This is a genomic window from Pseudorhodobacter sp. (genome assembly GCF_034675685.1).
Classification (GTDB): domain Bacteria; phylum Pseudomonadota; class Alphaproteobacteria; order Rhodobacterales; family Rhodobacteraceae; genus Pseudorhodobacter.
On record NZ_JAUCDA010000017.1, the window covers coordinates 1 to 227,460 of the forward strand.

210 protein-coding genes, 4 tRNA genes and 10 pseudogenes (1 of these 224 only partly in view) are annotated in these 227,460 nt (G+C 59.0%); 134 read left to right on the top strand and 90 right to left on the bottom strand.

Annotation, left to right across the window (positions count from 1 at the left end; all coding sequences use genetic code 11):
• Window positions 1–868 (bottom strand): annotated as a pseudogene (locus VDP61_RS14315) (MFS transporter); the annotation flags it as partial.
• Window positions 869–998: 130 nt separating this feature from the next.
• Here VDP61_RS14315 and VDP61_RS14320 point away from each other — a divergent pair.
• Window positions 999–1,627 (top strand): annotated as a pseudogene (locus VDP61_RS14320) (DNA-3-methyladenine glycosylase family protein).
• A complete protein-coding gene (locus VDP61_RS14325) occupies window positions 1,624–2,283 on the top strand; it encodes an alpha/beta hydrolase (protein WP_323007025.1) in 660 nt (219 codons plus the stop codon). Before VDP61_RS14320 ends, VDP61_RS14325 begins: the two are co-directional and overlap by 4 nt.
• A gap of 518 nt (window positions 2,284–2,801) precedes the next feature.
• Here VDP61_RS14325 and VDP61_RS14330 read toward each other — a convergent pair.
• Entirely contained in the window at window positions 2,802–3,224 is a 423-nt protein-coding gene (locus VDP61_RS14330) for a helix-turn-helix transcriptional regulator (RefSeq protein ID WP_323007026.1), read from the bottom strand.
• Between the two features lie 846 nt (window positions 3,225–4,070).
• On the opposite strand from VDP61_RS14330, the gene VDP61_RS14335 reads away from it, so the two are divergent.
• The 4 genes and pseudogenes from VDP61_RS14335 to tnpC form a co-directional block, all read left to right on the top strand.
• The gene (locus tag VDP61_RS14335) at window positions 4,071–4,580 is read left to right on the top strand and encodes an HNH endonuclease (RefSeq protein ID WP_323007561.1); all 510 of its coding nucleotides are present in this window, start codon (window positions 4,071–4,073) and stop codon (window positions 4,578–4,580) included.
• A 118-nt stretch (window positions 4,581–4,698) separates the two neighbouring features.
• Window positions 4,699–5,127, top strand: coding sequence for an IS66-like element accessory protein TnpA (gene tnpA, locus VDP61_RS14340; RefSeq protein ID WP_323006985.1), 429 nt, complete (start codon window positions 4,699–4,701; stop codon window positions 5,125–5,127).
• Complete coding sequence (gene tnpB, locus VDP61_RS14345; protein ID WP_323006560.1) at window positions 5,124–5,477, top strand: IS66 family insertion sequence element accessory protein TnpB; 354 nt, start codon at window positions 5,124–5,126, stop codon at window positions 5,475–5,477. The genes tnpA and tnpB overlap by 4 nt, the downstream gene beginning before the upstream one ends.
• Window positions 5,478–5,643: 166 nt before the next feature.
• A pseudogene (gene tnpC / locus VDP61_RS14350) lies at window positions 5,644–7,132 on the top strand (IS66 family transposase); the annotation flags it as partial.
• A gap of 578 nt (window positions 7,133–7,710) precedes the next feature.
• Here tnpC and VDP61_RS14355 read toward each other — a convergent pair.
• Together VDP61_RS14355 and VDP61_RS14360 are read right to left on the bottom strand one after the other, a co-directional pair.
• Window positions 7,711–9,221 (bottom strand): IS3 family transposase gene (locus VDP61_RS14355; RefSeq protein ID WP_323006662.1). Its coding sequence is split into 2 segments (ribosomal slippage): window positions 7,711–8,795 and window positions 8,795–9,221, totalling 1,512 coding nucleotides; the frame shifts between segments, so codons are not numbered across the junction.
• A 131-nt stretch (window positions 9,222–9,352) separates the two neighbouring features.
• Entirely contained in the window at window positions 9,353–9,622 is a 270-nt protein-coding gene (locus VDP61_RS14360) for a hypothetical protein (protein WP_323007562.1), read from the bottom strand.
• Window positions 9,623–10,339: 717 nt separating this feature from the next.
• Here VDP61_RS14360 and VDP61_RS14365 point away from each other — a divergent pair.
• From VDP61_RS14365 to VDP61_RS14395, 7 genes are all read left to right on the top strand, one after another.
• The gene (locus tag VDP61_RS14365) at window positions 10,340–10,732 is read left to right on the top strand and encodes a type II toxin-antitoxin system RelE/ParE family toxin (protein ID WP_323007563.1); all 393 of its coding nucleotides are present in this window, start codon (window positions 10,340–10,342) and stop codon (window positions 10,730–10,732) included.
• Window positions 10,716–10,865, top strand: coding sequence for a hypothetical protein (locus VDP61_RS14370; RefSeq protein WP_323007564.1), 150 nt, complete (start codon window positions 10,716–10,718; stop codon window positions 10,863–10,865). The genes VDP61_RS14365 and VDP61_RS14370 overlap by 17 nt, the downstream gene beginning before the upstream one ends.
• 332 nt (window positions 10,866–11,197) lie before the next feature.
• Window positions 11,198–12,103: a hypothetical protein gene (locus VDP61_RS14375; RefSeq protein WP_323007565.1), complete on the top strand. Its 906-nt coding sequence runs from the start codon at window positions 11,198–11,200 to the stop codon at window positions 12,101–12,103.
• A gap of 573 nt (window positions 12,104–12,676) precedes the next feature.
• Window positions 12,677–14,230, top strand: a complete 1,554-nt coding sequence (locus VDP61_RS14380; protein ID WP_323007566.1) for a type I restriction-modification system subunit M — start codon at window positions 12,677–12,679, stop codon at window positions 14,228–14,230.
• Window positions 14,227–15,378, top strand: a complete 1,152-nt coding sequence (locus VDP61_RS14385; RefSeq protein ID WP_323007567.1) for a restriction endonuclease subunit S — start codon at window positions 14,227–14,229, stop codon at window positions 15,376–15,378. Before VDP61_RS14380 ends, VDP61_RS14385 begins: the two co-directional genes overlap by 4 nt.
• Window positions 15,379–15,387: 9 nt before the next feature.
• Window positions 15,388–16,395 carry a virulence RhuM family protein gene (locus VDP61_RS14390; protein ID WP_323007568.1) on the top strand — a complete coding sequence of 336 codons (1,008 nt, stop codon included), beginning with the start codon at window positions 15,388–15,390 and terminating at the stop codon, window positions 16,393–16,395.
• A gap of 1 nt (window position 16,396) precedes the next feature.
• Complete coding sequence (locus VDP61_RS14395; protein WP_323007569.1) at window positions 16,397–19,288, top strand: type I restriction endonuclease subunit R; 2,892 nt, start codon at window positions 16,397–16,399, stop codon at window positions 19,286–19,288.
• Window positions 19,289–19,376: 88 nt separating this feature from the next.
• Here VDP61_RS14395 and VDP61_RS14400 read toward each other — a convergent pair whose 3' ends face one another.
• The 3 genes from VDP61_RS14400 to VDP61_RS14410 form a co-directional block, all read right to left on the bottom strand.
• On the bottom strand, window positions 19,377–20,495 hold the full coding sequence (locus VDP61_RS14400; protein WP_323007570.1) for an integrase: 1,119 nt from the start codon (window positions 20,493–20,495) through the stop codon (window positions 19,377–19,379).
• Window positions 20,404–21,090 (bottom strand): DUF6538 domain-containing protein, encoded by a 687-nt coding sequence (locus tag VDP61_RS14405; RefSeq protein WP_323007571.1) that lies wholly within the window; start codon window positions 21,088–21,090, stop codon window positions 20,404–20,406. The genes VDP61_RS14400 and VDP61_RS14405 overlap by 92 nt, the downstream gene beginning before the upstream one ends.
• Window positions 21,091–21,168: 78 nt before the next feature.
• Window positions 21,169–21,243, bottom strand: a tRNA-Thr gene (locus tag VDP61_RS14410).
• 244 nt (window positions 21,244–21,487) lie between these two features.
• Here VDP61_RS14410 and VDP61_RS14415 point away from each other — a divergent pair.
• From VDP61_RS14415 to VDP61_RS14465, 11 genes and pseudogenes are all read left to right on the top strand, one after another.
• Entirely contained in the window at window positions 21,488–21,667 is a 180-nt protein-coding gene (locus VDP61_RS14415) for a hypothetical protein (RefSeq protein ID WP_323007572.1), read from the top strand.
• Window positions 21,668–22,937, top strand: a pseudogene (murA, locus tag VDP61_RS14420) (UDP-N-acetylglucosamine 1-carboxyvinyltransferase).
• Window positions 22,934–23,410, top strand: coding sequence for a DUF2948 family protein (locus VDP61_RS14425; RefSeq protein ID WP_323007573.1), 477 nt, complete (start codon window positions 22,934–22,936; stop codon window positions 23,408–23,410). Before murA ends, VDP61_RS14425 begins: the two are co-directional and overlap by 4 nt.
• A gap of 137 nt (window positions 23,411–23,547) precedes the next feature.
• A complete protein-coding gene (hisD, locus tag VDP61_RS14430; RefSeq protein ID WP_323007574.1) occupies window positions 23,548–24,864 on the top strand; it encodes a histidinol dehydrogenase in 1,317 nt (438 codons plus the stop codon).
• 174 nt (window positions 24,865–25,038) lie between these two features.
• Window positions 25,039–25,515 (top strand): UPF0262 family protein, encoded by a 477-nt coding sequence (locus VDP61_RS14435; RefSeq protein ID WP_323007575.1) that lies wholly within the window; start codon window positions 25,039–25,041, stop codon window positions 25,513–25,515.
• A 2-nt stretch (window positions 25,516–25,517) separates the two neighbouring features.
• A complete protein-coding gene (locus tag VDP61_RS14440; RefSeq protein WP_323007576.1) occupies window positions 25,518–25,991 on the top strand; it encodes a low molecular weight phosphatase family protein in 474 nt (157 codons plus the stop codon).
• Entirely contained in the window at window positions 25,988–26,383 is a 396-nt protein-coding gene (locus VDP61_RS14445; protein WP_323007577.1) for a ketosteroid isomerase-related protein, read from the top strand. Before VDP61_RS14440 ends, VDP61_RS14445 begins: the two co-directional genes overlap by 4 nt.
• Window positions 26,380–26,964: a GNAT family N-acetyltransferase gene (locus VDP61_RS14450; protein WP_323007578.1), complete on the top strand. Its 585-nt coding sequence runs from the start codon at window positions 26,380–26,382 to the stop codon at window positions 26,962–26,964. Before VDP61_RS14445 ends, VDP61_RS14450 begins: the two co-directional genes overlap by 4 nt.
• Window positions 26,965–26,978: 14 nt before the next feature.
• Window positions 26,979–27,845: a carbon-nitrogen hydrolase family protein gene (locus VDP61_RS14455; protein WP_323007579.1), complete on the top strand. Its 867-nt coding sequence runs from the start codon at window positions 26,979–26,981 to the stop codon at window positions 27,843–27,845.
• Window positions 27,846–27,924: 79 nt separating this feature from the next.
• Window positions 27,925–28,503: a nitroreductase family protein gene (locus VDP61_RS14460; protein WP_323007580.1), complete on the top strand. Its 579-nt coding sequence runs from the start codon at window positions 27,925–27,927 to the stop codon at window positions 28,501–28,503.
• Window positions 28,500–29,207 carry an EI24 domain-containing protein gene (locus tag VDP61_RS14465; RefSeq protein ID WP_323007581.1) on the top strand — a complete coding sequence of 236 codons (708 nt, stop codon included), beginning with the start codon at window positions 28,500–28,502 and terminating at the stop codon, window positions 29,205–29,207. The genes VDP61_RS14460 and VDP61_RS14465 overlap by 4 nt, the downstream gene beginning before the upstream one ends.
• Here the strand turns inward: VDP61_RS14465 and VDP61_RS14470 are convergent.
• Together VDP61_RS14470 and mce are read right to left on the bottom strand one after the other, a co-directional pair.
• The gene (locus tag VDP61_RS14470) at window positions 29,204–29,488 is read right to left on the bottom strand and encodes a DUF1467 family protein (RefSeq protein WP_323007582.1); all 285 of its coding nucleotides are present in this window, start codon (window positions 29,486–29,488) and stop codon (window positions 29,204–29,206) included. The two genes, VDP61_RS14465 and VDP61_RS14470, sit on opposite strands and share 4 nt — an antisense overlap.
• A complete protein-coding gene (mce, locus tag VDP61_RS14475) occupies window positions 29,485–29,889 on the bottom strand; it encodes a methylmalonyl-CoA epimerase (protein WP_323007583.1) in 405 nt (134 codons plus the stop codon). Before mce ends, VDP61_RS14470 begins: the two co-directional genes overlap by 4 nt.
• A 194-nt stretch (window positions 29,890–30,083) precedes the next feature.
• Between mce and VDP61_RS14480 the strand changes: the two genes are divergently transcribed.
• Window positions 30,084–30,818: a response regulator gene (locus tag VDP61_RS14480; protein ID WP_323007584.1), complete on the top strand. Its 735-nt coding sequence runs from the start codon at window positions 30,084–30,086 to the stop codon at window positions 30,816–30,818.
• 18 nt (window positions 30,819–30,836) lie between these two features.
• Here VDP61_RS14480 and VDP61_RS14485 read toward each other — a convergent pair whose 3' ends face one another.
• The 4 genes from VDP61_RS14485 to kdsA form a co-directional block, all read right to left on the bottom strand.
• Complete coding sequence (locus tag VDP61_RS14485) at window positions 30,837–31,538, bottom strand: GNAT family protein (RefSeq protein WP_323007585.1); 702 nt, start codon at window positions 31,536–31,538, stop codon at window positions 30,837–30,839.
• 371 nt (window positions 31,539–31,909) lie between these two features.
• Complete coding sequence (locus VDP61_RS14490) at window positions 31,910–32,245, bottom strand: TraR/DksA family transcriptional regulator (protein WP_323007586.1); 336 nt, start codon at window positions 32,243–32,245, stop codon at window positions 31,910–31,912.
• 83 nt (window positions 32,246–32,328) lie between these two features.
• Window positions 32,329–33,327, bottom strand: a complete 999-nt coding sequence (locus tag VDP61_RS14495; protein ID WP_323007587.1) for an LLM class flavin-dependent oxidoreductase — start codon at window positions 33,325–33,327, stop codon at window positions 32,329–32,331.
• 69 nt (window positions 33,328–33,396) lie between these two features.
• A complete protein-coding gene (kdsA, locus tag VDP61_RS14500; protein WP_323007588.1) occupies window positions 33,397–34,227 on the bottom strand; it encodes a 3-deoxy-8-phosphooctulonate synthase in 831 nt (276 codons plus the stop codon).
• A 181-nt stretch (window positions 34,228–34,408) separates the two neighbouring features.
• Here kdsA and VDP61_RS14505 point away from each other — a divergent pair, with 181 nt between their 5' ends.
• From VDP61_RS14505 to VDP61_RS14645, 29 genes and pseudogenes are all read left to right on the top strand, one after another.
• A complete protein-coding gene (locus tag VDP61_RS14505) occupies window positions 34,409–35,566 on the top strand; it encodes an acyl-CoA dehydrogenase family protein (RefSeq protein ID WP_323007589.1) in 1,158 nt (385 codons plus the stop codon).
• Entirely contained in the window at window positions 35,563–36,018 is a 456-nt protein-coding gene (locus tag VDP61_RS14510) for a lysozyme inhibitor LprI family protein (protein WP_323007590.1), read from the top strand. Before VDP61_RS14505 ends, VDP61_RS14510 begins: the two co-directional genes overlap by 4 nt.
• Window positions 36,018–37,622, top strand: coding sequence for a carboxyl transferase domain-containing protein (locus VDP61_RS14515; protein WP_323007591.1), 1,605 nt, complete (start codon window positions 36,018–36,020; stop codon window positions 37,620–37,622). The genes VDP61_RS14510 and VDP61_RS14515 overlap by 1 nt, the downstream gene beginning before the upstream one ends.
• A 110-nt stretch (window positions 37,623–37,732) precedes the next feature.
• Entirely contained in the window at window positions 37,733–39,673 is a 1,941-nt protein-coding gene (locus VDP61_RS14520; RefSeq protein ID WP_323007592.1) for an acetyl/propionyl/methylcrotonyl-CoA carboxylase subunit alpha, read from the top strand.
• Between the two features lie 3 nt (window positions 39,674–39,676).
• Window positions 39,677–40,573: a hydroxymethylglutaryl-CoA lyase gene (locus tag VDP61_RS14525; protein ID WP_323007593.1), complete on the top strand. Its 897-nt coding sequence runs from the start codon at window positions 39,677–39,679 to the stop codon at window positions 40,571–40,573.
• A gap of 4 nt (window positions 40,574–40,577) precedes the next feature.
• Window positions 40,578–41,363 carry a crotonase/enoyl-CoA hydratase family protein gene (locus tag VDP61_RS14530; protein WP_323007594.1) on the top strand — a complete coding sequence of 262 codons (786 nt, stop codon included), beginning with the start codon at window positions 40,578–40,580 and terminating at the stop codon, window positions 41,361–41,363.
• Between the two features lie 177 nt (window positions 41,364–41,540).
• Window positions 41,541–41,906: an NADH-quinone oxidoreductase subunit A gene (locus VDP61_RS14535; protein WP_323007595.1), complete on the top strand. Its 366-nt coding sequence runs from the start codon at window positions 41,541–41,543 to the stop codon at window positions 41,904–41,906.
• The gene (locus VDP61_RS14540; protein WP_082223943.1) at window positions 41,897–42,430 is read left to right on the top strand and encodes a NuoB/complex I 20 kDa subunit family protein; all 534 of its coding nucleotides are present in this window, start codon (window positions 41,897–41,899) and stop codon (window positions 42,428–42,430) included. The genes VDP61_RS14535 and VDP61_RS14540 overlap by 10 nt, the downstream gene beginning before the upstream one ends.
• A gap of 12 nt (window positions 42,431–42,442) precedes the next feature.
• Window positions 42,443–43,048, top strand: a complete 606-nt coding sequence (locus VDP61_RS14545; RefSeq protein ID WP_323007596.1) for an NADH-quinone oxidoreductase subunit C — start codon at window positions 42,443–42,445, stop codon at window positions 43,046–43,048.
• Window positions 43,049–43,053: 5 nt separating this feature from the next.
• Window positions 43,054–43,938 carry a sulfotransferase gene (locus tag VDP61_RS14550; RefSeq protein WP_323007597.1) on the top strand — a complete coding sequence of 295 codons (885 nt, stop codon included), beginning with the start codon at window positions 43,054–43,056 and terminating at the stop codon, window positions 43,936–43,938.
• A pseudogene (locus VDP61_RS14555) lies at window positions 43,938–45,143 on the top strand (NADH-quinone oxidoreductase subunit D); the annotation flags it as partial. The gene VDP61_RS14550 and the pseudogene VDP61_RS14555, both read left to right, overlap by 1 nt.
• Before the next feature lie 377 nt (window positions 45,144–45,520).
• A complete protein-coding gene (locus VDP61_RS14560) occupies window positions 45,521–46,753 on the top strand; it encodes an NADH-quinone oxidoreductase subunit E (protein WP_323007598.1) in 1,233 nt (410 codons plus the stop codon).
• 2 nt (window positions 46,754–46,755) lie between these two features.
• Window positions 46,756–46,995 carry a DUF5337 domain-containing protein gene (locus tag VDP61_RS14565; RefSeq protein WP_323007599.1) on the top strand — a complete coding sequence of 80 codons (240 nt, stop codon included), beginning with the start codon at window positions 46,756–46,758 and terminating at the stop codon, window positions 46,993–46,995.
• 9 nt (window positions 46,996–47,004) lie between these two features.
• On the top strand, window positions 47,005–48,300 hold the full coding sequence (gene nuoF / locus VDP61_RS14570; RefSeq protein WP_323007600.1) for an NADH-quinone oxidoreductase subunit NuoF: 1,296 nt from the start codon (window positions 47,005–47,007) through the stop codon (window positions 48,298–48,300).
• Window positions 48,297–48,587 (top strand): hypothetical protein, encoded by a 291-nt coding sequence (locus VDP61_RS14575; protein ID WP_323007601.1) that lies wholly within the window; start codon window positions 48,297–48,299, stop codon window positions 48,585–48,587. Before nuoF ends, VDP61_RS14575 begins: the two co-directional genes overlap by 4 nt.
• A 96-nt stretch (window positions 48,588–48,683) precedes the next feature.
• Window positions 48,684–50,705, top strand: a complete 2,022-nt coding sequence (nuoG, locus tag VDP61_RS14580) for an NADH-quinone oxidoreductase subunit NuoG (protein WP_323007602.1) — start codon at window positions 48,684–48,686, stop codon at window positions 50,703–50,705.
• 3 nt (window positions 50,706–50,708) lie between these two features.
• Window positions 50,709–51,116, top strand: a complete 408-nt coding sequence (locus VDP61_RS14585; protein WP_323007603.1) for a hypothetical protein — start codon at window positions 50,709–50,711, stop codon at window positions 51,114–51,116.
• A 57-nt stretch (window positions 51,117–51,173) separates the two neighbouring features.
• Window positions 51,174–52,211 carry an NADH-quinone oxidoreductase subunit NuoH gene (nuoH, locus tag VDP61_RS14590; RefSeq protein ID WP_323007604.1) on the top strand — a complete coding sequence of 346 codons (1,038 nt, stop codon included), beginning with the start codon at window positions 51,174–51,176 and terminating at the stop codon, window positions 52,209–52,211.
• A gap of 2 nt (window positions 52,212–52,213) precedes the next feature.
• Complete coding sequence (locus VDP61_RS14595) at window positions 52,214–52,543, top strand: TM2 domain-containing protein (protein ID WP_323007605.1); 330 nt, start codon at window positions 52,214–52,216, stop codon at window positions 52,541–52,543.
• Window positions 52,544–52,545: 2 nt separating this feature from the next.
• Complete coding sequence (gene nuoI / locus VDP61_RS14600; RefSeq protein WP_323007606.1) at window positions 52,546–53,049, top strand: NADH-quinone oxidoreductase subunit NuoI; 504 nt, start codon at window positions 52,546–52,548, stop codon at window positions 53,047–53,049.
• Entirely contained in the window at window positions 53,046–53,456 is a 411-nt protein-coding gene (locus tag VDP61_RS14605; protein WP_323007607.1) for a carboxymuconolactone decarboxylase family protein, read from the top strand. The genes nuoI and VDP61_RS14605 overlap by 4 nt, the downstream gene beginning before the upstream one ends.
• A complete protein-coding gene (locus VDP61_RS14610; protein ID WP_323007608.1) occupies window positions 53,453–54,067 on the top strand; it encodes an NADH-quinone oxidoreductase subunit J in 615 nt (204 codons plus the stop codon). The genes VDP61_RS14605 and VDP61_RS14610 overlap by 4 nt, the downstream gene beginning before the upstream one ends.
• An 81-nt stretch (window positions 54,068–54,148) precedes the next feature.
• Window positions 54,149–54,454 carry an NADH-quinone oxidoreductase subunit NuoK gene (gene nuoK, locus VDP61_RS14615; RefSeq protein ID WP_323007609.1) on the top strand — a complete coding sequence of 102 codons (306 nt, stop codon included), beginning with the start codon at window positions 54,149–54,151 and terminating at the stop codon, window positions 54,452–54,454.
• Between the two features lie 4 nt (window positions 54,455–54,458).
• Window positions 54,459–56,546 carry an NADH-quinone oxidoreductase subunit L gene (nuoL, locus tag VDP61_RS14620; protein ID WP_323007610.1) on the top strand — a complete coding sequence of 696 codons (2,088 nt, stop codon included), beginning with the start codon at window positions 54,459–54,461 and terminating at the stop codon, window positions 56,544–56,546.
• Window positions 56,546–58,084, top strand: coding sequence for an NADH-quinone oxidoreductase subunit M (locus VDP61_RS14625; RefSeq protein WP_323007611.1), 1,539 nt, complete (start codon window positions 56,546–56,548; stop codon window positions 58,082–58,084). Before nuoL ends, VDP61_RS14625 begins: the two co-directional genes overlap by 1 nt.
• A gap of 10 nt (window positions 58,085–58,094) precedes the next feature.
• Complete coding sequence (gene nuoN, locus VDP61_RS14630; protein ID WP_323007612.1) at window positions 58,095–59,534, top strand: NADH-quinone oxidoreductase subunit NuoN; 1,440 nt, start codon at window positions 58,095–58,097, stop codon at window positions 59,532–59,534.
• A complete protein-coding gene (locus VDP61_RS14635; protein WP_323007613.1) occupies window positions 59,524–60,285 on the top strand; it encodes a biotin--[acetyl-CoA-carboxylase] ligase in 762 nt (253 codons plus the stop codon). Before nuoN ends, VDP61_RS14635 begins: the two co-directional genes overlap by 11 nt.
• 18 nt (window positions 60,286–60,303) lie before the next feature.
• Window positions 60,304–61,083 carry a type III pantothenate kinase gene (locus VDP61_RS14640; protein WP_323007614.1) on the top strand — a complete coding sequence of 260 codons (780 nt, stop codon included), beginning with the start codon at window positions 60,304–60,306 and terminating at the stop codon, window positions 61,081–61,083.
• Window positions 61,080–62,757 (top strand): annotated as a pseudogene (locus tag VDP61_RS14645) (ribonuclease J). The gene VDP61_RS14640 and the pseudogene VDP61_RS14645 overlap by 4 nt, the downstream one beginning before the upstream one ends.
• Window positions 62,758–63,081: 324 nt before the next feature.
• On the opposite strand, the gene VDP61_RS14650 reads toward VDP61_RS14645, so the two are convergent.
• The 6 genes from VDP61_RS14650 to VDP61_RS14675 all read right to left on the bottom strand — a co-directional run bounded on the left by VDP61_RS14650 (window position 63,082) and on the right by VDP61_RS14675 (window position 71,043).
• Complete coding sequence (locus VDP61_RS14650) at window positions 63,082–64,707, bottom strand: DEAD/DEAH box helicase (protein ID WP_323007615.1); 1,626 nt, start codon at window positions 64,705–64,707, stop codon at window positions 63,082–63,084.
• A gap of 117 nt (window positions 64,708–64,824) precedes the next feature.
• Window positions 64,825–65,898 carry a glycosyltransferase family 2 protein gene (locus VDP61_RS14655; protein ID WP_323007616.1) on the bottom strand — a complete coding sequence of 358 codons (1,074 nt, stop codon included), beginning with the start codon at window positions 65,896–65,898 and terminating at the stop codon, window positions 64,825–64,827.
• 27 nt (window positions 65,899–65,925) lie between these two features.
• Entirely contained in the window at window positions 65,926–66,681 is a 756-nt protein-coding gene (locus tag VDP61_RS14660; protein ID WP_323007617.1) for a hypothetical protein, read from the bottom strand.
• Window positions 66,678–68,285: a hypothetical protein gene (locus tag VDP61_RS14665; RefSeq protein ID WP_323007618.1), complete on the bottom strand. Its 1,608-nt coding sequence runs from the start codon at window positions 68,283–68,285 to the stop codon at window positions 66,678–66,680. The genes VDP61_RS14660 and VDP61_RS14665 overlap by 4 nt, the downstream gene beginning before the upstream one ends.
• A gap of 94 nt (window positions 68,286–68,379) precedes the next feature.
• Window positions 68,380–69,978: a peptide chain release factor 3 gene (locus VDP61_RS14670; protein WP_323007619.1), complete on the bottom strand. Its 1,599-nt coding sequence runs from the start codon at window positions 69,976–69,978 to the stop codon at window positions 68,380–68,382.
• A gap of 57 nt (window positions 69,979–70,035) precedes the next feature.
• Entirely contained in the window at window positions 70,036–71,043 is a 1,008-nt protein-coding gene (locus tag VDP61_RS14675) for a Hint domain-containing protein (protein ID WP_323007620.1), read from the bottom strand.
• Between the two features lie 255 nt (window positions 71,044–71,298).
• Between VDP61_RS14675 and VDP61_RS14680 the strand changes: the two genes are divergently transcribed.
• The 4 genes from VDP61_RS14680 to VDP61_RS14695 all read left to right on the top strand — a co-directional run bounded on the left by VDP61_RS14680 (window position 71,299) and on the right by VDP61_RS14695 (window position 74,730).
• Complete coding sequence (locus VDP61_RS14680) at window positions 71,299–72,078, top strand: SDR family oxidoreductase (RefSeq protein WP_323007621.1); 780 nt, start codon at window positions 71,299–71,301, stop codon at window positions 72,076–72,078.
• Window positions 72,065–72,943 carry a hypothetical protein gene (locus tag VDP61_RS14685; protein ID WP_323007622.1) on the top strand — a complete coding sequence of 293 codons (879 nt, stop codon included), beginning with the start codon at window positions 72,065–72,067 and terminating at the stop codon, window positions 72,941–72,943. The genes VDP61_RS14680 and VDP61_RS14685 overlap by 14 nt, the downstream gene beginning before the upstream one ends.
• On the top strand, window positions 72,940–73,527 hold the full coding sequence (locus VDP61_RS14690; protein WP_323007623.1) for a histidine phosphatase family protein: 588 nt from the start codon (window positions 72,940–72,942) through the stop codon (window positions 73,525–73,527). The genes VDP61_RS14685 and VDP61_RS14690 overlap by 4 nt, the downstream gene beginning before the upstream one ends.
• A 120-nt stretch (window positions 73,528–73,647) precedes the next feature.
• The gene (locus VDP61_RS14695; RefSeq protein WP_323007624.1) at window positions 73,648–74,730 is read left to right on the top strand and encodes an ABC transporter ATP-binding protein; all 1,083 of its coding nucleotides are present in this window, start codon (window positions 73,648–73,650) and stop codon (window positions 74,728–74,730) included.
• Here VDP61_RS14695 and VDP61_RS14700 read toward each other — a convergent pair whose 3' ends face one another.
• Window positions 74,731–75,096: a helix-turn-helix transcriptional regulator gene (locus tag VDP61_RS14700; protein ID WP_323007625.1), complete on the bottom strand. Its 366-nt coding sequence runs from the start codon at window positions 75,094–75,096 to the stop codon at window positions 74,731–74,733.
• A 164-nt stretch (window positions 75,097–75,260) separates the two neighbouring features.
• Between VDP61_RS14700 and tatA the strand changes: the two genes are divergently transcribed.
• Genes tatA through VDP61_RS14720 form a run of 4 tightly spaced genes read left to right on the top strand, consistent with a single transcriptional unit; the run spans window position 75,261 to window position 77,790 of the window.
• The gene (tatA, locus tag VDP61_RS14705) at window positions 75,261–75,473 is read left to right on the top strand and encodes a twin-arginine translocase TatA/TatE family subunit (RefSeq protein ID WP_323007626.1); all 213 of its coding nucleotides are present in this window, start codon (window positions 75,261–75,263) and stop codon (window positions 75,471–75,473) included.
• 24 nt (window positions 75,474–75,497) lie between these two features.
• Window positions 75,498–76,094 carry a Sec-independent protein translocase protein TatB gene (tatB, locus tag VDP61_RS14710; protein ID WP_323007627.1) on the top strand — a complete coding sequence of 199 codons (597 nt, stop codon included), beginning with the start codon at window positions 75,498–75,500 and terminating at the stop codon, window positions 76,092–76,094.
• The gene (tatC, locus tag VDP61_RS14715; protein WP_323007628.1) at window positions 76,091–76,948 is read left to right on the top strand and encodes a twin-arginine translocase subunit TatC; all 858 of its coding nucleotides are present in this window, start codon (window positions 76,091–76,093) and stop codon (window positions 76,946–76,948) included. Before tatB ends, tatC begins: the two co-directional genes overlap by 4 nt.
• The gene (locus VDP61_RS14720) at window positions 76,948–77,790 is read left to right on the top strand and encodes an ATP-binding protein (protein WP_323007629.1); all 843 of its coding nucleotides are present in this window, start codon (window positions 76,948–76,950) and stop codon (window positions 77,788–77,790) included. The genes tatC and VDP61_RS14720 overlap by 1 nt, the downstream gene beginning before the upstream one ends.
• Before the next feature lie 49 nt (window positions 77,791–77,839).
• On the opposite strand, the gene VDP61_RS14725 is transcribed toward VDP61_RS14720, so the two are convergent.
• The 3 genes from VDP61_RS14725 to surE are packed head-to-tail and all read right to left on the bottom strand — an operon-like array spanning window position 77,840 to window position 80,572.
• Window positions 77,840–79,063: a peptidoglycan DD-metalloendopeptidase family protein gene (locus VDP61_RS14725; protein ID WP_323007630.1), complete on the bottom strand. Its 1,224-nt coding sequence runs from the start codon at window positions 79,061–79,063 to the stop codon at window positions 77,840–77,842.
• A gap of 58 nt (window positions 79,064–79,121) precedes the next feature.
• Complete coding sequence (locus VDP61_RS14730; protein ID WP_323007631.1) at window positions 79,122–79,787, bottom strand: protein-L-isoaspartate(D-aspartate) O-methyltransferase; 666 nt, start codon at window positions 79,785–79,787, stop codon at window positions 79,122–79,124.
• Window positions 79,784–80,572, bottom strand: a complete 789-nt coding sequence (gene surE, locus VDP61_RS14735) for a 5'/3'-nucleotidase SurE (RefSeq protein ID WP_323007632.1) — start codon at window positions 80,570–80,572, stop codon at window positions 79,784–79,786. Before surE ends, VDP61_RS14730 begins: the two co-directional genes overlap by 4 nt.
• 243 nt (window positions 80,573–80,815) lie before the next feature.
• On the opposite strand from surE, the gene VDP61_RS14740 reads away from it, so the two are divergent.
• The 8 genes from VDP61_RS14740 to VDP61_RS14775 all read left to right on the top strand — a co-directional run bounded on the left by VDP61_RS14740 (window position 80,816) and on the right by VDP61_RS14775 (window position 90,504).
• Window positions 80,816–82,189, top strand: coding sequence for a phosphomannomutase (locus VDP61_RS14740; protein ID WP_323007633.1), 1,374 nt, complete (start codon window positions 80,816–80,818; stop codon window positions 82,187–82,189).
• A gap of 134 nt (window positions 82,190–82,323) precedes the next feature.
• A complete protein-coding gene (locus VDP61_RS14745) occupies window positions 82,324–84,375 on the top strand; it encodes an NADH:flavin oxidoreductase (protein ID WP_323007634.1) in 2,052 nt (683 codons plus the stop codon).
• Between the two features lie 66 nt (window positions 84,376–84,441).
• Window positions 84,442–85,332, top strand: coding sequence for an oxygen-dependent coproporphyrinogen oxidase (gene hemF, locus VDP61_RS14750; RefSeq protein ID WP_415233540.1), 891 nt, complete (start codon window positions 84,442–84,444; stop codon window positions 85,330–85,332).
• The gene (idi, locus tag VDP61_RS14755; protein ID WP_323007635.1) at window positions 85,323–85,847 is read left to right on the top strand and encodes an isopentenyl-diphosphate Delta-isomerase; all 525 of its coding nucleotides are present in this window, start codon (window positions 85,323–85,325) and stop codon (window positions 85,845–85,847) included. Before hemF ends, idi begins: the two co-directional genes overlap by 10 nt.
• Window positions 85,848–86,151: 304 nt before the next feature.
• Window positions 86,152–87,129: a hypothetical protein gene (locus tag VDP61_RS14760; RefSeq protein ID WP_323007636.1), complete on the top strand. Its 978-nt coding sequence runs from the start codon at window positions 86,152–86,154 to the stop codon at window positions 87,127–87,129.
• A 109-nt stretch (window positions 87,130–87,238) separates the two neighbouring features.
• Window positions 87,239–87,892 carry a protein-L-isoaspartate O-methyltransferase gene (locus tag VDP61_RS14765; protein ID WP_323007637.1) on the top strand — a complete coding sequence of 218 codons (654 nt, stop codon included), beginning with the start codon at window positions 87,239–87,241 and terminating at the stop codon, window positions 87,890–87,892.
• A 40-nt stretch (window positions 87,893–87,932) separates the two neighbouring features.
• Window positions 87,933–89,288, top strand: a complete 1,356-nt coding sequence (locus VDP61_RS14770; RefSeq protein ID WP_323007638.1) for a TolC family outer membrane protein — start codon at window positions 87,933–87,935, stop codon at window positions 89,286–89,288.
• Window positions 89,289–89,559: 271 nt separating this feature from the next.
• Window positions 89,560–90,504: a hypothetical protein gene (locus tag VDP61_RS14775; RefSeq protein WP_323007639.1), complete on the top strand. Its 945-nt coding sequence runs from the start codon at window positions 89,560–89,562 to the stop codon at window positions 90,502–90,504.
• A 158-nt stretch (window positions 90,505–90,662) separates the two neighbouring features.
• On the opposite strand, the gene VDP61_RS14780 is transcribed toward VDP61_RS14775, so the two are convergent.
• On the bottom strand, window positions 90,663–90,983 hold the full coding sequence (locus VDP61_RS14780; RefSeq protein ID WP_323007640.1) for a DUF6280 family protein: 321 nt from the start codon (window positions 90,981–90,983) through the stop codon (window positions 90,663–90,665).
• Window positions 90,984–91,196: 213 nt separating this feature from the next.
• On the opposite strand from VDP61_RS14780, the pseudogene efp reads away from it, so the two are divergent.
• Window positions 91,197–91,762, top strand: a pseudogene (gene efp / locus VDP61_RS14785) (elongation factor P).
• A 75-nt stretch (window positions 91,763–91,837) separates the two neighbouring features.
• Here efp and VDP61_RS14790 read toward each other — a convergent pair.
• Window positions 91,838–92,614, bottom strand: a complete 777-nt coding sequence (locus VDP61_RS14790; protein WP_323007641.1) for a folate-binding protein — start codon at window positions 92,612–92,614, stop codon at window positions 91,838–91,840.
• A gap of 51 nt (window positions 92,615–92,665) precedes the next feature.
• Window positions 92,666–94,333: an ABC transporter ATP-binding protein gene (locus VDP61_RS14795; RefSeq protein ID WP_323007768.1), complete on the bottom strand. Its 1,668-nt coding sequence runs from the start codon at window positions 94,331–94,333 to the stop codon at window positions 92,666–92,668.
• Window positions 94,334–94,582: 249 nt separating this feature from the next.
• Between VDP61_RS14795 and VDP61_RS14800 the strand changes: the two genes are divergently transcribed.
• The gene (locus VDP61_RS14800) at window positions 94,583–95,824 is read left to right on the top strand and encodes a pyridoxal-phosphate-dependent aminotransferase family protein (protein ID WP_323007642.1); all 1,242 of its coding nucleotides are present in this window, start codon (window positions 94,583–94,585) and stop codon (window positions 95,822–95,824) included.
• A 20-nt stretch (window positions 95,825–95,844) separates the two neighbouring features.
• Here the strand turns inward: VDP61_RS14800 and VDP61_RS14805 are convergent, their stop codons facing one another.
• The gene (locus VDP61_RS14805) at window positions 95,845–96,801 is read right to left on the bottom strand and encodes a magnesium transporter CorA family protein (RefSeq protein ID WP_323007643.1); all 957 of its coding nucleotides are present in this window, start codon (window positions 96,799–96,801) and stop codon (window positions 95,845–95,847) included.
• 90 nt (window positions 96,802–96,891) lie between these two features.
• Complete coding sequence (locus VDP61_RS14810) at window positions 96,892–97,239, bottom strand: DUF305 domain-containing protein (protein WP_323007644.1); 348 nt, start codon at window positions 97,237–97,239, stop codon at window positions 96,892–96,894.
• A 155-nt stretch (window positions 97,240–97,394) separates the two neighbouring features.
• Here VDP61_RS14810 and VDP61_RS14815 point away from each other — a divergent pair, with 155 nt between their 5' ends.
• Window positions 97,395–98,192 (top strand): gamma-glutamyl-gamma-aminobutyrate hydrolase family protein, encoded by a 798-nt coding sequence (locus VDP61_RS14815; RefSeq protein WP_323007645.1) that lies wholly within the window; start codon window positions 97,395–97,397, stop codon window positions 98,190–98,192.
• Window positions 98,193–98,277: 85 nt separating this feature from the next.
• Here the strand turns inward: VDP61_RS14815 and VDP61_RS14820 are convergent, their stop codons facing one another.
• Complete coding sequence (locus tag VDP61_RS14820) at window positions 98,278–99,219, bottom strand: L,D-transpeptidase (RefSeq protein WP_323007646.1); 942 nt, start codon at window positions 99,217–99,219, stop codon at window positions 98,278–98,280.
• 188 nt (window positions 99,220–99,407) lie between these two features.
• The gene (gene kynU, locus VDP61_RS14825) at window positions 99,408–100,604 is read right to left on the bottom strand and encodes a kynureninase (protein ID WP_323007647.1); all 1,197 of its coding nucleotides are present in this window, start codon (window positions 100,602–100,604) and stop codon (window positions 99,408–99,410) included.
• A gap of 75 nt (window positions 100,605–100,679) precedes the next feature.
• Between kynU and VDP61_RS14830 the strand changes: the two genes are divergently transcribed.
• The 4 genes from VDP61_RS14830 (at window position 100,680) to VDP61_RS14845 (ending at window position 105,751) form a co-directional block, all read left to right on the top strand.
• Entirely contained in the window at window positions 100,680–101,123 is a 444-nt protein-coding gene (locus VDP61_RS14830) for an isoprenylcysteine carboxylmethyltransferase family protein (RefSeq protein WP_323007648.1), read from the top strand.
• 144 nt (window positions 101,124–101,267) lie between these two features.
• Window positions 101,268–102,845 (top strand): Re/Si-specific NAD(P)(+) transhydrogenase subunit alpha, encoded by a 1,578-nt coding sequence (locus VDP61_RS14835; protein WP_323007649.1) that lies wholly within the window; start codon window positions 101,268–101,270, stop codon window positions 102,843–102,845.
• Window positions 102,846–102,860: 15 nt separating this feature from the next.
• Window positions 102,861–104,294, top strand: a complete 1,434-nt coding sequence (locus tag VDP61_RS14840; RefSeq protein ID WP_323007650.1) for an NAD(P)(+) transhydrogenase (Re/Si-specific) subunit beta — start codon at window positions 102,861–102,863, stop codon at window positions 104,292–104,294.
• Window positions 104,295–104,467: 173 nt separating this feature from the next.
• Window positions 104,468–105,751, top strand: a complete 1,284-nt coding sequence (locus VDP61_RS14845; RefSeq protein ID WP_323007651.1) for a DUF3422 domain-containing protein — start codon at window positions 104,468–104,470, stop codon at window positions 105,749–105,751.
• A gap of 142 nt (window positions 105,752–105,893) precedes the next feature.
• On the opposite strand, the gene VDP61_RS14850 is transcribed toward VDP61_RS14845, so the two are convergent.
• The 5 genes from VDP61_RS14850 to VDP61_RS14870 all read right to left on the bottom strand — a co-directional run bounded on the left by VDP61_RS14850 (window position 105,894) and on the right by VDP61_RS14870 (window position 111,691).
• Window positions 105,894–106,826, bottom strand: coding sequence for an ABC transporter permease (locus VDP61_RS14850; protein WP_323007652.1), 933 nt, complete (start codon window positions 106,824–106,826; stop codon window positions 105,894–105,896).
• Window positions 106,819–107,826, bottom strand: a complete 1,008-nt coding sequence (locus tag VDP61_RS14855) for an ABC transporter permease (RefSeq protein ID WP_323007653.1) — start codon at window positions 107,824–107,826, stop codon at window positions 106,819–106,821. Before VDP61_RS14855 ends, VDP61_RS14850 begins: the two co-directional genes overlap by 8 nt.
• A gap of 76 nt (window positions 107,827–107,902) precedes the next feature.
• On the bottom strand, window positions 107,903–109,603 hold the full coding sequence (locus tag VDP61_RS14860) for a peptide ABC transporter substrate-binding protein (RefSeq protein ID WP_323007654.1): 1,701 nt from the start codon (window positions 109,601–109,603) through the stop codon (window positions 107,903–107,905).
• Window positions 109,600–110,679, bottom strand: coding sequence for a dipeptide ABC transporter ATP-binding protein (locus VDP61_RS14865; RefSeq protein ID WP_323007655.1), 1,080 nt, complete (start codon window positions 110,677–110,679; stop codon window positions 109,600–109,602). Before VDP61_RS14865 ends, VDP61_RS14860 begins: the two co-directional genes overlap by 4 nt.
• Window positions 110,672–111,691 (bottom strand): ABC transporter ATP-binding protein, encoded by a 1,020-nt coding sequence (locus VDP61_RS14870; RefSeq protein WP_323007656.1) that lies wholly within the window; start codon window positions 111,689–111,691, stop codon window positions 110,672–110,674. Before VDP61_RS14870 ends, VDP61_RS14865 begins: the two co-directional genes overlap by 8 nt.
• Before the next feature lie 235 nt (window positions 111,692–111,926).
• Here VDP61_RS14870 and argE point away from each other — a divergent pair, with 235 nt between their 5' ends.
• From argE to VDP61_RS14885, 3 genes and pseudogenes are all read left to right on the top strand, one after another.
• Window positions 111,927–113,093, top strand: a complete 1,167-nt coding sequence (gene argE / locus VDP61_RS14875; RefSeq protein ID WP_415234571.1) for an acetylornithine deacetylase — start codon at window positions 111,927–111,929, stop codon at window positions 113,091–113,093.
• A 3-nt stretch (window positions 113,094–113,096) separates the two neighbouring features.
• Window positions 113,097–114,435: pseudogene (locus VDP61_RS14880) on the top strand (NAD(P)/FAD-dependent oxidoreductase).
• Between the two features lie 60 nt (window positions 114,436–114,495).
• Window positions 114,496–115,662, top strand: a complete 1,167-nt coding sequence (locus VDP61_RS14885) for a M20 aminoacylase family protein (protein ID WP_323007657.1) — start codon at window positions 114,496–114,498, stop codon at window positions 115,660–115,662.
• A 60-nt stretch (window positions 115,663–115,722) separates the two neighbouring features.
• Here the strand turns inward: VDP61_RS14885 and VDP61_RS14890 are convergent, their stop codons facing one another.
• Both VDP61_RS14890 and VDP61_RS14895 read right to left on the bottom strand, forming a co-directional pair.
• On the bottom strand, window positions 115,723–117,213 hold the full coding sequence (locus tag VDP61_RS14890; RefSeq protein ID WP_416236547.1) for an AMP-binding protein: 1,491 nt from the start codon (window positions 117,211–117,213) through the stop codon (window positions 115,723–115,725).
• Window positions 117,214–117,334: 121 nt separating this feature from the next.
• The gene (locus VDP61_RS14895) at window positions 117,335–117,808 is read right to left on the bottom strand and encodes a hypothetical protein (RefSeq protein ID WP_323007659.1); all 474 of its coding nucleotides are present in this window, start codon (window positions 117,806–117,808) and stop codon (window positions 117,335–117,337) included.
• A gap of 76 nt (window positions 117,809–117,884) precedes the next feature.
• Here VDP61_RS14895 and moaA point away from each other — a divergent pair, with 76 nt between their 5' ends.
• The gene (moaA, locus tag VDP61_RS14900; RefSeq protein ID WP_323007660.1) at window positions 117,885–118,889 is read left to right on the top strand and encodes a GTP 3',8-cyclase MoaA; all 1,005 of its coding nucleotides are present in this window, start codon (window positions 117,885–117,887) and stop codon (window positions 118,887–118,889) included.
• Window positions 118,890–118,992: 103 nt separating this feature from the next.
• Here the strand turns inward: moaA and VDP61_RS14905 are convergent, their stop codons facing one another.
• From VDP61_RS14905 to glmU, 3 genes are read right to left on the bottom strand one after another with little or no spacing between them, the layout of a single operon-like run.
• Window positions 118,993–119,670, bottom strand: a complete 678-nt coding sequence (locus tag VDP61_RS14905) for a DNA alkylation repair protein (RefSeq protein ID WP_323007661.1) — start codon at window positions 119,668–119,670, stop codon at window positions 118,993–118,995.
• On the bottom strand, window positions 119,667–121,481 hold the full coding sequence (gene glmS, locus VDP61_RS14910; protein WP_323007662.1) for a glutamine--fructose-6-phosphate transaminase (isomerizing): 1,815 nt from the start codon (window positions 121,479–121,481) through the stop codon (window positions 119,667–119,669). Before glmS ends, VDP61_RS14905 begins: the two co-directional genes overlap by 4 nt.
• Window positions 121,482–122,837 carry a bifunctional UDP-N-acetylglucosamine diphosphorylase/glucosamine-1-phosphate N-acetyltransferase GlmU gene (gene glmU / locus VDP61_RS14915; protein ID WP_323007663.1) on the bottom strand — a complete coding sequence of 452 codons (1,356 nt, stop codon included), beginning with the start codon at window positions 122,835–122,837 and terminating at the stop codon, window positions 121,482–121,484.
• 101 nt (window positions 122,838–122,938) lie between these two features.
• Between glmU and VDP61_RS14920 the strand changes: the two genes are divergently transcribed.
• Window positions 122,939–123,607 (top strand): HAD family hydrolase, encoded by a 669-nt coding sequence (locus VDP61_RS14920; protein WP_323007664.1) that lies wholly within the window; start codon window positions 122,939–122,941, stop codon window positions 123,605–123,607.
• A 137-nt stretch (window positions 123,608–123,744) separates the two neighbouring features.
• On the opposite strand, the gene VDP61_RS14925 is transcribed toward VDP61_RS14920, so the two are convergent.
• The 4 genes from VDP61_RS14925 to VDP61_RS14940 form a co-directional block, all read right to left on the bottom strand.
• Window positions 123,745–124,779 (bottom strand): TRAP transporter substrate-binding protein, encoded by a 1,035-nt coding sequence (locus tag VDP61_RS14925; protein ID WP_323007665.1) that lies wholly within the window; start codon window positions 124,777–124,779, stop codon window positions 123,745–123,747.
• Between the two features lie 43 nt (window positions 124,780–124,822).
• Window positions 124,823–126,148 (bottom strand): TRAP transporter large permease, encoded by a 1,326-nt coding sequence (locus VDP61_RS14930; RefSeq protein WP_323007666.1) that lies wholly within the window; start codon window positions 126,146–126,148, stop codon window positions 124,823–124,825.
• The gene (locus VDP61_RS14935; protein WP_323007667.1) at window positions 126,148–126,654 is read right to left on the bottom strand and encodes a TRAP transporter small permease subunit; all 507 of its coding nucleotides are present in this window, start codon (window positions 126,652–126,654) and stop codon (window positions 126,148–126,150) included. Before VDP61_RS14935 ends, VDP61_RS14930 begins: the two co-directional genes overlap by 1 nt.
• 276 nt (window positions 126,655–126,930) lie before the next feature.
• The gene (locus tag VDP61_RS14940; protein ID WP_323007668.1) at window positions 126,931–127,290 is read right to left on the bottom strand and encodes a metalloregulator ArsR/SmtB family transcription factor; all 360 of its coding nucleotides are present in this window, start codon (window positions 127,288–127,290) and stop codon (window positions 126,931–126,933) included.
• On the opposite strand from VDP61_RS14940, the gene VDP61_RS14945 reads away from it, so the two are divergent.
• From VDP61_RS14945 to VDP61_RS14960, 4 genes are all read left to right on the top strand, one after another.
• A complete protein-coding gene (locus VDP61_RS14945; RefSeq protein ID WP_323007780.1) occupies window positions 127,198–127,542 on the top strand; it encodes a hypothetical protein in 345 nt (114 codons plus the stop codon). The genes VDP61_RS14940 and VDP61_RS14945 overlap by 93 nt on opposite strands.
• A gap of 194 nt (window positions 127,543–127,736) precedes the next feature.
• Window positions 127,737–128,405, top strand: coding sequence for a phosphoribosylformylglycinamidine synthase subunit PurQ (gene purQ / locus VDP61_RS14950; RefSeq protein WP_323007669.1), 669 nt, complete (start codon window positions 127,737–127,739; stop codon window positions 128,403–128,405).
• Between the two features lie 130 nt (window positions 128,406–128,535).
• Window positions 128,536–130,239, top strand: a complete 1,704-nt coding sequence (locus tag VDP61_RS14955) for an ATP-binding protein (protein WP_323007770.1) — start codon at window positions 128,536–128,538, stop codon at window positions 130,237–130,239.
• A gap of 3 nt (window positions 130,240–130,242) precedes the next feature.
• Window positions 130,243–131,571, top strand: coding sequence for a sigma-54 dependent transcriptional regulator (locus tag VDP61_RS14960; protein WP_323007670.1), 1,329 nt, complete (start codon window positions 130,243–130,245; stop codon window positions 131,569–131,571).
• A 194-nt stretch (window positions 131,572–131,765) separates the two neighbouring features.
• Here the strand turns inward: VDP61_RS14960 and VDP61_RS14965 are convergent, their stop codons facing one another.
• The 8 genes from VDP61_RS14965 to VDP61_RS15000 all read right to left on the bottom strand — a co-directional run bounded on the left by VDP61_RS14965 (window position 131,766) and on the right by VDP61_RS15000 (window position 141,380).
• Window positions 131,766–134,189, bottom strand: coding sequence for an FAD-dependent oxidoreductase (locus VDP61_RS14965; protein WP_323007671.1), 2,424 nt, complete (start codon window positions 134,187–134,189; stop codon window positions 131,766–131,768).
• A gap of 183 nt (window positions 134,190–134,372) precedes the next feature.
• Window positions 134,373–135,674 (bottom strand): branched-chain amino acid ABC transporter permease, encoded by a 1,302-nt coding sequence (locus VDP61_RS14970; RefSeq protein ID WP_323007672.1) that lies wholly within the window; start codon window positions 135,672–135,674, stop codon window positions 134,373–134,375.
• Window positions 135,671–136,681: a branched-chain amino acid ABC transporter permease gene (locus VDP61_RS14975; protein WP_323007673.1), complete on the bottom strand. Its 1,011-nt coding sequence runs from the start codon at window positions 136,679–136,681 to the stop codon at window positions 135,671–135,673. The genes VDP61_RS14970 and VDP61_RS14975 overlap by 4 nt, the downstream gene beginning before the upstream one ends.
• Window positions 136,681–137,127: a hypothetical protein gene (locus VDP61_RS14980; RefSeq protein WP_323007674.1), complete on the bottom strand. Its 447-nt coding sequence runs from the start codon at window positions 137,125–137,127 to the stop codon at window positions 136,681–136,683. Before VDP61_RS14980 ends, VDP61_RS14975 begins: the two co-directional genes overlap by 1 nt.
• Window positions 137,127–137,837, bottom strand: a complete 711-nt coding sequence (locus VDP61_RS14985) for an ABC transporter ATP-binding protein (protein WP_323007675.1) — start codon at window positions 137,835–137,837, stop codon at window positions 137,127–137,129. Before VDP61_RS14985 ends, VDP61_RS14980 begins: the two co-directional genes overlap by 1 nt.
• 57 nt (window positions 137,838–137,894) lie before the next feature.
• Window positions 137,895–138,677, bottom strand: a complete 783-nt coding sequence (locus VDP61_RS14990; RefSeq protein WP_323007676.1) for an ABC transporter ATP-binding protein — start codon at window positions 138,675–138,677, stop codon at window positions 137,895–137,897.
• 126 nt (window positions 138,678–138,803) lie between these two features.
• On the bottom strand, window positions 138,804–139,988 hold the full coding sequence (locus tag VDP61_RS14995; RefSeq protein WP_323007677.1) for an ABC transporter substrate-binding protein: 1,185 nt from the start codon (window positions 139,986–139,988) through the stop codon (window positions 138,804–138,806).
• A 378-nt stretch (window positions 139,989–140,366) separates the two neighbouring features.
• A complete protein-coding gene (locus VDP61_RS15000; RefSeq protein ID WP_323007678.1) occupies window positions 140,367–141,380 on the bottom strand; it encodes a GlxA family transcriptional regulator in 1,014 nt (337 codons plus the stop codon).
• A 162-nt stretch (window positions 141,381–141,542) separates the two neighbouring features.
• On the opposite strand from VDP61_RS15000, the gene VDP61_RS15005 reads away from it, so the two are divergent.
• Window positions 141,543–142,913, top strand: a complete 1,371-nt coding sequence (locus VDP61_RS15005) for a class II 3-deoxy-7-phosphoheptulonate synthase (RefSeq protein WP_323007679.1) — start codon at window positions 141,543–141,545, stop codon at window positions 142,911–142,913.
• Between the two features lie 143 nt (window positions 142,914–143,056).
• On the opposite strand, the gene VDP61_RS15010 is transcribed toward VDP61_RS15005, so the two are convergent.
• Window positions 143,057–143,737, bottom strand: coding sequence for a PAS domain-containing protein (locus VDP61_RS15010; protein WP_323007680.1), 681 nt, complete (start codon window positions 143,735–143,737; stop codon window positions 143,057–143,059).
• Between the two features lie 270 nt (window positions 143,738–144,007).
• Between VDP61_RS15010 and VDP61_RS15015 the strand changes: the two genes are divergently transcribed.
• From VDP61_RS15015 to VDP61_RS15050, 8 genes are read left to right on the top strand one after another with little or no spacing between them, the layout of a single operon-like run.
• The gene (locus tag VDP61_RS15015; protein ID WP_323007681.1) at window positions 144,008–144,901 is read left to right on the top strand and encodes a YicC/YloC family endoribonuclease; all 894 of its coding nucleotides are present in this window, start codon (window positions 144,008–144,010) and stop codon (window positions 144,899–144,901) included.
• Window positions 144,902–144,903: 2 nt separating this feature from the next.
• Window positions 144,904–145,551, top strand: coding sequence for a guanylate kinase (gene gmk / locus VDP61_RS15020; RefSeq protein WP_323007682.1), 648 nt, complete (start codon window positions 144,904–144,906; stop codon window positions 145,549–145,551).
• Window positions 145,548–146,066: a gamma carbonic anhydrase family protein gene (locus VDP61_RS15025; protein WP_323007683.1), complete on the top strand. Its 519-nt coding sequence runs from the start codon at window positions 145,548–145,550 to the stop codon at window positions 146,064–146,066. The genes gmk and VDP61_RS15025 overlap by 4 nt, the downstream gene beginning before the upstream one ends.
• A gap of 45 nt (window positions 146,067–146,111) precedes the next feature.
• Window positions 146,112–147,140 carry an N-acetylneuraminate synthase family protein gene (locus VDP61_RS15030; RefSeq protein WP_323007684.1) on the top strand — a complete coding sequence of 343 codons (1,029 nt, stop codon included), beginning with the start codon at window positions 146,112–146,114 and terminating at the stop codon, window positions 147,138–147,140.
• A complete protein-coding gene (locus VDP61_RS15035; protein WP_323007685.1) occupies window positions 147,137–148,222 on the top strand; it encodes a rhamnan synthesis F family protein in 1,086 nt (361 codons plus the stop codon). Before VDP61_RS15030 ends, VDP61_RS15035 begins: the two co-directional genes overlap by 4 nt.
• On the top strand, window positions 148,219–149,340 hold the full coding sequence (gene neuC / locus VDP61_RS15040; RefSeq protein ID WP_323007686.1) for a UDP-N-acetylglucosamine 2-epimerase: 1,122 nt from the start codon (window positions 148,219–148,221) through the stop codon (window positions 149,338–149,340). Before VDP61_RS15035 ends, neuC begins: the two co-directional genes overlap by 4 nt.
• Window positions 149,333–150,583, top strand: coding sequence for a 3-deoxy-D-manno-octulosonic acid transferase (locus tag VDP61_RS15045; RefSeq protein ID WP_323007687.1), 1,251 nt, complete (start codon window positions 149,333–149,335; stop codon window positions 150,581–150,583). The genes neuC and VDP61_RS15045 overlap by 8 nt, the downstream gene beginning before the upstream one ends.
• Window positions 150,576–151,853 (top strand): 3-deoxy-D-manno-octulosonic acid transferase, encoded by a 1,278-nt coding sequence (locus VDP61_RS15050; protein ID WP_323007688.1) that lies wholly within the window; start codon window positions 150,576–150,578, stop codon window positions 151,851–151,853. The genes VDP61_RS15045 and VDP61_RS15050 overlap by 8 nt, the downstream gene beginning before the upstream one ends.
• Here VDP61_RS15050 and VDP61_RS15055 read toward each other — a convergent pair.
• Window positions 151,837–152,550, bottom strand: a complete 714-nt coding sequence (locus VDP61_RS15055; RefSeq protein ID WP_323007689.1) for an acylneuraminate cytidylyltransferase family protein — start codon at window positions 152,548–152,550, stop codon at window positions 151,837–151,839. The two genes, VDP61_RS15050 and VDP61_RS15055, sit on opposite strands and share 17 nt — an antisense overlap.
• 155 nt (window positions 152,551–152,705) lie before the next feature.
• Here VDP61_RS15055 and VDP61_RS15060 point away from each other — a divergent pair.
• From VDP61_RS15060 to VDP61_RS15075, 4 genes are all read left to right on the top strand, one after another.
• Window positions 152,706–152,781: transfer RNA gene (locus tag VDP61_RS15060), tRNA-Val, on the top strand.
• Between the two features lie 441 nt (window positions 152,782–153,222).
• Window positions 153,223–153,299: transfer RNA gene (locus VDP61_RS15065), tRNA-Asp, on the top strand.
• A gap of 26 nt (window positions 153,300–153,325) precedes the next feature.
• A tRNA-Asp gene (locus VDP61_RS15070) sits at window positions 153,326–153,402 on the top strand.
• Between the two features lie 59 nt (window positions 153,403–153,461).
• Window positions 153,462–153,680: an RND transporter gene (locus VDP61_RS15075; protein ID WP_323007690.1), complete on the top strand. Its 219-nt coding sequence runs from the start codon at window positions 153,462–153,464 to the stop codon at window positions 153,678–153,680.
• Window positions 153,681–153,865: 185 nt separating this feature from the next.
• Here the strand turns inward: VDP61_RS15075 and VDP61_RS15080 are convergent, their stop codons facing one another.
• Window positions 153,866–155,260: a M20/M25/M40 family metallo-hydrolase gene (locus VDP61_RS15080; RefSeq protein WP_323007691.1), complete on the bottom strand. Its 1,395-nt coding sequence runs from the start codon at window positions 155,258–155,260 to the stop codon at window positions 153,866–153,868.
• Between the two features lie 124 nt (window positions 155,261–155,384).
• On the opposite strand from VDP61_RS15080, the gene VDP61_RS15085 reads away from it, so the two are divergent.
• The 4 genes from VDP61_RS15085 to ispG all read left to right on the top strand — a co-directional run bounded on the left by VDP61_RS15085 (window position 155,385) and on the right by ispG (window position 159,935).
• Complete coding sequence (locus VDP61_RS15085; RefSeq protein WP_323007692.1) at window positions 155,385–155,978, top strand: 5-aminolevulic acid synthase; 594 nt, start codon at window positions 155,385–155,387, stop codon at window positions 155,976–155,978.
• Between the two features lie 150 nt (window positions 155,979–156,128).
• Window positions 156,129–157,352 (top strand): 5-aminolevulinate synthase, encoded by a 1,224-nt coding sequence (hemA, locus tag VDP61_RS15090; protein WP_323007693.1) that lies wholly within the window; start codon window positions 156,129–156,131, stop codon window positions 157,350–157,352.
• A 117-nt stretch (window positions 157,353–157,469) separates the two neighbouring features.
• Window positions 157,470–158,693 (top strand): helix-turn-helix domain-containing protein, encoded by a 1,224-nt coding sequence (locus VDP61_RS15095; protein WP_323007694.1) that lies wholly within the window; start codon window positions 157,470–157,472, stop codon window positions 158,691–158,693.
• A 96-nt stretch (window positions 158,694–158,789) separates the two neighbouring features.
• On the top strand, window positions 158,790–159,935 hold the full coding sequence (ispG, locus tag VDP61_RS15100; protein WP_323007695.1) for a flavodoxin-dependent (E)-4-hydroxy-3-methylbut-2-enyl-diphosphate synthase: 1,146 nt from the start codon (window positions 158,790–158,792) through the stop codon (window positions 159,933–159,935).
• Window positions 159,936–160,090: 155 nt separating this feature from the next.
• On the opposite strand, the gene VDP61_RS15105 is transcribed toward ispG, so the two are convergent.
• Window positions 160,091–160,306 carry a DUF1127 domain-containing protein gene (locus VDP61_RS15105; RefSeq protein WP_323007696.1) on the bottom strand — a complete coding sequence of 72 codons (216 nt, stop codon included), beginning with the start codon at window positions 160,304–160,306 and terminating at the stop codon, window positions 160,091–160,093.
• Between the two features lie 90 nt (window positions 160,307–160,396).
• Here VDP61_RS15105 and VDP61_RS15110 point away from each other — a divergent pair, with 90 nt between their 5' ends.
• The 5 genes from VDP61_RS15110 to VDP61_RS15130 all read left to right on the top strand — a co-directional run bounded on the left by VDP61_RS15110 (window position 160,397) and on the right by VDP61_RS15130 (window position 165,057).
• On the top strand, window positions 160,397–161,800 hold the full coding sequence (locus VDP61_RS15110; RefSeq protein ID WP_323007697.1) for a PLP-dependent aminotransferase family protein: 1,404 nt from the start codon (window positions 160,397–160,399) through the stop codon (window positions 161,798–161,800).
• A gap of 111 nt (window positions 161,801–161,911) precedes the next feature.
• Window positions 161,912–162,172 (top strand): hypothetical protein, encoded by a 261-nt coding sequence (locus VDP61_RS15115; protein ID WP_323007698.1) that lies wholly within the window; start codon window positions 161,912–161,914, stop codon window positions 162,170–162,172.
• Between the two features lie 100 nt (window positions 162,173–162,272).
• Entirely contained in the window at window positions 162,273–163,163 is an 891-nt protein-coding gene (locus tag VDP61_RS15120; RefSeq protein WP_323007699.1) for an ABC transporter permease, read from the top strand.
• Complete coding sequence (locus VDP61_RS15125; RefSeq protein WP_323007700.1) at window positions 163,160–163,966, top strand: ABC transporter permease; 807 nt, start codon at window positions 163,160–163,162, stop codon at window positions 163,964–163,966. Before VDP61_RS15120 ends, VDP61_RS15125 begins: the two co-directional genes overlap by 4 nt.
• Window positions 163,967–163,980: 14 nt before the next feature.
• Window positions 163,981–165,057 (top strand): ABC transporter ATP-binding protein, encoded by a 1,077-nt coding sequence (locus VDP61_RS15130; protein WP_323007771.1) that lies wholly within the window; start codon window positions 163,981–163,983, stop codon window positions 165,055–165,057.
• Window positions 165,058–165,099: 42 nt separating this feature from the next.
• Here the strand turns inward: VDP61_RS15130 and VDP61_RS15135 are convergent, their stop codons facing one another.
• The 11 genes from VDP61_RS15135 to VDP61_RS15185 all read right to left on the bottom strand — a co-directional run bounded on the left by VDP61_RS15135 (window position 165,100) and on the right by VDP61_RS15185 (window position 174,371).
• On the bottom strand, window positions 165,100–165,717 hold the full coding sequence (locus VDP61_RS15135; protein WP_323007701.1) for a TetR/AcrR family transcriptional regulator: 618 nt from the start codon (window positions 165,715–165,717) through the stop codon (window positions 165,100–165,102).
• On the bottom strand, window positions 165,710–166,579 hold the full coding sequence (gene ppk2, locus VDP61_RS15140; protein ID WP_323007702.1) for a polyphosphate kinase 2: 870 nt from the start codon (window positions 166,577–166,579) through the stop codon (window positions 165,710–165,712). The genes VDP61_RS15135 and ppk2 overlap by 8 nt, the downstream gene beginning before the upstream one ends.
• A 56-nt stretch (window positions 166,580–166,635) precedes the next feature.
• Window positions 166,636–167,595 carry an alpha/beta fold hydrolase gene (locus VDP61_RS15145; protein WP_416236544.1) on the bottom strand — a complete coding sequence of 320 codons (960 nt, stop codon included), beginning with the start codon at window positions 167,593–167,595 and terminating at the stop codon, window positions 166,636–166,638.
• Entirely contained in the window at window positions 167,570–168,487 is a 918-nt protein-coding gene (metA, locus tag VDP61_RS15150) for a homoserine O-acetyltransferase MetA (RefSeq protein ID WP_323007704.1), read from the bottom strand. Before metA ends, VDP61_RS15145 begins: the two co-directional genes overlap by 26 nt.
• Before the next feature lie 106 nt (window positions 168,488–168,593).
• Window positions 168,594–169,478 carry an ATPase gene (locus VDP61_RS15155; RefSeq protein ID WP_323007705.1) on the bottom strand — a complete coding sequence of 295 codons (885 nt, stop codon included), beginning with the start codon at window positions 169,476–169,478 and terminating at the stop codon, window positions 168,594–168,596.
• A gap of 127 nt (window positions 169,479–169,605) precedes the next feature.
• On the bottom strand, window positions 169,606–170,727 hold the full coding sequence (locus VDP61_RS15160) for an OmpP1/FadL family transporter (RefSeq protein ID WP_323007706.1): 1,122 nt from the start codon (window positions 170,725–170,727) through the stop codon (window positions 169,606–169,608).
• Window positions 170,728–170,813: 86 nt separating this feature from the next.
• Window positions 170,814–171,737 (bottom strand): DMT family transporter, encoded by a 924-nt coding sequence (locus VDP61_RS15165; RefSeq protein ID WP_323007707.1) that lies wholly within the window; start codon window positions 171,735–171,737, stop codon window positions 170,814–170,816.
• 90 nt (window positions 171,738–171,827) lie between these two features.
• The gene (locus VDP61_RS15170; protein ID WP_416236545.1) at window positions 171,828–172,049 is read right to left on the bottom strand and encodes an N-(5'-phosphoribosyl)anthranilate isomerase; all 222 of its coding nucleotides are present in this window, start codon (window positions 172,047–172,049) and stop codon (window positions 171,828–171,830) included.
• A 49-nt stretch (window positions 172,050–172,098) separates the two neighbouring features.
• The gene (locus VDP61_RS15175; RefSeq protein WP_323007709.1) at window positions 172,099–173,079 is read right to left on the bottom strand and encodes a methyltetrahydrofolate cobalamin methyltransferase; all 981 of its coding nucleotides are present in this window, start codon (window positions 173,077–173,079) and stop codon (window positions 172,099–172,101) included.
• Between the two features lie 15 nt (window positions 173,080–173,094).
• Entirely contained in the window at window positions 173,095–174,027 is a 933-nt protein-coding gene (locus tag VDP61_RS15180) for a methylenetetrahydrofolate reductase (protein ID WP_323007772.1), read from the bottom strand.
• A 47-nt stretch (window positions 174,028–174,074) separates the two neighbouring features.
• Window positions 174,075–174,371 carry a virulence factor gene (locus VDP61_RS15185; protein ID WP_323007710.1) on the bottom strand — a complete coding sequence of 99 codons (297 nt, stop codon included), beginning with the start codon at window positions 174,369–174,371 and terminating at the stop codon, window positions 174,075–174,077.
• Window positions 174,372–174,618: 247 nt separating this feature from the next.
• Here VDP61_RS15185 and VDP61_RS15190 point away from each other — a divergent pair, with 247 nt between their 5' ends.
• Window positions 174,619–175,758 (top strand): Ppx/GppA phosphatase family protein, encoded by a 1,140-nt coding sequence (locus VDP61_RS15190; protein ID WP_323007711.1) that lies wholly within the window; start codon window positions 174,619–174,621, stop codon window positions 175,756–175,758.
• Window positions 175,759–175,770: 12 nt separating this feature from the next.
• Window positions 175,771–176,520, top strand: coding sequence for an RlmE family RNA methyltransferase (locus tag VDP61_RS15195; protein ID WP_323007712.1), 750 nt, complete (start codon window positions 175,771–175,773; stop codon window positions 176,518–176,520).
• A 189-nt stretch (window positions 176,521–176,709) separates the two neighbouring features.
• On the opposite strand, the gene VDP61_RS15200 is transcribed toward VDP61_RS15195, so the two are convergent.
• Window positions 176,710–177,276 carry a YcbK family protein gene (locus VDP61_RS15200; protein WP_323007713.1) on the bottom strand — a complete coding sequence of 189 codons (567 nt, stop codon included), beginning with the start codon at window positions 177,274–177,276 and terminating at the stop codon, window positions 176,710–176,712.
• A gap of 304 nt (window positions 177,277–177,580) precedes the next feature.
• Between VDP61_RS15200 and VDP61_RS15205 the strand changes: the two genes are divergently transcribed.
• The 4 genes and pseudogenes from VDP61_RS15205 (at window position 177,581) to VDP61_RS15220 (ending at window position 181,840) form a co-directional block, all read left to right on the top strand.
• Complete coding sequence (locus VDP61_RS15205) at window positions 177,581–179,224, top strand: L,D-transpeptidase family protein (protein WP_415233417.1); 1,644 nt, start codon at window positions 177,581–177,583, stop codon at window positions 179,222–179,224.
• Between the two features lie 48 nt (window positions 179,225–179,272).
• Window positions 179,273–180,347, top strand: a pseudogene (locus tag VDP61_RS15210) (UDP-3-O-(3-hydroxymyristoyl)glucosamine N-acyltransferase).
• A gap of 24 nt (window positions 180,348–180,371) precedes the next feature.
• On the top strand, window positions 180,372–180,635 hold the full coding sequence (locus VDP61_RS15215; RefSeq protein ID WP_323007715.1) for an acyl carrier protein: 264 nt from the start codon (window positions 180,372–180,374) through the stop codon (window positions 180,633–180,635).
• Window positions 180,632–181,840, top strand: coding sequence for a beta-ketoacyl-[acyl-carrier-protein] synthase family protein (locus tag VDP61_RS15220; protein WP_323007716.1), 1,209 nt, complete (start codon window positions 180,632–180,634; stop codon window positions 181,838–181,840). Before VDP61_RS15215 ends, VDP61_RS15220 begins: the two co-directional genes overlap by 4 nt.
• A gap of 146 nt (window positions 181,841–181,986) precedes the next feature.
• Here the strand turns inward: VDP61_RS15220 and VDP61_RS15225 are convergent, their stop codons facing one another.
• Window positions 181,987–182,670: an invasion associated locus B family protein gene (locus VDP61_RS15225; protein WP_323007717.1), complete on the bottom strand. Its 684-nt coding sequence runs from the start codon at window positions 182,668–182,670 to the stop codon at window positions 181,987–181,989.
• Between the two features lie 215 nt (window positions 182,671–182,885).
• On the bottom strand, window positions 182,886–183,113 hold the full coding sequence (locus tag VDP61_RS15230; RefSeq protein ID WP_323007718.1) for a hypothetical protein: 228 nt from the start codon (window positions 183,111–183,113) through the stop codon (window positions 182,886–182,888).
• A 97-nt stretch (window positions 183,114–183,210) separates the two neighbouring features.
• Here VDP61_RS15230 and VDP61_RS15235 point away from each other — a divergent pair, with 97 nt between their 5' ends.
• Complete coding sequence (locus VDP61_RS15235; RefSeq protein ID WP_323007719.1) at window positions 183,211–184,767, top strand: helicase HerA-like domain-containing protein; 1,557 nt, start codon at window positions 183,211–183,213, stop codon at window positions 184,765–184,767.
• A gap of 114 nt (window positions 184,768–184,881) precedes the next feature.
• Here VDP61_RS15235 and guaA read toward each other — a convergent pair whose 3' ends face one another.
• Window positions 184,882–186,438: a glutamine-hydrolyzing GMP synthase gene (gene guaA, locus VDP61_RS15240; protein WP_323007720.1), complete on the bottom strand. Its 1,557-nt coding sequence runs from the start codon at window positions 186,436–186,438 to the stop codon at window positions 184,882–184,884.
• A 252-nt stretch (window positions 186,439–186,690) separates the two neighbouring features.
• Here guaA and VDP61_RS15245 point away from each other — a divergent pair, with 252 nt between their 5' ends.
• Complete coding sequence (locus VDP61_RS15245; protein WP_323007721.1) at window positions 186,691–188,232, top strand: trimethylamine methyltransferase family protein; 1,542 nt, start codon at window positions 186,691–186,693, stop codon at window positions 188,230–188,232.
• Window positions 188,233–188,289: 57 nt separating this feature from the next.
• Here the strand turns inward: VDP61_RS15245 and VDP61_RS15250 are convergent, their stop codons facing one another.
• A complete protein-coding gene (locus VDP61_RS15250; protein WP_323007722.1) occupies window positions 188,290–188,580 on the bottom strand; it encodes a DUF6477 family protein in 291 nt (96 codons plus the stop codon).
• Between the two features lie 218 nt (window positions 188,581–188,798).
• Between VDP61_RS15250 and VDP61_RS15255 the strand changes: the two are divergent.
• Both VDP61_RS15255 and lipA read left to right on the top strand, forming a co-directional pair.
• A pseudogene (locus VDP61_RS15255) lies at window positions 188,799–189,941 on the top strand (DUF6456 domain-containing protein).
• Window positions 189,942–190,171: 230 nt separating this feature from the next.
• Window positions 190,172–191,119 (top strand): lipoyl synthase, encoded by a 948-nt coding sequence (gene lipA, locus VDP61_RS15260; RefSeq protein WP_323007723.1) that lies wholly within the window; start codon window positions 190,172–190,174, stop codon window positions 191,117–191,119.
• A 94-nt stretch (window positions 191,120–191,213) separates the two neighbouring features.
• Here lipA and VDP61_RS15265 read toward each other — a convergent pair whose 3' ends face one another.
• From VDP61_RS15265 to hpt, 4 genes are all read right to left on the bottom strand, one after another.
• Window positions 191,214–192,107 (bottom strand): cytochrome c, encoded by an 894-nt coding sequence (locus VDP61_RS15265; RefSeq protein ID WP_323007724.1) that lies wholly within the window; start codon window positions 192,105–192,107, stop codon window positions 191,214–191,216.
• Between the two features lie 83 nt (window positions 192,108–192,190).
• Window positions 192,191–192,379, bottom strand: a complete 189-nt coding sequence (locus VDP61_RS15270) for a hypothetical protein (protein WP_323007725.1) — start codon at window positions 192,377–192,379, stop codon at window positions 192,191–192,193.
• Window positions 192,376–192,840 carry a mismatch-specific DNA-glycosylase gene (locus VDP61_RS15275; protein WP_323007726.1) on the bottom strand — a complete coding sequence of 155 codons (465 nt, stop codon included), beginning with the start codon at window positions 192,838–192,840 and terminating at the stop codon, window positions 192,376–192,378. The genes VDP61_RS15270 and VDP61_RS15275 overlap by 4 nt, the downstream gene beginning before the upstream one ends.
• A gap of 27 nt (window positions 192,841–192,867) precedes the next feature.
• Entirely contained in the window at window positions 192,868–193,413 is a 546-nt protein-coding gene (hpt, locus tag VDP61_RS15280; RefSeq protein ID WP_323007727.1) for a hypoxanthine phosphoribosyltransferase, read from the bottom strand.
• A gap of 78 nt (window positions 193,414–193,491) precedes the next feature.
• Here hpt and VDP61_RS15285 point away from each other — a divergent pair, with 78 nt between their 5' ends.
• Window positions 193,492–193,944, top strand: coding sequence for a type II toxin-antitoxin system RatA family toxin (locus VDP61_RS15285; RefSeq protein WP_323007728.1), 453 nt, complete (start codon window positions 193,492–193,494; stop codon window positions 193,942–193,944).
• Here VDP61_RS15285 and VDP61_RS15290 read toward each other — a convergent pair.
• Genes VDP61_RS15290 through ispD form a run of 4 tightly spaced genes read right to left on the bottom strand, consistent with a single transcriptional unit; the run spans window position 193,936 to window position 196,069 of the window.
• Window positions 193,936–194,415, bottom strand: coding sequence for a nicotinamide-nucleotide amidohydrolase family protein (locus VDP61_RS15290; protein WP_323007729.1), 480 nt, complete (start codon window positions 194,413–194,415; stop codon window positions 193,936–193,938). The two genes, VDP61_RS15285 and VDP61_RS15290, sit on opposite strands and share 9 nt — an antisense overlap.
• Window positions 194,412–194,909: a phosphatidylglycerophosphatase A gene (locus VDP61_RS15295; protein ID WP_323007730.1), complete on the bottom strand. Its 498-nt coding sequence runs from the start codon at window positions 194,907–194,909 to the stop codon at window positions 194,412–194,414. Before VDP61_RS15295 ends, VDP61_RS15290 begins: the two co-directional genes overlap by 4 nt.
• The gene (gene ispF / locus VDP61_RS15300) at window positions 194,906–195,385 is read right to left on the bottom strand and encodes a 2-C-methyl-D-erythritol 2,4-cyclodiphosphate synthase (RefSeq protein ID WP_323007731.1); all 480 of its coding nucleotides are present in this window, start codon (window positions 195,383–195,385) and stop codon (window positions 194,906–194,908) included. The genes VDP61_RS15295 and ispF overlap by 4 nt, the downstream gene beginning before the upstream one ends.
• A complete protein-coding gene (gene ispD / locus VDP61_RS15305) occupies window positions 195,386–196,069 on the bottom strand; it encodes a 2-C-methyl-D-erythritol 4-phosphate cytidylyltransferase (protein WP_323007732.1) in 684 nt (227 codons plus the stop codon).
• Between the two features lie 195 nt (window positions 196,070–196,264).
• Here ispD and dusB point away from each other — a divergent pair, with 195 nt between their 5' ends.
• The 9 genes from dusB to hflX all read left to right on the top strand — a co-directional run bounded on the left by dusB (window position 196,265) and on the right by hflX (window position 208,124).
• Window positions 196,265–197,239, top strand: a complete 975-nt coding sequence (dusB, locus tag VDP61_RS15310) for a tRNA dihydrouridine synthase DusB (RefSeq protein ID WP_416236546.1) — start codon at window positions 196,265–196,267, stop codon at window positions 197,237–197,239.
• On the top strand, window positions 197,236–198,327 hold the full coding sequence (locus VDP61_RS15315) for a two-component system sensor histidine kinase NtrB (RefSeq protein ID WP_323007733.1): 1,092 nt from the start codon (window positions 197,236–197,238) through the stop codon (window positions 198,325–198,327). Before dusB ends, VDP61_RS15315 begins: the two co-directional genes overlap by 4 nt.
• A 3-nt stretch (window positions 198,328–198,330) precedes the next feature.
• Window positions 198,331–199,695, top strand: coding sequence for a response regulator (locus VDP61_RS15320; protein ID WP_323007734.1), 1,365 nt, complete (start codon window positions 198,331–198,333; stop codon window positions 199,693–199,695).
• 84 nt (window positions 199,696–199,779) lie between these two features.
• Window positions 199,780–202,023, top strand: a complete 2,244-nt coding sequence (locus tag VDP61_RS15325; RefSeq protein WP_323007735.1) for a PAS domain-containing sensor histidine kinase — start codon at window positions 199,780–199,782, stop codon at window positions 202,021–202,023.
• Entirely contained in the window at window positions 202,020–203,435 is a 1,416-nt protein-coding gene (locus VDP61_RS15330) for a sigma-54 dependent transcriptional regulator (protein ID WP_323007736.1), read from the top strand. The genes VDP61_RS15325 and VDP61_RS15330 overlap by 4 nt, the downstream gene beginning before the upstream one ends.
• A gap of 75 nt (window positions 203,436–203,510) precedes the next feature.
• Complete coding sequence (trkA, locus tag VDP61_RS15335; RefSeq protein WP_323007737.1) at window positions 203,511–204,887, top strand: Trk system potassium transporter TrkA; 1,377 nt, start codon at window positions 203,511–203,513, stop codon at window positions 204,885–204,887.
• A gap of 9 nt (window positions 204,888–204,896) precedes the next feature.
• Entirely contained in the window at window positions 204,897–206,414 is a 1,518-nt protein-coding gene (locus VDP61_RS15340; RefSeq protein WP_323007774.1) for a TrkH family potassium uptake protein, read from the top strand.
• Window positions 206,415–206,556: 142 nt separating this feature from the next.
• Window positions 206,557–206,790, top strand: a complete 234-nt coding sequence (gene hfq, locus VDP61_RS15345) for an RNA chaperone Hfq (RefSeq protein WP_022704857.1) — start codon at window positions 206,557–206,559, stop codon at window positions 206,788–206,790.
• 47 nt (window positions 206,791–206,837) lie between these two features.
• Entirely contained in the window at window positions 206,838–208,124 is a 1,287-nt protein-coding gene (gene hflX / locus VDP61_RS15350; RefSeq protein ID WP_323007775.1) for a GTPase HflX, read from the top strand.
• Window positions 208,125–208,275: 151 nt separating this feature from the next.
• On the opposite strand, the gene VDP61_RS15355 is transcribed toward hflX, so the two are convergent.
• The gene (locus tag VDP61_RS15355; protein WP_323007738.1) at window positions 208,276–210,735 is read right to left on the bottom strand and encodes a penicillin acylase family protein; all 2,460 of its coding nucleotides are present in this window, start codon (window positions 210,733–210,735) and stop codon (window positions 208,276–208,278) included.
• 81 nt (window positions 210,736–210,816) lie between these two features.
• Between VDP61_RS15355 and VDP61_RS15360 the strand changes: the two genes are divergently transcribed.
• The gene (locus VDP61_RS15360; protein ID WP_323007739.1) at window positions 210,817–211,680 is read left to right on the top strand and encodes an NAD(P)-dependent oxidoreductase; all 864 of its coding nucleotides are present in this window, start codon (window positions 210,817–210,819) and stop codon (window positions 211,678–211,680) included.
• 127 nt (window positions 211,681–211,807) lie between these two features.
• On the opposite strand, the gene VDP61_RS15365 is transcribed toward VDP61_RS15360, so the two are convergent.
• Together VDP61_RS15365 and hemB are read right to left on the bottom strand one after the other, a co-directional pair.
• Entirely contained in the window at window positions 211,808–212,368 is a 561-nt protein-coding gene (locus VDP61_RS15365) for a YSC84-related protein (RefSeq protein ID WP_323007740.1), read from the bottom strand.
• 217 nt (window positions 212,369–212,585) lie between these two features.
• On the bottom strand, window positions 212,586–213,590 hold the full coding sequence (gene hemB, locus VDP61_RS15370) for a porphobilinogen synthase (protein ID WP_323007741.1): 1,005 nt from the start codon (window positions 213,588–213,590) through the stop codon (window positions 212,586–212,588).
• 151 nt (window positions 213,591–213,741) lie between these two features.
• Between hemB and VDP61_RS15375 the strand changes: the two genes are divergently transcribed.
• Window positions 213,742–214,272 carry a component of SufBCD complex gene (locus VDP61_RS15375; protein WP_323007776.1) on the top strand — a complete coding sequence of 177 codons (531 nt, stop codon included), beginning with the start codon at window positions 213,742–213,744 and terminating at the stop codon, window positions 214,270–214,272.
• A gap of 4 nt (window positions 214,273–214,276) precedes the next feature.
• Window positions 214,277–217,720: a transcription-repair coupling factor gene (mfd, locus tag VDP61_RS15380; protein ID WP_323007742.1), complete on the top strand. Its 3,444-nt coding sequence runs from the start codon at window positions 214,277–214,279 to the stop codon at window positions 217,718–217,720.
• 26 nt (window positions 217,721–217,746) lie between these two features.
• On the opposite strand, the gene VDP61_RS15385 is transcribed toward mfd, so the two are convergent.
• From VDP61_RS15385 to VDP61_RS15415, 7 genes are all read right to left on the bottom strand, one after another.
• Window positions 217,747–218,934 carry a multidrug effflux MFS transporter gene (locus tag VDP61_RS15385; protein ID WP_323007777.1) on the bottom strand — a complete coding sequence of 396 codons (1,188 nt, stop codon included), beginning with the start codon at window positions 218,932–218,934 and terminating at the stop codon, window positions 217,747–217,749.
• Window positions 218,935–219,186: 252 nt separating this feature from the next.
• Entirely contained in the window at window positions 219,187–219,852 is a 666-nt protein-coding gene (locus VDP61_RS15390) for a DsbA family oxidoreductase (RefSeq protein WP_323007743.1), read from the bottom strand.
• On the bottom strand, window positions 219,839–221,401 hold the full coding sequence (locus VDP61_RS15395) for a class I adenylate-forming enzyme family protein (protein ID WP_323007778.1): 1,563 nt from the start codon (window positions 221,399–221,401) through the stop codon (window positions 219,839–219,841). Before VDP61_RS15395 ends, VDP61_RS15390 begins: the two co-directional genes overlap by 14 nt.
• 170 nt (window positions 221,402–221,571) lie before the next feature.
• Entirely contained in the window at window positions 221,572–221,961 is a 390-nt protein-coding gene (locus VDP61_RS15400; protein WP_323007744.1) for a diacylglycerol kinase, read from the bottom strand.
• The gene (locus VDP61_RS15405; protein ID WP_323007745.1) at window positions 221,951–223,585 is read right to left on the bottom strand and encodes a phosphoethanolamine--lipid A transferase; all 1,635 of its coding nucleotides are present in this window, start codon (window positions 223,583–223,585) and stop codon (window positions 221,951–221,953) included. Before VDP61_RS15405 ends, VDP61_RS15400 begins: the two co-directional genes overlap by 11 nt.
• Before the next feature lie 132 nt (window positions 223,586–223,717).
• Window positions 223,718–223,849, bottom strand: a complete 132-nt coding sequence (locus tag VDP61_RS15410; protein ID WP_323007746.1) for an entericidin EcnA/B family protein — start codon at window positions 223,847–223,849, stop codon at window positions 223,718–223,720.
• Between the two features lie 48 nt (window positions 223,850–223,897).
• Window positions 223,898–225,712 (bottom strand): extracellular solute-binding protein, encoded by a 1,815-nt coding sequence (locus VDP61_RS15415; protein ID WP_323007747.1) that lies wholly within the window; start codon window positions 225,710–225,712, stop codon window positions 223,898–223,900.
• Window positions 225,713–225,994: 282 nt separating this feature from the next.
• Here VDP61_RS15415 and VDP61_RS15420 point away from each other — a divergent pair, with 282 nt between their 5' ends.
• The 3 genes in view from VDP61_RS15420 to VDP61_RS15430 are tightly spaced (each overlapping or abutting the next) and all read left to right on the top strand, a layout consistent with a single transcriptional unit that may run on beyond the window.
• Entirely contained in the window at window positions 225,995–226,813 is an 819-nt protein-coding gene (locus tag VDP61_RS15420; RefSeq protein WP_323007779.1) for a 3-hydroxybutyrate dehydrogenase, read from the top strand.
• Window positions 226,810–227,136: a pentapeptide repeat-containing protein gene (locus VDP61_RS15425; RefSeq protein ID WP_323007748.1), complete on the top strand. Its 327-nt coding sequence runs from the start codon at window positions 226,810–226,812 to the stop codon at window positions 227,134–227,136. The genes VDP61_RS15420 and VDP61_RS15425 overlap by 4 nt, the downstream gene beginning before the upstream one ends.
• On the top strand, window positions 227,133–227,460 hold the beginning of the coding sequence (locus tag VDP61_RS15430) for a patatin-like phospholipase family protein (protein ID WP_323007749.1). The gene runs 710 nt beyond the window's last position; the window shows 328 of its 1,038 coding nt (coding positions 1–328); the start codon lies at window positions 227,133–227,135; the stop codon falls past the right edge of the window. Before VDP61_RS15425 ends, VDP61_RS15430 begins: the two co-directional genes overlap by 4 nt.

The following is a 227,460-nucleotide window of genomic DNA, read 5'->3' on the forward strand; positions in this document are numbered from 1 at the left end:
CAGCCCCAGCCCGATGATCCGTTCCACACCAAAGCGCGCAATCAGATGGCCGGTAAAGAAGATAGTCATCATCGCCAGCACATGCGCCGTCACCACATCTGCCGCGTTCGAGGTTTCAAACCCGCAGCCCACCACCGCCAGCGGCGAAGAGGTCATCACCAGGTTCATCAAGGCATAGGAAACCGTGGCACAAATCACCGCAACAGCGATACGCGGCGTGCGGATGATTTTCATCCGGGGTGCGCCCAGCGCGTCACCGATTTTGGCTTGGCGGGCTGGGGATGTTAGGGCCCAAAAACAGAAAGGAACCGACGATGTTCAGCACGATCACCGCCAGATAGGTGCCCATGAACGGCACCACAAAGGCCTGTGCCGTCACTTTGACCAGCTGCGGCCCGATGATGGCCGACAAAAGCCCGCCCGCCATTACCCATGAAATCGCCTTGGGGCGAAAGTTCTTCAGAGGCGGTATCGGCGGCGGCAAAGCGGTAAAACCCCTGGGCCGACATATAGGTGCCCGAAAACAGCGCGCCCCCAGCAGGAAAATCGGGAAGGACGCGGAATAGAGCCGCATGCCCCGATCGCCGCCCCGATAGCGCCCGCTGCCGTGCCGATCAAGAACCCGGCGCGCCGCCCGGATGTTTGGATCACCGACGATAGCGGCGTGGCCGAAAGCATGGAGCCCACGACCATGATCGAGATCGACAGCGTGGCCCAACAGGCGTTTGAGGCCAGGGTTTGCCCGGCAAGCCCCCGCAATCGTAAAGATCATCGGCATCTGCGCGCCCAAAAACGCTTGGGCGGCAACCAAAACCCACACATTGCGGCGGGATTGGGCGGGGGCGGGGAGGGTGCTGGTTTGGCTCATGCCGTTGGCATATTCGCGCAGACCCCTTGCGGGCAAGAGACAAATTGTCATGGCTACAATGCCCGCTGGGCATTTTGGGGTTTCGCTGCCATTCCAGCCCCGCTAGCCTGCCTGAAAAGATGGGGGCGGGATGATCGGACGAGTTATCAAAGAGGATGCCTGCGTAGCCGAAGGGGCGGCTTGGCTTGCAGCCCATGATCCGCGTTTCGCGGCGGCTCTGGACCAGGTTGGGGATTTGCCGTTGCGTTTGCGACCGGGCGGATTTTCGGCGCTGTTTGATGCGATCATCGGTCAACAGGTCAGCACCCAATCGGCCCAGGCGATCTGGACGCGGCTGCAGGCTTCCGGGCTGATCGAAAATCCGCTGTGCGCAACGCCAGCGAAGTGGAATTGCGGGCCTGCGGCCTGTCACGGCAAAAGATCCGCTATGCCCACGCGCTTGCGGCGGCCCGCATCGACTACGCGGCCTTGCCGCAGATGCCGGATGAAGCGGTGATTGCCACCTTGACCGAAGTGCCGGGCATTGGCACCTGGACGGCCGAGATTTACGCCATGTTCAGCCTTGGCCGTGCCGATGTGTTCGCGCATGGCGACCTTGCCCTGCAAGAGGCGGCAAGGCGCTTGTTCGGGTTGGATGAGCGGCCCAAGGAAAAGCAAATGCGCCAGATGGCTGCGGGTTGGGTGCCCTGGCGATCGGTTGCAGCAAGATTGTTATGGGCCTATTACAGGGTTTCGACCGCGAAAGAAGGGATCAGATGACACGTAAACTTACCTCCGCCCGCAGGGGTGCCCCGCTGGGCCAGGCCCGTAGCATGGTTGTCTTTGTGCATGGCTACGGCGCGGATGGCGCGGATTTGCTGGGGCTTGCCGACCCGCTGGCCCCCCATTTGCCCCATACGGTTTTCTTCTCGCCCGATGCGCCAGAGCCGTGCAACGGTGCGCCGATGGGGCGGCAGTGGTTTCCGATCCCCTGGCTTGACGGCTCTTCCGAAGAGGCTGCGCGGCAGGGGTTGCTGGCGGCGGCGGATGACCTGAACGGTTTTCTGACTGAAAAACTGGCCGAGGAAGGGCTGAAGCCCGATGCGCTGGTGCTGGTCGGCTTTTCGCAAGGCGCAATGATGAGCCTGCACATCGCCCCGCGCCGAAGCCCGGTGATTGCCGGGGTGGTGGCAATTTCCGGCCGGCTTTTGTCGCCTGATCTGCTGCATGAGGCCGTGACCAAACCACCGATTCTGCTGATCCATGGCGATCAGGACCCGGTGGTTCCGTTCGAGGATATGGGCCTGGCGGGCAACGCCCTGCTTGCGGCCGGGTTTGAAACCTATGGTCATGTCATGAAAGGTACAGGCCACGGCATTGCCCCTGATGGGCTGTCGGTGACCCTCAGCTTTCTGGTCGAGCGGTTGGTGAAATAAACGGCCACCCTCGCCGCCCCCTGCGCGCTTCACTTGTTTGGCATAACCCGAGCAGTGCAGATCAGGGGGCGCCAAGGTGGCGCTTGGCACCCTGCAGAGCCGGCCAAGGATCATTTTCTAAGAATTTATGGTGCTGTGAGAGAGGATTGAACTCTCGACCACTTTATATATATCAATGGGTTACGTGGAGTTCTGGCACCATGTAAGGCAACTATTCTGGCACCGCTTTTCTTGTGAAATTAATTTCGTTCATTGTTATTGTAGTGGAAAAATCAGTGCAAGCAGTTGGGGTGTTTTTCAACAAGAACGGCGTGCCGCCGGGGAACGGCTGACCTCTTCACGCCGGACCCCTCACCCAGTATCTAACAGCTCTTCCAGCATCTGGACGCGCACCAATGTAAGCTTCGGGTCACGACCGCCACTGATGACCCTGATGAACTCAATCCAAGCCCTCTCATTCGTGGTGAGTTGGTCCCACAGTCCCGCTGGACCCTTGGGTGATGTGAACAAGGGTTCATTCATTTTCCAAAAATCCCCCTCAGTGCAGAGCGCGAACGGGCTGTCATCCGCGGATCGCTGTTATCTGATACGTCACGCAGCTCCGCCAACCAGCCACGTTCGTTCTCGCTTGCGGGCGTGCCGAAGATTTCAATAATAGCTTTTGCCGCAGTCGCGCCTACCGCCTGATCAAGCGCAAGGCGCATCAAGTATGCCGGGTCCACCTCGAGCGCCTTTGCCAATGATGGCATACGATCCAATGGCACTTTGTTTTTGCCGTTCTTGAGGTAGGTTACCATGTTGGCATTTGCAAAGCCTGCCTCGGCGGCGATGTCTGCCTGGGTCTTACGATGCGCAAGGTCGCGGATACGTTCCGCGATCAGCTTTGCGGTTGCAGAGTTTTGGTATGGGTTTGTCATATCTTCTCTCATAAGGTTGATCACATGACTTACTTACAGCGTCGCGAACGCACGGTCGGGTGGGACTATTGACGTTTGTTCAAGAAATGCGAAGTCTTAGAAAAACGACGCGTTCTTCATGGGGATGCAGCCAGTATCGGCAGGTCGGGGGCGAACGAAACCTCCACCTTCAGCATCGCAACCACCGGATCGGTGATGAAACCGCTTGGTTGGTGTGACAGAGACGCTCAGCGCGCCCCCCCACAGGGCCGTCTGGCTTACTTTGCGCAGAGCGATAGAGTCCGAGGAGTGGTTACGCTGGCAGCGCTCCTGAGCGGTGGTGCGCGATGGCGTATAACACGCGTTGAGGGAGATTGATGTCGGCGAGGGTCCGAACAGGTCGACCCCTCAGATATGGACAGTCTGAAATTCTAGGCGCCGAGGTGGTTTGAAATGTGGCGGACCTCCTTTAGCAAGCTTCGTGATCGGAATGACGTCCGCCTTCCCGGTCCGACCCATGGTGTGCATTGCAGCGGTTCGCTCAATGGACCGCTTATATCCGATTGGTTGTCGGACGCTGTCACAACGATCATATCAATGCCGCAGCCGCAGCCGCAGCCGCAGCCGCAGCCGCAGATAGCGAAGCCAGTAGCCTCCGATTCTCAGAGGTACTAGATGTCTCAGCGACGGCTTGTCTGCCCTCCACTAATGGGGAGGCGTCGTGTGTTCTTAATGATCGTGTTCCTCCATCGTCAGCCAAACCAACACGAGGCTCTATAATCTTTGATCACCCTCCCTGAGCTCTGAGATCAGATGTTCAAATCAATCAAAATATGTTATACTATAACATATCCTCCTTGTGGAAGCTCTTCCGCCACCGCAAGCTGGATCATGTATAATCGCTGGAGCGAACAAATGTTGACACAAACGCGACTACGCCAAGTTTTGACTTACAAACCCGAGGCAGGCTGCTTCACATGGGTGAGGGGTGCCAAGGCCGGCAAGGTCGCAGGCACCCTTCACGATGCGCGTGGCTTCTTGAAAGTCAGCATCGACGGTGAACGCCATCTGTTGCACCGCTTGGCGTGGCTTTGGATGACTGGCGCTATGCCAAGATCGAATATCGCACACATAGATCAAGATCGCAGCAACAACCGCTGGACCAATCTACGCGAAGGCGAACGCATGCAGGTGCTGGCGCATCGTGCGCCATGGCGTGGTCCGACTGGGATGGCCGGCGTATGGAGCGTTGAAGACCGATTTGAGGCAATGATCGACATAGACGGCGTTCTTATAAATCTTGGTCACTACACAACGGCAACGGAAGCCCAAGAGGCGATTGCGATGATTCAGCGCCGTGCACGTGAGCGGCAGCGCCAGAAACTTCAAATGGCAGCCTAAGGTTTACAACAGCGCCGACTGTGTAAGCTTTTCGTAAGCGTTTCCTAGGCGGCACCTTCCCAGTTTTTGCCTGACCTGCGACTCCACGGCTGATGGAGATCGGGGCAGGAGTTTCGCGATGGCGACTACGGTGGAGTTTCTCAGGGACTACGGTGTGGAGATACGGGCCAATGGTCAGAAGCGGTGGCCAGACGAGGTCAAGGCGCAGATCGTTGCAGAAAGCCTGATGCCTGGTGTGACGGTGAACGCGGTTGCGGCGCGGTATGGGCTTCGGGCGAACCACTTGTCGGAATGGCGTGGTCGGGCGCGCGACGGGAAGTTGGTTTTGCCTGCGCTGGCGGACAGCGGCTTTTGTTTTGCGCCTCTTGTGCTGTTGGATGAGAATACTGGTGCTGTGCCAACGCGTCCTGAGCGGCCGGGCCAGTCTGAAGCGCAGCCCTTGGGATTTATCGAGATCGCCGTGGGCCAGGTGACAATCCGGTTGGACGGTGCAACGACAGCCACGCGGATTGCCGAGATTGTGCGGGCGATCGGGCCGTCGTCATGATGCTCCCCTCGAACCGAGTGCGGTTTCTGGTCTCGACGCAGCCTGTCGACTTCAGGAAAGGCCATGATGGCCTGGCAGCAATTGTGTCGTCTGTGCTACGCAAGGATCCGTTCACCGGCACGGTCTTTGTGTTCCGCTCGCGTAAGGCGGACAGGTTGAAGCTGCTCTTCTGGGATGGCACTGGCTTGGTGATGGCCTACAAGCGGCTGGAGGATGCGACATTCACTTGGCCCGCGATCAAGGATGGGGTGATGGCGCTGAACCACGCCCAGTTCGAGGCGCTGTTTGCGGGTCTCGACTGGCGCAAAGTAAAGGCATTGGAGGCACGCCCGCCAGCTGCGGCAGAGTGAATCAACCGCTTGGTTTGGCGTGTTTTTGCGGGGGTTTTTATGGTAGCTTCAGCCCATGCAAACCGCACCCGTCATCGACCTTTCCGCCATCCCGGCCGCGCAACGCGCGGCGGTGCTGGCGTTGATGGAAACGGTGGCGACACTGACAGAAATCACCCGTCGGTAAGAGCATCTCATCGCCGAGCTGAACCACGCCCTGCATGGCAAGCGGTCAGAAAAGCTGTCTGAAGATGAACGCCAGCTGGCGTTCGAAGACCTGTCCATCGCCTTGGCCGAGGTTGAGACAGAAAAGAAAACGCGGGCCGCCAAGGCGGACAACGGGACGACCAAGCCTACGCCCAAGCGCACCATCGGCAACCTGCCAGCCGCGCTGCCGCGGATCGAAGAGATCGTTGAGCCCGCCAGCCTGATCTGCCCCTGTGGCTGCGGTGTCATGCACAAGATCGGCGAAGACCGCAGCGAGCGGCTGGACATCGTGCCGGCGCAGTTGCGCGTCATCGTGACCGTGCGGCCGAAGTATGCCTGCCGGACCTGCACCGACGGGGTGACCCAAGCCCCAGCACCCAGCCATCTGATCATGGGCGGCCTGCCGACCGAGGCCACCATCGCCCATGTGCTGGTCAGCAAATATGCGGACCATCTTCCCTTGTATCGCCAGAGCCAGATCATGGCACGGGCGGGCCTCGATCTGCACCGCGCCGTGCTGGCCGACTGGGTCGGCAAGGCTGCGTTCCACCTGAAACCCATCGTTGACCGGCTGGCCGACCACCTGAAGCGGTCATCCAAACTGTTCATGGACGAGACAACAGCCCCGGTGCTGGACCCGGGGCGCGGTGTGACAAAGACCGGATATCTCTGGGCGCTCGCCCGTGATGACAGGCCGTGGGGCGGCGAGGACCCGCCCGGCGTCGTCTACTTCTATGCCCCCGGCCGCGCGGGCGAGAATGCCGAAACCTTCCTCACCGGCTTCGATGGCATCCTGCAGATCGATGGTTACACCGGCTACAACCGCCTGACCAAACCCGCGCGCAAGGGAGGTGCGCCCATTCGGGTGGCGCACTGCTGGGCGCATGCCCGACGCAAACTCAAGGAGGTCTTCGATCGCGACGGATCGGAGATCGCCGCCGAGGGTCTGCGCCGCATCGCTGAGTTCTATGCCGTCGAGGCCGACATCCGCGGCGTCTCGCAAGGCCAGCGCCTATCTGCCCGCCAAGCCCGCACCGCGCCGTTGGTGGCCGCATTCGGTGACTGGCTGCAGACCCATCGCCGCAAGATCTCCGCAAAATCCCGCCTGGGCGAAAAGCTGACCTACATCCATAACCACTGGGACGGGCTGCAAACCTTCCTGCAGGACGGCAGCGTGGAGATTGACTCCAACAGGGTTGAAAACCTGATCCGCCCGATAGCCCTTAATCGCAAAAACGCGCTCTTCGCCCCCTCTCGGGATTTTGGCCTTGCCAAAACCCTGCCGGGCAACGGGGCATGACGAAGGCGGCATCGCCTGGGGCCGCATCGCCTCGCTCATCGAGACCTGCAAGATTAACGGCATCGAGCCCTTTGCCTATCTCAAGGCAACCCTGACCGCGATTGCCAACGGCCACCCACAAAGCCGCCTAGACGACCTGCTGCCGTGGAACTTCACGCCGCCAAGATAAGGTGACAGTGCTACCCAGCGACCGCTTACAGCTTTTCTGTCCACAACGTCGGCTATGCTGTCCACAACGGTAAATCGCGCCATGCTATTGCGCACTGCCGTCACCTTCACAACGGTTGATGTTAGCTGTTCTGTCCACAAGGCAAAAATTTAAACATTTGAAAACCTATATTTCATTGGGATTTACGAGGCAGAGATGTCCTCGAGATTAACATTTTCAAGCTGAAGCAGCTTTTTGACGGTAAGACAAACTGCCAGCGACTTGGCTGACAGACGAAATTTCATTATGCCAATCGAAATGGTCCGGTATCATGAGGTCGGCAGGTAAGCGTAGGACGATTCAAAAGCACCGCCTTCAAGCGCTTTGCCTCGCCGTGGTCTGTCTAAGCTGAAGAGCTATGGTCCATATTTTTGTTAAAGGCGCCAATAGAGCAAGGGCCAAGAAGCACTGACAACACATTTTGAATTCGCACGCTCAGAGGTGACCAGGGAGTCGTCCGTGCGCTGCCTGCACCTCGTGCACATCTGCTGGTGAGGATGTGCCTCAGCGGTGTTTGTCAAACAAGTTGTCCGCCGATTTCAAGCGGCGTCTCTGATTTCGGAGGCGCTGGTATCGCGTTCCGGGTTCAGCCAGACGGGTCCGGCGGGTTGCCAGTTGCGGGTTTTTCCTGACCACCGTTCCGGCTTTTGTGCGCGGGCATTTGCATAGAGCAAGGCCCGGTTTGCGAGGGCATCGCGGTCTTGTCCTGCGTGGCGCATGCTGGGTGTGACGAAGCGGATGGCGCTGTGAAGGTGCTCCCCGTTATACCAGCTGGTGAAGGATTTCACCCAAGCCTGCGCCTCGGCTTTTGTCGCGAAGCCCTTGGTTGGCCAGTCCGGGCGATACTTGCAGGTGCGGAACAGCGCCTCGGAGAAGGGGTTGTCGTTGCTGACGCGCGGGCGACTGTAGGACGCCATGATGCCCAGCTTTTCCAGCGTCACCTTCATCGTAGCGCCTTTCATTGGGCTCCCATTGTCGGCGTGCAGCACCAAGGGCCGCGCGATGCGGGCCTCCGACCAGACCGCCTTTTGCACCAACATCGCCGCAAGATCCGCACCCTCGCGCTCATGGACTTCCCAGCCCACGATCTTGCGGCTGAAGATATCCACGATCAGATAAAGGTAGAAGAACATGCCCGCGACCGGCCCCGGCATCCAAGTGATATCCCAGGTCCAGACCTGACAGGGTGCGCTGGCTTTGTAACTAGTTGGAGGCTTGCGCCGGACGGGCGACTTGGACCGACTACGATGATGCTGTTGCCCATCTGCGCGCAGGATACGGTAGAAGCTGGATTCTGAGGCCAGATAGTGCCCCTGATCGGCTAGTTTCGGCACGATCTGGCTGGGTGGAAGGCTGGAAAATTCCGCAGAATTACAGATGCTTAGAACAGCGGCGCGTTCCTCGTCGCTGAGCTTGTTAGGAGGCTCCGGCCGTTGGACCAAGGGACGTTGATCAGCGTGAACCTGACCGCCTTTGGTCCAGCGGCGCAAGGTCCGTTCGCTGATTTCCACCTCAGCGCAGGCTTTGGCGCGGCGGGCGCCAGCGGTGACGGCCCCTTCGATCAGCAGCGTGGCGGTTTGGCGATGTGGGGTGCTGATCATGCGTCCTCGTCGCCCCCCCAGATCGCCGCCAGCTTTTTTCTGAGCACCAGAAGCGCCGCAGTTTCGGCCAGGGCGCGGTCCTTGCGGGCCAGCTCGCGCTCCAACTCCTTGATCCGCTTCTTCTCTTCCTTCGTCGCCTGGCTCACCTTGGCCGTGCTGGTACGGTCCCAGTCATTCGCCTGCTCGCACGCCCCGCGCCATACCTTGATTTGCTCGGGAAACAGCCCGCGCTTGCGGCAATACTCCGCCAGATCGGCCTCATTCAGCGCCGCCGTCTCCAGCACCGCCGCAAACTTGTCGCGCGATGCCCAACCGGAAGGGCCGGCATCGGCATCGGGCAAAAGCTGGCCCTTGCCACGCGCCTCAGCACGCCACTTGTGCAGCGTCGCCTCCGAAATCCCCTCCTCCTGCGACAAGCGCCGAATGGCCATGTTGTTCGGAGGCAGCATCCGCTTCAGCACCGCAGTCTTGCGTTCCTGTGAATATCCCACGTCATCGTCCTATCCCGCCCACCTGAAAAATAGAGAAAAGTAGAGCAGCGGACAACTAGCCTGACACAGGGGGGCTATCAGCAATGATATTAGAGCTTTGCTTTTGCAGCTGATAGGTTTGCAGTCAATTGTTCGAGCGACAATGTCAATTCTCTAACGACAACTTCGACCTCCTCCAGCCCCTTCTCGGGACCTTTGGCTACGGGGTTTTCGTTCAGTAAGAATGTGAACAATACCCCAAGAGGTCCAAACATAAACCCAAGCAGAGTGGCAAGTCCTGCCTTTGAAGGCACCCTATCTCTTGCCACAAAATAAGACATGCCTGCACAGAGGACCCATACAATCACTAATACTTCCATAACTTCTCCCAAAGGCGTTTCTTACTTCTCTTAACTTGACGTGGGCTCGCTGTCTCAAACAAATTAGTCTTGGGCGCGGAGCATATTGCGCATCCTGTAGCAAACCTTGGAGAACGGCTGTGAACTGGGGTCGGCCGGCGGTGAAGCATTCGCACGATTTCGGGTTGAGTTCGCACTTGGTCAGCAGCCAGCCCGTGACTCTGCAGTCAAGCATGCCACAGGCGCGCTCAGCGAACTCACTGTGGCGCTGCAGCGCTATTTCGTCGACCTGATGCAGCCCTCGCGCCGAAGCGACTCCCTACGGGTCTTTGCGGCGCTGTGAGCCGGTCTGCCAGGTGGTTGAGCGGGGCGTGGAACGGCAGCAAAGCGGGGTCGATGGACGGCTAGACAAGGCGAAGGTCGTTTGAAAGCCGTGCAGTTCCAAACGCATCGAGCTACGGGGTTCTACCATCTTCCGATGTCGCGGCACATCGCAAGCATCGCGGTGACGGACCACAGCAACGAAACATTCAGCAATGCTCATCGTTATTCAAAGCTTGGCATCGGTGACGTAGCGCAGAGCGCGTGAAGCCGTCATAGCGCCCCCAGCAGGCTAGTCGCGCTTGCGGTAACGATGTCAGTTAGGCAGGGTCTGTTGTGCTGGAGCTAAGGGATAGTCAGCGTGTAGGCGCCAGCAATTGAAACTTGAAAAGTATAGCACTAAGTGATAGGAGTGATGTGCGAGTATTTTTGACAAAGCAGTTCTCAAGGTGGGCCGCTGACGAAAGGGTTGACGACGCAACGCTCACGGAAACGGCTGAAGAAGCCTTCGGTGGCGAAGTCGATGCTGACCTTGGTGGATACCTGTTCAAGAAGCGGGTTGCGCGTGAAGATGGCGGAAAGTCAGGCGGGTATCGGACGATACTTTGCTTTCGGAAGTCCAACGACAGCAGGATCTTTTTTCTGCACGGTTTTCCGAAGAGCAACAAAGGCAACATCACCTCGAAAGAGGAGAAGGCGTTAAAGAAGATCGCAAAGTCCCTAGTTGATCTGTCGAATGAGCAGGTTGAGGGGCTGAAAGCAAAAAAGGCTATCCGTGAGCTAGGGGAAGAAAATGAAAACCAGAAGTGACATCCTCGATATGGCGCTCGACTTTGCGGTTGACCTTCACGAAGTTGGTGCGATGGATAAAGCCACCCTTCGTGACATCGAGGAACTCGCGATCCCAAAAGTCCCTGACTATAGCGCCAAGCAATTCGCTTGATCCGAGAGCGGAACCACGTGAGCCAGCCGATCTTCGCGCACTATATGAACGTTGGTCGGACTACAGTTGCTCAGTGGGAGCAAGGCAAGAAGAAGCCGGGTGGGTCAGCCGCTCGGTTGCTCGATCTTATCGCGCGCAAGGGCATACAAGCTATCGTTTAACAGCAGGCGCTATTTCGATCCGTTGGCACTTCTGGTGATGTGACCTTTTTCGCATGATGGAGGTTAGGAACGGCATAACATAGGGCTCCACAGAGTGACCCAAGCAAGCCAATTCTGTTTGCTGATACAGTATCATGCTCCCCTTTCGTCAAGCTTTGAGGCAATCGCGTCATGAAAATCCCCGACGACATCTTCCCCATCCTGCGCGAGATCGATCAGTCGCTCAAGGATAAGGCCATTCCGCCCAGCTCTCGCCCCATTATGGCGGTGATCGAGTTCGGCAAACGATTCCATATTAACCTTCCACTGGCGAAGCTCCCGCCGGGGGCTCCCGCAGAATTGGTCGCTACTGGCGCCTATACAAACAGTATCCATAGCTGGTATGAAGAGGTCTACGGCGATCTGATTAAGATCGATTTCTCAGAGAAAGCCAAGTTAGCTGTCCTTGCCGATAGTGACATTTGGGAAATGCGTCTTCCGCTGATTTATGGGACGCCATTGATTGAGGTTAAGCGCGAGCTGCCCAAACACCCTGGAAACAGGGTCGGGACACAGGTGCTCGACATCAATGCCTGCGCATCGCTGACCGGTATCACCGAGGCCCGCCTTCAGCACTTCTCTGACAACGACTTAAACGAGGTCTATGGGTTGTTCGTTGTCGGGCTTGACGTGAGAGGTGCTTTCAATCGTTTCCGCAAGTCCGACCCAATGTTCGCCGCTGCTGAAGAGGACTGGTTCGCTGCCGTCGGACACATGACGAACCAGTCCCCAAACTGGGGACAGGCAAGATGGTCTTCACTTCAGATGACCGAGAAATTTATGAAAGGCATGATCGCGATCATTGGAGACCATGCAGTTCCATGGGGTCACAAGTTGAGGGAGCCACATGACGTCCTTTCACGCTCAATCCGGGGCCTCAATGTTCAGCACCTCATTGCTGACATCCAGTGCGACGCATCCGTCCGCTACAATGACCCGAAAACGCCATCGACGCGGCAGCAGGCCTGCGCAGCCCACAAAGCCAGCTTGCTCATCATTCGTGTATTAGGTGACGTGCAATACAGCCAAAACCGATGAGCTCCAGGTTCTTCAAGACACTCTGAGTGCGAGTCGCTCATGCCGTACCGGTTAGTGGCTTTTGCGCGTATGCGGCGAATGGCAGCTAAGTCCGCAGACTTGACCTTCGAGCTGACCGCAGCGAAAGACCAGCTTACGCTTCGAAGTCACCAGAATGGGTTTTTGCAAATGCGCCAAGCACCGCCCGACATGCTTTGTTGTTTGTGGTGAGGTGGCGGTTCATAGGCCAAGAAAGTTAGGAACGGCATAACATAGGGGGCCACCGAGTGGCGCAAGCAGGTTGCTGTCAGCGCCTGCGTCCAGCGCCCCATCCATAGCCTCTCAGACTCACGCAGAGTCGCCTTGAAGGGGTTGCTTATGCTCTCGGCTAGGTGGGGCAAGGTCCAGCGCCGACGACTCTCAGTGACTCGCTCCCGCGCCGTTTGAGATGAAGGGCCGCAGAAACTATCGACCTCCTATGCCGCCGTCACCAGCAACCACTTGCGATATGAGTAGAAAACGCCGACAAACCAGCTACGATCCGGGGCGCAAGCCGTTGTCCGGCAATATCAACATTTGCGCGGAGACGCTGGCATGACCGATGAGCAGAAGAAGAAGCTTGAGCAAAAGCTGTGGGACATCGCCAACACGCTGCGTGGCAAGATGGGTGCGGATGAGTTTCGCGATTACATCCTCGGCTTCATTTTCTACAAATACCTGTCCGAACGCATGCACAGCTATGCCACCGACATTCTGCGCGCCGAAAACCTGAAATTCACTGCCGTCGATGAAACGTCCAGCGAAGGTCGCGCGATCCTTGATGCGGTCAAAGACGCGTCCGTTGAAGCCTTGGGTTACTTCTTGAACCCGTCCGAGCTGTTCAGCGCCGTTGCCAAGCGAGGTGAGGACGGCGCCTTCATTCTTGGTGATCTGGCGACCATCCTGTCGAATATCGAACGCTCCACCATGGGCACGGAGTCTGAGGACGATTTCGATCACCTGTTCGAAGACCTCGACCTGACTTCGACCAAGCTCGGTCGGTCCGAGGACGCCAAGAACGCGCTGATTGCGAAGGTGCTGACGCATCTGGATGCCATCGACTTCCGGCTGGATGATGCTGACGCGGACGTGCTGGGTGATGCCTATGAATACCTGATCGGTCAGTTTGCCAGTGGCGCTGGCAAGAAGGCGGGGGAGTTTTATACGCCGCAACAGGTGTCCACCATCCTTGCGCGCATTGTCACCACCGGCAAGACACGGCTGAAATCGGTCTATGATCCAACCTGCGGGTCGGGATCGCTGCTATTGCGGGTTGCGCGCGAAGTCAGCGATGTGTCCGACTTCTTCGGTCAGGAGATGAACCGCACCACCTACAACCTTGCGCGCATGAACATGATCCTGCACGGCGTCCATTACCGCAATTTCGATCTGCGCCAAGAGGACACGCTGGAACACCCGCAGCACGAAGGCATGCTGTTCGAAGCCATTGTCGCCAACCCGCCATTCTCGGCGAAATGGTCGGCGCGACCGTTGTTCTTGCAAGACGACCGTTTCGCGCAATATGGCCGCTTGGCGCCAGGGTCCAAGGCGGATTATGCCTTTGTCACACATATGCTCGCGCATCTGGATGATAACGGTGCGATGGCGGTTGTGTTACCGCATGGCGCGCTGTTTCGCGGTGGCGCCGAAGGGGCGATACGTGAGTTCATCATTCGCGAGAAGAACTGGCTGGATGCGGTGATCGGCCTGCCTGCGAATATCTTTTACGGCACGAGCATTCCAACCTGCATCATGGTGTTCAAGAAATGCCGCGAGGTAGATGATGTGCTGTTCATCGACGCCTCGACTTGCTTTGAGAAGGGCAAGAACGAAAACCGCCTGCGCGATGAGGACGTGGACCGCATCACCGCCGCGTATCGGGGCCGGACCGAGGAGGCGCGCTTTTCGCACCGCGCGCCATTGGCAGAAATTGCAGGCAATGATTACAACCTGAACATCCCCCGCTACGTCGACACATTCACGGCAGAGGCTGCGATTGACTTGGCAGAGGTCACGCGTGAGTTGGCGCAGATCGAGGCAGATATGGCGCCGATCAACGCGCAAATTCGCGCCTTTTGTGCCGAGTTGGGGTTGGAGTCGCCGGTATGAGTGCGACAGTGCCGAAGCTACGGTTTGCGGGGTTTGATGGGGCGTGGAAAGCTACCAAGCTGGCAGAAAAGTTTGATCACATTCGAAATGGTTTTGTGGGGACGGCAACACCATACTATGTTGAGCGTGGAGTTAAGTATCTTCAGGGGAAAAACATCAAGGAAGGTGAAATTGACTCTAGGGGTCTTATTCATATTTCTGAACAGTTTCACAAAAGTAAGAGAAAATCTGCACTGAAAGCAGGCGATTTGCTTATGGTCCAATCTGGCCATGTCGGTGAATGCGCAGTCGTCGGAGAAGGTTTCGAAGGTGCGAACTGTCATGCACTGATAATTTTAACACCGAGAACCGGGGTTTCCAGCGAATTTTGCAAGTCATACTTCTATTCGCCAAGCGGGTTGAGGCAAATTAACAAAATCAAAACGGGCAACACGATCGAGCATATTTTGGCCAGCGAAATGGCTATTTTGCAAATGGATTTGCCCACACTTCCAGAACAACAAAAGATCGCCGCCTTCCTTGGTGCGGTGGATAGCAAACTCGCAGCGTTGCGGCGCAAGCAGGCGGGGTTAGAGCGGTTCAAGGCGGGGCTGATGCAACGCCTCTTCTCGCAAAAGCTGCGCTTTACGCGAGACGACGGCTCGGCGTTTCCGGATTGGCAGCAGAAGCGGTTAGGGGATATTCTGACAGTTCGCTACGGCAAAGACCACAAAGCTTTGAGTGACGGCGACATACCTGTCTATGGTACGGGTGGAATTATGCGCAAAGTGGATCAGGCACTATACCATGGTCCGTCAATTCTTATTGGTCGCAAAGGCACGATCAATAAACCAATGCTAGTTGATGGGGCATTCTGGACGGTTGATACCTTGTTCTATACCGAGATCAACGCCGCGTTCATACCTCGACTTGTTTTTGCTGTGGTGGAGCGTGTGAACTGGCTCGAATTAAACGAAGCTACGGGTGTTCCTAGTCTTAATTCAAACGGCATTTCGAGTGTTAAAGTTTGCGTTCCATCTCACCCCGACGAACAACGCAAAATCGCTGACGCGCTCACCGCGCTGGATGCCAAAATCACCGCCACTCGCGCGCAGATCACCAAGACCGAGCGTTTCAAGCAGGGCTTGTTGCAGCAGATGTTTGTGTAAGGGTGCGCTATGAGCGGTGAAGTCATCCTCTATCAAACCGACGACGGACGTGCGCAGATCAGCCTGCGTGCGATTGACGGCACCGTCTGGCTGACCCAAGCCGAGATGGCGCAGCTGTTCGACACGACACCACAAGCCATCACCCAGCACCTGCGGTTGATCTATGCCGAGGGTGAGGAGGTGGAGGCGGCAACTTGTAAGGAACTCTTACAAGTTCGAACTGAAGGTGCGCGGCAAGTCTCACGCAGCCTGAAGCACTATTCATTGCCGATCTTGCTGGCGGTGGGGTTTCGCGTTCGTTCTGCACGTGGCACGCAGTTCCGCCGCTGGGCCAACACGATCTTGCAAGACTATCTTGTCAAAGGCTTTGCGATGGATGACGCCAAGCTGAAGGCGGCAGACCAGTGGGATTACTTCGACGAATGGCTTGCGCGCATCCGCGACATCCGCGCCTCAGAAAAGCGGTTCTATCAAAAGGTGCGCGACCTGTTCACCACCGCCGTCGATTACGACAAGGGGTCAGAGGCGGCGCAGTTGTTTTTCCAAAAGGTCCAGAACAAGATGCTGTGGGCGGTGACCGGCCAAACGGCGGCAGAGATTATCGCTGCGCGTGCTGATGCGGGTGTGCCGAACATGGGTCTGACTTCATGGAAGGGTGGTGTGGTACGCAAGGGCGATGTTGGCACCGCCAAGAACTACCTCGCCGCCGCTGAGGTGGAGGAGCTGAACCGCATCGTGACAATGTATCTGGATTATGCCGAGGATCAGGCCACGCGGCGCAGTGCTGTGACGATGGCGGTTTGGGCGGAAAAGCTGGATGCGTTCCTTAGCTTCAACGACCGCGACGTGCTGACCCATGCAGGCAAGCTACGGATGGACGTGGCGCAAAAGCTGGCCGAGGATGCCTATGCGGTGTTTGAGCGTTCAAGGCGCGCGGTTGAGGCGGTTGAGGCGGACGCTGAAGATTTCAAGGTGATTGAAGAGTTGGCGAAGCAAGCGCCGAAGGGGAAGCCGTGATATGACCATCCAGTCCGAAGCGCAGTTAGAGACCAGTCTGATCCAGCGACTGACCGCCAAGGGCTGGGTGCCGGTGCAGCTGGCAGATGAAGCAGCGCTTTGGGCGAACCTGCGGACGGAGTTGGGCGCGCATAACGCAACCAGCTATTCACCCGCGGAGTTTGTCAAAATCCGCAACCATCTTGAAAAGGGCAATGTGTTCGCCAAGGCGCACACCCTGCGTGACCGGTTCCAGATGACACGCGACGATGGTAGCAGCCACTACGTGCAGTTCCTGAACGCAGAGCACTGGTGCCGCAACCGCTATCAGGTGGCGACGCAGATCGGCCTGCAAGGGCGCCGTAAGAACCGCTATGACGTGACCCTGCTCGTGAACGGCTTGCCGCTGTGTCAGATTGAGCTGAAGCGGCGTGGGGTCGAGCTGAAGGCGGCGTTTGACCAGATCAACCGCTATCAGCGCGACAGTTTCACGGCTGCCGGTGGGTTATTCCAATTCGTGCAGATCTTCGTGATCTCCAACGGTGTCAATACGCGCTACTACGCCAATAATCGCAACCAAAGCTTCAAGCAGACCTTCACGTGGTCCGACATTGGCAACAAGGCGATCAACCGGTTGGAGCCCTTCGCAGATTTCTTTCTGGAGAAATGCCACCTGTCAAAGATGATCGCCAAATACGTGGTGATGCACGAAAGCGATCAAATCCTGATGGTGCTGCGTCCGTATCAGTATTACGCGGTCGAAGCGATCACCACGCAGGTGCAGCAGGGCCACGAGCATGGCTATATCTGGCACACGACAGGGTCTGGCAAGACGCTGACCAGCTTCAAAGCCGCGCAGAACCTGTGTGAGAACCCCAAGGTCGAGAAGGTTCTGTTCGTTGTCGACCGCGCTGATCTTGATTATCAGACGACCCAGGAGTTCAACTTCTTCTCACCCGGCTCCGTGGACGGCACCGACGACACCCGCGCGCTGGTGCGCCAGTTCACGGAGCCTGGCCGTAAGCTGATCATCACCACCATCCAAAAGCTGAACACAGCAATCTCCAGCGAGAGATTCAATCCAGCTTTGCAGTCTGTCAAGGATGGTCGCATCGTGATGATTTTCGATGAATGCCACCGCAGCCAGTTCGGTGAGGCACATCGCAAGATCCGTGAGTTTTTTCCGCGCGTGCAGATGTTCGGTTTTACCGGGACACCAATCTTTGCTGACAATGCGGTGGGGCGGCGCACCACAGCGGACCTGTTTGGCAAACGGCTGCACACCTATGTCATCACCGACGCCATACGCGACGAAAATGTTCTACGTTTCTCGGTTGAATACATGACCACCACGCCGACGATCGCTGGCGAAGACGCTGAGGCTCGGGCGGCGCGCGAAAAGCTGTTGGCGTCGCGTGACGTGATGGAAGACCCACGACGCATCGAGAAGATCGTCGATTGGGTTATCGAAAACCACGACAGAAAGACCAGACAACGCCAGTTCGGTGCAATGATGTGCGTGGGCTCGGTCGATGGCTTGATGCGCTATTACGATTGCTTTGAGGCGAAGCGAAAATCCGGTGCGCATGATCTGAAGATCGCAACGATATTCACCTATGCCGCCAATGAAGCTGACCCCGAAGCTGACGATCTGATCCCCGAGACCGATTTTCCGGTTGGCGCCCCGTCACCAGCACAATTGCCGCGTCGCGACAAGCTTGCTGAATATGTGGCTGACTACAACGCCCGCTATGGCACCAACGAGAGCGCGATGGATGGCGGCGGGTTTTACACTTACTATCGCGCCTTGGCGAAACGGGTGAAGTCGCGCGACAAGAAGACGTTCACATCTGACACGGGCGTGGACATCCTGCTTGTCGTCAATATGTTCCTGACTGGCTTTGACGCCAAGACGCTGAACACGCTCTACGTCGACAAGAACCTGAAGTTCCACGGCCTGATCCAAGCGTTCTCGCGCACCAACCGCACGCTTGGGCAGGAAAAGAGCCAGGGCAATATCGTTTGCTTTCGTGACCTCAAGGAGCGTACCGACGAGGCGATTGCGCTGTTTGCGGATAAGAACGCGAGAGAGACCATTCTTGTCGGCACCTACGAAGAGCAGCTTGAAAAGTTCAGCGCCGCGGTGCAGGCTTTGCTGGAGTTGACCCCTACGCCTGACGCTGTAGATGACTTACCGCATGAGGAAGCCGAAGCCGAGTTCGTCAAGCGCTTCCGCGAACTGATGCGCATCCGCAACGTGCTCGCCAGCTATTCGGAATTCAAACCGGATGACTTGGCGATCGAGGCGCAAGCCTTCGAAGAGTTCAAATCCAAGTATCTCGATATTGCGCAAAAGACCAAGGAGCCGAAAGACGACGAGGAACCGTCACCTCTGGACGATCTGGACTTTGAGCTGGAACTGATCCGTCGCGACGACATCAACGTGGCGTATATCGTGGCGCTCTTGGCCTCGCTCAATGCGTCGATCCACGAAGGCACGATTTCCAAAGGTAAGGCCACGGCGCAGCGCAAGCGGATCTTCGATCTGTTGACGTCCGAAACTCAGCTGCGTGACAAGCGTGACCTGATCTCACGCTTTGTCGACCAGAACCTGCCGATGCTTGGACCAGATGATGACGTGAGTGCAGCCTTCTCAGCGTATTGGTCCGCAGAGCGCGATGCTGCCTTCACGCGCTTCTGCTCCGATGAACATCTTGACCCCAGCGCGTTTGGCATCCTGTTCGGTCGGATGATCTATACTGGCAAGGCACCACTTGGTGATGAGGTCGTCGCGACCATGACCGAAAAACCCAGCATTTTGAAACGTAGGACTACAGTCGAACGCATCATCAGCGGCATGCAGCACCTGCTGTCGACCTTTGATGAAGGCACTGGGGAGTTGAGCGAGGACTGAACCTCGCAGCAAGTCATAATCCGCAGCATAAATTGCAGTGCCTTAATCTTTGCCAGACACCAATGATAATAATTCTGATCGGCTTGGGTCACCTCCCCAGATCATAAGACGGCAATGCATCAATCATCCTTGATCTCGCTAATATCGTGATGTCACCATAGTCGTCGCCTGAAGTTCTACTTGCATGACCTTGAATAGCGTCAAGAACTCGGTCCGACATTCCCAGCTCGCGCCCTTGGGTCTTGAAGCGGTGACGCCAGCCGTAAGAAGGTTGAACCCCCTCAGGCACCAGGTTTCGCGATTGTAGCCACTCAGAAAGTCTTCCGCTCGTCGCGCGAGCGCCGGCCATAAACGCCTCTGGGCGTTGTGCTCTGTGGAAAAGCGGTCCCGCCTGCACAGTTCGTAAGAACTCAATGAACCCTAGGTCTAGGATCTGGCTATGCAAAGGCACGTCTCGATAATGACCGGTCTTGACCGAACCAGCATCTGGTGTGACCCGCAGTATCCAGCGATCATCTTCTTGCCTAATGTCTTCCTTTCTAAGCTGGGTCATCTCAGTGACCCGCGCGCCCGTGAATGCGCAAAGCAAAGGAACCCAACGCTTGGCGCGTGTTATGTGTTCGCTTTTACGGTTTGATGGGTTTGTTGCTTTTGCCGGCTGATAGTTAGTTGTGACCTTCAAAATCTCGACAGCCTCCGGTTTTGTGTAGCCCCTTTCGCGAGAATGAATTTTCTTGCCCACTTTTTGGTGAACCGTGTCGGCTTCATTGCTTGGTAGTCGCTTTTCTTTGAATGCCCAAGTCAGAACAGCGCGGATGGCCGCAAGGTATTTGTCCGATACAGTCTTCGCAGATTTACCGGATGCCAGCAAAGAATCGCGCCAGTCTAGGAGATTTTGACCTGTTATCTTACGAGCATCACTATGGCCTAGGAATTTTATAAGAGAATCAAGGGGATATTTCCAACTTGCGCCTCCATCTCGGTGTGTTCCCAGAGCTTGAGATTTTACTATATAACTTTGGAATAGCAGTTTGAGGGGTACTGCCGGTAAACCGCGGTCAGAGCTGGTAGGCGGTTTAAGAAGCGGGTCCAATGCTTGCATGGCATAGTTGCCCTTATCTCGACGCAGAGTTTGTTTCAGCGCATCTATCTGAGCGCGAGTTATCTGCGTGGCCAGGTCGCGCCATACATGCGATCCCTTCACCATTAAATCTCCTATGATCAACGTATTGCTGGACCTCGACATCGACGAAACGTGTGTCACCTGATGCGAGCGAGGCTTCAAGCGCAGACAAGCGTCTAGTCCGGAGGTTTGTGTCGAAGTGCCGTGCACCAGCTTTGAGTTCAAAATCCGTGTAGACATTGAACAAGCCGATTGGATTACGCCAGATGTCAGCATCCCCCATATCAATTCGCTGCATTAGTTTTTCGCGCTCGTCGTCTAACTCTTGAGGAGTGGGCATGGTTGCGCGTTTGTGATCGTCTTGTTCGAGTGTGGAGGTGTAATGTTTCCATGCCAAGTCCTGAAAATCTTCAGCCGTCAAATCCCCTGAGCAAGCTATTGCTTCTTCATGTATCACTTCCGGTGCTACAAGATGATCAGCATTTGCGATTTGCGCTTGAAGGCGTGCGACAGCAGCAGCGTGATTGCGGTCTGCAACACGAAGATCACCGCCCAAAGGCTCTATCAGTTCTGATTTTCCAAAGATGGATTGAAGGTGTTTGGGAACAGCGATCCGTGCCCAGAACCGTCCGTTCTTCTCTTTCCAATGGCGCCGTTTTCCAGCCATATCCAATCCCATTCTGGCACCTGCTCTGGCACCAGAAACGGCACTATGCTCAAGTAATCAAGCACTTTCTTTGACATCAATGGGTTAGGATGGTGCTGTGAGAGAGGATTGAACTCTCGACCTCACCCTTACCAAGGGTGTGCTCTACCACTGAGCTACCACAGCATCTTGTTTTCCGAACTGCTACCCCGTGTTTTGCGGCGATGCAAGCAGGCTTTAAGGGCCTGTGGGTTTTCGACTTTGGCTTTGGCAATCACCTGTTGCGAGGGGATTGCTTTGCCATGGCCTTTGCCACTGCATCTTGCGCGTATCCGGGGGTTCCGGTCGACGTGGCGGCTGATTAGTCGGAAAATTCAGGTGGTGCAAGGGCAATCTGGACCCTTTTTGCTTGGCGATGTAGAGAAGGGACATGAATAGCGATAAAACAAGCCCTCCGCCCGCAAGAACCACTGGTGCCAAGCGCCAGAAAACAGGTGCCGAGTTGAGGGAAGAACGCCAAAAAGCAGCGCTCAAGGCGAATATGGCGCGGCGCAAGGCACAGGCAAAGGCCCGGTTGGGTCAACACAATGACAAAAGTCAGGGGCAGTAAATGGATTCGATTCTGGTACGCGGCGGTGGGGAACTGAACGGGGTTATCCCGATTGCGGGCGCAAAGAACGCCTGTCTGACGCTAATGCCTGCGACACTTTTGACGGAAGAGCCGCTGACGCTGACCAATGCGCCGCGCCTGTCAGACATTCGCACGATGACCGAACTGCTGGGGTCACTCGGGGCCGAGGTGGCCAGCCTTCAGGGGGGGCAGGTTCTGGCGATGAGCAGCCATGACATCACCAATCATACCGCCGATTATGATATCGTGCGCAAGATGCGGGCCTCGATTCTGGTGCTGGGGCCGATGCTGGCGCGCTATGGCCATGCGGTTGTGTCGCTGCCGGGTGGCTGTGCGATCGGCGCGCGCCCGGTGGATTTGCATTTGCAGGCATTGGAGGCTTTGGGTGCGGAACTGGAATTGCGTGAGGGCTATGTCCACGCCAAGGCCAAAGGCGGGCGGTTGCGCGGTGGTATGATCGACTTTCCAATGGTTTCGGTGGGGGCCACGGAAAACGCTTTGCTTGCTGCCAGCCTTGCCAAGGGCACAACGGTTATCAAAAACGCCGCACGCGAGCCTGAAATCGTGGATCTTGCGCAATGTCTGCGCCGGATGGGCGCGCAGATTGAAGGGGAGGGCACCAGCATCATCACCATTCAGGGGGTGGATCGTCTGGGGGGGGCAACGCATCCGGTGGTGACCGACCGGATTGAGCTGGGCACCTATATGCTGGCCCCTGCGATTTGCGGCGGCGAGGTGGAATGTCTTGGTGGGCGCATCGACCTTGTGGGGGCGTTTTGTGAAAAGCTGGATGCGGCGGGGGTCTCGGTCGAGGAAACCGAACGCGGCTTGAAGGTCAAGCGCAAGAATGGCCGGGTGAATGCGGTGGATGTGACGACAGAGCCGTTTCCCGGCTTTCCGACCGATTTGCAGGCGCAGATGATGGCGCTGCTGTGTACGGCCAATGGAACCAGCGTGCTGGAAGAGAGAAATCTTTGAAAACCGCTTCATGCATGCCCCCGAATTGATTCGCATGGGGGCCAGGATTGATGTGCATGGCGGTCAGGCCACGGTGACCGGGGTGGACAAGCTGAAGGGCGCGCGGGTGATGGCGACCGATTTGCGGGCCAGCGTCAGCTTGATTCTGGCTGCGTTGGCGGCAGAAGGGGAAACCGTTGTCAGCCGGGTCTACCACCTTGATCGTGGCTATGAGCGGGTTGAGGAAAAACTGGGTGCCTGCGGCGCGCATATTGAACGGATCGTGACATGACGGACGCGCGGTTTGAAGATGGGGCCGAGGCCCCGCTGGCGTTGATCGCGGCGGATGCTGATGATCTGGCGGTGATGTCGGCGTTGTTGCAAGATGCGGTGCTGCCAGTGTCTGACATGCGCTATGTCGCCAAACGGCGCGAATTTGGCCTGTTGCTGAATCGTTTCCGCTGGGAAGATCGGGCCGCGGCGGAACGCGCGGGCCGCGCCTATGAGCGGGTGCGCTGTTTGCTGGTGTTTCGCGATGTTACCGCGGTACGCTCGCAGGGTATTCTCCAGCAAGAGGGGGATATGATCTTGTCGCTGCTGTCCATCGGCTTCGTGGCGGGTGAAGATGGCACTGGCCGTGTGATTCTGACGCTGGCTGGCGATGGCGCGGTGGAACTGGAGGTAGAAGCCCTGAACGCCACTGCCCGTGATGTAACCCGGCCCTATGTGGCACCGTCGCGCAAGATGCCCGATCACGGGGCATGAGGGGGGCGGCTGGGGGCGCGCCACACCCCTTGCGGCGCATTTCCCCGCGGTATTTTTGCCAAGCTGAAATCAGGGCGCGCTTGAGATAGGGGCGCAGGCGGGCTAAAGGGGGCACAAGCGATAAAAAGGGGCCCGCGATGCCGGTTTTTCTGTCCACCTCTGACGTTGATTTCGAGGCGCGGTTTGTCGCCCTGTTGGGGGCCAAGCGCGAAGACAGCGTTGACGTGGATGAGGCGGTTGCCGCGATCATTGCCGATGTGCGCAGCCGTGGGGATCTGGCGGTGCTGGATCTGACGCAGCGCTATGACCGTCTGGCACTGACGCCCGCGACGATGCGGTTCAGCCCAGCAGAAATAGAGGCGGAATGCACCAAGGTTTCGCCAAAGGACCGCGCGGCGCTTGAACTGGCGGCAGAGCGTATTCGCGCCTACCATGCCCGGCAACGCCCCGAAGACGCGATGTGGGAAGAGCCAACCGGCGCGCGGCTTGGCTGGCGCTGGACGCCCGTGTCGGCGGCGGGGCTGTATGTGCCGGGGGGGCTGGCAAGCTATCCGTCCTCGGTTTTGATGAATGCGATTCCGGCGCAGGTGGCCGGGGTCGGGCGGTTGGTGATTTGCTGCCCGACGCCGGATGGCATCGTGAACCCGCTGGTTTTGCTGGCGGCGCGCATTTCGGGTGTGACGGAAATCTACCGCATTGGTGGCGCGCAGGCGATTGCGGCGCTGGCCTATGGCACTGAAACCATTGCGCCGGTGGATAAGATCACCGGGCCGGGAAATGCCTATGTTGCCGCTGCCAAGCGCCGGGTCTTTGGCCGCGTGGGAATTGACATGATCGCGGGCCCATCGGAAATTCTGGTGATTGCCGACCGCGACAATGACCCCGACTGGATCGCGCTTGACCTGCTGAGCCAAGCCGAACATGACGCCAGCGCGCAGAGCATTTTGGTGACAGATGACGCAGGCTTTGGCGCGGCGGTTGCGGCTGCGGTTGAAAAGCGCCTTGAAACGCTGGAGCGGCGCGCGATTGCGGGGCCAAGCTGGCGCGACAATGGGGCGGTGATCGTGACGCGCGATCTGGCCGAGGCGGCGCTGCTATCCAACCGCGTCGCGCCCGAGCATCTGGAACTATGTGTCGCTGATCCCGATAGCCTGAGCCAACAAATCACCCATGCAGGCGCGATTTTTCTTGGCCAATACACACCCGAGGCGATTGGCGATTATATCGGCGGGCCGAACCATGTGCTGCCCACCGCGCGCTCTGCCCGGTTTTCCAGCGGGCTTTCGGTGCTTGATTTCATGAAGCGCACGACCTTGGCGCAGATGACACCCGCTGCCTTGCGCGCAATCGGGCCTGCAGCAGTGCGGTTGGCCGGTTCGGAAAGCTTGCAGGCGCATGGGCTATCGGTTCAGGCGCGGCTGGATCGGTTGAATGACCAAAGCGTTTCGCCCTGACCCTGGCCCGCATATCGCTGCCTGAAACAAAAGAGTTCAACGCGTTATGTGACAGACCTGGTTTCCGGCCAAAGGCGAAACGCGATGGACCATGGCGGCCAAGCGCCTGAAACCCCTTGCACCACAGGGCGCAAAAGGCCATCAATCCGCAGTACTTGTGATGGAAACAGCCTGATGACCCGCATTTGCCATATTGAAATTGATGAAACCGGCCTTGCCCTGCCCACGCCCGAGATCGAGCAGGAACGCAAGGTTGCGGTCTTTGATCTGCTGGAAGAAAACAGTTTTGCGCTGCCCCTGCGTGAGGGCAAGGCGGTGCCAGAGGGGCCGTATCGGCTTGGCCTTTCGATCCGCGAGGGGCGGCTGGTGTTTGATATTGCGACCGAGGCTGCGGAAAAGGTGGGGGAATTCCATCTGTCTCTCGGCCCGTTCCGGCAGGTGGTGAAAGATTATTTCCAGATCTGTGAAAGCTATTTTGAGGCGGTCAAACGCCTGCCCCCCAGCCAGATTGAAGCGATTGATATGGCCCGGCGTGGTATTCACAACGAAGGCGCGCGGGTATTGCAAGAGCGTCTGAACGGCAAAGCCGAGGTTGATATGGATACCGCCCGCCGCCTGTTCACCCTGATCTGCGTCCTGCACTGGGGCTGAGCGTGGCGGGTTTTCCCCAATCGGTGCTGTTTTGCTGCGATCACAACGCTGTACGCTCGCCCATGGCCGAGGGGTTGATGAAAAAACTGTACGGGCAAAGGGCCTATGTGCAATCGGCCGGTGTTCGCAATGATCTGGAGGTGGACGGGTTTTCTATCGCCGTGTGCCGCGAGTTGGGGATAGAGCTGTCACGCCATCGCAGCCGCTCGTTTGAGGAAATGCAGCAATGGGGGGATGATCTGTCACAATTTGACCTGATCATCGCGCTGTCGCCCGCCAGTCAGCGCATGGCATTGGAGCTCACGCGGTTTCACCACCTTGAGATCGAGTATTGGCCGATTCTTGACCCCACAGGTCTGGGCGACGCCCGAGACGTAAAGCTTGCCGCTTATCGGCAGGCGCGCGACCAGATTCGCGCTAGAATGTTGGAACGGTTCGGCCCGCCTGATGCGCCGCCGCAAGAGGATAAGACATGAGCAAAGACCTGATTTCACGCTATTACGCCGCCTTCAACGCGGGCGATGCCGCTGGCATGCTGGCCTGTGTGACCGATGATATCGAACACCGCGTCAATGAAGGCGCCACCCGTCGGGGCATTGAGCGTTTTGCGGAATTTTGCAGCCATATGGGCGTCAGCTATCGTGAGGAGTTGCGCGATATCGTGGTGTTTGCCACTGAAGATGGCAGCCGGGGGGCCGCGGAATTTGTGGTGCATGGCACCTATCTGCAAACTGATCCGGGCCTGCCAGAGGCCAAGGGGCAAACCTATACGCTGCCCGCCGGGGCGTTTTTTGACATGCGCGGCGGCAAGATCGCGCGCGTGACCACGTTTTACAATCTGGTCGATTGGGTCGCCCAAGTTTCATGATTGATCTGCGCGTCTTGACGGGGGGGGCGCTGGACGCCGCATTGGATGATGTCGCCGCCCTGCGCATCGTGGTGTTTCGCGATTGGCCGTATTTGTATGACGGCACAGTGGAATATGAGCGCAGCTATCTGGAAAGCTACCGCAACAGCCCGGCTGCGGTTTTGGTTGGCGCCTTTGATGGCGAAACACTGGTGGGGGCGGCCACCGGCACCCCGATGGAAGACCACGCCGCCGAATTCGGTCTGGCCTTTGCCGGGGTCGGTCTTGCGCTGGATCAGATTTTCTACTGCGCCGAATCTGTGTTGCTGCCTGCCTATCGCGGCCTGGGCATCGGCCACCGCTTTTTTGATCTGCGAGAGGGGCATGCCCGCAATCTGGGCCGCAGCCATGTGGCCTTTTGTTCGGTGATCCGCCCCGATGACCACCCTTTGCGCCCCGCCTTCGCACGTTCCAACGATGCGTTTTGGCGCGGGCGTGGCTATGCGCCTTTGCCCGGTGTCATCGCCGCCTTTGAATGGACCGATCTGGGCCAAACTGCGCCCAGCAAGAAACCGCTCCAATTCTGGATGCGCGCGCTTTGACCAAGGAGTTTTTGATGAAAATTGCCGCCGCTGCCTATCCGTTGACCTATTTCAATGACTTTGCCGAATATCGCGCCAAGATGACCGCCTGGGTCGCGGATGCGGCAGGGCAGGGCGCCAGTTTGCTGGTATTCCCCGAATACGGCGCGATGGAACTGGCCAGCCTTGGCGGCCGCGCCGTTGCCGCCGATATTGAGGCCGCCTTGCATGAGGTGGCCCGTCACGGCCCCGCCGTCGACGCATTGCATTGCGCCTTGGCGGCACAGCATGGCGTTTATATTCTGGGCGCGTCGGCCCCGTTTTTCATTGGTGAGCGCCCGGTAAATCGCGCCGTGTTTTACGGCCCCGACGGCATTATCGGCCATCAGGACAAGCAAATCATGACCCGGTTCGAACGTGAAACCTGGGATGTGGTGGCGGGGACGGGCCTGCCGGTGTTTGATACGCCCATTGGCAAAATCGGCGTCGTGATCTGCTATGACAGCGAATTTCCGCTGCTTGCCCGCGCGATGGTCGAGGCGGGGGCGGAAATTCTGCTGGCCCCGTCTTGTACCGACAGTTTCGCGGGCTTTACGCGGGTGCGCGTGGGGTCGATGGCGCGGGCGCTGGAAAATCAGTGTATTGTGGTGCATGCACCGACCGTGGGGCAATGTGATTTTTGCCCGGCGGTGGATGAAAATATCGGGGCGGCCGCTATCTATGGCCCGCCCGATCACGGCTTTCCGGCCAATGGCATCTTTGCCGAAACCCCGCTGAACGCGCCTGGTTGGGCCGTGGCCGAGGTGTCTTTGGCCGATGTGCATCGGGTGCGGCGCGATGGCGGGGTGTTGAACCATTTGCATTGGCCCGAGCAAATGGCCCGTATCACCGCCAAGGCTTGATCCAGTCGATTTTTGTCGCTCCCCTTGACCAAGGCGCGCCAATCCCCGACATCATGGGGTATAGATAGAGGAGCAGCCAATGGCGAACCATGAAGTGACGGCAACCGAATTCCTGCAAACGCGCCGCTCGGTGCCCGCCAAGATGCTGGGGCTGCCGGTGCCCGACCGTGACGCGTTGCTGCCCTTGCTGACCGCTGCGGCCCGGACGCCCGACCATGGCAAGCTGGAACCCTGGCGGTTTTTGGTGCTGGAACGCGGCGCGATGGGGCGGCTTGCATCTTTGGTCCGGGCCCGTGCCGTTGAATTGGGGTATGACGCCGAAAGAACCGCGAAAGGGGCGGGCCAGTTTGAGACTGGAAACCTTGCTGTTGTCGTGATTTCCAGCCCGAAATCCGTAGAAAAAATTCCGCAGATCGAGCAGATATATTCTGCCGGGGCGGTGTGCCTGTCGCTGCTGAATGCGGCCCTTGCAGCAGGTTGGGGGGCGAACTGGCTGACAGGCTGGCCCGCGCATGACCGCGACTTCATCACCGCCGGCCTTGGCCTTGCACCGTCCGAGAGCGTCGCGGGGATCATCCATATCGGCACGCGTGCCCAGACCCCTCCTGAACGGCCGCGCCCCGATCTGGCCGCTTTGGTGACCTGGGTGCAGGAATGATCTTTTCCGATTTTGCCAAGGCGCTAGGCCAACTTTCGGACCCGCGCTTTCGCCGCGTCATGCTTCTTGGTGTTGGCCTGACGCTGGCACTTTTGGTTGGTGTTTATGCGGGGTTTCTTTGGGTCATTCAGGTCTTTATTCCTGATAGCGTGAACATTCCGCTGGTCGGCCCGGTCGGCGGGCTTGATACGCTGTTAAGCGTTGGCTCGGCGCTGTTGATGGTCGGGTTATCGGTGTTTTTGATGATGCCCGTCGCCTCGGCCTTTACCTCGTTGTTTCTGGATGATGTCGCCCAAGCGGTTGAGGACCGGCATTATCCCGGCCTGCCGCCCGCGCAAGGCCAAAGCTTTGGCGATGCTGCAATTGATACGCTGAATTTCTTTGCGCTGCTGGTCACGGTCAACGTGCTGGCGCTGATCCTGTATGCCTTTGCCGGGCCGTTCATTCCGGTGGTGTTCTGGGCGGTGAACGGGCTGCTGCTGGGGCGTGAATATTTCACGCTGGTTGCCGCGCGGCGGATGGGGCGCAAAGAGGCCAAGGCCCTGCGCAAACGCCATTGGCTGACGGTGTGGTGGGCGGGCGGGCTGATGGCCGCGCCGCTGTCCATCCCCCTCGTCAACCTGCTGATCCCGGTGCTGGGGGCGGCCACCTTTACCCATCTGTTCCATCGCCTTCACGCGTTGGAACAACGCAACCCGCGTTAAAGATCGGTAGAGCGGGGTGGCAAACGCCCCATGAAATCGAAATCGCGCACGGTGATCGTGCCCGACAAAATGATCGCACTTAGCAGCGCCCAGATGATCGCGGCGATGATTGTGGTGATCCAGGCCTTGCGCTTTACCACAAAGCCCGCCGGCGCGCCAACGGGTGTTCCGGGCACGACCACGCCGTCATCGGCCTGTGATTTGGGTTTCAGCGGCAGCACGACAAAAAACGTCATGAACCAGCAGATCGCGAACAGCACAAAGGCGGCGGTAATGCTCATACTTGCTCCAGTTCCACCAGACAGCCGTTGAAATCCTTGGGGTGCAAAAACAGCACCGGTTTGCCATGGGCGCCGATCTTTGGCTCTCCGCTGCCCAGCACCCGCGCGCCTGACGCCTTCAGGGTATCACGCGCGGCCAGAATATCATCCACCTCATAGCAGATATGATGAATTCCGCCTGCCGGGTTCTTTTCCAAAAACCCGGTGATCGGGGAATTTTCGCCCAAAGGGTACAGCAATTCGATCTTGGTATTGGGCAGGGTGATGAACACCACCGTCACGCCATGATCCGGCTCATCTTGCGCGGGGCCGACGTTTGCGCCCAGCGTGTTGCGATATTGCGCGGCGGCCGCCTCCAGGTCGGGAACGGCAATGGCAACGTGGTTCAGGCGTCCGATCATCATGGGCTCCGGTTTTGGTGGTTTGCATGGCTTTATGCGGTGCTGCGGCGGTCAGGGCAAGGGGGGCGGAAGGGCGCAGCGGGTTTACGGCGAAAAGGTGACGATTGTTGCAGATTTTTTGCAAAGGATTTCATCAATTGTTAGCGGGTTGGCGGTTCATATAAAGCCTGATCTGACCTGAGAGAGGTGCCACAATGCCAACCGCCTGCGCTTTGCCCGAAGGCCCCGGTTTTGCCAATATCCGCCAACAGCAGGTTTTGCCGCTGTCGGGTGTCACGGTGCTGGCGGTGGAAGACAGCCGCTTCGCCTCCGAGGCGCTTCGGCTTTTGTGCCAACGCAGCGGTGCGCGGTTGCGCCGGGCCGAAACGCTGGCCGCCGCCCGCCATCACCTTGCGGTCTATCGCCCTGATGTGGTTCTGGTTGATCTGGGCTTGCCCGATGGCAACGGCGTTGATCTGATCCGTGAATTGGCCAAAAACGGCGCAGGCGCCTCGGTGGTTCTGGCGATCAGCGGTGACCCGGACGGTTGGTCAGCCGCGATGCGGGCCGGGGCTGCGGGGTTTCTGGAAAAGCCGGTGGACAGTCTGGCAAGGTTTCAACAGGTCATTCTGGGGCATTTGACCGGGCAACCACCGGGGGCCGTGGCTGTTGGCGCACAGCGGATTCAGCCAGACCGTCAGGCGTTGCGCGATGATCTGATTCATGCCGCAAACCTGATTGAAACCGCGTGTGATGGCCCACAGCAGTATATCGTCGATTTTGTCCGTGGGGTGGCACGCAGTGCCCATGACCCGGCGCTGGAAGGTGCGGCCGTTCATGCCCACACCTCGGCCGAGGCGCTTGCCGGCCTTGGCCGCGTGCTGCAGCAACGGATCAGGCACGGCGGCGATCTTTTTGACAGGGTTGCATCGGAAAAACCATGCCAGTGACAGCCAGAACCTGCCGTATCAGCCGCGCAAGCCCGGATCATCATCGGCGCGCACCAGCTGAGTCAGCTCGCTCAACCGTTCTTTTTGCAGGCCGGTGGCGGTGAAATTCGACGGCGCGAGCCAAGCCAGAAACGCCTCTCGCAGGGCGGGCCATTCGCTGTCGATTACCGAAAACCACGCGGTATCACGGTTGCGGCCTTTGATCACCGCCGCTTGCCGAAAGATACCCTCATAAGAAAAGCCAAACCGCTGCGCTGCCCGGCGTGATGCCATATTGGCGGCGTTGCATTTCCATTCATACCGGCGATAGCCCGCGTCAAAGGCCCATTGCATCATGAGAAACATCGCCTCGGTGGCTTGGACCGATTTTTGAAGCTCCGGGCTGATGCAGATGTGACCAATCTCAATTGACCCTGCGGTTGGTGAAATGCGCAAATAACTGGCCACACCGCCGCAATGCCCGGTGGCCAGGTCGCGCAGCACATAAAACAGCGGGTCCTCCAGCGCGGCCATTTCCTTGGCCCAACGATGATAGGCCGCAGCCGAGGCGAAGGGGCCATAGGGCATGTAATCCCACAAGGTATCATGGCCGGAGAACGCGCGGTGCAGATCGGCGGCATGCAGGTCGGCATCCAACCGTTCCAGCCCGACATGGGCACCCATCAGCGCCGTACCGACCGGCGCAGCAGGGGCTACCCATTTTGAAAGGTCTTTAGCCATGTTCCGCGCGCCCTCGCAGCAAAGAAATTTGCCTTGTTATGCGGCCATCTTCGGGCCACAGCAACCACGAACTGCAAGGCCCGAAAACGGCAGCAGGCCTTGCTACCCGCTCGGGCCGGGATGCAGCGCGATGGGCGCTGTCAGCATCAACCAACATGGCGGCAAGTCCGGGCGCAGCCCTGCGAAAACGGGGTCGCCCACCGGCAGCACCCCATGCCCCGCGCAAGATCGGCATGTGCTGGCGGTGATCAGGCCTTCGTGTCGGCCCCGAAGGCGGCGGCTGTTTGATGCTTTGCAGGCCATCCTTGCTTGCAGTGCAGACAAGGAACCGCCGGTTGGAAGCCGAATTTCGATTCAGCCAGCCGAAAGGGCTATGATTTCGATGGTCCCGCCCCCGCACAATCCCGGCACAAGACAGCATAGGGCACCGCATCCAGACGTTCGGCCGCAATCTCTTCGTCGCATTTCTTGCAAATGCCGTATGTTCCGTTTGCAATGCGAATCAATGCGCGGCCCAGAAGCTGAATTTCCCGCTCGCCAGCGCGCCCCAAACCTTCCAGCACCTCATCATCTTGCAGCTCGATGGCCTGATCTGCCAGATCGGGGTCGGCGGTTACATCCAGCGCGTCTTCGACATTCCGCAAACGATCGCCAAGCTCAAGCAGGCGTGCCTCTATTTGATGTTTGTGGCGTTCAATATCCAGCATGTTTTATCTCCAGCGTTGATAGGTGTTGTCTCGGATCATAGTATGAAAGCAAAGCATCCGTCATCTGCCCCCGCAAGGCTGTTTTACAAGGACTTCAAAACCATGGCGGCGATATCAAAGGATCGGATGCGGGCTGCCGGATCATGTATCATGCCGGTGATCATCACCTCATCCGGGGCGTGGGTGGCCAGAATTTGTGACAGTTGCGCCCGGATGGTTTCGGGCGAACCCGTGGCCGAGCAAGACAGCGCGTGCTGCACCTGTGCCAGAACGGCAGGCGGAACTTCGGCGCTGATATCGGCCACCGGGCGCGGCAGCTTGCCGGGGGTTCCACTGCGCAAACGCGCAAAGGCAAGGATTTGCGAACTGCGCAAATATTGCGCTTCGCTATCGGTTTCGGCGGCGCAAACCCCCGCAGCCAGCATTGCATAGGGCTTGGTCAAATGGCGCGAAGGGCGAAAGGTAGCGCGGTAAGTCGCCAGTGCCTCGCCCAGCAGGGCCGGCGCGAAATGCGACGCAAAAGCGTAGGGCAGGCCAAAATAAGCGGCCAGTTGCGCGCCATAAAGGCTGGACCCAAGAATCCAGACCGGAACATTGGTGCCGATACCGGGAATCGCCTGCACGCTTGCCCCGTCCGCGGTCTTTGGGGGGGCGTCGCCCAGATAGCCGATCAATTCCTGCACATCGGCGGGAAAGCTGTCTTCGACCGCCATGTGGCGGCGCAGCGCGCGGGCCGTGGCGAGATCGGTGCCCGGTGCGCGGCCCAGGCCAAGGTCGATCCGGTTGGGGTAAAGCGTGGCAAGTGTGCCGAATTGTTCGGCAATCACCAAGGGCGCGTGATTTGGCAGCATGATACCGCCTGCGCCAACCCGGATGGTTTTGGTCGCAGCGGCGACATGCGAAATCACAAGGCTGGTCGCGGCGCTGGCGATGCCGGGCATATTGTGATGCTCGGCCAGCCAATAGCGGGTATAGCCCGCGCGCTCGGCTGACTGGGCCAAGGCCACTGAATTGGCCAATGCATCGGCTGCCGTGCCGCCTTCGGGAATGGGGGCCAGATCAAGGATGGAAAATACGGGCATCTTTGCCTCCTGTTGCCCTTTAGGTAAGGGGTGGGGCGGCGCGTTCCAAGAGGGTGCCAAGGTTTATGGTCAAAAGCCTTTGACCAGCGCATCAATCGCTTTCAACTGCGCCAACAGCCCGGCCAATTGCGACAGGGGCACCATATTGGGGCCATCCGAGGGGGCTGCGTCAGGGGTGTCATGGGTTTCGATAAATACCCCCGCCACGCCCACCGCCACCGCTGCGCGCGCCAGTACCGGCACGAATTCACGCTGACCACCCGAAGAGCCGCCCATGCCGCCGGGTTGCTGCACCGAATGGGTCGCGTCAAAGATGACAGGCGCGCCGGTTGCCGCCATGATCGGCAAGCTGCGGAAATCGCTGACCAGCGTGTTATAGCCAAAACTCGCGCCGCGTTCGGTCAGCATCACATTGGCATTTCCCGACCCGGTAAGTTTCGCCACGACATTGACCATATCCCAGGGGGCCAAAAACTGGCCCTTTTTCACATTGATCACCCGGCCAGTCACGGCCGCCGCGATCAACAGGTCGGTTTGGCGGCACAAGAACGCCGGGATTTGCAGGATATCACAGACTTCGGCTGTCGGGGCGCAATGCGCGGCCTCATGCACGTCGGTCAAAACCGGCATGCCAAAGCGCGCCTTTATTTCGGCAAACACCTCCATCGCCTTTGCCAGACCGATCCCACGCGGGCCGGACAGGCTGGTGCGGTTGGCCTTGTCATAGCTGGCCTTGAACACGGCCTGCACGCCGACGGCGCGGCTGATCTCATCTATTGCCGCCGCCATTTCCAGGGCGTGATCGCGGCTTTCCATCTGGCAGGGGCCAAGAATAAAGGCCACGGGGGCGGCGTTGTCAAAGTTGACATTGCCAGCGGTCACCGTTTTGTTCACGTCCATCTTGTTCCCTCTGCGCGTTATGATCTGCGCCATTTACCGCCGCCGCAGCGTTACACGCAACCCCCGCGATCCTGATGCGCAAAGCTAATGGCAAGCTAATGGCAAAGCTAATGATTGACCCGACTCAGGTTTTGCGCCTATGAAATGAACAACTGTTCAATTCATTTCGGAGGAACCAGAAATGTTCATGGCCTCAATGCGCTTTGATCTGGGTGAGGATATCGCGGCGCTGCAAGATATGGTTCATCGCTGGGCGCAAGCGCGGGTAAAGCCGATGGCGGCCCGGATCGACGCCAGCAATGTCTTTCCGTCCGAACTATGGGCCGAAATGGGTGACCTTGGGCTGTTGGGCATCACCGTGCCCGAGGACGAGGGCGGCGCAGGAATGAGCTATCTTGCCCATGTGATTGCGACCGAGGAAATCGCGCGGGCCAGCGCCTCGGTTGCCCTGTCTTATGGGGCACATTCCAATCTGTGTGTGAACCAGATCAAGCTGAACGGCACGGCCGCGCAAAAGGCGAAATACCTGCCGGGGCTGATTTCGGGCAAGGCTGTCGGGGCGCTGGCAATGTCAGAGGCGGGGGCGGGATCGGATGTGGTTTCCATGAAACTGCGGGCCGAGAAAAAGAACGGCTATTACACCCTGAGCGGCAATAAATACTGGATCACGAATGGTCCCGACGCCGATACGCTGGTGGTTTATGCCAAGACCGACCCCGCAGCAGGCAGCAAGGGCATGACCGCCTTTATCGTGGAAAAGTCGATGAAGGGGTTTTCCACCAGCCCGCATTTCGACAAGCTGGGGATGCGCGGCTCTAACACTGCGGAACTGATCTTTGACAATGTCGAGGTGCCGTTTGAGAATGTTCTTGGCCTTGAAGGCAAAGGCGTGCGGGTGCTGATGTCGGGTCTGGATTACGAACGTGTGGTGCTTTCGGGCATCGGCACCGGCATCATGGCGGCCTGTCTGGATGAGGTGGTGCCGTATTTGCAAAGCCGCGAGCAATTCGGCCAGCCGATCGGGAATTTCCAACTGATGCAGGGGAAAGTTGCCGATATGTACACAGCGATGAATTCGGCCCGCGCCTATACCTATGAAGTGGCCCGCGCCTGTGACCGGGGTCAGGTGACCCGTCAGGACGCCGCCGCTTGCGTGCTCTATGCCTCTGAGCAGGCGATGGTACAGGCACATCAGGCCGTGCAGGCGCTTGGCGGGGCGGGATTTTTGGCGGATAGTGCGGTAAGCCGCCTGTTCCGCGATGCGAAATTGATGGAGATTGGCGCGGGCACGTCGGAAATCCGGCGGATGCTGATCGGGCGTGAGGTGTTGGCGAAATGAAGCTGGTGATGATCTTTACGCTATTGGCCGGGGCGGCGCAGGCGCAGGTATTCGTGCCCGTTGTCAACCCTGCGCAGGTCGATGCCTGTTTCACGCAGGCCTTGCGCAATGATACGGATGCAAGTTGTATCGGCGCGGCTTCGGGCGTTTGCATGGAGCAACCCTATGGCTATACGACCCAAGCCATAAGCCAATGTACCGATGCCGAGACGGTGGTGTGGGACGGCTTTCTGAACCGCGAATACAAGGCGCGGATGGCGCAGATCACGCCGGATCAAAAGACCGCGCTGCGGGCTGCACAGCGGGCATGGATTGCGTTTCGTGATGCGGATTGCCAGTTGCAATATCAGATGTTCATTGATGGCTCGATGCGCTCGAACATTTATACCGGCTGTATGCTGGACAAGACGGCGCAGCGCGCCTTGGTCTTGCGCGATCTGGGGGGCATGTGATGCGGCTGAACTCTTCTTTCCTGCCCAATACCGATAGCGCGCGTGCCAACCGGGCGGCGCATCTGGCGATGTTGGAAACGGTGGCACAAGCGGCGCAGAGGGCCGCTGCGGGGGGCGGTGACACGTCTCTTGCCCGCCACATCGCGCGCGGCAAGATGCCACCGCGCGCGCGGGTGGCAAACCTGCTTGATCCCGGCGCGCCGTTTCTTGAAATCGGCGCCACTGCGGCACATGGGCTTTACGGCAATGATGCCCCCTGCGCGGGGCTGATCGCAGGCATTGGCCGGGTGCGGGGCCAGGATGTGATGGTGCTGTGCAATGATGCCACCGTAAAGGGCGGCACCTATTACCCGATGACGGTCAAAAAACACCTGCGCGCGCAAGAGATTGCCGAGGAAAATCACCTGCCTTGCGTCTATCTTGTGGATTCCGGCGGTGCCAACCTGCCCAATCAGGATGAGGTCTTTCCCGACCGTGACCATTTTGGCCGCATCTTCTATAATCAGGCCCGCATGTCTGCCAAAGGCATTCCGCAAATCGCCGTGGTTATGGGGTCTTGCACCGCAGGCGGCGCTTATGTGCCTGCGATGTCGGATGTGACGATCATCGTGCGCGACCAAGGCACCATCTTTCTTGCCGGTCCACCTTTGGTCAAGGCCGCCACAGGCGAAATCGTCAGCGCCGAAGATCTGGGCGGGGGCGATGTTCACACCCGCCTGTCGGGCGTGGCCGATTATCTGGCCGAAGATGATGCCCATGCGCTGGCGCTTGCCCGCCGCGCGCTGGGCAACCTGAACCGTGCCAAACCGGCAACGGTGCAATGGCAACCCGCCGAAGATCCGGCCTATGATCCCGAGGAAATTCTTGGCCTCGTCCCCCCCGATCTGCGCACGCCCTATGACATCCGCGAGGTGATCGCCCGCGTGGTTGACGGCTCGCGGTTTGACGAATTCAAGGCGCGGTTTGGTGAAACGCTGGTGACAGGCTTTGCCCATATCAACGGCTGCCCTGCAGGCATCATCGCCAATAATGGCGTGTTGTTTTCCGAGGCTGCCGTGAAAGGCGCGCATTTTGTGGAACTGTGCAGCCAGCGCAATATCCCGCTGGTGTTTTTGCAAAACATCACCGGCTTCATGGTGGGGCGCAAATATGAAAATGACGGCATCGCGCGTCATGGTGCCAAGCTGGTTACGGCTGTTGCCACGACAAATGTGCCAAAAATCACCATGCTGATCGGCGGCTCTTTTGGTGCGGGCAATTATGGCATGGCAGGCCGTGCCTATTCGCCGCGCTTTTTGTGGACATGGCCCAATTCGCGCATTTCCGTGATGGGGGGCGCACAGGCGGCAGGCGTTTTGGCAACGGTAAAGCGCGATGGCATCGAACGCCAGGGCGGCACATGGTCAGACCAGCAAGAGGCCGCCTTCAAGCAGCCCACGCTTGATATGTTCGAGGAACAGTCGCACCCGCTCTATGCCTCGGCCCGTCTTTGGGATGATGGTATCATCGACCCCAGAAAAACCCGAGATATTCTGTCGCTTTCGCTGACCGCTGCCCTGAACGCGCCGATCGAGCCGACCAGATTCGGCATTTTCCGCATGTAACCGTTTTTCTGTTCAAAAATATCCTACGGGGGCGCCCGGCATGCGCCACTGGTTCAAGCCCACCGGGCGCGAGGGTGTGACCCCGGCGTTCGCAACAAGGGAAACATCAGATGTTTCAAAAAATCCTTATCGCCAACCGAGGCGAAATCGCCTGCCGCATCATCGAAACCGCTCGCAAACTGGGCATCGCTACCGTTGCGGTTTATTCTGATGCCGACAGAACCGCCAAACATGTGGCCATGGCAGATGAGGCGGTGCATATCGGCGGGCCCGCGCCCCGCGACAGCTATTTGCGCGCTGATGCAATCATTGCAGCGGCGCTGACCACCGGCGCGCAGGCCATTCACCCCGGCTATGGCTTTTTATCGGAAAACCCCGATTTTGTAGAGTCGGTGGAAACTGCTGGCCTGATCTTCATCGGCCCATCGGCGCAGGCAATCCGGGCAATGGGGCTGAAGGATGCGGCGAAAAAGCTGATGCAGGCGGCGGGCGTGCCGGTGGTTCCGGGCTATCTGGGTGAAAATCAAGCCCCTGAGGTTCTGGCGTCTGAGGCCGACAAAATCACCTATCCCGTGCTGATCAAAGCCGTGGCAGGGGGCGGCGGCAAGGGGATGCGCAAAGTGTCCGACCCCAAGGATTTCGCTGATGCGCTGGCCTCGGCCCGCAGCGAGGCCGCGACCGCCTTTGGCAATGACGCCGTGCTGATCGAAAAATACGTCGAAAAACCGCGGCATATAGAGGTGCAGGTGTTTGGCGACGGCAAAGACGCGGTGCATCTGTTTGAACGCGATTGCAGCCTGCAGCGCCGCCATCAAAAGGTGATCGAGGAAGCGCCGGCACCCGGTATGTCGCTGGATATGCGGGCCGCTATGGGCGATGCGGCGGTAAAGGCCGCGCGGGCGATTGGCTATAAAGGGGCTGGCACGATCGAATTCATCGTTGATGCCTCTGACGGCCTGCGCGCCGATCGGTTCTGGTTCATGGAAATGAACACGCGGTTGCAGGTTGAACACCCGGTGACCGAGGCGATTACCGGCGTTGATCTGGTCGAATGGCAGCTTCGCGTTGCCAGCGGTGAAAGCCTGCCCCTGCGTCAGGACCAACTGACCATCACCGGCCACGCCTTTGAGGCGCGGCTTTATGCCGAAGACGTGCCTGCCGGATTCCTGCCTGCGACCGGGCGGCTTGATCATCTGGCCTTTCCTGTCGGTGCCCGCGCGGATAGCGGCGTGCGGGCGGGCGATGTGATCAGCCCGTGGTATGATCCGATGATTGCCAAGATCATCGTGCATGGCCCCACGCGTGCCGTGGCCCTGTCGCAGCTTTCGCGGGCTTTGGCGCAAACGCAGGTTGCGGGGTCGGTCACCAATCTTGCCTTTCTGGGCGCTTTGGCGCGGCACGAAGGCTTTGCAAGGGGTGATGTCGATACCGGCTTGATCGAACGCGATCTGATGGCGCTTACGCAGGCACCGACGGCCTCGGATGCGGTAAAGGCGCTGGCCATTCTTGCTGCCGCCGCTTTGCCGGACGACGCGCTTGCGGGGTTTTCGCTTTGGGCGCCATTGCAGCGCGCGCTTGCGGTGATGCATCACGACGAGACAATTTCCGCGACGGTTGCGGCTTTGGGCCCGCAGCGGGCGCGGGTTTCGCTGGGCGGGGCGTGTCTTGGGGCCACCCGTTCCCACGGCGTCTGGCAGATAGACGGCGCCGAGCCGCTTCCGGTGATCAAAACCGCCAGCGCGATTTATGTCTTTGCGCCGCAGGGGGCCTTTGCCTTTACCCCGGTTGACCCGTTGGCGCGCGATGCGGCCGGGGCAGGGGCGGGCAATGCCACGCTGTCACCGATGCCGGGGCTGGTGAAGGCGGTGTTTGTGACCGCTGGCCAGACCGTTGCGGCGGGTGACAGGCTGGCGGTGCTGGAGGCGATGAAGATGGAACACACGCTGACCGCCGCCCGTGACGGTGTGGTGGCCGAGGTGCTGGCGCAGGCAGGCGATCAGGTCGAGGCCGGGGCCGCGCTGATCTTGCTGGCCGAGCCGGACGAGGCCTGAGCGATGCCCGATGTCGAGATATATGAGGTTGGCCCGCGCGACGGATTGCAGAATGAAAAACGGCTTATCCCGCTGGCAGAAAAGGTCGCGCTGATTGATCTTTTGTCACGCGCCGGGTTCCGGCGGATCGAGGTGGCAAGTTTCGTGTCGCCCAAATGGGTGCCGCAGATGGCCGACAGTGCCGCCGTGATGGCCGCTATCCACCGCGCGCCGGGGGTGATCTATGGCGCGTTGACGCCGAATATGCAGGGCTACGCCGCTGCAAAAGCCGCGCGGGCCGATGAGGTGGCGATCTTTGGCTCTGCCTCGGAAGGGTTCTCAAAGGCCAATCTGAACGCGACGATAGCCGAAAGCCTGGCGCGGTTTGCCCCGGTGGCACAGGCGGCGCTGCAAGATGGGCTGCGGCTGCGCGGTTATGTATCATGCGTCACCGATTGCCCGTATGAGGGTAAGATTACCCCACAAGCCGTGGCGCAGACCGTGGCGGCCCTGCGGGAACTGGGCTGCCATGAGGTCAGTCTGGGTGAAACCATCGGGCAAGGCAGGCCTGAAACCATCGACGCGATGCTGGTGGCGGTGCTGAATGAACTGCCCGCAGACCGCCTTGCAGGCCATTACCATGATACCAACGGGCGGGCGCTGGACAATATCGGCGTCTCACTGGCCCGTGGCTTGCGGGTGTTCGATGCGGCGGTCGGCGGGCTTGGCGGTTGCCCCTATGCGCCCGGCGCGGCGGGCAATGTGGCGACCGAACGGGTCGCGGCATATTTGCTGGATCACGGCTATCAGACCGGGCTGGATGCTGGTCTGTTGCAACAGGCCGCCGATTTGGCCCGCAAGATGCGCATTCCATCATCCGCAAAGGCCGAAACCCCACAGGCCGAAACCCCTGAGGACTGACACCATGACCTACCAAACCATCCGCGTTGAAACCGATGCGCGGGGCGTTGCCACCCTTACGCTGGCCCGCCCCGAAAAACGCAATGCCATGTCGGCGCAGATGATTGCCGAGTTGACACAGGCCGCGCAAAGCCTTGGTGCAGATGCCACGGTGCGCGTGGTCATTCTGGCGGCCGAGGGCGACAGTTTTTGTGCCGGGGGTGATCTGGTCTGGATGCAAGCGCAAATGGCAGCCGATGGCGTAACCCGCGCGGCCGAGGCGCGCAAGCTGGCGATGATGCTGGCCGCGCTGAACAGCTTGCCAAAACCGCTGATTGGCCGGGTGCAGGGGCAGGCCTATGGCGGCGGCATCGGCATGATGTCGGTTTGTGATGTGGCGATCGGCGTCGAAGGCGCGCGCTTTGGCCTGACCGAAACCCGGCTGGGCCTGATCCCTGCGACAATTGGTCCGTATGTCGTGGCGCGGATGGGGGCGGCCAAGGCGCGCCGGGTGTTTGCCTCGGCCCGGCTGTTTGACGCGGATGAGGCGCTGCGGCTGGACCTGCTTGCGCGCGTGGTGCCGGCAGCGGCGCTGGACGGCGCGGTAGAGGCTGAGGTGACGCCCTATCTGTCTTGCGCGCCGGGCGCTGTGGCCGAGGCAAAAGCCCTGATCCGGGCTCTGTCCCCGATGCCAGATGCCGGGCAGATCGAAGCAAGCATCGCGGCCCTTGTGACCCGCTGGGAAAGCCCCGAGGCCGCCGAGGGGATCACCGCCTTCTTTGCCAAGGGCAAACCCGGATGGGCCAAGTAAAACCCTGTATTGTAGATTTAACTTACTGTTTTTATCAGGCTAAATTGGCAGTTTTCCTGTAGCTTTTCGCTCTGGCCTCGGTTGACCCTGACAAGGGGGCAGAGTAGATGAAGACAACAGAGTCCTCTGCCTCGATCCGGCAGATGCCTGCATGCCGCCAAAGACAGGAGCAACTTCGTGGACCACCTTCTTCGGGAATATTTGCCCATAATCATCTTTTTGGTTATCGCAGTGGGCCTTGGGCTTGTTTTGCTTCTGGCTGCAGCGGTGCTTGCCGTGCGCAACCCTGACCCGGAAAAAGTGTCGGCTTATGAATGCGGGTTCAATGCGTTTGATGATGCGCGGATGAAATTCGACATCCGGTTCTATCTGGTGTCGATCCTGTTCATCATCTTCGACCTTGAAGTGGCCTTCCTGTTTCCCTGGGCGGTCGCCTTTGGTGAGATTTCAATGGCGGCCTTCTGGTCGATGATGGTTTTCCTGGCCGTGCTGACGGTTGGCTTTGCTTATGAATGGAAGAAGGGGGCGCTCGAATGGGAGTGATGGCCGGTGCGAATACTGCGGGGGCTGATCTTGAGGTTTCGACCCAGGCCCTGAATGCCGAGTTGCAGGACAAGGGTTTCTTGCTGACCTCGACCGAAGATATCATCAACTGGGCGCGTACGGGCTCATTGCATTGGATGACATTCGGTCTGGCCTGCTGTGCGGTGGAAATGATGCATGTGGCGATGCCGCGCTATGACGCCGAGCGCTTTGGCTTTGCGCCGCGCGCCTCTCCGCGCCAGTCGGATGTGATGATCGTGGCCGGCACGCTGACCAATAAAATGGCCCCGGCGCTGCGCAAGGTCTATGACCAGATGCCAGAGCCGCGCTATGTGATCTCGATGGGCTCTTGCGCCAATGGCGGCGGTTACTATCACTACAGCTATTCGGTGGTGCGCGGCTGTGACCGCATCGTGCCGGTCGATATCTATGTGCCGGGTTGCCCGCCCACAGCCGAGGCGCTGCTCTATGGTATCTTGCAGCTTCAACGCAAAATTCGCCGCACTGGCACGCTGGTTCGTTAAGGAGCGATTGATATGACCGAGACCCTGGCCGAACTTGCCGCCCAACTGGAGCTGCGCCACCCTGACGCGGTTATCTCAACCGCGCTTGCGCATGGTGAGCTGACGGTTATGGTCGATGCCGCCTCTTTGGTGAGGTTTGTCGAGTTTTTGAAAACCGATGCCACCTGTCAGTTTTCCAGCCTGATCGACATCACTGCGGTCGATTACCCAGAACGGGCAGGGGCCCGCTTTGAAATGGTGTATCACTTCTTGTCGATGTATCAAAATCACCGCATCCGGCTGAAACTTGCCGTGCGCGAGGATGAGATAGTGCCGTCAATCAGCGCCGTTCACCCCTCGGCCAATTGGTTTGAGCGAGAAGTCTTTGATATGTTCGGCATCTTGTTTTCGGGCCACCCGGATTTGCGCCGCATCCTGACTGATTACGGCTTTCGCGGCCATCCGCTGCGCAAGGATTTTCCGACCACGGGCTATACCGAAGTGCGCTATGACGAAGCGAAAAAGCGGGTGATCTATGAGCCGGTGACTCTGGTGCAGGAATACCGGCAGTTTGATTTCATGTCGCCATGGGAAGGTGCGCAATATGTGCTTCCGGGCGACGACAAGGCCAAGGGTTAAGGCGCGTGAAAAAAGAACCGACACTTTTGTTTTGCGTGGGGGCAACGAAGGCCGGCACAAGCTGGCTTTACGATTACCTTGCCGCGCATGATGGGTGTCATATCCGCACGATCAAAGAGCTGCATTATTTCGATACCATTGAAACCGGGATGTTCAAGCGCCAGCTTCGTCGCCGCACGCAGGTTGTTGCCTCGTTGCAAGACCGGATGGTGACGGCGGGGGGGGCACGGATGGCGCCCTTGGCGGTCAAGCTGCAAGATGCACTGGATTGGCGCGATGTGCTGGCCGAAGGGGGCGAAAACCCGCAGCGCTACATGGATTATCTGACCAAGGGCCATAGCGGCGACAAGCTGATTGCAGATATAAGCCCCTCTTATGGGATGTTGCCCGCCACGCGGCTGCAAAAGATGGCGGCCCTGGCCCCGGATACGCGCTTTGTGTTCTTGATGCGTGACCCGGTTGCGCGGCTTTGGAGCCATATTCGCATGCTGGCCCAACGCGCCACCAAGGCTTTGGATGCGGTGCCGGATGCTTGTTTTGCCCTGTTGGAACAGGTGCTTGATGGCGCGCAAAGCGGCATGACCGAACGCGGCGATTACGCCAGCACGGTGCAGCGGCTTTGGGCTGCGGTGGAGCCTTCCAAGCTGAAGGTCATGTTCATGGAAGACATGCTGACCCCGCAGGGATTGGCGCGCTTGTGTGGCTTTTTGGGCATCGGCTATGAGGGCGCTGCCTTTGACCGGCCCGTGCATGTTGGCCCTGTGCTGGCGATGTCACCAGCGCAAAAAGACCGCGCGCGCGCCTTGCTGCGCCCGCAATATGAATTTGTCGCCCGCCATTACCCGGACATCCCGGCGAACTGGCGCAAGAATATGGGTGAGGGACTATGATGGACGGTGGTTTTGACGACGCGCTGACAGGCGAGCAGAAGATCCGCAATTTCAACCTTAACTTCGGCCCGCAACACCCTGCGGCGCATGGGGTTTTGCGGCTTGTGCTGGAATTGGACGGCGAGATTGTCGAGCGCTGCGATCCGCATATCGGCCTGCTGCATCGCGGCACCGAAAAGCTGATGGAAAGCCGGACCTATCTGCAAAGCCTGCCCTATTTCGACCGGCTGGATTATGTGGCCCCGATGAACCAGGAACATGCCTGGTGCCTCGCGATTGAAAAGCTGACTGGGGTCGAAGTGCCCCGCCGCGCGCAGCTTATCCGGGTGCTGTTTTGCGAAATTGGCCGGGTGCTGAACCACCTGCTGAACGTGACCACACAGGCGATGGACGTGGGCGCGCTGACCCCGCCGCTTTGGGGATTTGAGGAACGCGAAAAGCTGATGGTGTTTTATGAGCGGGCTTGCGGTGCGCGTCTGCACGCCGCCTATTTCCGCCCCGGTGGTGTGCACCAGGACCTGACACCGGCGCTGATCGAAGATATCGACATCTGGGCGCAGGAATTTCCGCGCGTGCTGGATGATATCGACGGGTTGCTGACCGAAAACCGCATCTTCAAACAGCGCAACGCCGATATTGGCGTGGTGACGGAACAAGACATCCTTGATTGGAGCTTTTCCGGCGTGATGGTGCGCGGTTCGGGCCTTGCATGGGATTTGCGCCGCGCGCAACCCTATGAATGTTACGATGAATTCGAGTTTCAGATTCCGGTTGGCAAGAATGGCGATTGTTATGATCGCTATTTGTGCCGGATGCAGGAAATGCGCGAAAGCACCTCGATCATCCGTCAGGCGCTGGAAAAGCTGCGCAAAGAACCCGGCGATGTTCTGGCCCGTGGCAAGATTACCCCGCCCAAGCGCACGGAAATGAAAACCTCGATGGAAGCGCTGATCCATCACTTCAAGCTGTATACCGAAGGCTTTCACGTGCCCGCCGGTGAGATTTATGCGGCCGTAGAGGCCCCAAAGGGCGAGTTTGGCGTCTACCTTGTGGCCGATGGCACCAACAAACCCTACCGCGCCAAGATCCGCGCGCCGGGGTTCTTGCACCTGCAAGCGATGGATTACATCTGCAAGGGCCACCAATTGGCCGATGTTGCGGCGATCATCGGTACGATGGACGTTGTGTTCGGGGAGATTGATCGCTGTGACCGTGACGATGGCGGCACATGGTTTGGCTTGGTTTGCGGTGGTCATCACCGCAGGCATTGCTGCAACCTGTATCCCGACACCACGTCTGGGCATGCGCAGGCTTGACCACCTGGTTGAGGCGCTGCCGAATGTGATGCTGGGCCGCTACCTTGCGTTTACCGGCTTGTTACCGCGTTCGTCGCCATTCTGGGCGATTTACGGGTGATGGCGGGGTGGGCCGTGGCACTGTCTTTCATGGCCTTTGCGGATACTGTCATCTATGTCCGTTTGGGAAAACCATTTTTGTCAAACACCTCATGGCGGGGCTGGCTGCCCTTGCTGTATTGGCCGTAATTCTGGATCCACCTTGATTTCGTAAACGGAGCCAACTGATGCTACGCCGTCTGCACAAAGAACAACCTGCTTCCTTTGCCTTTACCCCGGCCAATCTTGCATGGGCGCAGGGCCAGATTTCCAAATACCCCGAGGGGCGGCAGGCATCGGCCATTATTCCGCTGTTCTGGCGCGCGCATGAGCAGGAAGGCTGGCTGACCCGGGCTGCGATTGAACATGTCTGCACCATGCTGGACATGCCTTTTATTCGCGGGCTGGAAGTGGCGACATTCTACTTCATGTTCAAGCTGGAACCGCGTGGGTCGATTGCAAACATTCAGATTTGCGGCACCACGTCTTGCATGATCTGCGGGGCCGAGGATCTGGTGGCGGTTTGCAAAGAGTTGATTTCGGAAAAACCGCATACCGTGTCGGCGGATGGCAAGTTTTCCTGGGAAGAGGTGGAATGCCTTGGCGCTTGCACCAACGCGCCCATGGCCCAGATCGGCAAGGATTATTACGAGGATTTGACACCCGCTGTGCTGCGCGACCTGATCGCACGGTTTTCCAAGGGCGAAGTTCCGGTTCCCGGCCCGCAAAATGGCCGCTATGCATCCGAGCCGCTGTCGGGGCTGACCAGCCTGAAGGACTATGCGGCGGGGCGCGCACAGTATAACGCCAGTGCGCAGGCGGCTGTGGATATCGGTGATACGATCAAGCGGATTGACGGCACCGAAGTGCCGCTGCTGACCCCGTGGCTGGGCAAGCCTGATGCCGTAAAGCCTGCAGGTGCCAAACCCGAGGCGGCAAAACCATCGGCTGGCAAGCCGGCAGATGAAACCGGGATCACCGTTCAAGAAGCACAGGCCGTGGCGACCGGAAGCCCCAAGGCCGAGGCGGCTGCCGAACCTGCACCGGCGAAGGCCGAACCAGCCAAGAAAGCCGATACGCCTTTGTCGCCAAAGGTCGGGTCTGGCGCTGCAGAAACCGCCGACCAGCCGGAAGAGGGCACCAAGCCCACGGGGCTGGATGCGGCGCGCGGTGGCAAGCCCGATGATCTGAAAAAGATCGAAGGCATCGGCCCGGCGCTGGAAAAGCTCTGCAACTCCATGGGTATTTTCCACTATGACCAGATTGCTGCCTGGGGCGTCGCAGAGATTGCCTGGATGGACAGCAACCTGAAAGGCTTCAAAGGCCGCGTGACCCGTGATAAATGGGTGCCGCAGGCAAGATTGATTGGTGAGGTCGGGATGGATGAATTTCTGATCCGCGCCAAGACGAATGACTACTGACGATGAGGAAAACGCCCACTCCATCGGAAATCCATCAGGCCAAACAGGCGCGGCTTGTCGCGATTGTCTTGGTGGCCACGATGGTTCTGTGGATGGGCGGGCAATTTATTGGCGGCAAACTGGGATGGGAGACGCGTTTTGTCTTTCTCTTTGATCTGGCGGCTTTGGCGGGTTTCGTCTTTGCGCTGGTGGTAACTTTTCGGCTCTGGCGTCAGCGCAAAGCTGATGCGGACGGTAATTGAGGGCATGACATGCTGAAAGATCAGGATCGGATCTTCACCAATCTTTACGGGATGCATGACCGCACCCTTGCTGGCGCGAAAAAGCGTGGGCATTGGAACGGCACGGCAGGGTTTATCGCCAATGGGCGCGGTTGGCTGGTCGATCAGGTCAAGGCATCGGGCCTGCGCGGTCGCGGTGGCGCGGGCTTTCCGACCGGGTTGAAATGGTCGTTCATGCCCAAGGAAAGCGATGGCCGGCCGTCATATCTGGTGATCAACGCCGACGAATCCGAGCCGGGGACGTGTAAAGACCGCGAAATCATGCGCCATGACCCGCATACGCTGGTTGAAGGCGCGTTGATTGCGTCTTTCGCGATGGGCGCGCATGCCTGCTATATCTATCTGCGCGGTGAATATGTGCGCGAGAAAGAGGCGCTGCAGGCCGCGATTGACGAATGCTATGACGCGGGGCTGGTGGGCAAGAACGCGGCCGGGTCCGGCTGGGATTTTGACGTCTATCTGCACCACGGCGCCGGCGCTTATATTTGTGGCGAAGAAACCGCGCTGCTGGAAAGCCTTGAGGGCAAGAAGGGCATGCCGCGGATGAAGCCGCCTTTCCCGGCGGGGGCGGGGCTTTATGGCTGCCCTACAACCGTGAACAACGTCGAATCCATTGCCGTTGTGCCGACGATTTTGCGGCGCGGGGCCGATTGGTTCGCCAGTTTTGGCCGCCCCAACAATGCGGGCACCAAGCTGTTTGGTATTTCCGGCCATGTGATGAACCCGTGTGTGGTCGAGGAGGCGATGTCGATCAGCCTGCGCGACTTGCTTGACCGTCACTGTGGCGGCGTGCGCGGCGGTTGGAAAAATATCAAGGCGGTGATTCCCGGCGGGTCTTCGGTGCCGTTGCTGAACGCGGCGCAATGCGATGACGCGATTATGGATTTCGACTGGCTGCGCGAACAAAAGTCCGGGCTTGGCACGGCGGCGGTGATCGTGATGGATCAAAGCACCGATGTCATCAAGGCAATCTGGCGGCTTTCGGCGTTTTACAAGCACGAATCCTGTGGCCAGTGCACCCCTTGCCGCGAAGGCACAGGCTGGATGATGCGCGTCATGGACCGTCTGGTGCGCGGCGAGGCAGAGGTTGAGGAAATCGACATGCTGCTGGATGTGACCAAGCAGGTTGAAGGCCATACGATTTGTGCGCTTGGCGATGCGGCGGCTTGGCCCATTCAAGGCCTCGTGCGGCATTTCCGTGAGGAAATCGAAGACCGCATCAAAGCCAAGAAAACCGGGCGCATGGGCGCATTGGCGGCAGAATGATGCATCCCGGCTTTCCCCTGACCTTTGGCGCGCTGGCCCTTTCGGCCTGCGTTTCCCCGATGCCCCCTGTGGCGCGGGGGCCGGTGGTGGTGGATGGCGTGCACTATGCGGTTGCAAAACGGCCAACAGGTGCGGTGGAAGTTGCGCGTATCGGGCGGCCGTTTGAGAATTGGGAAGGCCAGGAGGCGCGGCGCGCGGCAGATCAGTTTTGCGCTGGCCGGGCGAAAACCTCGATCCGGGATCGGTTTCAAGGCGCAAGCTGGCTGATCGTCGAGGGGTGTGCCTGATGGGCCTGATGAAAAATAACGCTGGCCATGGGCCGGATTTGAACAGCGCTGACCGGGGTATTCCGGCAACAGCACAGCGGATGGCGGAGTAAAGGCATGTCCAACCTCAAGAAAATCATCATCGACGGTATCGAGGTCGAAGTTGAAGGCGCGATGACGCTGATTCAGGCTGCCGAAGTGGCGGGCGTGGAAATTCCGCGTTTTTGCTATCACGAACGGCTGACGATTGCGGGCAACTGCCGCATGTGTCTGGTCGAGGTGGTTGGCGGCCCGCCGAAACCCGCCGCAAGCTGCGCGATGCAGGTCAAGGATTTGCGCCCCGGCCCCGAAGGCCAGCCACCTGTGGTGAAAACCAACTCGCCTATGGTCAAGAAGGCGCGTGAGGGCGTGATGGAGTTTTTGCTCATCAACCACCCGCTTGATTGCCCGATCTGCGATCAGGGCGGTGAGTGTGATTTGCAAGATCAGGCAATGGCTTACGGTGTCGATTTCAGCCGGTTCCGCGAACCCAAACGCGCCAGCGAAGATTTCGATCTTGGGCCGCTGGTCGCCACGACCATGACCCGCTGTATTTCCTGCACCCGCTGCGTGCGCTTCACATCCGAGGTCGCCGGTATTTTGGTCATGGGCCAGACTGGGCGCGGCGAAGATGCTGAAATCACGACATATCTTGGCGCGACGCTTGACAGCAACCTGCAAGGCAACATCATTGATCTGTGCCCGGTGGGCGCGCTGACATCCAAACCCTATGCCTTTACCGCGCGGCCTTGGGAGTTGACCAAGACCGAAAGCATCGACGTGATGGACGCGCTGGGGTCCAGTATCCGCGTTGATACCAAAGGCCGTGAAGTCATGCGGATTTTGCCGCGCAACCACGATGGCGTGAATGAGGAATGGATTTCCGACAAAACCCGGTTTGTCTGGGATGGTTTGCGCCGCCAGCGGCTTGATACGCCTTATATCCGCGAAGCCGGACGCTTGCGCAAGGCGGGCTGGGATGAGGCATTGCAGGCGGCTGCGGCTGCGATGAAGGGCAAAAGGGTTGTTGGGCTTGTGGGCGATCTGGCCCCGGTTGAGGCGGCCTTCAGCCTGAAAACCCTGGTAGAGGGCATGGGCGGCAAAGTTGAATGCCGGACTGACAAGGCCAAGCTGCCGGGCGGCAATCGTTCTGCCTATGTTGGCACCGCCGCGATTGAAGATATTGATGCCGCCAAATACATTCTGCTGATCGGCACCAACCCGCGCAATGAGGCCCCTGTGCTGAACGCACGGATCCGCAAGGCATGGACCAATGGCTGCAACGTCGATCTGGTCGGCCCGGCGGTCGATCTGACCTATGAATACGCGCATAAGGGCACGGATCGTGCGGCCCTGATGGCGCTGGCGAAAACCCAATGTACCGATGAGATCAGGGATAACCCGTCGATCATCATCATCGGGCAGGGCGCGTTGAACGAGGCTGACGGCGAAGCGGTTTTGTCTCAGGCGATGAAAATCGCCGAGGCAAGCAATTCCAAGCTGTTGGTGCTGCATACGGCCGCTGCCCGCGTGGGGGCGATGGATATCGGGGCCTATACCGAAAACGGTCTGACCGATGCGATGGACGGGGCCGAGGTGATTTATAACCTGGGGGCGGATGAGGTTGAAATCGCCGCCGGTGCCTTTGTGATCTATCAGGGCAGCCATGGTGACCGGGGGGCACACCGGGCCGATATCATCTTGCCGGGGGCGACCTATACCGAGGAATCGGGCCTGTTCGTGAATACCGAAGGCCGGCCGCAAGTTGCGTCCCGTGCCGGATTTGCACCGGGTGAGGCCAAGGAGAACTGGGCCGTCTTGCGCGCGCTGTCGGGTGAATTGGGCGCAACCCTGCCTTGGGATAGCCTTGCCGCCCTGCGCAAAGCCGTGGTTGCGGCGGTGCCGCATCTGGGCGCGATTGACGAGGTGCCTGAAAATGAATGGCAGCGCATCCCGCTGCGCGATCCGGGGCAGGCCGATTTCCGCTATGCGATCCGTGATTTTTACCTGACCAACCCGATTGCCCGCGCATCCGCTTTGATGGCAGAGCTTTCGGCTCAGGCCAAGGCGCGGGCGGCAAAACCCCTCGCGGCGGAGTAATCCATGAGCCGTCTGACCCAGATTTCCCTTCCTGCGCTGGCTTTGGCCGGTCTGTCGGCCTGTACGCCGACGGATGGGGATGTTGGGGGGCGGGCCGATTTCAACCCCGGCTATGGCGGTATTCAGACCGTCTTGCTGGATGGGGATTTGGTAAACTTCCACGTCTCCATGACCGGCGCACGCAGCAGGGATGATGTTGATGCCTACGCGCGCTGCGCTGCGGCACAATATGCGCTGATCCGTGGTTTTGGCTTTGCGCGGCATGTTCGCACATCTGTCGCACAAACGGGTGGTAATTGGCGCGGCGATGCGGTTTACACCATTTCAGCGGCGCTGCCGCGTGGTTCTGCCACGATTGACGCCGAAGTGACGGTCCGCGATTGCGGCGCACAGGGGATACCGACGATATGACGACGCAAAGACTGGCAACAAAGACGACAACGAATAAGGCCGAGGGATAGAGGCGCCATGGATCAATTTCTGCAAACCGGCTTGGGGATCACGCTGCTGATCGTCGCACAATGCCTTCTGGTCATCGCTTTTGTGATGATTTCGCTGCTGTTTTTGGTCTATGGTGACCGTAAGGTTTGGGCCGCTGTGCAAATGCGCCGTGGGCCGAACGTGGTCGGTGCCTGGGGCCTGCTGCAATCGGTGGCCGATGCGCTGAAATATGTGGTCAAGGAAATTGTCGTGCCTGCCGGCGCTGACCGAGCGGTATTTTTCCTTGCCCCGATGCTGTCTTTTGTACTGGCGATATTGGCCTGGGCGGTGATCCCGTTCAATGAAGGTTGGGTGCTGTCAGATATCAACGTCGCCATCCTGTTTGTGTTCGCCGTATCCTCGCTTGAGGTCTATGGCGTGATCATGGGGGGGTGGGCGTCCAACTCCAAATACCCGTTCCTTGGCTCTTTGCGCTCGGCTGCGCAGATGATCTCTTACGAGGTGTCGCTGGGGCTGATCATCATCGGCGTCATCATCTCTACCGGGTCGATGAACTTCAGCGCGATTGTTGAGGCGCAGCGCGGTGATTTTGGCCTGTTCAACTGGTACTGGCTGCCGCATTTCCCGATGGTTTTCCTGTTCTTCATCAGCGCTTTGGCTGAAACCAACCGCCCGCCGTTCGACCTGCCCGAGGCGGAATTGGAACTGGTTGCGGGGTTCATGGTCGAATATTCCTCGACCCCGTATCTGTTGTTCATGGCGGGCGAATATATCGCCATCTTCATGATGTGCGCGCTGATGTCGTTGATGTTCTTTGGGGGCTGGCTGTCGCCCATTCCCGGCCTGCCGGATGGTGTGCTGTGGATGGTTGGCAAGATGACCTTCTTCTTCATCATGTTCGCCATGGTGAAGGCCATCACGCCGCGCTATCGCTATGACCAGTTGATGCGTATCGGCTGGAAAGTGTTCCTGCCCTTGTCCATCGGTTGGGTTGTACTGGTGTCGTTTCTTGCGAAATTCGAAGTTCTCGGCGGCTTTTGGGCCCGCTGGGCGATTGGAGGCTGATCATGGAACAACGGGATTTTCCTAACGCGCCACAATCCGCAGTATCAAACGATGCGGTCGCAATGATGAGGTTTCAAAGTAATTCCAAGTCGACAGGTACGGCTTATTTGCTTTGGTTTTTTCTCGGCGGCCTTGGTGGACACAGGTTCTATCTTGGGAGTACCGGCATTGGTGTCTTGATGTTGGTATGTACTGTGTTGGGGGCGTTCCTTTTGTTTCCGCTGATCGTTACCGGCGTTGTAGCGATTTATGATCTTTTTACGATCCCGAGCCAGGTTCAGCGTTTCAACAATGGGCTGATGGCTGATATTTCTGTTGGAAAAGGGAGCTAATCATGGGTGAGAACCGTCCCGTAGACTGGGCCCGCGCCACGAAATACTTTTTGCTGTGGGATTTTGTCATCGGCTTCAAGCTGGGGTTCAAATATTTCTTTGCTCCCAAGTCCACGCTGAACTACCCGCATGAAAAGGGCCCGCTCTCGCCGCGCTTTCGCGGTGAACATGCGCTGCGCCGTTATGCCAATGGCGAAGAACGCTGCATCGCCTGCAAGCTGTGCGAAGCGGTTTGCCCGGCGCAGGCCATTACCATTGACGCCGAGCCGCGTGAAGATGGCAGCCGCCGCACCACGCGCTATGACATCGACATGACGAAATGCATCTATTGCGGTTTCTGCCAAGAGGCCTGCCCGGTGGATGCGATTGTTGAGGGACCGAATTTTGAATTCGCCACCGAAACGCGCGAGGAGTTGTTCTACAACAAGGAAAAGCTTTTGGATAACGGCGACCGTTGGGAGGCCGAAATTGCCCGCAACCTTGAATTGGATGCGCCCTACAGATGACCCATGATCTTACAAAGATGTTCGCCCAGATGATGGCACAGGGTCAGGAAATGGCCAAGGCCTTCGCCCCCGCGATGGAGGGCATGGATGTAAAGGGCTTTGAAAAGCTGTTCCCGACCATGCCGCCGGATATGTTGGAAATGTGGTTCGGCAAGACCTTCAACCCTGACGGGCTTGATGCGCGCACCCGGCTTTTGGTGACCATAGCGGCCCTGACCGTGCTGGGCGCACAGGCTGAACCGCAGTTGCGGCTGACCATCCGCCAGGCCATGACGGCTGGGGCGACAAAACGCCATATAGCCGAGGTTATCTGGCAGATGAGTATGTTCGGTGGCCTGCCCGCCATGCAAAAGGCACTGGAAATTGCCCAGTCGGTCTTTGCGGAAGATGAGGAGACAAAGAAATGACCGTGACCGATCTGGCCTTTTACGCCTTTGCCTTGTCGGCCGTGACCGCCGGGGTTCTGGTGACCGTCAGCCGCAACCCGGTCCATTCGGTGCTGTGGTTGATTTTTGCGTTCCTGTCGGCTTCGGGGCTGTTCGTGCTGCTTGGGGCCGAGTTTGTGGCGATGCTGCTGATTATCGTCTATGTGGGCGCGGTTGCGGTGCTGTTTGTGTTCGTCGTGATGATGCTGGACGTCGATTTCGCCGAGTTGAAGGGCGAAATGTCGCAGTATTTGCCCATAGGCCTGCTGATTGGTTTGGTTTTGCTGATGCAACTGGGCATCGGTATCGGTGCCTGGACCACAGCCGAGGGCGCGATGGGCTTGCGCCGCGCTGTGGCGCCTGACATGGCGCAGGTGGAAAATACGCGCGCGATTGGCCTGCTGCTGTATGACAAATATATCATGCTGTTCCAGCTTGCCGGAATGATCTTGCTGGTTGCCATGATCGGCGCAATTGTGCTGACCCTGCGTCATCGCAAGGATGTAAAACGCCAGAACGTGCTGCACCAGATGTGGCGCGACCCGGCGCAGGCGATGGAATTGAAGGATGTGAAGCCGGGGCAGGGGCTTTAGCCCCGTCTTGGTCGCCGGGCGGCCGTTACGCCGCCCAATAAAGACAAAAAAGTCGGGCAAATGACCCGGAGGGACGATAAGATGGTAGGACTAGAGCATTACTTGGCGGTCGGCGCAGCGCTGTTCGTGATCGGGATTTTTGGCATCTTCCTGAACCGGAAGAACGTGATCGTCATTCTCATGTCGATTGAATTGATGCTGCTCTCGGTGAACGTCAACCTTGTCGCCTTTTCCTCATATTCCGGCGATTTGGTGGGGCAGATCTTTACGATGTTCGTCCTGACGGTTGCGGCGGCCGAGGCCGCGATCGGGCTTGCGATCCTTGTTACCTTCTTCCGGACCCGTGGCACCATCGACGTCGAAGACGTCAACGTGATGAAAGGCTAAGCTAATGGCAACGATCATCCTTTTTGCGCCCCTCATAGGGGCCCTGATCTGCGGGTTTGGCTGGCGCCTGATAGGCGAGTTTGCAGGCCAGGTCATCACCACGGGCCTTGTGTTTCTGGCCGCCTTTCTGTCCTGGATCATTTTCCTTGGCCATATTGATGAGACCCAGCACATCACAGTGCTGCGCTGGATCGAATCCGGCAGCCTTTCGACGGAATGGGGCATCCGCATGGATCGCCTTACCGCGATCATGCTGGTGGTCATCACGTCTGTTTCGGCGCTCGTTCACCTCTATAGCTTTGGCTATATGGCGCATGATGACAACTGGAAGCATCACGAACATTACAAGGCGCGGTTCTTTGCCTATCTGTCGTTCTTTACCTTCGCGATGCTGATGCTGGTGACTGCCGACAACCTTGTGCAGATGTTCTTTGGCTGGGAAGGGGTTGGCGTTGCGTCTTACTTGCTGATCGGGTTTTACTATCGCAAGCCCACAGCCAATGCCGCAGCCATCAAGGCCTTTGTGGTTAACCGGGTCGGTGATTTCGGCTTTATGCTGGGGATCATGGCGCTGTTCTTCCTGACGGACAGTATCCGGCTGGATGATGTGTTTGCCGCCGGCCCGATGCTGGCCGATACCAACCTGCATTTCTTGTGGACAGAGTGGAACGCGGCCAATCTGATCGGCGTGCTGCTGTTTATCGGCGCGATGGGCAAATCGGCGCAGCTGTTCTTGCACACATGGCTGCCCGACGCGATGGAAGGCCCGACCCCGGTGTCGGCGCTGATCCACGCGGCGACCATGGTGACGGCGGGGGTTTTCCTGGTTTGCCGGATGTCGCCGATCTTTGAATATGCCCCGCAGGCGCTTGCCTTTATCACGGTTCTGGGGGCTACAACCGCCTTTGTCGCCGCGACCATCGGCCTGGTACAAAACGACATCAAGCGCGTGATTGCCTATTCGACGATGTCGCAGCTTGGCTATATGTTCGTGGCCGCGGGTGTGGGGGCCTATCCGGTGGCGATGTTCCACCTGTTCACCCACGCGTTTTTCAAGGCGATGCTGTTTCTGGGGGCGGGCTCGGTTATTCATGCCATGCACCATGAGCAGGACATGCGGAACTATGGCGGCTTGCGCAAGAAGATCCCGCTGACGTTCTGGGCGATGATGATCGGTACGCTGGCCATCACCGGCGTTGGCATCCCGTTGACCCATATTGGTTTTGCAGGCTTCCTGTCAAAAGACGCCGTGATCGAAAGCGCCTTTGTCGGGTCGGAATTTGCGTTCTGGATGCTGGTGATTGCGGCGCTGATGACCAGTTTCTATAGCTGGCGCCTGATGTTCATGACCTTTTACGGCAAGCCACGGGGCGACCATCATGCCCATGACCACGCGCATGATGCCCCCAAGACCATGCTGATTCCGCTGGGAGTGCTGGCCCTTGGCGCGGCATTCTCGGGGATGGTCTGGTACAACTCTTTCTTTGGTGATCTGGATAAGGTGCATAGCTGGTTCGGCATGGAAACCGCCCAGCATCATGGTGAGGGTGCTGCGACTGATGCGCCTGCAACCGAAACGGCCCCTGATGCCACCGCCACCGAGGGCCACGCCGCCGCAGAAACGGTTCTGGCAACCGCGCCCAAGGGGGCGATCTTCTTTGGCCCCGAAAACAACACCATCCATGAGGCGCATGACGTGCCTGCCTGGGTCAAGGTGTCGCCGTTCGTCGCCATGGTGCTTGGCTTTGCGCTGGCATGGAAGTTCTATATCTCCAGCCCGGAACTGCCGGCAAAACTGGCTGCCCAGCAGCGCCCGCTTTATCTGTTCCTTCTGAACAAATGGTACTTTGATGAGCTGTACGATCTTGTCTTTGTGCGCCCTGCAAAATGGCTTGGTGCGTTTCTGTGGAAAAAGGGCGATGGCGATGTCATTGACGGCACGATCAACGGGATCGCCATGGGAATTATCCCGATGCTGACCCGTCTCGCGGGCCGCGCCCAATCCGGTTACATCTTTCACTACGCATTCGCCATGGTCCTGGGCATCGTTGCCCTTGTCACCTGGATGACGCTCTCGGGGGGCGCGCACTAATGGATAATCTGCTTTCCATCATCACGTTCATTCCGGCGGTCGCTGCTGGTATTCTGGCGCTATTCTTGCGGGGCGATGATGCGGCTGCGCGCAAGAATGCAAAATGGGTGGCCTTGGTTGCAACCTCGACCACCTTTCTGGTGTCGCTGTTTGTGCTTGCCGGGTTCAACCCCGCTGATACCGGCTTTCAGTTTGTCGAGGAATATGACTGGATCCTTGGGCTGAAGTACAAGATGGGCGTTGACGGCATTTCGGTGCTGTTCGTACTGCTGACGACGTTCCTGATGCCGATCACCATCGCCTCTTGCTGGTCGGTGGAAATGCGCGTCAAGGAATACATGATCGCTTTTCTTTTGCTGGAAACGCTGATGCTTGGCGTTTTCTGCGCGCTGGATCTGGTGTTGTTCTACCTGTTCTTTGAAGCAGGGCTGATCCCGATGTTCCTGATCATCGGGATCTGGGGCGGGAAAGAGCGTATCTACGCGGCGTTCAAGTTCTTCCTTTATACCTTCCTTGGCTCGGTGCTGATGCTGGTTGCGATGATTGCGATGTATGTCGATGCGGGCAGCACCGATATTCCCACGCTATTGGTTCATACTTTCGCCTCGGAGACGCTGAACATCGCCGGTTTCCAGATTGTCGGTGGCCTGCAAACCCTGCTGTTCCTTGCCTTCTTTGCCAGCTTTGCGGTCAAAATGCCGATGTGGCCTGTGCACACCTGGTTGCCTGATGCCCACGTTCAGGCCCCGACTGCGGGCTCGGTTGTGCTGGCGGCGATTTTGTTGAAGATGGGCGGCTATGGTTTCTTGCGCTTCAGCCTGCCAATGTTCCCGATCGGCGCGGATTTGCTAAGCCCGCTGGTGCTGTGGATGTCGGCCATCGCCATCGTTTACACCTCGCTTGTGGCGCTGGCACAAGAAGACATGAAAAAGCTGATTGCGTATTCCTCGGTTGCCCATATGGGCTATGTGACCATGGGGATTTTCGCAGCAAACCAGCAGGGCATTGACGGCGCGATTTTCCAGATGATCAGCCACGGCTTCATCTCTGGCGCCCTGTTCCTTTGTGTCGGCGTGATCTATGACCGCATGCACACCCGCGATATCAGCGCTTACGGTGGCCTTGTGAACCGGATGCCGCATTATGCGCTGATTTTCATGTTCTTTTCGATGGCGAACGTCGGCCTTCCCGGCACCTCTGGTTTTGTGGGTGAGTTTCTGACTTTGGTCGGCGTCTTCCAGGTCAATACATGGGTTGCCTTTGTGGCGGCTTCGGGCGTGATCTTGTCGGCTTCTTACGGGCTCTGGCTTTATCGCCGGGTGGTTTTTGGTGACCTGATCAAGGAAAGCCTGAAATCCATTACCGATATGTCCACCCGCGAGCGTGCAATCTTTGCGCCGCTGGTGGCCATGACGCTACTTTTGGGCGTATATCCCAGCCTTGTGACCGATATCATCGGCCCCTCGGTGACTGCGCTCGTGACTGACTACCATGCCGCCATCCCCGTTTCGGGTGATGCGCAAATGGCCAAGCATTGAGGGACGACAGATGAACCCGACAGATTTTTCAACCGTCCTTCCAGAGATCACCCTGGCATTGGTGGCCATGGGGTCGCTGCTGGGTGTGGTGTTTACCGGCAAGGATGCCCTTGCAGGGCGCCTGAACCTTGCGATGGCGGGCCTGTTTTTGATCCTTGCCTTCTGGATCGGGATTGGCATTAGCGGAGAGCGCACCGCCTTTGACGGCATGTTCAATGACGACCCGTTCGCGCGTTTTGCCAAGGTCACGATTCTGCTTTCGGCGGCGGCGGTTTTGCTGATCAGCCAAGACTATATGACCCGTCGCGGAATGTTGCGGTTCGAGTTTCCGATTCTTGTGGCGCTGGCGGTTCTGGGCATGTTGTTCATGGTCTCGGCCGGTGACCTGATCGCGCTGTATATGGGGTTGGAACTGCAATCGCTGTCCCTTTACGTTGTCGCCAGTATGCGCCGTGACAACGTGAAATCGTCGGAAGCCGGTCTGAAATACTTTGTGCTCGGCTCGCTGTCATCGGGTATCTTGCTTTACGGCGCGTCACTGACTTATGGCTATGCCGGGACCACCGATTTTTCGGGCATCCTGTCAACGCTTGGTCAGGGTGATATTCCACTGGGCCTGATGTTCGGCCTTGTGTTCCTGATTACAGGTCTGGCGTTCAAGGTTTCGGCGGTTCCGTTCCATATGTGGACACCGGATGTCTATGAGGGCTCGCCCACACCGGTCACGGCCTTTTTTGCCACGGCGCCAAAAGTTGCGGCAATGGCCTTGCTGGCACGGCTGCTGTATGATGCTTTTGGCACCATTCCCGGCCAATGGGGGCAGGTTATTGCGGCCCTGTCTGTCTTGTCGATGTTTGTCGGTGCGATTGCGGCGATTGGCCAACGCGATATCAAGCGACTGATGGCTTATTCCTCGATCGCGCATATGGGCTTTGCCCTGATCGGCCTTGCGTCTGGTACCGTTCTTGGGGTGCAGGCCATGCTGGTCTATATGGTGATCTATGTCAGCATGAACATCGGCACATTCGCCTTTATTCTGTCGATGGAGCGTGACGGCCATGCGGTGACCACGATTGACAGCCTGAACATGCTGTCAAAAAAGGCACCGTTGCAGGCGCTTGCCATGCTGGTCTTGTTGTTCAGCCTGGCGGGCGTGCCGCCGATGTTGGGATTTTTCGGCAAGTTTTATGTGCTGCAAGCCGCCGTGAATGCCAATATGACCTGGCTGGCCGTTGCGGGTGCCGTTGCCTCGGTGATCGGTGCGTTTTACTATCTGCGCATCGTCTTCTACATCTATTTCGGCAAAGAGGGTGACGGGATCGACGCGCGTATGGGCAGCATGCAATGGGTGGCCTTGATGGGCTCGGCTTTGGTGATGGTGTTCGGGATCGTCAACCTGTTCGGGGTTGAGGGCCTGGCGCAACTGGCGGCGGAAACGCTTGTCCGCTGACACGGTCCCAAAGGGCTGGCCGCAGGGCGTAGCCCGGATTTTGCTGGACACGGTCGACAGTACCAATGCGCATGCGGCCCGCCTGGCCCCGCAAAGCCCGACATGGATCATGGCGGCAGAGCAAAGCGGGGGCAGGGGCCGCAGGGGCCGCCCATGGAGCAGCCCTCGCGGTAACCTTTATGCGACGCTTTGCCTGCAACCCACTGAAAGCCCCGACAAAGTTGCGCTACGCTCTTTTGCCGCGGCGCTGGCGCTGCGGGATGCCTGTGTGGCGCTTACGGGGCAGGCTGCGGCTTTCACCTTGAAATGGCCCAATGATGTCTTGCTGAATGGCGGTAAGGTGGCGGGGATATTGCTTGAAAGCAGTGGCGCGGGCCAGCACATCCATCATCTGGCCGTTGGCATTGGCGTCAACCTGATCGCAGCGCCCGCGCCCGACCAGGTTGAGGCAACGGCCACCCGGCCCGTCAGCCTGCTGGCCGAGACGGGTGTGCGGGTGACGGCGGAAACCTTTCTGACCCAGCTTGCCGGGGCCTATGCCCGTTGGGAAGCGGTTCTTGTCACTCAGGGCTTTGCCATTTTGCGCGCCGAATGGCTTGCCCATGCGGCACGGTTGGGCGAGCCGATTACCGCCCGCACCGGCACCCAGGCCGAGACCGGGATATTTGAGACGATTGACGAGTCGGGCGCATTGATTCTGAAAACCGCAAAGACGCGCCGCATCATTCCTGCGGCCGAGATATTTTTTTGAACCAACAAGGGGCCTTCCATGCTTTTGGCCATCGACTGCGGCAACACCAACACGGTATTTTCCATCTGGAACGGCAGCACATTCATCGCGACCTGGCGCTGTTCTACCGATCACAGACGCACGGCGGATGAGTATTTTGTCTGGCTGACGACGCTGATGTCACTGACCAAGGTCGAGGCGCAGATCACGCAGGCCATCATTTCGTCAACCGTGCCGCGGGTGGTCTATAATCTGCGCGTGCTGACCGATCGCTATTTCAATTGCCGCCCGCTGGTTGTCGGCAAACCCGATTGCAAATTGCCCACCGCCCCGCGTGTCGATTTTGGCGCCACTATCGGCCCCGACCGGCTGGTCAACACGGTTGCAGGCTTTGACCGCCATGGCGGCGACCTGATTGTGGTGGATTTTGGCACAGCCACGACCTTTGATGTGGTGGACCAGGACGGCGCCTATATTGGCGGCGTGATCGCGCCGGGCGTCAATCTTAGCTTGCAGGCCCTTTCAAACGCCGCCGCCGCCCTGCCTCACGTTGATGTCAGCCGTCCTGCAACCGTGATAGGAAAGAATACGGTGGCCTGTATGCAGTCAGGCGTGTATTGGGGCTATATTGGCCTTGTCGAAGGCATTTGCCGCCAGATCCGTCTGGAGCATCCGCGCCCGATGAAGGTTGTTGCCACCGGGGGGCTTGCCCCGTTGTTCCAGCAGGGAACCGAAATTTTCGACGCAATCGAGGATGATCTGACCATGCATGGTCTTGTTCTCATCAATGAACTGAATAAGGAAACGGAAACCGCATGAAAGCGAACCGGCTAATCTATCTTCCCCCTCGGCGGCGCGGGCGAGATCGGGATGAATGCCTATGTCTATGGCTATGGTCCCGAAGATAAAGAGCGCCTGATCCTTGTCGATCTGGGCGTTACCTTTCCCGATATGGATACCACCCCCGGCGTTGACCTGATCATGCCCGATATTTCGTGGCTGGAAGAACGCAAGGACCGGCTGGAGGCGATTTTCATCACCCACGCCCATGAAGATCACATCGGCGCGGTCGCCCATTTCTGGGGCCGGTTCAAATGCCCGGTCTATGCCCGGCGCTTTACCGCCACCATTGGGCAGCTGAAATTTGACGAACATGGCCACCCCAAAGACGCGATTACGGTGGTCGAACCGCGCCCCGATGTGGTCAAGGCCGGGCCGTTTGACGTACAATTTGTGCCGGTGAGCCACTCGATCCCGGAAAGCTCGGCGCTGGTGATTGATACCGAGGCGGGGCGCATCGTGCATTCCGGCGATTTCAAGCTGGATGAAAGCCCATTGGTGGGGGAAGCGTGGGATGCGAACATGTTCCAGGCAATCGCGCGTGAACGCCCGGTAAAGGCGCTGATGTGCGATAGTACCAATGTGTTTTCGCTGCATCCCGGACGCTCTGAATCGACGCTGCGCGACCCGATCCGCGACCTGATCAAGGCGCAGCGCGGCATGGTCGTTGCGACCACATTCGCGTCGAATGTGGCGCGGTTGAAAACCCTGGCCGATGCTGCCGTCGCCGCAGATCGGACCGTTTGCTTTCTGGGCCGTTCCATGCGCCGCATGGTGGCCGCAGCCGAGCAGGCGGGTGTTTTGAAAAACCTGCCCCGCACCGTCAGCCCCGAAGAGGCGCAAGAGGTGCCACGCGGGGATCTGATGCTGATAGTGACCGGAAGTCAGGGGGAACGCCGCGCGGCATCGGCCCAGCTTAGCCGGGGTAAATATCTGGGATTGGAAATGAAAGAGGGGGATACGTTCCTGTTTTCATCGAAAACCATTCCGGGCAATGAACGCGGCGTGATCGCGGTAATGAACGCGTTTTCTGAAATGGGCGTCAACATTGTCGATGACAGTGGCGGGCTTTACCATGTTTCGGGCCACGCCAACCGCCCTGATCTGGAAACCGTGCACAAGATATTGAACCCGGAAATCGTTATCCCGATGCATGGAGAGCATCGCCATTTGCGCGAACATGCCCGTATTGCCATGGCCGCCGGTCGGCAATCGGATGTGGTTACCAATGGGATGATGATTGATCTGACCGGCGACAGCCCGGAAGTTGCCGAATATATCGAAGCCGGGCGCATCTATCTGGACGGATTGGTGATGATCGGGTCGCGCGATGGCGTGGTGCGGGATCGTATCCGCATGGCGCTGAACGGACATGTCATGGTGACCTTGCTGCTGGATGAGGCAGATGAACCGCTTGGCGATGCCTGGGTCGAGGTTAAGGGCCTGCCAGAAAAGGGCCGCACAAATGCCGATCTGGCCGACACGCTAGAGGCCGATTTGACCGAGTTTCTGGACAAGGCCGGCAAGAAAGTGCTGAAAGATGATGCCAAGCTGGATGAGGCCCTGCGCCGCGTTGTGCGCCAGATCTGCATGGAAGAGATTGGCAAAAAGCCCGAGGTAACCGTGGTTGTCAGCCGGTTGACCGACGGCTAAGGCCTTTCCTGCCATTGTGGCGCCCGTCCTGCCCGCCCGTCCTGCCCGCCCGTCCTGAATGTGGTTTTGTTTGCAAAGCTGCTCGGGGCGGGCGTTTCAATTCAAGTCATAGCATTTTGACTTTGGCCTGAAATACGCCCCGTCACATAACGTGTTGAAGCCTTTGGTTTCAAGCCGCGATGGATGGGTGAGGTTCACGGAGAAACGCTTGAAAACGCCAAGGCCCGGTGGGTTGGAAAAAAGGCGCGCAAGGAAATTCCTGCGCGCCTTTTTGAGGTCTGATCGTCAGCCTGCGTCACAGCCAAACCCGGCCCGTGCCTTGCTTTAGCTGTTGTTGTTTTCGTCTGCCACGTCATCGGTTTGGGGCAGGTCTGCCCCATCTTCTGAATCGTCGTCGGGGGTGTTATCTTCCAGTTTGAAGCTGCGCAGAATGAAATCCGGGACATGGTCGCCCATGCCAACCACCCGGTCATTTCCGCCCCGCCGATCATCGCGCCGATCATTCCGGTGGCTGTCGTTTCGATCATCCCGCCGACTGTCATGCCGACCGTCATGCCGATCTTCATTTCGGTTGCGGTCCTCACGCGGGGTGGGGCGTGGTTCGGGTACGGCGATGGGGGCAGGCGGCGCAACAACAGCCATTGGCGTGGGTTCGGCCGTGATCTGGGTTTGGGCAACCACCTCTTCTGCTGCTTCGGGCTTGGGTGCGCGCGACCTGCTTCGGCCACCGCGGCTGCGCTTGGGCTTCTCGGACTCATCCTCGGCACCTGGTTTGGCGGGGCGCTCGGCCTTCATCTCAACCCCCTCGGGCAGGTCGCCGCGGGGGATCGGCTTGCCGACAAGCTGTTCGATCGCGGCCAGATATTTCGCATCTGACGGAGTCGAGAGCGTGAACGCCTTGCCCTCACGCCCGGCACGCCCGGTGCGGCCAATGCGATGCACATAGTCTTCCGGGTGGCTTGGCACGTCAAAGTTGAAGACATGGCTGACCGCAGGAATATCCAGGCCCCTTGCCGCCACGTCCGAGGCGACCAGCAGATGCACAGAGCCATCGCGAAAGCCGTCAAGCGTGCGGGTGCGCACCGATTGGTCCAGATCGCCATGGATAGGCGATGCGTTGAACCCATGCTGTTTCAACGACTTGGAAACCACATCCACGTCCATTTTGCGATTGCAAAAAATGATCGCGTTGGTGCAAGTGTCGCCCTCGGCCCGGATGATTGCCCGCAAAACCGCCCGCTTTTCCGCAAAACTCCGGTCCTTGCGGCTTGGCTTCACCTCGATCAACTTCTGGGTGATCGTCTCAGAGCTGGAATTTTGACGCGCAACCTCGATTTTCACTGCGGCGGACAGGAAAGTGTTGGTGATTCGCTCAATTTCCGGTGCCATTGTGGCCGAATAGAAAAATGTCTGACGGGTAAAGGGCGTCAGGCTGAAGATTTTTTCGATATCGGGGATGAACCCCATATCAAGCATCCGGTCGGCCTCATCCACCACCATGATCTGCACGCCTTGCAGCAACAGCTTGCCGCGCTCAAAATGGTCAAGCAAACGGCCCGGCGTTGCAATCAGCACATCAACACCGCGGTCAATCAGCTTGTCTTGTTCGCCAAAGGCCACGCCGCCGATCAACAGCGCCTTGGTCAATTTGGTGTGTTTGGCGTAGGTTTCAAAGTTTTCAGCGACCTGCGCCGCCAATTCGCGCGTGGGTGCAAGCACCAGCGAACGTGGCATGCGCGCGCGGGCGCGACCCTTGCTTAGCAAGGTGATCATCGGCAACACGAAGCTGGCAGTTTTGCCGGTGCCGGTTTGGGCAATGCCCAAAACATCTTTACCGTCAAGCGCATGCGGAATCGCCTGGGCTTGGATGGGTGTTGGGGTTTCGTAGCCAGCTTCGGCGACAGCCTTGAGCACGCGGGGGTCCAGCGCGAGGTCAGAAAATTTGGTCATGTGCGTCCTGTGAATGCGGTATCGGACCGCAATAATGGGATGGGACGCAAGAATTCCGGGCGCCCCGGCGTCTTAGCCCGAAGGCTGCACAGGAACTACCCGGTATTGGTGTCAAGGTCAAGTTGTCGCCGTGACTGTGGGGGGGCGGGTGGTTTTTCCGACAGGACGGGCGCGTGATTTTGGCGTCACGGTTTGGGTCGGTGCTGTCTGTGAAAGGTGTTTTCCCTTGGGTTTGTGCTGGTCGGCTGCGTTGGGATGCGTTTTGCAAAACTGGCGAAACGCCCGCATCTGCGGCGCTTGCAGCAGGGTGTAATAGCGCGCCATGTGCAGGAACATCGCCGCCTCGCGCAGGTCCATCAGCCGCCCACCCGATGCCGCATCCAGCGCCCCCATCCGCGCCTTAAGGCGTGCAAGCCAAGGCTGCATACTGTCGTCAATTGCAAAATTGGTATTTTGCCGTAGCCAATCGCTTTGCCCGATGTCAGGATTTTCGGCGTTCAGCATGAAACTGGCAAGGTCGCGCGTGCCGTAATGGTTGATCTGCGCGTAACGGCTGCCCAGCGGGTCGGTCGATGTGGTGTCTTTTCGCAGATAGGCATCGGGGGGCAACCCGCTGCCATTGGTATGGCGCACAGGTTCGGGGGCAGTGGGGCGGTGGGGGTGATGCACACCGGGCCGCTGAAACCGCGCGCTGCGGAATAGACATTTGAAAGCGCTGAATTGATCCGGCGCGCCCAGCGGGTGATCCGCCATGCAAAAACGTTCAGTCACCAATTGTTCGGTCAGGGTTTCATAGCCTGAATTGCCAAAGTTCCGGCGGTTCAGATGAATGCAGTCAACTTCAGGCAGTGCCCTTATCAGATCAGACAAGGTGCCGTTCCCGGTTTTCACAACCAGAAAGTCATCCATATTCAGCGCCATGGCCCAAGTGCTGTGTTGATACGGTGCCAGTTCTGCAGCGCGCGCATAAGCATGGGCCTGCTGCTGGCCCTTGGCCCCTCGGTTATAGAGATAGCGTATCGCCCCGATCTTGCGCAGCAATGACAGGGTTTCATGCGTCAGGTCATCGCTATCATTCTGAAAAACAACGATATCAGTAAACCCAAGCTCCTGATGATGCGCCACCCATTCCAAAAAATAGGGTGCTTCATTTTTGGCGGTCGTCACCAAAATGGCCTTCAGCTCGGTCATCCGCGCGCCCCCCCTTTTTGCGTTGCGCTATTGGGCTTTGCGTGCGGCGATTCGCGCACGCTTTTTCGCCCGCATCTGGCCAATTCTGCGAAACAACCCGCCGGGGTCCTGGTTTAGCCGATCCAGCAGACAGCATGCCAATGGGCCCATTACCGGCTCGTCCAGGGCGCGTTGCCAGATTGGGGCCAAAAGGTTGATATCAAGCCCGCCCGTCGCCAGGGAGAACGGCGTCATGCCCAGCGGCATTTTTGCATCCACCCGCTTCAGGCCAAACGGCTCCTCGGGGGGCTTGCCCGAATGCAATCGTTCAAACTCGTACAGCTTGATCATCGAAAACATCATGCCCATTTCACGCCCCAGCGCCAGTTCCGAGGCCGTCTGGCCATGATCGCCAAAGGTAATCACCGCCGAGATCAACCAGCGTGTGCTTAACACCTCTAGCAGATAGGGCGATTGTTCGACCCACAGCCTGCGAAACAACTGCGGCGCATGGTCGGGAAAACGGCGTTTGCGCAGATTGGCGATCAAGAGCCCGTGCAACAGCACCAGTTCCGATTGGCCAGCCAATTCCCGGCGCAACTCATGTTCTTTTTCGGCGTAGCGACCGGCGCCGCTGGGCAAGGGGGGCGGGGCGGCAGGCAATGTAATGGCCTTAAGCGCTGCCAGATCAACATCAACCCCTGGCAGGCCTTCGCCCTCTTGCGGGCGCATCGGGCCACGCCGTTTGTCCCAATGGGAAATCAGACTGTCGGGGGCTTTGGGGTAGGTCGGGTCCATCGTCATGTTGGTTTCCTGTTTGCAGGCTGGTCCGGGCGTGCCGGGTTTGCGCGGGGTTTGGCCCGGCCCCGGATAGCAGCCGCCCGCGCAACGCTGTCTTTTACCCGCTGCTTGGACCAGGCCTTCAACATCTCGGGGTCATCATAGAGATCAAGATTCGCGCTGACCTCATAGTCCAGCGGAACCCGGTTCACCTCGGGCGCCATGCGTTCCACCAGGTCGTCGACGGCTTTGCTTTGGTGGCGGTACTCATCATCAATGGCCAAAGCCAGCGCGATAAGCCTGCGGCTGTTGAAGGGCGAGAGATAAAAATTGCGGGTCAGCCCCGGAAACACCACCCCAAGCGACGAGCTGTAATAGATTTCAGCAAACATCAAATCGACCTGCTTGCTGCGCGTGGCGGGGGGCAGGCTTTCGCACCAAGCGCGGTAGCGCGGCTCAAACCGCAAGAAAATTTCATTGGTCATGTTGGGCGGGCTTACCGGCATCAACCGCCGGATTTGCCAGCGCAGATTTTTGCGTGCCCCCTCGCCCCTGCGGTCCAGAAAGACGGCGCGCAGCAGGTCGGTTTGATGGCCCCGCAAAATCACTGTGTTGCGCTTGATGTTGCGGATTACCCCGGTCATCACCTCGGCCGGCGCGGGGGCGGTTATGCCCGTGGCCGTTTGATACAGCGCCAGTTGCTGGGCCTTTGTTGCATTGCTTTGCCCGCTGACCCGCCGAAAATCATGCGATTCAAGCTTTAGCCCCAGCGCCTTGGCGACATGGGTGGCGATTGCGTGGTCAACGCGGCTCGCGTAATTGACGATATGGGTGTAATATTGGCCAACTTTTCCCAGATCGGGTTTCAGAAACGCGGCAAGCAACCGGCTGTCACGCCCGCCGGTGATCGGCATCGCGCAGGCGTGCCGCGCGGCGATGGCGGTGATATTGTGATGCGCTGTGGCGATGATCTCGGAATAGATCGCGGGCAACTCACTTGCCGGGCGTTCAAACGCTTCGTCCCGCGGCCAATAGCGGGTTTCGGAAAAATCAGTCAGCGACAGGCTGCAATTGGGGTTCAGGCGGCGCACGCGGCTGTCGCGCGTGTCAAACAGGGTGTATTTCGCCAAGCCTGCTTCGATTTGTGCGTGATCATAATCGGGGTGATCCTGAATTGCATCGTCCAAGCACAGCAATAGCGACGCGGCGACACAGCGCTTTTCCTTGTTATAGACAACGCCGTTCATCCCGGCGGCATCGCAATAGACGCGGCAATCATCGCCGACGCTGACCAAAAGCGTATAGCGCCCGGCCACATCCTCTAGGTAGCGGGCAAGCGATATGAAGAAATCAGGATCGGAAACCCGCAAGTCTTCGATATTGCGGCGAAAGGTCAATAGGCCGCCCTTATCTACAGCAATTCCAAAAAGAACCGCAAAAACAATGCCATCCGCATCTTTCAGGCGGGCAACGGGCAGCGCCGCGCCAGAATAGACATGCTGCTTGGCAAAGCGAATGGCTTTCATCCCCGGCGGGGAAAGCGGCACGGGCGAGATGATATATTGAAACCGAAAGGCTTCGGCAAAATCGACACCGCGCGCTTCACATTGCTTTAACGCCAGCTCCATGCGCAGGCACTCCAAACCTCAAATGTTGACCGGGCCTGTTTTCCGGCCCCTTTTGGCAACTATAGTCTGGCCCCGGTCTGTCAGGCAATACGGGTCAGACCATCATTTCCTTGGTCGCCGTCAGCTTCAGCTCCGGGTAATCCCGCATGATCCGGTCAATATCCCATTGCAAGCGCGTCAAAAACACCGTGTCGCCATCGCTGTCGGTGGCAATATGGCCCTTGTTTATGTTGATGAACTTGTCCATTTCCGGCTTGGGCCCCCGCACCCAGCGGGCCGAGGTGAACTGCGACGGCTCAAACCGCACGGGCAGGGAATATTCCTGTTCGATCCGGCTGGCCAACACATCAAATTGCAACGCACCGACAACGCCGACGATATAGCCCGAGCCGATCATCGGTTTGAATACTTTGGCGGCACCCTCTTCGGCAAATTGCAGCAGGGCCTTCTCCAGATGTTTGGATTTCAGCGGGTCGCCCGCGCGCACAACTTGCAGCAATTCCGGCGCGAAACTGGGGATGCCGGTAAAGCGCAGATCCTCTCCCTCGGTCAGCGCATCGCCGATGCGAAGCTGCCCGTGGTTGGGAATGCCGATAATGTCACCGGCCCAGGCCTCTTCGGCCAGTTCCCGATCTGCGGCCAGAAACAAGACCGGATTGCTGATGGTCATGACCTTTTTGCTGCGCACATGGTTCAGCTTCATGCCCCGTTCAAAATGCCCCGAGGCCAGCCGCACAAAGGCAACACGGTCGCGGTGCTTGGGGTCCATATTGGCCTGCACCTTGAACACGACCCCGGTCACCGCAGCTTCTTCCGGCGCCACTTTGCGGGTCGCGGTGGGTTGCGGCTGCGGCTCTGGCCCGAATTTGGCAATGCCGTCCATCAATTCCTTGACGCCAAAGGAATTGATCGCCGAACCGAACCAGATCGGCGTCATCGACCCGTTCAGCAGCGCCTCACGGCTTAACGTGGGCAATAATTCCCGCGCCATTTCCAATTCTTCGCGCAGCTTGGCCAGCAGATCGGCGGGGATATGTTTGCCCAATAACGGGTCATTCAACCCCTTGATCTCAATTGTTTCTGCAACACGGTTACGGTCGGCGCGGTCCATCAGTTCCAGCCGGTCGTTCAAAATATCATAGCACCCCAGAAAGTCGCGCCCTGACCCGATCGGCCAGCTTGCGGGGCTAACGTCAATCGCCAGATTTTCCTGAATTTCGTCGATGATCTCAAAGGTGTCGCGCGCTTCGCGGTCCATCTTGTTACAAAAGGTCAGGATTGGCAGGTCGCGCAACCGGCACACCTCAAACAGCTTGCGGGTCTGGCTTTCCACGCCTTTTGCCCCGTCAATCACCATCACGGCGGCATCAACCGCGGTCAGCGTGCGGTAAGTATCTTCCGAAAAATCCGAGTGGCCGGGCGTATCGACCAGATTGAAGCGGAACTCGTGAAAATCAAATGACATGGCGCTGGCGGAAACCGAGATCCCGCGCTCTTGCTCCATCTTGATGAAATCCGACCGCGTGCGCCGCGCCTCACCTTTGGCACGCACCTGGCCCGCCATCTGAATAGCCCCGCCAAACAGCAAGAACTTTTCGGTCAGCGTGGTTTTACCGGCATCCGGATGTGCGATGATCGCAAAGGTCCGGCGGCGGGCGATTTCGGGCGGGAGGGGGGGGCGATTATCCAGCATAGGCGGCACATAACCGCAATTCCGGCGCTTCGCAACTGCCTGCAATCGCCGCCAGCGCTAACGCCCGCCGCCGCCGCGTTTTCCGGTGTTCAGGCGCAGGGCTGCCAAATCCTGCGGTCCGGCCTCTAGCCCGAAATGTTGTATCTGGCTGACACCGGGAAACCGCCGCTTTACCTCGGCGGCAAGATCGGGGGGCAGGCGCGATACTGTCGCCTCGGTGACCATCAGGCTTTCAGCCGGTATCCCCTCGGCATAGATGATTTCATGCGCGTCAAAGACCAGGCTGTAAAACTCGACAAAACCGCCTTCCCGCAGAAAAATCTGCTCACCATTGACCAGATGTTTGGCCTGAACCAATATCTCGGACTTTGGAAAGCTGCGGGTCTTGTGCCGTTGATACAAGAACATCCGGTGGTGCTGGCTGACCACAAGATCGGCGGCGTTTCCCATCACCCCCTCCAAGATTATCACCGGCGCATAGGCCCCAACCGCGCGCAGCGTGACATGGCCAAGCCAGCGCAGCGGCTGCGGGCCATGGTCGCGCGTCAGCACCCGGTCGCCAATCGCCAGCGTCTCAATCGGGCGCTGGCTGCCATCGCCAAGGGTAATCATGGTGCCGCGTGCAAAGGAAACACATAAAACGTCGATCAAGCGCTCATCAGCCTGCGGCACTTCGGATTTGACCAGACTGTATTCAATATTGGCCCCCATTGGCGACAATGGCAGAATGAAATGATCTTGCTGCTCGCCAATCTGCACCGCAAGCAAATCGACCTTGTCGCCATCGGGTGCCAGTAACATATAGCGCCCTATGATGGTCACCAAAGCGCCCGCCACCCCAACCGCGCTGCCCGCCGCCACCGTTTGCCCGTCACCACTGCGTTGTAAAATCAGCTTTTTCGCCTCGGCATCGCTGGCCAGCATGTAAATATCGCCGAGACAGGCATCTGCAAGCCGTGCCAGACCCTCATTCAGGTTGACGCCCAGGGTGACAAAAACATCGTCCGAAGCAAACACCTGACAGACCTGTCGGGGCGGCGAGGATGAGGGAAGCGGTGGTTTCAAATCAATGTCCTGTCTGCATCAAATCGGCCTTTGATGGAACATGCCCCATATTCCACCCTTTCACATTACCAAATCCCTGATTGTTCTGCCAAGATGCGGTTTTCTTTTCGGGTTCAGGCGAAACCGCCGCCAATCGCTGTGCGGGTGTTTCCCTTAGCGGCCAAATCCGGCGCAGTCTTGCGAATCATCCCAGACCACTTTCCCTTGCCGCGCTTGGCTGCTACCTCTGGGGGCCAAACATATCAGGGGGCGATCATGGATCTTGGGATCAAAGGCAAAAGGGCGCTGGTTTGCGCTGCATCAAAGGGCTTGGGCCGGGGCTGTGCCGAGGCATTGGCCGAGGCTGGCGTCAACCTTGTGATCAATGCGCGCGGCGATGCGGCGTTGCAGGCAACCGCTGCCCATCTGCGCAGGGTTTACGGGGTCGAGGTGACGGCTGTTGCCGCCGATATCACCACCGAGGCGGGCCGTGATGCGGTGCTGGCCGCGGCTGGTGATACCGACATCCTTGTCACCAACGCAGGTGGCCCGCCGCCGGGGGTCTGGTCTGATTGGTCGCGCGATGATTTCATCAAGGCGCTGGATGGCAATATGCTGACCCCGATTGCATTGATGCAAGCCCTGCTGCCGGGGATGATCGCGCGCAAATGGGGCAGGGTGGTCAACATCACCTCTGGCTCGGTCAAGGCACCGATTGCGCAGCTTGGCCTGTCCAACGCTGCCCGCACCGGGCTGACCGGCTTTGTCGCAGGTACCGCGCGCCAGGTGGCCGAACACGGCGTTACGATCAACAACCTGCTGCCCGGCATCCACGCAACCGACCGCGCCGACAGCCTTGATGATGGCGTGGCAAAGGCCCAGGGCATTGACCGCGCCACCGCCACCAAACAACGCCAGGCCACCATTCCCGCCCGCCGTTATGGCACCCCGGCAGAGTTTGGCGCGGCCTGTGCCTTTCTATGCTCGGATAAGGCGGGCTTTATTGTCGGCCAGAACCTGCTGCTGGATGGCGGCGCGATCAATGCCACAATCTAAGACGCCCAGTTGGCAATGCGTGATGTTTTTGTGGGGCGACAAATATGATGTCGCCCTTGTCAACCGGCTGATCGTGGCAATTTCCAGCCATGCCGTACACCTGCCGCGCTTTGTCTTGCTGTCGGATCGTGCGCGCCCGGGGCTGGACCCCCGCGCCACGCTGCGCCAAATTCCCGAATTCTGGTTGAACCCGGTCTTTCGCCAATCTGGTTGCCAAACCAAGCTGGCGATGTTTCAGGATGGCGTGCTGCAAGATGATCTGCTGACGCTGTATATTGACCTCGATACCGTTGTGACCGGCGATTTGACGCGTTTGCTGGCCAAGCTCCCGCGCCCCGATGGGTTGATGCTGCTGCAAAGCGCAATCTTGCCTTTGGGCGCTGTCGGGCGGTTTTTCTGGCGCCTGACCAAGGGCAGGAAATATGCGCGCGGCAATTCTTCACTGGTCGTGTTTCATCCCGGCCATCACAAGAACATCGCCACGCAATTCATTGATTTATGGACAAAAAAGCAATCCTTCTGGTTTCGGCCAATGATCGCGGATGAACGCTTTATGAGCTGGGCTGCGCAGGCCGGGGTTGCGGCTATTCCCAACCACCTTGCCGTCAAATTCCCCACCGAATACATGTCGCGCTTTAACCTGCTAAGCTATTTTTGGGCGGTGTTGCCATGGGTCCGCGCCCGCCGTGCTGGCCTGATTGCGGTTACCCTTTGCGGGGTCGAGATCAAACCAGAAGAGCTCCTCCGCCTGCCTGAAGGGGGGCGCGTTACCGACCCCAAGGGCCGCACCCTGATCTGGTCCGATTTCATTCTGGGCAAAACCCGCCGCGACATTATCGAATTTTACAGCAAGGACATCCCTTGATCCGCAAGCTCCTTTATCTGTCGCACCCCGAGGTTAAGATCGACCCGCAAATCCTTGTTCCTGAATGGGAATTATCAGATAAGGGTCGCCGCCGCCTAAAGGCCGCCTGTGCGCGCGGTTGGCCCGGCCGGGGCTGGCGGATCATCACGTCGCCCGAAACCAAAGCGCAGCAAACTGCCGAGTTCCTCGCCAACGCCTTTTCCCTTCCGCTTCATATTCACCCCGATATGGGCGAGGTGGACCGCAGCGCCACCGGCTATGTCGCCCATGACCGGCACAAAGCTTTGGCCGATGCGCTTTTTGACCATCCCGAAACCGGCCCCGAGGGCTGGGAATCTGCCGGCGCTGCCACAGCACGGATTACCAAGGCGTTTCAAGAGGTTGTGGATGAGGTGGCCGATAACATGCTGTTTGTCGGCCATGGGGCCGTGGGCAGTTTTTTGTGGTGTGCGCTGACCAAGATCGCGCTTGGCCGCGCCGCAGATCAAACCCGCTGCGGCAGTTTTTGGGCGGGCGAAATTGGCCCCGATGGGTTTGTACCGCTGCATCCGTGGCAAGCCCTGGAAACCGCCGGGGCAAAGTGATCGGGCAAAGCTGCCGCGCCCCCGTGCCAAAACCATTTCGGGCAAACCCTTGCCCCTCACCGCGCAGCCTGCTAACTCATTCCCGATTGAATTGATAAGGTAAAGGCCGCGCGCCCCGATATGGTAACGCCAGCAACACCCAGATTAGAGGTCCAGAATCTGTTTCGCCGCTTTGGTGCGCGCGATGTGGTTCACAATCTTTCGCTTTCGGTTCCTGCGGGGCAGGTGACCTGCCTGCTCGGGCCCTCGGGCTGCGGGAAATCGACCACTTTGCGGATGATCGCGGGGGTTGAGACGCCTGACAGCGGCACGATCCGCATGGATGGTGAAACCGTTTGCGACAGCCGGGTCTGTTTGCCACCCGAAGCCCGCGGCGTCGGCCTGATGTTCCAAGATTTCGCGCTGTTCCCGCATCTGAGCGTTGAAAAAAACGTGGCGTTTGGCCTGCATGGTGATGCCGCACAAAAATCCGCCCGCGTCGGTGAATTGCTGGAACGCGTCAACCTTGTGGGCTTTGCCGCCAAACACCCGCATGAGTTGTCGGGGGGCGAACAACAGCGCGTTGCGCTGGCCCGCGCCTTGGCCCCGCGCCCGCGGATCATGCTGATGGACGAGCCGTTTTCCGGGCTGGACAACCGGCTGCGCGACGGCATCCGTGACACGACGCTAGAGGTGCTGAAAGACGAGGGTGCCGCCGTTTTGCTGGTCACCCACGAGCCCGAAGAGGCGCTGCGCATGGCCGATGAAATAGCGCTGATGCGCGATGGCCAGATTGTTCAGCGCGGCTCGCCCTATAACATCTATAACGCGCCAGCAGATCGGGCTGCGGCAGCTTTCTTTAGTGATATCAATGTCATAAAAGGTGTTTCCAGGGGGGCGTTGACCGAAACCCCCTTTGGCGCGTTCTTGACGCCGGGCCATATAGATGGCGGCAATGTTGAAATTGTTATCCGCCCGCAGCATCTGAAAATTGATTTTGACCGTGCAGGTCGTGGCCCCAACACCACCCCAAAGGAAGGGACACCCGCGCGCGGTATCGTCTCGCGGGCGCGGTTTTTGGGGCATGAAAGCCTTGTCGACTTTACGATGGATTTTGATGGTACCAAGCTGACCGCTGCCGTACCGGGGGTGTTTTTGCCCAATCTTGGCACGCCGCTTTGGTTGATGATCCGTCGGGATCGGTGCTTTGTGTTTCCAGCCTGATCAGCTCAGGTCTTCGGGGTCTGGCACCAGCCCCGCTTGCGGCAGCAGCGTCGCCACCTTGAATTTCAGCGCCCGCGCCGCGCGTGCGCGCGGCCCATCGCCGGCGCCGACATGGCCAAGTCCTTCCATCAGCGCCTCCAGTTCCTCTTGGGTCAGCATCACCGGCGGCAATAACAAAGGCGCGCGCAGAATATACCCCAGGCCGCGCTCCCCTTCCACCGGGATGCCCGTGGCCGCCATCATCGCCATATCGCGCCAGATGGTTCGGGTCGAAACCCCCAAATCCTGCGCCAATGCCGCCGCCGTATGCAGCCGGCCATCGCGCATCCTTTGGATCAGATCAAAAATGCGTTGGTCGCGGCTCATCCTTGGGTCCTTGGCTGTGGTGGTGCTGCAGGGCAACTGACAAAATACTGTCAGCAGCGCGGCGCGTAAAGCCGAATCCCTCTTTGATCCCGCGCCAGTTCCCCGTAAATGAGGGACATAATGTTACGGGCCGCACATTCGGCCTGATATGGGAGATCAAGCATATGCTTCAAAATATCGGTATTCCCGGCCTTCTTTTGATCGCCGTTGTCGTCCTTGTGCTGTTTGGCCGGGGTAAGGTTTCATCCTTGATGGGCGAAGTTGGCAAGGGCATCAACGCGTTCAAAAGGGGCGTGAAAGAAGAGACGGAAGAGCTGGAAAACAAAACCGCCCAAGACGCGGTAGATGTGACACCGCCGAAAAAAGACAAGGTCTGATAGCCGCCACGCAGGAAAACGCCCATGTTTGATATCGGCTGGACCGAGCTTTTGGTCATCGGGGTCGTGGCGCTGATCGTGATCGGCCCCAAAGATCTGCCCGAAATGTTCCGCACCCTTGGCCGTTTTACCGCCAAGGCCAAAGGCATGGCCCGCGAGTTTTCTCGCGCGATGGAGTCGGCGGCGGATGAGGCGGGCGTCAAAGACGTGGCCAAGGATTTGCGCAAGGCGACATCGGCCAAATCAATGGGGCTTGATGCCGTGAAGTCTGCAGCCTCCAAGTTTGAAAGCTGGGACCCGATGAAATCCAGCAAATCCACAGCCGCCAAACCCGACCCGTCTGCGGCACAACCGGACCCGGCGAAATCAGAGGCCCTTAGGGCAGACCCCAGCCCCAAAGGCCCCGCGACACAGGCGCTTGCCGATGCGCAGGCGTCAAAACGCACTGAACGTGCGGCTGATGCGGACCCGGCCTCCAAGCCGGCCGCCAAGGTCAAAGCGGCTGCAAAGGCCGCACCTGCCAAATCGCCTGCCAAAGCTGCGGCAAAACCAGCGGCCAAAAAGCCAGCCACCGCCAAGGCCGCCGCCAAGAAACCCAGCCCTAAAAAGAGTGACGTATGAGCGCCGACGATATTGACGACAGCTCCGCACCGCTGATTGAACATCTGGCCGAGCTGCGCAACCGGCTGATCTATTCAGCCGCAGCCTTCCTCGTCGGGATGATCTTGTGTTTCACGGTCTGGAACCCGATTTTCAACTTTCTGACCCAGCCGATCTGCGCGGCGCTTGCCGACCGCAATCAAGATTGCGGCCTTGTGCTGATCAAACTGCAAGAGGGCTTCTTCGTAGCGATCCGCATCTCACTTTTTGGCGGCTTTATCGTTTCCTTTCCTGTAATTGCCTTTCAGATGTGGCGGTTTGTTGCCCCCGGACTTTACAGGAACGAAAAAGGCGCTTTTCTACCGTTTCTTGTTGCCTCGCCTGTCATGTTTACCATCGGGGCTGCGTTTGCTTATTTCGTCATCCTGCCTTTGGCCTTTGAGTTTTTTCTCGGCTTTCAGCAAATGACCCCGACCAATGGCGATGTTGCCAATGGGACTGCCGGTGTGCTGTTTCAAGGCTCGATGGAGGAATACCTGTCGCTTACGACCAAGTTCATCCTGGCCTTTGGTATCTGCTTTCAGCTTCCTGTTCTGCTGACCTTGATGGGCAAAGCCGGCCTTGTGTCCGCCCGTGGTCTTGGCTCGGTGCGCAAATATGCGGTTGTTGCCATCCTTGTGCTGGCGGCGGTGGTCACGCCGCCTGATGTGATTACCCAGGTCATTCTATTCGTGGTCGTCTATGGGCTTTACGAAATCTCTATCCTTCTGGTGCGCCGCGTTGAAAAAAAGCGGGAAGCCGATCTGCGTGCCCAAGGTCTTTGGGTAGAGGAAGATGACTATGAAGAGGACGATAGCGGGGAAGAGGTAAAATAATGGATAACATTGCCCTGATCCGCATTGCCGAGGCGTTGGAACGCATGACGCCGCGGCCCTTGCCTGCCCCTGATTTTGACGCGGCAAACGCGTTCATCTGGCACACCAATCCTGACCGGCTCGACCCGGTGGCGCATGTCGCGCGGGTTGATCTGGGCCTGCTGATCGGCATCAACCGCGCCCGCGATATCTTGCATGAAAACACGCTGCATTTCGCACGGGGCCTACCCGCCAACAACGCCTTGCTATGGGGCGCGCGTGGTATGGGAAAATCAAGCCTTGTCAAGGCGATACATGCCGATGTTGCCAAGGCACACCCGCTGGCGCTGGTTGAACTCAGCCGCGAGGACCTGCCGTCGGTCACCAGCTTGCTGCGCCACCTCCGCGCCGCGCCAGATCGTCGCTTTGTGCTGTTTTGTGATGATCTCAGCTTCAGCCATGATGACACGCATTACAAATCGTTGAAGGCCGTGCTGGATGGCGGTATCGAAGGCCGCCCCGAAAACGTGATCTTTTATGCCACCTCCAACCGGCGCCACCTGATGCCGCGTGACATGATCGAAAATGAGCGTTCTACCGCGATCAGCCCATCGGAAGCGGTCGAGGAAAAGGTTTCGCTTTCCGATCGTTTCGGCCTTTGGCTTGGCTTTCACCCCTGTAGCCAGGATGAATACCTTGCCATGATCGACGGCTATTGTGCGGCTTACGGGGTATCCGTGGCCCCCGAAACGCTACGCGCCGAGGCAATTGAATGGCAGGCGACACGCGGTGCGCGCTCGGGCCGGGTCGCCTGGCAGTTCTTTACTGATCTGGCCGCGCGCCATGGTGTTCGTATCCGGTAAATCGGTGCGTCCTGAACCGGCCCGATAGAACGCACCCTTTGCCAAAAACCTATTGAATCAAAGAGACCGGATCAATCGCTTCGACGCCTTTCCTGACCTCGAAATGCAGGAAGGCAGGCGATTGTTGAACCACGGCAATCGGCTGGCCCTTGGTCACCTTATCGCCCTTTTTGACCTTCGGCGCAGCAATGCCCGCATAGACCGACAAAAGATTTCCATCGTGGCGCACCACCAGGATCGGCACCTGATCTGTGTCCTTGGTCAGGGCCACCACTTCGCCCGCCGCCGCGGCTTTTACAACCGAGCCCGCCGCGGCACTGATATCAATGCCTTCGCTTTTGCCTTTGGTAAAGGGCCGGATAATCTTGCCATCGACCGGCATCATGAATTTTGACCCAGATGAGGCTGTCCGGGTTTTCCCCAGATCCGGCGAGTTGGGCGTTCCTTTGGGCGTGCTTGCTGCGGGTGCGGTTTTTTCGGCTGGCAACGGCTTTGCCGCCGAGGGTGGCACCGGCGTCGGAGAGCCATTTCCGGGCGCGGTTGTCGCGTTCGGGTTCATCGGGGCGCTGCCTGCGTTTGTGACGGGGATCAGCAAATACTGCCCCTCGCGCAGATCGAGGTTGGCGCCAAGCCCATTCCAATCGGCCAACGCCTTGACGCTGACGCCATAGGTCCGGGCAACAGAATACGCGGTTTCGCCACGCATCACCCGGTGCCGTCCGGGCTGTTCGCTTGACGGGGCGGCGGTGGGTTTGGCGGGGCTGCTGCCCAAGCGGTCCAGCGCACCCGAGGCGATGGTGGTTACCTCAACCGGGGCCGGGGCAATGGTTCCGCCAATAATCGCGCCGTTTTGTGGGGGCATGCCCGCCAGTGGCGCGGCCTCAACCCGGCGGGGCAGGGCAACAACCTCGCCGTCGCGCAGCAAATCCGTTGGTTTCAGGGCGTTATAGCGCCCCAGTTCATCCGCGCTCATCCCCAGGCGCGCGGCCATGCTGGTAACGGTATCGCCGCGACGGGCAAGCGCCACTTGATAACCCGGATAGGCGATCACACCCCGGCTGTCAGGCAGGGGCCGTGGCTGGGTGGCCTGACGTGCCGCCCCGCTGGTATCAAGCGCGCCGCCCGCCGCCCCCCGCAGATCCCAGTCAAGCCCGCCCCCCCCCGGCGTACAGGCCGAAAGGGCACCAACGGCAGCGCCAAGCAGCAAAATACGCGGGGCCAGCCGGCTGGTCTTCAATGATCGGGGGTTTGGAACAGGGAAAAAACGGATCATCTTGCACGGCCTCATTGGGTTTGCCCGGGTTAACCCCGGTGCAGGTTGGTTTTCTGACTTACTCGGCGCCCAGACCTTCGACCAAGGGCACGAAACGGACTGGTCTTAGCTCTTCATATTCATACCCTGTGTCATGGCGCGTGACCTTGATCAAGCTTTGCACGGCATCCGACTGGCCTACGGGCACCACCATGATACCGCCGATTTTCAGCTGCGCCAAGAGGGGGCCGGGCGGGTCTTCGGCGGCTGCGGTTACCAAGATGCGGTCAAAGGGCCCCTGATCGGGCAACCCATAGCTGCCATCGGCGGCAAATGCGGTGATATTGGGCAGGTTCAGAGAGCGAAACACCTCTGTCGCTTCGCGCACCAGGCGGCGGTGCCGGTCTACGGTATAGACCCTGCGTGCCAGCAAGCTCAGGATCGCGGCCTGATAGCCCGAACCGGTGCCAACTTCCAAAACGGTATCACGCGGTTGCACGTTCAGCGCCTGTGTCATCAAACCCACTACCGAAGGCTGGCTGATGGTCTGGCCGCAGGCGATGGGCAGCGGCATGTCTTCATAGGTTCGGTCGGCAAACAAGCCTTTGATGAAATGCCCCCGATCCACCTTTTCCATGGCCGTCAATACGCGGGTATCGGTCACACCCTTGGACCGCAGGGCAAACAAGAAACGCATCTTGCGTTCGGCAAGATCATCGGCGCTCTCGTCTGCTTTTATGATCATGCCAGGCGCGCCTCCAGATCGGCAAGCCGGTCATGCGCGGTCAGATCGGCCCGCATCGGCGTCACGGCGATATAATCTTGCAGATTGGCGTTTACATCGGTGCCCGGCCCAGAGTTTACCTGCTGCGCGCCGCCTTTGATCCACAAAAACCGTCGCCCATTCGGGGCATGATGCGGCTCTACCCCGAAATAGGTGCCGGGGCGCCAGCCTTGCGAAACCACCCGTTCCCCCTTGACATCGGCGGCAGAGCAGGGCGGGAAATTGATATTGTAAAAAAGCTGATAGTCATCATCCGTGTCCCACAGGCCTTTCGCCAGCAGCTTGCGGATAAGGGCCACACCATGCACACGCGCGCCTTCAAACGGGTCGGCCAGCCCGTGGGTCCGTTCCCCCAGAAACTGCGACAGGGCAATCGCGGGAATTCCTTGCAACGCCGCCTCCATTGCGCCCCCGATCGTGCCGGAATAAAGCACATTCTGCCCCGCGTTATTGCCGCGATTTACCCCGGAAAGCACCAGATCGGGACGCGCCTTGGGCATCACATCATAGATCCCGGCCAGCACACAATCGGCCGGGCTGCCCTCGGCTGCAAAGGCACGGGGGGCCAGTTCTGAAATCATCATCGGATGGGTATAGCTGATGCAATGCCCGACGCCCGATTGTTCAAAGGCAGGCGCCACCGTCCAGACCTCGCCTTTTGGCCCGGCAATTTCAGTGGCGATTTCATGCAGCGTTTTCAGCCCCGGCGCGTTGATGCCGTCATCATTTGTGATCAAAATACGCATGTTGCCCCCATAACCTGTGGACCTGATTAAACGACCGATGCGCCCCGGTAAAGTACGCAGGCCCCGATTGATGCGTAAACAGCCCGGATTGCCGCGAATTTAGCGCAGTCGATGCCGGTGCGGAACCCGTGGCGGAAAAACAGGCGGCCCGTCTTGTTGGTTTTGCCTTGGCATGCGGGTTGGATATGGTCTGGAAAACGGTTAAGGGGCAATGTAATCCCCTACCCCTGATCGGAGACTGTGATGAGCAAGCTAACCTGTTTTAAGGCCTATGATATCCGCGGACGCCTGGGGGCAGAGCTGAACGAGGATATTGCGCAGCGCATTGCGCGGGCCTTTTCAGAGGTTTTGGGCGCCGAACGGGTGGTGGTTGGCCACGATCCCCGCGCCTCCTCCAAGGCATTGGTCGATGCGGTAAAGGCCGGGCTTTTGGCGACCGGGGCCGAGGTGTTGGATCTTGGGCTGTGTGGCACCGAAGAAATGTATCATGCGACCGCCTATTTTGAGGCAGATGGCGGAATAGAGGTGACGGCATCCCATAACCCGATGGATTACAACGGGCTGAAGATGGTAAAGCGTGGCTCTGCGCCGCTGGACCCGAAAACGGATATGCTGGCGATCAAGGCATTGGCGACCAGCCAGAATTTCGCGCCTGCCAAACCCGGCGGCACTGTTCGCCTGGCCAAGGCGGCACGCGGTGCCTATGTGCAGGCGGTTTTATCTTTTGTTGATGTGGCTGCGTTGAAGCCGATCAAGATTTTGATCAATGCCGGGAATGGCGCGGCTGGCCCCAGTTTTGATGCGATTGCCGAAGGTCTTGCCAAACGCGGTGCGCCCTTGTCGTTCATCTGTCTGAACCACGAGCCCGATGGCAGCTTTCCCAATGGGATTCCCAACCCGCTTTTGCCCGAGAACCAACCGATGACGGCGAATGCGGTGCGTGCGGCCGGGGCCGATCTGGGCGTCGCATGGGATGGCGATTTTGATCGCTGTTTTCTGTTCGATCATCTTGGACGCTTTGTGCCCGGCGAATATGTCGTTGGCCTTTTGGCCGAGGTATTTCTGGCCAAGGAACCAGCCGCGCGCATTGTCCATGATCCCCGCATCATCTGGAATACGCAAGAAATAGTAAACCGTCTGGGTGGGGTGCCGGTTATGGCGCGCACCGGCCACGCCTATCTGAAGCAGGCCTTGCGCGATACCGGGGCCGTCTATGGTGGTGAGATGTCGGCGCATCACTATTTCCGTGATTTTGCCTGTTGTGACAGCGGCATGATCCCGTGGTTGCTGATTGTGGAACTGATGGCGCGGCGTGGGGTATCGCTGGCCGATCTGGTTTCGGAACGTATGGCGGCGTTTCCTTCGTCCGGTGAAATCAACTTTCAGGTGGCGGATACCGGGGCGGCGGTGGCGCGTGTGCTTGCCGCGCTAAAGGAAGAGGTGGTCGCCCGCGATGATACCGACGGGCTGTCGCTGGACATGGGCACATGGCGCCTCAGCCTGCGATCCTCCAACACTGAACCCTTGCTGCGGCTGAATGTGGAATTGCGCGGTGATGCTGCTTTGGTTGCGGCGTCGGTCGCGCGTTTGCGTGCATTGATTGACGCGCAGGGCTGAGGTTTGCGCGCATAATCAGCGGGAAACTGCCATGGGGTCGGGCCGGCATGGCCTGACCAGACATCCAGATGTCGCTTTTACAGATTGGCTTTTGCGATCCAGACGCTAACCTGCGGCAAATCCTGGGAGGTTTCATGTCAAACGATCCGCTATTGCAGCCCTACACCCTGAAACATCTGACCCTGCGCAACAGGATCATGATCACCAGCCACGAGCCGGCCTATCCCGAAGATGGCATGCCCAAAGACCGCTACCGCGCCTATCATGTCGAACGGGCCAAGGCAGGCGTGGCGCTGACAATGACAGCGGGCTCTGCCTCGGTTTCGCGTGACAGCCCGCCGGTGTTCAACAATATTCTGGTGTGGAAGGATGAGGTGGTGGGCTGGATGAAACAGCTTGCCGACGAATGCCATGACCATGGCGCTGCGGTGATGATTCAACTGTCGCATCTGGGGCGGCGCACGCGCTGGGACAAGGGCGACTGGCTGCCCTCTGTCTCTACCTCGCATGTTCGCGAACCGGCCCACCGCGCCTATCCCAAACAGGTCGAAGATTGGGATATTTCCCGCATTATCAAGGACTACGCCGATGGTGCCGAGCGGATGCACGCAGCCGGTCTTGATGGGGTAGAGCTGGAATGCTACGGGCATCTGATGGATCAGTTCATGTCGCCCTTTACCAATCGGCTTGACGGGCCTTATGGCGGCAGCCTGCAAAACCGCGCCCGTTTCGCGCTGGATGTGGTGGCGGCAATCCGCGAACGGGTGGGCGAGAAATTTCTGATCGGTGTGCGCTATACGGCGGATGAGGCGGCCAAGGGCGGCATTGATGCCGAGGAAGGCGTGGCCATCGGCAAACTGTTGCGCGACAGCGGCAATGTTGATTTTCTCAACATCATTCGCGGCCAGATCCACACTGATCCGGCGATGACCGATGTGATTCCGATCATGGGTATGAAATCGGCCCCGCATCTTGATTTCGCGGGCCGCATCCGCGCCGAAGTCGGGTTGCCGACGTTCCATGCTGCGCGCATCCCTGATGTTGCCACCGCCCGCCATGCGATTGCCAGCGGCAAGCTGGATATGGTTGGCATGACCCGGGCCCATATGACCGACCCGCATCTGGTGCGCAAAATCATCGAGGGGCGCGAGGATGACATTCGGCCGTGCGTTGGGGCGAATTACTGCCTCGATCGGATTTATCAGGGCGGCCATGCCTATTGCATCCATAACCCCTCAACCGGCCGGGAATTGGAGCAGCCCCACGACATTGCCAAGGCACAAACCCCGAAAAAAATCCTGATCATCGGCGCGGGCCCAGCGGGGCTGGAGGCGGCCCGCGTTGCTGCCCTGCGTGGGCATAGGGTGGTGGTGCATGAGGCGGCGGCGCATGCGGGCGGGCAAATTCGCCTTACCGCCCAAACCGCACGGCGGCGTGAGATGATCGGGATCATCGACTGGCGTCTGGCACAATGTGAAAAGCTGGGTGTCTCCATAAAATACAATAGCTTGGCAGATGAAGCTACGGTAACAGATGAAGCGCCTGATGTGGTGATCATTGCCACGGGCGGCCTGCCCGAAACCGCCATTCTGGACGCCGGCAATGAGCTTGTCACCTCGGCCTGGGATATTTTGTCGGGCGATGTCCGCCCCGGTTCCAACGTACTGCTTTATGATGAGGCGGGCGACCCGGCGGGGCTACAAGCCGCCGACAAGGTTGTCGAGGCCGGCGGCAAGGTCGAGATAATGACACGCGACCGCAGCTTTGCGCCCGAGGTCATGGCGATGAATTTGGTGCCCTACATGCGGACATTGCAACGCGCGGATGCCACATTTACCATTACCTGGCGCGTGTTGTCGGTTCGCCGCGAGGGCAATGGGTTGATGGCGACTGTTGGGTCGGATTACGGCGATATGACGCGCGAACGGCGCGTGGATCAGGTGATCGTCAACAATGCCACGGTGCCGCTGGATGAGTTGTATTTCGCGCTGAAGCCGCTTTCAACGAACCTAGGCGAGGTGGATTATGCGGCGTTTATCGCCAGCACCCCGCAAAGCGCCGATCCGAACCCCGCCGATCCGAACCGCAAGGGCGCTTTTCACCTTTACCGGATCGGCGATGCGGTGTCGTCGCGCAATACCCATGCCGCGATCTATGATGCGCTGCGATTGATGCGCACGATCTGAGGCCAGCACCCTTGGCGGCCCTTGTCCCAGGTGCTAAACGGGCCATAAATCGTGATGGAGGCCAGAGTGACCCAAGGATTGGAACAAGAGCGAGAGCAGGCGGCGGCGTGGTTCAGCCGCCTGCGCGATGAGATTGTCACCAGCTTTGAGGCTTTGGAAGACCGTCAAACCGCAGGGCCGACCGCCCATCTGCCCGCAGGCCGCTTTGAGGTGACAGATACCAAACGCACCGCCGAAGATGGCTCTGACGCGGGCGGTGGGGTGATGTCGGTGATGCGCGGCGGGCGGGTGTTTGAAAAGGTCGGCGTCAATATCTCTACTGTCTTTGGCGCGCTTGGCGCAGAGGCGCAAAAGGCAATGGCCGCGCGCGGTGTGCCGGGGATGGACCGTGACCCAAGGTTCTGGGCCAGCGGCATCAGCCTTGTCGCGCATATGCAAAACCCGCATGCGCCCGCAGTTCATATGAATACACGGATGTTCTGGACGCCGCACGCCTGGTGGTTTGGCGGCGGGTCCGACCTTAACCCCTGTATCGAATATGCCGCCGATACAGCGCATTTCCATGAGGTTCAGCGCGCCCATCTGGCCCCGCATGGCGACGGGCTTTATGCCGAGTTGAAAGCCTGGGCGGATGCGTATTTCTATATCCCGCACCGGGGCCGGGCGCGCGGTGTCGGCGGCATTTTCATGGATGACCGCAATTCTGGCGATTGGGCGGCCGATTTTGCCCTGACCCAGGATATTGGCCGTGCGTTCCTGCCCGCCTTTGTGCCGCTGATCGACCTGCGCCGCAACACCCCCTGGACCGAGGCAGACAAGGATACCCAACTGATCCACCGCGGGCTTTATGCCGAATACAATCTGGTTTATGATCGCGGCACCAAATTCGGTCTTGCCACCGGCCATGATGCCAATGCCGTACTGATGAGCCTGCCTCCGATGGCAAAATGGATCTGATACCGGCATGGGTGGATGGCACCCTGCGCCCCGTTGAAAAGCTGGCGGTGCATCAGCGCGGGTTGCGCCATAAGGCGGTGTCGGTCTTTGTGCTGGCAGGCGAGCGGGTGCTTGTTCAGCAACGCGCCGCGCATAAATACCACACGCCGAACCTGTGGGCCAACACCTGCTGCACCCATCCGCATTGGGAGGAGGGGGATCTGGCCTGCGCAACCCGGCGCCTGGCGCAGGAATTGGGGATCACCGGGCTGGATTTGCGCTCGGTCGGGCAGGTTGGCTACCGGGCCGATGTTGGCAATGGGCTGATAGAAGACGAGGTGGTGCAGATTTTCACCGCGCAGGCAGACCCGGATTTACCGCTGGCCTTGAACCCCCAAGAGGTGCAGGCCGCCCGCTGGGCACCGCTTGCGGCCCTTATGGCAGAAATCGCGGCCCATCCTGCGCGGTTCACCCCTTGGTTGCGGCTGTATCTGGCCGACCATAGGGCGCAGATCTTTGGGGGCCCAGATATTTGAAGGCCCAGATCCTTGAGGGCGGACGCCCGCAATAAAGCGGTTTGGCGGAACTTGATACATCGTTGGTCGCCACGGCCCCAAAGGCGCGTCGCGCGGCACGGGGGGGGGGGCGCTTTGGGTTTTTTGCCGAAATGCTGTCGGGCCCTGTTCTGGGTCTGTGCCGCCTTTGGTTGGGGCGGGCTGCATCAGGGGCCAGGTCGTGATGGGGCGGCAATCCGGGCCACGCCTTGCAAAAGACTTGCTTCAAGCAATTTGTGCGGGCTAGGGTAATGGCATTTGACAGCAGATTTCAAAGGATTTGGCCATGTGGGATTTCAGTATTTCGGCGGCGTTGGGGTTGATGCGCAAGACCGCCCCGTTCTTGCTCTTTCGGATTGTGGTGTATTTCGGGATTACCGCAGCCCTGATCGTGATAACGGGCACTGGCGCTGGCCTGGGCTGGGGAATTGGCAATTTTGGCGATGCGGAGTTTCGCGCCACGGCCACCGGCTACGGCGCCTTGGGCGGGTTTGGCCTGACGGCGGGGGTGGTTTTCTTTTTCCGCGACTATCTTTTGTACATCGTCAAGGCCGGGCATATCGCGGTGATGGTGGAGTTGATGACGGGCGGTAAGATACCCGAGGGGCGCGGCCAGATCGAATATGCCAAGACAGTGGTGACCGCACGCTTTGGCGAGGCGTCTGCGCTGTTCGCGCTGGACCGGGTGATCAAGGGCGTTGTCGCGGCAATTACCGGGGTGGTGCAGGGATTGATGTCGATCCTGCCGATACCGGGGCTAAGCAATATCATGGGCGTGGTGCGGGCCTATCTGCGGGTTGCCGTGGGTCTGGTTGATGAGGTGATTTTGGCACATGCAATCAAGACGCGGGCCGTGAACCCTTGGGCAAGCGCGCGTGAGGGGCTGGTGCTTTACGGGCAGAATGCGCGGGTGATGCTGGTGAACGCGGCCTGGTTGACGGCGATTGTTTACGGGCTGTCTTTCATTGTGTTCTTGCTGATGTTGGCCCCGGCTGCGGCGATTGTCTATCTGATGCCGGGTGCGTGGTCGGCGGGTGGTCTGGTTTTTGCCTTGGTCTTTGCCTGGGCGGTAAAGGCGGCGCTGATCGAACCGTTCGCAATCGCCTGTTTGTTGCAGGTGTTTTTCAAAGTGACCGAGGGGCAGGTGCCCAACCCGGAATGGGAAGCAAAGCTGGACAAACTGTCGGACAAGTTTCGGGCGATGGCTGGCAAGGCGGCGGCATGGGTTGGCGGCCGCAAGACCGAAGGGGGGCCTGTGGCATAGATGCAGACCTGTGACATAAAAGCCGGTTTTGCTTGCGCGGTCTATGTTGCCCATGGCCTTGATATGTGGCATCAACCTCGTAACTGAAACAAAACCAATGGGGTCATTGATGACCGATTTCGCCCTTCGTCGGACCATGATGGTCGATACGCAGGTTCGCCCCTCTGATGTCACCAAGTTTCCGATCATTGACGCAATGCTTGTCGTCCCGCGTGAGGCCTTTGTCGGCGCGGATCAGCTTGAGGTGGCCTATGCCGGGAATAACCTGCCACTGGCACCCGGGCGCGTGATGCTGGAGGCGCGCAGTTTCGCCAAATTGCTGGACGCGGTGGATGTGCAGCCCGATGAGACGGTGCTGGATCTGGGCTGTGGCTATGGCTATTCCACGGCGGTGGTGGCGCGCTTGGCCGAAGCCGTTGTTGCGATTGAGGAAGATGAGGCGATGGTTGCCGATGCGCAGGGTCGGCTTTCAGCGCATGACGTGGATAACGCGGCGGTGATCGTGGGGCCTTTGGCGGCGGGTGCGGCAAAGCATGGGCCATTTGATGTGATCTTGATCGAGGGCGCTGTTGAAACCGTGCCCGAGATGCTGCTTGCGCAACTGAAAGACGGTGGCCGGATTGCGGCCATCTTTATGGAAGGCAGCCTTGGGGTTGCACGGATTGGCCATAAAGGCGCACAGGGGGTTACCTGGCGCTATGCGTTCAATGCCTCGGCCCCGGTTTTGCCGGGTTTTCAAAAAACAACGGCCTTTGTGCTTTGACGATCAGGGCACAAAAAGGCGTGAAGGCAGGGATTGAAAAATGAGTAAACTTAGCAAATTCTTGCGCATTGGTGTCCTTGGTGCGGCCTTGGCGCTACCGCAGCTTGCCAGCGCTGAAAGCCTCGCTGATGCCTTGATTGCGGCCTATCGCAATTCCAACATTCTGGATCAGAATCGCGCGGTCTTGCGGGCGGCAGATGAGGATGTCGCGCAAGCGGTGGCAAGTTTGCGCCCGGTCCTGATCTTTCAGGCTGGCAGTTCTTATACCCATACCCCGATGACCGAAGGTTTGACGGGCAGCATCCAACTGCTGGCCGAAATGACGCTGTTTGATTTCGGGCGCACCGCGGCGGCGATTACCGCGCGCAAAGAGACGGTGTTGGCCACGCGTGCCTCGCTGGTGAATTATGAGCAAGATGTGTTGCTGGATGCAGTGACCGCCTATGTCACCTTGCAGCAACGCCAGGATGCCGTGGCGCTGCGCCAGGCCAACGTCAGGCTGATCACGCAAGAGTTGCGCGCCTCGAAAGACCGGTTTGAGGTGGGCGAGATTACCCGCACCGATGTCGCAATTGCAAATTCGCGTCTTGCCTCGTCGCAGGCCGAACTGGCGGCGGCGATGGGTGATCTGGCTGTGGCGCGCGAAACCTACAAGCTGAAAATCGGCCATTACCCCAAAAGCCTGCAGCGGTTGCCCAAAATGCCGCGTACTGCCGCAAATCTGGCCGAAGCGCAGGGCGTCGCCCGTGGCACCCACCCAAGTATTCGCCAGTTGCAGCATCAGGTTTCGGCGTCAGAGGCCGGAATTGCACTGGCCAAGGCCAATATGGGCCCCAGCTTGACCGGCAATATTGCCGCGACCGATGGCAGCAAGAAATCTGATAGCTTCAGTGCCTCGGTGACGCTGAGACAGACGATTTATGGCGGTGGCAAGCCCTCGTCCCTGTACCGCCAATCGCTGGCGTCGCGCGATCAGTCGCGTGCCGCGTTGAACCAGACGACGGCAATGGTGCTGCAATTTGTCGGCATCGCCTGGTCCAGTATCGAAGTTGCCAAGGCAAGCATTTCGGCCAGTGATCGGCAAATCAGCTCGGCGCAGACCGCCTATGACGGTGTCAAGGAAGAAGCGAAGCTTGGATCTCGTACCACTTTGGATGTGCTGAACGCCGAGCAAGAGTTGCTGGCGGCCCGCAATTCGCGGTTGTCGGCGCAGGCCAGCTATTACATCGGGATTTACACGTTGCTGGCACGGATGGGCCTGTTGACGGTGGACCACCTGAAGCTGGGCATCCCGACCTATGACCCCGAAGCCTATTACAACGCGGTCAAGTCTGCGCCGGCGACCTCATCGCAGGGTAAGCGGCTTGATCGGGTTTTGAAGGCGATTGGCAACTGATGTGTTTTGCGTTTGATCTGCGGTGACAGATCAAACGCAACCACCCCAAAGGCTGGCTGGTGTTTCGATTGTTCTGGCCAAAGTCAGGCCGCGTTAAATCGCAATTCGTTAACTTGAACGCGCCCATTTCCTTGTCATGCCTCTGGCGAAACGCTAAACTTCAACGGGTGCGCGCGGTACCCGTTTTTGCGCGCCATGGCAGGGCGGCTTGCTGGGCGTGCCGCTGTCTGGGTTTGGTTGGTCAACGTAAAGCAGGATGAGGCAGGGTTACATGTCAGAGCCAATGAGTTCGGGAGAGATCGAGGACGTTCTGTCTTCTATCCGCAGGCTTGTCTCGGAAGATCTGCGGCCTGCACCCAAGCTGGATACGGCCATGCCGCACGCCGCCGCAACGGCGCGACCAGCCAGCGGAAAGCTGTTGTTGACGCCTGCCTTGCGGGTTGTCGCAACACAAGATGAGGGCGCACCAGTGACCCCCGGTGGTACATCCCAGATGTGGCCGGGTGGTGACCCCGTTGTCGAAGCGCCCTATGAATTTGCCCAGGACGATGAGGGACCGGGTGCCGATGTAAAACCTCTGCATCGCGCAGCGACAAGCCGCCTGGCGCAAGATGAAGATATGATCTTGCCCGATCAATCGCCTGTTGCGCATGAGGATTGGGTCCCGGAAGCGACGATGGACCCGCGCGCAGACGGCCCCGAAACCGAAGCAGATGCCGCGGGGCTGGAACGGGCTTCCACGGCGCGGAATACCTCATCCGATATGCCCCGTGTCGTCAGTGATATCGCCGCCGGCGTTTCTGATGCCGAGGATGACTGGGAGTTGGAAACTGGCGATGCGGCGGTGGCTGACGCCCCTTGGCCGGTGCCGGAATGGGTGGAAGAGGCTGAACTGGTCGATGAGGAAAACGCCGGTGCGACCGAGACATTGAATGCCGCAGATCTGGCCGAAGCGGCCGCCGTTGCCGAAATCATGGCACGCGCTGCGCAAGCCGAGGCCGAGGCCGAGGCCATGGCGGCGATGCAACCAGAGGTTGGCGCAAATGATCTTGCCTCTGGCACTGATTATTATGATGAAGCCGTGTTGCGCGATCTGGTTCGCGATCTGATCCGTGAAGAACTGGGCGGCCCTTTGGGCGAACGGATCACCCGAAATATCCGTAAACTGGTTCGCTCCGAGATCAACCGCGCCTCTACCCTGCGGGATTTCGAATAAAATCGCGGGCCGCCAAGGTTTTATGCCCCACCATAGGCCGATAGAAAAACGCGCCCCTTTGAATAGGGCGCGCGTTTTCAAGAAATCGCAGGACTAGAGCCACTAAACGATGTGTCTGCCAGCGCCAGACCTGTTTCAGGCCTTGGCGTCTTGTCTGTTCAGGCGGCTTCGGCCTGTTCGGCGGCATTGCGACGCTCGGATTCTTCGCGCGACAGGGCGACAGATGTGCGAATGCCTTTGGAAACAAATTCCATCAAGCCTTTGACAACACGCTCATTCGGGTCGATCCCGGCGCAAGACAATACTTCGCGCCCATCACGCGACCGCGCCCAGCGGGCAATCTGATCGGGGCCATTACCATATTTTTTGTCATCCGCAATCGCATCATCCAAAGCGGCCAGAACCACAGCGGCGAAGAGTTTGCGCGCCCGCTGTCCTTGTTCAAAATTGAAAGCGGTTCCATCCACGAAGTCTAACATATAGGCGTCCTATTCTTGCTCTTGCGTTTTTCGACGTCTGCGCAATATGACTATTTTTGATCAATTCGGCATCCCCTGTTTGGCATGGCTCCTATGCGCGTATTGCATGGCTACCCAAGGTGCCTACTGTATCTTGTTAGCTTGTCGGCGCTAACAGGGATATATATAGGGTGTGTCTCGTTTACTTCAATGTTTTGTCAAGGTTTAGTCACAATGCCCAAAATCAACGGTAATGAAATAAAGCCCGGCTTTGTGCTGGAACATGACGGCGGCCTGTGGGCTGCGGTGAAGGTCAGTATTGTCAAACCCGGAAAAGGGGGGGGGCTTTTGCACAGGTCGAGATGAAGAACCTGCGCGATGGCCGCAAGCTGAATGAACGCTTCCGCTCAGAGGACAAGGTGGAGCGGGTGACACTGGAAAACAAGGACCAGCAGTTTTTATATGAAACCGATGGGATGCTGGTGTTCATGGACAATGAAACCTTTGAGCAGATCGAGCTGCCTGCCGATTTGTTGGGCGATCGCCGGCCATTCTTGCAAGACGGGATGATGGCGACGGTGGAATATTACGGCGATGAGGCGCTGTCGATGCGGCTGCCACAAAAGGTGCGTTGCAAAATTGTAGAGACTGAGCCGGTGCAAAAAGGTCAGACCGCGGCCAACAGCTTCAAGCCGGCGATTCTGGACAATGGCGTGCGGATCATGATTCCACCGTTTATTGGCGTGGACGAAGATATCATCGTGCATACCGAGTTGATGGAATATTCCGAGCGGGCCTGACCTATCAGCACCACGGATCTGCGATTTTTCGTCGAAAAATCTGAATTTTCGACGAAAATTCGCGGATTGTAGCCGCTAGGCGTCATTTTTTTCCAAAAACATGACCGCGGCACCACCCGCAGTCATAGTGTCACTTACCCGATCATAGCGCAGATAGGCGATGGCCTGGCCGCCGCTTTGGGTGAAGACATGGCCGACGGCTTTGCCCTCGGCGGTTATTTCTGTGCCGATTTCTATTGGCCCGGAAACCAAAACCCGCGCGATACCTTTGCGCAACTCGGTTTTATGTTTCATCCGGGCAGTCACTTCTTGTCCGACATAGCAGCCTTTGCGGAAATCGACGCCGTGCAGCCGCTCAAAACCCCATTCGAGGATATAGCTGTCATTCGGGATTAGTTCGACAGTGGCCTCGGGGATCAGATTCGCCACGCGCAGGCTGTCCCAGTCGATGCGGGGGGGCGTGCCGCAGGCCGTGCCATAGCGGCGCCAGCCAAGTGCCGGGTGGCGTGGGTCGGCAAAGCCACCTTCTGGGCTGCCCCCTAGCCCGCGAGTGACAAAGAGGTCGGTGGTCGGAGTGATCTGCACATCGGCGCGCAGACGGTACATCGAAAGTCGTTTCAGCACATCTTCGGCCAAACCTGCCGGCAGATCCAGCAGCAGCGCGGCACCGGTATTGACCACAAAGAGATCAGCCAGATATTTGCCCTGCGGTGACAGGAACGCAGTCCAGACCAGCCCCGGCGCTTGGCCAAGGGGCAAGACGTCATTGGTCAGCAGCCCTTGCAGAAAGGTGATCGCATCCTTGCCTGTGACGGTTGCCAGGTGGCGGTTGGTGGCGGTTTCGCCGATCATCACACGTCTCCCTTTGGAGCCAACTTGACCCTGTTGCGGTCGAACACCCGCTCAGGCCTGAAATTGCAACTTGCACAGATCGGCATAAAGGCCAGAGCGCGCAAGCAATTCATCATGCGTGCCGCTATCGACCACACGGCCCTGATCCATCACCACAATATGGTCGGCATTGCGGATGGTGGCAAGCCTATGGGCGATCACCAGCGTCGTGCGCCCGGCGGCGGCATGGGTAAGCGCTTCGGCTACCAGTGCCTCGGATTGGGCGTCAAGCGCGCTTGTCGCCTCATCCAGCAGCAATACCGGCGCATCGCGCAACAGGGCGCGGGCAATGGCAACGCGCTGGCGTTGGCCGCCCGACAGCGCCGAGCCGCGCGGGCCTGCCGGGCTATCAAGACCAAGTGGCAGGTTGGCGACAAATTCCGACACATGGGCGGCATCCATGACGGCGCTCAGGCGGTCGGCATCCGGCGCGCCGCCAAGCGCTATGTTTTCGCGCAGGCTTTCATCAAACAAGGCGGCGTCCTGGGTCACCACCGCGAATTGGCTGCGCAAATCCGGCAAGGGAAGCGTGGCGATATCGGTGCCATCAAGGCTGATCTGGCCCGATTGCGGCTCTGCCATGGCTGTCAGCAGGTTGAATACGGTGCTTTTTCCAGCCCCCGAGGCACCGACCAGCGCGGTCATCTTGCCAGCCTCGGCCACAAAGCTGAGCCCGCGCAGAACCGGGGTTTCCCCATAGCCAAACACCACATCTTGCAAGCGGATGCGGGGGGCCTTGCCCGGATTGGCCAAGCTGGAGGTGGCGCGCAGTCGCGGCGCGGGCAAGGTGTCAAACAGCCGAAACAACCGTTCCAGGCTGGCCGCAGCAACTTGCCAAAAGCCGATCATATCGCCCAGTCGCCGCAACGGTTGAAAGGTCAGCGCCATGGCCGAGAAAAACGCCATGAAGTCGCCGATGGTCCGTTCGCCGCTTACAATTTGCGATCCACCAAGCATCACAACCGCAAAAAAACCGATCCCGGTAATCAGGTCGATCAGGGCCGGGATGGTCGAACGCCCCGCCGACATGCGAATTTCGGCGCGGATCAGGCGTTGCACGATTTCTTCGAAGCGCGAAACCTGATATTTTTCCATCCGGTTCAGTTTTACAGCCTGAATGCCGTGGAACACCTCATCCAGACGGGTGGCCCGGTGACCGGCATCATTGCGCATGGCGGCGGTCTTGCGGCGGATATAGCGCTGGATAATGATAGCCGGTGCAATCAGCAGGGGCGCACCGATCAAGGCGGTCGCAGTCCAGACCGGGTCGATTGTCAGCGCAACCGCAAACAGACCGATCAGGGCGATGATGTCACGGCCAACGCCGGTGATAAGCGTGGACCAGACGCCTTGCACCGCCATCGTATCGCCCTGTACCCGCTCGATCAGCGCGCCGGGCGGATTGGTTTGAAAAAACCCTGCGTCAAGGGTAAGGATATGGCGCAGCAAATCAACCTGCATCGCCGAGGATGAGCGTTGTGCGATGATGGTCAGCAGGGTTTTCGAGGTGATCGAGGTAACGGCCCGTATGGTAAACAGCGCCAATATGCCAATGCCCACCCAGATCAGCGCAGATTCACCACCCGGCGCAAACACCTTGTCAAACAAGGGCTTAAGCATATAGGACAGCGCCCCCAGCGTGCTGCCCTCAACCACCATCACACAAAATACCAGCGCCATAAGCCCACGGTAGCGCTGTAGATACCCTGACCAAAGCCGCCCAAAAAGGCGGGTAGAGCGGTAAGGATTGGCGGGGGCGGGGGGTTTTTGGGTCACGGGGGCAGGGCCGGGGTTGGGATCGGTTGCGAAAGGTGTAGCGCGTTATGGCCTGCGGCTGCAAGGCGTGGCAGGAATGGCAGGCCGAGGGTGGTTGACGGGCGCTATCGCCGGGCCTAGCACTATTGATGAAATCCCTTGAAAGCGCCGCTGATGAAATCCTCTGTCTCGCTTGCCGCCCCGGCGCATGCACCCGTTTCCTTGTCGGGGGGCCGCCCCTATCTTGCCATTCCCGGCCCTTCGGTGATGCCGGACCGGGTTTTGCGGGCCATGCATCGCGCCTCGCCCAATATCTATGGCGGTGAGGTTTATGGCGTCATGGAAAGTATCTGGCCGCGGTTGAAGGCCGTTGCCGGAACCAATCAGTATTGCGCGATCTACATCGGCAATGGCCATGCCGCCTGGGAAGCGGCGAATGCCAATCTTTTCAGCCGGGGGGACAAGGCCTTGGTGCTGGCGGTCGGGCGTTTCGGCATTGGCTGGGCCGAATTGGCGCGCGCGCTTGGGGTGGATGTGGAGGTGCTTGATTTCGGTAAATCCTCGCCCGTTGACATGGGCCGGGTCGAGGCGGCCTTGCGGGCCGATACCGGGCACAAGATAAAGGCGTTGCTGGCGACGCAGGTCGATACATCAACTTCGATCAAGACCGATGTTGCGCAGTTGCGCGCCGTTCTGGATGCGATCGGCCATCCGGCCTTGTTGGCGATTGATTGCATTGCCTCGCTTGGCTGTGATGAATTTCGGATGGATGACTGGGGCGTTGATGTTACGGTCGCGGCCAGCCAAAAAGGGCTGATGACGCCGCCGGGCCTTGGGATTTTATGGTTTTCCGAAAAGGCGCGGGCGCGCTGCCGGGGGAATGACCTGCGCACCCCCTATTGGGATTGGGAGCCGCGCGCGCTTGGCACTGAATTCTGGCAGTATTTCAACGGCACAGCGCCGACGCATCATCTGTATGGCCTGTCCGAGGCGCTGATGATGCTGGAGGAGGAGGGGCTGCAAAATGTCTGGGCGCGACACCGGGCGCTGGCAGGGGCGGTCTGGGCCGCGTTTGAGGTGTGGGGCGACGGCAACCCCGCGATTGCGATGAATGTCATGCGGCCCCAGGATCGGGGCTGTTCGGTGACGGCGGCGCGGATCGGGGGGCAGGATGCCACGCGGCTGCGCGAGTGGTGCGAGCATCAGGCCGGCGTGACGCTGGGCATCGGGTTGGGAATGGCCTTGCCGAATGATCCTGCCTGGCACGGGTTTTTGCGGGTAGCGCATATGGGCCATGTGAATGCGCATATGACCCTGGGCGTGCTGGCCGTGATGGAAACGGGCATGCAGGCACTGGGAATTGCGCATGGCGCGGGCGGGATCATGGCCGCGACCCGTACGATTTCAGCGCGTTAGGGCGTTGTAACCCCTGAACGCTATAGCCATTTCTTGTATTTGAAAAACAGATAGGGCAGCACCGCGCAGGTCACCATAAGGCCCAGGGCATAGGGATAGCCATGCTCCCACCCCAATTCGGGCATGTTTGCAAAGTTCATCCCATAGGCCGAAGAGATCAGCGTGGGGGGCAGAAAAATGACCGATACCACGGAAAAGATCTTGATGATGCCGTTTTGCTGAATGTTGATCAGGCCTAGCGTTGCGTCCAGCAAGAACGTGATCTTGGAACCGACAAAATTGGCGTGATCCGCAAGCGACTTCACATCGCTTGCCAGGGTTTTTACCCGTTCGCGCAGATCGGAATTGGCATCATGTTTGGTCAGGATCTGACCGAAATAGGTAATCAGGCGATCCAGGGTCAGCAAGCTGTCGCGGATGTTTGAATTCAGGTTTCCCATTTGCCCGATTTTTTCCAGAACCGCCTGATAATCCGGGTTTTTACCGCGTTTAGCCGGCAAAAAGACGCTGCGCGACTGAACGTCGATCTCGATTGCGGCCCGTTCCAGAATGTCGGCTTGCCGGTCAATCACCGCTTCCAGCAGGGCCATAAGCACGGAATCGGCGCCTTGCATTTCCAGCTTGGTGGCTATGGCGCGGGGGGGAAAGGCGGTAAAGACACGGGGGGCGTGGTAGCGGATTGTGACCAGATGCGTCGGGGTAAGCACAAAACTGACCGGCCCCATGACAGGATCACCGCTATCGGAATTGGCGGGCAAGATTGCCGTCATATAGACGGCATTGTTATAGAGATAGAGGCGCGAGGAAATCTCGATCTCTTTCATTTCGTCCCGCGTCGGAATTTCGCAGGCAACGGCGGCCTCGACGGCGGCGCCTTCTTGTGGGGTTGGGTTGTCCAGATCAATCCACACCGCGCCTTCAAGGCTGGCGGCGTTGGGGGTAAGAACACTGTTTTGCAGGAAAAAACTGTTGATCATCGCGTGCCTCATGCGCCGTTTCGGGCTTTGCCCTTTGTTGCTGCACGGCACGCGATTGTCACCCCCCTAAAGCGGCGTTGCGCAAAGACGTCAGTGCCCGTTCCGGGCCAGCCAGCCCTTCATCCAGGCAATTTCGGCCTCTTGCGTGGCAATGGCACTTGCAGCCATTTTGCGAACCTCGGGGTCGGTGCCATATTGCAGCACAATCTGCGCCATTTCGACAGCGCCCTGATGATGGGGAATCATGCCCGCGATAAAACCAACATCGGCATCGCCGGTCAGAGGACTGTTCTTTTCGGCGTGCATTTTCATGTTCGCCTCAACCAAAGCCCGAGAGGCAGGGGCCTTATCGCCCGCCATCTGGTGCTGGGAGTGATCGGTTTGGGCCATAAGGGGCAAGCGAGACGGCGAAAAGAAGACGGTTCCTTCTGGGGCCATTGAGCCAGGGATTTGCCTTTGATTTGCAGGCTTCTGGCGGGGGCAAGGCAAATCAACGATCTGTGATATGCGGCCTGGGGTGATCTATGCGCTTCACCTTGGGTGCAGACTGGCCTATCTTTGCCACATGTCAGTGATTTTACCGGGAATGCCCGATGCCTATTAACCCAGCCAAACGCCCGGTTATCGGGATCATCGGCAATATGAACCTGCTGAACGAAAACTATCCGGTGCATGCGGGTGGCACGATGAACAGCCAGGCGGTGGCCGGGGTGGCGGGATGTTTGCCGATAATCATCCCATCCGATCCGGGTTTTGTTACTGTCGATGAGCTTTTGAATCTGTGTGACGGGTTCTTGCTGACTGGCGGGCGGCCAAATGTGCATCCGTCAGAATATGGCGAGGCGGAAACCCCGGCGCATGGCGACTTTGATCGCTGCCGCGATGCAATCACCCTGCCGCTGGTGCGGGCCTGTGTTGAACGCGGCCAGCCCTTTATGGGCATCTGTCGCGGCTTTCAAGAAGTGAATGTGGCAATGGGCGGCACGCTTTACCCCGAGATTCGGGATTTGCCGGGCCGCATGAACCACCGCATGCCGCCCGAAGGCACGATTGAGGAAAAATTCGCGCTGCGCCATTTGGTGCAGTTTTCCCCTGGCGGGGTATTTGCCGGGTTGATCGGGGCAACCGAAGTGATGACCAACACGCTGCACGGGCAGGGCATTTGCAAACCCGGTGCGCGGGTGGTGATTGACGGGCTTGCCCCGGATGGTACGCCCGAGGCGATTTACATCAAGGACGCGCCCGGGTTTACGCTGTCGGTGCAATGGCACCCTGAATGGAACGCAGCCGCCGACCCGGTGTCGCGCCCCTTGTTCACCGCCTTTGGGGCGGCTGCCGCAGCTTGGGCCGCCGGGCATAGGCCTGCGTCAATGGCGCTGGCAGGGGCATAGGCGCGGGCATAGGCGGTTGGGGTTTTCCAATAAAAAAGGCGGGCCAAGCAGCCCGCCTTTTTTATTTCCGCCGTTTTGGATACGGTCAGGGTGTGGTTTTTGTCGGTGCTGCCGGTGCGACAATCATTGGAACAAGGGGGGCCGCATCAGTCTTGGGCTGAACCTTGGGGGCTACTGGCGCGGCTGCACCGGGCGTAACCGCGCCGGCGGGGGCCGCCTCAGAGACATCCACCTGATAGGTGACCGTCTTGATCTCCAGCTCGGGGACCTCTGGCTTGGGGGCGGCCTTGACCACCGCTGCTTTGGGCTTTGGCGGTGGTGGAACCTTCAGGCCATTGGGCACCGACCCATCGGCGTTAAGCACCAGAACCCTGGCGCCGGGGCTGACGCGTTTGTTCAGGTCAATCACGTCTTGTTGAATCATGCGGATACAGCCGGACGAGGCGTTTTTGCCGATTGACCACCAATCCGGCGTACCGTGGATGCGGTAGCCGTAGTCACGCCCACCCGACAGCAGGTAAATCGCGCGCGCACCAAGCGGGTTTGTCGGGCCGCCGGGCTGACCGTCCTTCCATTTCTCCAGCTTCGGGCTGCGCTCGATCATTTCCTTGGGCGGGGTCCAGGTGGGCCAGTTCTTGGTTTCCGACACCACAGCCTCACCAGCCCATTCAAAGCCGGATTTGCCGACAGAAATGCCGTAACGGATCGCGGTATTCTTGCCGGTGACGAAATAGAGGAATTTCTGACCGGGGTGGATGATGATAGAGCCCGGCGGGCGGTCGGTCGGATAGGAGACTTCCTGGCGGCGGTAAGCCTCTGGCAGTTTATCCAAGGGCACGGCGGGAACGGGAATCGCGCCATCCATCCGCGCGACATAGGCGACCTCGGGGGTTTCCAGCGGCGCGTTGCGCTTGGCCGCTGTCGGGTCTGCCGGGGTGGTGGCAACCGGCGCGACGCAGGCCGAAAGCGCCAGCGAGAGGGCGATCGGAAGGCCTATGAGGCGAAAGGGGAAGCCGAAACTGCGCATGAATATACCTTTACTGTGCCGCCAAGGGCGGATTCTGTGGATTGTTTCCATGGATAGAACAAAGAAAACCGGGGGTCAAAGCGGATTGCCAGTAAAAAGTGAGGGATTCTTGCCTGGCCCCCGGTTTTGCGGCTTTGCAAGGCAAAGCGCGTAGAGGTATTTTTGCCAAGATGAACGCCGCAGGCGCATCAGGTGACGCGGGCGCGGGTTTTGTATTCGGGGCGGTCCCAAAGGTTGTTTTCCATGATATCGGCAAGAATCTTGACGGCGCCGTCCACATCCTCATCATTGATAAACAGCGGGGTGAAGCCGAAACGCAGAATATCAGGAGCGCGAAAATCACCGATGACGCCGCGCGCGATCAGCGCTTGCATGATCGCGTAGCCGTCTTGATGGCGGAACGAGGCTTGCGAGCCGCGCTGATTGCCATCACGCGGCGCGGCAAGGGTAAGGGCGGGGCAGGCGGCCTCGACCCCCGCGATGAAACGGTCGATGAGCTGGATGGATTTGGCGCGGACATCGTTGATATCGGCCTGATCCCAGATGTCGAGCGAGGCCTCAAGCGCTGCCAATTGCAAGACTGGCGGGGTGCCAACGCGCATTCGTTCAATCCCTGCGCCGGGGCGGTAATCAAGATCAAAGGCAAAGGGGGCTTCGTGGCCAAGCCAGCCGGAAAGGGCGGGATTGATTTTTTCGGCATGGCGCGGGGCGACATAAATGAAGGCCGGACCGCCGGGGCCGGAGTTGAGGTATTTATAGGTGCAGCCAACGGCGAAATCGGCGCGACATTCGGCCAGATGCACCGGCAAGGCGCCTGCCGAATGGGCAAGATCCCAGACCGTCACCGCGCCTTTGGCCTGCGCCAGTTTGGTAAGGGCGGCCATGTCATGCTTGCGGCCCGTGCGGTAATCAACTTCGGTCAGCAAGGTGACGGCGATGGTGTCGTCGATGGCAGCCGCCACATCTTCGGGGGCGACGGTTTTAAGGGTGTAATCGGGGCCGAGCATGCGGCACAACCCGCTGGCCATATAAAGATCGGACGGGAAATTGCCGGTATCGGACAGGATCACACGCCGCGAAGGGTTCAGTTCCAGCGCCGCGGTCAGGGCCTGAAACACCTTGATCGAAAGCGTATCGCCCATCACCACAGATCCCGGCTCGGCACCGATCAGGCCCGCGATACGGTCGCCAACGCGCGAGGGTTGCGCCATCCAGCCTGCCTTGTTCCAGCCGGTGATCAGCAGCTTGCCCCATTCCTCGGTCACCGTATGCGCCACGCGGGCGGCGGCGGCACGAGGCATCGGGCCAAGCGAGTTACCGTCTAGGTAAATCATGCCTTCTGGCAGATCAAACTGGGCGCGGAGACTGGCGAAATCGGTAGGCATGGGGCATCCTTTGCGTGAATTGCGGCATTCAAGCGGTTTGCCGTATTGATTTCAAGCTTGAATTGAGGAGGCGCTATGCGTTGGTTGGATATGCCGCCGGTCTGGCTGGCCGGGTTTGTGGGGCTGAGCTATTGGTTGCGGATGCCAGAGGCGTGGGAAACCCATGGGCCGGGCGCGCGAATTCTGGCGGTGGTGCTGATCGGGACGGGCATTGCGCTGCTGGCATTGTCGACGCTGCAGTTTCGGAACCACAAGACGACGATCATTCCGCACCGCCAGCCCAATGCGTTGATTACGCATGGGGTTTATCGCTTGTCACGCAATCCGATCTATCTGGCTGATGTTCTTATATTGCTGGGCGCGATTCTATGGCTAAAGGCGATAAATGCGCTGATTTTGGTTCCCATTTTCATGGCGGTGCTGGAATGGCGCTTTATCCGGCCCGAAGAGGCGCGGCTGAAGGCGAAATTCGGCGCAGAATTTACAGATTGGGCGGCGCGGGTGCGGCGTTGGGTCTGAAATGTCGCAACATCGCGCCAGAACGCCGCAGCAGAACGCCGCGATTTCGCTGCTGACTTGTGAAATAATCTTTCGCGGTGTTTAAGGGTGGCAGAAATGCGGACCTGACGCCTTGGATGGCGTCAAATATCGGGGGAGAAGCTGTTGAAGATTGGGGCACCCAAAGAGATTTTTGAGGGCGAAGCGCGGGTTGCAATGACGCCGGATTCGGCCAAATTGCTGCAAAAGCTGGGCCATGAATGTTTGATCGAAACCGGGGCAGGCGCGAAGGCCGGGTTTGCGGATCAGGCCTATGCGGCGGCGGGCGTCGAGGTGGTGAATAGCGCCGCCGCCCTGTTCAAGGCGGCAGATGTGATCGTAAAGGTGCGGGGGCCGGAGCCGAATGAGGCCAAGCTGCTGGGCGAGGGGCAGACGCTGATTTCGTTCTTTTGGCCTGCACAAAACGACAAGCTGCTGGAGCAGATGAAGGCCCAAGGCGCTTCCGTCATCGCGATGGATATGGTGCCGCGGATTTCACGCGCGCAGAAAATGGATGCGCTGTCGTCGATGGCCAATATCGCGGGCTACCGTGCGGTGATCGAGGCCGGCAACAACTTTGGCCGCTTTTTCACGGGCCAGGTGACAGCGGCGGGCAAAGTGCCGCCCGCCAAGGTTTTGGTCGTGGGCGCGGGCGTGGCCGGGTTGGCCGCGATCGGTACGGCAACCAGCCTTGGCGCGATCACCTATGCGTTTGACGTGCGCCCCGAAGTGGCCGAGCAGATTGAGAGCATGGGCGCGGAATTTGTCTATCTGGAATTTGACGCCTCGGAATTGCCCGATGGCGCGGAAACCGGCGGCTATGCGGCCCCCTCGACGCCCGAGTTTCAGGCCAAGCAATTGGCCAAGTTCCGCGAATTGGCGCCCGAGATTGATATCGTTATCACGACAGCCCTGATCCCCGGTCGGCCCGCGCCAAAGCTGTGGACCAAGGATATGGTCGAGATGATGAAGCCCGGTTCGGTGATCATCGACCTTGCGGCAGAGCGGGGCGGCAACTGTGATCTGACGGTTATGGATGAAAAGATCGTCACCGATAATGGCGTGACCATTGTCGGCTATACCGATTTTCCAAGCCGGATGGCGGCGCAGGCATCAACGCTTTATTCCAACAATATCAGGCATATGCTGGCCGATCTTACACCCGGCAAGGACGGCGTTATCAACCATGATATGGAGGATGACGTAATCCGGGGGGCGACTGTGGCGCATAAGGGGGAAATTACTTTCCCGCCGCCACCGCCCAAGATTGCAGCAATTGCGGTGCAAAAACCGAAAGCCAAGGTCAAGGAACTGACGCCGGAGGAGCGCCGCGCCAAGGAGGTTGCAGCGTTCAGGCTGCAAACACGCAACCAGGTGGGGCTTTTGGCCATTGGTGGCGGGTTGTTGCTGCTGGCGGGGCTGTACACACCGGCAAGCTTCATGTCGCATTTCATCGTATTTGTGCTGGCTTGCTATGTTGGGTTTCAGATTATCTGGAACGTGGCCCACAGCCTTCACACACCGCTTATGGCGGTGACCAATGCCATTTCCTCGATCATCATTCTGGGGGCGCTGCTTCAGATCGGGTCGGGAAGCTGGCTGGTGGTTGTGCTGGCAAGCTTGTCGGTCTTTATGGCCGGGATCAATATTTTCGGCGGTTTCCTGGTGACACGGCGTATGCTCGCCATGTTCCAAAAGTCGTAAGCGGGGACGTATAATATGGAATATGGTTTTACAACAGCCGCTTATGTTGTCGCAGCCGTGCTGTTCATTCAGTCGCTTGGCGGGCTTTCGGGGCAGGAAAGCGCCAAGCGCGCGGTTCTTTACGGCATGGCGGGGATGGCCCTGGCGGTGCTGGCCACGCTGATCGGTCCGGGGGCTGGCAACTGGCTTTTGTCGCTGGTGATGCTGTCGATCGGCGGCGCGATTGGTTGGGTCGTGGCCCAGCGGGTGCAGATGACAGAAATGCCACAGCTTGTGGCGGCCATGCACTCTTTGGTTGGTCTGGCTGCGGTGTTCATCGGTTACAACGCGCATCTGGAGGCGGCATTCGTGGCGGCAACGCCCGAAGATCAGCGCCATCTGCTGGAAGGCTTTGCCGCAATTCTGGCGCATAAGGCGCCGGTTGAATTGACAATTCTGCGCATTGAGGTGTTCTTGGGCGTGTTTATCGGGGCGGTGACCTTTACCGGGTCGGTGATTGCCTATGGCAAGCTGGCGGGCAAGGTTGATGGTGTGGCCAAAAAGCTGCCGGGCGGGCATATGCTGAATGCGGGCGCGGCTTTGGGCTCGGCCTTGATGCTGTTTGTCTACCTGCAAGGCGGGGCGGCCTGGCCCCTGATCGTAATGACGCTGCTGGCGTTCTTTATCGGCTATCATCTGATCATGGGCATTGGCGGCGCGGATATGCCGGTCGTGGTGTCAATGTTGAACAGCTATTCCGGCTGGGCGGCAGCGGCGATCGGGTTCTCGCTGTCGAATGATCTGCTGATCGTGGTGGGGGCGCTGGTCGGCTCTTCGGGTGCGATCTTGTCTTATATCATGTGCAAGGCGATGAATCGCAGTTTCATTTCGGTGATCCTTGGCGGCTTTGGCGGCACCACTGGCCCGGCGATGGAAATTCAGGGCGAGCAGGTGGCGATTGATACCGAAGGCGTTGCTGCGGCGTTGAATGAGGCCGATAGCGTTGTCATCATTCCGGGCTACGGGATGGCTGTGGCGCAGGCGCAAACGGCGGTGGCCGAACTGACCCGCAAGCTGCGCGCGCGCGGCAAGACGGTGCGTTTCGCCATTCACCCGGTTGCGGGGCGGCTTCCCGGCCATATGAACGTGCTTTTGGCCGAGGCCAAGGTGCCCTATGACATCGTGCTGGAAATGGATGAGATCAACGAGGATTTCCCATCGACAGATGTGGCGATTGTTATCGGGTCCAACGACATCGTGAACCCGGCCGCACAAGAAGACCCCAACAGCCCCATCGCCGGCATGCCAGTCCTTGAATGCTGGAAGGCGAAACAGGTGTTCGTGTCGAAACGCGGGCAGGGAACGGGGTATTCGGGCATTGAAAACCCGCTGTTCTACAAAGAAAACACCCGGATGTTTTACGGCGACGCCAAAAAATCACTGGATGCGCTGCTGCCGCTGATTGATTGACCAAGGCCTGATGGCCAAAGAAAAGCGCCCCGTCCGTGTTGGCGGGGCGCTTTGCGTTTATGGGGCGTTGCGGAAATACCAGTGTACCATTGCGCACCGGCTTTATTGGAATTGCGGAATTTACAATTCCCAACCCGCCTCATCTTTTGGGGGCAAGACAGGCCGAGGTTCCAATGCCCAAAATCAAAGATCATCCCCTGCGCTATGAACTGGTGAATGAATTGCATGCGCGGCCGTTTCCGACGCTGACGGTGCCCTGCCATGCGGTTTATATCGCGATAAAAGAGCCCGATCACGCGGTGAACCGCGATCATTCAGCCGATCGGTCACATTTGCTGACCCTGCTTGATCGGCACGGCTCGGCCCACCCGCCCCCCGGTGCCACGCATTTTTCCGGGCAGATGGGCCGGCACGCCTTGAAATGGGAAAGCCATACTGAGTTTGTGACCTACTCGGCCTTTGGCAGCGGGGTCTCGGCCCGCGCCTTTGACCCGGCAGAGGCAGATATTTTCCCCGAGGACTGGCTGGCCGATGCGCCGGGAACGCGGCTGACATCGGTGTTGATCCGGGTCGAGGAGCTTCCCGAGGATGAGGCGGAAATGCTGGCAAAGTTGGAGGCGTGGTTTGAACCGGAAAGTCTGGCTGTGTCGCGGGTGGTTGATGGCGCCGCGGTGATTGCCGGGGATTTTCGGATTGATCCGGCGGGGCATATGCGCTTTGCGGTTTTTGTCGAAAAAGCTGCGGGTGCGCGCCGGGTGGGGCGCATTGTGCAGCGGTTGTGCGAAGTGGAAACCTACCGCGCGATGTCGATGCTGGGGCTGAGGAAGGCGCGCGGCTTAAGCGCGGCGTTGAACACATTGGACCCGCAGCTTTCCAGATTGATTGCCGGGATGAACCGGACCGAGCAATCCCCAGACGCCGTGCTGCACACGTTGCTGGAAATCTCGTCAGAACTGGAAAGCCTTGCGGTGCAGTTCAGCTTTCGCTTTGCCGCGACCGAGGCCTATGAGGCGATTGTGAACCAGCGGATTTCGGTGCTGCGCGAAGCACGGGTTTCGGGGCGCCAGAGTTTTGGCGAGTTCATGATGCGCCGGTATGACCCGGCGATGCGGACGGTGAAATCGGTGGATGCACGCTTGCGCAGCATGGCCGACCGCGCAACCCGTGCGGCGGAATTGCTGCGCACGCGGGTCGATGTGGAACGCTCGGCGCAGAACCAACGGCTGTTGGCAAGCATGGACGCGCGGGCAGACTTGCAACTGCGGTTGCAGACCACGGTAGAAGGGCTGTCGGTGGTGGCGATCAGCTATTACGCAGTGAATCTGCTGGGCTATATCGCCTATCCGCTGACCGAACTTGTTGGGGTATCCAAGGGGCTGACATTGGCACTGCTGGCGCCTTTGGTGATTTTGGGCGTCTGGGGTATGGTGCGCGGCATCAGGAAAAAATTTCATTAAAGCGTTTCGCCTTGAACCTGCCCCACAGATCGCCGCCTGAAATCAATGATTTCAACGCCTTATCTGATAGGCCCTGTTTCAAGTCAAAGGCGAAACGCGGTAAACGGCCCGCTGCAAGGGGCCTTGTTTGCAAAAGAACGTATCAGCGCCCCCGGATCCGCGGGTCAAGCGCATCGCGCAAGCCGTCACCGATATAGTTGACCGACAGCACCGTCAGCGAGATGGCAACGCCGGGCCAGATAACCCGCTCGGGGTATTGCTGGATATATTCCGCGCCGTCAAACAGCAGCCGGCCCCAGGTCGGAAAATCCGGCGGAAAGCCAAGGCCAAGGAACGACAGCGCGGATTCGGTGATGATCGCATTGGCGATGCCAAGGGTGGCGGCAACCATGATCGGTGACATCACATTGGGCAGCACATGGCGCAGGATCATCCGGCGCGATGGCGTGCCGATAGACCGGGCGGCCAGCACAAATTCACGCTCTTTCAGGGCCAGCACCTCGCCACGCACCACGCGGGCGGCTTGCATCCAACTGGTCAACCCGATGGCGGTGACGATCAGCAAAAAAGTGCCGCCTTCGGGGCCAAAGGCCTTGGACAAAGGCGCGCGAAACAGCATCGCCATGACCAACAAAAGCGGCAGCAACGGCAGGGCCAGAAACAGGTCGGTAACCCGCATCAAGAGGTTGTCAAGCCGCCGGAAATAGCCCGCCATGACCCCGACAAAGGTGCCAAGCGTGATGGAAATGACCATCGCGGTCAGCCCCACGGCAATAGAGGTTTGCCCGCCTTTCATCATCCGGGCCAGCATGTCGCGGCCCAGCTGATCGGTGCCCAAAGGAAATTCCAGCGAGGGCGGCTTGTTGCGGGTTTTGATCATCGTCAGCGGATCGGGGTTGATGAAGGTCGGGTCTTTGCTCCAGACCAGCGGGCCGATCGAGACGAACAGCACCAGTGAGGCAAAGACAAACAGCCCGATCAAAGCCCCTTTGTGGGATTTGAACTGAACCCAGACATCGGCCCATTGGCTGCGCGGTTTTGGCAGGGCTGCGGCGGGATGTGCGGTTTCAGTCATAGCGGATCCTCGGGTCAAGTATGCCGTAAAGGATATCGGCGATCAGGTTGAACAACACGATCAGCACGGCAAAGATGAAGGTCAGGGTTTGCACCGTTGGCAGGTCCGAGCCTTGAATGGCGCCAATCAGCAGCGCGCCAATGCCATTTACCCGAAACACCTGTTCGGTGATGATCGCGCCGGCAAAAATACCGGGGATGCCAAGGGCGATGACCGTAACCACCGGGATCATCGAGTTGCGCACCACATGTTTCAGCACGACCACCCGTTCGGTCAACCCTTTGGCGCGGGCCGTGCGAACGTAATCCTGACCAAGGTTTTCCAGCATGGATGAGCGCATGTAGCGGCTGATCTGCGCGGCATTGTAAAGCGCAAGCACCGTCACCGGCATAACCATTTGTTTGACCTGCTGCAGGAAACTGGTCCAATCGGTGACCCGCAGCGAGGTATCATAGATCGACGGGAACCAGTGCAGGTTGACCGCAAAAACCAGGATCAGCACCAGACCTGTAAAGAATGTCGGCACCGAAAAGCCGATCATCGCGATGAAAGTGCCGATCTGATCGAACCATGAATACTGCCGATAGGCGGAATAGATGCCGATGGGCAGGGCGATCAGCACGCCCAGAACGTAAGAGGTGCCGATGACGGTCATGGTCTGGGGCAGGCGCTGCACCACAATATCCATCACCGGGCTGCGCGACTGCCAGCTGACGATCCGCTGCAAGCCTGCTGAAAAATCGGTGCCCCACCAATGATCCCACAGCACCAGCGGCTCTACCACGAAAAACTGTTTCAGCCACAGGAAATAGCGCACAAACACCGGCTCATTCGCCCCCATCGCTTCCATGATCTTTTGGCGCACCTCGGGGGGGACGGTCAGGGGAATCTGGCTCATCGGCGAGCCGGGGGCGAGGTCTACCAGCAAGAAAATCAGCAGACTGATGAACAAAAGCGTCGGGATGGCAAACATCAGCCGACGGAGCGTGAAAGTGAGCATGGGCAACGCCTCGGTTCATCAGTGGTCAGGAAAAGGGCAGGGCGGGGGCCGTAAAGCCCGCCGCCCAAGGCTTGGATTACTTTATGCGGAACCAGTTTTCGACATTCCCCATTTCCGAATCCCAGACGTTAAGCACCACACCGCCAAGGGTGTTGGAATGTGCCGAAAGACGCCCACGGTCAACCAAAGGCACGATGGTATAGGTGTCTTTGGTCAGCATTTCGTTCATGCGGATGATCAAGGCTGCGCGCTCGGCCTCGCCTTTGGTCTGGATCAGCTCGGCGGCCAGCGCATCAAAGGCCGGATCGCAGAAACGGTTGATGTTTTCACCCTGCCACTGGCTTTCGGGGCGTGGGGCCTTGTCACAGGTATAGGCGACGATATAGGGTTCCGGGTCGGTGCCGGGGAAGTTGTTGGCATACATTTCCACGTCTGCATAGAACTTCTGGAACGTATCGGGCGAGCCGGGGTCGCCACCAAAGAACACACCCGGATCAATGGTTTTCAGCTCGACTTCCACGCCCAGCTCATTCCACCAGCCTTTGATCAGGGCCTGAAAATCCTGACGCACGGGGTTTACCGAGGTTTGGTACACCAGCTTGAAGCGCTTGCCGTCCTTTTCGCGAACGCCATCGGCCCCCACGACCCAGCCAGCGGCATCCAGCAAGGCCTTTGCGCCGTCCATGTCTTGGGTCTTGCAGTCGCTATTGGGCGAGGCATAGATGGCCGGGGCCGGCACCAGATTGCAGCTTGCGCGGCCAGATTCGCCATAGCCCACTGCAACCAGCAGGTTGCGGTCAATCGCCATTGACAGCGCCTTGCGCACATTCACATCCGACAAGATCGGGTGCGGATGCTTGGCGGTGGACCGCTCACCCTCGGGCAGATCTGGCGAAGGGTCGGTCATGTTCATCTCGATCCGCTCTACCAACGTGCCGAAATCACTGACGAATTTGCCCTTGTTACCCGCCGCCATCTGCGCTTGCAATTCGGGGTTGATCTGGGTGTTCCAGGCGTAATCAAACTCGCCGGTTTCCATCACCGCGCGCGCAGCCGATGCGGAATCACCGCCGCCCTTTACCGTGAAAGTGGCAAAGATCGGTTTTGCCGGGTCACGGTAATGGGGGTTGGCCGCAAGTTCGACGCTGTCATTGACCTTGAAGTCGGTGACGACAAAGGGGCCGGTGCCATTGGGGTTGAAGTTTTCCTGGGTGCAGGTTGGTGCCGCCGCGCCAAGGCATTTTTCAAACTGTGCCTTTTGGATGATCGGGGATTCCGCACCGACAAAGGCGACAAGCGGGTTTGGCTTTGGCCCGGTGAAGGTGACCTTGACGGTCAGCGGGTCAATCGCCTCGACGGTTTTGACGCCTTCATATTTGGCCAATTGCGCGCAGCCGCCTGCCGGGTCCATGCAATAGGCAGCGGTAAAGACAACATCATCGGCAGTGAAGGGCGAGCCATCAGACCACAGAAGGCCTTCCTTCAGCTTCCAGGTGACCGAGGTTTGATCTGCGGAAATGCCGCCATTTTCAAGGCTTGGCAATTCGGTGACCAGACGCGGGAACATGACGCCTTCATGGTCAAACCCTGCCAGCGGTTCCAGCACAAGGCTGCCAACCTCGACGTCTTTGGTGCCCGCGGACAGATAGGGGTTCATGATGGAAATAGCTTGCGAATACAGAACCTTGACGTTGCCGTCAGATCCACGTTCTGCCATTGCGGCGGGCGCAAAGGCAAAGGCGCAGGCGGCCCCCAGAAGGGCGGTTTTCAGTTTCATGGTTTTGGTTCTCCTTGTTGGTTATGCTCTTTGGCTTTGGCCTTGCCGGTTGGTCCGGTGGCGCTGTTGTTTTCGGGTTTTACAAGGTGGCAGGCCACAAAACGGCCGGGGCGCACCTCGGCCAGTTCGGGCTTCACCTCACGGCAGATCGCGATCACCTCGGGGCAGCGGGTGCAAAAGTTGCACCCTTTTGGCGGGTTTGACGGCGACGGCACGTCGCCTTGCAAGATGATGCGCTGGCGCGTGGCCTCGGTTTGCGGATCGGGGTCGGGCACGGCAGACAGCAGCGCCTTGGCATAGGGGTGCAGCGGCTCGGCATAAAGCGGTTCGCGCGGGGAAAGTTCGGCAATCCGGCCCAGATACATCACGGCCACGCGGTCGGCGATATGACGGACCATCGACAGATCATGGCTGATGAACAGATAGGTCAGGCCCAGCTTTTCCTGCAAATCCTCAAGCAGGTTCACCACTTGCGCCTGAATTGAGACATCCAGCGCCGCGATCGGTTCATCGCAGACGATGAATTTCGGGTTCAGCGCCAGCGCGCGGGCGATGCCGATACGCTGGCGCTGCCCCCCCGAAAACGCGTGCGGGTAACGGTTGGCAAAGGCCCGGTTAAGGCCGACAGCATCCATCAGCGCATAGACTTTTTCCAGCTTTTCGTCAGCGCTCAGCTTGGTATGTTCATCCAGTGGTTCCGCGATGATCGCGGCCACGGTCATGCGCGGGTTCAGGCAGGCCTGCGGATCTTGAAACACCATCTGCATGATCGGGCGTTTCTTGCGCAGCGCCTCGGGTGACAGTTTGGCGATATCTTCGCCGTCGATGGTGACGGAACCGCTGGTCAGCTCATACAGCCGCAGCAGGGCGCGACCAACGGTGGATTTGCCGCAGCCAGATTCGCCCACAAGCCCGAGCGTCTCGCCTTCAAAGATATCAAAGCTAAGCCCATCCACCGCTTTGACATCGCCGGTATGGCGGCGCAACAGGCCGGTGTGGATCGGGAAATACATGCGCAGGTCTTTGACCTCGACCAGCTTTTTCGCCTGTAACGGGGTGGGCTTTGCATCAAGCATCAACGGCGCTCCCGGTTGGCGCGTTCCAATGGCAGGCGACATCATGGCCATAGCCGACGCGGCCTGCACCGATCGCGCGGCGTGCCGGGTTTTCGGCCTGGCAACGCGCAAACGCTTCGGCGCAGCGAGGCATGAAGGGGCAGGCCGTGGGGGCCGCGCCCATGATCGGCGGCTGGCCTTCGATCACCCGCAAACGCGCCTCACGCTGCCCGGTGACCGAGGGAATGGTTTTCAGCAAGGCGCGGGTATAGGGATGCTGCGGGTTGACGAATAATTCCTTTACCGGGGCCTGCTCGACGATCTGCCCGCCATACATCACCGCCACCCGATCAGCGATACCCGCAATCACGCCAAGGTCATGGGTAATCCAGACGATTGCCATGCCAAGTTTGCTGCGCAGATCTTTCACCAATTCGATGATCTGCGCCTGAATGGTCACATCCAGCGCGGTTGTCGGCTCATCCGCGATCAGCACTTCGGGGTCGCAGGCCAGCGCAATCGCGATCATCACCCTTTGGCGCATACCGCCGGAAAACTGATGCGGGTAATCCTTCAGCCGCCGTTCAGCATCGGGGATGCCGACCAGATCCAGCAGTTCAATCGCGCGCAGGCGGGCTTGCGCCTTGTTCAGGCCCATATGGCGGCGCAAAGGTTCCATCACCTGATTGCCGATCGTGTACACCGGGTTAAGGCTGGTCATCGGGTCCTGAAACACAAAGCCGATCCGCCGCCCGCGAATGACGCGCAACTGATCGGCCGGGATTTTCAGCAGGTCGATCTCACCCAGCATCACCTCACCCGCCCGAATCTCGGCAGGGGGCATTGGCAGCAAGCCAATCAGCGACATCATCGTCACCGATTTACCTGACCCGCTTTCGCCCACGACCCCCAGCAATTCGCCGGGTTCAAGGTGGAAACTGACTGAATTGACTGCATGAACCTCGCCGCTACGGGTGCGGAACACGGTCTGCAAGCCCCGCACATCAAGAACGGGCTTGGCCCCATCGGGCATATGGCGACTCCCATGTCGTTATACGTTTTTCCGGGATCAGCCTTTGGCCGCCTCGGTTGGCTGTGATGTTACTGCTTTTTTGACTTGCCGCAACAGGCTTTCTTGATGAGATGCGATTTGGCCTTGCATTGCGCCGGGCTTCTGGCTGACGTTCTGTTGCGGGCGGACCAAGACTGTTGCACAAGGGCCAAGGCCCGCCCCGCAGACCCTGAACCAAAAAACAAGGACGCGATCAATGCCCCCCATGACCCTCTCACCGCGCGAAATCCTGGACAGGTTGATCGGGTTTCAAAGCGTGAGCAGTGCAAGCAACCTTGATCTGATTGACTGGGTGGAAAGCTATCTGGCCTCGCATGGGGTGGTTTCGCATCGGGTCTATGATGACGCTGGCACCAAGGCGTCACTGTTTGCCAATGTCGGGCCAGAGGTTCCGGGCGGGGTGGTGCTGTCAGGCCATTCCGATGTGGTGCCGGTCGAGGGCCAGGATTGGGTCACTGACCCGTTCACGGTGGTTGAAAAAGACGGACGGCTTTACGGGCGCGGCACCTGTGACATGAAAGGTTTCATCGCCTTGGCCTTGGCCGCTGTGCCACTGGCCTTGCAGGCCCGGGTCAAGCGCCCGCTGCAAATCGCCATCAGCTATGATGAGGAGGTGGGCTGTGTCGGTGCGCCGCCGATGATCGCGCAGATGGTCAAGACCTTGCCGCGCGCCGCCGCCGTGGTGGTCGGAGAGCCGTCAATGATGCGGCTGGTCAACGGGCATAAAGGCGGGCACGGTTTTTCGGTGCATGTTCAGGGGTTTGAAGTGCATTCTTCGCTCATGCACACCGGCGTCAATGCGATTATGACCGCGGCACGGCTGATTGATTGGGCCAACCAGATCAACGCTGAAAACGCCGCCAAACCGCCATCAACGCTGGCGGCGGGTTTTGTGCCGCATTGGACGACAGCGCATGTCGGCAAGATCAGTGGCGGCACCGCCGAAAATATCACCGCCAAGGATTGCCATTTCGGCTTTGGCTTTCGCGTGGTGCCCGGCGAAAGTGAAGCCGACTGGGCCGACCGGTTCAAGGCCGAGGCGGCGCGTTTGGATGCCGAGATCAAGGCCGTGCGCCCCGAGGCGGCGATCACCCTGACCCAGACGTTTTTCGTGCCAGCGCTGGTGCCCGAGGACAATGGCGCGGCGGATCGTCTGGTGCGGCGATTGACCGGCGATAACGGCGCGCAGGTCGTCAGCTATGGCACCGAGGCCGGGCAATTTCAGGCCGAGGGCTATTCTTGTGTGGTCTGCGGGCCGGGCGATATTGCGCAGGCACATCAGCCAAATGAATATCTGGAGGTGGCGCAGTTCAACGAGGGCTGGGCCTTTATGCAGCGGTTGGTGCAGGATTTGACGGAATAAATGATGCTGGGTTTTCCGATTTCAATTGATCAGCCGGCGCAGCACAGCGGGCCATTGCCAAAGGCCTGCGATGTTGTGGTGATTGGCGGCGGTATCATCGGCGTGATGACCGCGTGGTTTTTGACCCGCGCCGGCCAAAAGGTGCTGATCTGCGAAAAAGGCCGCGTTTCGGCTGAACAATCAGGGCGCAACTGGGGCTGGATCCGGCAACAGGGCCGCGATGCCGATGAATTGCCGATCATGGTGGAAAGTCTGGCTATCTGGCATGATCTGGTGGCGGAACTGGGCGAGGCCTTGGGCTTTCGGCAGGGCGGCGCGGTTTATATGGCCAATGGGGCCAAGGACATGGCCGAGTTCGAGGAGTTCATGCCGCATGCCCGCGCCAATGGTCTGGACACGCGGATGTTGACGAAACCCGAGCTTTCGGCGCTGCTGGGGGCCGATATCTGGCGCGGCGGCATGGTAACACCGTCGGATGCGCGGGCAGAACCATGGGTGGCGGTGCCGGTCATCGCGCAGGCACTGGCCGAAAAGGGCTGTGTGATTGTCGAAAACTGTGCGGTGCGCGGGCTTGACAGCAGCAATGGCCGGGTGACGGGCGTGGTGACCGAATTGGGCGAAGTGGCCTGCAATGCGGTCGTGCTGGCGGGGGGGGCGTGGTCGTCGCTGTTTTTGCGGGCGCAGGGCGTGGGGTTGCCGCAGCTTTCGGTGCTGTCCTCGGTGGCGGCGACCGATGCGATGCCGCAGATTTTTCCGGGCAATGCTGCCGACAGCCGCTTTGCCTTTCGCCGCCGGGTCGATGGTGGTTATACGATTGCGCCGGGGTCAGCGCATGATTTCTTTATCGGGCCGGATGCGTTTCGGCATTTCACCCGGTTCTTGCCGGTGCTGCGCAAGGATTTCACCTCAACCCGCTTTCGCGCGGCCGCCCCCCACGGGCTTTCCCGATGCCTGGGGCACGGCGCGGGTTTGGGACATCAGTTGCGGTTCGCCGTTTGAGGATATGCGCGTGCTGAACCCCGCGCCGAATATGAAAGCGCTTGCGGCCGTGCAAGATGCCTTTGCCGCCGCCTATCCGCAGCTTGGCCGCCCAAAACTGCGCAGCGTCTGGGGCGGGATGATTGATACGATGCCCGATGTGGTGCCGGTGCTGGATGAAGCGCCGCTTGCCGGTTTGTTCATCGCCACAGGGATGAGCGGGCATGGCTTTGGCATTGGCCCCGGTATTGGCCGCGTGATGGCCGATAGGGTGATGGGCAAGCCTGCGGGCCATGACCTGACCCGCTTTCGGCTGGCGCGCTTTTCCGATGGCTCAAAGATAAAGCCTGCGCCGGCGCTCTGACCCTTGCAGCATCGGCGCGTTTAATTCAACCTGCTGCCATACCATGAGGAGGAGGCTTTGATGCCCGTAAAAAACCGTTTTGCCGAAATGCTGCCCGAGTTGACCGCCATTCGCCGCGATTTCCATGAAAACCCGGAATTGCTGTTCGAGGTGCATCGTACCGCCGCCAAAGTCGCTGACCTGCTGCGGGAATGGGGCTGTGATGAGGTGGTGACAGGCATTGGCCGCACCGGCGTTGTCGGCGTGATCCATGGCAAGACCGACAACAGTGGCAAGGTCGTGGGCCTGCGCGCCGATATGGACGCGCTGCCGATCATGGAGGCGACAGGGCTGGAATACGCCTCGAAAGTGCCGGGCAAAATGCACGCCTGCGGCCATGACGGGCATACCACCATGCTGCTGGGCGCTGCGAAATATCTGTGTGAAACCCGTAACTTCGACGGCAAAGCTGTGGTTATCTTTCAACCCGCCGAAGAGGGGGGCGGCGGCGGGCGCGAGATGGTCAAGGATGGAATGTTGGACCGTTGGAATATTCAGGAAGTTTACGGCATGCATAATATGCCCGGCATTCCCGTGGGCCAGTTTGAAATTCGCCCCGGCCCGATGATGGCGGCGGCAGATCAGTTCGAAATCACCGTGACCGGCAAGGGTGGCCATGCCGCCAAGCCACATGATTGCATTGATACGCTTTTGGTGGCGTCGCATATCATCGTGGGCCTGCAATCCATCGCTGCGCGCAATGTGGACCCGCTGAAGCAGGTCGTTGTGTCAACCTGTGTCGTGTCCACCGATAGCAACGCGCATAATGTCATCCCACAAACCGTTGTTTTAAAAGGAACCGTGCGCACATTTGACACTGCGGTCCAAGACCAGGTTGAGGCCCGGATGAACGAGTTGCCGGTGCAGATGGCCGCGGCTTTCGGGGCCTCGGCGGTGGTGAATTTTCAGCGCGGCTATCCCGCTACGGTGAATGCCGAGGAAAACACCGGCTTTGCGGCAGAGGTGGCGAAGGCCGTGTCTGGCAAGGTCCGCACCGATACGGCGCCGCTGATGGGGGCCGAGGATTTCAGCTATATGCTGAACGCGCGTCCAGGCGCCTATATCTTCCTGGGCAATGGAGACACCGCGATGGTGCATCACCCAGCCTATAATTTTGACGATAACGCGATTCCCTTTGGCGCTAGCTGGTATGCGGGCATGGTTGAGGCGCGGATGCCGGCAGCCTGACGCGGGTCACGATTTTTCGTCGAAAAATCAGAATTTTCGACGAAAATTCGACGGTGCTTTTCACGCGCGCAATTCGCGGCGCATCACCTTGCCGGTGGCGGTCATCGGCAGGGTTTCCACAAACACGACATCGCGCGGGGCGACATGTGGGCTGATGCGTTGTTTCACGCGCTCAATCAGGCGCTTTTCCGCGCCGTCTTTGCTGGCCCCGTTGCGCAGCACCACAAAGGCGCGGATAATTTCGGTGCGCACCGGGTCGGGGATGCCAACGGCGGCGGCCATCACCACATCGGGGTCGCCCATCAAGCAATTCTCAATCTCGCTTGGCCCGATCCGATAGCCTGCCGAGGTGATCACATCATCATCGCGCGAGGCAAAGGTGAAATAGCCCTGGGCATCCATACAGCCCAAATCTCCTGTGCGCAGCCAGTCGCCGCGAAATTTCTCGGCGGTTTTCTCGGGCAGATTCCAATAGCGCAGGAACATGCTGGCCGCACCTTTGCGAATGCAGATCTCACCCATCACACCGGGCGGGCAAGGGGTGCCGTGATCATCCATCACCGCAACATCAAAGCCGGGCAGCGCTTGCCCCATGGTTTCCGGATTCACCGCCATGAACCCCGCTGCCTGGGTGATACAAAGGTTGCATTCGGTCTGGCCGTAAAGCTCGTTTATCGGTGCGCCAAAGGCCTGCTGGCCCCAAGCCAGCATCGCCGCCCCAAGGCTTTCGCCCCCCGAAGAAATCGAACGGATGCTCACCCCATCCGGCACCGCCGCACCGCGCAGCAGTTTCAGCGCGGTGGGGGGCATAAACAGGTTGCGGATCGCGTGGTCAGCAATCAGCGCATAGGCCGCCGCCGCCTCGAATTTGCGCATCCGGTGGGCGACCAGCGGCACGCCGTAATACAGGCAGGGCATCGCCATATCCATCAACCCGCCAATCCACGCCCAATCCGCCGGGGTCCAGCCCTTGTCGCCGGGCTGGGGAAAGCCTTCATGCGTCAGCTCCATACTGGGCAAATGGCCAAACAAAAAGCGATGCGCGTGTAAAACGCCCTTGGGCGGGCCGGTGGTGCCCGAGGTATAGATCATCACTGCCGGGTCTTCGGCGCTGGTTTTGGCCATGGCTGCAAGCGGCGGATGCGTTGCAATCTCTGCCCAGATATGTCGCGCGTCCGGCCCCTGATCTGTGCAAAGGACAAGTTTCAAATCAGCAAGTTGCGGCGCGATCTTAAGAAGCTTTGGCAAGCTTTCGCCATCGGTCACCACCGCCGCGGCCCCGGAATCCGACAGCCGGTACAGCAGCGCATCCTCGCCAAACAGGGTGAACAGGGGCAGCGCCACGGCCCCCAGTTTCATTGCCGCGAAATGCACGATCGGAACCGCAGCCGATTGCGCCAGCAGCACCGCCACCCGGTCGCCACGCGCCACACCCGCCGCCGCAAAAACGCTGGCAAGCCGGTCAGAGGCGTCTTTCAACGCGCCATAGGTCCAATCCCTGGCGCCGGACTCGGTTATTTCGGTGACGGCTACCCGCTCAGGCTCGGCCATTGCCCAATCATCGCAACAGGCCTGTGCGATGTTGAAATCCGCAGGCCAATCCCATGCAAAACCGGCGCGCTTGGCGGCCCAATCCCCTGTCAGCGGAATCAGCCGCCTGTCATGCAACGCTTTATTGGGCAAAGATGGTTACCTCTGGCAAATCGGTCAGCGGCAGGCTTAGCGCCCGAAACGCTGCAAGTGACAATTGTGCCGCCCCGCTGCCGGGGATCAGATCCACCGCGACAGAGCTGCCGGTCGCGGTAACCACGCGCCCCGCGCCCGCAGTTTTCACAAGGCCGGAACGCAACCAGAAACCCGGCTCGGAAACATTGCCCAAGGCGACGGCGGTCTTGCCCAGGCTGCGCCCCCCTGCCGGGGCGGCCAGGGCTGCGGCTTTTTGAGCAGCGGTTGTGGTATCAAGCACGGCTGCCGTGCGGGCCCCGGGCGGGGGGGCGGTGACGCCGATGGAATTCGGGCGGGTTTGCGGGTGCATCTCTATCGCGGTGACAGGCTCCATCGCGGTGCCTTTGTCTTTCAAGAAAGGAATATGGGCGCAGCCGGACAGCAGCGCAGCGGTTGAAACAAGGGCGAGTGCATTTTTCATACATGCGACGATAGCCCCGCTTTTGCGGCCTTTCAATGGCCTTGCGCATGCCTGCGTCAATGCGTAGATTTGGCCCATGAACAAGCCCCTGATTGACCCTTTTGCCCGCGCCATCACTTACCTGCGTGTTTCTGTAACGGACCGCTGCGATTTTCGCTGTGTCTACTGCATGTCCGAAAATATGAACTTTTTGCCCAAGGCCGAATTGCTGACCTTGGAAGAGCTTGATCGCCTGTGCTCGACCTTCATTGGCATGGGGGTGGAAAAGCTTCGGATCACCGGGGGAGAGCCTTTGGTGCGCAAGGGAATCATGACGTTTTTTGACGGCATGACCCGGCATCTTGACAGCGGGGCTTTGCGTGAATTGACGCTGACCACCAACGGCAGCCAATTGCGCAAATATGCCGCTGATCTGGCAGCCTGCGGTGTGCGCCGGATCAATGTGTCGCTGGACACGCTGGATGACGCAAAATTTGCGAAAATCACCCGCTGGGGACGACTTGCGCAAGTGCTGGATGGAATCGAGGCGGCAAAAGCGGCGGGGCTGCGCATAAAGATCAATGTGGTGGCTTTGAAAGGCTTTAATGAAGATGAGCTGTTCACCCTGACCGATTGGTGCGCGGCGCAAGGCCATGATCTGACCTTTATCGAGGTGATGCCGATGGGCGACCTTGGCAATGAGGATCGGCTGGACCAATATTGGAGCCTGAAAGACCTGCGCACACGGCTGCATGAACGGTTCACCGTAACCGATCTGGCCGAGCGTACGGGCGGGCCGGCAACCTATGTGCGGCTGGAGGAAACGGGGCAAAAGATCGGGTTCATCACGCCGCTGACCCATAATTTCTGTGAAAGCTGCAACCGGGTGCGCCTGACCTGTACGGGTGAATTATACATGTGTCTGGGCCAGGAAGATATGGCGGATCTGCGGGCGCCCTTGCGGGCAAGCCGTGAAAACGGGCTTTTGGAAGCGGCCATTCTGGCAGCGGTCTTGCGCAAGCCCAAAGGCCATGATTTCGACTATTCGCGCCAAAAGGTTGATGGCCAGATGACCCGACACATGAGCCATACCGGCGGTTAGGGCCTGTTGCGCGTCTTCAAACAATGCCCCGAGCCTGCGTTTGCGTAGCATAACGCGTTGGGGGTATTGGCGGGATGCGATTATGGGCAACCCGCTTTGCGGGCTATAAATACTGTGCGGCTTCTTTGCGCGCCCAAGGCTTCATCAGATCACCGAATTCAGCCAGGAATGCCGCGGTACGGGCGGCATCATGCTTTGACAGATCACGCAGCCACCAGGCAACCGCCTTTTGGATGAACCAATCCTTGTCGGAAAGATAGCTGGCAGCCCAGATCAGCACCCGTTCACGGGCCTCGGATTGTGCCGGATCGGGATGATTGAAACGGGCAAAGGGCAGGGTCGCCACAAGCGCTGCGCGGCGTTGCCACATCAGGGGGCTCGTCGTCCAAGCCTCAACGGTGTCAAGCCGAGAAGGATCGGCGACCAAGCGCTTTTGGGCGGCGATGCAGGTATGATCGGCGATGGCCCAGGCATCAAACTGCGGCACCCATTCGCAAATCAACTGCCATGCGGCGGTATCATCGGGGCGGATGCGGGCCTGTGTCAGCAATTTGGCCGCCGCAATCCGCGCCTCATGGATATTGCTGTGCCACAGCCCGGCGCAGACAGACAGCCGGTCTTCAAGCGTCAGATCGGCGCGCCATGCTTTGCACAGCGCCTCAATCGCGGGGTTGGCGGTGCCAAGATAGGGGCGGTCTACCTTGTGATACGCGGCCATCTCTGCGGCCTTGCCGGGAACAGATGCAGCTTTGATCAGGGCAATAGCGTGTTCTGGGGTCATTCTACGGTCACCGATTTGGCCAGGTTGCGGGGTTGGTCTACATCAGTGCCTTTGGCGATGGCGGTATGATAGGCCAAGAGTTGGGCGGGCACTGCATAAAGGATGGGCGCAAGGAAATCGGGCACCGTCGGCATTTCCAACGTGCGCCAACAGCCCGCACCCGCCTCGGCAACACCGGATGCATCCGAGATCAGCAAAACCTTGCCATGCCGTGCCATCACCTCTTGCATGTTCGAGATAGTCTTGTCGAACAGCGCATCCCGAGGGGCCAGAACGATTACCGGAACATGCGAGTTTATCAGCGCGATCGGCCCATGTTTCAACTCGCCGCTGGCATAGCCTTCGGCATGTATGTAGCTGATTTCTTTCAGTTTCAGCGCCCCTTCCATCGCCAAAGGAAACAGCGGGCCGCGCCCGAGGAATAAAATATCCTGGGCTTCGGCCAAGTCCTTGGCGATTTCGGCCACTTCAGGGGCAATGCGCAATGCCTGATTGATCAGGCCGGGCAGCATCAAAAGATCGTCAATGTGCTGCGTCAACTGTGCGTCTGTCAGCCGCCCGCGATCCTTGGCGGCCTTTAGCGCCATCAGCGCCAAACCGGCCAACTGGCAGGTAAAGGCCTTGGTTGATGCAACGCCCACCTCTACCCCGGCGCGGATTGGCAGGGCAATATCGGCTTCGCGCGCGATAGAAGAGCTGGGTACATTCACCACCGCCACGATTTTGGCAACCTTGTCGCGGCAATAGCGCAGGGCCGCCAATGTGTCGGCAGTTTCACCCGATTGGCTGACAAACACCGCCCAGCCATTGGCCGACATCGGCGGCTCTCGGTAGCGAAACTCCGAGGCGACATCGACCTCTACCGGGATGCCCGCAAGCCGTTCAAACCAGTATTTGGCGACGACACAGGCGTAATAGGCCGTGCCACAGGCCACCAAAGTCAGGCGGTCAACGCTGGTAAAATCCATCTCGGCGGGCAGGTTAAGCGTGCCACCGGCCAGGCCATGCGTGATGGCATCGGCCAGAACCACGGGTTGCTCGGCGATTTCCTTGGCCATGAAATGCTTATAGCCAGCCTTTTCGATCCGCGTATGTTCCAACACAATCTGCGTGGCGGCCCGGTTGACGCGACGGTTCGCCTCGTCAAAAATCTCGGCACCGTTGCGGGTGATGACGGCCCAGTCACCCTCTTCCAGATAGGTCACCGTGTCGGTCATCGGGGCCAGGGCGATGGCGTCCGAGCCAACGAACATTTCGCCCGTACCGTGACCGATCGCCAGCGGCGAGCCTTTGCGCGCGGCGATCAGCAAGTCATCCTCGGCCTCGAACAAAAAGCACAGGGCAAAGGCCCCTTGCAGGCGCGACAGCGTTTCGCGCGCAGCATGAACCGGGGTCAGGCCCGCATCAAGGTAAGAGCGGGTCAGGATTGCGACGGTTTCGGTATCGGTTTCGGATTCGAAATGATAGCCCTTGCCTTGCAACTCGTCGCGCAAGCTGCGGAAGTTTTCGATAATGCCGTTATGCACCACAGCAACCGTCCCCGATTGATGCGGATGCGCGTTTGCAACGGTTGCAGCGCCATGGGTGGCCCATCGGGTGTGGCCAATACCGGATTTACCGGCCAATGCATCGTAAACCAGCAGGTCCGACAGATTTACCAGCTTGCCGACGGCGCGGCGGCGCCCCAGTTTGCCATTGTGAACGGTTGCAATCCCGGCACTGTCATAGCCGCGATATTCCAGCCGCCTCAGCGCCTCAACCAATAGCGGGGCAACCTCATGCTTGCCTAAAACGCCAATGATTCCACACATTTACAGCCTGTCTTTCTGGCGCTCGGCTTTGATCCGCGTGAACATGTCAAGCAGTTTGACCGCAAGCCCGGCCTTGTTGCTTTGTTTGGTGCGGGCGATGGCCAGCGCCTCGGCCGGGACGGAATTGGTAATCACCGACCCCGAGGCGGTCATGGCATCGCGGCCCACCGTCACCGGCGCGATAAGCATGGTGTTCGAGCCGATAAACGCCCGTGGCCCGATTTCAGTGCGGTGCTTGTTCACGCCGTCATAGTTGCAGGTGATGGTGCCTGCGCCAATGTTGGTATGTTCCCCCACATGCGCGTCGCCAAGATAGGTCAGGTGACCGACTTTGACGCCTTCGGCCAAAACCGTATTCTTGATTTCCACAAAATTGCCGACGTGCACATCCTCGGCCAGTTCTGTGCCGGGGCGCAGGCGGGCAAAGGGGCCAACCGTCGCACCCCGGCTGATATGGCAGCCTTCCAGGTGACAAAATGCCTTGATCTCGACACCCGATTCCACGGTCACACGGGGGCCAAACACAACATTGGGGCCAATACTGCTATCGCGGCCAATCACCGTGTCCAATGCAAAATAGGTGGTGGCCGGATCGGCCAGGGTAACCCCGTTTTCCAGCGCCTCGGCCCGCATGCGGGCCTGAAACGCAGTCTCGGCCGCGGCAAGCTCTGCCCGCGTGTTGACGCCAAGGGTTTCCGCCTCATCGCATTTCACGACACCGGCTGACAGCCCGCGTTCACGCGCCAGCGCGATGATATCGGTCAGATAATACTCGCCCGCGGCATTGGCGGTGCCGAGCTTGGAGACAAGGTCGAACAGAACAGATGTTTCAGCACATATAACGCCAGAATTACAAAGCGTTATGGCGCGCTCTTCATCTGATGCGTCATTGTATTCGACAATGCGTTCCAGGTGGTCGCCAGTGACAACAAGCCGGCCATACCGGCCGGGATCGGCTGCCTCAAACCCTAACACCACAACGGCGTGGCGGGCGCGGGCGTCAAGCATGGCGTGCAGCGTCTCGGTCCGAACAAACGGGGTATCGCCAAACAGCACAATCGCATTGCCTGCGGCACTAGCCAGCAAGGGGGCCGCTTGTGCAACGGCATGGCCGGTACCAAGCTGCTTGGCCTGAAGCACAATCTCGATGCTTGCATCATAGGCCCGCGCGGCTTTCTCGACCATGGCGGCACCGTAGCCTGCAACGACGACGATTTGCGCCGGGTCCAGGCTTTGACCTGCTTGCAGGGCATGATGCAAAAGGGGGGCCGCGCCAAGCGGATGCAGGACTTTTGGCAGATCCGAATTCATTCGGGTGCCGCGTCCGGCTGCGAGAACGATCAATGAAACCGACATGAAACCCCTTTCTTCATTGCCCCTGCTCTTTTACACAGGCGCGACCGCGTCGCAAGGCCGGGGCGTAACGCGCTGTTTCAGCGGTGACATATGGGGTGAAAATGCGCACAGTGGTTTTTGATCTGGATGGCACTTTGGCCGATACCAGCGGCGATCTGATTGCCGCCGCCAATGCCTGCTTTATCGGCATGGGGCATCACGCGCCGCTGGACCCGGTGGCCGATGCCCTGACCGCCTTTGCCGGTGGGCGCGCCATGCTGCGGCTGGGCTTTGGCCGTTTGGGCAAGGGGTGGACTGCGGCCGATGTTGATGCGCAGTACCCGCTGTTGTTGCGCAGCTATGGCGAGGCGATTTCAGTTCATACCTCGCTCTACCCCGGCGCGGTCGGGGCGGTTGAAGCGTTGCGCAGCCGTGGCTTTGCAACCGCCATTTGTACCAATAAACCCGAGGGGTTGGCGATAGCGCTCTGTGACCGGTTGGGAATTTCGCATCTGTTCGGCGCGCTTTTGGGGGCCGACAGCCTGCCCGTGCGCAAACCTGATCCCGAACATTATTTTGAAACGGTTCGGCGGGTTGGCGGGGCTGCGGATCGGTCGGTCCTGATCGGTGACACCGTGACCGACCGGGATACGGCAAGAGCGGCCGGGGTGCCGATCGTGCTGGTAGGGTTTGGGCCGGAAGGGCAGGGCGTGGCCCGGCTGAAACCGGATGCCTTGCTGGATCATTTTGATGATCTGGACGGGGTGATCGAACGAATTTTGCCGGGGTAGCGGGCAGCCCGTGTTGCAAGATGGTGCGCTGCAAACCCCGCCCTGGGGTTTGCAGTTGGCTAGACCCATAGTTGGTTGAAAGACCCCGCCCGATGGACGCCCGATGGACGCCCGATGGACGGGGCCTTGGTGGTGGTTCAGCCGTAGCGATACGGCCGCCCGGCTTTTTTCATCACGGCGTTATAGTCCTTGAAGATTTGGACCACCTTGGCTTTCACTTCGGATTCCGAGGCGATTTCATCCCAGAACACTTGGGCGGCCGTCTCGACCTGATCCCATTCGGCATCGGGAATTGAGGTGAGTTTCAGCTTGGGGCCGTTGACGCGCAGATCGGCCTCGCCGCCCCAATACCAATGCTGGCGGTGGTAGTGGGATTGTTCAAAGCACACTTTGACCAGGGTTTGCAGATGCGGAGGCAGCTCGTTCCAGCGATCCATATTGGCAAAGAAATGCCCGATCCATGCGCCGGAAATGTTATTGGTCAGGAAATAATCGGTCACGTTGGACCAGCCTACGGTGTAAACCTCGGTGATGCCTGACCAGGCGATGCCGTCAAGCTCGCCTGTCTGCACCGCGACTTCGATGTCTTCCCATGGCAGGGTGACCGGGACCACGCCGAATTGCGACAGGAATTGGCCAGCGGTGGGGAAGGTAAAGACGCGCTTGCCCTTGAGGTCTTCGAGCGAGTTGATCGGATCTTTGGTCGAGAAATGGCACGGGTCCCAAGAACCGGCGCTGATATGTTTGACCCCGACCTTGGCGTATTCATCGGCCCAGATTTCATTCAGCCCGTATTTGTTGAACAGCACCGGAATATCGAGCGAATAGCGTGAGGCAAAGGGGAAGTAACCGCCAAAGACGGTGACCTCGGTCGGTGAGGCCATCGAATCATCATCCGATTGCACGGCGTCGATGGTGCCGCGCTGCATGGCCTGAAACAGCTCTCCGGTGGGGACAAGCTGGTCGGCGTAGTACAGCTCAATCTCCATCTGGCCCGCGGCGATTTCATTGAATTTGTCGATGGCGGGTTTGACCACTTCTGCGCCAAGGGCCGCCCCGGCATAGGTTTGCAGCCGCCATTTGATCGGGGTTTGCGCCAGCGCGGGGGCGGCGAGGGTAGAGGCGCCCGCGGCCAGAACGCCGGAGGTGAGGAACTTTCTTCTGGTAGTCATGCGTACTCTCCTTGTTGTGGGGGCGGTTTGTCCGCCCTGTTGGTTAGTGACGTAGGGTGTTGGGCAGCCAAAGGGCCAGTTGCGGGAAAACCATGACAATGGCGAGAGCCACGATCATGACGGCGACAAAAGGAATGATAGAGCGGTAGATATCGACCAGCGTTACCTCGGGCGGGGCCATGGCCCGCATAAGGAACAGGTTATAGCCGAAAGGCGGGGTCATATAGGCGATCTGGCAGGTCATGGTATAAAGGACGCCGTACCAGACCAGATCAAATTCCAGCATCTTGACAAGCGGAACATAAAGCGGGGCCACGATGACAAGCATGGCCGTGTCATCAAGGAATGTGCCCATCAGGATAAAGGACAATTGCATGAGGATAAGCACCTCCCAGCGGCCAAGCCCCAGGTTGTCAAGGAACAGGCCCTTGATGGCATCAACCGCGCGCAGCCCGTCGAACACCGCACCAAAAGCCAGGGCGGCAAGGATGATCCACAAGAACATGCAGGAAATGGCAAGAGTTTGGCGGGTGGCCACCTCTAGCACTTGCCGGGTCATCCGACCTTTGGCAATGGCGACAAGGACGGATGCGACCGCCCCGATGACCGAGCTTTCGACAAGCCGGGTATAGCCGGCAACGAAGGGCACCATCATCACAAGGAAGATGCCAAAGGGCAGCAGCCCCGCAAGCAAAAGCCGGTATTTCTCGGATTTCGGGACGGCGGCAAGTTCGGCCTCATCCAGTGGGGGGCCAAGCGATGGGTTCAGCTTGCAGCGGATCCAGATGTAGATGATGAACAGGGTGGCCATAAGCAGGCCGGGCACAATGCCCGCCAGCCAAAGGTCTGAAACCGACTGCCGGGCGATCAGCGCATAAAGCACAAGGACCACCGAAGGCGGCACAAGGATGCCCAGCGAAGACCCGGCCTGAATGACGCCGGTGACCATCCGCTTGTCATATTTGCGTTTGAGCAGTTCCGGCAGCGCGATGGTGGCCCCGATCGCCATGCCCGCAACCGATAGGCCGTTCATCGCCGAGATCAGCACCATCAGCAAAATGGTGCCGATGGCAAGCCCCCCCGGCACGCGGCCAAACCAGACGTGGAACATGCGGTAAAGATCATCGGCCAGGCGGCTTTCAGACAGCACATAGCCCATGAAGATGAACATCGGCAGGGTCAGCAGAGGAAACCAGCCAATCACCTTGATGCTTTGGGCAAAGGCAAGGTCATAGCCGCCCTTGTCGCCCCACAGCAAAAGCGCCGCGACCACAGCGACAAAACCAATGATGCCGAACATCCGCTGGCCGGTCATCAGCATGACCAGCATCGAGCCGAACATCAGCAACGCAATCATATCATAATGCATCAGATTTCACGTCCCCGCAGTGTGGCAATATCCCGGATCAAAAAGACGGTGCATTGCAGCAGCATCATCACGATGCCAACGCACATCACAATTTTTACCGGGGCCATATAGGGCCGCCAGAGGCCAGATTTGCGCTCGCCATATTCCAGCGCATAGGCGGTGCTTTCAATGCCGCCCCAAAGCAGAACGCCAAGGTAGAACAGCAGTGCAAAAATGGTGATCGTATCCACCAGCGCCTTGGTGCGTGGCGACCAGGCGGCGTAGAACACATCCATCCGCACGGCGCTGTCCATCTGCAAGGCATAGGCCCCGCCAAGCATGAAATACCCCGCAAGGATGAATTGCCCCATCTGGTCGGTCCAGCGCATCGGCACCCAGACCGCACGCGCTATTGCCCCCCAAAGCAGAACCGCCATCAGAACGAACAGCAAATACATCGCCATCCGGCCGATGCGCTTGTTCCAGCGCTCAACCCAATGAACGTAGTTTATCAGAAATATCGGCATCATCCCCCACAGTATGCGTTTTTGCCTTTGCGGCAATATTTGACCTTTCGGTCAGCATGGCGGGGCGGATTGCACTTGGCAAGTCTGTTGACGGTGCAATCAGCGATTGGCCGGCGCGCGGGCAAACCATGTGAAGGGCATCAGATGAAACGTGATTGCCATGATTGCTGGTGCCAGCCGCGCCGTGCCTGCCGCCAGCCTGCATTTGGCGGGCCGGAAAGGGTGGCGACGGCTGGTTTTGGCGCTTGGGGGCGCGGCGGGCAGGATGCCCATGGATCAGGTGCAGAACATATCGTGAATTAGGGCCATCAGCCGGGTCGCGCGGGCGTCGCACAGCGTGTAATAAATCGCCTTGCCATCGCGACGGCAGCTTACCAGCCCTTCCAGCCGCAGCCGGGCGAGTTGCTGACTGACCGCCGCCTGACGTGCGCCAAGCAAGGCTTCCAGTTCGGTCACCGATTTCTCGCCCGAGGTCAGATGACACAAGATCATCAGGCGCCCTTCATGCGACAGCGCTTTCAGAAAGTTTGATGCATTTTGGGCTTGGCGAACCAATTCATCGGCAGGGACTGGGTCGCAGGGAACGGCAGGGCCGGCATCAATGCTGATGCCAAGAGTATGGGCGTCAAAGGACATATTGAAAAGCTTTCAACCAGATCAAGCTGTGGCAGCATAAAGCAGCTTGGTGCAACATTCAAGAAACCCACAGGGCTTGTCGTGTCAGTCCAGGGGGCAGCGGCCGCGCAAGATGAAGTTTCGGATGCAGGTATCAAAAAGGGCATTGGTCGTGAATGCGGCAATGGCATCTGCGGTGCCGAGAAGAAATATGGCCTGGAGCAATATGGCTTGGAACAGGGTCGCGATATCCATTTTTCACCTGTGGCATGATTTAGGGCGCGCGGTTCGTGAAAAAAAGGGCGGCGGGGTGGCCATGCGCTGTGAACTATGGTGATTTGGGGTCAGCAAACCGGCCAAAACGCAGAATTAGCACAATCCGCGTTGCAATTGCGTGCAAGGGGCTGGAACCGTGGCCAGGTTTGGGCTAAGGCAACGCCCATATCCTTTGCCGAAAGGGGCCATCCATGAAAGCCGCTGTCCTGACCTTTCCCGGTTCGAACTGTGACCGTGATCTTGCTGTTGCCTTTGTACAGGCCGGGGCCGAGGTGCACCGCGTTTGGCACAAAGATACGGACCTGCCTGCGGGCGTCGATATCGTGGCGGTTCCGGGTGGGTTTTCCTTTGGCGATTATCTGCGCTGCGGGGCTATTGCCGCCCAGTCGCCGATTGGGGCGGCAGTGCGGGCACATGCGGCACGCGGCGGCTATGTGCTGGGCATCTGCAACGGCTTTCAGGTGCTGACGGAAATGGGGCTGCTGCCGGGCGCCCTGATGCGCAATGCGGGGTTGCGATTTATCTGCAAGCCCATGGTCTTGCGGGTAGGAACCACCGATAGCGCCTTTACCAGCGGCTATGCCAAAGACCAGCAGGTGATGTTTCCTGTGGCGCATCATGACGGCAATTATACTGCGGATGCCGAGACTTTGGCGCGGTTGAAGGCCGAGGATCGGATTGCCTTTACCTACGCCGAAAATCCAAACGGTTCGGTTGACAGCATTGCCGGGATATTATCCGAAAACCGCCGCGTGTTGGGGCTGATGCCGCACCCCGAGCGGGCGAGCGAGGCGTCGCATGGCGGCACCGATGGCGCGATGCTGTTTCGCACGCTGACGGGCGCTTTGACGCTTGCGTGATGCAAGCGCGCTTGAGGTCAAAGCGCGCAAGTCGTAGACTGCACGCATGAGCGCCCCCAATTCCTCTGCCCCAGGCCTGACCGTCGCGACGATGCCGCTGCTGGCACAGTCGCGCCAGCTTTCATGGACCATGCGCGCGCTGATTGCCGCCCTGTTTGCGGCGGCTGTGGCGGTGGTTTTGGTGACCAACAACTGGCTGACCGACCGTTTCAGTGAGTTGACCCGCAACAAATCGGAAGTGCGGTTGGCGCTGTATGCCGGCAACCTGATTTCTGAATTGCAGCGCAATTCGGTCGTGCCTTTGTTGCTGGCGCGCGACCCCGAGCTGATCCGTGCGTTGAATGAAGGACAATTCGCCAGCACATCCGCAAGGTTGATTTCCTTTCAGGCCGAAATCGGCGCGGCCTCTATTTTGCTGCTCGACAAGGATGGGCGTGCGGTAGGGGCGACAAACCGCAATCTGCTCGGCTCCAGCCATCGCAGTTCGCCTTATTTTGTCGATGCACAGCGTACCAAGGACACGGTGTTTTCGGCGCAGCCACGCCAGGCCGGGGGCAATGACTTTACCTATTCCCGCGCGATTCTGGCCGATAACCGGATGGTGGGCGTGATCGTCGTGGCAGTGGACCTGATGAAATACGAACGGGCCTGGGCCGGGCTGACCGACGCGGTTTTGGTGATCGACAGCGAAGGCAAGATCATTCTGGCGACGGAACCACGCTGGCGGGGCCTGCCAATCACCGATGCGCTGGCCGCCCAGGATGTGCCCACGGCGATTGAGCGCGCCTTTCGGGCCACGACAGACTGGACCAAAAACCGCCCCGATGCCTATTTAAGCGGCTCTGCCGTGATGAAAACCGAGGCACGGGTGCCCTTTCGGGGCTGGCGGATATTGACCTATACGGCCTATGATTCCGTGCGCGAACGGGTGAACGGGGTTTTGGCGCTGGAAATCATGGGCTTTGCGATCCTGCTGGCGCTGACATTCTATTTCTTGTCGCGGCGGGCGTGGTCACAAAGCGCCACATTCCAGCGCGAAAGTGCCGAGTTGCGGCTGCTGAACGCGCGATTGAAACGTGAGATCGCGCAACGCGAAAAGGTGCAAAAAGATCTGGCGGTGGCTGAACTTACGCTGGCGCAATCATCGAAACTGGCGGCGTTGGGCGAAATGTCAGCGGCGGTCAGCCATGAGCTGAACCAGCCACTGGCGGCAATGAAAACCTATCTGGCCGGCGCGCGGCTGCTGTTGCAACGCCACCGCCCGGATGAGGCGCTGTCATCGTTTCAGCGCATTGATGATCTGATTGATCGGATGGGGGCGATTACCCGACAGTTGAAATCCTATGCCCGCAAAGGGGGCGAGGCGTTTGAGCCGGTGGATGTGCGCGATTGCCTGTCCAGCGCCCTGTCGATGATGGAGCCGCAGTTGAAGACGCGCGTGGTGCAGATTACCCGCAACCTGCCACGCAGCCCGGTGATGATCATGGCTGATCGGCTGCGGCTGGAACAAGTGATCATTAACCTGTTGCGCAATGCGCTGGATGCGACCAAAGATGTCAAAGACCCGCATATCGACCTGACAATCACAGTCGATCATTCGGTGCATTTGACGGTGCGTGACAACGGGCACGGGCTGGATAATATGGAAAGCCTGTTTGAGCCGTTTTACACGACAAAGAAACCCGGCGAAGGTGTGGGGCTTGGCCTGGCCATTTCATCGGGGATTGTTACCGATCTGGGTGGGCGCCTGATCGCACGCAATGGTGAGGGCACGGGGGCTGTATTCGAGGTGCAGCTTCCCATATTGGGCACAGAACTGGCAGCAGCGGAGTAAAGAATGGCGCGTGCAATGAAAGTCGCGATTGTCGATGATGAAGCCGACATGCGGCAATCCATCAGCCAATGGCTGGCCCTGTCGGGGTTTGAAACCGAAACCTATGCCAGCGCAGAAGAGGCGCTGAAGACAATTGGTGCCGATTATCCCGGCGTGGTGGTATCTGACATCAAGATGCCGGGGATGGATGGCATGGCCTTTCTGAAACGGTTGATGAGCCTGGATGGCGGCTTGCCGGTGATCATGATCACCGGGCACGGCGATGTGCCGATGGCCGTAGAGGCGATGCGAATCGGTGCCTATGATTTTCTGGAAAAGCCGTTCAACCCCGACCGGATGACCGAACTGACCAAGAAGGCCACGCAAAGCCGCCGCATGACCCTGAACAGCCGCGCGCTGCGGCGTGAATTGTCGGATGGTACCTTGCTGATGCAAAAGCTGATCGGCACCTCGGCGGAAATGGAGCGGCTGCGGGAAGATATCCTCGATCTGGGGCAGGCCGACGGCCATGTGCTGATTGATGGCGAAACCGGCACCGGAAAAACGCTTGTGGCCCATGCGCTGCATGCGGTGGGCCCACGGGCCAGCAAAAAATTCGTGACAATTTCCTGTGCGGCATGGTCCGAAGACCAACTGACCGCGCGGCTGTTTGGCCCAATGGAAGATGGGGCCATACCGTTGATCGAAGAAGCACGCGGTGGCACGCTCTGCCTTGAGGATATCGAATCCCTGAGCCATGCCTTGCAATCACGCTTGCTGACCACGATCAACGAACAGGGCAGCCCGCCTGAAACCCGGATCATCGCCATCGTGAACGAACATTCGCCGGATAAAACGCTGGAAGATATCTTGCGCCCCGATCTGTTCTATCGGCTTGGCGCGCTGACCATCATTTGCCCGCCGTTGCGCACCCGGGGCGAAGACATCCTGACCTTGTTCACCCGACTGTCCGAACAATTTGCCGAGGAATATGGCTGCGATGCGCCCCAGGTTGCCGCGCAAGAGGCTGCGCAACTGCTGCAGGCCCCCTGGCCCGGCAATGTGCGCCAGTTGGTCAATATCGCTGAGCGTGCGGTACTGCAAAACCGCCGCGGCTCTGGCTCTATCGCGTCCCTGCTGATGGCGGATAATGAAGCGGCCGGGCCAGCGCTGACCACCGAAGGCAAGCCGCTGAAAGACTACGTCGAGGCCTTTGAGCGGATGCTGATCGACAACACCATGCGACGGCACAAAGGGTCTATCGTCGCGGTGATGGATGAGCTGTGCTTGCCACGCCGAACACTGAATGAGAAAATGGCGAAATATTCGTTAAGCCGTTCGGATTACACCTAAGGCGGGGTTAGGGGGGCCGTCTTGGTCAGGCCGCTTTTGGGGCCCGTGATCGGCCTGCTGTGACGCCATGTGGTTCAGCGGCCGCATGCGCTTTGTGATCAGGGCGGCCCTTGCGATTCACCTCTCATTTCGATCACCCATGGTCTAAAGCGTTTCGCCGTGGGCCTGTGTAAGGGCAAGACGGGGGGGGGCGATCACCCCCGCATGCGGGCACCGTCGGCGTCGAACAACGGCGTTGTCACCAGCTTTGCCGGGCGGCGTTCCCCCAGGATTTCAATCTCGACCGTCAGACCGTCATGCGCCAACTTCGTTGGGATCAAGGCCAGTGCAACGGATTGGCCGGAAAAGTGTGAATATCCGCCGCTGGTGCAATACCCCTGCACTTTACCGTCAATCCAGACCGGCTCCCAGGCCACGACATCGGCGTCTTTGGCATCCACGATAAAAGCGCAAAGCGCCCGTTTGGCCCCGATGGCTTTTTCGGCCATGGCAGGCGCTTTGCCAATCCAATCGGAGGCTTTGTTCCAGCGGATAAAGCGGTCCAACCCCGTTTCACAAGGCGTATAATCCGGGCTGTACTCACGCCCCCATGAGCCAAAGAATTTATCCAACCGCAGGCTCATCATCGCGCGCATGCCAAAGGGGCGCAGGCCCAGGTCTTTGCCGGCCTCGGTCAGCACCGTCCAAAGGTGGCGCACCGACATCTGGTCGCAGTAAATCTCATACCCCAGATCGGCAGTATAGCTGACCCGCTGCACGATGCATTTGGCCATGCCCATTGTGATTTGCCGCACATCCATGAACTTGAACGCCGCGTCTGAAACATCCGCCCGCGTGACCCGCGCCAGCAGGTCCCGCGCCTTTGGCCCCGCAATCTGAAATCCCGACCGCTGGTCCGAAATATTTTCAACCGTCACGCCATCTTGCATATGCTGATCAAACCAGCGGCCATGCCAGCCCTGCGCACCATAGCTTGCGGTTAGTTGAAATTCGGTTTCCGACAGACAGGATACGGTAAAATCACCAATGATCTTGCCGCTTTCTGCCAGCATCGGCGCAAGCGAAAGCCGCCCCGGTTTCGGGATAAGCCCGGCCATGATCCGGTCCAGCCACGCCCGTGAATTTGGCCCGGCAACGCGGTATTTGCCGAAGTTCTGCACCTCATTGATGCCTACCGCCTGCCGTACCGCCATCACCTCTTGCCGCGTCGCCTCCCAGGCGTTGGAGCGTTTGAAGCTGGGCTCCTCATAACGCGGCGCACCGGGCAGGGCAAAGTAGTTTACCACCTCCAGCCCGTATTGCTGGCCCCAGACCGCACCCATTGCGTCAAACACATCATACATCGGCGTGGTGCGGAAGGGGCGGGCAGCGGGGCGTTCCTCATTCGGGTAAGAAACGCTAAACCGCATCTGGTAGTTTTCAACCACCTTGGGCACCGTATATCCCGGCGTGGTCCAACCACCGAAGCGGCTAACGTCAAAACCGCGCGGGTCGCGTTCGACCTCACCCTCAATCATCCATTGTGCCAGCGCCAGCCCCATACCGCCGCCCTGGCTAAAGCCCGCCATGACCGCACAGGCCGACCAATAGTTGCGCAACCCTTGCACCGGGCCGATCAACGGGTTGCCATCGGGGGCAAAGGTGAACGGCCCGTGAATCACACGCTTTACCCCCGAACGCTCCAGCACCGGAAAGCGCCGATAGGCAAAGGTGACAGAGTCCTCAATCTTGTCAAACTGTTCGTTCAGCAACTCATGGCCAAAGCCCCAGGGCGTGCCATCAACCGACCAGGGCTCGCAGGGTTTTTCATAAAAACCGATGCAAAGGCCGCGGCCCTCCTGGCGCAGATAGCTTTCGCCACCGGGGTCCATGACATGTGGAAATTCGCGGCCCGATTTCAGGATGTCCATGATCTCGGGGATGTCATCGGTCACCAGATATTGATGCGCCATCGGCAAAAGCGGCAGGTAGACCCCGGCCATAGCGCCCACTTCACGGGCCCAAAGGCCGGCCGCGTTGACCAGATGTTCGCAGGTTACGCTGCCTTGCTCGGTCACCACCTCCCAGCCGCCGGCGGTCTGGTGTGTTGCCAGCACACGGTTGTGCAACACAATCTCGGCCCCGCCCATCCGCGCCGCTTTCGCATAGGCATGGGTGGTGCCCGAGGGGTCCAGATGACCATCAAGCGGATCATATAAACCGCCCAGGATGCCCTGAACATTCACCAGGCCATCAGTCAGCCTGGTGATTTCCTCAGGCCCCAAAATCTCGGTGTCCAGCCCCATATAGCGGTGCTTGGCGCGCTCAGCCTTCAGCATTTCAAACCGCGCCATGTTGTCAGCCAGGGTAATCCCGCCGACATGGTGCAGCCCACAAGACATGCCGGTGATTGCCTCCAGCTCTTTATACAGCCGGATGGTGTACCCCTGCAGCGCCGCCATGTTGGTATCGCCGTTCAGCGTATGAAAACCGCCCGCCGCGTGCCATGTGGACCCCGAAGTCAGATCGGATCGCTCAATCAGCATCACATCCGACCAGCCCAGCCTGGTCAGATGATAAAGCACCGAACAGCCCACAACGCCGCCGCCGATGACAACAACACGCACATGGCTTTTCATCGCGCACTCCCGCCGGTTTTACCTTGATTTGGCGCGGCATCACTTTGGATCGCATGTTCATGCGCGACAGAATTTGTCGCATCCTGAACCCGGCCCCGCTTTCTTTTCGGTAAAAATATCCTCGGGGGGGCGCCTGAAAGGCGTGGGGGGCAGACTGCCCCCCTCCGTCTGCAGCAGCAGTCCTTACTTTTCCGGGATCAACCCGCGCGGGCTGAACCGCAGCACCAGCAGCAAAATCACCCCCAGCGTCAGCAGGCGCATATGCTGCGCCGAATCGACCAGATGCACCTTGAGCGGGCCTTCGGCCAAGCCGTAGGTCAGCACCGACATCACCCCCGGCCCCAGGCTTTCCACGATCAACCACAGCCAGCCGATCAGCAAACCGCCCAGCACTGCCCCCCAGTTGTTACCCGAGCCGCCAACGATCACCATCACCCAGATCAGAAAGGTAAAGCGCAGGGGGTTATAGGTGCCGGGCGTCAACTGCCCGTCCATCGAGGTCATCATCGCGCCCGCAAAGCCAACCACGGCAGAACCGATGACAAAAACCTGCAAATGGCGGCGGGTCACGTCCTTGCCCATCGCCTCGGCCGCGACCTCATTGTCGCGGATCGAGCGCATCATCCGCCCCCAGGGGCTTTTCAGCGCCAGTTCCGACAGCCAGATCACCGCCATCAGCACCACGCCAAAGATCAGCGCGTAAAGCAGCTTGACCACGATCGACGAGGTGGTCACCGGGTCCAGCCCATAGTGCGCGGCCCAATCCAGAAAGACGGCACTTTGCTGTAAATCGACCTCATAGGGCACGGGCCATGGCCGCGGCAGGCCGATCATGTTTTTCACGCCGCGCGCCAACCAATCCTCATTCTTCATGACGATGATGATGATCTCGGCAATGCCCAGCGTGGCAATCGCCAGATAATCCGACCGCAGGCCCAGCGCAATCTTACCGATGGCCCAGGCTGCAATCGCCGCCAAAACCCCGCCCACCGGCCATGCCAGCAGCGAGGGCAGGCCCAGCCCGCCGATATTGCCCGCCACGGCAGAGTTGAAGCCCTCGACCGCCTCGACCGACGGGTCCAGAATGGCGCGGTAAGCAAAGAACCCGCCCACCAGCACCACAAACAATGCGATACTGCGCGCCGTGCCTCTTTTCAGGTTGCGGTAAATCCAGGTTGAAAAGGCAATCACCGCCACGCCAAAGGCAAGCCCGGCCATGATGCCCCAGCCGCCCTGCGCCCAGCCTTCCGGCTCGGGCGGGGCCGAGACCAGAACCACGGCCAGCCCGCCAAGGGCGGCAAAGCCCATGATCCCGGTGTTGAACAGCCCCGCATAGCCCCATTGCATATTCACGCCCAGGGCCATGATCGCTGAAAGAAGGCCAAGATTGAGGATGTTCAGCGCAAGGTTCCAGCTCAGGAAAACGCCCGTTCCGACATAGAGAACAGCAACCAGCGAAAACAGGATAATATTGCGAGAGTTCATCCTGATTTCCCCTTGAACAGCCCCGTAGGCATAAACAGCAACACGATGATAAGAATGAAAAAGCTGACCGCAAGTTTGTAATCGGTCGACAAAAGCTGGATCAGATTGTCAGGGGCCATATCGGCAGGCAGCAGATAGCCCAGCACCTTTTTCCACGCGTAGGTCACGAAGACCTCGGAATAGGCCACGACAAACCCGCCCGCAATCGCCCCAAGCGGGTTGCCAAGCCCGCCGACAACCGCGGCGGCGAAAATTGGCAGCAAAAGCTGGAAATAGGTGAAGGGTTTGAATGACTTATCCAAACCATACAGCACCCCCGCAATGGTTGCCAGGGCGGCGACGATAATCCAGGTCACATTGACCACACGGTTGGGGTTGATGCCCGACAGCAGCGCCAGATCTTCGTTATCCGAAAACGCCCGCATGGATTTGCCGGTGCGGGTTTTTTGCAAAAACCAGAACAGCCAGGCCACGACGATTATGGCCGTGATCACCGTGATCGCCTGCGAGGATTTTATCGCCAGCCCTTCAGACAGCCCGGTCCATTTCTTGAACTCGCCGGCGGTGACAAGAAAACGCGCGCCATCGGCAAAATTCTGTTCTTCAACACCGATGACAAGGCGGGTGATGCCGTTCATCACGAACATGACGCCAAGCGATACAATCACCAGAATGGTCGGTGCCGCGCGTTGCTTTCGGTAAAAGCTATAGACGAAACGATCAGTCAACAGCAGCAAGATCGCGGTTACAACAATCCCGACCGGCAGGGCCAGAAGGGCGGTTGGCAGCGGGCCAAAGCTGATGCCCATGCTTTGCAGCCACCAGGTAAAGATGATGGTGACCATGGTGCCAAAGGCCATGGTGTCGCCCTGTGCAAAGTTGGAAAACCGCAAGATGCCGTAAACCAGCGTCGCCCCCAGCGCCCCCAGCGCCAGTTGCGCGCCATAAGCAGTGGCCGGGATGAACACGAAGTTCACAAAGGTGACAAGTGCGTTCAGAATATCCATCAGCCTTGCTCCCGGCTTGTTATCGTCTCATTGCGGCAGTGGCCGGTTCCGCTGGCCAAGACGGCGCTTTCGGGGGCAAATCCGGCGTGCTCGGTATAGGTCAGCACATCTTTTTCGTCCAAAACCAAGCGCATTATCCCGGATTTGCCAACCGGGCCTATCCATTCGCGCGCAGAAACGGTTTCCAGGTCATGCCATGTCGTTGGACGATCAGCATGGCTGACATAGGCGGCGCCATCCTCGGCCATCGGCACGATGCTCAGAGCGGGCGGCAAGGTGGCAAAGCAATCGCCTCCCCAGCAGAACAACTCAAAGCGACAGACATATTGCAAGAAGCGCTGCGGGGCAGGGCTGTCCTGGTCCCATTGGCTGACGGTCATCATTGCGGTGACTATCACCATGAAGGCGGCAAACATCAGAACGAATTGATTGGTATCCATCCGCATCAGCCCCCCAAGAAACTGCGGCGCACTTCGGGGTCTTGCATCAGCGCCTGTCCGGTATCGGTAAAGCGGTTGGCGCCTTGCACCAAAACATAGCCTTTATCTGCAATTTCAAGGGCCTGACGGGCGTTCTGTTCCACCATCAGAATGGAAATACCCGAGCGTGCCACCTCAATGATCCGGTCAAACAGCTCATCCATCACGATGGGGGAAACGCCTGCGGTGGGTTCATCCAGCATCAAGACCCTGGGTTTTGTCATCAACGCGCGGCCCACGGCCACCTGCTGGCGCTGCCCGCCCGAAAGCTCTCCCGCCGCCTGATACCGCTTTTCCTTCAGGATCGGAAACAGATCATAGACCTGCGCCATGGTGCCCGCGATGTCATCGCGGCGCAAAAACGCGCCCATTTCAAGGTTTTCCTGCACGGTCATCGAGGTAAAGATGTTTGATGTTTGCGGCACAAAGCCCATGCCCTTGGCCACCCGGTCTTGCGGGCTGAGCGTGGTGATATCCTCACCGTCCAGCCGCACTTGCCCGCTGCGCAGCTTCAGCATCCCGAACACCGCCTTCATCGCGGTGGATTTGCCCGCGCCATTCGGGCCGACGATCACGGCTATCTCGCCCTTTTCCACGGCAATCGTGCAATTGTGCAAAATATCGGCGGCACCATAGCCCCCGGTCATTCCTTCACCAATCAAAAACGGCTCGGCCATTACGCACCTGCGGGTGCAAATCGGCACCCCCCTTTGTTCTGTTTGAAAATAGCCGGACTACGCATGCGCTTTCACCTTGTTTTTCAAGCCGGTTCCCAGATAGGCCTCAATCACGCGCTCGTCGTTCTTGACCTCATCCACCGTACCTTGTGCCAGCACCTTGCCTTCAGCCATCACGATCACCGGGTCACACAGACGGGCGATGAAATCCATGTCATGCTCGATCACGCAAAACGTATAGCCGCGCTCTTTGTTCAGGCGCACAATGGCATCGCCAATGGTGTTCAGCAGGGTGCGGTTCACACCCGCCCCGACCTCATCGAGAAAGACGATCTTGGCATCGACCATCATGGTGCGGCCCAGTTCAAGCAGCTTTTTCTGCCCGCCCGAGATGTTCGCGGCCTTTTCATCGGCCAGATGGCTGATAGTCAGAAACTCCAGCACCTCATCGGCCTTGTCGCGGATGCGGCGTTCTTGCTGTGCGATGCGGCCACGGGCGAACCAGGCGTTCCAAAGCGTTTCCCCGGCCTGATTTTCCGGCACCATCATCAGGTTTTCGCGTACCGTCATCGAGCCGAATTCATGCGCGATCTGAAAGGTACGCAGCAAGCCCTTGTGAAACAACGCATGCGGGGGCAGGCCGGTGATATCTTCGCCTGCCATCAAGACCCTGCCAGATGTCGGTGGCAAGCGGCCTGCGATCACGTTGAAAAGCGTGGTCTTGCCCGCGCCATTCGGCCCGATCAGCCCGGTAATCGAGCCTTCTGCAATTTCCAGCGATGCGCCGTCAACCGCGTGAAATGCGCCAAACTTCTTGTGAAGATTTTGGACGGTAATCATGGTTTCATCCCTCCCCGTGCGGTGCGGTTATCGTGCGGTCTTGATGCCGCATGCGCCGTCACATTTCGAAAAAGCGGCCCGAAAGGTTCCCCCCTTCGGGCCGCTTTGTTTCAAATCAGGCCAAAATCAGCGGAAACCATCCGTTACGAATTTGCCGTCTGTGACAGTGTACACGCGGTAGTTGCCAGCGGATTCGCCATTGCCAACAAATTCAACCGCCGTAGCGCCGACATAGTCGATGTCAGTGCCAGCCGCGACCAGATCAAGCGCCTTGCCCAATTCGCCGGGATAGATTTTTTCGCCCGGTGCGTTGGCAATATCCATCACCTTGGCAGACCAATCCTTGGAGTTGGTTGATTTTGCCGCTTGCATCGCCAACATCATCAGTGCCGCAGCGTCATAGCTTTCGCCGGTAAAGCTGGAGGTCGGATCAAAACCAGCCGCTTTGCCCATTTCAACAAAAGTGGCGGCGCCTTCGGAATCGGTGCCGGGAATGTGGCCATAGCTACCGTTCAAGCCATCGCCAATCGCGGCAATCAGGGATTCGCCATACATGCCGTCGGGCAGGTAGAACGTATCAAACGCGCCGGTATCAAGCGAAGCTTGGATCACGCCTTTGCCGCCCTGATCGACGTAGCCTGCAACAACCAGCACCTCACCACCGGCCGCGGCCAGTGTCGCCACTTCGGCGGAATAGTCGGCCTTGCCGTCTTCATGCGCGGTGTTGGCGGTGACAGTCCCACCTGCGGCGGTGAATGCGGCAGCGATGCTGTCCGACAGGCCCTTGCCATAGTCGTTGTTGGTATAGGTGATCGCGACCGATTTTACGCCGCGCTCGCCCAGAACCTCAGCGATGACTTCGCCAGCACGCGCATCCGACGGCGAGGTGCGGAAGAACAAGCCATCATCTTCGGCATTCGACAAACCCGGAGAGGTGGCCGAAGGCGAGATGATGCCGATGCCATTCGGGCGGGCGACGTTTTGCAAGATGGACCCGGTTACGCCCGAGCAATCTGCGCCCATGATCGCGTTGATGCCTTCGGCGGTGATCAGACGCTCGGCGGCGGCGGTTGCGGCGGCGGCGTCGATGCAGGTGCTGTCGGCGCGCACGGCGCTAACGGTGCCACCATCCATGAACTTGCCCGAATCATTGACCTCTTTGATTGCCAGTTCGGCCGAGGCCGCCATGGCAGGCGTGATAGATTCCAATGGGCCGGTAAAGCCCAGAATGATGCCGATTTTTGCATCTTCGGCAAATGCGCCGCCTGCCATCAAAGCAGTTGCGGCGGTCGCCAGCATAAGTTTTTTCATTGTTCACTCCCTAGGTGGATTATTATCCTTGGCAGAGCCTAGACGCCTTGTTGTGAAAAGAAAAGGCTGGAAAACAGGGCTATTGCGCTAGATTTTTCGCTTGGATCACGGTTTTGACCGGGGCTTATGCCGTTGATTTGGCGAAAACTCAACCAAGGCGTGTGGTGACGTAGCGGAAGCTTTGCCCCGGCCGCCGCCAGTCGGCCCGCGATTCTGCCAAGCCGAAATCGCGCGCCCTGCCGGATCGGATGGCGGTTGGCGCGCGTTGCGCCTTACCCCATTCAGCCAATGCCCCGAAGGTGCCATTCTTTGCAACATTGCCGCGGCTATGGTTTGGCGACGCGGATCTGGCGCAGATCTGACGGGACGCAACACGCCCTAGATCGACAGTCGCAAAGCTGTGCCGCCCTGTGTGCCGCGTTCGCGGTACGGTGTCGTGGAATAATGCGCGCGGTAGCATTTGGAGAAATGCGAGGGCGAGGCAAAGCCGCAGGCCAGCGCCACGTTGATGACGGACATATCGGTTTGCATCAACAGGTTGCGCGCTTTGGATAGCCGCAATTCCATGTAGTAACGCTTTGGCGAGCGGTTGAGGTAACGGCGAAACAACCGTTCAAGCTGGCGGGTGGACATGCCGACATCATCGGCCAGATCGGCAGGGCTGATCGGTTCTTCGATCGCATTTTCCATCATCTGGATGACCTGGCTAAGTTTTGGATGGCGCACGCCGATGCGGGTGGGGATAGACAGACGCTGGGTGTCTTGATCGGTGCGGATGGTAGAGTAGATAAGCTGGTCGGCCACGGTATTGGCAACATCATTGCCGTGATCCATCGAGATGATATTCAGCATCATATCCAGCGACGCAGTACCGCCTGCCGTGCTCATCCGGTTGCCATCAATCACAAAGATCGAGCGGGTAAGCTTGACCTGCTCGAACTCCTCCAGAAACCCGTCCTGGTTTTCCCAGTGGATCGTTGCCTTTTTCCCGTCAAGCAAGCCCGCCTTGGCCAGCGCGTAAGTGCCGGTACACAGCCCGCCAATCGCCACCCCGCGCCGCGCCTCACGCCGCAACCAGTTCAAGATGCCTTTGGTCGTGGCCTTTTGCACATCAATGCCGCCGCAAACCAACACCGTATCATCGCGATCAATTTCCGACAGGCCGATATCAAGCGTAAAGGCCGCGCCGTTGGAACATTGCACCATACCCTCGCCCTCGCCGGCCAGCAGCCAGCTATAGGCCGGCGCGCCGATCACGCGATTGGCAATACGCAGTGGCTCGATCGCACTGGCAAAGGACAGCATTGTGAACTTGTCCAGCAGCAAAAACACAAAGCGCCGTGGCGCAAGAACCTTGCTGGTATTGGTCGCTTTTTTTGGCGGAACAGACATTATTCTCTTTCAAACGGCAGACATTCGCCTTCAAACGGTAAACGTGACTACCGAAACAGGAAAATGCGGTGTCGGCAAGGGGGCGCGCCCCTTTCGGCCTTTGCTTTTCATGATACAATGCCTATACCCCGTGCCGATACCGCTAACTTTCGGAGAAGACCGATGACGCAGGCATGGAAAAAAACAGACTGGCGCAACAAACCTCGGGTGCAAATGCCCGACTATCTGGATGCGGCGGCGCTGAGTGCCGTTGAGTCGCAGCTTGCAAAATATCCGCCTTTGGTGTTCGCAGGCGAGGTGCGCAGGCTCAAGGCACAGCTTGGTGCGGCCGCTGAGGGCAAGGCGTTTTTGCTGCAAGGCGGCGATTGTGCCGAAAGCTTTGCCGAGTTTTCTGCCGACAACATTCGCGATACCTTTCGCGTGATGCTGCAAATGGCGGTGGTTTTGACCTATGGCGCCAAGGTGCCGGTGGTGAAAGTGGGGCGCATGGCGGGGCAATTCGCCAAGCCACGATCCGCGCCGACCGAAATCATCAATGGCGAAGAATTTGCCAGCTACCGCGGTGATATCATCAATGGGTTCGAGGCAACGCAAGAAAGCCGGGTCCCCGATCCGAACCGCATGTTGCAGGCCTATACCCAGGCTGCCGCCAGCCTGAACCTGCTGCGCGCGTTTTCAACCGGGGGCTTTGCCGATATTCACCGGGTGCATAGCTGGACGCTTGGCTTTGCCGAGCATGACAAGGCCGAACGCTACCGCGAGCTGTCGAACCGCATTTCCGATGCGTTGGATTTCATGCAAGCGGCCGGTGTAGACAGCACAACCGCGCATCAATTGTCGCAGGTGGATTTTTACACCAGCCACGAGGCGCTTTTGCTGGAATATGAACAGGCGCTGTGCCGGGTGGACAGTATTTCGGGCCAGCCGATTGCCGGCTCGGGGCATATGATCTGGATCGGCGACCGCACGCGCCAGCCAGACGGGGCGCATGTGGAATTTGCGCGCGGTGTCCAGAACCCGATCGGGTTGAAATGTGGCCCAACGACAACGGCCGATGACCTGAAAGTGCTGATGGCCAAGCTGAACCCCGAAAATGAGGCGGGGCGCTTGACGCTGATCGCGCGCTTCGGGGCGGGCAAGGTGGGCGACAATCTGCCGCGTCTGATCAAGGCGGTGCAGGAAGAGGGGGCAAAGGTATTGTGGTCTTGCGATCCCATGCATGGCAACACGATCAAGGCTGCCAGTGGCTACAAGACCCGGCCATTTGAATCGGTTCTGCGTGAAGTGCGCGAGTTTTTTGCGATTCATCAGGCCGAAGGCACAATTCCCGGCGGCGTACATTTTGAGATGACCGGCAAGGATGTGACCGAATGCACCGGCGGATTGCGCGATGTGACCGATGAAAACCTGTCTGACCGCTATCATACCGCCTGCGACCCGCGTCTGAATGCCAGCCAGTCACTGGAACTGGCCTTTCTGGTGGCGGAAGAACTGTCGAAAACCCGCGCGGCCGCGCGCCGGATTGCGCTGTAGCGGTTCCGGAATTTTTGGGACCCTGAAAAAGGGGCTGACCCGGTTTGCACTTGGTCTGAACAGGCGAAAGTGCAAACCGCAGGGGCCAACTGTCTGGCCTGTTCGCTGTCGCGTTCAAGTACAAAATGCGTTTGTGCTGTGGCCTACTCGACCAGACGCAGATAGGGGGGCGTTTTGCCGGGGCAGCCATCGAACCGGGCAGCGGGTTCGGCAAATTCCCTTGGTTTCGCGCTGGTGACAAGCTGCGGCGCAAAGGCTTTGCGCCGGGGTTGTGCGTCAGGTGGCGTGGCGCGAACAAGCATCGTGGCGGTGCTGTGCGCGATATCAAACCGACGCGGGCTGCGGCCAATCTTGCCTGTCATGTCAAGGCAGCCAAGGCCTATGCCCATAGCGCCGTTGTTGTCGCGCACAGGTAAAATCAACATTCGCGCCGTCATATCCGGCCGACAGATGCCACTATTGGCGATCAGATCCATGGTCAAGATTGCCGGGGAATGAAAGACCGTTTCCAGCTTGCTTGCCAGAATGGGCCGCGCCTCGGGGCTGAAAAGCGCTGAAAGCGGCATCCCGCGCACCTCCATTCCCATCAGATCGGAAAACGCCATTCCGGCAATCCGAAAGCGTGCCAGACCGGGGGCGATGCGTTCGATCAGAAAGGTGCAAGAGAGCGCGGATTCGATTCCGCGCGGGCTGATCTGCGACCGCAGGGGGATCGTATCGCCATCGCGCAGCGCCTCCCAATAGGCGCGAACCTGGGCAAGCGGGTCGATGCGCCCTTTGGTCGGGGCTGCGGCTGGGTTTGTGTCATCGCTGAACATCGTCATTATTTCACCACAGCACCACAACATGGCGCCCCCTCATATTGATGCATCTTTCTCGCTCTGCTATCGCACCATCTTGCGGGCCTGTGCCTGATGGCTATGGCCCTGTAGTCAATTGGTTAATGATAGCGCAAGACTTGTTACTGAAACCTTAATTTACACGAAAATCGCTGCTATTGGTATTCAAAGTGTATAAATGGTAAATGCCACCGGGGTCGGGTCTGCGCGGATCTGCGACTTTGCAAGCCGACACAAAAAAAGGAGCTACTGGCGATGACCCAATCCATGACCGGATTCGCAACGCGGCGCGGCCAGCACGGGGCGCATACCTGGGCGTGGGAATTGCGATCGGTCAACGGCAAGGGGCTGGATTTGCGGCTGCGGGTGCCGGATTGGATTGAGGGGCTGGAGATGCAATTGCGCGCGGCCCTGGGCAAAAGCCTGGCGCGTGGCAATGTTGGCCTGACGCTGAAACTTGCGCGAGAGGCGGGGGGGGATGCGCCGCTGCGGCTGAACCAACCTGCGCTGCGGGCCGTATTGGTGATGTTGGCCGAGGTAGAGGCCGAGGCGATGTCTACCGGCGTAACCTTGGCGCAGGCCAGTCAGGCCGATGTGCTGGCGCTGCGGGGCGTGATGGAACAGGCCGGCGATGAGGGCGACACGAGGCCGCTTGCCGCCGCGTTGATGCGCAACTTTTCGCTGCTGCTGGCTGATTTTCTGGCGATGCGGGCGACTGAAGGGGCCGCGCTGCGTGCGATCATTCTGGACCAGCTTGGCCAGATTGAAGCGCTGATCAAACAGGCCGCACGGGAAGCCGAGGCGCGGAGCGATGTTGTGGCGCAAACCCTGAAAGACAACATCAAGAAACTTATGCAATCAACGGATAACATTGATGAAAGGCGAATAGAGCAAGAGCTGGCCCTGCTTGCCGTCAAAGCAGATGTAACCGAAGAGCTTGACCGGCTGCGCGCCCACACGGTTGCGGCGCGGGCCTTGGTGGCCTCGGATGATCCGGTGGGGCGCAAGCTGGATTTTCTGATGCAAGAGTTCATGCGCGAGGCAAATACGCTATGCTCCAAGGCACAGGCGATGGCGCTGACACGGGTCGGGCTTGACCTTAAGGCTGTGATTGATCAGATGCGTGAACAGGTTCAGAACGTGGAATGAAGATGCCAGTATCCCCCAGCCGTCGCGGACTTTTGCTTATTTTATCGTCTCCCTCGGGGGCCGGAAAATCAACCCTGGCCAGAATGTTGATGGGCTGGGACCCGACAATACGGTTTTCGGTTTCGGCCACAACCCGCGCGCCGCGTGCGGGTGAAAAGGATGGGCGCGATTACTATTTCCGCAGTCACGACCAGTTTGAAGCGATGATTGCGGCGGGCGAATTGCTGGAACATGCCGAGGTGTTCACCAATTATTACGGCTCTCCCAAAGCTCCGGTCGAGGCGGCGATGGCCGAGGGGCGTGATACCTTGTTCGATATTGACTGGCAGGGCGGGCAACAAATTCGCAATTCTGCGCTGGGGCGTGATGTGGTGTCGGTTTTTGTCCTGCCGCCCTCTATTGCCGAGCTGGAAAACCGGCTGCGGGGCCGCGCACAAGATAGCGACGCGGTAATCGCAGAGCGCATGGCAAAATCACAATCCGAGATCAGCCATTGGGCGGAATATGACTATGTTCTGGTCAACCAGGAGTTGGACCAGACTTTTACCCGCCTGCGCACGATTCTGGAGGCAGAGCGGTTGCGCCGAGATCGCCAGCCAGCGCTTTCGGGTTTTGTGCGTGGGCTAAATCAGGAGTTTGAGTCAAGATGATCTATGCGTTGAATGGCTTTGCGCCGAAACTGCACCCTGATACCTGGGTCGCCGATGATGCCAATGTGATTGGCAAGATCGTGCTGGGCGAGGGCGCGAGCATCTGGTTCGGGGCCACGCTGCGCGGCGATAATGAGGAAATAAGGGTCGGGGAAAACAGCAACATTCAGGAAAACTGCGTGTTGCATACCGATATGGGGTTTCCGCTGACCATCGGGGCGCGCTGCACGATTGGCCATAAGGCGATGCTGCATGGCTGCACGATTGGCGATGGCACCTTGATCGGTATGGGGGCCACGGTGTTGAACGGCGCGCAAATCGGCAAGGGCTGTCTGATCGGGGCCGGGGCGCTGATTACCGAAGGCAAGGTGATACCGGATGGCAGCCTGGTCATGGGCGCACCGGGTAAAGTGGTGCGGGCTCTGGACGCCGAGGCGCAAGAAAAACTGCTGCAATCGGCGGCAAACTACCGAGAGAACATGCAGCGGTTCCGCGCGGGGTTGAAGGCGGTTTAAGCCGACGGTTAAGTTTGGTGACGTAAAGACAGCAAGGATAGCGCTATGAGAATCGGCAATCGCGACATTGGCCCCACCCATCCGCCCCTGGTGATCGCCGAGATCGGGATCAATCACGGTGGCAGCCTTGAGGTAGCCCGCGAAATGGTGCGGCAGGCGGCCCTGTCGGGCTGCGAATGTATCAAGCATCAGACCCATATTCTGGAAGATGAGATGACCGATGAGGCGAAATCCATCTTTCCGCCCAATGCCGATGTGTCGATCTGGCATGTGATGGAGGCCTGCGCGCTGTCGCTTGACGATGAGCGCGCGCTGAAGGCCTATACCGAAAGCCTTGGGATGATCTATCTTTCCACCCCGTTCAGCCGGGCGGCAGCGGATTTTCTGCAAACGCTGGACGTGCCGGCCTATAAGATCGGCTCGGGTGAGGCCGATAACCTGCCGCTGATCCGCCATATCGCCAGGTTCGGCAAGCCGGTGATTCTGTCAACCGGGATGCAGAGCATTGAAAGCCTGCGGGCAAGCGTTGCAATTCTGGATGCGGCGGGGGTGGATTATGCCTTGCTGGAATGTACCAATCTATACCCCAGCCCGCCGGAAATCGTGTCTCTGCAAGGGGTAACCGATTTGAAAGCGGCCTTCCCACGCGCCGTTGTCGGCTTTTCCGACCATTCCATCGGGCCGGAAATGGCGCTGGCCAGCGTCGCCCTTGGGGCCTGTATTCTGGAGCGGCATTATACCGATACCCGCTACCGCATCGGGCCCGACATCATCAATTCCATGGACCCGGCAGAATTGAAATTCCTGATTGATCGCTCTAAGGAAATTCATATCGCCTTGCACAACCCCAAGCAACGCACCGCAGCCGAAGAACCTGTGTATCGTTTTGCCCGTGCCAGCGTCGTGGCCGACCGCGACCTGCCCGAAGGCCATGTCATCACCGAAACCGATATCTGGGCCCGCCGCCCCGGTTCGGGTGAGATTGCGGGGTATGAGTTTGACGCCGTTCTGGGCAAACGCCTGACGCGGGCGGTGAAACGCAACACCCAGCTGAAATGGGCAGATCTGGCGTGATTCCAGCCTGGAAAATACGGCGCGAACTGCTGCGCTTCGGTCAGCAGTTGCGCGCCATTCCCGAAGCCCTGTGGGAGCCTGTTGCACAACGCCGCCACGATGCAGCGTTTGAGCGTGGCTTTGCTGTAAACCATGGTGCCGTGGCCGCCGCCGAGAAAATCGCGCTGGTTTTGATCTGGCAGCCAAAAGGCATTGCAGAGTCGCTGCTGGAAACCTGCAAGCATCTGGTTGCAAATGGCTATGCGCCTTTCATTGTGTCAAATGCAAAGCTTTTGCCAGATGATCGCAGCAAGCTGTTCCCCTATGTCTGGCTGATGTTGGAACGGCCGAATTTCGGGTATGATTTTGGCGGCTATCGTGATGGCTTGCGGCAACTTGACCGGATGCAGCTTTTGCCCCGGCGGTTGGTGATCTTGAACGACAGCATTTGGTACCCGCTGCAAAGCGAGGATGACAGTTTGGCGCGGATGGAGGCAAGCGGCGCCGATGTGGTCGGAACCGTGCTGCGCGTTCGCGGCGAGGAGCGGTTTTTGGAAAGTTATTTCTATTCGCTGCCGCAAAGCACCTTGCGCCACGCGGCTTTCAAGACATTCTGGCAAGATTTGCGCCTGACCTCGAACAAGTACAAGGTTATCCGCCGGGGCGAGCGCGGCTTTAGTGCGGCGATGCGTGCGGCGGGTTTGCAGCTTGTCGGCCTGTTTGACCAAAAGACGTTTTTGACCCATGTCGAAAAGGCCGATGACAGTACCCTGCGCGATATTCTGCGCTATGCGGCCACGATGAATCCAATCGACAAGGCCGAGGCGCGGCAACTTTCATCGGGCCAGGCCGCTGATTTTGCCGTGAATGCACGCGCCCTGATTGTGCGGATGTTGCGCAAGGGGCAATTCTACAGCACATTTCCCATCGGTGCCTTTCGCCTGATGCACTACCCTGTCCTGAAAAAAAGCCGCGAACCGGCAAGCGCTTGCTGGCGCGCGGCTTATCTGGGGGCCGTGGCGGATGGGCAATTGCCCCCGCCGTCAGACAGCATTTTGCATGAAGCGCAGGCCATCACAGATATATCGAGCAACACGCCATGACCCAGTCTATCCTTTTCGTCACCGGAACCCGTGCGGATTTCGGCAAGCTGGAACCGCTTGCGCTTGCAGCGCAAGCGGCGGGGTTTGCGGTGTCGTTCTTTGTAACCGGCATGCATATGATGGCGCGCTATGGCCTGACCAAGCTGGAAGTGCAGCGCATGCAAGGGGTTGGCGTGCATGAGTTTTTGAACCAGCGGCCCGGCGATCCGCAAGATATGGTGTTGGCGAAAACCGTAATGGGGTTTTCGGATTTCATCACCGAGATGCGGCCTGATCTGATCGTCACCCATGGCGACCGTGTCGAGGCGTTGGCCTGTACCCTGGTCGCGGCAACAAACTATATCCGCTCGGGCCATATCGAGGGGGGCGAGGTTTCGGGCACGATTGATGAGATTTTTCGCCACTGCAACACCAAACTGGCAAGCGCGCATTTTGTCAGCTCGGACGCTGCGGCACGGCGGGTCATGGCCCTGGGAGAGCCGGGCCATGCGGTGCATGTGATCGGCTCGCCCGAACTCGATTTTCATTCGCGGCCCAGCGGGGTCACGATGGCGCAGGTACGCGCGCGCTATGATATCGACTTTGAGGATTACGGGATTTGCGTTTTTCACCCTGTTACCTCGGAGCAAGCGACGATGGGGGCGCAGGCGCGGGCGCTTTACGGCGCATTAGCGGATTCGGGGCGGAATTTTGTGCTGATTGCGCCGAATAATGATCCGGGGTCCGAGGATATTTTCAAGGCGATTGACGCTTTGCCCAAGGACAGATTCCGTTTGATTCCATCAATGCGATTCGCGCATTTTTCGGAATTGATGAAAAACGCCGCCTGTATGGTCGGCAATTCATCGGCAGGGGTGCGCGAGGCACCGTTTCTGGGCATCCCGTCGTTGGATATTGGCACGCGGCAGCACAACCGCGCCAATGCGCCCTCTATCCATTTTGCCGATGCGGCGGATGCGGCGGTGATTGCCGGGTTCCTGGCCAATCATTGGGGCAAAAGTTTCGTTCGCGATGAAGGGTTTGGCTCTGGTTCGGCAGCCGAGCGGTTTGTTGCTGTGTTGCAGAATGCTGATTTCTGGGCGCAAAGCCTGCAAAAAGAGTTTCAGGATCTTGGCTGACGCGGCCCCCCCAAGCCTTGCCTTGCGGGCCTATACGGCGCTGGCGCGGGCGCTGGCACTGGTGGCCCCGTGGCACCTGCAACGCCGGTTGCGCAAGGGGCGCGAAGACCCGGAGCGTTGGCGCGAAAAGCTGGGGCAGGCGGGGGCTGTGCGGCCTGCGGGGCGGCTGATCTGGCTGAATGCGGTGGGCTTGGGCGAGGTGATGGCGCTGCGTGGCTTGATTGAGGCGATGGGGCGCGCCGACCCGAAGGCACAGTTTTTACTGACCTCATCGGCGCGATCCTCGGCAGAGGTGATTTCAGCGCATTTGCCTGCGCGAACCATTCACCAATATCTGCCGCTGGATGCGCCGGGGTTTGTGGCGCGGTTTTTGGACCATTGGCGGCCGGATCTGTCAATCTGGGCCGAACAAGAGGTTTGGCCCGTGGCAGTGCATATGTGTGATCAACGCGGTATTCCCTTGGTGATGCTGAATGCTCGGATATCGGCGGCCTCTGCTGGAAAACGAAGATTTATCAAGGCATTGTACCGCGATGTTCTTGCAAGGTTTCAACAGTTGGTGGCGCAAGATCCCGCCAGCGCGGCGCATCTGAAAGCATTGGGCGCCCGCGATGTGCGGGTTATGGGGTCTTTGAAAGTGGCAGCCCCGCTGTTGCAGGCCAAACCCGATGAATTGGCGCGGATGCAGGCGATGTTTCAGGGCCGCAAGATCTGGGTCGCCGCCTCGACCCATCTGGAGGATGAGGCAGTGGCGATGGCGGCGCAGGCGCAGCTTTTTGCCAGCGATCCGCGTTGGCTGCTGGTGCTGGTGCCGCGCGACCCCAAGCGGCATTTGGCGCTGGAAATGCCGTTTGTGCGGCGCAGCCGTGAAACGGCGCTTGCGGGCCAGCCGATCTATCTTGCCGATACGTTTGGAGAGCTGGGCCTGTGGTATCGTTTGGCGCCTGCGGCGCTTGTCGGCGGCAGTTTCGGCCCGGTAGAGGGGCATAACCCCTGGGAGCCTGCCGCCTTGGGCTGCGCGGTTTTACACGGCCCCAGGATTGCCAATTTTACCGCCGATTATGCCGCCTTGCATGTTGCCGATGCCGCGCAAGAGGTGCGGGATGCCAAGTCACTGGTATCGGCCCTGATGAACCGCGACGATTTTCAACAGATGGGGTTGCGCGGCCAATCGCTTGTTCGCCGGGCAGCACCTTTGGATGACCTGGCGGCGCAGATGTTGAAGGTGGGGCATCGTGGCTAGATTCCCCTCGATCAAGCTGCGCCTGGCGCTGATGGCTTATGGGGCCGCCTGGGTGGTCGGATTGCCGCTGGTGCTGTTGTACTTGTGGCGGCGAGGGCGCAAGGATGCCGATTATCGCGCCCATATCGCCGAACGATTTGGGCTCTATGGCCCGCCAATGCGGGGCGCGGTCTGGGTGCATGCCGTGTCGCTAGGCGAGCTGCGCTCGGCGGTGCCGCTGATTGACGCGCTTTTGGGGCAGGGCGAACGGGTGGTGATTACCCATTTCACCCCGGCGGGGCGGCGCGAATTGACCCGCGTTTATGCCGATGCAATCGCTGCGGGCCGCCTGCGCGTGGTCTGGGTGCCGTTTGAAATCGGGCTGTGCTTTGCCGGGTTTTTCCGCTGCTTTGCACCGAAATACGGCTTGGTGATGGAGATCGAGATTTGGCCGCGCATGATCATGGCATGCCGCGCCAAAGCCGTGCCCTTGTTCATGTGCAACGCGCAATACCCCAGCAAAAGCTATGCCCGCGATGGCCAAACCGGCCTGCGGGCGCAGATCATGCAGGGCTTTGCCGGGGCCTTGGTAAAATCGGATTTGCAGGCGCAGCGTTTTGCAAGCGTGGGGGTACGCCCCATTGAAATAACCGGAGAATTGCGGTTTGATCAACCCATTCCGCCTGCACAGGTGGCGGCCGGCAAGGCGCTGAAGCCGGCGCGGGATGTGGTCGTGATTGCCAGCGCGATTGAGGGCGAAGATGAGGGATATATCAGTGCTATCAAGGCGGTACAGGCGGTTCGTGATACATTGTTTGTTTATGTTCCGCGCCGCCCCGAACGGTTTGATGAGGTTGCAGCACAGCTGATGGCAGCAGGCCTGCGCATTGCCCGGCGCTCAAATACACTTGGCCCCGATCTTTCGGGCGCGCTGCCCCAAGGCATAGATGTGTTTTATGGCGACAGTCTGGGCGAGATGTATTTCTATCTGGCGATGGCAACCCGTGTTGTCGTGGGCGGCGGGTTCAACCCCAAGGGCGCGCATAATATTATTGAGCCGCTTGCCTTGAAAAAGCCGGTTCTGGTCGGGCCGCAGGTCTTTACCATCGAATACCCGTTCAAAGAGGCCGAGGCGGCGGGTGTGGCGCGCTCGGTGCCTGATGCGGCGGCCTTGGCCGCTGCCCTGATTGCCCGCGATGACCCCACATCCGCCCAGATTGACGCCTTCTTTGCCGCCCATGCCGGCGCGGCCAGGCGGACGCTTGCGGGCATTGCTAGGCTTTTGGCTTAAGGCCGGCGTCGATTTGCTGTTGCAACAGAAACTCGACAATCCGCCAATCGAACGGTGTGTCGATATCATGGCAGCGATCGGGCGACAGCACATAGGGAATCACCCGTCCGTCATACAGCCCCTCGGCGCTGCGCAGATAATCCGGGGCCACAACATAGACCACCCCAACATGTTCATAAACCACAGGGGCCTGTTGGCGGGCCAAAACCCGGCCGGGCAGCGGTTTGGAGACATGCAGCGCGCCGCTTTCATCGGGCTCTACCAGGTTGAAATAGGGGTTCTTGCGGGCCTCGCAGCATGACATCACCATATCGGGGCGCTGTGCCGCAAACAGGGCCAGCGCATCGGTTATATCATGCGGCAGCCGCAAAGGGGCGGTGCAATCAAGGTCTAAAAACGCCGTGGCGGGGCCGGTTATGGCCTCGGTCACGCCCAGGGCATGTTGCCAGACATGAAACTTTCCGGCGGTGTCCGTGGCCAGATGCGCCGGGCGCAAACCGATTTCCAGCGCACCGCGTTTCACCGCATGATCATAGATCGCCTCATCATCGGTTGATACGACCACGACATCGACCGAAGGGTCGGCAAATAACTGATCCAGCGACCAATCTATCAAAGGCTTGCCGCAGATCGGACCAAAATTCTTGCCCGGAACCCCTTTGGAACCTTTGCGCGCGCCAATATGGCCGATGATCATAGCATTCCCCTTTTTCTTATGGCCTCTAGGAATGGCGCTGTTTGTCAGGATTTGCAATCTGTTGTGCGTGAAATGCCATTACATCCGTATTGCAGGATTTTTCCGGCTTACCCCTCTTGCATGCAGCGGAATCATCGGCTATTCAGCCGCCAGTCGGGTTGTTAGCTCAGTTGGTAGAGCGCTTCGTTTACACCGAAGATGTCGGCGGTTCGAGCCCGTCACGACCCACCATTTTCCCCAATCGTTACCGATATTCACATGGGCCCTGCGGCAGTAATTGCTTGGTATCGGGCCCTTTCCAGCAAAACGCCTGCCCGGCGATTCAACTGTGGAACGCCGCCGCTCTATAGCCCCCGCCCGCCACCGTCACCCGGCGGCCATACCCTTGATGCAATTGGGGTCGGTATCCTTTCCGGCGTCTGCGATTTGGATGATTCTGGCGGCGTCTGTGTCGCGATTCCCTTGCCTTGTCCCCTGGCCGTCACGTCCAAAGGCCGTGGAATATCCATATGCCCTGGGCAGGGGATCGGGCGCAGGGGCGGTTTCACTCGCCCCCGATAAGGTCGAGAGATTTATTCCTGCACCAGAGCGATGAAAAGCACTTTGGCCGCTTGACGCCGCACGCCGCCTTCCGTAATACCCCCTCACGTTCGAGCGGGTTCGGATGGTGCTGCGGTTGTAGCTCAGTTGGTTAGAGTACCGGCCTGTCACGCCGGGGGTCGCGGGTTCGAGCCCCGTCAACCGCGCCATCCGCCCGCCCGAACGTAATAAATGCGCGGTTGTAGCTCAGTTGGTTAGAGTACCGGCCTGTCACGCCGGGGGTCGCGGGTTCGAGCCCCGTCAACCGCGCCATTTTATCATTCCAATTCCTGAATAGATACGCTAGGCACAGCCCAAAAATAGGGGCTGTCATGGCATTTCTAGAGTCGCTTCCGCTGGGCCCGCTGGTTCTGGTTGCCTTGGCCCTTGGGCTGGCACCGTTTTTCCCCGAGCCGCATCTTTGGGAAAAGTTGAAGCTGTTGGCTGCAGGCAGCCTGACGCGCCCCATAGATATTTTCGATCTGCTGATGCATGCCGCCCCGGTCGTTCTATTGCTCGCAAAACTGATCAGAATGGCGCTGAAAGCGTGACCCGATAGCGAACATACACATCAGGGGCCCGCATCCCGACAATACCCCCAAGGCTGCGCCATATCGCTTCACCCTCTGGCACCAGATCTGGGCCAATTGCGCCCCATCCCCGCTTTCTTTTCGGCAAAAATATCCCGGGGGGTCCGGGGGGCTGGCCCCCCGGCGCGGGCCAAACGGCCCAAACCTCAGCGAGTCAACCGGTCCAACACCCGCGCCCAAGAGCGGATGCCTTTGTGAAAACTCTCCATATCGTATTTTTCATTCGGCGAATGGATCTGATCATCATCCTTGCCAAACCCGATCAGCATTGCATCCATATCCAGATAGGTCTTGAAATATCCCGCAATCGGGATCGAGCCCCCACAGCCGACATAGGCCGCCGCAACGCCCCATTCCTCGGTCAGGGCGGCCCGCGCCGGTTCAAACGCGGGGTTGGCCACGCTCATCTGGCTTGCAGGGCTGTTGCCGTGGCCCTTGAAGTCAACCGAACAATCGGCAGGCAACGCGCTTTCAACATAGGCGCGGAACGCTTTTCGGATGGCAAAAGGGTCTTGCTGGCCAACCAGACGAAAGCTGATCTTGGCATGGGCCTGGGCGGGCAATACGGTCTTGAATCCATCGCCGGTATAGCCGCCCCAGATGCCGTTCACTTCGCAGGTGGGGCGCGACCAGATCATTTCCAGCGGCGTGCGATCGGCCTCACCGGCGGGCACCGACAAGCCAACATCGCCAAGAAAGCGGGCGTGGTCAAAGGCAAGGCCCTGCCACTGCGCGCGCATCGCGTCCGAAAGCTCGGGAACGGCGTCATAAAAGCCGGGCAGGGTGATGCGCCCGCTGTCATCATGCAGCCCCGCAAGGATGCGGTTCAACACGCGGATCGGATTAGCCGCCACACCGCCATACATGCCGGAATGCAGATCCTTGTCCGGGCCGTGAATGGTCAGCTCCTCGCCCAGCAAACCGCGCAGCATGGTCACGATGGCCGGGGTTTTTGATTCGAACAGCCCGGTGTCGCAAATCAGGGCCACATCGGCGCGCAGCTCCTCCGCGTTTTCTTTCATGAAGGGAATCAGCGAGGGCGAACCGGATTCCTCTTCGCCCTCCAGAAAAATCGTCAACCGGCAGGGCAGGGTGCCATGCTGGGCCTTCCACGCCCGGCACGCCTCAAGAAAGGTCATCAACTGGCCCTTGTCATCCGATGCCCCGCGCCCGCGAATGACCCGGCCTTTCGGCGTTTCCTCGACCTGCGGGTCAAAGGGGGCACGGTCCCACAGGTCCAGCGGGTCCACGGGTTGCACATCGTAATGGCCGTAAAACAGCAGATGTGGGCTTTTGGCCCCGTTTCCGGTTTCATCCGTGTTGAAATGCGCCACCACCATTGGATGGCCGGGCGTTGGTCGTTTGCTGGCCTCAAACCCCAGGGAAATCAGATCCTCGACCAACCAATCTGCCGCACGGTCGCAGTCAGCCTTGAACGCAGGGTCGGTAGAAATGGACGGGATGCGCAGCAGATCCAGCAAACGCTCGGTCGCTTGCGGCAAGGCGTCATCAATTTTGGCCAGGACAGCGTCGAGTGACATAAGGCTTCTCCGATTTGTGAATTTTGCGGCAGACTAACAGCCACACCGCCCCTGTCCAGAGCCGTAAAACCCGGCTAAAACAGGTCAAGGCCAACTGGCACGGCAGAGATGATAGGAGCAAACTATGATGAAGATGGTCAAACACAGCAGCCTGATGGCCGGCGCGGCCCTTGTTGCGCTGGCCGGGGCCGGATTTGCCGAACCGATCAGCGGCAAAGCCGCCGCCGAAATGCTGTTCTCGCCCAAAGGGGCGGAAGTAGAGGCATTTGCGGTTGACGGGTTGCCCGCAGAGAATGCCGCGCTTTTGCTGCAGGTCGTCAAGGATTACGCCTATTACGCCGCCGTGGCGATTGCCCCGGATGAGGATATTCTGAAATCAGAGGCGACAATGCTGGTCGCAAATCATCACAGCGTTGAGGCGGCCTCGACTGCAGCGCTTGAAGGCTGCAACAAGGCCCGAACCACTGAAACCCCCTGTGCCGTTGCCGCCATTGTACGCCCCGAGAAGTGGCAGGCGCGTGCCTTGCAGCTTTCGGTTGAAGGCACGGTCGCGCTGAAAAACGACTATGGCAAAAAAGGCGAGCGGGCGCTGGCAACCAGTGCGCAAACCGGCTTTTTTGCCTTGGCGTCAGGGCCGGGTGCTCAGGAGGCAGCACTGGCGGAATGTACCCAGAAAGGGGCCTCTGATTGCATCGTGGTTGTGGCCGACGCCGAATAATGCAAGATATGAAATCAGGGGGGCGTCAAATTGCCCCCTATCAGATATAGAGTTTGATGAATATCAAGGCGGGCAATGCGAATCTGCTGCAGATTGGCCCAAACCAGCCGCAGATCATCCTGATTTGAGGCAGGACGCTTGGAGACACTTATGAATTATGAAGCCGCACTCGACACCGCCCTGAACCGTTTGCACGAAGAGGGTCGTTACCGCACCTTCATTGACATTGAGCGTCGCAAAGGGGCCTATCCTGCCGCCGTCTGGCGCAAAAAGGACGGGTCAGAGCAAGATATCACCGTTTGGTGTGGCAATGACTATCTGGGCATGGGCCAGCATCCGGTTGTTCTGGCCGCGATGGTCGAGGCGCTGGAGGCGACGGGGGCGGGCTCGGGCGGGACGCGCAATATCTCGGGGACCACAGTCTATCACAACCGGCTAGAGGCCGAGTTGGCCGATCTTCATCATAAAGAGGCTGCCTTGGTTTTCACCTCGGCCTATAACGCCAATGATGCGACGCTGTCGACGCTGCCAAAGCTGTTTCCGGGGCTGATCATCTATTCCGACGCGCTGAACCACGCGTCAATGATCGAAGGTGTGCGCCGCAATGGTGGGGCCAAGCGGATTTTCCGGCACAATGACGTGGCGCATCTGCGCGAATTGCTGGCCGCCGATGATCCGGCTGCACCCAAGCTGATAGCCTTTGAATCGATTTATTCGATGGACGGCGATTTTGGCCCGATCGAGGCGATTTGTGACCTGGCCGATGAATTTGGCGCGCTGACCTATATTGATGAAGTTCATGCTGTTGGCATGTATGGCCCGCGCGGGGCCGGGGTGGCCGAACGCGACGGCCTGATGCACCGGATTGATATCATCAACGCCACGCTGGCCAAAGCCTATGGTGTCGCTGGCGGTTATATCGCAGCCTCGGCCAAGATGTGCGATGCGGTGCGGTCTTATGCCCCCGGCTTTATCTTTACGTCCTCCATGCCGCCGGCGGTTGCGGCGGGCGCGGCCGCCTCGGTGCGGCATTTGAAAACCGCGCAGCATCTGCGCGACGCGCAGCAGTTGCATGCGCGCATCCTCAAGGATCGGTTGAAATCTATTGGTCTGCCGCTGATCGACCATGGCAGCCATATTGTTCCGGTCCATGTTGGCAATCCGGTGCATTGCAAGGCTTTGTCAGACATGTTGCTGGAGAAGTTCGGCATTTACGTTCAGCCGATCAACTTCCCAACCGTACCGCGCGGCACAGAGCGCCTGCGGTTTACGCCGTCGCCGGTTCACGATGCGTCCCAGATTGATACGTTGGTGCGGGCTATGGATATGCTTTGGCAGCAATGTGCGCTGAATCGTGCCGAGATGACAGCTTAGGTGGTTCTGCGGGTGCAATGTAAGTTGCGTTGTGGTAGAATCTCCGTGATACGAAGGCCTTGAGTCGATGCAAAAAGCGACTCAGGCGATAATCTGGGGCAGCAACGGGGCAAATATATGATCGGCCGAAGGACAGCACCTTCGACGTCTGAAGTCGACAAGCCAAAAGGCTTTGACGATTTTGAGTTACGTCTAGGCGATCTGATGCGCGGTGAGCGCGCGACCTTGGGCAAATCATTGCTGGATGTTCAACGAGAGCTGAAGATCAAAGCGACCTATGTTGCTGCCATTGAAAACTGCGATGTGACCGCCTTTGAAACCCAAGGGTTCGTGGCTGGTTATGTCCGCTCTTACGCACGCTATCTGGGGATGGACCCGGATTGGGCATATGAAAAGTTTTGCCGCGAGGCGAATTTCACGCTTGCGCATGGGATGTCTGCAGCCGCTTCGCCGGCGCGGATTTCCAAGGCGTCAGGTAAGGCCCAGGATTTTGGTGATCCGCTTGCAAACCCGAATGCAACCTTTGTGCCGCGTAGCGAAACCGTGTTTTCGCGGATTGAACCCAGGGCGATAGGGTCGCTTCTGGTGCTGATCGGCCTGATTGGTGGGCTTGGCTATGGCGGCTGGTCGGTGTTGCAAGAGGTTCAGCGCGTTCAGCTTGCCCCCGTCGATCAAGCGCCGCAAGTCGTGGCCGAGATAGACCCGTTGGGCAATGTGCAAGGTGTTGCCCCCTTGGTGCGTTCCGCGCCTGAATCGCAGGCAGCGACGCCGGGTTCAGTGACGCTTGCCGCAGATACAGGCTTGCAATCCCGGTCCGATCGTTTGTATCGCCCGCAAGCGTTGGACGTTCCGGTTTTAACCTCGCGCGATGGGCCTATTTCAGCCATTGACCCCCAGCGCGGTGGCGCGTCTGCTGCTGATAGTCAGGCCGTGGCTGCCGTCGCCGCCGCTGATGGCACAGATCTGGGAACCGAGGTGCAGGTTGTTGCTGCCGAGATGAACAGGGTTGAGCTTTTGGCTGTGCGCCCGTCTTGGGTGCGTGTCTCCTCGGCTGACGGTACGGTCTTGTTTGAAAAGGTGCTGGATTCCTGCGAACGCTACACCGTACCCTTGCTTGAAGATGCGCCCGTGTTGCGGGCAGGTAATTCGGGCTCGGTTTATTTTACGGTCAACGGTAAAACCTTTGGCCCCTCGGCCCCCGGTGCGCAGGTTGTGAAAAACGTGGTGCTGACCGCCGAAGCCGTGCAGCAACGGTTCCCAAGCGTGGAAACCGGGCAATCGGTTGCGGTGGCGAATGCGGATAGCGCCTTGGTGCTTTGCCCATCCAGCCCGTCCTTGTGACCCAAGATGCGACAGCGCGGGGGAAACGCCCGCGCGGTTGCCTTTTGCGCTTTCAACCCCACCAAGTATGATCGCAATGACTGCAAGAGACTTTTGATGACCCATAATCCCATTCGCCCCTGGCGCAATATTGCCCGCCGTAAATCGCGCCAGATAATGGTGGGCAAGGTGGCTGTTGGCGGCGATGCACCGATCTCGGTGCAAACCATGACCAACACGCTGACCACCGATATCAAAGCCACGATTGAACAGGTGCAACGCGCCGCTGCTGTGGGCTGTGACATCATCCGCGTTTCGACCCCTGACCGTGAAAGTGCTTTGGCCCTGCGCGAGATTTGTCGCGAATCCCCGGTGCCGATCGTCGCCGATATCCATTTCCACTACAAACGCGCGATTGAGGCCGCCGAAGCGGGGGCCGCCTGCCTGCGTATCAACCCCGGAAATATCGGTGATGCCGCGCGGGTGCGTGAGGTGATCAAAGCCGCCAAAGATCACGGCTGTTCGATCCGAATTGGCGTAAACGCCGGCAGTCTGGAACGCCATCTTCTTGATAAATATGGTGAACCTTGCCCGGATGCGATGGTGGAATTGGGGCTGGATCATATCAAGATCTTGCAAGACAATGATTTCCATGAATTCAAGATCAGCGTGAAAGCCTCCGATGTTTTCATGGCTGCTGCCGCCTATCAACAACTGGCCGACGTTACGGATGCGCCGATACATCTTGGCATCACCGAAGCGGGCGGGTTGCAATCGGGCACCGTAAAATCTGCTATTGGTCTTGGCAATCTGCTCTGGTCGGGGATAGGCGATACAATCCGCGTGTCGCTTTCGGCCGATCCGGTCGAAGAGGTGAAGGTCGGCTTTGAGATTCTTAAATCCCTTGGCTTGCGGCATCGCGGTGTCACCATTATTTCTTGCCCCTCCTGCGCGCGCCAAGGCTTTGACGTTATCAAAACCGTGACCGAACTGGAAACGCGCCTGGCCCATGTCACCACCTCACTAAGCCTGAGCATCATCGGCTGTGTGGTCAATGGCCCTGGCGAGGCGTTGATGACCGATATCGGCTTTACCGGCGGCGGGGCCGGATCAGGCATGGTGTATCTTGCGGGCAAGCAAAGCCACAAGCTGGGCAACGAGGCCATGATCGAGCATATTGTCGAGCTGGTCGAAGAAAAAGCCGCACAAATTGATGCGGCGACCGCATTGGCAGCAAAGTTGGCCGAGGACCAGGCGCTTTGACATGCCGACCCGTCCGGCTGTGCGTGCCTTGGCCGAGAGTTGCGCCGGGCGTGTTTATTCATGGCGTTGCTTGAAAAAAGCAAAAGCCCGCAACGCTTGCGGGCTTGGGTAGTTATCTTTTGTGTTCAGGGGGGGCAGCGTAAAGTTGAAACGCTTTAGTCCTGCCAAAATACCTTCTTGCTTTCAACATGTGCATCGCGGGTTGACAGGCCGATATCTTTCAGCAAATGCGCGTCAAGCCGTTGCAATGTGCGGCGGGTTTTTTGGCGCTGACCCCATTTCAGAACAGTGACAGCCAACGCGAATACAGGGGCGACCAAACGGGGCTGCGTGCGGAATTCGGTAAACGTCTCATTATTCTGGTAGGACATGGCGGACCTCTTTTTTTGTAGCGATACAATCCAGATTGACTGTATGCACACAATATCGCATAACGGGCCAAAACATGCCAGAGGTAACTTGTGACCGATACAAAGTGGCTGCCAGACTTGACACAATACCCCGGTCCAAAATATCTGGCGCTGGTCCGGGCGCTGCGCGAGGCGATCCGGCAGGGGCTTTTGCCGCCCGACAGCCAGCTTCCTACCGTGCGCGATCTGGCGTGGCAGATGAAGGTCACCCCCGGCACCGTGTCACGCGCCTATCAACTGGCCACACAAGAGGGGCTGCTGGCGGCAACCGTGGGGCGCGGAACTTTTGTCGCCTCAGCCATGCCACGTTTTGGCCCCAGCCAAAGTTTTTACGCCGAACGCGATCCGGCGCATTTGGCAGGCCGCATCGACATGCGCTCGCCGCGGATGCCAGAGGTGGGGCAGGGCGCGGCTTTTAACGCGGCTTTGGCGGGGCTTGCGGGCCAGGTGGCAAGCGATTGGCTTGACTATCCCAGCCAGCGCGGTGAGGAAGAGCTGCGTCACGCGGTTATTGACTGGTTGCAAGGCCGGGTGCTTGGCCCGGTGACGGCCGATGATATCGCGCTCAGCTATGGTGGGCAAAGCGCTGTCAACCTGATTTTCCAATGCTGTCTGCGTGGTGATCGGCCTATGGTTCTGATCGAAGATCTGGCCTATGCCGGGTTTCGCCATGCCGCCCGCCTGTCGCGCGCCGATCTGCTGGCGCTGGAGGTGGATGACGAGGGCCTGCGCCCCGATGCGTTGGAGGCAGCCTGTCGTCGCCATAGCCCTCAGGTGTTGTGTGTGACCACCGAGGCGCAAAATCCGACCACGGTGCGCATGCCCGAACAGCGCCGTCAGGAAATTGCCGATATCGCAAAAACCTATGAAATTCAAATAATTGAAGACGATTGTTATACCATCGCGCAAAGCGATATTCCATCCTTGCGCGCCCTTGCCCCTGACCGCACCTGGTATGTCGGCAGCTTTTCCAAAAGCATTTCGGCGGCCTTGCGGCTTGGCTATGTTGTCTGCCCCAGTGGCATGGGCCAGGCGGGGCGTTTGACGGCGCAGCACAGCTTTTTCGGGCTGGCCCGCCCGGTAGCCGATCTGTGTCTGTCGCTGCTTGCCAGCGGAGAGGCGGCGGCACTGCGCAGTGCGGTTCAGGACGGGTTTTCGGACCGGCTGGAAGGTTTGGTCAATATCCTTGGCAAATATGACCTGTCATGGCAGCCCGGCCTGCCCTTTGTCTGGTTGCGGCTGCCCTCGGGCTGGCGCGCCTCTATCTTTGCGCGCATGGCCGAAACCGAAGGTGTGTTGTTGCGCTCGGCTGATGAGTTTGCGCTGATCCATGGCCGCGCGCCCAACGCGGTGCGCATGGCGCTGCCCGGCAATCACAGCCGCGCCCAGATCGAGGATGCCTGCCGCCGCCTTGCCCGCCTGCTTGAAAGCCCCCCAACCGAGCTTTCGGTCTGAGTGTTGCATTCCTGACGCCAAGTGCCTCAAATTAAATCAGTTCTATTGACCGACCAATTCCGTACACGCATCTTGCCTATTCAAGCAGCAGGTATAAAAAGAGACCCGAAAATGGGATATCAAACTGGTTTTCATGCGCCCAACGGCAGTGCGGATTTTCTTGGGTTTCGCAAGGGCCGTAATGGGGACACCGAGGTGGTTTATGACGACGGTATCAGCCGCCGGTTGGTCTGGCGGGTGTCTGGTGCGGCGGTCAATGAAGCACATTTGTCGGATGCGCTGCGCCATGCGGTCGGCGCGCTGAAAGTTGTGCCGGCGCTGATCACCGAAGCCGGCAAGCGCGCCATCGCGTTGGAGTGTATCGAGATCTGATCTGGGCTGCACAGCCGGGGGGCTGAATTCCACTCTTTCCTCAGGCTGAAAGCTGTGCAACAAATTGTCAAAAGCAGGCGGGATGGGGTAGGTTGACCGAATGAGCGCACAATCGCGATGGAGCAAGTGGCGGCAGACCGAGGCCGCCAACGGTTTGCTGATGATCAGCCCGACGGCGCTCTATGCAATCTTGATGTTGGCAGCGCCCTTGGGCACAATTTTGCTGTACAGCTTTCTGACCGATGGCTATCTGGAGATTATCCGCGACTTTACCCTTGCCAATTACATCGAAGCCTGGACGAATGAGCTGTACCGTTCGGTGATGCTGCGCTCTTTGTTTGTGGCGATGGTCGTGACTTTGGCCACGGTTCTTCTGGCCTTTCCGATCGCGTATTTTGTCAGCTTCCATGTTGATGCCTCAAAGAAATCGCTGTGGTTGTTCCTGATCACCATACCGTTCTGGACCAGCTATCTGATCCGGGTGTTTTTGTGGAAGGTGATCCTTGGCTATAATGGCGTGGTCAATTCGGGGCTGATTGGCCTTGGTGTTATTGACCAGCCGCTGGATTTCATCCTGTATAACGTGAACTCGGTGGTTATCACCCTGGCGCATGCCTATGCCCCCTTTGCAATATTGCCGATTTTTGTGGCCTTGGAAAAGATTGACCGCAGCTTGCTTGAGGCAGGTCAGGATTTGGGCGAGTCGAAATTCATGACGTTTCTGCGCGTTACCTTGCCCTTGGCGATGCCGGGGGTGATTGCGTCGGTGTTGATCGTCTTTATCCCGACAATCGGTGATTATGTTACGCCGCAGTTGGTTGGTGGGCCAGAAGGGCGGATGGTCGCAAACCTGATCCAGCTGCAATATCTGAAGCTGGATAATTACCCGCTGGGCTCGGCGATTGCAGTATCGGCGATGGCCATTGTTACCTTGGTAAGCCTGATTTTTGTCGGTTTGAACCGGCGCTATCTGAGAGGGCCGAAACAATGAAGGGTGGTTGGTTCAAGGTCTATGCCATTTGCTATTTGCTGTTCCTTTATGCGCCGATCATCATTTTGCCGATGTTTGCGTTCAATGATGCGACGGTGATTGCCTTCCCGCTGACCGGATTTTCAACGCGGTGGTTCTCGGCGATGCTGGAACAACCAACGCTTAGCATTGCTGTAAAGAATTCGCTGTTCATCGCGGTGACCTCTGCGATTTTGTCGACCACGTTGGGCATTTTCGCCGCGCGCGCCTCGACCCGTTACCGCTTTCCGATGAAGGCGGGGTTGATGGGGTTGATCATGTTGCCCCTGGTGCTGCCCGAGATTATCGTAGCGGTGTCTTTGCTTGTGGTGCTGCTGGGGCTGGGGGTGAACCTTTCGCTTTGGACAGTGATTATTGGGCATGTGCTTATTTGCACGCCGTTTACCATTGCAATTCTGTCCTCGGCCTTTCAATCCTTGGACCAGAGCCTGGAGGAGGCGGCCTATGATCTTGGCGAATCCGCCGCTTCGACCTTTCGGCTGATCATTCTGCCTTTGGTAATGCCGGGCATCATTTCCAGCTTGCTGATCTCCTTTACCATCAGCCTGGATGAGTTCATCATCGCCTTTTTCCTTGCCGGTACAGAACCGACCTTGCCTGTGTTCATTTTCTCGCAGTTCCGGTTCCCGCAAGCTGTGCCGGTGATCATGGCACTGGGCACGGTTCTTGTGTGCCTTTCCATCATCTTGCTGACCATTGCTGAATATTTCCGCCGCCGTGGCATCGCGAAATCGGGCGGAAAAGATACCGGAGGCTTCCTGTGACCGAGACCCCTACCATGATCGCGTTTCAGGACGTGCATAAATATTACGGCGATTATCACGCGCTGCGCGGCATCACCGCGACAATCCGCGCGGGTGAGTTTTTCTCGCTGCTGGGGCCTTCGGGGTGCGGCAAGACCACGCTGCTGCGCACGATTGCCGGGTTTGAAGGGATCAGTTCCGGCGCTGTGATGATCGACGGAAAGAATATGGCGGGGGTGCCGGCAAACCAGCGCCCCACCAATATGGTGTTCCAGTCCTACGCGATTTTCCCGCATCTGAGCGTGGGCGAGAATGTTGGCTTTGGCCTGCGCCGGGCCGGGCTTTCCAAGGCAGATCTGGCAGCGCGGGTGGCGGAGGCGCTGGATATGGTCGGGCTGAAAGGCTACGGTGCCCGGGCGGCACATGCCCTTTCCGGTGGGCAGCGGCAGCGGGTGGCCCTGGCGCGGGCGCTGATCTTGAAGCCAAAGGTTTTGCTGCTGGATGAACCTTTGTCGGCGCTGGACAAGAAAATGCGCGAGCAGATGCAGGTTGAATTGATCCGGCTTCAGCGGCAGGTCGGGATCACCTTCATTCTGGTCACCCATGATCAGGAAGAAGCGTTGGTGATGTCGGATCGGATCGCGGTGATGTTTGAAGGTGAAATCGCCCAATTGGCCGACCCAGAAACCCTGTATCGCCGCCCTAACAGCCGCAAGGTTGCCGATTTCATCGGGACGATGAACTTTTTGCCCGCCAGAATAGTCAACGAGACAGGCGGCAAGATTGAGGTTGAGGCGCAGGGCTTTGGCAAGCTGAGCCTTGACGCCGAGCAAGCGCCGGGGGCCGCCTCGGGTGACGGCGCCGTTGTGGGCTTTCGCCCCGAGACGTTGACGATTTTGTTCGAAGGGCAAGTTGCCAATGATCGCGAAGCCATGGCGACGATTGATGAGGTGGTCTATTTCGGGGACATGACCTATTATGACGTAAAGCTGGACGGGTCCGAAACGCCGATACGCATCTCTATGCGCAATGTTTTTGGCCGCCCGGTTCTGGATATCGGGACGCGGACGCGGGTGGCTTGGTCAGCCGGGGCTTTGGTACTGTTTCGCTAAGGCGTTTCACCGTGACTCGGGCTTGCGTGCCCGATGTTGCATTTACCGATCTGGCGGCAGCAGCCCCAACCCGCGCAAATAGATGCCGATGCCGGTTTCCAGCAAGTCCTCGGGCGGATAAGGGCTTTTGGCACCCGGAGAGCCGCGGGCAAAAAGTTCCACAACGCCGTGGCTGAGCGCCCAGATATGGGCGGAAAACATCGAAGCGGGGGGGCGCTTTTCGGCAGGAAGTTGTTTCGACAATTGGACGGCGGCGCGTTCCATCACGCCGCGCGCTTTGGCGGCAACAGTGGCAAGTTCGGGGTATGCGTTCAGCGACAGCCCGCTTTCAAACATCGCCTGATAATGGCCGGGATACTTGCGGGCAAAGGCCAGATAGGCGCGGCCAGTGGCCTCAAACGCCGCGAGGGCGCTGGGTTTGCCGTCATTATAGGCAAATTCCATCAGGGCGGCGAATACCTCATAGCCCTGGCGCGCGCCTTCGGCGATCAGATCATCGCGGCCGGCAAAATGGCGATAGACGGCGGCGGGGGTGACGCCGGCCTCTTTCGCGGCCTCGGACAGGGTAAAGCCTTGCGGGCCTTTCTCGGTGATCAGCTCCAGCGCCGCCTCGACCAGGGCTTGGCGCAGGTTGCCGTGATGATAGCCGCGCTTAGACATTTATCAGATCGGGGGTGCCGCAGATGGCAGGGTCGGGTTGGCCGATTTTTTCTACGTCCTTGCCGGCGTAATCGACGGCATGCAGCACGGTTTGAATGGCCGCAATCCGGGCGCGTTTCTTGTCGTCGGCGCGGATCACGGTCCAGGGTGCCACGGCGGTGTGGCTGCGGCTCAGGGTTTCGGAAATGGCGGCGGAATATTCATCCCATTTGCGCAGCCCTTCGACATCCACCCAAGACAGTTTCCATTGTTTCAACGGATCGGTTTCACGGGCGATGAAGCGGCGAAGCTGTTCGGCCTGACTGACATTAAGCCAAAGCTTGACCAGAACAATCCCTTCCTCGACCAGCATCTGTTCAAAGCTGGGAAGTTGGGCAAAGAAATGCTCGCGTTGCTCGGGGGTGCAAAAGCCAAAGACATGCTCGACAATGCCGCGATTGTACCAGGAACGGTCAAACAACACCATTTCCCCGGCGGCGGGCAACCAATCGACATAGCGCTGAAAATACCATTGTGTCGCTTCGCGGTCAGAGGGTTTTGCCAGTGCCGCCACAGTTGCCATGCGCGGATTCAGGTTTTCGCTGGTGACGGCGATTGTACCACCCTTGCCAGCGGCATCGCGCCCTTCATAGACCACGACAAGGCGTTTGCCGCTGTCCTTGATATCGGCCTGAAGGCGCACAAGCTGCCGCTGCAAATCTTGCATCGTCTCGTCATAGTCTTTGCGCTTCATTTCGCGTTTATAGGGGTAATCGGTGGAAAGAATGTCATCCTTATCAGCCTTTTGCACGACTTTTCGGATATCTTCGGGTGCCTCTTCGGCCAGAAATTTACTGATAGCGCCGTCGAAAGGCAGGTCCATTGCACGCTCCATCCTGTGATTTTGATCAGTATGGCGGGTTGCGCGGGTGGGTGCAATCAGGGGCTTGATCTGGGGCTGGCTGCGCGTTTGATGGCGGCGATGATTTCATCAGGATTGGAATGATGCGGCATGTGGCCAACGCCATCAAGCACGGTCAGACGGGCGTTTGGCAGGCGTTTTGACAGCGGGATAGCGTGGATATCAATCGGCACCGTGGTGTCAGCGGTGCCGTGGATGATTTCGACCGGCAGGCTGAGCCGTGGATAATCAGGGGCCATCAGCAGCAGATGCGGCTTGAGATTATCGACCTGCCGCCCATTCACGCGCAAGGAATCGCGGCGCAGGGTAAGGCCCGCACCGATATAGTCGGCATAGCCCTTGGGGGCGGATTGGGGGGTGAATATATCCGACAGCGCCGTTTCAACCCGACTTTCAGGCGCAAAGGCGGTGATCAGGGGTACAATTCCGGCCCCGCCAAGCGTTGACGCCGTAACTTTGTACCACAGCGCCAAATCACCGGGAAAGGGCATGGTGGCCCCTGACACAATGATCAACGCGGCCGGGTTTGCGCGCAGCGCCCAGGCCATTGCGACAGCACCGCCATAGGAATGGCCCAATACAATCGGCCGGGTCGCACCGAGTTGGCCGGCGGCGGCGATCAGGACATCAGCCTGGGCCAAGGGGCTAAGATCGGTGCCGGGCAGGCCCTGCGACCAGCCCATGCCGGGGCGATCAAAGCTGATAACGCGAAAGTCGGATTTCAACCGCTCCACCAGATCAAAGGTGAAATCGCGGCTATTGCCCGAGGCACCGTGGATCAGCACCAGGTCGGGGCCGCTGCCCTGCACATCAACATGGATACGCGCCCCTTGAACGGTGACAAATTGGCCCGTTGGCGGATAATCCATTTCAGCCTGACTCTCGCGCTTATGGGCACGCTGGTCCACGAAGGCAGCGCATCCGCCGAAGGCGAGGCTGGCGATGATTAGGCTAGTTGCCAATTTGCATGATATCATAGGGCGTTGACTGGTATATCTCATTGATCCAGTTGCCATATAGAAGATGGGCATGACTGCGCCAGCGGTTAAGCGGTTTCATCGCGGGATTGTCATCGGGGTAATAGTTCATCGGCACATTGATCGGGGTGCCATTGGCGATATCGCGGTCATATTCCTGTTTCAGCGTGTCGCTGTCATATTCAAAATGGTTGAAGATATACAGCGCGCGGTGGCCGGGGTCTTCGACCAGACAAGGGCCGGATTGGTCGGAGCCAAGCAGGGTGCGAAGGCCGGGCGCGGCGTTGATCTCGGCCTGTTTCATCTCGGTCCAGCGCGAAACGGGGATAACGCAATCATCGGAAAACCCACGCAAAAACGGTGAGGTCGGGGCAAGATTGCGATGCCGGAAACAGCCAAAGGCCTTGGCGGGCAGCATGTGTTTATCAATGCCGTGGAAATGGTTGATCATCGCCATACCGCCCCAGCACACGCCAAAGGTGGAATGGACGTTGGTTTGGGTCCAATCCATCACCTCACGCAACTCCTGCCAATAGGTCACCTCGTCAAAGGGCAAATGCTCAATCGGGGCGCCGGTAATGATGAGGCCGTCGAATTTTTCATCGCGCACCTCTTGGAATGGGCGATAGAAGGCCTCCATATGCTCGGCTGCGGTGTTTTTGGTCTGATGTTCGGACATGCGGATCAGGGACAGATCAATCTGCAAAGGCGTGGCCCCGATCAGGCGGGCGAATTGGTTTTCAGTCTGAATCTTTTTCGGCATCAGGTTAAGCAGGGCGATACGCAGCGGCCGGATATCTTGCTGGCTGGCGCGATCGGGGGAAATGACCATGACACCTTCCTTTGACAAGACGTCATAGGCGGGCAGATCCTGGGGCAGGGTGATGGGCATGAAAAGTCTCCGGTACGTATAGGCAGCAGGCGGCTTCAGTTGCAACTGACGCATATATCGCGGCCTGAAATCAAAGCAGTCACAGCGTTATGTAATGCGTTACGGCTCAAGTTAAAGTCGCAGCACTTTCGTCGGTCTTGCGGTCAATCGCGGTGGCAATCAGCGCGGTAAAGTCATCGGGGGTTTTGACCTGGGCGACCTCATCGGCGGTGATGCTGACGCCCCATTTCGCCATTGCCGCATAACGCGGTTGCCGATGGTCAAGCAGGCGGGCATAGCCATAGCGCAAAAACGCATCGGGGTTTACCTGTGTTTCTGTCAGGCTTTGTTCCGCCAGATAATCCTGCCAAACCTGCAGCAGAAATTCCGGCTGATAATACATCGGCTTGGGGGCGCGATCAAAGCGTTTGATCAGGGCGGCGCGATGCGCGTCGGACCCTTCGATCCAGACCAGCAGCAGGTTGCGCGACAGGGCCGTCAGGATCGGGTCAGTGGGATCATCGGCATCGACCACCTCACAGATAGAGCCGCCACTGTCACAGATGAAATTGGAATAGCCATAAAGATCAACGGCCCGTTTGATGAAACGCTCGGTATCCAGCAAGGCGGCTTTCTCGGCGTCGCAATGCTGCGCCTGCCTTGCGCAATAATCGGCAAAGGCAACGCCGCCAAGATCGGGGTTGCCGGGTTTGCCAAGATAGGTGGACAGCGGCGCCAGATTTTCAAAGGTGATGTTTGAGGCGATATAGACGCTATCAGTCATCAACAGCTCACGCAAAAGCGGCACTTTCATCGCCTCGCGTTTGAAGTTGTCGGCGATGAATTCGCCCATGTAGCGGGTGCCAATGCGGTAATCTATGGAATAGTGAAACCAGCCGGCCTGATCGCGCAGCATATTGGACAAATAGGTTTTGCCAAGCCCGGACATGCCGAACAAAAGTACGCGCTTGGCCGTATCCTTGTGCCATGCCTCGGCGGATGGGTAATACATATGCGGCTCCGTCATTCCTTTTGGCTGTGTTAGCGTGGGCCGCGGCAGAGTTCACGCCTTTTCTGCTTCTGCCAAGGAAAAGACCCCGCAATGGCTGCGGGGCCTTGGCGTTGTGGGATTGGTGGAATTAGAAGCTGAAACCAACCTTGACGCCGACGCCGATAGCCTTGTTGCCAGTGAAATTGGCGCGGGCGACATCTGGGGTTCCGGTTTCCGGCATCGCATTACCCAGTTTGGTATAGTTGATGCCGGTGGTGATTTTCATGTTATCCTTGGTGTAGACGGCAGCAAGGGTGGCACCAAGCTTGCCGGTGGTCGGGGCCAGCGGCGAGACAAGTGGCTTGCCCTTCTTCTCATAGGAAACCGAGAAGGCACCGGACCAGTTTTCAGTAAATTTGCGGCCAACGCCCAAAGTGTAGGTGATGCTGTCTTCAAGGTTTACCAAGCCGTCAGCATTGCCGGGTGTCCCGGCAAAGAAGGTCGGTGCCAGTTTGAAGTTTGACCAATCCACCCAACGGATCTGACCGAAAACCAGCGTGTCTTTGGCAACACCGGTTTGGAAGTCGAGGTTGACCGACTGCGGGGTTTTTACGTTTGTGATTGCGCCGGGAAGGGAAACCTGCACAGCACCTATCTTCTCAACCGTATCAAAATCATGTTTGATGGCCGAGCGATAAGTCAGCGCGACCCGCAGAGCGATTTCTGGCTTTTCATACGCAAAACCGGCGACATATCCGATGCCATAATCGCTGGCGAGGGCAACATTATAGCCGCTAAGCCCGCCATAAGCCGCGCCGCGCAACGTGACATCGGCGCTGGCACGTTGTGCGCTGAGGCCGCCATGAACGCTAAAGCCATTTTCCAACTTGTAGCGCAGCAAGCCGGTCAGGGCGGTAGATTTGGCGACTGCCTTGGTGCCGCCGAGAGCAACAGATGTGGTGCCGTAAGCGACATCGGCACCGAAAGGTTGATCGACCAGCATCGCAAAAGAAAGCCGATCATTCACATCATATTTATAGCCGAAAGAAAGCTGGTTGAAGTTGTTGGCAACATCGCCAGAAGGCCTTCCGCCAAAGAGGGCGACATCGTTGCCCGAAACCTTTGGGTTGACGCGGCTAAAGGTAAATTCGATATGGCGACCTTTTTCAAACAGGTTGCCCAGACCTTGGCCCGAACGATCAATGCCGCCTGCATGTGCTGCGCTGGCTGAAAGCGCGACAGCACCCAGCGTTGTTACGATTTTTTTCATGGTAGTTCCTCCCCGAACCTGTCCCCGTGATGCGGCGAATGCGCGCCCTGTGAATTAGCGTTAGACAGGGGGCAGGCATCGGTCAATTAGTTACGCCGCGTCATGGCTTTGGGCGGCATGGGTTGTTGCAACAATGCACGGTTTGCCGCGGCACCACTTGCCCGCAGGTTCAGGGTGATGCCAATCAAAATAAGCCCGGCACCAAGGATCAGGCCAAGGTCCAGACCTTCACCATAGAGAAACCAGCCAAGCGAAAACGCAACCGGAAGCCGAATGAAATCAACGGGAACAATAACGCTGGCCGGGGCAAGCGACAGTGCAGACGTCAGGCAAAAATGCGCGGTCAGGCCGCAAAGCCCGATCAGCACCAGCCATGGCAGGGATTGGGCGGTGGGCAAGGCGATATCGCCATCATAACCCGCCATGGCAAGCCCCATCACAAGCTGCATGCCGGTCAGCCAGAACATGATAGAGATGATGGATTCGTGGCGGGTCAGCGATTTTGTGGCGATATTGGTGGTGGCAAAGCATAATGCAGCAAGGGCGGCAGCGGCGATGCCGGGGTCAAAAGTTGAAAAATCCGGGCGCGCGACGGCAAGGATGCCTGCAAAGCCGAATGCGGCGGCGATAAGCTTGGGCCGTGTCAGCTTCTCACCCAGAAAGATCGGGGCCAGCAAGATAACCCAGATGGGGGAGGTGAATTCAAGCGCAAACACCTGACCAAGCGGAATCATGGTGAGCGCCCAGAACCAGAGATTTTGCCCGGTGAAATGCGTCAGGTTTCGGAGCAAGTGGCGGTGCAGACGGTTGGTCTTTACCTCATGCAACCGCGAGGTAACCGTTGCGACCGCCAAGACGATCACAAATCCGATGAGCGAGCGCCATGTCATGATCTCAAACGTATCATGTACGGATGAGACTTCGCGCCCTGCCACGGCCATGCCTGTAAAAGCGGTGATAGAGCCGATCATCCAGAGGGCGGCGGCAAGGGGGCGGTTGGCTTCACTCATCCGGCGTTGATGGCTTGGGAATGTGCGATTGTCCAGCACCCACGAATTTTCTACGAAAATTCTGATTTTTCGACGAAAAATCGGAGGTGGTCAGCACAGACGCCGCAGCGGGCTTGCCGTGCAGATCACCAGCCATTGTTCTCCGGCCTCGATCAGATGAAAGCCACGCTGGCGCACCTCGGCGATAAAACGCTCTTTACCGATCTCACGCCGGACCCAGCGACGATCCCGCCGGATCACGCCACCATTTGCAACGGCCTTGGCGGCAAAAAGCTGTGCCAGCCAATGGTCTGCATGCGTTTTCAGGGTCACTTCCATGGGCCCATTATGCAGGCCCATGGTTAATTCATCGCTAACGCAATCAGCTCCGCCGCCCGCCGCGACGGCCACCACGCCCACCCGCAGCACCGATAGAGGCAGAGGCCTCGGCAAAGCTCATGCCGCCCTCAACCGCTTCGATCACCTTGGCAAAGCGGATCCATTCACCGCCATTTGCATCGTGGTTCATCAGGAAGTTGGCGGCGCGAATCGCTTCCATTTCCTGCAAACGTACGGGGTTCATGATGGCAGAGGTCATGCCCGCACCGATGGCCATGGGCAAGAAGGCGCCATTGATCCCGTGACGCTGCGGCAGGCCAAATGAGATGTTGGACGCGCCGCAGGTGGTGTTCACCCCCAGTTCCTCACGCAGGCGGCGCACAAGGGTAAACACCTGCTGGCCCGCCGATCCCATTGCGCCCACCGGCATCACCAGCGGATCGACCACGATATCATGCGCCGGGATGCCAAAATCGGCGGCGCGCTCTACAATCTTTTTGGCAACGGCAAAGCGGACATCGGGGTCTTCGGAGATCCCGGTATCATCGTTGGAGATTGCAACCACGGGGACGTTGTATTTTTTCACCAGCGGCAACACCAGTTCCAAGCGATCTTCTTCACCTGTGACCGAATTCAGCAACGGGCGCCCGATTGCAGCTTTCAGACCTGCTTCCAGCGCGCCGGGAACGGAACTGTCGATGCACAAAGGCGCATCGGTGATGGCCTGGATGCGGGTGATGAGTTCATGCATCAAGGGCGGCTCGACAAAGTTATTGTCAGCATAGCGTGGGTCGACCGCCATTTTATTGGTGAAAACCGCGCCGGAATTCACGTCAAGGATCGAGGCACCGCAAGCAACTTGCTCCAACGCGTCGCGCAACACGGTTTCGAAATTTCCGGCTTCAAGTTCCGCCGCAAGTTTTTTACGCCCGGTGGGGTTGATGCGTTCACCAATCACGCAGAAGGGTTCGTCAAAACCGATGATTACCGTTTTTGTTTGGGATTCAACGACAGTACGGGTCATAGTTAAACTACTTTCTTAAGAGTGTGAGGCCGGAACAGCAGATTTTCCGCCGTTTTCAATAGCCCAGGTGGCGTTGGCTTTGATACCGCCAAGCGGGAAGAAATGCACGGATTGAATACCGAAATCGGGGTGACGGGCCTTGTGGGCGGCCAGTTCGGTAACAAACTCGGTCGGTGTATAGGGCAGCAATAGCTTGGTCACGTCCATCGCCCGCTTTTGCAGCACTTTCAGCGAGGGCCCAACGCCGCAGGCAATGGCAAATTTTATCAGGGTTTGCAACTTGGCCGGGCCTGCCACGCCGATATGGATCGGCAGGTCGATGCCTTCTGCCGCCAGGCGGTCGGCCCATTTGATCACGGGGCCGGCTTCAAAACAAAACTGGGTGGCCAGCGCCATTTTGGCATCGGTTCGCTGGGAAAACGCCTGTTTCCACTTCAGCGCCTCCATCACGGCTTTGTCGCCGCCGTCGCGGTCAATGTCACGATTGCCTTCGGGGTGGCCCGCAACGTGCAGCCGCTCAAACCCGTCAAACAAGCCGCTTTCCAGCAGTTGCATTGAACTGTGGTACTCACCCGCCGGGGTGCTGACGCCGCCCGCAAGCAAAAGGGCCTGTTTCACATCTGCCTCAGCCTGATAGCGGGCAATCCAATCGGCAAGCGTGGCGCGGTCGGCGATGATACGGGCCGGGAAATGGGGCATTACATCAAACCCTTGCGTCTTCAGGCGCTTGGCGGTGCTGACCATCTCCTCAATCGGTGTGCCGTCGATATGGGCGATATAGACGCGGGTGTGCTGGGGCAGCAGATCGCGGAAATCCTCGACCTTTTCGGCGGTGCGCGGCATCACCTCAATCGAGTAATCGTGCAAGAGCGCCTCGACCTGAGAAGAGGTGGTGCTCGCACCCGCAGGTGAAACGGCAGCGTCACGCTTGAAGTTGAAAAGAGCCACGACATTCTCCCAAAGTTTGTTGGTCACAGGTTTGATTTCCACGGGCCTCAGGCCCAGCCAGAATTGTCGATCAGTTGCTTGAGGCGGTCTTTGTCAAATTCAGCATCAAGCCGGTCGGCCTCGGCGCGCGCCACCTCGGCAGGCTCGCCTTCAACCTTGAAGGGCGTGGCCTTGCGCCATTCCGCAAGGTAAAGATCGGCGTCTTTTGCGCCGATTTTCATCGCGCAACGGTCAATTGCCTGTTCAAATCGTTCAGGCAATTGCACCTTGGAGCCAGACCGTCCCTTACCAACGATGATCTGTGCCGGAATGTCCCGCCAGTATACGATAGTTACCTCTGGCATCTTGTGATTCCCCCCTGAGCCTCTTGGCCCCTTTTAGCGATTACCCTTCACCGGCATTGACGTTTTTCGACACCAAAACGGCTGAGAGCGACCTGTCGCTCTCTGGCCGCTTGATAGCAGTCGCTGGCGCGGTCTGCGATGGGGGCAAAGGGCCATAATCTTCATGTTCTTTATGAGGGTGGATGGGCGCTTGCGTGGAGCGTTGGGGCCGGATACCATAGGGGCAACAATGTATGGAGGGCGCAATATGACGCCCGAGCGTCCCCGGGAGGAGGACGCGATCCCGAAGCTACTTGATGCAGGTGATGCCGAGGATGCTCAGGTCGAACCGTCTGCCTCCCTTCTGCTTGGGTCTGGGCAGCTTTATGCTGCGCTTGACCTTGGCACAAACAGTTGCCGGATGCTGATTGCCCGACCGCGGGGAAGCCAGTTTCAGGTTGTGGACAGTTTTTCCAAGACTGTTCAACTGGGCACGGGGCTTGAAGCCTCGGGCAGGCTTTCGCGTGGCTCGATGGTGCGCACAATACAGGCGCTGCGCATTTGCCAAAAAAAGCTGGAGAAATATCAGGTCAGACGGATGCGTCTGGTCGCCACCGAGGCCTGCCGCCGGGCCAGAAACGCGCGCGATTTTATTCGGCAGGTGCGGCGCGAAGCAGGGCTTCAGCTTGAAATCATCACACCCGAGGAAGAGGCCCGTCTGGCGGTGATTTCTTGCGCGCCACTGGTCAGCGCCAAGACCGAACAATTGCTGATCGTCGATATTGGCGGCGGCTCTACGGAATTGGTATGGATTGATGTCACCGAGGTAGAGCCGGAAGACAGGTCGCGCGCAATCATGCGGCTGCATGCGGGGTTCAAGCCCGAGGGTTTGGGGCAGGCAAGGGTCGTGGATTGGATTTCAGTGCCGCTTGGGGTTGCGACCTTGAAAGACCAGTTTGCAGATGTCGAGGATGACGCCGCACGGTTTGCACTGATGAGTTGGTATTTTGAGGAAAACCTGTCAAGTTTCTCTCCCTATAATCATGACAACGGCCGCGACGGGTTTCAGATTATTGGCACCAGCGGCACGGTAACAACGGTTGCGGCGTCTTTCCTTGGCTTGAAACGCTACGACCGGGCCAAAGTAGACGGGTTGCGCATGTCGTCGGATCAGATAGACACGGTTATCCGTGAATATCTGGCTTTGGGGCCAGAGGGGCGGCGGACCGACCCCAGAATTGGGCGTGACAGGCACAGTCTGATCATGTCGGGGGCCGCGATTTTGCAAGCTTTGATGCGGGTCTGGCCGACGGACCGCTTGTCGGTTGCGGATCGGGGCCTGCGCGAAGGGTTGCTCTATGCCCAGATGAGCGCGGATGGCGTGCTGACGGATGGGCCTTATGAATAATGGTGTAATGCGATGACTGAAAAGAACACATCAGGCCGGGGCCAGCGCGATCTGCGCGTGCGGGTGAAAACGGCAAAGGGGCGGAAACTGTCGTCGACCCTGTGGCTGGAACGGCAATTGAACGACCCCTATGTGATCCGCGCCAAGAAAGAGGGCTTTCGGGGGCGCGCAGCCTACAAGATTGCCGAGCTGGATGAGAAATACGGGTTTTTGGTGCCTGGCGCGCGGGTTGTCGACCTTGGCTGTGCGCCGGGGGGCTGGTGCCAGATCGCGGTGACGCGGGTGAATGCGCTGGGGCAGAACCCGAAAAAGCCGGTGGGTACGGTTCTGGGCGTGGATCTGCAGGCGATAGAACCGATTTCAGGCGCGCAGATCCATCAACTTGATTTCCTGTCCGAGGAAGCCGATGCGCTGGTCAAAGGCTGGCTGGGGGGCAATGCCGATGTGGTGATGTCGGATATGGCGGCCTCGGCTTCGGGGCACAAGGGCACCGACCATTTGCGGATTATTGCGCTGGTGGAAGCGGCATTGGAATTTGCTTTTGACGTGCTGGATGAGGGCGGCACCTTTGTCGCCAAGGTTCTGGCGGGCGGGGCCGAGCTTCACATGCTGAATGAGTTGAAAAGGAACTTCAAGAAGGTTGCGAATGTAAAGCCAGCCGCAAGCCGTTCGGACAGTTCTGAAAAATTCGTGGTGGCGATGGGGTTTCGTGGGCGTGCGGCGATGGCGGCGGATACGGGCGGCCAAGATCCAGAAGCATAAAGCGTTTTGGAAAAGACGTGATCCAGTGTTGATCGCCGGTGCCCCAAGCGCGGCAGGTTAGCGGCGATTAAGGCTTTTGCCGAATTGCTGCAGGGTTTTAACCGAGCATCTTTTCACATATGCCCCCCAGATACGATAAAAGGCACCTTTGGGTGCCTTTTTCAGGGTCTGTCGATGGTATTCAGGGCCTTAGCCGCGCCAGGTGCGAACCGGGCCGCAATCCATATGCACAAAGTTGGATCGGCTGTAGCTGCCAACCCCGCCGGATGCACAGGCCGCTGCAGCCTTTGACATCTGGCCGATACTGCGTGATTTCAACCGCAGGTCGGCGGCTTGCCCGCGCATATGCAGCGAATTCTTGGCAACACCGCGTGACTTGCCGCGCAGCATCGCATTCGTCTGTGGGCTGCGATACCCCGAGAGCATCATATAGGGTTCAGACACGTCCATCAGCCGATGCGACGCAGCCATGATATCCACTGTGCGCGCGTCAATGCTGGTCGATGTTCCGGTCCGCCAATCCCGCATGAAGTGGTTGATTTCTTTCAGGGCGTCTTTGATATAATCACCATCGACCCAGTAAATTGTGTCGATGCTTTCACCGGTTCGCCCGGAATACATGCGAATACGGCGAATATCGCCTGCACCACGCAAAAAGCCAAAAGCGTTGCTGAAGGTTGGTGTTGCGATCAAAGCCGTTGCCGCAAAAGCACCAAGCAGCCCACGCCGCGAGATCATCGTCATACTATCGGTCATTTAAGCGCCTGTCCCGTCGCTGGTATTCTACCACCTTATGGTGGTCTTTACTGCTACTTATCCCAAGTGCCCTTGCCTTATTGCACAGGAAGAATCGCAACCCAAGTAAAGATTTGCCATGGTTCCCAACATGGCGCCCAATAGGCAAAAATTTGCTTAAATCGGGCCGGGTCGCTAAAACTGTGGCAAAATAAAGCCACGTTGCGGGAATGCGACAGTTTGTACCCTTTCCACGGGGAAGTATGTGGACAGCTACCGCATATTGGTGAATTTTAAAGGGGTTAGGCTGCTGCTAGAGGATGTCATGATTAAAAGAATTACGCTCCGTCCTGTTTTGACCCGTGGAGCAAAGACTGTTTTACTTTCTGCCCTCCTGTGTGGTGGTGCCATTTTACCGGGTAACGCGCAGACCAAAATTTCATTTTCGGTGGCAACAGAGATTGGCCCGTTCAGTAAATCGGTTGCCGCAGCCGCGTCTGATGACAAAGTGATTGCCGAATTCTATCGTGATTCCAACTATGCCCCGATCTGGACCGGCGAAGGCCATGAGGCCCGGCGCTCGGCGCTGCTTGCGGCCTTGGCGGGGGCCGGGGCGCATGGCCTGCCGGTCAAACGCTATGATCCGGCCACGCTGATATCGCTGTCGCGCAATGCGCGCACCGAAGGCGACCGTGGGCGGCTGGAAGTGCTGATGACCCGCGCGCTGCTGGATTATGCGCATGATGTGCAAACCGGTGCGCTGACGCCGGGCAAGGTGTTGGGGCTGATCAAGCGCGAGGTGCCGTTGCGCGACCGGCGGGCCAACCTCGAGTCGTTTCTGGCTGGCGAGCCTGTGGCGTTTCTGAAATCGCTGCCGCCGCGAACCCAGGCCTATGCGCAACTGATGCGCGCCAAGTTTGAGCTGGAACAGCGCGTGGCCTCGGGCGGTTGGGGGCCCAAAATCTCGGCAAGCGCGCTAAAGCCGGGGGCCAGCGGGCCAGCGGTTTTGCAATTGCGTGACCGTTTGGTGGCGCTGAACTATCTGCCGCGCAGTGTGACGGCCAGCTATGATGCCTCTATCCAAAAGGCTGTGCAGGCGTTTCAGGCCGATATGGGCCTGGAGGCCGATGGCGCAGCAGGGGCCAGCACCATAGAGCAACTGAACATCGGGCCGCAGGAACGGCTGGAGGCGGTCGTCGTTGCCATGGAACGCGAACGCTGGATGAATATAGAGCGCGGGCCCCGCCATATCTGGGTGAACCTGACCGATTTCACCGCCAAGATCGTCGATCATGGCCTGGTCACTTTCACGACGAGATCGGTCATCGGCGCAGGGGCCGCAGATCGTCAATCGCCGGAATTTTCGGATCTGATGGAATTCATGGTGATCAATCCAACGTGGAACATTCCCCGTTCGATCACGACCAAAGAATACCTTCCGATGATGAAGCGAAACCCGAACGCGGCGGGGCATTTGAAAATCATCGACAGCCGAGGCCGGGTTGTGCCGCGCAGTGCGATCAATTTCGCGGCCTATACGGCGCGCAACTTTCCGTTTGCGATGAAGCAGCCGCCATCAGACGGCAACGCGCTGGGGTTGGTGAAATTCATGTTTCCAAACCAGTACAACATCTATTTGCATGACACGCCGTCAAAATCGCTCTTTGCGCGTGAGGTGCGGGCGTTCAGCCACGGCTGTATCCGGCTGAGCGACCCTTTTGATTTCGCCTATGCCTTGCTCGCCGCGCAGACCGATGATCCGGTTGGGCTGTTCAAATCGCATCTGACGACCGGGCGTGAAACCACCGTCATGCTGGATGTGCCGGTGCCGGTGCATCTGGTTTATTTCACGGCCTATCCGTCGGGCAAAGGGCGGATAGAGTATCGCCGCGATATCTATGGGCGTGACGCGACGATTTTCCGCGCGTTGCAAGAAGCCGGGGTGGTGCTGGGGCCGTATCAGGGCTAAATCCTTGCGCAAGCGGGCTGGGTTGGCCTGATTTGGAAGGAGCCGGAAATGGGTCACACTATCGCACAGATTGCCAAGGCGCTTGGCGCAGAGGCGGCCGGGGACCTTTCTTTGCAAATTGCGCGCGCAGCCGAGCCGGCCCTGGCGCGTCTGGGTGATCTTGCCCTGGCGATGGACCCGAAATACGCCGAAGGGCTTGGCCAGGGGGCCGCGGTGGCCGCGCTGCTGTGGCCGGGGGCCGATTGGCAGGCGCTGGGGCTGAAAGCCGCGATTTTTGCGCCGCGTGGACGGTTGGCGATGGCGGGGCTGTCGCGTATTCTTGACGCTGGCCCGGCAATTGCGCCGGGGGTGCATGCCATGGCCGTGATTGACCCGACAGCGGTGATTGGTGCAGGGGCAGCGATTGCGCCATTCGTGGTTATTGCTGCAGGGGCTGTGATCGGGCCGAATGCCCGGATTGCCAGCCATGTGTCCATCGCCGAGGGGGCGCAGATTGGTGCGGATGCGCTGATTTTGCAAGGCGCGCGGATCGGCGCGCGGGTGGTGATTGGAGATCGCTTCATCTGCCAACCCGGTGCCGTGATTGGTGCGGACGGGTTTTCTTTTTGTGACGCCGGAAAAATCCGGGGTCGAGGAAATTCGTAAAACGCTTGGACAGCGTGACGAGATCACGGCGCAAAGCTGGGTGAGAATACATTCACTTGGTGCCGTAAGTATCGGTAATGATGTAGAAATTGGTGCAAACGCTTGTATTGACCGTGGCACGATCCGTGATACCAGTATTGGCGACGGCAGCAAGCTCGATAATCTGGTTCATATTGGGCATAATGTGCAGGTGGGCCGTGATTGCTTGCTGTGCGGGCAGGTCGGGATTGCCGGATCAAGCCGGATTGGCAATCGTGTGGTTCTGGCGGGGCAATGCGGGGTGAATGACAATATTTTTGTCGGCGATGATGTCATTGCCGGTGGTGGCACCAAAATCTTTACCAATGCGCCTGCGGGGCGGGTTTTGCTGGGCTATCCTGCGGTAAAGATGGAGACCCATCTGGAAATGCAAAAGGCCTTGCGCAGATTGCCGCGAGTGATGAAGAATCTGTCACAAACGCCTGACAAGAACGGATAAGGCGCTTGGGCAAAGGGGAATAGGATGCAATCGGTAGAAGACAAGGTGCGCGCCATCATTGCAGAGCAAGCCGGGCTTGACCCTGCGGATGTCACGGCGCAGAGCACGTTGGAAAGCCTTGGGGTGGATAGCCTTGGCGTGGTTGAAGCGATCTTTGCGATCGAGGAAACCTTTGATATCTCGGTGCCTTTCAATGCCAACACGCCGCAGCAAACCGGGTTTGACCTGACATCGGTCGCGACAATTGCCGCCGCCGTTCAGGGCCTGATTGATCAACGCCGCGCATGAAACGGGTTGTGATCACCGGGGCGGGAACCGTGAACGCACTGGCGCAAGATGTGGGCGGCACCTTTGAAGCCCTTCGAGAGGGGCGCTGTGGCATAACCGCGCTGGAAATTCCCGAGATTGACCGGCTCTCGATCAAGATCGGGGGGCAGGTGCATGGCTGGGATGCCGAGGCGCATTTCAGCCGCCAACAGCTTGTTTTTCTGGATAGGTTTACCCAGTTTGCGCTGGTCTCGGCGCGGCAGGCAATCGCGCAATCGGGCCTGAATTTTGACGGCGGGCTGGGTGATGAAGCGGGCGTTGTGCTTGGCACGGCTGGTGGGGGGGTCACTACCTGGGATGAAAGCTATCGCGCGGTTTATGCCGAGGGTAAAAACCGGGTGCATCCGTTTGTGGTGCCAAAACTGATGAACAACGCCGCCGCCAGCCATATCTCTATCGCGTTCAACCTGCGTGGCCCAAGCTTCAGCGTCGCCACCGCCTGCGCCAGTTCAAATCATGCGATGGGGCAGGCCTTTCACATGATCCGGTCGGGGATGACCAGGGCAATGGTGACCGGCGGGTCAAAATCTATGTTGTGTTTTGGCGGCATAAAGGCGTGGGAGGGCCTGCGCGTGATGTCGAAAGATGGCTGCCGCCCGTTCAGCCTGACGCGCAATGGCATGGTGCAGGGCGAGGGGGCGGCGGTTTTTGTATTCGAGGAATATGAACACGCCTGCAACCGCAACGCCGATATTTTGGCCGAGGTTCTGGGGTTTTCGATGTGCTCGGACGCGGCCGACATCGTAATGCCCTCGCGGCAAGGGGCGGCAAGGGCGATTGCTGGCGCGTTAAAGGATGCGCGGCTGACGCCGGGGGATGTGGGCTATATCAACGCGCATGGCACCGGAACCGCGGCGAATGACAAGACAGAATGTGCAGCGGTGGCCGATGTCTTTGGGCCGCAGTCGGATGGGGTGATGATGTCCTCGACCAAATCCATGCATGGGCATTTGATTGGGGGTACGGGGGCCGTGGAATTATTGGCCTGTATCATGGCGGTGCGCGATGGAATTATCGCGCCGACGATTGGCTATGAACAACCGGACCCGGACTGCGCGCTGGATGTGGTTCCCAATGTCGCGCGTCAGGTGCGGGTGAAGGTGGCGCTTTCAAACGCCTTTGCCTTTGGCGGGTTGAATGCGGTTTTGGCGCTGGGTCGGGTGTAACCTGACCGCAAGGTGGGCGGCATTCGCCGCCCTGCGCCGAAAAGGCTGTTTGCAGGTAACCTGACGCGGCCGGGTAAACCCAAAACTCTCAAAAAGCGCGTGTCCGGGTTTGCACCCAACCTAAATCAGATTGGGTGCGAATTGCTTTAGTTGCCGTTGGCTTTGTTGACAGCGTCAAAGCCCGCGGTGAAACCGGCAAGCGAGATGGTCAATTCGACTTTATCAGGAGAGAACACCTGAACAAGTGTGAGCTTTGCCTCTTTGCCCTTTTTGAAGCCGTCAAGTTCGGCCTGCGTAAAGCCGATCTGGGCGATGCAGCCGATTTGCTCGCACCATGAGAAAGGGTATTTGCGGGTAGTTCCGCCATCCACTGAAAGTGACAGACCCGCAGTCAGTTGAGTGCCGAGAGGTACGATTATATCAGCGCCAGCAACCGCTTTTGGCCTGGCGGGATGGTCGGCGGGAAGGCTGGCGAAAATGAATTGGGCAACCGGGTTTTCACCGCCATCCTTGAGCAGCTGAACAAGTTGGCAAGGATCGGAACCATCTTCGGTTTTGATGCAAGTCTGTTCCCAAGCACCGAATGTGCCAGCCGAATAGCTAGAGCCGATGCCATCGTTAGCGGCCCCCTCTTCCTTGCCCATCGACAAGCCGGGCGCGACCGCCGCAGGGGCAGCGGCGGCATCAGCCGCAGGCGCTGTGGTTTCGGGGGCTGTGGTTTCCGGGGCGGGGGCCTCGGGCGTGGTGGCTGCGTCTTGCGCAAAGGCCGCGGTGCCGATGAACAGACAGAGGGTAGTTGCGAGAAGCTGTGCGGTTTTGGTCAGAGGCATTCGGTTCGGTCCTTCAATGGTTTGAACGGCAAATACCACGCGCTTTGAGGAAAGTCAGGCCCGAATTGAAGCCAAGGCAGGGTAGTTTAGGATGACGATGGATGACGGCAGATTTTCGCGCATCACAGCAGGGTTTGGGCAGGCGTCGCTGCCACCAAGCCCTGCTGCGGCCACCGGATGATGCGCATCACCGGGCAATAGAAAAACGCCGCATTTCAAAAAATAAAGGGCCGGCGAACCGGCCCTTGATCTGAATTTTTTTGCTCCCTGTCGGACTGGCCGACTTCATTGAAAGACAATTTAAGGCCTATTGCATGAAGCGTCAACAGGAAATCGCGATGCAAACCCTGGCGGGAAAGGTGAAGAAAACGGCGTATTTTCAACGCTGCGGCCGGTTTGGCTGGTAAAGGCCAGGCCAGCACGCCCGGAACCATGATCGCCAAGAACGATGCTGGCACAGCGCCGTCAAAAATGTATTTTGGCAGTATTGGACCAAGGGCTGCAGCGAAAGCAGCGACCGGCAGAGAGGGATATTTCGGGATGGCTGAAACTGGTATTTTTGTTGGAGGTGGCGGCGAGGGCTATGGCGATCCGCAAAGCCTGTTGCTGGGCTATGGCAACCGGCACGGGTTGATTGCGGGGGCCACGGGAACCGGAAAAACCGTGACGCTGCAGATCTTGGCCGAAGGGTTTTCGGCAGCCGGGGTGCCGGTATTCCTGTCTGATGTGAAAGGAGATCTTTCAGGGATCGCCTTGCCGGGGTCAGAGGGCCACAAGCTGCACGCGGCCTTCGGCAAACGGGCGGCGACGATCGGGCTCGATCTGACCTACGCGGCGTTCCCGGTCACATTTTGGGATCTGTACGGCAAGCAGGGCCATCCGGTCCGGACAACGGTAGCCGAGATGGGCCCCTTGCTGCTGTCGCGCTTGCTGGAACTGACAGAGCCGCAAGAAGGGGTCATGAATGTTGCCTTCCGGATGGCCGATGATGAAGCCTTGCCGATGTATGATCTGAAAGATCTGCGCGCCATGCTGACGTTTATTGCCGAGAATGCGACGGCGATCAGTGCGAGCTACGGCTTGGTTTCCACCAGTTCCATCGGGGCGATTCAGCGTCGGCTTTTGGTGTTGGAAAATCAGGGTGGGGCGAACCTGTTTGGCGAACCCGCGCTGGAGCTTGCCGATATGATGCGGCTGGACACGGAGGGGCGCGGGCGTATCAACATTCTGGCCGCCGATCAGTTGATGGCCGCGCCGCGACTTTATTCGACTTTTTTGCTGTGGTTGTTGTCGGAATTGTTTGAGGAGCTGCCCGAGGTGGGCAACCCCGACAAGCCGAAACTGGTGTTTTTCTTTGACGAGGCGCATTTGCTGTTTGATGGCGCGCCCAAAGCCTTGGTGGACAAGGTGGAACAGGTGGTGCGTCTGATCCGGTCCAAAGGGGTCGGGATTTTCTTTGTCACGCAAAAGCCAGCCGATGTGCCGGATGATGTTTTGGCGCAGCTTGGCAATCGCGTGCAGCACGCATTGCGGGTCTTTACGCCGCGCGACCAAAAGGATTTGCGGCTGGCGGCGCAGACCTACCGCGAGAATCCGCGCTTTTCGACCGAGGACGCGATCAAAGAGGTGGGGACTGGCGAGGCTGTCACCTCATTCTTGCAAGAAAAAGGGATTCCGGGGGTGGTCGAGCGTACCTTGATCCGGCCCCCCAGCAGCCAGTTGGGGCCGATTGATGCCGGCACGCGGGCAATGCTGATGGCAGGCTCACCGATTGCCGGGAAATATGAGGCCGAGATCGACCGCGATTCGGCCTTTGAACGGTTGCAGGCGCGGGCTGATGCTGCAGCCAAAGAGGCGGCGGCGGCTGAGGCGGCAGAGGCCAAAGCCGCGCAAGATGCCAAGGAAGAAGAACGCGAATTCAATTCGGCGCGACGCTATGATGGGGGCCGCAGGTCAGAGCCAAAGGCGACAACGCGCAAACGCGCCTCTGATTCTGTGGGCGAGGCCTTTGCCAAGTCCTTTGCGCGGCAATTGGGCGGCAAAAGCGGGCAAGCAATTGTGCGCGGAATTCTGGGGTCGCTGTTCAAGCGGCGATGAGAGGCAGGGCGCGTGATTTGCCACGCAACAGCCTTTGGATATGATCCTCAGACAGTGTTTCCTGAAATCGGTCCAATGGGCCGATTTTACCCGCCCCCTTGGGCGAGTGGGAAGTCACTCCCACTCAATGGTGCCGGGGGGTTTTGATGTAATGTCGTAAGTTACCCGGTTAATCCCTTGAACTTCATTGATAATCCGCGTGGCGGTTTCGCCCAGGAACTCATGGGTGAAAGGGTAGAAATCGGCGGTCATGCCATCAACGCTGGTGACTGCGCGCAGGGCGCAGGCGAAATCATAGGTGCGCGCATCCCCCATCACGCCCACGGTGCGCACGGGCAGAATGGCGACGAAGGCTTGCCAAATCTCATCATAAAGCCCGTGTTTGCGGATCTGGTCAATATAGACGGCATCGGCTTTTTTCAGAATCTCCAGCTTTTCGCGGGTGATTTCGCCGGGGCAGCGGATGGCAAGGCCGGGGCCGGGGAACGGGTGGCGCCCGATGAAGGACGCGGGCAGGCCAAGTTCACGGCCCAGCGCGCGGACTTCATCCTTGAACAGCTCGCGCAGGGGTTCAACCAGTTTCAGGCCCATCTTTTCCGGCAGGCCGCCGACATTGTGGTGGGATTTTATGGTCACGGAGGGGCCGCCCGAAAAGCTGACCGATTCGATGACATCGGGGTAAAGCGTGCCTTGGGCCAGAAATTCCGCGCCTGCGATCTGGTTGGCGTATTTCTGGAAGACGTCGATAAACAACCCGCCGATGATTTTGCGCTTGGTTTCGGGGTCGGATACGCCATCCAGCTTGCCCAGAAACAGCTCTAATTCGTTGGCATGGATCAGCGGAATATTGTAATTCTCGCTGAACATCTTGATGACCTCATCGGCCTCATTCAACCGCAACAGCCCGTGATCGACGAAAACGCAGGTCAGTTGATCCCCGATCGCCTCATGGATCAGGACGGCTGCAACCGAACTGTCGACACCGCCCGACAATCCGCAGATCACCTTTTTATCACCAACCTGCGCGCGAATTTTGGCAATCGCATCTTCGCGATATGCGCCCATCGTCCAATCGCCAGCAAAGCCTGCGATGCGAATAAAGTTTTCGTAAAACCGCGCACCATTCGGGGTGTGATGCACCTCGGGGTGGAATTGCACGGCGTAAAAGCGGCGGTCCAGATCGGCAATAACCGCAAAGGGCGCGTTGGGAGAGGTGCCATACACCTCAAACCCCGGTGCGATTTTTGAGACGTGATCGCCGTGTGACATCCAGACCTGTTCGCGATCGGTTGTGAACCAACCATCCAGCAGATCGGTTCTGGCTGCTGTTGGCGTCACAAAGGCGCGGCCAAATTCGGCGGTGCCATGGCCGCGTTCCACCTTGCCGCCAAGGCAATGCATCATGACTTGCTGGCCGTAACAGATGCCCAGAATCGGCACGCCCAGATCAAACACCGATTTTGGCGGCATCGGCGCCCCATCGGCAAAGACCGAAGCCGGGCCGCCCGACAAGATCACCGCTTTTGGCGCAAACGCGGCCAGAAAGGCATCTGTCACCTTGTTGAACGGGTGAATTTCGCAATAGACGTTCAATTCGCGCAAGCGCCGCGCAATAAGCTGCGTCACCTGAGAGCCGAAGTCGATGATGAGGAGGCGTTCGTGATGTGTCATATCAGCGGAATAAGCGGGGATGGGTCGAATCGCAAGAGGCCAAACGCGCGCTTGTGGCCGAGGCCGAAGGGGCCACGGTACGGATTTTGGCGGCATCTTCCCCCCAAGGGTGCTTTTGCCATGATGAAACCGTAGCGGGTTTTGTCGGTTTTGAGTGGCAAGTGACGGAAATGTGGAATGAATGGCGGCAAGGCTGCGGCATAAGGTCTGAAATTAAGCCGCAGTTTGGCGGGCAATCATGGAGATTTCGCGATGAATGACGTTGCAGGGCGCAGAGCACGGGGCGGTGGCGGATCGGCACGGCGGGCGGAGCGAACAGCCGTCAGCTTTGATGTGGCGAAATATATCAGCCGCAACATTCCGAATTTCGAGATTCTGAATGAAGAAGCGTTGCAGATTATTGAGTACAATGCGGAAACAGTCCTGGAAGAGATCGGCGTCAACTTTGTTGATAACCCCGCTGCGTTGGATCGTTGGCGGGCTGCCGGGGCAGATGTGCAAGGCGAGCGTGTGCATATTCCGCGCGGGCTTGCGCGGCAGCTTTGCGCCACAGCGCCTTCGACATTTACCCAACATGCGCGCAATTCGGATCGTAACGTCGAGATCGGCGGGCGCAATCTGGTGCTGGCGCCGGTGTATGGCCCCCCCTTTGTGCGGGATCGGGTCGGTGGTCGGCGCTATGCCACGATGGCGGATTTCGAGAAATTCGTGAAACTGGGCTATATGTCGAAATGGCTGCACCATTCAGGCGGCACGGTTTGTGAGCCGACGGATATTCCGGTGAACAAGCGGCATCTGGATATGCTGCGCGCGCATATGGTGTTGTCAGACAAGCCGTTCATGGGCTCGGTGACCGAGCCCGAACGCGCCGCGGATTCGGTGGAAATGTCAAAGCTGCTGTTTGGGGCCGATTTCGTCGACCAGAATGTGGTAATGACCAGCCTTATCAACATCAATTCCCCGCTTACCTTTGATTCGACGATGATGGGCGCGTTGGAGATTTATGCAAAGGCGGGGCAGGCGGCGATTATCTCGCCCTTTATCGTTGGTGGCGCGATGGCCCCGGTGACGGTGGCGGGGACGCTGACGCAAGTGTTGGCCGAGGTGCTGGCGGGCGTTGCCTATAGCCAGTTGGTGCGGCCCGGAGCGCCGGTGATTTTCGGGGCGTTTGTGACCTCTATTGATATGAACTCGGGTGCGCCGACATTCGGCACGCCCGAGGCCGCGCATATCACCTATGGCGCGGGGCAATTGGCCCGGCGGCTCAAGCTGCCGTATCGGTCGGGCGGGGCGTTTTGTGGGTCGAAACTGCCGGATGCGCAGGCGGCGTATGAGACGGCGAACAGTTTGAACATGGCGCTGCTGTCAGGCGTCAATTTCATGCTGCATGCTTGCGGTTGGCTGGAAGGCGGGTTGGTTTCCAGTTTCGAAAAATTCGTGATGGATGCGGACCAATTGGGTACGCTGCACCACTTGGCGCAGGGCGTGATGATAGATGACAACGGGCAGGCGATGGATGCGCTGCGCGAGGTTGGGCCGGGTGGGCATTTTCTGGGCTGTGAACATACGCAAAAGAACTTCAAAACCGCATTCTGGCGGTCGGATCTGTTCGACTACAAGCCCTTTGAAACCTGGTATGAGGAAGGCGCGCGTGATACCGAAACGCTGGCAGCGAACCGGGTTGAAAAGATGATTGGGGATTATCAGGCCCCGGCACTGGATGAGGCTGTGCGCGATTCGATTGATGATTATGTGGCGCGCAAAAAGGCTGCCATGCCGGACGCGTTTATCTGAACACCGCCCGGATTGAGCGGTTGAAGGCCCTTCCCGTCTGGAAGGGCCTTTTGCATGTCAGGCACCGGCCTGTGGGCGAAGCAAGCGGGCCTCGGCCATCATCGCAATCAGCAGTTCAACATGGCGGGCGATGGAATAGCCCGCATCGCCAGCGCGCCGGGTTTCTTCGGTGCGTTCCTCGGCATCAAACAACCTTGCGAGGGCCGCTTCGGGGTTGGGCGGTGTGGTGGTATTGATCAGTCGGCGCAGATCGCGGTCGCGGCGATAATCATGGATACCATGATGCGCGGCGCGGATAAGCAGCCGTGGGCGGCGAAGATTTGCAAGAAGTGTGCTAAGATCTGTCATTTTGGCCTCCGATGAATTGTGTGGGAATGTTGCATCAACACAACCAAGCGTTGCGCAGCTTTCGTTTTCAGCGAGCGCTGCTTTTGCAATTGTTTATGATTTGGAAACAATTATGGGCAAAAGCGATGATATTAACGGACAGGTAACCAATGCTGCCCAGAGTTGAAAATGTCCAAAGCTGGACCAAAGGCCCGCAAAGGGTCGCACAGGACGTTGTGATGGGATCAAACCTGAGTTCGGAACTTTCGCTGCCTGCATGGCTGCCGGATGCGGTACGCCTGTATCTTGACCACACGGAGCAGGGGGTTTCCTTGCGGCAATTGGCAAAGCGTGAAGGCTGCCATGCGTCAACCGTGATGCGTCAGGTGCGCCGCTATGAAAGCCGCCGCGATGATCCGCTGGTGGACGAAGCGCTGTGTGCGCTTGGGCGGGTGCAGGACCTCCCCCCTTGTACCCCCCCCAGCCGGAAGGACGCCCCCGCCATGACAGCCCCGATAAGACAGGACAGGTTGACGATTGATGACGCCACGGTATTGCGCGAAGGTCACAAGATCCTGCGTCGCCTGGCCGAGGCCGATACCGTGCTTGCGATTGCCGCCGATATGGAAAAGGCGGCGGTGTTGCGCAGCTTTCCTGATGGGCGCACGCTGCGTCTGGCGGTCATTGACCGGGCGGTCGCGCAGGCATTTGCGTTGCAAGACTGGATCACTTGCCCAAAGCCGGGGCGGGTATCAACCTATTTGATCACGCAGGCCGGGCGCGCCGCATTGAAGCAGATGGAGACGCAAAGCGCAGGCAATGGCATGGCTGAGGCGGCTGCTGATTTTGGCATGCAGCCGGGTGCCTGGGATGGGCGCGCGGCGGTTGATCGCGCCCGCGCTGATGACGGAGAGGAGCGGCGGGTGCGCTATAATTCCGCCGAAAGCCCGGTGCAGGTTCTGGCCCGGCGGCGTGACCGGGACGGCAAGCCGTTCTTGTCGCCTGAATTGGTCGCAGCCGCCGAGCAGCTGTTGATGGATTTCGAACTGGCGCAGATGGGGCCGCGCGTTACCCAAAACTGGGAGCGTTTTTTGACCGCAAGCGACCGGGGCAGCTATGGACCCGATAGCAAGGCCGGGGGCAATTCTGGCGGCGGGGCGCGGGATGCACGCGACCGGGTATCAGGCGCGCTGCGCGATCTGGGGCCGGGCTTGGGCGATATGGTGCTGCGTTGCTGCTGCTTTCAGGAAGGGCTGTAAGTTGCGGAAAAGCGAATGGGCTGGTCGGCGCGGTCGGGCAAGATTGTCTTGCGCATTGCCTTGCAACGATTGCGCCTGCATTATGACACAACCTATGGCAAGCATGGCCCGCTGATTGGCTAGGCAATGGATGGGCTGAAATGCGCAAGGCGGGCCTTTGGCCCGCCTTTTGGGTTTTGCACCGCCACTTTCATGGTCAGACCCGCGAGGGGCGCCTTCACTTTGCAACGACGCCAAGCCACCTGCGCCTAGCGGCCTTGTGACGCTGCGGCAGCGAACAGGGCTGGCACTGGTTGTCTCAGGCTTGAAAAGGGCGTAATCGGTATGAGAACACATCTGTCAGGGGAAAAATCTTGCGTGATCTTAAATTGCCAGACCAGCGTCACCCCGAAAAGGCGCATCGCGCTGACAATGCACAGCCAAAGAAGCCTGACTGGATCAGAGTGAAGGCACCGACATCGGCGGGCTACAAGAAAACCCGTGATATCTTGAAAGAGCAAAAGCTGACGACGGTTTGCGAAGAGGCAGGCTGCCCGAATGTCGGCGAATGTTGGGGGCAGGGCCATGCCACCATGATGATCATGGGCGAGATTTGCACGCGCGGCTGTACATTTTGCAATGTGGCTACCGGCAAGCCGCAAACTCTGGATACGTTTGAGCCGGGGCGCGTGGCCCATGCGGTGCAGCAATTGGGGTTGAAGCATGTGGTTGTCACCTCTGTCGATCGGGACGATCTGGAGGATGGCGGGGCCGAGCATTTTGCCCAAACGATCCGCGCGATCCGCCACCGCAGCCCCGAGACGACGATAGAGATATTGACGCCGGATTTCCTGAAATGCCCATCTTGGGCGTTGGAAATGGTGGTCGAGGCGCGGCCGGATGTGTTCAACCACAACCTTGAAACCGTGCCCGGCCTATACCCGACGGTGCGCCCCGGCGCGCGGTATTTTCATTCGCTGCGTCTGTTGCAACGGGTAAAAGAGCTGGATTCCGCGATGTTCACCAAATCCGGGATCATGGTCGGCTTGGGCGAGGATGCGCAAGGCGTGCGGCAGGTGATGGATGATATGCGCGCGGCGGATGTGGATTTTTTGACCATCGGCCAGTATTTGCAGCCAACGCCCAAACATCACCGGGTCGCGCGCTTTGTGACGCCGGAGGAGTTCAAGAGCTATGAGACGGCGGCCTATGGCAAAGGATTCCTGATGGTATCCGCCACGCCCCTGACGCGATCAAGCTATCATGCAGGCGATGATTTTGCGCAAATGCGTGCGGCGCGTATTGCAAAACTGGCACAGTAAACATTGGCGAGGCAGGGGGGCTGCCTGCCCCCCAACCGGATTTGGCATTTGCCAAATCCGCCCCCTGAAAGCGTGTCAACCAGGATGAAGCGGATCAATCGGCAATCGCTGGCACGCGCTTGAGATAGGCTGCGATGGCGGCGCGGTCAGCCTGTGGCAGGCGCGCCATGTTTTCCACCACATGCACCATATGGCCACCAACCGAATCGTAATCCGGGGTAAAGCCGCTGGTCAGGTATTCGGCGATCTCATCCACCGACCAGTCAAGTTTGGCGGGCGTGATATTGGGGATGCGGCCTTTGCCCGAAGGGTCGGCGGCCCCGGCCAGCCATTTGCTGCGATCCAGCCCGCCAAGCGCGTTGCGGGGGGTGTGACATTCACCGCAATGTGCCAGCGCTTCGGCCAGATAGCGGCCGCGGATTTCCTGATCGGTCAAATCGCCCTCAATCACCCATGCCTTGTTTTCAAACAGGAATTTCCAGCCGCCCAAGCTGCGGCGGACGTTGAAGGGAAAGCCTAGCTCATGCGGTTTACTGGCCAGAGGCGAGGGCGGCAGCCTGTCCATGAAGGCCTTGAGGTCAGCGATGTCCTGCATCTGCATCTTATTATAGGCGTTGTAAGGAAATGCGGGGTAATAATGTGCGCCACCGGGCGAAACGCCCCGGCTGACGGCAGTGGCAAAACTGGCCAGCGACCAGCCCCCGATACCGTTTTCCACATCAGGTGAGATATTGGGGGCGAGGAACGTCCCGAAGGGCGAGGCGAATTGTTGGCCACCAGACAGGACCAAGGCCGCCTCGGCCTTGGCGCCATCGGCCATGTGGCATGATGCGCAGCCTGCGGCCCAAAACACCGCCTCACCCTGTGCCGCATCCCCGGTCAGCCCAGCCGTTTGGTCAGGGGCAAGCGGGCGGGGGGTGGTAACGCCCCAGAATACGGCCCCGCCAAGGGCAGCAAGGAGGGCGGCAGAGGCAAAAAGGCGGCGCATGAAGGCTCCTGTCGTTGGGCAATTATGCAAGGGGCGCAGATGAGCTTGCCGGTTCGGGCGGCATAAGGCAAGGTTGACAGATCTCAGGGGCGGGGCAAACGATGGGCGCGGCCGCCTCCGTTGGGTGTAAGCCAATCGGGCCAACCAAAGACATATTCAAAGGCAAACAGCAAAAGACAGGCCGCGATGACGCCAAGCACCAGCTTTACCCGTGCCGGTGAGGGCGGATGGCGCGCCCATTTCGACAGGCGCAAAAACCAAAGGTAGTTCATCGGGCCCTCCTGACATGTCTGGCCAGATCCTGCCAGGGTGCGGCGCTGAATGTGGCACGCGCGGCCCCCGAAGGCGAGGGCAGTACCCAAATAGCAAGGTCAGGAAAAAGCGGTGACTGTGTGCGGCCGGCGCGACAGCGGTGGCCCAAGGCGATCTTGGCTGCGGTCAGGCTGGTGAAGGCCAGGGTTTCGGGGGCAAGCGCGGTGATCACCGCCGCCAGACGGGCGGGGGCGTAGGCGGCGGCGGGAATGTCGCGATCCATGCCGAAAACACCTTTGGCCAGATCGGTCAGGCCAAGGCCGAGGCTTGGCATAAGGTGATCTTCGTCGGGGGCGAAAAGACGCGGCGTCAGCCCGGTTTCGGCCAAGAGCGGCCAAAAGCGGTTGCCGGGGCCGGCATAGTAATGCCCGCGCTGCGCCGATTTACGGCTGGCCGCCGTACCGCAAAAGATCAGCTTCAACCCCGGTGCCTAGCAGGTCAGGCAGCATCAAGCGCCATCCGTAAAGCGCACTTTGCCAATATAGGGCAGGTTGCGGTTGCGTTGGGCGAAATCAATTCCATAGCCCACGACAAATTCATCGGGAATCTCAAAGCCGGTCCAGGTCGCTTTGATATCCGCCTCGCGCCGGCTGGGTTTGTCCAGCAAGGCGCAAACCTCTATCCGCGCCGGGTTGCGCGATTTAAGCAGATGCAACACATGATGCAGGGTAAAGCCGGTATCCACGATATCTTCGACCACCAAGACATCACGCCCGGCAATTTCACCCCGCAAGTCCTTCAGAATACGGACCTCTTTGCTGCTGACAGTGCTGTTGCCATAGCTTGACGCTTCAAGAAAATCGACTTCGACCGGCAGGTCCAGCTCGCGCACCAGATCGGCGATGAACACGAAAGAGCCGCGCAGCAGGCCGACGACGATCAGCTTGTCCGTGCCCTCGAAATGCGTGCGGATTTCGCGGGCAAGCTCTTCGATCCGGGCCGCGATGGATTTGGCCGAGATCATTTGGTCTATGACATAAGGTCTCGTTAGCATGGCGGCCCCTTGATTTTTCTGGTCTGTTTATCCAATACCACAACGCAAGTCACGCCAAAGACGGAAATCAATAGCACAATGCCGCGACATTCTGAGACCAAACGACTGCCGTATACTGCCGATCAGATGTATGGGCTGGTGGCGGATGTCGAATCCTACCCGAAATTTCTGCCGTGGAATTCTGCGGCGCGGATCCGATCTCGCAAGCAGATTGACGGTGGCGAGGTTTTGGAGGCTGATCTTGTCATCAGTTTCAAGGTGTTTCGCGAACGTTTTGGCAGCCGCGTCACGCTATGGCCCGAGGCGCGCAAGATTGACACCGAATATCTGGACGGGCCGTTCAAATACATGCGCTCCACCTGGGCGTTTCGGGATGTGGCGGGCGGCTGCGAGGTGGATTTCATGGTGGATTTCGAGTTCAAGAACGCGATTTTGCAAAGCATCATCGGGATCGTTTTCAATGACGCGATGCTGCGCATCGTGCGGGCCTTTGAACGCCGCGCAGCCGCGCTTTACGACCTGTCAGCGTAACGCAGCCGCCAGCAAGTGCAGCGCGTGGCTGGTCGCCGCGCGGCGCACATTGGCCCGGCCAATCGCCCCAAACTCTCGGGTTTCGGTGCGGGTGGGCTGGCCGCGCTGCGCAAGGCCAAAACAGACGCGGCCCTCGGGTTTATGCGCCGAGCCGCCGGGCCCGGCGATGCCCGTGATCGAGACGGCAAGCGCAACACCTGCCTGGCGCAGCGCCCCTGCCGCCATTTCCACCGCCACCGCCTCGGATACGGCACCATCCGTGGCAAGGGTTTCGGGCGATACGCCCAGCATCGCGATTTTGGCGGGGTTGGAATAGGTGACAAAGCCACGATCAAACACGTCGGATGACCCCGGAATTTCGGTTAAGGCTGCGGCCACAAGGCCACCCGTACAACTTTCAGCCGTTGCGATGGTGAAGCCGCGCGCGCGCGCTGCGGCCAGAATTCTGGCCGCCAGATCTTCGGCGCTCATATCAGCACCAGATGGGCAAGGATGGCAACACCCACAGTGCCGATGCCCGCAAACAGCCCGGCCCACAGGTCATCAATCATCACGCCATCGGCATCGCCCCGTGCATCGGCACGGCCCACAAGCCACGGTTTCCACACATCAAACAGCCGAAACAGCAAAAACGCCGCCAGCCAGCCAGGATAGGGAAAACTATCGCTGGCAAGGCCGATATACCAAAAGCCGAAAGACGGGAACAGCAGGGCGATCCACATGCCTGCGACCTCATCAATCACAATCTCGGACGGGTCCTCACCGGGCCTTTCGGCAAGTTCGGCGCGGCAGGCCCAAAAGCCAACAAACGTGACCACGACCGTCGCAATGGCAAGCAACGGGAAATGCCCGATCCGGTGCAAGATAAGCCCGACGCCAAGCGCCGCCGCCGAACCCCAGGTGCCGGGGGCAGGGCGCAACAGGCCTGCGCCAAAGAAGATTGATACGACGCGGCTCAGGGTCATGGCTTTACCAATGCGGCTGTTGCAATTGCGGCTATGCCTTCTTCGCGGCCGGTAAAGCCCAGCTTTTCACTTGTGGTGGCCTTGACCGAGACGCGGTCCACGCCCACTTGCAGTATATCGGCAAGTGCGTGCCGCATGGCCAAGGCATGCGGGCCGATTTTTGGGCGTTCGCAGATCAGGGTCACATCGGCATTGCCAAGCATGAAGCCGCGCGCGCGGGCCTGGGCTATCGCATGGGCCAGAAAGATATGGCTTGCCGCGCCTTTCCATTGCGGGTCCGAGGGCGGGAAATGTTGGCCGATATCGCCATCCGCCAAGGCGCCGTAAATCGCATCGGTCAGGGCATGCATGCCGACATCAGCGTCCGAATGGCCCAACAGACCCCGGCTATGGGGCAGCTTTACACCACAAAGCCAAAGGTGATCGCCCTCACAAAAGGCGTGCACGTCAAAACCATTGCCAAGCCTGATATCCATTCAACGTTCCTTTGTCGGTTCTGCAAGACGACGGGCTGCCAATATACGTTCGGCGCGCAAGAAGTCACCGGGCAGGGTGATTTTTATATTCTCTTCATCGCCGTCAACAATGGCCACTTCAAGCCCTGCCGCACGGGCCACCTCGACATCATCGGCGGCATCGCCCGCATGGCTGCGATGTGCGGCAAGGATTTCAGCAAAGTGAAAGGCCTGTGGCGTTTGGGCGCGAAACAGATGGGCGCGGCTTTGCACCGCCATCACCCGGCCACTTTCACCGCGCCACAAGGCATCGGTGACCGCAAGAGCCGGGGCGGCGGCCTTGTGGGTTCGCAAGGCATCACGCAGCCGATTTATCATGGCAAGCGACGCGAAAGGCCGCGCGCCGTCATGGATAAAGACGGTTTCGATATTCAGGCCCACCAAGGCTTCCAAGGCGTTCTTGACCGATTGCGCCCGCGTGCCTGCGCCAAGGACGCAGTGCACACCGGGCCCCAGTGTGGCGGCACGGGCGCGATCATCAGGGTGAAGGGTGACAACGATCGTGGAAAAACCGGAAATCGCACGAAAAGCCGCAACCGTGTGCTGCAAAACGGCGGCGCCCCCAAGCATCTGCCATTGCTTGGGCACGTCCCCTCCGGCGCGGCTGCCACGCCCTGCGGCGGTGATGATGACGGCGCTGGTCATGTTGCGGGTCCAATGATCTGTTGCATTTTGTTTAGGGGATGTCTGGGGCAAGAGCAATCCGAGCTGCGACAAAGCGGCATGATTAAAATTTAGGCGGTGCTGGCATTTTAATCATCGCCTGCTGTGCTAGTGTTTGTCTTTCCTGCGGCACAGGGCTAGGTACAGCAGGCAAGAGACATAACAAGGCTGCTTCGCGTGCAACTCGGCCCTATCACCCTGACCCCGCCTGTCTTGCTGGCCCCGCTGGCGGGCATCACCGACCTGCCATTCCGTCGGCTGGTTGCGGGCTTTGGTGCGGGGTTGGTGGTGTCGGAAATGGTCGCCAGCCAAGAGGTGGTGCAAGCCCGCCCACTGGCGCGTGCGCGGGCAGAACTGGGGTTTGACCAGCAGGCAACTTCGGTACAACTGGCCGGGCGCGATGCCTATTGGATGGCCGAGGCCGCGCGCTATGTCGAGGCACAGGGCGCGCAGATCATTGACATAAACATGGGCTGCCCGGCCAAAAAGGTGACAACAGGCTATTCGGGCTCGGCGCTGATGAAAGACCCCGATCATGCCCTTGGCCTGATAGAGGCGGTGGTGGCGGCAGTTTCGGTGCCAGTCACGCTGAAAACCCGGCTTGGCTGGGATGAGGGCATGCTGAATGCGCCCGAGATTGCCCGACGGGCAGAAGCCGCGGGCATTGCGATGATCACCATTCATGGCCGCACACGCTGCCAGTTTTACAAAGGCACCGCTGATTGGGCCGCAATTGCGCGGGTGAAACAGGCCGTATCAATTCCCGTGATCGCCAATGGCGATATTCTTGGGCCGATCGAGGCGCGGGCTGCGCTGCGCGCCTCGGGGGCCGATGGCGTGATGGTGGGGCGCGGGGCGCAGGGGCGGCCCTGGGCGCTGGCCGTGATTGCCGCCGATCTGTTCGGCACGGCTGCGCCCATCATCCCGCAAGGGGCCGCTTTCGGTGATCTCGTGGTTGGGCATTATGAGGCTATGCTGGGGTTTTACGGTGCAGAGCTTGGCGTAAAGGTCGCGCGCAAGCATCTGGGGTGGTATCTGGAGACAGCGGGGCTGTGTGCGGCGCGAGGCCGGATCATGGTCGAGGCCAACCCCGCGCGGGTTGTGACCGAACTGCATGCGGCTTTTGCCGATGCACAACAGGTGGCCGCATGATCACCGCAGACGGGGGGCCAGAACCGGGGGCGTTTTGGGCGTGCTTGCCACTGCCGGCGTTGCTGATAGATGCCGAAGGTGTGGTGGCCGCGATGAACCCGGCGGCAGAGCTGTTCCTGAACCTGTCGGCGCGCCACCTGAAAGGCCAGGCCTTGTTGGAGCGGTTGCATATCGACGCACCAATGGAAGAGGCAATGGCACGGGTGCGGATCAATCAAGCTGCCGTCGTGATCAATGATGTCGAGCTTACCACCGGCGAACGCGCGCCGGTGCAATGCCAGATCCAGATCGCGCCGCTGCGCGACGAGCGTGACTTGTCCATGGTGCTGATTTCACCGCGCGACATCACAGACCGGCTGGGGCGTTCATCTGCCGGAAAGGCTGCGGCCAGATCGGCGATCGGGATGGCGGAAATGCTGGCGCATGAAATCGAAAATCCGCTGGCAGGGATTTCGGGTGCGGCGCAACTTCTGGCGATGAACCTGTCAGCCGAGGACCGGGAGCTGTCTGACCTGATCGTCGAGGAAACCCGGCGGATAGTAAAACTGCTGGAGCAGGTCGAGCAGTTCGGAAACCTGCGCGCCCCGCAACGGCAATCGGTCAACCTGCATGACGCGCTGGACCGCGCGCGCCGTTCGGCCTTGGTGGGCTTTGCAAGGCATATGGTGATCATCGAGGATTACGACCCTTCATTGCCAAACACCTATGCCGATTCCGATCAGTTGATGCAGGTGTTCTTGAACCTGATCAAAAATGCCGCCGAGGCTTTGGGCCCGGCAGGCGGCACCATCCGGCTGCGTACCTTTTATGACCTGTCTTTGCGGCTGCGGCACAAAGATGGGTCTGGCAACCCGCTGGCATTGCAGGTGGAAATTATCGACGATGGCCCCGGATTGCCGCCGGGCATTGCCGATAATGTCTTTGAACCCTTTGTCTCGGGGCGTGAAAACGGCACCGGGCTGGGGCTGGCGCTGGTGTCCAGAATCATTGCAGATCATGAAGGCTGGGTCGCGGCAGAGTCTGTTCCGGGCCGTACCGTGTTCCGGGTATCCTTGCCTTTGGCTGCCAAGAATATTGCAGGAGTTTAGGCCATGGATGGCACCGTTCTTGTCGCCGATGATGATCGCACGATCCGCACGGTTCTGACCCAGGCGCTGACCCGCGCGGGCTGCAAGGTGCATGCCACCTCCAGCCTGACGACGCTGATGCGCTGGGTCGAAGAAGGCAAAGGCGATCTGGTGATTTCCGATGTGATGATGCCGGATGGTAATGGGCTTGCCGCGCTGCCCCTGATTGCCAAACTGCGCCCCGGCCTGCCGGTAATCATCATCTCGGCGCAAAATAATATCATGACAGCGATTCAGGCGGCAGAGGCGGCGGCCTATGATTATTTGCCAAAGCCGTTTGATCTGCCTGATCTGATGAAGCGCGCAGCCCGCGCATTGGCGCTGAAGCGCCGCATGCCACAGCCGGCCACGCCGCCGCGCAGCGTGGGCGATGACTTGCCTTTGGTGGGCCGGACCGCCGTGATGCAATCGCTGTATCGCTTGGTCGCGCGGGTGATGAATGCCGATCTTGCGGTGCTGATCACGGGCGAATCCGGCACCGGAAAATCGCTGATTGCCCGTGCCATCCACGATTTTTCGGATCGCCGCAGCCAGCCGTTTGTGGTGGTGCGCGCGTCGGACCTGACCGAGGGCGAGGCGCCATCTGCCCTGTTGGTCCGCGCCAAAGGTGGCAGCCTGATCTTCGATGAGATTGCGGATTTCGACGATGAGACGCAGGCACGGGTGGTGCGGATGCTGGACGGTCTGGCCGAAAGCGCGCCGCGGGTCATCGCCACGTCGCAATCCGATCTGACCCAGGCGATGGAGGCCGGAACCTTTCGCCCGGATCTGTATTACCGTTTGGGCGGGGTGGTTATTCAGGTCCCCTCTTTGCGCGAACGGGTAGAGGATATTGCGCTTTTGGCCGAGCATTTCCTGACGCGGGGCGCGCGCGACATGGGGGTGCACCGCAAATTGTCAGGCCCAGCCAGTGAGATCGTGCGCGCCTATTCTTGGCCGGGGAATGTGCGGCAGTTGGAAAATGCGGTGCGGCGGTTGTTGGCAACTTCGGCAGAGCCCGAAATCGCTAGGTCCGAGATTGAAATGATGCTCCGCAATCAGCCTGCGGTGGAGCCGCAGCGCGCGGGCCATGACGGTGAAAAACTTTCGGCCGCAGTCGCACGGCATTTGCAGCGGTATTTTGATCTGCATGGCGGGGTGTTGCCGCCACCTGGGGTTTACGCCCGCATCTTGCGCGAATTCGAGGCGCCTCTGATCGAAATCGCTTTGGACGCAACAGCCGGAAATCAGGCTAAATGTGCCGATTTACTGGGCATCAACCGCAATACTTTGCGTAAAAAGATCGCAGAGCTGGAAATTCGCGTGACACGGCGGCGCAAGTTGATGTAAAACTGCCACAGCAAGCGTGGCTTTGGGAACACCCTGAAAACCCATCTTGAAACAGCGCTGGGGGTATCGGATTTGTCGGCAGTGATGCGAAGCAACACCTGGCTGCGGCTATCGCGTCTGCGCCGGCAACGGCGGTTTCAGACCATCATGACCTTTGTTCTGGTCACCTTGGGGCCAGTGTTGGCTTTTGCAACCTTCATGGCGCTTGGCCCCTTTGACCAGGGGGCGACATCGCTGTTTCTGCGGCTGATCTTGCTGGCGGATCTGGTCTATGTGCTGGTGGTTGCCTCGCTGGTGCTGGCGCGGGTGTCGCGGATGATTTCGGACCGCCGCAGCCAATCGGCAGGGTCGCGGCTGCATCTGCGCATGTCGGGGATATTTGCAGCGCTTGCCCTGACGCCAACCGTTCTGGTGGCGGTTTTTGCCACGATCACTTTCAACGTGGGGCTGGAGGGATGGTTTTCCGAGCGTGTGCGCGCGGTTGTCGGCAATTCACTGGCCGCCGCGCAGGCCTATGATGGCGAGCATCGCCGCGATTTGAACGAAGACGTGGAAAGCCTTGCAGCCTATTTGAACGTCGCCAAGCAAAGCACGTTTTTCCTGGCCGATGATCAACTGCGTCCCTTGCTAACCCAGGGCCAGGCCGTGATTCAGCGCGGATTGAAAGAGGCGTATCTGATTGATGGCGCTGGCCAGCTCAAGACCCGAGGAGAGCGGTCGTATCTGTTTGATTTCGAACCCCTGACCGAGGACCAAATCACGCGCGCCCGCGATGGCGAGATCGTGCTGATTGAGGATTGGCCGAACAACGAGTTGCGAGCGTTGATTTTTCTGACCGCCTATGTTGACCGCTTCTTGTATGTCTCGCGCGAGGTGGATGGGAATATCCTGAGCCTTCTGGATGAAACCCGCGAAACCGTGGCGTTGTATCAACAGCTTGAAACGGAACGGGGAAAGCTGTTGTTTGAATTTGGGCTGCTGTATCTGGGCTTTGCCCTGATTCTGATTCTGGCGGCGATCTGGTTGGGCTTGTGGCTGGCGGAACGCCTTTCGCGGCCGATCGGACGGCTGGCGGGGGCAGCCCAAAAGGTTGGCAGCGGTGATTTGAACGTCCAGATTCCCGAGGAAGAGGGCGATGACGAGATTGCCATGATGGGGCGCATGTTCAACCAGATGACGCGGCAACTGAAAGGCCAGCGTGACGCTTTGGTGGAAAGCAACGTCAAGACCGAAGGCCGCAGGCGGTTGTTTGATTCCGTATTGTCCTCGGTTACGGCGGGGGTGATCGGGCTTGATGCCGATGGCCGGGTGGATTTCGTGAACCGGGCCGCTGAGCGTTTGCTGGATATGCAAGGCGGTGGCCATGGCCATAGTATTTTCACGCTTGTTCCGGAATTTGACCCTCTTTTCCGCAAGGTACGCGAAGGACTTGGTGTATCGGTTCAAGAAGAGCTTCGCGTGACCCGCAAGGGGCGGATGGAAAGCCTGCTGGTGCGTATGAGCGTTCGGCGCTCGGATACCGGGGCATTGGAAGGCTATGTGGTGGCCTTTGACGATGTGACCGACCTGGTGTCGGCGCAGCGCATGGCGGCCTGGGGCGATGTCGCCCGCCGTATCGCCCATGAAATCAAGAACCCGCTGACGCCCATTCAGCTTTCTGCCGAGCGGATCAAGCGCAAATTCGGCCCCCTGCTGGGCGATCAAGCGACTGACCTGAACCAGTATGCGGATGTTATTATTCGTCAAACCAATGACTTGCGGCGCATTGTTGATGAATTTTCCAAATTTGCCCGCATGCCCGAACCGGTGCGCCGAGAGGAAGATATTACCAGAATCCTCAAGGATGCGGTGATGCTGCAAGAGGCCGGTCACCCAAATGTGCAGTTTGTGACTGATATTGCCGAAGGCCCGATCTTGATGGATCTGGACGCGACCATGATTTCACAAGCGTTGATAAACTTGATTAAGAATGGCAGCGAAGCTACTGAAACATATATGGAAAAAAATTCCAGCATTGGGTTTGTGCCCGAAATTCGGATTGCGCTTGCGGCACAGGCCGACCATGTTGTGATCCATATTGCCGACAATGGGGTTGGCCTGCCGCCCGACAGGGCCCGGCTGTTTGAACCCTATGTGACCACGCGCGAAAAAGGCACCGGCCTTGGCCTGCCGATCGTGAAGAAAATCATCGAAGAGCATGGCGGTACGCTGGCGCTTTTGGATGCGGAACAATTCGAGGGAAACACCCATTCCGGGGCTGTTGCTGAAATCAGCCTGCCACGGCTTCGGGCAAGAAACGCGGGCCGCAAGGCCGAGGGGGAAATATGAGCAGTATTCTGATTGTCGATGACGAACGCGATATCCGTGAGTTGATCGGCGATATCTTGAAAGATGAAGGCTTTGCCGTCCGTTTGGCTGGAAATTCAGATGATTGCATGGCCGAGATCGCGGCCGAGGCGCCCTCGCTGATGATCCTCGATATCTGGCTGAAAGACAGCCAGATGGATGGGATCGACATTCTGAAAACCGTGAAACGCGACAATCCGGATGTGCCTGTGGTGATCATTTCCGGCCATGGCAATATTGAAATTGCGGTCGCAGCGATCAAGCAGGGGGCGTATGATTTCATTGAAAAGCCCTTTAATATCGACCAGCTCATGGTGGTCGTCAGCCGGGCCATGGAAACCAGCCGGTTGCGGCGTGAAAATACCGATTTACGGCGCCGTGATGTGGCATCTTCTGACATGATTGGATCAAGTACAGCGTATAAAACACTGAAATCACAGCTGGAAAAGGTTACAAAGTCGAATGGTCGGGTGATGTTGACAGGGCCCGCCGGCGCAGGAAAAGAGCTGGCAGCACGCTTTATCCACAGCAATTCCAACCGGGCTTCAGCCCCCTTTGTCACTGTGACCTCGGCGACGATTGAACCGGAACGTATGGAAGAGGTTCTGTTTGGCCGTGAAACAGCGGAACGTGGGATCGAGCAGGGTTTGCTGGAGCAGGCGCATGGCGGCGTGGTCTATTTTGACGAGGTGGCAGAAATGCCCCTTGGCACCCAGACCAAAATCTTGCGGGTGCTGGTGGATCAGCAGTTCACCCGCGTTGGCGGCGTGGACAAGGTGCGCGTCGACCTGCGCGTCATTTCGTCTACCACCCGGAATTTGCAGGCTGAAATTGCCGCTGGCCGGTTTCGGCAGGAATTGTTTGACCGCCTGAACGTGGTGCCGATTGCGGTGCCAAGCCTCGAGGACAGGCGCGAGGATATTCCCGAACTGACCAGCTATTTCATTGATATGTTCCACCGAACCCAGGGCCTGCCGATGCGCCGCCTGACGCCCGACGCCGAGGCGATGCTGCAAACCATGCAATGGCCGGGCAACGTGCGCCAGCTTCGCAATGTGATCGAGCGGGTCTTGATTTTGGGCGATGGCGCAGGTGTTGTCGATGTAAAGGAACTGCCGGGAAATGAGCCTGCAAGCCGTCAGGATGGTCGTCTGGTGCTGGGCGGGGCGCTGGCAACCTTGCCGCTGCGCGAGGCGCGCGAGCTGTTTGAAAAGGAATATCTGCTGACCCAGATCAACCGTTTCGGCGGCAATATCAGCCGCACCGCCAGTTTTGTCGGGATGGAGCGCAGCGCCTTGCACCGCAAGCTGAAATCACTGGGCGTGGTCACCACCAGCAAGTCGGGCGCCCGTATGGCCCGGCTGGAGGAAAGCGCCGAGGATGAGGACGATTGATCCAGCCCAGATTGACCATTCCGGCCAGTTCTGCCAGACAGGGGCACAAATGCCGCGACCACGGAGAACAGGCCCATGAAAGTTATCATCTGCGGTGCGGGGCAGGTGGGCTGGCAGATCGCGCGCCACCTTTCGGGGGAAAACAACGATGTGACAGTCGTTGATTTCAACGCCGATCTGGTGCGCAGGGCCACCGATACGCTGGATGTGCAGGGCATTGTCGGCTTTGCCAGCTACCCCGATGTTCTGGCACGGGCAGGGGCGCGCGATGCGGATATGATCATCGCCGCGACCCATTCGGATGAGGTGAATATGGTCACCTGTCAGGTCGCGCATTCGGTGTTTTCCATTCCCCGCAAAATCGCACGCTTGCGGGCGCAAAGCTATCTGGATGCGATTTACGCCGATCTTTACCGCCGCGACCACATGCCGATTGACGTGGTGATCAGCCCGGAAAAAGAAGTCGCCGAGGCGGCCTTGCAGCGGCTTGCCGCCCCCGCCACCTTTGACACGGAAAGCTTTATGGGTGGCAAGGCCCAGCTACTGGGCATCGTGCTGGATAGTGATTGCCCGGTGCTGAACACGTCCTTGCGGCAATTGTCGGAACTGTTTTCCACCCTGCGCGCCATCGTTGTCGGTGTGCGCCGCGATGAGCGGCTGTTTGCCCCCAACGCGGGGGACCAGCTTTTTGCTGGCGACCGGATTTATGTGTTTTCTCATACCGAAGACCTGAACCGCACGTTGGAGATTTTTGGTAAAACCACACGAAAACAAGAACGTATCGTGATTGTTGGCGGTGGGAATGTGGGCCTTGCGGTCGCGCGCGCCCTTGAGGCGCGGACCGAACGGATGCGCGCCAAGATCATCGAGAAAAGCCGCCCCCGCGCCGAAAAGGCAGCAGACGGGCTGGAGCGAACGATTGTTTTGAACGGCGATGGCATGGATATGGATGTCTTGCTGGAGGCCGGGATCGACCGCGCCGATGCCGTCCTTGCCGTTACTGATGACGATAAAACCAATCTGCTGGTGGCCGTGCGCGCCAAACAGGCGGGGTGCCACATGGCGATTGCCTTGGTCAATGACCCGACCTTGGTACCTTTGATGGCGGCGCTTGATATCGACGCTTTCATCAATCCGCGGGCAACGACCGTTTCTTCTATTCTGCGCCATATCCGGCACGGGCGCGTGCGCGCGATCTATTCGATTGGCGACGCCGAGGCGGAAATGATCGAGGCGCAGGTTTTGTCGACGTCACCGCTGGCGGGCAAGCTGATCCGCGACACAGAGTTCCCCGAAGGTGTGCTGGTCGGTGCGGTGATGAAGGGCGACAAGGTGTTCAAACCGACTGGCGATCTGCGCATGGAAGAGGGCGATGTGATTGCGCTGTTTTGCATGGCCAAGGATGTGCCAGAGGTGGAGCGTCTGTTGCAAGTCTCCGTCGATTTTTTCTGAACCGATATGATGCGGCGCATCCTTGAATTACCGCTGCTTGTCGTCCTTTCGGGGGTCGGTTCTTTGGCGATGCTGTTGCCTGCCGCCCATGCTGCGGCCTTTTCAAATTTTGTGGTCGCGCGGCCTTTTTTCTACGGCGCGATCATGTTTTTCTTGCTGTCGGTGCTGGTCGGGATTGCGACTTCAAACTTTCGGCCCCGATTGGTGGCGCGCAGCCAGTTGGCAGCGTTGGTGGGGGCCTATATCTGGTTGCCGATCCTGTTTGCGATCCCCTTTGATCAGGCGGTGAAAGATACCACCTTCACCAATGCGTGGTTTGAAATGGTGTCGTCTTTCACCACAACCGGGGTCACGCAATATGATACGCCTGCGCGCTTGTCGCCGTCGCTGCATTTGTGGCGGGCGCTGGTTGGCTGGCTGGGCGGCTTTTTCGTGCTGATGTCGGCGGTGGCGATCCTGGCCCCGCTGAATCTTGGCGGGGTTGAGGTGCTTTCGGGCCGGGTGCCGGGCCGAGGTGCCAAAGGCGCGGCGCAGATCACCCATGCGGCGGGTCCCGCTGACCGGATGATCCGCCATTCGATCACATTGTTCCCGGCATATTTTGGGCTGACGCTGGTGCTGTGGGTGTTGTTGTTGATGGCCGGAGAAACCGGAATGACGGCGTTTTGTTACGCGCTTTCAACACTTTCGACCAGCGGCATTACCAACGGGCAACCGATGAGCACCGCCGCTGGCGGGCTTTTATCCGAGGTGCTGGTGTTCGTGTTCATGTCCCTTGCCCTGACCCGGCGCAGCATGCCCGGCGCGGTGTTGACCGACAGAAACCGCCCGATCTTTGACGATCACGAGGTCAGGCTGGCCGCATTTTTTCTGATCTTGGTGCCGGGCTTGCTGTTTTTGCGGCATTGGCTGGGGGCCTTTGCCGCCGATGATGTCTTGAACTTTCGGGCCGCGTTTAACGCGTTGTGGGGCGGGCTGTTTACCACAATGTCATTCCTGACGACGACAGGGTTTGAAAGTGCGGATTGGCAAGATGCGCGGCAATGGTCCGGCCTTAATAGCCCGGGGCTGGTGCTGGTGGGGCTTGCCATGATGGGCGGCGGTGTTGCGACGACTGCGGGCGGGCTGAAGCTGCTGCGCGTCTATGCATTGGCGCGCCACGGCGAGCGCGAGATGGAACGGCTGGTTCATCCCACCTCTATCGGTGGTGGCGGCGATAGCGAGCGTCAGTTGCGCCAGGGCGGTGCCTATGTCGCCTGGATTTTTTTCATGCTCTATGCCATGACCTTTGCCATCGTGGTTGCCGCGCTGTCATTGCGCGGGCTGGGGTTTGAGCAAAGCCTGGTGCTGACGGTGGCGGCGGTGACCACCACCGGCCCGTTGGCGGTGATGGCATCCGAGGTGCCGCTGCGGATGATCGAGCTGTCCCTTTCGGAAAAGCTGATATTGGGCGGGGCGATGGTGGTGGGCCGGGTGGAAATTCTGGCGATTCTTGCGCTTTTGTCGCCCGGAGTGTGGCGCAGGTAAGACGATCTGCAATCGGTGACATGAATTGCGCTGTTTTTGGGCTGGCAACTCGCATAAAGCCGTTTCATAGTGAAAATATGAACCTTCGGGGCTAAACCGCAGGCAAAACCGGTAACCAAAAGAAAAAAAAGGCAATGCAATAATGGCTTCCGATAAACAAAATCTTCAAGATGCATTTCTGAACCATGTTCGCAAGGCGAAGGTTCCAGTGACAATTTTCCTGATCAATGGCGTCAAACTTCAAGGCGTCATCACTTGGTTTGATAATTTCTGTGTGCTTTTGCGCCGGGATGGGCAGTCGCAGCTTGTCTATAAGCACGCGATTTCAACCATAATGCCGGGTGCGCCGATCAGCTTGTATGAAGGCGAAGAATAGATTTGGAACCGGATGATCACGACGAGGATGATGGGTTCTCGGTTTCTCTGCGCCTGTCTGGCCATGATACGCGGGCCGAGCAGACGCGTGCCTATGTGCTGCACCCCGATCTGAAATCGGTTCGCACGCGGCGGTTGCCGGAACACGGGCTGGCCGAAGCAACGGCTTTGGCGGGGGCTTTGCCGGGGCTGGAAGTTGTGGGCGGCGAAGTGGTGCGGCTGGCCAAGCGGTTGCCGGGCACGTTGTTCGGCACCGGAAAAGTGGCAGAGCTGAAGGCACGGTTGCAGGATCTGGATGTTGGGCTGGTTTTGATCGACGGTCAGGTAACGCCCGTCCAGCAACGCAATCTGGAAGAGGAATGGGGCGTCAAGCTGCTGGACCGGACCGGGTTGATCCTTGAGATTTTCGCGGATCGGGCCCGGACCCGTGAAGGCGTGCTTCAGGTTGAACTGGCAGCGCTTTCCTATCAGCGAACCCGCCTGGTGCGCGCCTGGACCCATCTGGAGCGGCAACGCGGCGGTTTTGGCTTTGTCGGCGGGCCGGGGGAAACCCAGATCGAATCGGATCGCCGTGCGATTGATGATCAGGTGGTTCGAATCCGGCGGCAACTTGAAAAGGTTGTGAAAACCCGCGAATTGCACCGTGCGGCGCGGCGCAAGGTGCCGTTTCCCATGGTGGCTTTGGTCGGCTATACCAATGCGGGCAAATCAACGCTGTTCAATCGCATCACCGGCGCGGATGTTCTGGCCGAAGACATGCTTTTTGCCACGCTGGACCCAACCATGCGGGGGATGGTACTGCCGAACGGCGACAAGGTGATTTTATCCGATACTGTGGGGTTCATTTCGGACCTGCCGACCCAACTTGTCGCGGCTTTTCGGGCCACACTGGAGGAGGTGCTGGAGGCCGATCTGATCTTGCATGTCCGCGATATCAGCCACCCGGAATCGGCCGAACAGGCCGCGGATGTGGCGGAAATCCTGGGGTCGCTTGGCGTAAAGGCTGAGACGCCACAGTTCGAGATCTGGAACAAGCTGGATCTGGTCGATGAAACTGCCAAGGCCACGCTGGAGGCGCAGGCCGAAAAGTCAGCGCATATATTTGCCCTTTCGGCGCTGACCGGGCGCGGGATTGCAGCATTGCTGGCGGCGGTTGCAAAAGCGTTTGAAGCCGTCAGAGCCGAGGCTGACCTGACTCTGGATTTCAGCAAAGGCAAGGAACATGCCTGGCTTCATTCAGAAGGTGTGATCCTGAACGAGGCCCTGACCGATAGCGGCTGGAACCTTCGGGTAAGCTGGACGGAACGGCAGGAAAAAGCCTTTCTGGCGCTTTGACAGCGCGCGGGGCGAAACCGCTGTTGTCGCCAAAGCGTTTTCGGTTCTTGGTGTAACCAGCCTGGCGCGCGCCTCAATTCAAGCTGAAAACGCCAAGGCCCCCCTGGATAAACCTGCGCCCCCACATGCAGCCTGCGTGTGGGGGCGTGTTTCAATTCGGCAGCAAATGCGTTATGCCCACCGCCGCTGCCCGTGCAAGTTCGGGATCAAGCGACATCGGAATATATTCCCCACGCCGCCAAAGCACGCCAAGATCGTCGTAATGGCGCGAAAGCGGGTGGCCGGATTGGCCCGTGGACAAGATGAAAACCGAGCTGTCCGGGTCGGCAAAATCATAAACCCCACGATAGCCGGCGCCATGCACGTTCAGGAACGGGTCGGGTTCCTCGCCCGAGGTGCGGCCCCGCATCAGGGTGCTGTCTCCGCCCGAGGTGGACTGTCGCAGGTTGACGAAATAGCGCAGCAGCGGCACATTGCCAAGAACCGGGTGATCATGCGTGGCCTGATGCGCATCACCCCAGCGCCATGTCTCGATGCTGCGGCCATAGCGTTCAGACAGCCGCAGCAGCGCCTCATCCAGGGCGATGCGGGCAATGGCGGGGCAGGTTTCAATTGCGGCGGATTGGATGACATCGCACCATTTTTCCGCGCCATCGGTGTTGCGGAAAACCCGCTCGATAAACACCGGATCGGGGTGTGAAAATTCACTGGCAAGCGGCCCCAGCTCATCCCGGATCAGACGATCCTGAAGCGTGCGCAGCCATTCCGCATAGATCAGCGGCTCGGGCAGATGCTCATTCATCTCGCCGTTCCATTCGGCCAGCAGTTCCAGCGCCTGTTCGCGCAGCCGTTCGGGGGTGCCACTGGGCGAAGGGGTGCCCGTAAACCAAAGATCGCCGCCGATCAGCGGCAATACAGCGCGGGCGACAGGGGAAACAGTATCAAGCTGCGCCTCGATAAAGCTTTCACGGGTGTGAACCTCGCGGGTTTTCATCAGGGTCAACCAGCGTTGGATGCGGTGCGTATCGCCCCAGGTAAAGCTGATATTATCGGGGAAAGGCGCATCGGTGGTTTTGTTGTTGGTGTTGCCAAGCAGGCCCGAGGTCGGATTCAGCACCCCCAGGTTTTGTGCATAATCTTGCATGCCATCCCAGCGATTTTGCAGCTTGTCGCCGGGGCTGGGCATGCGGCCCATGGTTTCATGCGCGGGGTTGCGGTTTGGTACCGCGCCGATAAGCTGAAAGGCGACGGCGTCCCGGTCGGCCAGCATCAGGTTTTGCGACGGCGCGATATACAGACGACCCGCCTCGATAGCCTCGGCGATAGAGCGTGATTTCATCAGGCGGATGGCCGCCGTCATCGAGGTGTCATTGGCCGAAAGCCCCGTCCATTCCAGCGCCGCGACATGGCCAGCGGGGGTGACGGTGGCAAGGTTGTAATGGCTGCCCGGCAGCACTGGCCCCGCTTCGGACCAACGCAGGGTGATGGTGACGGGATCGCTGTCTTTGACGGTGATGATGGAACGGCGGCTGGTAAAGTTCTTCCACCCCGCGCCGCTGTCATATTGTTCGGGATTGTCGGGGTTGATGCGTTCCATCACCACGTCTTGATCATCCAGGTAAGACGAGGTGAGGCCCCAGCCCAAAGCCTCGGACCGGCCGATCAGAATGGCTGGAACGCCGGGGATGGTGGCCCCGATAACGCCACCAGAGGCAAATTCAAGCCGGGCAAGATACCACAGGGTTGGGGCGGTGAATTGCAGATGCGGGTCATTGGCCAGCAGTGAGCCGCCCGCCGCCGACCGTTCGGGGGCGGCCGCCCAGGCGTTTGACGCACCAGCAAATGCGCCGGATTTGAAGGGAGACAGCGGGTCTTGTGCCTGTCGGAACGGAAAACCACCGGGAATCGGGCCGGGCATCAGGCTGGCATAATCGGGCAGGGCAGTTACGGCGCTGCCGGGGGCATCGGGCAGAATGTCATACAGCCGCGCCTCGGGCAGCAGCTTGGAGGTGCGGGCGCGCAGCACTTCGGCCTCAAGATGGCCGGACAGTTGCAGCGCCATAAGCTTGATGATGGCGATGCTGTCGGCGGGTTGCCATGTCGCTATCTCATTGGTAAAAAAGAAAAACTCTGGCGCGCCGCGGCCAAGCGCGCCAAGATTCACCTCGCCTATCCAGGCGTTCACGCCGCGGGAATAGGCATCAAGCGCCGCAAGCGTCGGCGCATCCTGGGCGGCGACGGATTGGCTGGCAAGGGAATAAAGATCATAGCGCCGCAGCAACTCGTCAATCTTCAAGGTGCGTTCGCCAAACACCTCGGACAGACGGCCCTGCGCGGTGCGGCGCAGCATGGTCATTTGCCAAAGCCGATCCTGGGCATGGGCAAAGCCAAGCGCGAAATAGACATCCGCATCGGTGGGGCCAAAGATATGCGGCACATTGGCGTTGTTGCGCACAATTTCCACCTCGCCCGACACCCCGTCAAGCTGGTAGCTGGCGGCATAATCTGGCAGCGAGCGCGACAGAAAGAAATAGGCAATCACCAACGCCAGTGTGGCAAGCGCCAAAAGCGCCATGAAGAGTCGGGATAGCCAGCGAAAGGCAATGAGCATGGACGGTCTTTTCTTGACGGCAGGGTTAGGGTGGTTACCTATGCGATCCAGCAGCGCGATACAATTGGAAGGGTGGAAGCAATGGCAAAAGTGGCATTTTTGGGCTTGGGCGTGATGGGTTTTCCCATGGCGGGGCATCTGGCGGCAGCGGGCCATGAGGTGACGGTGTATAACCGGACGGCAGCAAAGGCCGAATCCTGGGTTGCAAAACACGGCGGGCGTATGGCCGCGACCCCGCGCGAGGCGGCACTCGGGCAAGAGTTCGTGTTGGCCTGTGTCGGTAATGACGACGATCTGCGCGGCATTTGCGGCGGCGCCGATGGGGCCTTTTCCGGGATGGCGAAAGGCGCGATATTCATCGACCATACCACAGTTTCGGCGCAGGTTACGCGTGAACTGCATGGTTTGGCACAGGCGGCGGGCATTGGCTTTGTCGATGCGCCGGTATCCGGGGGCCAGGCGGGGGCCGAAAATGGCGTGTTGTCGGTGATGTGTGGCGGCGATGCCGGGCAATATGCCGCCGCCGAGCCGGTGATTGCGGCTTATGCGCGGATCTGCAAACGGTTGGGGGATACCGGGGCGGGCCAGATTGCCAAGATGATGAACCAGATTTGCATTGCCGGGCTGGTTCAGGGCTTGGCCGAGGCGCTGGCCTTTGGCGAAAAGGCCGGGATGGATTGCAAAGCCGTGGTCGAGGTGATTTCGGGCGGGGCCGCCGGGTCCTGGCAGATGAACAACCGCCACAAACCCATGCTGGACGATCATTTCACCCATGGCTTTGCAGTGGATTGGATGCGCAAGGATCTGGGCATTTGCCTGGCAACCGCAAATGAGATTGGCGCAAGCCTGCCGATTACGGCGCTGGTCGATCAGTTCTACAAGGATGTGCAAAACATGGGCGGCGGCCGCTGGGATACATCCAGCCTTATCAAACGCCTGAAATAGCCGGCTCTGGCCTTGTCTTCGGGATGAGGCCGGAACCGCCCGTTGTGCAGGATCTGATAGCAAGCCTGCACAACCAGGGCGCAGCGTAACCCTGCCCAAAGCGGTTCAACGAAAGCGCGAAAGGCGGTCAGGTTGACGGAATGATCCGCGTGTATTTTGACCCGGCCAGTGTTGCCCCGGCGATCAAACCGGATTGACCAAAGACCAAAGCAATGACCGGGCTGATTTCGGTGGTTTCCTTGCCAAGGCTGGCGCCCTGATCGGGGGTCGCGTAGCGCACTTCGGCCCCCGCAGCCCACCCCGGCGCGCGACGAAAATCACCCAAGGCGGCCTCGGTCAGAAAAAACAGCGCATGTGCATATTGCTGCACGCCGATCTGGAACCCGATGGTTGCGCGGGTGGTCGAATAATAATCCACCGTTACATCATTGATCCGCAGCGCGCCCTGGCCATAGGCGCCGCCAAGCCCGAAACCGGCCTCGGTGATCAGGGGCATGTAAAGCACGCCCGTGCTTTTCTGCGCCAGATCACGGGTGCCGGGGTAGCGGGTGAACAGGAAATCACGGGTGGCATCAACCCGCGCATCCAAGCGCTGAGAACCGCCCCCGCCAACGCCATTGGAACAGCCCGCAAGCGCCACCGACGCGGCCGTCGCGCCCAAAAAACTCCGTCGGTTCAAAAAATTCATATCTCTGCCGCCTCATATACTGCGCCGGTTTTTTTCCCGGTCCCTGATTGCTCAAGTATTGGGCCCCTGCTGCAGTATCGGCGCGCAGCATTTGGACCATTCGCGCCACGCTAGCGCGATTTTGCGGGGCTGTCATCCTTTTGCATGGCTTTTGCATGAGTTTTAAGCGGCTTTTGGGCCGGGCATCGGCCGGGATGCGCGAAATATTGCCGTGATTTCAGCCGTGATCGCCCAAAATCCTTGCCACGCGCGGGGCGAAATAGGACAAAACCCCGTCACAACCGGCCCGGCGGAATGCCATCAGGCTTTCCAACATGACCTTTTCGCCATCAATCCAGCCGTTTTGCGCGGCGGCCATGATCATCGCGTATTCGCCCGACACCTGATAGGCATAGGTCGGCGCGCCGAACGTATCTTTGACGCGCCGGCAAATATCCAGATAGGGAAGCCCCGGCTTGACCATGACCATATCCGCCCCCTCGGTCAGGTCACGTTCAATCAGGTGCATGGCCTCATTCGAATTGGCTGGATTCATCTGATAGGTTTTCTTGTCGCCAACCAAGCGGCTGCCCGCGCCCACCGCATCACGGAACGGGCCGTAAAAGGCCGACGCATATTTCGCGGCATAGGACATGATTGCCACATCGCAATATCCCGCCGTTTCCAGCGCTTGGCGCATGGCGCCGATGCGGCCATCCATCATGTCGGAGGGCCCCAGAATATCGGCCCCCGCCTCGGCCTGCGCCAAAGACATCTTGACAAGCGCCGCAATGGTTTCATCGTTCAAGATGATGCCATCGCGCACCAGCCCATCATGCCCGTTGATATTGTAAGGGTCGAGCGCGACATCGGTCATCACCATCATCTGCGGCACGGCGGCCTTGATGGCGCGGATGGCGGTATTGGCCAGGTTTTCGGGGTTCCAGGCTTCGGCACAATCTTCGGTGCGCAAATCGGGGTCGGTATAGGGAAACAGGCACAGGGCAGGGATGCCAAGCGCTGCGGCCTCTTCGGCGGCCTTGACGATCAGATCAACCGACAGCCGCTCCACGCCGGGCATCGAGGCCACAGCTTCGCGCTGATTGACCCCATCGCGCACAAACAACGGCCAGATCAGATCATTCAGCGAAAGTGAATTTTCCTGTGCCAATCGCCGCAAGCCCTCGGATTTGCGCAGACGACGGAACCGGGTTGCGGGGTATTGACCTGTGGTGGGACGCATCGGCGGCTCCTTTGGCTGTGTTTGATATGCAAGGGGTTACGGCTTTTCTTCTGACTGCCATGGAAACCTGCGCGTCTCAAGGGTAGGAATGACGCAACCGCCCTTTGTGTTCGTCCAAAAGGGTATTGAAACGGATACAAAGGTTGGCCTAGTGGATTGGTATAAAATGGTTTTCGATCTGATCGACTTACGGTCATTTTCGAATTTGTGGTTCTGGATCGCCCTGGCGGTTTTGTGGTCGACGACCAGCCACTGGGTGCTTGGTGTGCCCTTTGACATGGTGGCACGGGCGCGCAAATATGGCGGCGACGCCGCACAGGACCTGCAGGACCTTGTTGCGATAAACACGCGGCGGATGCTGTTTATTGCCCGTGTGTCGGGGCTGTGGCTGATTGCCCTGATGGCATTCATGATCACGGCGCTGGTGATTTTGGGCTTTGTCTACCGGGTTGAATTTGCACAAGCGGTATTTTTGCTTTTGGCCCCGCTGGCGATTGTCGGCGCGCTCAGTCTTGCGACGGCGCAGAGAATTTCAGAGACACAGATGCAGGGGGATGATCTGTACCGCTGCCTGACGCGGCACCGGATGATAGTGCAGGCGATTGGCATGGTGTCAATTTTCATCACGTCGCTTTGGGGAATGTGGCAAAACATGCAAGTCTTTGCAATCTGGCCGAATTAAGCCGATGAAAAACACAGCGACACGGATCATTTTAGGCGGCGCGCCCGAAGGCTTTGACGCCGTTTTGGTGGCAAAGGAACTGGCGCGCGGGGTGCCGGTCATTCATGTTGCGCGCGATGACAAGCGGCTGGAGGCAATGCGCGCCGCTTTGGCGGCTATGGCGCCCGAGGTTGCGGTGCTCGAACTGCCCGCCTGGGACTGCTTGCCCTATGACCGGGTGTCGCCCAACCCTGACATCATTTCCCGGCGAATGGCGACCCTGGCCGCCTTGGCGCAAGGGGTGTCAGGGGCGTTTGTGCTGCTGACGACGTTGAATGCCGCGACCCAGCGCATGCCCGCGCGGACAGTTTTGCGCGAGGCGTCGTTTCTGGCCACCGTCGGGCACCGGCTGAATGAAGCGGCATTGCGCAATTTTCTGACTCGCATGGGGTTTACGCCCAGCCCTACGGTATCCGAGCCCGGCGATTATGCCATCCGCGGCGGCATCATTGATATCTATCCGCCGGGGCCTTTGGGGCCGGTGCGGCTTGATCTGTTCGGGGATGTGCTGGACGGGGCGCGGCGGTTTGACCCCGACACCCAGCGCACGACGGAAAAGCTGAAATCGGTAGAATTCGCACCCGTCTCCGAGGTGATCCTGGATGAGCCGGCGATTGCGCGGTTTCGCCAGAACTACCGAGTGGAATTTGGCGCGGGCGGCTCGGATGATCCTTTGTACGAGGCGGTAAGCGCGGGGCGCAAACATCAGGGGATGGAGCATTGGCTGGCGTTTTTCCATGCTGAACTGGAGACGGTGTTCGACTATCTGCCCGATGCTGCGGTGATGCTGGACGATCAGATCACACCGATGCGGCTGGCGCGCTGGGAAAGTATCGACGACCAGTATGACGCGCGGATGGAGGCGATGCGCGCCAAGGGGCGGATGGATACGGTCTATAAACCGGCCGCGCCCGGCTTGTTGTACCTCGATGATGCGGCTTGGGCGGCAGCGCTGGCGGCGCGACGGGTGGTGCAACTGTCGCCGCTGGCGCAATCGCCGGGGCCGGGGGTTCTGGATGCGGGCGGGCGTATGGGGCGCAGCTTTGCGCCCGAACGCCAGCAAGAAAACATAAGTCTTTTCAATGCGCTTGCGGACCACATTAAAGTTTTGCGCAAAGATGCGAATGTGGTGATCGCGTCTTGGTCCGAAGGGGCGCGCGAACGTCTGCGGGGGCTGATTGCCGATCAGGGCATTCTGGGCGCGACGGAGGTTGCGGATTTTCGCGAGGTGACGGGAACAGGCGGTCTGTTTTTGATGATCTGGCCGTTGGAGGCGGGGTTTACCGCGCCGGGGCTGGCGGTGATATCGGAACAAGACGTGTTGGGCGACCGCCTGATTGGCAAACCCAAACGCAAGCGCAAGGCGGATAACTTTCTGCGCGATGTGCAAACCCTCAGCCCCGGTGATTTGGTGGTGCATGTCGAGCACGGCGTTGGGCGCTATCTGGGGCTGGAGATGATCACGGCCTTGGGGGCGCCGCATGAATGCCTGAGCATTGAATATGCCGAAAATGCCAAGCTGTATTTGCCCGTTGAAAACATTGAACTTCTTAGCCGCTATGGCCATGAAGACGGTTTGCTGGACCGGCTGGGCGGCGGCGCTTGGCAGGCGAAAAAGGCCAAGCTGAAGGCGCGGATCCGTGAGATTGCGGAACGGTTGATGCGGATCGCGGCAGAGCGGCATTTGCGCAAGGCCCCGGTGCTGGAGGCCCCGCATGCGATGTGGGAGGCCTTTGCCGCGCGCTTTCCCTATACCGAAACCGAGGATCAGCTGACGGCGATTGGTGATGTGATCGCCGATCTTGAGGCAGGCAGCCCGATGGATCGTTTGATCGTGGGTGACGTTGGCTTTGGCAAGACCGAGGTGGCGATGCGGGCGGCCTTTGCGGCAGCCCTTTCGGGGATGCAGGTCGCGGTGATTGCGCCGACAACCCTGCTGGCGCGGCAGCATTACCGTGGCTTTGCCGAACGATTTCGCGGCTTTCCTATCAATATCAAGCCCTTGTCGCGCTTTGTTAATGCAAAGGATGCAGCCGCTACGCGCGCCGGGTTGGCCGATGGCACGGTGGATATTGTGGTCGGCACCCATGCGGTGCTGGCCAAGGCGATCAAATTCAAGAACGTCGGGCTGTTAGTCATTGATGAAGAACAACATTTCGGCGTTGGCCATAAGGAGCGGCTGAAGGAAATGCGATCAGACGTGCATGTGCTGACGCTGACCGCAACGCCTATTCCCCGCACCTTGCAATTGTCGCTGACCGGGGTGCGCGACCTGTCTATCATCGCCACGCCGCCGGTGGACCGATTGGCCATTCGGACCTATGTGAGCGAGTTTGATACGGTCACCATCCGTGAGGCGTTGCTGCGCGAACGCTATCGCGGCGGGCAGTCATTCTTCGTGGTGCCGCGGATTTCGGACCTGCCCTTTGTCGAGGATTTCTTGAAAAATCAGGTACCAGAGGTGACCTATCTGGTGGCGCACGGGCAGTTGGCCGCGGGTGATCTTGACCAGCGGATGAACGATTTTTATGATGGAAAACAGGATGTTCTGGTTGCTACTTCAATTGTGGAGTCAGGCTTGGATATTCCAACTGCCAATACGATGATCATTCACCGGGCCGATATGTTCGGGCTGTCGCAACTGTACCAAATCCGGGGCCGCGTGGGGCGGGCCAAGACGCGGGCCTATTGTTACCTGACCACCAAACCGCGCGCGCCGTTGACGCCGCAGGCGATGAAGCGATTGCGCCTGTTGGGTAGCCTCGACAGTTTGGGGGCCGGGTTCAACCTTGCCAGCCATGACCTTGACCTGCGCGGCGCGGGAAATCTTTTGGGTGAGGAACAGTCGGGGCATATCAAGGAAGTCGGCTATGAGCTGTATCAGGCCATGCTGGAGGAAACGATTGCCAAGCTGCGATCAGGCGAGATTTCGGGGCTGGCCGAGGTGGATGACCAATGGGCACCGACTATCAATCTTGGGGTTCCAGTATTGATTCCAGAGGCTTATGTGCCGGACCTCGACTTGCGGCTGGGGCTGTACCGGCGTTTGTCGGGGCTTGCGAGCAAGGTCGAAATGGAAGGCTTTGCCGCCGAGTTGATTGACCGTTTCGGGCCATTGCCAAAAGAGGTCAACACGCTGATGTTGGTGGTGCGGATCAAGGCGATGTGCAAACGCGCAGGCATTGCGCGGCTGGATGCGGGGCCAAAAGGGGCCACGGTGCAGTTTCACAACGACAAATTTGCCAATCCCGCAGGGTTGGTGGATTTCATCAAATCGCAACCGGGCGCGCGGGTTTCCGGCAACAAGATCGTGCTGGTGCAGGACTGGAAAACCGAAGCAGAACGGCTTAAGGGGGCTTTTGCGATTGCAAAAGCTTTGGCCGGGAAGCTGTTGGATTTAAAGAAATAACGCGGCAACTGGTGCCGCGCCTTGTTTCAGTGTTTGTCGCGCGGAATGGACAGCATGAGGAGCAACGACAGCACCGCCATCACCGCAACGCCGATGATAAGCGGCAGGTAAGACCCATCGAATGCAAGGCCAATTGGGGCGGCCAGCATGACAGCCAGAACCGTGGCGATGGAGCCGGTGACCGAGGCCGCCATGCCTGCGATATGGCCAACAGGCTCAAGCGCCAGGGCGTTGAGATTGCCAAGCGTGAGCCCCGCCGTCGCGAAAACGCCGATCATCCAGATGATGAAACCGGCAAAGGCCAGATCACCCGCCAAAACCCCGGATAGCGTAAGCGCCAGCATGAGAGCCGAGAGGATGATTTGCCCGACCAAGGTCGCGGTGATCAGGTAGCGCATGCCGAGGCGACCAACAAGAACGGCATTGGTCGGGCTGGCCACCCCGGCACAAAGTGCGACCAGCGCGAACCACAGCGGGAAAGTGCTTGCACGGCCAAACTGGATGTCGATGATCGGCTGCGCCGAGGAGAGCGTGCCGAAAAGTGCCCCAAAAATAAGGGTTTGCACGATGATCGTGGTAAGAATGGTGCGATGTGACAGCACCTCTCGCAGGGCGGCATAAAGCGGCCTGGCGCGAAAGGGGCGACGGTTTTCGGGCGGCAGGGTTTCGGGCTGACGGATCAGCAGCCACGCCAGCGAGATCACCGCAAAGCCAATGAAGGTGATAAAGATCGAGCGCCAATCAAAGGCCGAAATGATGCCACTGGCCGCAAGCGGGGCAACGGCGGGGACCAGCGTAAAGATCATCATCGCAAAGCTGACCACGCGGGCCATATCGCGGCCCTTGTAAAGGTCACGCACCAGCGCAAGCGACACCACGCGCGCGCCGGATGCGCCGATACCTTGAACCACACGGGCAAGCAGCACGGTTTCCAGCGTCGGCGCGACATAGGCTGCAGCGGCGGCGATGCAATAGAGGATGGACCCGAAAACGATGATGCGCCGGCGGCCAAAAGTATCAGACAGCGGGCCTGCAAGCAGCGTTCCCATCCCCATGCCCAGCACAAAGCTGGTCAGGATCAGTTGTGCGTTGTTGGGGGCGTCTGGCGTAAGCTCGGCCGCGATGGTGGGCAAGGCGGGCAGCATGCTGTCGATTGAAAAGGCGATGGTGGCAAAAAGCATCGCAATCATCGCGATAAACTCGGGTTGCCCCATACGTTTGGCGGTTTGGGTCACAGGGTTACGGCCTTTTATTCAGTTATAGTGCCAAAGCAGCGATGATGACGCGTCAAACCCATGCCGCGCGATGCAGCAGGGAATGGCGCGCAAGGGGGCTGCCGGAAAGGCGCGCTGATCAGAGGAAAGACTCTGTCCGATCACGGCCAAGACCCAAGGATATCGCCTGCAATGGCGCCAAGGGCAAGGTCCAAAAATACGGCGATCGGAAAGCCCGTTGCAGGCCGAACGTCAATCGAGAGAGGAGCGGGTTTGCGGTTCATGGGCGATGGTTGCCAGCAGCTCATCAATAACCTGCTGCCAGGTTTCCACGGGCTGCGCGCCAGACATCATATATTGCTGCGCGATCAGAAAGGCAGGCACGCCGGTCACACCTTTTTGGCGGGCGTCGGCATCGCGGGCGGCAAGATCGGTTCGGTCGGCATCTGTGGCCAGCAGGCGCTCGGTGGCGGTTGGGTCCATGCCCGCGGATTGGGCGATTGCGATCAGCGTGTCATCGCTGCCGATATCACGGCCTTCCTGGAAATAGGCACGGAACAGGGCGGCTACCACGGCAGCCTGCCGCCCCTCCAGCCCCGCCCAATGGATCAGGCGGTGGGCGTTCATTGTGTTGGGGGTGCGCTGAATCGTTGAGAAGTCGATCTCGATCCCTGCGGCCTTTGCGGCTTGTTCGACCCGGGCATAGATTGCGACCGCTTGCTGTTTGCCGCCGAACTTGGCCTCTAGATAGCTGCGCCGGTCGGCCCCTTCGGCGGGCATGTCGGGGTTAAGCTGAAAGGGGTGCCATGCCACGCTGAACGGATGGTCAGGCCGACTTTCCAGCGCCCGGTCAAGCAGGGCTTTGCCGATAAAGCACCAGGGGCAGATTGGGTCGGAGAAGATATCAAGACGGATCATGCTGTTGTCCTTGGGGCTGGTTCCAGACCGGCGGCTGAGGGGTGATAAGCTGGCGCAAGGCGCGGCGGTTCAGTTTGCCATTGGCGTTGCGCGGCAGCTGTGCAAGGTGATGGTAGGCGCGCGGCTGTTTGTAGCGCGCAAGGTTTTGCGCGGCATGGTCGGCAAGTGTGGCCTCATCCAGCGGCGCGGCGGCGGCATAGACACAGGCGATGATGGTGGTGCCGGGCCTCACCTCTATCTCTATGGCGGCGCTGTCGGTAATGCCGGGCAGGGTGGCGATGACGGCCTCTACCTCTAGCGGCGAGACGCGGTAGCCGCCTGCGTTCATCATGTCATCGTTGCGGCCCAGATAGGTGATCGCGCCACCTGCGGCCATTTCGGCGGTGTCGCCGGTTAAATACCAACGCCCCTGAAAGCGGGCTTTGGTGGCGGCTTCGTCCTTGTAATAGCCCAGGAACAGGCCAGGGTCACGGGTGTCAACTGCCAGCACGCCGGGGGTGCCGATGGGTACTGGCTGGCCTGAAGCATCCAACACAGCGACATGGCGGCCGGGTTGTGCAAAGCCGGTACTGCCGTTTGGCGCAGGGCGGTCGGGGCAGCCGGAAATGAAGGTGGAAATTTCGGACATGCCAAAGGCCTCGAATATCGGCGTGCCGGTGGCTGCGTTCCACGCATCGCGGGTCGCTTGTGGCAAGGCCTCACCCGCAGAAAGCCCGTGGCGCAGGTTTGGCATCTCGGGCAGAGGGGTGCGCAGCATCTGGCGGTAAACGCCGGGGGCTGCGGCAAAAATCGTGGCCTTTGCGCGCTGCAACAGGCGGGGCAGCAGCCGGGTTTCGGTGCCGGGGGCGGGGATCAGCGCGGTGGCGCCCATGGTCCAGGGGTCCATCAACCCGGTGCCAAGCGTATAGGTCCAGTTGAACGCACCCGCATGCAGCAGCCGATCTTGGGGCGCAAGCCCGTACCAGCCTTGCAGCATCATCGCGCGGCCAAGAATGGTGCGATGGGCATGGGCCACGGCCTGCGGGCGGCCCGAGGTGCCAGACGTGAAGATGATATAGGCCAGCCGGTTCGGGTCGCCCATTTCGAAAGGGTGCGCTGGCAAAGCATGCATGGCCTGTAGCGCGGCTGCGGGCAGAACCGGGCAAGGCGGATGATCAGGGATCGCGACACCCTCATCCGCCACGATCAGCGCCGGGGAGACCAGATCACACAGCTTGGCCACCTCGGGCCCGGTCAGCATGGCCGAGGTCGGCACCGGAATAAGCCCTGCGGTGATCGCCGCAAGAAACAGCACCGGAAACGCCAGCGAATTGCCCAGCCGCATCAGCACCCGGTCGCCGGGGCGCAACCCTTGCGCGCGCAGGCCGGTTGCCACCCCGGCAACGGCCGCCTGAACCTGGGCATAGGTCCAGACCTCGCTGTGGTCGGGGTGCAGCAATTCCAGCGCCGGGCGGTCCGGCGTGGCTGCGCCTTGCGCAAGCACATGCGCTGCCATGTTGAAATGCGCAGGCAAGCGGGGATAGGGCGGGGCTTGGGTTACTGAAAGCATCATGTGTGGTTGCTAAACCGCTGCTGTGGCCGTTGCAAGCCTGTGCCAGCAGCAAAGCTGTGATCGGGGGCCCTTGCACCGGGATCTGGCGTGGATCAATCAGGGTACGGGCCGGTGAGAAAACCCGATCCTGCCACCCATAATCTGCGTCGTCCCGGTTTCAACCGGCTTCAGGCCCCGAGTGAGCGCAGCAACACATAGCCGACAAACACCCCATTGGCCAAAAGCAGCGCCATGACCGCCAAAGAGCCGAGGTCTTTTGCATCGCGGGCCGCCACGGACCAATCCGGCGAGACGTGATCGACGATGGCCTCGATTGCGGTATTCAACGCCTCAACCGCGATCAGGATCAGCCAGAGGATGACAAACACACCATAGGCCCAAAGCGGGGCAGCCGCAGCCCAGAACAGCAGCCAGACCACGGGCAGGCCAAGCAGCTCATGGCGAAACGCGGTTTCTTGCCACAGGCGGTGACCCCCGGCGATGGAATAGCTGGCGGCGGCAAACAAGTGGCGCAGGCCCGTAATGCGTTCGGGGCGGGGTTTTGGCTCAGTTGGCATTGCGGCACGGTGTGATCAGGTCAAGTTGCGGATCTATGACCCCGGTTTCAACCCCGGCAAGACTGAGCACAGTGCTGAACATGTTGTCATGGCTAAGGGCCGCGGTTGTATCCTTTGCGAGGCAATCGCGCTGGATGCCGAACACCTCGGCATAGGATTGCGGAATCCAGGTCAGCATGGGCACATGGGTTTGGCTGTCAGGGGCCATGAAATAGGGGGCGCCGTGCAGATAAAGCCCGTTTTCACCAAGCGACTCGCCGTGATCCGACACAAAGAACAGCGCCGCCGTGGCCTTGGTTTGCGCCGCCAGAACATCAATCAGGCTGGCAACGATATGATCGGTATAGACCACAGTGTTGTCATAGGCATTGGTAATTTGCTCAATCGTGCATTCATGCAATTCGGCGGTCTTGCAGGTCGGGGTAAACCGCTCAAACTCGGCAGGGTAGCGCAGGTAATAGGACGGGCCATGGCTGCCGATCATATGAAACACCAAAACGGTGTTTTGGGTGATGTTCTCGGCGTAATCCTGTAGCTTGTCCAGAAATATACCATCCGTACATTCGCCCTTGGCGCAGTAGCGCGGGTCGGTTGAGGTAATGATGCTATGCATGGTCTGGCGGGCGGCGATACCTTTGTCGCCGGTATTATTGTCCCACCATTCAACATGATAGCCCGCGCGGGCCAGAATATCGAGCATGTTTTCGGTGCTGGCGCCTATGTCATAGCTGTAATCGGCACGGGTGTAATTGGCGAACATGCAGGGCAGCGAAACGGCGGTGGCGGTGCCGCAAGACGAGACATTGGAAAAATAGGTAATATCACGCTGCGCCAGTTCGGGGTTGGTCGCGCGGTCGTATCCGCCCAGGCTCCAGTTTTCAGCGCGCGAGGTTTCACCGGCGACAACCACCAAAAGCACAGGTTTTGTCGCAGCGGCCAAGGCGCTGGAGGGCTTGGCGTCAATGCCGAGGGCCTGCAACGGCAGGGCTTTGGATTTTTGCAGCATGCGGGCGTAGCGAAGGGCACCAGCAAGCGGCGCGCCCGGTTGATAGCTGGCCATCAGCTCTTTTTGGCCACGGATGGCCACGGAAAACGTGGCGAAATCTGAAAGCAGCAACCCGATGCAAAGCGCGGCGGCGGCGGCACTTGTCGCGGCCCAGATCAGCGCAGAGGGCAGCAAGGGCAGGCGTTTCACCGGCACCCATACCACCATGATCGCGGGCAAAACCCCGGCCCAAAGCACATGAATGACAAAGCTGGGGGTGATCAGGTGTTTTGATTCTGTTACCGTGGTGGTGATCGCGTTCTGGATCATTTCACGGTCAATCGTGGCCCCCAGCGTATCTTGATAATATGAGGTAACCGCGCCGAGGATCAGCAAAAACACCAGCACCGGCTTTTGCAACCAGCGCAGGGCGAACAGCGTGATGATAAGCCATGTCAGCGCAAAGACGGCGCCGCCAAATGTGGCAATGGCCAGCGGATCGCCAAAGATTGCAACATTACGCTGCCAGAAGGTGTTGTTATGCACCGCCAGAATGAAGGCGGCGACAGCGAGGTTCAACAGCAGCGGGGACAGCGCAAAATGGTGATCGGCTGTTTGCTCTTTTGGGGTTTTCGACACGGTCTGGGCTTTCGGCTAGGCTAATCGGCTTGGCCGCGCCGGATGGGCCGCCTGATGATGCGGGACATACGCCCAAGCGGTCAATCGCTCAAGTCTGATGTCTGAAGACACGGCGCACGATGGCGTGACTGCTTAGAAGAACTGCGAGGCCCGGTTGGAGGCCGAAGATATATCGCGCCCGATGCCGTCGACGGTGCCGCATGCGGCAAGTGCTGCCAGCAGTGCCAAGGCAACCAGATGGCGCAGTTTGGGAAGATGTGTCACGTGCCTGTTCTTTCCTCGAAGATATCGCCCCTTTGGATCGGAGCTGTTTTAAGGTTGATACCACCATACATCGGGCTGAAAGCCGGGCCAATCGCCATAAATCGGTAAGGTGGCGGGGTATTTCAGCTCTTTTATATGCGCCAGACTGGAATATTTTGCAAACCAGAAAGGAACAACATAGCGACCAGCGGTCAAAATTCGGTCCAGCGCGCGGGTGGCAGCAATGAAATCTTCGTGCCGGCTGGCGTTCAGCATCGCTGAAATCATCGCCTCGGCGGCTGGCACATTCATGCCCATCAGGTTGCGACTGCCCGGTTCGGTCACGCCAGCGGCCGACCAATAGAAGGTTTGCTCATTCCCCGGTGACAGTGACAGCGCGCGAATGATATGGGTCATATCAAAATCATAGGCGTTGATGCGTTCGGTCATTTGCGCGGAATTGATGGTGGTCAGCGTAGCGGTGATTCCAAGCGGTTTCAGCGCCTCGATATACATATTCGCGATCGTGGTGATTTCGGTCGCGCCATTGTTCAGCAAGATATCAAAGGCAAAGGCTTTTCCTTCGGCATTTTTCAAGATGCCCTGCGCGTCGGGGCTCCAGCCTGCCTCTTCCAGCAATGCCTTGGCGGCGCGGATGTTCTTGCGGTTGGTCGCACCATCCGCAACGGGCAGCGCATAGCCGTCTATCACGCCCGGCAGCAGACTGTCGGCAAAAGGCAGCAGCAGGTCACGCTCGGGCCCGGTGGCTGCGGTGCCGGGGGCCATGCCCAGAATGGAGTTGGAGAAATAGGATTGAATACGCGGCGCAGTGCCGCCGGTAACGGTGGTGTTGATCTGTTCAAAGTTGAAGGCAAGAATCAGCGCCTGCCGCACCCGCCAGTCAGCGAATTGCGGGCGGCGGGTGTTCATCACGAAACCATCAATCCCCGAAGGGCGGGCATGCGGGATTTCGGATTTCACGATCGCGCCCGAGGTGACGGCGGGAAAGCTGTATTGCTCTGCCCATTTGGCCGCGTTGGTTTCGCGGTAGCTGGTGATTTCGCCAGCCTTGAACGCCTCGAACACCACACCATCATCGCCGAAATAGTCATAGCGCACTTCATTCAGGTTATGCCGCCCCTTGTTGAAGGCCAGATCCTTGCCCCACCAGTTCGGGTCCTTGACGAAAGAGATAAAGCGACCAGCCTCATATTTGCCGATGGTATAGGGGCCAGAGCCGATAGGGGCCTCTAGCGTGGAGGCGGTAAAATCCTTGCCCTGCCATTGCGCCTTTTGCAAAACCGGGCGCAGGCCAAGGATCAGCGGCAATTCGCGGTCTTTCACGTTGAAGGTGAATTTGACAGAGCGCGGGCCGGTGATCGTAGCCGATTTGATCTTGGTCCAAGCGTTCAGATAGCGCGGATGGCCGACAGTGCCGAGGGTTTGAAAGGTCCAGAGCACGTCTTCGGCGGTGACGGGGCTGCCATCGGAAAACCTTGCCTCGGGACGCAAGGTAAACTCGACGTAAGAACGGGCCTCATCGGTATCAACCGATTCGGCCAACAGCCCGTAAAGCGTGAAGGGTTCATCATAAGAGCGGCCCAAAAGCGTTTCCGTGGTCAGACCCGATTGGCCCCAGGGCGCGCGACCTTTGAGGATGAAGGGATTCAGCGAATTGAAACTGCCCGATTCGCCAAAAATGATGCGTCCACCAGCGGGTGCATCGGGGTTTGCATAAGGCAGAGACACAAAATCGGGTGGAAGGGCGGGGTCACCATACATAGCTATGCCATGTTTGGGGCTGGCCGAGGCCGGAATCACTGTGCAACAGAGTAAAACGGCAGTTGTCACACTGTAGAGTTTCGCAAAAAATTGACGTTTCATTCTGGCAACAATCCCAATCACCCAAGGCTTATTGGCTTGGACACTAAAGCTGGTTGCACGCTATTTCAAACTTTTTACTTGGCCTACGGCAAGTTAGCGCGTATAAAGTAGGAACTGCTCGATAGGTTTCTTGCCTGTATGAAACCTGCCTCAATAACTCAACGCCAGCCTTGTGCTGGCGTTTTTTTTGGCCTGAGGCGGCTCATGCCGGGGAAGTGAGTGCGGATTGGGCAATGTGGGCGTTTCCTTTGGCGCAGCAAGCTGTATCTATTGCTCAAACTCATTTGTGCAAATGCAGCAAAAAGGACTCGCTCATGTCAGCCACCTCATCAATCGCCGGAAAAAAGTGCCGTCATCACGGGATCAAATTCAGGGATAGGGCTTGGCGTTGCGCATGAGCTTGCGCGCGCGGGCGCGAATATCGTGATAAACTCGTTTACCGATCGCGAAGAAGATCACGCGCTGGCCGCAAGTATTGCGGCCGAACATGGCGTGACGGTGCGCTATATTCAGGCCGATATGTCGAAACCCGAGCAATGCAGGGCGCTGATTGAAACAGCGGGGGCCTGCGATATTCTGGTCAATAATGCGGGCATCCAATATGTTGCGCCGATTGAGGAATTCCCCGTTGATAAATGGAATGCGATTTTGGCGATCAATCTGTCGTCGGCGTTTCATACCACGGCTGCAGCGTTGCCCATGATGCGGGCAAAGGGCTGGGGGCGGGTGGTCAACATTGCCTCGGCGCATGGCTTGACCGCAAGCCCGTATAAATCGGCCTATGTCGCGGCCAAGCATGGGATCGTGGGGCTATCAAAGGTGACGGCGCTGGAAACAGCGGGGGCCGGCATTACCTGTAACGCGGTGTGTCCCGGCTATGTGCTGACCCCCTTGGTCGAAGCGCAGATACCCGACCAGATGAAAACCCACAACATGGACCGCGAAACCGTGATCCGTGAGGTGATGCTGGACCGCCAGCCAAGCCGCCAGTTTGCCACCACCGCGCAGATCGGGGGAACGGTCGTATTCCTGTGTTCCTCGGCCGCGGATCAGATTACCGGCAGCACAATTTCCGTTGACGGCGGCTGGACGGCGCTATGAGCACGCAAAAGGACGGCACCGAAACGCTGGTATTCGAGGATCAGGTCTTGCAGGGGGCAAGCTTTAGCCGGGTTTGCCTTGCCGGGGCCGAGTTTCGCGATTCAGCCATGAGCAATGCCGTGTTTGAGGAGGTTGATCTGGCGGGGGGTACGTTTGAGAATGTGAACCTGTCGGGGGCCAGGCTGCATGATGTGAACATGTCAGGCATGGTGATTGATCATGTCTCCCTGCGCGGGCTGGTGCTGACCGATGCCGATATCACCGGCATGACGATTGATGGTGTGCTGCTGTCGGATATTCTTGTGCATTGGAATAAAGAGTGAAGCCTGTTCGGGTCAATCTGGCCCTTCAGGGGGGCGGTGCCCATGGCGCGTTTACCTGGGGTGTGCTTGATCGTTTGCTGGATGAAACCTGGCTGGAGGTGGCCGCGATTTCCGGCACCTCGGCCGGTGCCCTGAATGGTGCTGCGTTCAAGGCGGGCATGGTTGCGGGTGGCCGAGATGGCGCGCGCGAAGCACTTGCGGCGCTTTGGGCCACGGTTGGTACGGTGGGGGATATGCGGCTAAGCGCGTGGATGCAGCCGGTCTTGCCCTTTGCCGCTGCCATGACAGATGTGTGGGAGGCCACGTTCAACACATCCCCGCAAG

Excerpts from the sequence above, each read along its gene's own strand:
- ispG (WP_323007695.1), top strand. The coding sequence starts at position 158,790 with ATGACCCATAATCCCATTCGCCCCTGGCGCAATATTGCCCGCCGTAAA.
- VDP61_RS14390 (WP_323007568.1), top strand. The coding sequence starts at position 15,388 with ATGAGCGGTGAAGTCATCCTCTATCAAACCGACGACGGACGTGCGCAG.
- VDP61_RS14790 (WP_323007641.1), bottom strand. The coding sequence starts at position 92,614 with ATGATCGGCGAAACCGCCACCAACCGCCACCTGGCAACCGTCACAGGC.
- VDP61_RS15145 (WP_416236544.1), bottom strand. The coding sequence starts at position 167,595 with ATGATATCATGCAAATTGGCAACTAGCCTAATCATCGCCAGCCTCGCC.
- VDP61_RS14325 (WP_323007025.1), top strand. The coding sequence starts at position 1,624 with ATGACACGTAAACTTACCTCCGCCCGCAGGGGTGCCCCGCTGGGCCAG.
- VDP61_RS14400 (WP_323007570.1), bottom strand. The coding sequence starts at position 20,495 with ATGGTGAAGGGATCGCATGTATGGCGCGACCTGGCCACGCAGATAACT.
- VDP61_RS15250 (WP_323007722.1), bottom strand. The coding sequence starts at position 188,580 with ATGACAGATCTTAGCACACTTCTTGCAAATCTTCGCCGCCCACGGCTG.
- VDP61_RS14575 (WP_323007601.1), top strand. The coding sequence starts at position 48,297 with ATGATGCATCCCGGCTTTCCCCTGACCTTTGGCGCGCTGGCCCTTTCG.
- nuoF (WP_323007600.1), top strand. The coding sequence starts at position 47,005 with ATGCTGAAAGATCAGGATCGGATCTTCACCAATCTTTACGGGATGCAT.
- VDP61_RS15395 (WP_323007778.1), bottom strand. The coding sequence starts at position 221,401 with ATGCTTTCAGTAACCCAAGCCCCGCCCTATCCCCGCTTGCCTGCGCAT.
- moaA (WP_323007660.1), top strand. The coding sequence starts at position 117,885 with ATGAACAAGCCCCTGATTGACCCTTTTGCCCGCGCCATCACTTACCTG.
- tatC (WP_323007628.1), top strand. The coding sequence starts at position 76,091 with ATGAGCGCCGACGATATTGACGACAGCTCCGCACCGCTGATTGAACAT.
- mce (WP_323007583.1), bottom strand. The coding sequence starts at position 29,889 with ATGATCGGACGCCTGAACCACGTTGCCATTGCCGTTCCCGACCTGGAG.
- idi (WP_323007635.1), top strand. The coding sequence starts at position 85,323 with ATGGATCTGATACCGGCATGGGTGGATGGCACCCTGCGCCCCGTTGAA.
- VDP61_RS14870 (WP_323007656.1), bottom strand. The coding sequence starts at position 111,691 with ATGCCCGATGGGGCCAAGCCCGTTCTTGATGTGCGGGGCTTGCAGACC.
- VDP61_RS14530 (WP_323007594.1), top strand. The coding sequence starts at position 40,578 with ATGACCTACCAAACCATCCGCGTTGAAACCGATGCGCGGGGCGTTGCC.
- VDP61_RS14685 (WP_323007622.1), top strand. The coding sequence starts at position 72,065 with ATGCCACAATCTAAGACGCCCAGTTGGCAATGCGTGATGTTTTTGTGG.
- VDP61_RS15000 (WP_323007678.1), bottom strand. The coding sequence starts at position 141,380 with ATGTCTGTTCCGCCAAAAAAAGCGACCAATACCAGCAAGGTTCTTGCG.
- VDP61_RS14595 (WP_323007605.1), top strand. The coding sequence starts at position 52,214 with ATGGAACAACGGGATTTTCCTAACGCGCCACAATCCGCAGTATCAAAC.
- VDP61_RS15315 (WP_323007733.1), top strand. The coding sequence starts at position 197,236 with ATGATCACCGCAGACGGGGGGCCAGAACCGGGGGCGTTTTGGGCGTGC.
- VDP61_RS14700 (WP_323007625.1), bottom strand. The coding sequence starts at position 75,096 with ATGAGCCGCGACCAACGCATTTTTGATCTGATCCAAAGGATGCGCGAT.
- VDP61_RS14640 (WP_323007614.1), top strand. The coding sequence starts at position 60,304 with ATGCTTTTGGCCATCGACTGCGGCAACACCAACACGGTATTTTCCATC.
- VDP61_RS14995 (WP_323007677.1), bottom strand. The coding sequence starts at position 139,988 with ATGAAAAAACTTATGCTGGCGACCGCCGCAACTGCTTTGATGGCAGGC.
- VDP61_RS15235 (WP_323007719.1), top strand. The coding sequence starts at position 183,211 with ATGGCTGAAACTGGTATTTTTGTTGGAGGTGGCGGCGAGGGCTATGGC.
- nuoN (WP_323007612.1), top strand. The coding sequence starts at position 58,095 with ATGAACCCGACAGATTTTTCAACCGTCCTTCCAGAGATCACCCTGGCA.
- VDP61_RS14585 (WP_323007603.1), top strand. The coding sequence starts at position 50,709 with ATGAGCCGTCTGACCCAGATTTCCCTTCCTGCGCTGGCTTTGGCCGGT.
- VDP61_RS14925 (WP_323007665.1), bottom strand. The coding sequence starts at position 124,779 with ATGACTACCAGAAGAAAGTTCCTCACCTCCGGCGTTCTGGCCGCGGGC.
- ppk2 (WP_323007702.1), bottom strand. The coding sequence starts at position 166,579 with ATGGACCTGCCTTTCGACGGCGCTATCAGTAAATTTCTGGCCGAAGAG.
- VDP61_RS15030 (WP_323007684.1), top strand. The coding sequence starts at position 146,112 with ATGAGAATCGGCAATCGCGACATTGGCCCCACCCATCCGCCCCTGGTG.
- VDP61_RS15130 (WP_323007771.1), top strand. The coding sequence starts at position 163,981 with ATGATCGCGTTTCAGGACGTGCATAAATATTACGGCGATTATCACGCG.
- VDP61_RS15215 (WP_323007715.1), top strand. The coding sequence starts at position 180,372 with ATGCAATCGGTAGAAGACAAGGTGCGCGCCATCATTGCAGAGCAAGCC.
- VDP61_RS14525 (WP_323007593.1), top strand. The coding sequence starts at position 39,677 with ATGCCCGATGTCGAGATATATGAGGTTGGCCCGCGCGACGGATTGCAG.
- nuoG (WP_323007602.1), top strand. The coding sequence starts at position 48,684 with ATGTCCAACCTCAAGAAAATCATCATCGACGGTATCGAGGTCGAAGTT.
- argE (WP_415234571.1), top strand. The coding sequence starts at position 111,927 with ATGCCCCCCATGACCCTCTCACCGCGCGAAATCCTGGACAGGTTGATC.
- guaA (WP_323007720.1), bottom strand. The coding sequence starts at position 186,438 with ATGACACATCACGAACGCCTCCTCATCATCGACTTCGGCTCTCAGGTG.
- VDP61_RS14890 (WP_416236547.1), bottom strand. The coding sequence starts at position 117,213 with ATGGCCGAGCCTGAGCGGGTAGCCGTCACCGAAATAACCGAGTCCGGC.
- tnpA (WP_323006985.1), top strand. The coding sequence starts at position 4,699 with ATGGCGACTACGGTGGAGTTTCTCAGGGACTACGGTGTGGAGATACGG.
- nuoK (WP_323007609.1), top strand. The coding sequence starts at position 54,149 with ATGGTAGGACTAGAGCATTACTTGGCGGTCGGCGCAGCGCTGTTCGTG.
- tnpB (WP_323006560.1), top strand. The coding sequence starts at position 5,124 with ATGATGCTCCCCTCGAACCGAGTGCGGTTTCTGGTCTCGACGCAGCCT.
- VDP61_RS14965 (WP_323007671.1), bottom strand. The coding sequence starts at position 134,189 with ATGAAAAGCCATGTGCGTGTTGTTGTCATCGGCGGCGGCGTTGTGGGC.
- VDP61_RS14895 (WP_323007659.1), bottom strand. The coding sequence starts at position 117,808 with ATGAAAAATGCACTCGCCCTTGTTTCAACCGCTGCGCTGCTGTCCGGC.
- VDP61_RS15400 (WP_323007744.1), bottom strand. The coding sequence starts at position 221,961 with ATGCCAACTGAGCCAAAACCCCGCCCCGAACGCATTACGGGCCTGCGC.
- VDP61_RS14610 (WP_323007608.1), top strand. The coding sequence starts at position 53,453 with ATGACCGTGACCGATCTGGCCTTTTACGCCTTTGCCTTGTCGGCCGTG.
- VDP61_RS14740 (WP_323007633.1), top strand. The coding sequence starts at position 80,816 with ATGAGCAAGCTAACCTGTTTTAAGGCCTATGATATCCGCGGACGCCTG.
- VDP61_RS15025 (WP_323007683.1), top strand. The coding sequence starts at position 145,548 with ATGATCTATGCGTTGAATGGCTTTGCGCCGAAACTGCACCCTGATACC.
- VDP61_RS15270 (WP_323007725.1), bottom strand. The coding sequence starts at position 192,379 with ATGAACTACCTTTGGTTTTTGCGCCTGTCGAAATGGGCGCGCCATCCG.
- VDP61_RS14660 (WP_323007617.1), bottom strand. The coding sequence starts at position 66,681 with ATGACGATGGACCCGACCTACCCCAAAGCCCCCGACAGTCTGATTTCC.
- VDP61_RS14470 (WP_323007582.1), bottom strand. The coding sequence starts at position 29,488 with ATGAGCATTACCGCCGCCTTTGTGCTGTTCGCGATCTGCTGGTTCATG.
- VDP61_RS14625 (WP_323007611.1), top strand. The coding sequence starts at position 56,546 with ATGGATAATCTGCTTTCCATCATCACGTTCATTCCGGCGGTCGCTGCT.
- VDP61_RS14805 (WP_323007643.1), bottom strand. The coding sequence starts at position 96,801 with ATGATCAACAGTTTTTTCCTGCAAAACAGTGTTCTTACCCCCAACGCC.
- nuoL (WP_323007610.1), top strand. The coding sequence starts at position 54,459 with ATGGCAACGATCATCCTTTTTGCGCCCCTCATAGGGGCCCTGATCTGC.
- VDP61_RS14480 (WP_323007584.1), top strand. The coding sequence starts at position 30,084 with ATGCCAACCGCCTGCGCTTTGCCCGAAGGCCCCGGTTTTGCCAATATC.
- VDP61_RS15285 (WP_323007728.1), top strand. The coding sequence starts at position 193,492 with ATGCCGCGACATTCTGAGACCAAACGACTGCCGTATACTGCCGATCAG.
- VDP61_RS14545 (WP_323007596.1), top strand. The coding sequence starts at position 42,443 with ATGACCGAGACCCTGGCCGAACTTGCCGCCCAACTGGAGCTGCGCCAC.
- VDP61_RS14460 (WP_323007580.1), top strand. The coding sequence starts at position 27,925 with ATGGCGAACCATGAAGTGACGGCAACCGAATTCCTGCAAACGCGCCGC.
- VDP61_RS15175 (WP_323007709.1), bottom strand. The coding sequence starts at position 173,079 with ATGACCCGTACTGTCGTTGAATCCCAAACAAAAACGGTAATCATCGGT.
- VDP61_RS14380 (WP_323007566.1), top strand. The coding sequence starts at position 12,677 with ATGACCGATGAGCAGAAGAAGAAGCTTGAGCAAAAGCTGTGGGACATC.
- VDP61_RS14930 (WP_323007666.1), bottom strand. The coding sequence starts at position 126,148 with ATGCATTATGATATGATTGCGTTGCTGATGTTCGGCTCGATGCTGGTC.
- VDP61_RS15075 (WP_323007690.1), top strand. The coding sequence starts at position 153,462 with ATGGCATTTCTAGAGTCGCTTCCGCTGGGCCCGCTGGTTCTGGTTGCC.
- VDP61_RS15155 (WP_323007705.1), bottom strand. The coding sequence starts at position 169,478 with ATGTATTACCCATCCGCCGAGGCATGGCACAAGGATACGGCCAAGCGC.
- VDP61_RS14935 (WP_323007667.1), bottom strand. The coding sequence starts at position 126,654 with ATGCCGATATTTCTGATAAACTACGTTCATTGGGTTGAGCGCTGGAAC.
- VDP61_RS15385 (WP_323007777.1), bottom strand. The coding sequence starts at position 218,934 with ATGGGGCAACCCGAGTTTATCGCGATGATTGCGATGCTTTTTGCCACC.
- VDP61_RS15135 (WP_323007701.1), bottom strand. The coding sequence starts at position 165,717 with ATGTCTAAGCGCGGCTATCATCACGGCAACCTGCGCCAAGCCCTGGTC.
- tatA (WP_323007626.1), top strand. The coding sequence starts at position 75,261 with ATGCTTCAAAATATCGGTATTCCCGGCCTTCTTTTGATCGCCGTTGTC.
- VDP61_RS15415 (WP_323007747.1), bottom strand. The coding sequence starts at position 225,712 with ATGAAACGTCAATTTTTTGCGAAACTCTACAGTGTGACAACTGCCGTT.
- VDP61_RS14505 (WP_323007589.1), top strand. The coding sequence starts at position 34,409 with ATGTTCATGGCCTCAATGCGCTTTGATCTGGGTGAGGATATCGCGGCG.
- VDP61_RS14375 (WP_323007565.1), top strand. The coding sequence starts at position 11,198 with ATGAAAATCCCCGACGACATCTTCCCCATCCTGCGCGAGATCGATCAG.
- VDP61_RS15355 (WP_323007738.1), bottom strand. The coding sequence starts at position 210,735 with ATGCTCATTGCCTTTCGCTGGCTATCCCGACTCTTCATGGCGCTTTTG.
- VDP61_RS14795 (WP_323007768.1), bottom strand. The coding sequence starts at position 94,333 with ATGGCGCTGGTATTTTGTGTGATGGTGGTTGAGGGCAGCACGCTGGGG.
- VDP61_RS15055 (WP_323007689.1), bottom strand. The coding sequence starts at position 152,550 with ATGATCATCGGCCATATTGGCGCGCGCAAAGGTTCCAAAGGGGTTCCG.
- VDP61_RS14435 (WP_323007575.1), top strand. The coding sequence starts at position 25,039 with ATGACCCGCATTTGCCATATTGAAATTGATGAAACCGGCCTTGCCCTG.
- VDP61_RS15125 (WP_323007700.1), top strand. The coding sequence starts at position 163,160 with ATGAAGGGTGGTTGGTTCAAGGTCTATGCCATTTGCTATTTGCTGTTC.
- VDP61_RS15290 (WP_323007729.1), bottom strand. The coding sequence starts at position 194,415 with ATGAGCGCCGAAGATCTGGCGGCCAGAATTCTGGCCGCAGCGCGCGCG.
- VDP61_RS14855 (WP_323007653.1), bottom strand. The coding sequence starts at position 107,826 with ATGCTCACTTTCACGCTCCGTCGGCTGATGTTTGCCATCCCGACGCTT.
- VDP61_RS14445 (WP_323007577.1), top strand. The coding sequence starts at position 25,988 with ATGAGCAAAGACCTGATTTCACGCTATTACGCCGCCTTCAACGCGGGC.
- glmS (WP_323007662.1), bottom strand. The coding sequence starts at position 121,481 with ATGTGTGGAATCATTGGCGTTTTAGGCAAGCATGAGGTTGCCCCGCTA.
- VDP61_RS15360 (WP_323007739.1), top strand. The coding sequence starts at position 210,817 with ATGGCAAAAGTGGCATTTTTGGGCTTGGGCGTGATGGGTTTTCCCATG.
- VDP61_RS14725 (WP_323007630.1), bottom strand. The coding sequence starts at position 79,063 with ATGATCCGTTTTTTCCCTGTTCCAAACCCCCGATCATTGAAGACCAGC.
- VDP61_RS15195 (WP_323007712.1), top strand. The coding sequence starts at position 175,771 with ATGACTGAAAAGAACACATCAGGCCGGGGCCAGCGCGATCTGCGCGTG.
- VDP61_RS14490 (WP_323007586.1), bottom strand. The coding sequence starts at position 32,245 with ATGCTGGATATTGAACGCCACAAACATCAAATAGAGGCACGCCTGCTT.
- VDP61_RS14670 (WP_323007619.1), bottom strand. The coding sequence starts at position 69,978 with ATGCTGGATAATCGCCCCCCCCTCCCGCCCGAAATCGCCCGCCGCCGG.
- VDP61_RS15185 (WP_323007710.1), bottom strand. The coding sequence starts at position 174,371 with ATGCCAGAGGTAACTATCGTATACTGGCGGGACATTCCGGCACAGATC.
- VDP61_RS14385 (WP_323007567.1), top strand. The coding sequence starts at position 14,227 with ATGAGTGCGACAGTGCCGAAGCTACGGTTTGCGGGGTTTGATGGGGCG.
- VDP61_RS14720 (WP_323007629.1), top strand. The coding sequence starts at position 76,948 with ATGGATAACATTGCCCTGATCCGCATTGCCGAGGCGTTGGAACGCATG.
- VDP61_RS15165 (WP_323007707.1), bottom strand. The coding sequence starts at position 171,737 with ATGAGTGAAGCCAACCGCCCCCTTGCCGCCGCCCTCTGGATGATCGGC.
- VDP61_RS14810 (WP_323007644.1), bottom strand. The coding sequence starts at position 97,239 with ATGGCCCCAGAAGGAACCGTCTTCTTTTCGCCGTCTCGCTTGCCCCTT.
- VDP61_RS15340 (WP_323007774.1), top strand. The coding sequence starts at position 204,897 with ATGCGGCGCATCCTTGAATTACCGCTGCTTGTCGTCCTTTCGGGGGTC.
- VDP61_RS14955 (WP_323007770.1), top strand. The coding sequence starts at position 128,536 with ATGCGCGCGCTGATTGCCGCCCTGTTTGCGGCGGCTGTGGCGGTGGTT.
- nuoH (WP_323007604.1), top strand. The coding sequence starts at position 51,174 with ATGGATCAATTTCTGCAAACCGGCTTGGGGATCACGCTGCTGATCGTC.
- hfq (WP_022704857.1), top strand. The coding sequence starts at position 206,557 with ATGGCTTCCGATAAACAAAATCTTCAAGATGCATTTCTGAACCATGTT.
- VDP61_RS14830 (WP_323007648.1), top strand. The coding sequence starts at position 100,680 with ATGCGTTGGTTGGATATGCCGCCGGTCTGGCTGGCCGGGTTTGTGGGG.
- VDP61_RS14415 (WP_323007572.1), top strand. The coding sequence starts at position 21,488 with ATGAATAGCGATAAAACAAGCCCTCCGCCCGCAAGAACCACTGGTGCC.
- VDP61_RS14395 (WP_323007569.1), top strand. The coding sequence starts at position 16,397 with ATGACCATCCAGTCCGAAGCGCAGTTAGAGACCAGTCTGATCCAGCGA.
- VDP61_RS14605 (WP_323007607.1), top strand. The coding sequence starts at position 53,046 with ATGACCCATGATCTTACAAAGATGTTCGCCCAGATGATGGCACAGGGT.
- VDP61_RS14780 (WP_323007640.1), bottom strand. The coding sequence starts at position 90,983 with ATGTTAGACTTCGTGGATGGAACCGCTTTCAATTTTGAACAAGGACAG.
- VDP61_RS14425 (WP_323007573.1), top strand. The coding sequence starts at position 22,934 with ATGACGGACGCGCGGTTTGAAGATGGGGCCGAGGCCCCGCTGGCGTTG.
- VDP61_RS14975 (WP_323007673.1), bottom strand. The coding sequence starts at position 136,681 with ATGGATATTCTGAACGCACTTGTCACCTTTGTGAACTTCGTGTTCATC.
- VDP61_RS14970 (WP_323007672.1), bottom strand. The coding sequence starts at position 135,674 with ATGAACTCTCGCAATATTATCCTGTTTTCGCTGGTTGCTGTTCTCTAT.
- trkA (WP_323007737.1), top strand. The coding sequence starts at position 203,511 with ATGAAAGTTATCATCTGCGGTGCGGGGCAGGTGGGCTGGCAGATCGCG.
- VDP61_RS14520 (WP_323007592.1), top strand. The coding sequence starts at position 37,733 with ATGTTTCAAAAAATCCTTATCGCCAACCGAGGCGAAATCGCCTGCCGC.
- VDP61_RS14405 (WP_323007571.1), bottom strand. The coding sequence starts at position 21,090 with ATGGGATTGGATATGGCTGGAAAACGGCGCCATTGGAAAGAGAAGAAC.
- VDP61_RS15225 (WP_323007717.1), bottom strand. The coding sequence starts at position 182,670 with ATGCCTCTGACCAAAACCGCACAGCTTCTCGCAACTACCCTCTGTCTG.
- VDP61_RS15295 (WP_323007730.1), bottom strand. The coding sequence starts at position 194,909 with ATGACCCTGAGCCGCGTCGTATCAATCTTCTTTGGCGCAGGCCTGTTG.
- VDP61_RS14695 (WP_323007624.1), top strand. The coding sequence starts at position 73,648 with ATGGTAACGCCAGCAACACCCAGATTAGAGGTCCAGAATCTGTTTCGC.
- VDP61_RS15080 (WP_323007691.1), bottom strand. The coding sequence starts at position 155,260 with ATGTCACTCGACGCTGTCCTGGCCAAAATTGATGACGCCTTGCCGCAA.
- VDP61_RS15325 (WP_323007735.1), top strand. The coding sequence starts at position 199,780 with ATGCGAAGCAACACCTGGCTGCGGCTATCGCGTCTGCGCCGGCAACGG.
- VDP61_RS15115 (WP_323007698.1), top strand. The coding sequence starts at position 161,912 with ATGGGATATCAAACTGGTTTTCATGCGCCCAACGGCAGTGCGGATTTT.
- VDP61_RS15265 (WP_323007724.1), bottom strand. The coding sequence starts at position 192,107 with ATGCGCCGCCTTTTTGCCTCTGCCGCCCTCCTTGCTGCCCTTGGCGGG.
- hpt (WP_323007727.1), bottom strand. The coding sequence starts at position 193,413 with ATGCTAACGAGACCTTATGTCATAGACCAAATGATCTCGGCCAAATCC.
- VDP61_RS14840 (WP_323007650.1), top strand. The coding sequence starts at position 102,861 with ATGGAATATGGTTTTACAACAGCCGCTTATGTTGTCGCAGCCGTGCTG.
- VDP61_RS14465 (WP_323007581.1), top strand. The coding sequence starts at position 28,500 with ATGATCTTTTCCGATTTTGCCAAGGCGCTAGGCCAACTTTCGGACCCG.
- VDP61_RS14765 (WP_323007637.1), top strand. The coding sequence starts at position 87,239 with ATGACCGATTTCGCCCTTCGTCGGACCATGATGGTCGATACGCAGGTT.
- VDP61_RS15220 (WP_323007716.1), top strand. The coding sequence starts at position 180,632 with ATGAAACGGGTTGTGATCACCGGGGCGGGAACCGTGAACGCACTGGCG.
- VDP61_RS14990 (WP_323007676.1), bottom strand. The coding sequence starts at position 138,677 with ATGATTACCGTCCAAAATCTTCACAAGAAGTTTGGCGCATTTCACGCG.
- VDP61_RS14565 (WP_323007599.1), top strand. The coding sequence starts at position 46,756 with ATGAGGAAAACGCCCACTCCATCGGAAATCCATCAGGCCAAACAGGCG.
- surE (WP_323007632.1), bottom strand. The coding sequence starts at position 80,572 with ATGCGTATTTTGATCACAAATGATGACGGCATCAACGCGCCGGGGCTG.
- VDP61_RS14560 (WP_323007598.1), top strand. The coding sequence starts at position 45,521 with ATGCTACGCCGTCTGCACAAAGAACAACCTGCTTCCTTTGCCTTTACC.
- metA (WP_323007704.1), bottom strand. The coding sequence starts at position 168,487 with ATGCCCATCACCCTGCCCCAGGATCTGCCCGCCTATGACGTCTTGTCA.
- tatB (WP_323007627.1), top strand. The coding sequence starts at position 75,498 with ATGTTTGATATCGGCTGGACCGAGCTTTTGGTCATCGGGGTCGTGGCG.
- VDP61_RS15190 (WP_323007711.1), top strand. The coding sequence starts at position 174,619 with ATGACGCCCGAGCGTCCCCGGGAGGAGGACGCGATCCCGAAGCTACTT.
- VDP61_RS14745 (WP_323007634.1), top strand. The coding sequence starts at position 82,324 with ATGTCAAACGATCCGCTATTGCAGCCCTACACCCTGAAACATCTGACC.
- VDP61_RS14665 (WP_323007618.1), bottom strand. The coding sequence starts at position 68,285 with ATGGAGCTGGCGTTAAAGCAATGTGAAGCGCGCGGTGTCGATTTTGCC.
- VDP61_RS15320 (WP_323007734.1), top strand. The coding sequence starts at position 198,331 with ATGGATGGCACCGTTCTTGTCGCCGATGATGATCGCACGATCCGCACG.
- VDP61_RS14985 (WP_323007675.1), bottom strand. The coding sequence starts at position 137,837 with ATGGCCGAGCCGTTTTTGATTGGTGAAGGAATGACCGGGGGCTATGGT.
- purQ (WP_323007669.1), top strand. The coding sequence starts at position 127,737 with ATGAAAGCCGCTGTCCTGACCTTTCCCGGTTCGAACTGTGACCGTGAT.
- kdsA (WP_323007588.1), bottom strand. The coding sequence starts at position 34,227 with ATGGACGTGAACAAAACGGTGACCGCTGGCAATGTCAACTTTGACAAC.
- VDP61_RS14655 (WP_323007616.1), bottom strand. The coding sequence starts at position 65,898 with ATGACCGAGCTGAAGGCCATTTTGGTGACGACCGCCAAAAATGAAGCA.
- VDP61_RS14515 (WP_323007591.1), top strand. The coding sequence starts at position 36,018 with ATGCGGCTGAACTCTTCTTTCCTGCCCAATACCGATAGCGCGCGTGCC.
- VDP61_RS15085 (WP_323007692.1), top strand. The coding sequence starts at position 155,385 with ATGATGAAGATGGTCAAACACAGCAGCCTGATGGCCGGCGCGGCCCTT.
- VDP61_RS15015 (WP_323007681.1), top strand. The coding sequence starts at position 144,008 with ATGACCCAATCCATGACCGGATTCGCAACGCGGCGCGGCCAGCACGGG.
- VDP61_RS14820 (WP_323007646.1), bottom strand. The coding sequence starts at position 99,219 with ATGCGCAGTTTCGGCTTCCCCTTTCGCCTCATAGGCCTTCCGATCGCC.
- VDP61_RS14485 (WP_323007585.1), bottom strand. The coding sequence starts at position 31,538 with ATGGCTAAAGACCTTTCAAAATGGGTAGCCCCTGCTGCGCCGGTCGGT.
- VDP61_RS14730 (WP_323007631.1), bottom strand. The coding sequence starts at position 79,787 with ATGATCATAAAAGCAGACGAGAGCGCCGATGATCTTGCCGAACGCAAG.
- VDP61_RS14540 (WP_082223943.1), top strand. The coding sequence starts at position 41,897 with ATGGGAGTGATGGCCGGTGCGAATACTGCGGGGGCTGATCTTGAGGTT.
- VDP61_RS14860 (WP_323007654.1), bottom strand. The coding sequence starts at position 109,603 with ATGAAACTGAAAACCGCCCTTCTGGGGGCCGCCTGCGCCTTTGCCTTT.
- glmU (WP_323007663.1), bottom strand. The coding sequence starts at position 122,837 with ATGTCGGTTTCATTGATCGTTCTCGCAGCCGGACGCGGCACCCGAATG.
- ispD (WP_323007732.1), bottom strand. The coding sequence starts at position 196,069 with ATGACCAGCGCCGTCATCATCACCGCCGCAGGGCGTGGCAGCCGCGCC.
- VDP61_RS14770 (WP_323007638.1), top strand. The coding sequence starts at position 87,933 with ATGAGTAAACTTAGCAAATTCTTGCGCATTGGTGTCCTTGGTGCGGCC.
- mfd (WP_323007742.1), top strand. The coding sequence starts at position 214,277 with ATGAAAAACACAGCGACACGGATCATTTTAGGCGGCGCGCCCGAAGGC.
- VDP61_RS15010 (WP_323007680.1), bottom strand. The coding sequence starts at position 143,737 with ATGACGATGTTCAGCGATGACACAAACCCAGCCGCAGCCCCGACCAAA.
- hemB (WP_323007741.1), bottom strand. The coding sequence starts at position 213,590 with ATGCGTCCCACCACAGGTCAATACCCCGCAACCCGGTTCCGTCGTCTG.
- VDP61_RS14865 (WP_323007655.1), bottom strand. The coding sequence starts at position 110,679 with ATGCTTGATGCAAAGCCCACCCCGTTACAGGCGAAAAAGCTGGTCGAG.
- VDP61_RS14800 (WP_323007642.1), top strand. The coding sequence starts at position 94,583 with ATGAAATCCTCTGTCTCGCTTGCCGCCCCGGCGCATGCACCCGTTTCC.
- VDP61_RS14370 (WP_323007564.1), top strand. The coding sequence starts at position 10,716 with ATGAAAACCAGAAGTGACATCCTCGATATGGCGCTCGACTTTGCGGTT.
- nuoI (WP_323007606.1), top strand. The coding sequence starts at position 52,546 with ATGGGTGAGAACCGTCCCGTAGACTGGGCCCGCGCCACGAAATACTTT.
- VDP61_RS15120 (WP_323007699.1), top strand. The coding sequence starts at position 162,273 with ATGAGCGCACAATCGCGATGGAGCAAGTGGCGGCAGACCGAGGCCGCC.
- VDP61_RS14940 (WP_323007668.1), bottom strand. The coding sequence starts at position 127,290 with ATGTCCTTTGACGCCCATACTCTTGGCATCAGCATTGATGCCGGCCCT.
- kynU (WP_323007647.1), bottom strand. The coding sequence starts at position 100,604 with ATGCCTACCGATTTCGCCAGTCTCCGCGCCCAGTTTGATCTGCCAGAA.
- VDP61_RS15160 (WP_323007706.1), bottom strand. The coding sequence starts at position 170,727 with ATGAAAAAAATCGTAACAACGCTGGGTGCTGTCGCGCTTTCAGCCAGC.
- VDP61_RS14650 (WP_323007615.1), bottom strand. The coding sequence starts at position 64,707 with ATGACCAAATTTTCTGACCTCGCGCTGGACCCCCGCGTGCTCAAGGCT.
- VDP61_RS14885 (WP_323007657.1), top strand. The coding sequence starts at position 114,496 with ATGCCCGTAAAAAACCGTTTTGCCGAAATGCTGCCCGAGTTGACCGCC.
- VDP61_RS15390 (WP_323007743.1), bottom strand. The coding sequence starts at position 219,852 with ATGATCCGTCTTGATATCTTCTCCGACCCAATCTGCCCCTGGTGCTTT.
- VDP61_RS15330 (WP_323007736.1), top strand. The coding sequence starts at position 202,020 with ATGAGCAGTATTCTGATTGTCGATGACGAACGCGATATCCGTGAGTTG.
- VDP61_RS15095 (WP_323007694.1), top strand. The coding sequence starts at position 157,470 with ATGATCGGCCGAAGGACAGCACCTTCGACGTCTGAAGTCGACAAGCCA.
- gmk (WP_323007682.1), top strand. The coding sequence starts at position 144,904 with ATGCCAGTATCCCCCAGCCGTCGCGGACTTTTGCTTATTTTATCGTCT.
- VDP61_RS15105 (WP_323007696.1), bottom strand. The coding sequence starts at position 160,306 with ATGTCCTACCAGAATAATGAGACGTTTACCGAATTCCGCACGCAGCCC.
- VDP61_RS15205 (WP_415233417.1), top strand. The coding sequence starts at position 177,581 with ATGATTAAAAGAATTACGCTCCGTCCTGTTTTGACCCGTGGAGCAAAG.
- neuC (WP_323007686.1), top strand. The coding sequence starts at position 148,219 with ATGACCCAGTCTATCCTTTTCGTCACCGGAACCCGTGCGGATTTCGGC.
- VDP61_RS15425 (WP_323007748.1), top strand. The coding sequence starts at position 226,810 with ATGAGCACGCAAAAGGACGGCACCGAAACGCTGGTATTCGAGGATCAG.
- VDP61_RS15365 (WP_323007740.1), bottom strand. The coding sequence starts at position 212,368 with ATGAATTTTTTGAACCGACGGAGTTTTTTGGGCGCGACGGCCGCGTCG.
- VDP61_RS14680 (WP_323007621.1), top strand. The coding sequence starts at position 71,299 with ATGGATCTTGGGATCAAAGGCAAAAGGGCGCTGGTTTGCGCTGCATCA.
- VDP61_RS14760 (WP_323007636.1), top strand. The coding sequence starts at position 86,152 with ATGTGGGATTTCAGTATTTCGGCGGCGTTGGGGTTGATGCGCAAGACC.
- hemA (WP_323007693.1), top strand. The coding sequence starts at position 156,129 with ATGAATTATGAAGCCGCACTCGACACCGCCCTGAACCGTTTGCACGAA.
- hisD (WP_323007574.1), top strand. The coding sequence starts at position 23,548 with ATGCCGGTTTTTCTGTCCACCTCTGACGTTGATTTCGAGGCGCGGTTT.
- ispF (WP_323007731.1), bottom strand. The coding sequence starts at position 195,385 with ATGGATATCAGGCTTGGCAATGGTTTTGACGTGCACGCCTTTTGTGAG.
- VDP61_RS14495 (WP_323007587.1), bottom strand. The coding sequence starts at position 33,327 with ATGCCCGTATTTTCCATCCTTGATCTGGCCCCCATTCCCGAAGGCGGC.
- VDP61_RS14850 (WP_323007652.1), bottom strand. The coding sequence starts at position 106,826 with ATGACTGAAACCGCACATCCCGCCGCAGCCCTGCCAAAACCGCGCAGC.
- VDP61_RS15005 (WP_323007679.1), top strand. The coding sequence starts at position 141,543 with ATGACGCAGGCATGGAAAAAAACAGACTGGCGCAACAAACCTCGGGTG.
- VDP61_RS14815 (WP_323007645.1), top strand. The coding sequence starts at position 97,395 with ATGCCTATTAACCCAGCCAAACGCCCGGTTATCGGGATCATCGGCAAT.
- VDP61_RS14360 (WP_323007562.1), bottom strand. The coding sequence starts at position 9,622 with ATGGAAGTATTAGTGATTGTATGGGTCCTCTGTGCAGGCATGTCTTAT.
- VDP61_RS14980 (WP_323007674.1), bottom strand. The coding sequence starts at position 137,127 with ATGCGGATGGATACCAATCAATTCGTTCTGATGTTTGCCGCCTTCATG.
- VDP61_RS14455 (WP_323007579.1), top strand. The coding sequence starts at position 26,979 with ATGAAAATTGCCGCCGCTGCCTATCCGTTGACCTATTTCAATGACTTT.
- VDP61_RS14920 (WP_323007664.1), top strand. The coding sequence starts at position 122,939 with ATGCGCACAGTGGTTTTTGATCTGGATGGCACTTTGGCCGATACCAGC.
- VDP61_RS14450 (WP_323007578.1), top strand. The coding sequence starts at position 26,380 with ATGATTGATCTGCGCGTCTTGACGGGGGGGGCGCTGGACGCCGCATTG.
- VDP61_RS14775 (WP_323007639.1), top strand. The coding sequence starts at position 89,560 with ATGTCAGAGCCAATGAGTTCGGGAGAGATCGAGGACGTTCTGTCTTCT.
- VDP61_RS14845 (WP_323007651.1), top strand. The coding sequence starts at position 104,468 with ATGCCCAAAATCAAAGATCATCCCCTGCGCTATGAACTGGTGAATGAA.
- VDP61_RS14510 (WP_323007590.1), top strand. The coding sequence starts at position 35,563 with ATGAAGCTGGTGATGATCTTTACGCTATTGGCCGGGGCGGCGCAGGCG.
- VDP61_RS15245 (WP_323007721.1), top strand. The coding sequence starts at position 186,691 with ATGAATGACGTTGCAGGGCGCAGAGCACGGGGCGGTGGCGGATCGGCA.
- VDP61_RS15200 (WP_323007713.1), bottom strand. The coding sequence starts at position 177,276 with ATGACCGATAGTATGACGATGATCTCGCGGCGTGGGCTGCTTGGTGCT.
- VDP61_RS14905 (WP_323007661.1), bottom strand. The coding sequence starts at position 119,670 with ATGACCCCAGAACACGCTATTGCCCTGATCAAAGCTGCATCTGTTCCC.
- VDP61_RS14960 (WP_323007670.1), top strand. The coding sequence starts at position 130,243 with ATGGCGCGTGCAATGAAAGTCGCGATTGTCGATGATGAAGCCGACATG.
- VDP61_RS14335 (WP_323007561.1), top strand. The coding sequence starts at position 4,071 with ATGTATAATCGCTGGAGCGAACAAATGTTGACACAAACGCGACTACGC.